Source organism: Neoroseomonas oryzicola, assembly GCF_012163135.1.
Taxonomy (GTDB): domain Bacteria; phylum Pseudomonadota; class Alphaproteobacteria; order Acetobacterales; family Acetobacteraceae; genus Neoroseomonas; species Neoroseomonas oryzicola.
Genome location: NZ_JAAVUP010000001.1, coordinates 776,213 through 998,250, shown reverse-complemented (window position 1 = coordinate 998,250; position 222,038 = coordinate 776,213). Strand labels below are relative to the sequence as shown.

General features: G+C 71.3%; 218 protein-coding genes and 2 riboswitches (2 of these 220 running past the window's edge). Of the genes, 118 read left to right on the top strand and 100 right to left on the bottom strand.

Translation table 11 applies throughout. The features are described from left to right. On the bottom strand, positions 1-212 hold the 5' portion of the coding sequence (locus GWK15_RS04935) for a hypothetical protein (protein ID WP_168039615.1). 175 nt of this gene lie to the left of the window's left edge; the window shows 212 of its 387 coding nt (coding positions 1-212); the start codon lies at positions 210-212; its stop codon lies off the left edge, out of view. Positions 213-332: 120 nt separating this feature from the next. On the opposite strand from GWK15_RS04935, the gene GWK15_RS04930 reads away from it, so the two are divergent. Together GWK15_RS04930 and glcE are read left to right on the top strand one after the other, a co-directional pair. Further along, on the top strand, positions 333-1,778 hold the full coding sequence (locus tag GWK15_RS04930; protein ID WP_168039613.1) for an FAD-linked oxidase C-terminal domain-containing protein: 1,446 nt from the start codon (positions 333-335) through the stop codon (positions 1,776-1,778). After that, complete coding sequence (glcE, locus tag GWK15_RS04925) at positions 1,775-2,947, top strand: glycolate oxidase subunit GlcE (RefSeq protein WP_168039611.1); 1,173 nt, start codon at positions 1,775-1,777, stop codon at positions 2,945-2,947. Before GWK15_RS04930 ends, glcE begins: the two co-directional genes overlap by 4 nt. Positions 2,948-2,956: 9 nt before the next feature. Here glcE and GWK15_RS04920 read toward each other — a convergent pair whose 3' ends face one another. Continuing rightward, positions 2,957-3,325 (bottom strand): hypothetical protein, encoded by a 369-nt coding sequence (locus tag GWK15_RS04920; protein WP_168039609.1) that lies wholly within the window; start codon positions 3,323-3,325, stop codon positions 2,957-2,959. A gap of 117 nt (positions 3,326-3,442) precedes the next feature. Between GWK15_RS04920 and GWK15_RS04915 the strand changes: the two genes are divergently transcribed. The 4 genes from GWK15_RS04915 (at position 3,443) to GWK15_RS04900 (ending at position 6,118) form a co-directional block, all read left to right on the top strand. Next, complete coding sequence (locus GWK15_RS04915) at positions 3,443-4,516, top strand: tartrate dehydrogenase (RefSeq protein ID WP_168039607.1); 1,074 nt, start codon at positions 3,443-3,445, stop codon at positions 4,514-4,516. Between the two features lie 137 nt (positions 4,517-4,653). After that, on the top strand, positions 4,654-4,893 hold the full coding sequence (locus tag GWK15_RS04910) for a hypothetical protein (protein ID WP_168039606.1): 240 nt from the start codon (positions 4,654-4,656) through the stop codon (positions 4,891-4,893). 153 nt (positions 4,894-5,046) lie between these two features. Then, the gene (locus GWK15_RS04905; RefSeq protein WP_168039604.1) at positions 5,047-5,718 is read left to right on the top strand and encodes an Mbeg1-like protein; all 672 of its coding nucleotides are present in this window, start codon (positions 5,047-5,049) and stop codon (positions 5,716-5,718) included. Positions 5,719-5,773: 55 nt separating this feature from the next. Next, the gene (locus tag GWK15_RS04900) at positions 5,774-6,118 is read left to right on the top strand and encodes a DUF1622 domain-containing protein (RefSeq protein WP_168039602.1); all 345 of its coding nucleotides are present in this window, start codon (positions 5,774-5,776) and stop codon (positions 6,116-6,118) included. 9 nt (positions 6,119-6,127) lie between these two features. Here GWK15_RS04900 and cuyB read toward each other — a convergent pair whose 3' ends face one another. Together cuyB and GWK15_RS04890 are read right to left on the bottom strand one after the other, a co-directional pair. Further along, positions 6,128-6,835, bottom strand: a complete 708-nt coding sequence (cuyB, locus tag GWK15_RS04895) for a cysteate racemase (protein WP_168039600.1) — start codon at positions 6,833-6,835, stop codon at positions 6,128-6,130. Further along, positions 6,832-7,593, bottom strand: coding sequence for a sulfite exporter TauE/SafE family protein (locus tag GWK15_RS04890; RefSeq protein ID WP_168039598.1), 762 nt, complete (start codon positions 7,591-7,593; stop codon positions 6,832-6,834). Before GWK15_RS04890 ends, cuyB begins: the two co-directional genes overlap by 4 nt. A 75-nt stretch (positions 7,594-7,668) precedes the next feature. Between GWK15_RS04890 and GWK15_RS04885 the strand changes: the two genes are divergently transcribed. Next, positions 7,669-8,499 carry a sulfite exporter TauE/SafE family protein gene (locus tag GWK15_RS04885; RefSeq protein ID WP_168039596.1) on the top strand — a complete coding sequence of 277 codons (831 nt, stop codon included), beginning with the start codon at positions 7,669-7,671 and terminating at the stop codon, positions 8,497-8,499. Here GWK15_RS04885 and GWK15_RS04880 read toward each other — a convergent pair. The 5 genes from GWK15_RS04880 to GWK15_RS04860 form a co-directional block, all read right to left on the bottom strand. After that, positions 8,492-9,697: a glycosyltransferase family 87 protein gene (locus GWK15_RS04880; protein ID WP_168039594.1), complete on the bottom strand. Its 1,206-nt coding sequence runs from the start codon at positions 9,695-9,697 to the stop codon at positions 8,492-8,494. The two genes, GWK15_RS04885 and GWK15_RS04880, sit on opposite strands and share 8 nt — an antisense overlap. Positions 9,698-9,707: 10 nt before the next feature. Beyond that, positions 9,708-11,336 (bottom strand): long-chain-fatty-acid--CoA ligase, encoded by a 1,629-nt coding sequence (locus GWK15_RS04875; RefSeq protein WP_168039592.1) that lies wholly within the window; start codon positions 11,334-11,336, stop codon positions 9,708-9,710. 90 nt (positions 11,337-11,426) lie between these two features. Further along, positions 11,427-14,498, bottom strand: coding sequence for an efflux RND transporter permease subunit (locus GWK15_RS04870; protein ID WP_168039590.1), 3,072 nt, complete (start codon positions 14,496-14,498; stop codon positions 11,427-11,429). A gap of 12 nt (positions 14,499-14,510) precedes the next feature. Beyond that, positions 14,511-15,593 (bottom strand): efflux RND transporter periplasmic adaptor subunit, encoded by a 1,083-nt coding sequence (locus GWK15_RS04865; RefSeq protein ID WP_168039588.1) that lies wholly within the window; start codon positions 15,591-15,593, stop codon positions 14,511-14,513. A 66-nt stretch (positions 15,594-15,659) separates the two neighbouring features. Continuing rightward, entirely contained in the window at positions 15,660-16,289 is a 630-nt protein-coding gene (locus GWK15_RS04860; protein WP_168039586.1) for a TetR/AcrR family transcriptional regulator, read from the bottom strand. Between the two features lie 126 nt (positions 16,290-16,415). Here GWK15_RS04860 and GWK15_RS04855 point away from each other — a divergent pair, with 126 nt between their 5' ends. Then, positions 16,416-16,832, top strand: a complete 417-nt coding sequence (locus GWK15_RS04855; protein WP_338147193.1) for a rhodanese-like domain-containing protein — start codon at positions 16,416-16,418, stop codon at positions 16,830-16,832. A gap of 44 nt (positions 16,833-16,876) precedes the next feature. Next, positions 16,877-17,344 carry a DUF3237 domain-containing protein gene (locus tag GWK15_RS04850; protein ID WP_209441990.1) on the top strand — a complete coding sequence of 156 codons (468 nt, stop codon included), beginning with the start codon at positions 16,877-16,879 and terminating at the stop codon, positions 17,342-17,344. Positions 17,345-17,381: 37 nt separating this feature from the next. Here the strand turns inward: GWK15_RS04850 and GWK15_RS04845 are convergent, their stop codons facing one another. The 4 genes from GWK15_RS04845 to GWK15_RS04830 form a co-directional block, all read right to left on the bottom strand. Next, a complete protein-coding gene (locus GWK15_RS04845; RefSeq protein WP_168039582.1) occupies positions 17,382-17,834 on the bottom strand; it encodes a hypothetical protein in 453 nt (150 codons plus the stop codon). Positions 17,835-17,904: 70 nt separating this feature from the next. After that, positions 17,905-18,873, bottom strand: coding sequence for a tripartite tricarboxylate transporter substrate binding protein (locus GWK15_RS04840; protein ID WP_168039580.1), 969 nt, complete (start codon positions 18,871-18,873; stop codon positions 17,905-17,907). Positions 18,874-18,942: 69 nt separating this feature from the next. After that, a complete protein-coding gene (locus GWK15_RS04835; protein WP_168039578.1) occupies positions 18,943-19,617 on the bottom strand; it encodes an amino acid ABC transporter permease in 675 nt (224 codons plus the stop codon). Between the two features lie 75 nt (positions 19,618-19,692). Continuing rightward, positions 19,693-20,373 carry an amino acid ABC transporter permease gene (locus GWK15_RS04830; protein WP_168039576.1) on the bottom strand — a complete coding sequence of 227 codons (681 nt, stop codon included), beginning with the start codon at positions 20,371-20,373 and terminating at the stop codon, positions 19,693-19,695. Positions 20,374-20,417: 44 nt separating this feature from the next. Here GWK15_RS04830 and GWK15_RS25645 point away from each other — a divergent pair, with 44 nt between their 5' ends. Beyond that, positions 20,418-21,002 (top strand): hypothetical protein, encoded by a 585-nt coding sequence (locus tag GWK15_RS25645; RefSeq protein WP_209441989.1) that lies wholly within the window; start codon positions 20,418-20,420, stop codon positions 21,000-21,002. A gap of 83 nt (positions 21,003-21,085) precedes the next feature. On the opposite strand, the gene GWK15_RS04820 is transcribed toward GWK15_RS25645, so the two are convergent. Continuing rightward, positions 21,086-21,844, bottom strand: coding sequence for an amino acid ABC transporter ATP-binding protein (locus GWK15_RS04820; protein WP_338147192.1), 759 nt, complete (start codon positions 21,842-21,844; stop codon positions 21,086-21,088). Further along, positions 21,841-22,683 (bottom strand): transporter substrate-binding domain-containing protein, encoded by an 843-nt coding sequence (locus GWK15_RS04815; protein WP_168039574.1) that lies wholly within the window; start codon positions 22,681-22,683, stop codon positions 21,841-21,843. The genes GWK15_RS04820 and GWK15_RS04815 overlap by 4 nt, the downstream gene beginning before the upstream one ends. A 149-nt stretch (positions 22,684-22,832) precedes the next feature. On the opposite strand from GWK15_RS04815, the gene GWK15_RS04810 reads away from it, so the two are divergent. Beyond that, positions 22,833-23,039, top strand: coding sequence for a hypothetical protein (locus GWK15_RS04810; protein ID WP_168039572.1), 207 nt, complete (start codon positions 22,833-22,835; stop codon positions 23,037-23,039). On the opposite strand, the gene GWK15_RS04805 is transcribed toward GWK15_RS04810, so the two are convergent. The 6 genes from GWK15_RS04805 to GWK15_RS04780 are packed head-to-tail and all read right to left on the bottom strand — an operon-like array spanning position 23,027 to position 28,444. Beyond that, entirely contained in the window at positions 23,027-23,698 is a 672-nt protein-coding gene (locus tag GWK15_RS04805; RefSeq protein WP_245211400.1) for an NUDIX hydrolase, read from the bottom strand. The genes GWK15_RS04810 and GWK15_RS04805 overlap by 13 nt on opposite strands. Further along, the gene (locus tag GWK15_RS04800; RefSeq protein ID WP_168039570.1) at positions 23,691-24,503 is read right to left on the bottom strand and encodes a nitroreductase family protein; all 813 of its coding nucleotides are present in this window, start codon (positions 24,501-24,503) and stop codon (positions 23,691-23,693) included. The genes GWK15_RS04805 and GWK15_RS04800 overlap by 8 nt, the downstream gene beginning before the upstream one ends. 37 nt (positions 24,504-24,540) lie before the next feature. Next, a complete protein-coding gene (locus GWK15_RS04795) occupies positions 24,541-25,014 on the bottom strand; it encodes an ASCH domain-containing protein (protein ID WP_338147190.1) in 474 nt (157 codons plus the stop codon). Beyond that, positions 25,007-27,058: an acetate--CoA ligase family protein gene (locus GWK15_RS04790; protein ID WP_168039566.1), complete on the bottom strand. Its 2,052-nt coding sequence runs from the start codon at positions 27,056-27,058 to the stop codon at positions 25,007-25,009. The genes GWK15_RS04795 and GWK15_RS04790 overlap by 8 nt, the downstream gene beginning before the upstream one ends. A 13-nt stretch (positions 27,059-27,071) precedes the next feature. Next, entirely contained in the window at positions 27,072-27,521 is a 450-nt protein-coding gene (locus tag GWK15_RS04785) for a hypothetical protein (protein ID WP_168039564.1), read from the bottom strand. A gap of 8 nt (positions 27,522-27,529) precedes the next feature. Continuing rightward, positions 27,530-28,444 carry an SDR family NAD(P)-dependent oxidoreductase gene (locus GWK15_RS04780; protein ID WP_168039562.1) on the bottom strand — a complete coding sequence of 305 codons (915 nt, stop codon included), beginning with the start codon at positions 28,442-28,444 and terminating at the stop codon, positions 27,530-27,532. Between the two features lie 127 nt (positions 28,445-28,571). Between GWK15_RS04780 and GWK15_RS04775 the strand changes: the two genes are divergently transcribed. The 5 genes from GWK15_RS04775 to GWK15_RS04755 are packed head-to-tail and all read left to right on the top strand — an operon-like array spanning position 28,572 to position 32,824. Next, on the top strand, positions 28,572-29,339 hold the full coding sequence (locus GWK15_RS04775) for an ATP-binding cassette domain-containing protein (RefSeq protein WP_168039560.1): 768 nt from the start codon (positions 28,572-28,574) through the stop codon (positions 29,337-29,339). Then, positions 29,329-30,093 (top strand): ABC transporter permease, encoded by a 765-nt coding sequence (locus tag GWK15_RS04770; RefSeq protein ID WP_209441988.1) that lies wholly within the window; start codon positions 29,329-29,331, stop codon positions 30,091-30,093. The genes GWK15_RS04775 and GWK15_RS04770 overlap by 11 nt, the downstream gene beginning before the upstream one ends. Positions 30,094-30,112: 19 nt before the next feature. Next, positions 30,113-31,072: an ABC transporter substrate-binding protein gene (locus GWK15_RS04765; RefSeq protein ID WP_168039558.1), complete on the top strand. Its 960-nt coding sequence runs from the start codon at positions 30,113-30,115 to the stop codon at positions 31,070-31,072. A 4-nt stretch (positions 31,073-31,076) separates the two neighbouring features. Then, positions 31,077-32,378, top strand: coding sequence for a class I SAM-dependent methyltransferase (locus tag GWK15_RS04760; protein WP_168039556.1), 1,302 nt, complete (start codon positions 31,077-31,079; stop codon positions 32,376-32,378). Next, positions 32,375-32,824, top strand: a complete 450-nt coding sequence (locus tag GWK15_RS04755; RefSeq protein ID WP_211844028.1) for a GNAT family N-acetyltransferase — start codon at positions 32,375-32,377, stop codon at positions 32,822-32,824. Before GWK15_RS04760 ends, GWK15_RS04755 begins: the two co-directional genes overlap by 4 nt. Before the next feature lie 10 nt (positions 32,825-32,834). On the opposite strand, the gene GWK15_RS04750 is transcribed toward GWK15_RS04755, so the two are convergent. Continuing rightward, positions 32,835-33,719: an alpha/beta fold hydrolase gene (locus tag GWK15_RS04750; RefSeq protein WP_168039554.1), complete on the bottom strand. Its 885-nt coding sequence runs from the start codon at positions 33,717-33,719 to the stop codon at positions 32,835-32,837. A 134-nt stretch (positions 33,720-33,853) separates the two neighbouring features. On the opposite strand from GWK15_RS04750, the gene GWK15_RS04745 reads away from it, so the two are divergent. Genes GWK15_RS04745 through GWK15_RS04710 form a run of 8 tightly spaced genes read left to right on the top strand, consistent with a single transcriptional unit; the run spans position 33,854 to position 40,299 of the window. Next, positions 33,854-34,300, top strand: a complete 447-nt coding sequence (locus GWK15_RS04745) for an SUF system Fe-S cluster assembly regulator (RefSeq protein WP_168039552.1) — start codon at positions 33,854-33,856, stop codon at positions 34,298-34,300. 5 nt (positions 34,301-34,305) lie between these two features. Next, on the top strand, positions 34,306-35,802 hold the full coding sequence (gene sufB, locus GWK15_RS04740) for a Fe-S cluster assembly protein SufB (RefSeq protein ID WP_168039550.1): 1,497 nt from the start codon (positions 34,306-34,308) through the stop codon (positions 35,800-35,802). After that, positions 35,802-36,548, top strand: a complete 747-nt coding sequence (gene sufC, locus GWK15_RS04735; protein WP_168039548.1) for a Fe-S cluster assembly ATPase SufC — start codon at positions 35,802-35,804, stop codon at positions 36,546-36,548. Before sufB ends, sufC begins: the two co-directional genes overlap by 1 nt. Next, on the top strand, positions 36,545-37,837 hold the full coding sequence (gene sufD, locus GWK15_RS04730) for a Fe-S cluster assembly protein SufD (RefSeq protein ID WP_168039546.1): 1,293 nt from the start codon (positions 36,545-36,547) through the stop codon (positions 37,835-37,837). Before sufC ends, sufD begins: the two co-directional genes overlap by 4 nt. Beyond that, positions 37,837-39,084 (top strand): aminotransferase class V-fold PLP-dependent enzyme, encoded by a 1,248-nt coding sequence (locus GWK15_RS04725; RefSeq protein ID WP_168039544.1) that lies wholly within the window; start codon positions 37,837-37,839, stop codon positions 39,082-39,084. The genes sufD and GWK15_RS04725 overlap by 1 nt, the downstream gene beginning before the upstream one ends. After that, a complete protein-coding gene (gene sufU, locus GWK15_RS04720) occupies positions 39,081-39,554 on the top strand; it encodes a Fe-S cluster assembly sulfur transfer protein SufU (protein ID WP_168039542.1) in 474 nt (157 codons plus the stop codon). The genes GWK15_RS04725 and sufU overlap by 4 nt, the downstream gene beginning before the upstream one ends. Beyond that, positions 39,547-39,921 (top strand): SUF system Fe-S cluster assembly protein, encoded by a 375-nt coding sequence (locus tag GWK15_RS04715; protein WP_168039540.1) that lies wholly within the window; start codon positions 39,547-39,549, stop codon positions 39,919-39,921. Before sufU ends, GWK15_RS04715 begins: the two co-directional genes overlap by 8 nt. Positions 39,922-39,930: 9 nt before the next feature. After that, the gene (locus tag GWK15_RS04710; protein ID WP_168039538.1) at positions 39,931-40,299 is read left to right on the top strand and encodes a HesB/IscA family protein; all 369 of its coding nucleotides are present in this window, start codon (positions 39,931-39,933) and stop codon (positions 40,297-40,299) included. On the opposite strand, the gene GWK15_RS04705 is transcribed toward GWK15_RS04710, so the two are convergent. From GWK15_RS04705 to GWK15_RS04670, 8 genes are all read right to left on the bottom strand, one after another. Then, positions 40,300-40,608, bottom strand: a complete 309-nt coding sequence (locus GWK15_RS04705; protein ID WP_168039536.1) for a putative quinol monooxygenase — start codon at positions 40,606-40,608, stop codon at positions 40,300-40,302. Between the two features lie 85 nt (positions 40,609-40,693). Next, a complete protein-coding gene (locus tag GWK15_RS04700; RefSeq protein WP_168039534.1) occupies positions 40,694-41,836 on the bottom strand; it encodes an ABC transporter permease in 1,143 nt (380 codons plus the stop codon). Continuing rightward, complete coding sequence (locus GWK15_RS04695; RefSeq protein WP_168039532.1) at positions 41,833-42,777, bottom strand: ABC transporter ATP-binding protein; 945 nt, start codon at positions 42,775-42,777, stop codon at positions 41,833-41,835. The genes GWK15_RS04700 and GWK15_RS04695 overlap by 4 nt, the downstream gene beginning before the upstream one ends. After that, a complete protein-coding gene (locus tag GWK15_RS04690; RefSeq protein WP_168039530.1) occupies positions 42,774-43,721 on the bottom strand; it encodes an HlyD family secretion protein in 948 nt (315 codons plus the stop codon). Before GWK15_RS04690 ends, GWK15_RS04695 begins: the two co-directional genes overlap by 4 nt. Continuing rightward, positions 43,718-44,350: a TetR/AcrR family transcriptional regulator gene (locus GWK15_RS04685; RefSeq protein ID WP_245211399.1), complete on the bottom strand. Its 633-nt coding sequence runs from the start codon at positions 44,348-44,350 to the stop codon at positions 43,718-43,720. Before GWK15_RS04685 ends, GWK15_RS04690 begins: the two co-directional genes overlap by 4 nt. 343 nt (positions 44,351-44,693) lie before the next feature. Next, positions 44,694-45,008 carry a hypothetical protein gene (locus GWK15_RS04680; RefSeq protein ID WP_168039526.1) on the bottom strand — a complete coding sequence of 105 codons (315 nt, stop codon included), beginning with the start codon at positions 45,006-45,008 and terminating at the stop codon, positions 44,694-44,696. Positions 45,009-45,075: 67 nt separating this feature from the next. Further along, positions 45,076-46,026 carry an MBL fold metallo-hydrolase gene (locus GWK15_RS04675; protein ID WP_168039524.1) on the bottom strand — a complete coding sequence of 317 codons (951 nt, stop codon included), beginning with the start codon at positions 46,024-46,026 and terminating at the stop codon, positions 45,076-45,078. Between the two features lie 29 nt (positions 46,027-46,055). Beyond that, on the bottom strand, positions 46,056-47,027 hold the full coding sequence (locus tag GWK15_RS04670) for an MBL fold metallo-hydrolase (RefSeq protein ID WP_168039522.1): 972 nt from the start codon (positions 47,025-47,027) through the stop codon (positions 46,056-46,058). Between the two features lie 157 nt (positions 47,028-47,184). Here GWK15_RS04670 and GWK15_RS04665 point away from each other — a divergent pair, with 157 nt between their 5' ends. Continuing rightward, positions 47,185-48,228, top strand: a complete 1,044-nt coding sequence (locus tag GWK15_RS04665) for an FkbM family methyltransferase (protein WP_168039520.1) — start codon at positions 47,185-47,187, stop codon at positions 48,226-48,228. Here GWK15_RS04665 and GWK15_RS04660 read toward each other — a convergent pair. From GWK15_RS04660 to GWK15_RS04645, 4 genes are all read right to left on the bottom strand, one after another. Beyond that, positions 48,191-49,498, bottom strand: a complete 1,308-nt coding sequence (locus GWK15_RS04660) for a class I SAM-dependent RNA methyltransferase (protein WP_338147189.1) — start codon at positions 49,496-49,498, stop codon at positions 48,191-48,193. The two genes, GWK15_RS04665 and GWK15_RS04660, sit on opposite strands and share 38 nt — an antisense overlap. Continuing rightward, positions 49,495-49,917, bottom strand: coding sequence for a DUF2721 domain-containing protein (locus GWK15_RS04655; RefSeq protein ID WP_168039518.1), 423 nt, complete (start codon positions 49,915-49,917; stop codon positions 49,495-49,497). The genes GWK15_RS04660 and GWK15_RS04655 overlap by 4 nt, the downstream gene beginning before the upstream one ends. Before the next feature lie 16 nt (positions 49,918-49,933). Further along, positions 49,934-51,130: an acyl-CoA dehydrogenase gene (locus GWK15_RS04650; RefSeq protein WP_168039516.1), complete on the bottom strand. Its 1,197-nt coding sequence runs from the start codon at positions 51,128-51,130 to the stop codon at positions 49,934-49,936. Positions 51,131-51,227: 97 nt separating this feature from the next. Next, positions 51,228-53,099 carry a DEAD/DEAH box helicase gene (locus GWK15_RS04645; protein WP_168039514.1) on the bottom strand — a complete coding sequence of 624 codons (1,872 nt, stop codon included), beginning with the start codon at positions 53,097-53,099 and terminating at the stop codon, positions 51,228-51,230. Between the two features lie 223 nt (positions 53,100-53,322). Here GWK15_RS04645 and GWK15_RS04640 point away from each other — a divergent pair, with 223 nt between their 5' ends. Then, positions 53,323-54,018 carry an alpha/beta fold hydrolase gene (locus GWK15_RS04640; RefSeq protein WP_168039512.1) on the top strand — a complete coding sequence of 232 codons (696 nt, stop codon included), beginning with the start codon at positions 53,323-53,325 and terminating at the stop codon, positions 54,016-54,018. A gap of 31 nt (positions 54,019-54,049) precedes the next feature. Here GWK15_RS04640 and GWK15_RS04635 read toward each other — a convergent pair whose 3' ends face one another. From GWK15_RS04635 to GWK15_RS04625, 3 genes are all read right to left on the bottom strand, one after another. Beyond that, a complete protein-coding gene (locus GWK15_RS04635) occupies positions 54,050-55,471 on the bottom strand; it encodes a DUF1254 domain-containing protein (protein WP_168039510.1) in 1,422 nt (473 codons plus the stop codon). A 123-nt stretch (positions 55,472-55,594) separates the two neighbouring features. Continuing rightward, positions 55,595-56,551, bottom strand: coding sequence for a tripartite tricarboxylate transporter substrate-binding protein (locus tag GWK15_RS04630; protein WP_168039508.1), 957 nt, complete (start codon positions 56,549-56,551; stop codon positions 55,595-55,597). 2 nt (positions 56,552-56,553) lie between these two features. Next, complete coding sequence (locus GWK15_RS04625; protein WP_338147187.1) at positions 56,554-57,537, bottom strand: ATP-grasp domain-containing protein; 984 nt, start codon at positions 57,535-57,537, stop codon at positions 56,554-56,556. A 177-nt stretch (positions 57,538-57,714) separates the two neighbouring features. On the opposite strand from GWK15_RS04625, the gene GWK15_RS04620 reads away from it, so the two are divergent. The 5 genes from GWK15_RS04620 (at position 57,715) to parE (ending at position 63,750) form a co-directional block, all read left to right on the top strand. Then, complete coding sequence (locus tag GWK15_RS04620; protein WP_168039506.1) at positions 57,715-58,104, top strand: PH domain-containing protein; 390 nt, start codon at positions 57,715-57,717, stop codon at positions 58,102-58,104. 51 nt (positions 58,105-58,155) lie between these two features. Further along, positions 58,156-59,043 (top strand): DUF817 domain-containing protein, encoded by an 888-nt coding sequence (locus GWK15_RS04615; RefSeq protein ID WP_168039505.1) that lies wholly within the window; start codon positions 58,156-58,158, stop codon positions 59,041-59,043. Between the two features lie 50 nt (positions 59,044-59,093). Beyond that, positions 59,094-60,680: an MFS transporter gene (locus GWK15_RS04610; RefSeq protein WP_168039503.1), complete on the top strand. Its 1,587-nt coding sequence runs from the start codon at positions 59,094-59,096 to the stop codon at positions 60,678-60,680. 63 nt (positions 60,681-60,743) lie between these two features. Next, positions 60,744-61,694 carry an SH3 domain-containing protein gene (locus tag GWK15_RS04605; protein ID WP_168039501.1) on the top strand — a complete coding sequence of 317 codons (951 nt, stop codon included), beginning with the start codon at positions 60,744-60,746 and terminating at the stop codon, positions 61,692-61,694. A 73-nt stretch (positions 61,695-61,767) separates the two neighbouring features. After that, a complete protein-coding gene (parE, locus tag GWK15_RS04600; RefSeq protein WP_168039499.1) occupies positions 61,768-63,750 on the top strand; it encodes a DNA topoisomerase IV subunit B in 1,983 nt (660 codons plus the stop codon). 274 nt (positions 63,751-64,024) lie between these two features. Here parE and GWK15_RS04595 read toward each other — a convergent pair whose 3' ends face one another. Further along, a complete protein-coding gene (locus GWK15_RS04595) occupies positions 64,025-65,164 on the bottom strand; it encodes an acyl-CoA dehydrogenase family protein (protein WP_168039497.1) in 1,140 nt (379 codons plus the stop codon). A 117-nt stretch (positions 65,165-65,281) separates the two neighbouring features. Here GWK15_RS04595 and GWK15_RS04590 point away from each other — a divergent pair, with 117 nt between their 5' ends. Continuing rightward, positions 65,282-66,001, top strand: a complete 720-nt coding sequence (locus GWK15_RS04590) for a winged helix-turn-helix transcriptional regulator (RefSeq protein WP_168039495.1) — start codon at positions 65,282-65,284, stop codon at positions 65,999-66,001. 6 nt (positions 66,002-66,007) lie between these two features. Here GWK15_RS04590 and GWK15_RS04585 read toward each other — a convergent pair whose 3' ends face one another. Next, the gene (locus tag GWK15_RS04585) at positions 66,008-67,294 is read right to left on the bottom strand and encodes an NCS2 family permease (RefSeq protein ID WP_168039493.1); all 1,287 of its coding nucleotides are present in this window, start codon (positions 67,292-67,294) and stop codon (positions 66,008-66,010) included. Between the two features lie 103 nt (positions 67,295-67,397). Beyond that, on the bottom strand, positions 67,398-67,781 hold the full coding sequence (locus tag GWK15_RS04580) for a helix-turn-helix domain-containing protein (protein ID WP_168039491.1): 384 nt from the start codon (positions 67,779-67,781) through the stop codon (positions 67,398-67,400). Positions 67,782-68,066: 285 nt separating this feature from the next. Here GWK15_RS04580 and GWK15_RS04575 point away from each other — a divergent pair, with 285 nt between their 5' ends. Together GWK15_RS04575 and GWK15_RS04570 are read left to right on the top strand one after the other, a co-directional pair. Further along, positions 68,067-69,221 (top strand): aminotransferase class V-fold PLP-dependent enzyme, encoded by a 1,155-nt coding sequence (locus GWK15_RS04575; protein ID WP_168039489.1) that lies wholly within the window; start codon positions 68,067-68,069, stop codon positions 69,219-69,221. 13 nt (positions 69,222-69,234) lie between these two features. Continuing rightward, a complete protein-coding gene (locus tag GWK15_RS04570) occupies positions 69,235-70,068 on the top strand; it encodes a hypothetical protein (protein WP_168039487.1) in 834 nt (277 codons plus the stop codon). Here GWK15_RS04570 and GWK15_RS04565 read toward each other — a convergent pair. The 3 genes from GWK15_RS04565 to GWK15_RS04555 all read right to left on the bottom strand — a co-directional run bounded on the left by GWK15_RS04565 (position 70,052) and on the right by GWK15_RS04555 (position 72,909). After that, positions 70,052-70,759: a hypothetical protein gene (locus tag GWK15_RS04565; protein WP_168039485.1), complete on the bottom strand. Its 708-nt coding sequence runs from the start codon at positions 70,757-70,759 to the stop codon at positions 70,052-70,054. The two genes, GWK15_RS04570 and GWK15_RS04565, sit on opposite strands and share 17 nt — an antisense overlap. Before the next feature lie 168 nt (positions 70,760-70,927). After that, positions 70,928-72,364 carry a type I glutamate--ammonia ligase gene (glnA, locus tag GWK15_RS04560; RefSeq protein WP_168039483.1) on the bottom strand — a complete coding sequence of 479 codons (1,437 nt, stop codon included), beginning with the start codon at positions 72,362-72,364 and terminating at the stop codon, positions 70,928-70,930. A gap of 206 nt (positions 72,365-72,570) precedes the next feature. Then, entirely contained in the window at positions 72,571-72,909 is a 339-nt protein-coding gene (locus GWK15_RS04555; RefSeq protein WP_168039481.1) for a P-II family nitrogen regulator, read from the bottom strand. Between the two features lie 313 nt (positions 72,910-73,222). On the opposite strand from GWK15_RS04555, the gene GWK15_RS04550 reads away from it, so the two are divergent. Together GWK15_RS04550 and GWK15_RS04545 are read left to right on the top strand one after the other, a co-directional pair. Next, the gene (locus GWK15_RS04550) at positions 73,223-74,416 is read left to right on the top strand and encodes an aminotransferase (protein ID WP_168039479.1); all 1,194 of its coding nucleotides are present in this window, start codon (positions 73,223-73,225) and stop codon (positions 74,414-74,416) included. Between the two features lie 454 nt (positions 74,417-74,870). Beyond that, positions 74,871-75,068 (top strand): hypothetical protein, encoded by a 198-nt coding sequence (locus GWK15_RS04545; protein WP_168039477.1) that lies wholly within the window; start codon positions 74,871-74,873, stop codon positions 75,066-75,068. A gap of 108 nt (positions 75,069-75,176) precedes the next feature. Here the strand turns inward: GWK15_RS04545 and GWK15_RS04540 are convergent, their stop codons facing one another. The 3 genes from GWK15_RS04540 to pdxR all read right to left on the bottom strand — a co-directional run bounded on the left by GWK15_RS04540 (position 75,177) and on the right by pdxR (position 78,228). After that, positions 75,177-75,422, bottom strand: a complete 246-nt coding sequence (locus GWK15_RS04540) for a DUF3297 family protein (protein ID WP_168039475.1) — start codon at positions 75,420-75,422, stop codon at positions 75,177-75,179. A 62-nt stretch (positions 75,423-75,484) separates the two neighbouring features. After that, positions 75,485-76,732 (bottom strand): Hsp70 family protein, encoded by a 1,248-nt coding sequence (locus tag GWK15_RS04535; RefSeq protein ID WP_168039473.1) that lies wholly within the window; start codon positions 76,730-76,732, stop codon positions 75,485-75,487. Between the two features lie 71 nt (positions 76,733-76,803). Then, on the bottom strand, positions 76,804-78,228 hold the full coding sequence (gene pdxR, locus GWK15_RS04530; protein ID WP_168039471.1) for a MocR-like pyridoxine biosynthesis transcription factor PdxR: 1,425 nt from the start codon (positions 78,226-78,228) through the stop codon (positions 76,804-76,806). 75 nt (positions 78,229-78,303) lie between these two features. Between pdxR and GWK15_RS04525 the strand changes: the two genes are divergently transcribed. Together GWK15_RS04525 and GWK15_RS04520 are read left to right on the top strand one after the other, a co-directional pair. Beyond that, positions 78,304-79,023: a pyridoxamine 5'-phosphate oxidase family protein gene (locus GWK15_RS04525; RefSeq protein ID WP_168039469.1), complete on the top strand. Its 720-nt coding sequence runs from the start codon at positions 78,304-78,306 to the stop codon at positions 79,021-79,023. A gap of 143 nt (positions 79,024-79,166) precedes the next feature. After that, on the top strand, positions 79,167-80,195 hold the full coding sequence (locus GWK15_RS04520) for an amino acid ABC transporter substrate-binding protein (RefSeq protein WP_168039467.1): 1,029 nt from the start codon (positions 79,167-79,169) through the stop codon (positions 80,193-80,195). Between the two features lie 43 nt (positions 80,196-80,238). Here GWK15_RS04520 and GWK15_RS04515 read toward each other — a convergent pair whose 3' ends face one another. Next, positions 80,239-82,383, bottom strand: a complete 2,145-nt coding sequence (locus tag GWK15_RS04515; RefSeq protein WP_168039465.1) for a malate synthase G — start codon at positions 82,381-82,383, stop codon at positions 80,239-80,241. Between the two features lie 177 nt (positions 82,384-82,560). Here GWK15_RS04515 and GWK15_RS04510 point away from each other — a divergent pair, with 177 nt between their 5' ends. The 3 genes from GWK15_RS04510 to GWK15_RS04500 all read left to right on the top strand — a co-directional run bounded on the left by GWK15_RS04510 (position 82,561) and on the right by GWK15_RS04500 (position 85,723). Further along, positions 82,561-84,132, top strand: a complete 1,572-nt coding sequence (locus GWK15_RS04510) for a gamma-glutamyltransferase (RefSeq protein WP_168039463.1) — start codon at positions 82,561-82,563, stop codon at positions 84,130-84,132. Between the two features lie 81 nt (positions 84,133-84,213). Continuing rightward, complete coding sequence (locus GWK15_RS04505; RefSeq protein WP_168039461.1) at positions 84,214-84,594, top strand: PilZ domain-containing protein; 381 nt, start codon at positions 84,214-84,216, stop codon at positions 84,592-84,594. 136 nt (positions 84,595-84,730) lie between these two features. After that, a complete protein-coding gene (locus GWK15_RS04500; RefSeq protein WP_168039459.1) occupies positions 84,731-85,723 on the top strand; it encodes a Bug family tripartite tricarboxylate transporter substrate binding protein in 993 nt (330 codons plus the stop codon). A gap of 119 nt (positions 85,724-85,842) precedes the next feature. Here the strand turns inward: GWK15_RS04500 and GWK15_RS04495 are convergent, their stop codons facing one another. Further along, positions 85,843-86,742, bottom strand: coding sequence for a polysaccharide deacetylase family protein (locus GWK15_RS04495; protein WP_168039457.1), 900 nt, complete (start codon positions 86,740-86,742; stop codon positions 85,843-85,845). 107 nt (positions 86,743-86,849) lie between these two features. Between GWK15_RS04495 and rutA the strand changes: the two genes are divergently transcribed. The 8 genes from rutA (at position 86,850) to GWK15_RS04455 (ending at position 94,895) form a co-directional block, all read left to right on the top strand. After that, entirely contained in the window at positions 86,850-87,935 is a 1,086-nt protein-coding gene (gene rutA, locus GWK15_RS04490) for a pyrimidine utilization protein A (protein WP_168039455.1), read from the top strand. Positions 87,936-87,980: 45 nt separating this feature from the next. Continuing rightward, positions 87,981-89,396, top strand: coding sequence for an amidase (locus GWK15_RS04485; RefSeq protein WP_168039453.1), 1,416 nt, complete (start codon positions 87,981-87,983; stop codon positions 89,394-89,396). 3 nt (positions 89,397-89,399) lie between these two features. Beyond that, positions 89,400-89,708 (top strand): zinc ribbon domain-containing protein YjdM, encoded by a 309-nt coding sequence (locus tag GWK15_RS04480; protein ID WP_168039451.1) that lies wholly within the window; start codon positions 89,400-89,402, stop codon positions 89,706-89,708. 14 nt (positions 89,709-89,722) lie between these two features. Beyond that, positions 89,723-90,598, top strand: a complete 876-nt coding sequence (locus tag GWK15_RS04475) for a fumarylacetoacetate hydrolase family protein (protein ID WP_168039449.1) — start codon at positions 89,723-89,725, stop codon at positions 90,596-90,598. Between the two features lie 36 nt (positions 90,599-90,634). Further along, complete coding sequence (locus tag GWK15_RS04470) at positions 90,635-91,603, top strand: tripartite tricarboxylate transporter substrate binding protein (RefSeq protein WP_168039447.1); 969 nt, start codon at positions 90,635-90,637, stop codon at positions 91,601-91,603. 27 nt (positions 91,604-91,630) lie between these two features. Continuing rightward, entirely contained in the window at positions 91,631-93,001 is a 1,371-nt protein-coding gene (locus GWK15_RS04465; protein ID WP_168039445.1) for an amidase, read from the top strand. 56 nt (positions 93,002-93,057) lie between these two features. Beyond that, positions 93,058-94,236 carry a M20 family metallopeptidase gene (locus GWK15_RS04460; protein ID WP_168039443.1) on the top strand — a complete coding sequence of 393 codons (1,179 nt, stop codon included), beginning with the start codon at positions 93,058-93,060 and terminating at the stop codon, positions 94,234-94,236. A gap of 206 nt (positions 94,237-94,442) precedes the next feature. Continuing rightward, on the top strand, positions 94,443-94,895 hold the full coding sequence (locus GWK15_RS04455; protein WP_168039441.1) for an acyl-CoA thioesterase: 453 nt from the start codon (positions 94,443-94,445) through the stop codon (positions 94,893-94,895). On the opposite strand, the gene denD is transcribed toward GWK15_RS04455, so the two are convergent. After that, entirely contained in the window at positions 94,892-95,875 is a 984-nt protein-coding gene (gene denD, locus GWK15_RS04450) for a D-erythronate dehydrogenase (RefSeq protein ID WP_168039439.1), read from the bottom strand. The genes GWK15_RS04455 and denD overlap by 4 nt on opposite strands. A 139-nt stretch (positions 95,876-96,014) precedes the next feature. On the opposite strand from denD, the gene GWK15_RS04445 reads away from it, so the two are divergent. The 8 genes from GWK15_RS04445 (at position 96,015) to GWK15_RS04410 (ending at position 104,713) form a co-directional block, all read left to right on the top strand. Then, a complete protein-coding gene (locus tag GWK15_RS04445) occupies positions 96,015-97,190 on the top strand; it encodes a diaminopropionate ammonia-lyase (protein WP_168039437.1) in 1,176 nt (391 codons plus the stop codon). A 73-nt stretch (positions 97,191-97,263) separates the two neighbouring features. Continuing rightward, positions 97,264-98,613: a sn-glycerol-3-phosphate ABC transporter substrate-binding protein UgpB gene (gene ugpB, locus GWK15_RS04440; RefSeq protein ID WP_168039435.1), complete on the top strand. Its 1,350-nt coding sequence runs from the start codon at positions 97,264-97,266 to the stop codon at positions 98,611-98,613. A 28-nt stretch (positions 98,614-98,641) separates the two neighbouring features. Further along, complete coding sequence (ugpA, locus tag GWK15_RS04435) at positions 98,642-99,523, top strand: sn-glycerol-3-phosphate ABC transporter permease UgpA (protein WP_168039433.1); 882 nt, start codon at positions 98,642-98,644, stop codon at positions 99,521-99,523. Continuing rightward, a complete protein-coding gene (gene ugpE, locus GWK15_RS04430) occupies positions 99,523-100,419 on the top strand; it encodes a sn-glycerol-3-phosphate ABC transporter permease UgpE (protein ID WP_168039431.1) in 897 nt (298 codons plus the stop codon). The genes ugpA and ugpE overlap by 1 nt, the downstream gene beginning before the upstream one ends. Before the next feature lie 4 nt (positions 100,420-100,423). Then, positions 100,424-101,494: a sn-glycerol-3-phosphate ABC transporter ATP-binding protein UgpC gene (locus GWK15_RS04425; protein WP_168039429.1), complete on the top strand. Its 1,071-nt coding sequence runs from the start codon at positions 100,424-100,426 to the stop codon at positions 101,492-101,494. A gap of 68 nt (positions 101,495-101,562) precedes the next feature. After that, positions 101,563-102,543: a Bug family tripartite tricarboxylate transporter substrate binding protein gene (locus GWK15_RS04420; protein ID WP_168039427.1), complete on the top strand. Its 981-nt coding sequence runs from the start codon at positions 101,563-101,565 to the stop codon at positions 102,541-102,543. A gap of 100 nt (positions 102,544-102,643) precedes the next feature. Then, positions 102,644-103,612: a Bug family tripartite tricarboxylate transporter substrate binding protein gene (locus tag GWK15_RS04415; RefSeq protein WP_168039425.1), complete on the top strand. Its 969-nt coding sequence runs from the start codon at positions 102,644-102,646 to the stop codon at positions 103,610-103,612. A 141-nt stretch (positions 103,613-103,753) separates the two neighbouring features. After that, positions 103,754-104,713 (top strand): IS481 family transposase, encoded by a 960-nt coding sequence (locus GWK15_RS04410; RefSeq protein WP_168039423.1) that lies wholly within the window; start codon positions 103,754-103,756, stop codon positions 104,711-104,713. A gap of 100 nt (positions 104,714-104,813) precedes the next feature. Here GWK15_RS04410 and GWK15_RS04405 read toward each other — a convergent pair whose 3' ends face one another. Further along, positions 104,814-106,034: an ABC transporter substrate-binding protein gene (locus GWK15_RS04405; protein WP_168039421.1), complete on the bottom strand. Its 1,221-nt coding sequence runs from the start codon at positions 106,032-106,034 to the stop codon at positions 104,814-104,816. Between the two features lie 132 nt (positions 106,035-106,166). Here GWK15_RS04405 and GWK15_RS04400 point away from each other — a divergent pair, with 132 nt between their 5' ends. From GWK15_RS04400 to GWK15_RS04370, 7 genes are all read left to right on the top strand, one after another. Next, complete coding sequence (locus GWK15_RS04400) at positions 106,167-107,174, top strand: NAD(P)H-quinone oxidoreductase (RefSeq protein WP_168039419.1); 1,008 nt, start codon at positions 106,167-106,169, stop codon at positions 107,172-107,174. Between the two features lie 2 nt (positions 107,175-107,176). After that, positions 107,177-107,914 carry an SDR family oxidoreductase gene (locus GWK15_RS04395; protein ID WP_168039417.1) on the top strand — a complete coding sequence of 246 codons (738 nt, stop codon included), beginning with the start codon at positions 107,177-107,179 and terminating at the stop codon, positions 107,912-107,914. A 19-nt stretch (positions 107,915-107,933) separates the two neighbouring features. Further along, positions 107,934-108,674, top strand: coding sequence for an SDR family NAD(P)-dependent oxidoreductase (locus tag GWK15_RS04390; RefSeq protein WP_168039415.1), 741 nt, complete (start codon positions 107,934-107,936; stop codon positions 108,672-108,674). A gap of 3 nt (positions 108,675-108,677) precedes the next feature. Then, positions 108,678-108,863: a hypothetical protein gene (locus GWK15_RS04385; protein ID WP_168039413.1), complete on the top strand. Its 186-nt coding sequence runs from the start codon at positions 108,678-108,680 to the stop codon at positions 108,861-108,863. 19 nt (positions 108,864-108,882) lie between these two features. Beyond that, positions 108,883-110,220, top strand: coding sequence for a Gfo/Idh/MocA family oxidoreductase (locus GWK15_RS04380; protein ID WP_168039412.1), 1,338 nt, complete (start codon positions 108,883-108,885; stop codon positions 110,218-110,220). A 108-nt stretch (positions 110,221-110,328) separates the two neighbouring features. Beyond that, entirely contained in the window at positions 110,329-111,186 is an 858-nt protein-coding gene (locus tag GWK15_RS04375) for a DMT family transporter (protein ID WP_168039410.1), read from the top strand. Continuing rightward, entirely contained in the window at positions 111,183-111,953 is a 771-nt protein-coding gene (locus GWK15_RS04370) for an alpha/beta fold hydrolase (RefSeq protein ID WP_168039408.1), read from the top strand. The genes GWK15_RS04375 and GWK15_RS04370 overlap by 4 nt, the downstream gene beginning before the upstream one ends. Here GWK15_RS04370 and GWK15_RS04365 read toward each other — a convergent pair. The 10 genes from GWK15_RS04365 to GWK15_RS04320 form a co-directional block, all read right to left on the bottom strand. Then, positions 111,950-112,819, bottom strand: a complete 870-nt coding sequence (locus GWK15_RS04365; protein ID WP_168039406.1) for a metallophosphoesterase — start codon at positions 112,817-112,819, stop codon at positions 111,950-111,952. The two genes, GWK15_RS04370 and GWK15_RS04365, sit on opposite strands and share 4 nt — an antisense overlap. A gap of 69 nt (positions 112,820-112,888) precedes the next feature. Then, positions 112,889-113,536, bottom strand: a complete 648-nt coding sequence (locus tag GWK15_RS04360) for a DNA-3-methyladenine glycosylase family protein (protein WP_338147186.1) — start codon at positions 113,534-113,536, stop codon at positions 112,889-112,891. Further along, positions 113,533-114,810, bottom strand: coding sequence for a TRAP transporter large permease (locus GWK15_RS04355; protein ID WP_168039404.1), 1,278 nt, complete (start codon positions 114,808-114,810; stop codon positions 113,533-113,535). The genes GWK15_RS04360 and GWK15_RS04355 overlap by 4 nt, the downstream gene beginning before the upstream one ends. Next, on the bottom strand, positions 114,807-115,403 hold the full coding sequence (locus GWK15_RS04350) for a TRAP transporter small permease (protein WP_245211398.1): 597 nt from the start codon (positions 115,401-115,403) through the stop codon (positions 114,807-114,809). The genes GWK15_RS04355 and GWK15_RS04350 overlap by 4 nt, the downstream gene beginning before the upstream one ends. Positions 115,404-115,470: 67 nt before the next feature. After that, positions 115,471-116,445, bottom strand: coding sequence for a DctP family TRAP transporter solute-binding subunit (locus GWK15_RS04345; protein WP_168039402.1), 975 nt, complete (start codon positions 116,443-116,445; stop codon positions 115,471-115,473). 137 nt (positions 116,446-116,582) lie between these two features. Then, positions 116,583-117,557: a DctP family TRAP transporter solute-binding subunit gene (locus GWK15_RS04340; RefSeq protein WP_168039400.1), complete on the bottom strand. Its 975-nt coding sequence runs from the start codon at positions 117,555-117,557 to the stop codon at positions 116,583-116,585. A gap of 128 nt (positions 117,558-117,685) precedes the next feature. Next, entirely contained in the window at positions 117,686-118,336 is a 651-nt protein-coding gene (locus tag GWK15_RS04335) for a YjbE family putative metal transport protein (protein ID WP_168039398.1), read from the bottom strand. A 112-nt stretch (positions 118,337-118,448) separates the two neighbouring features. Beyond that, positions 118,449-119,426, bottom strand: coding sequence for a Bug family tripartite tricarboxylate transporter substrate binding protein (locus GWK15_RS04330; protein ID WP_168039396.1), 978 nt, complete (start codon positions 119,424-119,426; stop codon positions 118,449-118,451). 71 nt (positions 119,427-119,497) lie between these two features. After that, positions 119,498-120,901 carry an L-lactate permease gene (locus GWK15_RS26520; RefSeq protein WP_168039394.1) on the bottom strand — a complete coding sequence of 468 codons (1,404 nt, stop codon included), beginning with the start codon at positions 120,899-120,901 and terminating at the stop codon, positions 119,498-119,500. Beyond that, positions 120,898-121,881, bottom strand: coding sequence for an MBL fold metallo-hydrolase (locus GWK15_RS04320; RefSeq protein ID WP_168039392.1), 984 nt, complete (start codon positions 121,879-121,881; stop codon positions 120,898-120,900). The genes GWK15_RS26520 and GWK15_RS04320 overlap by 4 nt, the downstream gene beginning before the upstream one ends. Between GWK15_RS04320 and GWK15_RS04315 the strand changes: the two genes are divergently transcribed. Continuing rightward, on the top strand, positions 121,880-122,308 hold the full coding sequence (locus tag GWK15_RS04315) for a gamma-glutamylcyclotransferase family protein (RefSeq protein ID WP_168039390.1): 429 nt from the start codon (positions 121,880-121,882) through the stop codon (positions 122,306-122,308). The two genes, GWK15_RS04320 and GWK15_RS04315, sit on opposite strands and share 2 nt — an antisense overlap. Here the strand turns inward: GWK15_RS04315 and GWK15_RS04310 are convergent. Beyond that, the gene (locus tag GWK15_RS04310; RefSeq protein ID WP_245211397.1) at positions 122,305-123,171 is read right to left on the bottom strand and encodes a DMT family transporter; all 867 of its coding nucleotides are present in this window, start codon (positions 123,169-123,171) and stop codon (positions 122,305-122,307) included. The genes GWK15_RS04315 and GWK15_RS04310 overlap by 4 nt on opposite strands. Positions 123,172-123,248: 77 nt before the next feature. Here GWK15_RS04310 and GWK15_RS04305 point away from each other — a divergent pair, with 77 nt between their 5' ends. The 3 genes from GWK15_RS04305 to GWK15_RS04295 are packed head-to-tail and all read left to right on the top strand — an operon-like array spanning position 123,249 to position 126,341. Continuing rightward, positions 123,249-124,313, top strand: coding sequence for a ketopantoate reductase family protein (locus tag GWK15_RS04305; RefSeq protein ID WP_209441987.1), 1,065 nt, complete (start codon positions 123,249-123,251; stop codon positions 124,311-124,313). Next, positions 124,310-125,071 (top strand): SDR family NAD(P)-dependent oxidoreductase, encoded by a 762-nt coding sequence (locus tag GWK15_RS04300; protein WP_168039388.1) that lies wholly within the window; start codon positions 124,310-124,312, stop codon positions 125,069-125,071. The genes GWK15_RS04305 and GWK15_RS04300 overlap by 4 nt, the downstream gene beginning before the upstream one ends. Positions 125,072-125,117: 46 nt before the next feature. Next, on the top strand, positions 125,118-126,341 hold the full coding sequence (locus GWK15_RS04295) for a flavin-containing monooxygenase (RefSeq protein ID WP_168039386.1): 1,224 nt from the start codon (positions 125,118-125,120) through the stop codon (positions 126,339-126,341). A 10-nt stretch (positions 126,342-126,351) separates the two neighbouring features. Here GWK15_RS04295 and GWK15_RS04290 read toward each other — a convergent pair whose 3' ends face one another. Then, a complete protein-coding gene (locus tag GWK15_RS04290; protein WP_168039384.1) occupies positions 126,352-127,500 on the bottom strand; it encodes a M20/M25/M40 family metallo-hydrolase in 1,149 nt (382 codons plus the stop codon). Positions 127,501-127,607: 107 nt separating this feature from the next. Between GWK15_RS04290 and GWK15_RS04285 the strand changes: the two genes are divergently transcribed. From GWK15_RS04285 to GWK15_RS04260, 6 genes are all read left to right on the top strand, one after another. Further along, positions 127,608-128,525, top strand: coding sequence for a TauD/TfdA family dioxygenase (locus GWK15_RS04285; protein ID WP_168039382.1), 918 nt, complete (start codon positions 127,608-127,610; stop codon positions 128,523-128,525). Further along, on the top strand, positions 128,525-129,262 hold the full coding sequence (locus GWK15_RS04280) for an aspartate/glutamate racemase family protein (protein WP_168039380.1): 738 nt from the start codon (positions 128,525-128,527) through the stop codon (positions 129,260-129,262). The genes GWK15_RS04285 and GWK15_RS04280 overlap by 1 nt, the downstream gene beginning before the upstream one ends. A 12-nt stretch (positions 129,263-129,274) precedes the next feature. Next, positions 129,275-130,123, top strand: coding sequence for a KPN_02809 family neutral zinc metallopeptidase (ypfJ, locus tag GWK15_RS04275; RefSeq protein WP_168039378.1), 849 nt, complete (start codon positions 129,275-129,277; stop codon positions 130,121-130,123). A 79-nt stretch (positions 130,124-130,202) separates the two neighbouring features. Then, positions 130,203-131,249, top strand: a complete 1,047-nt coding sequence (locus GWK15_RS04270; protein WP_168039377.1) for a TRAP transporter substrate-binding protein — start codon at positions 130,203-130,205, stop codon at positions 131,247-131,249. Then, positions 131,246-131,734 (top strand): TRAP transporter small permease subunit, encoded by a 489-nt coding sequence (locus tag GWK15_RS04265; protein ID WP_168039375.1) that lies wholly within the window; start codon positions 131,246-131,248, stop codon positions 131,732-131,734. Before GWK15_RS04270 ends, GWK15_RS04265 begins: the two co-directional genes overlap by 4 nt. Then, complete coding sequence (locus GWK15_RS04260; protein ID WP_168039373.1) at positions 131,731-133,047, top strand: TRAP transporter large permease; 1,317 nt, start codon at positions 131,731-131,733, stop codon at positions 133,045-133,047. Before GWK15_RS04265 ends, GWK15_RS04260 begins: the two co-directional genes overlap by 4 nt. A gap of 7 nt (positions 133,048-133,054) precedes the next feature. On the opposite strand, the gene GWK15_RS04255 is transcribed toward GWK15_RS04260, so the two are convergent. Further along, positions 133,055-133,477, bottom strand: a complete 423-nt coding sequence (locus GWK15_RS04255) for a hypothetical protein (protein WP_168039371.1) — start codon at positions 133,475-133,477, stop codon at positions 133,055-133,057. A gap of 115 nt (positions 133,478-133,592) precedes the next feature. Between GWK15_RS04255 and GWK15_RS04250 the strand changes: the two genes are divergently transcribed. The 3 genes from GWK15_RS04250 (at position 133,593) to GWK15_RS04240 (ending at position 137,162) form a co-directional block, all read left to right on the top strand. After that, entirely contained in the window at positions 133,593-135,071 is a 1,479-nt protein-coding gene (locus tag GWK15_RS04250) for a M81 family metallopeptidase (protein WP_168039369.1), read from the top strand. A gap of 146 nt (positions 135,072-135,217) precedes the next feature. Then, the gene (locus GWK15_RS04245; protein WP_168039367.1) at positions 135,218-136,195 is read left to right on the top strand and encodes a M14 family metallopeptidase; all 978 of its coding nucleotides are present in this window, start codon (positions 135,218-135,220) and stop codon (positions 136,193-136,195) included. 76 nt (positions 136,196-136,271) lie between these two features. Continuing rightward, on the top strand, positions 136,272-137,162 hold the full coding sequence (locus GWK15_RS04240) for a fumarylacetoacetate hydrolase family protein (RefSeq protein WP_209441986.1): 891 nt from the start codon (positions 136,272-136,274) through the stop codon (positions 137,160-137,162). A 4-nt stretch (positions 137,163-137,166) separates the two neighbouring features. Here the strand turns inward: GWK15_RS04240 and dctP are convergent, their stop codons facing one another. Together dctP and GWK15_RS04230 are read right to left on the bottom strand one after the other, a co-directional pair. After that, on the bottom strand, positions 137,167-138,126 hold the full coding sequence (dctP, locus tag GWK15_RS04235) for a TRAP transporter substrate-binding protein DctP (protein ID WP_168039365.1): 960 nt from the start codon (positions 138,124-138,126) through the stop codon (positions 137,167-137,169). Continuing rightward, complete coding sequence (locus tag GWK15_RS04230) at positions 138,123-138,785, bottom strand: NeuD/PglB/VioB family sugar acetyltransferase (RefSeq protein WP_168039363.1); 663 nt, start codon at positions 138,783-138,785, stop codon at positions 138,123-138,125. Before GWK15_RS04230 ends, dctP begins: the two co-directional genes overlap by 4 nt. Positions 138,786-138,881: 96 nt before the next feature. Here GWK15_RS04230 and GWK15_RS04225 point away from each other — a divergent pair, with 96 nt between their 5' ends. Then, complete coding sequence (locus GWK15_RS04225) at positions 138,882-139,511, top strand: Tat pathway signal protein (RefSeq protein WP_168039361.1); 630 nt, start codon at positions 138,882-138,884, stop codon at positions 139,509-139,511. 62 nt (positions 139,512-139,573) lie between these two features. Here the strand turns inward: GWK15_RS04225 and GWK15_RS04220 are convergent, their stop codons facing one another. Genes GWK15_RS04220 through GWK15_RS04210 form a run of 3 tightly spaced genes read right to left on the bottom strand, consistent with a single transcriptional unit; the run spans position 139,574 to position 142,063 of the window. After that, positions 139,574-140,182: a glutathione S-transferase family protein gene (locus tag GWK15_RS04220; protein WP_168039359.1), complete on the bottom strand. Its 609-nt coding sequence runs from the start codon at positions 140,180-140,182 to the stop codon at positions 139,574-139,576. Between the two features lie 25 nt (positions 140,183-140,207). Continuing rightward, positions 140,208-140,438 carry a hypothetical protein gene (locus GWK15_RS04215; protein ID WP_168039357.1) on the bottom strand — a complete coding sequence of 77 codons (231 nt, stop codon included), beginning with the start codon at positions 140,436-140,438 and terminating at the stop codon, positions 140,208-140,210. After that, positions 140,435-142,063, bottom strand: coding sequence for an electron transfer flavoprotein-ubiquinone oxidoreductase (locus tag GWK15_RS04210; protein WP_168039355.1), 1,629 nt, complete (start codon positions 142,061-142,063; stop codon positions 140,435-140,437). The genes GWK15_RS04215 and GWK15_RS04210 overlap by 4 nt, the downstream gene beginning before the upstream one ends. An 85-nt stretch (positions 142,064-142,148) precedes the next feature. Here GWK15_RS04210 and GWK15_RS04205 point away from each other — a divergent pair, with 85 nt between their 5' ends. Both GWK15_RS04205 and GWK15_RS04200 read left to right on the top strand, forming a co-directional pair. Then, a complete protein-coding gene (locus GWK15_RS04205) occupies positions 142,149-142,961 on the top strand; it encodes a uracil-DNA glycosylase (RefSeq protein ID WP_209441985.1) in 813 nt (270 codons plus the stop codon). Between the two features lie 277 nt (positions 142,962-143,238). Then, the gene (locus tag GWK15_RS04200) at positions 143,239-144,903 is read left to right on the top strand and encodes a lytic transglycosylase domain-containing protein (RefSeq protein WP_245211396.1); all 1,665 of its coding nucleotides are present in this window, start codon (positions 143,239-143,241) and stop codon (positions 144,901-144,903) included. A 3-nt stretch (positions 144,904-144,906) separates the two neighbouring features. On the opposite strand, the gene GWK15_RS04195 is transcribed toward GWK15_RS04200, so the two are convergent. Further along, positions 144,907-145,836, bottom strand: a complete 930-nt coding sequence (locus GWK15_RS04195) for a sterol desaturase family protein (protein WP_168039349.1) — start codon at positions 145,834-145,836, stop codon at positions 144,907-144,909. A gap of 83 nt (positions 145,837-145,919) precedes the next feature. On the opposite strand from GWK15_RS04195, the gene GWK15_RS04190 reads away from it, so the two are divergent. After that, entirely contained in the window at positions 145,920-146,735 is an 816-nt protein-coding gene (locus GWK15_RS04190; RefSeq protein ID WP_168039347.1) for a creatininase family protein, read from the top strand. Between the two features lie 57 nt (positions 146,736-146,792). After that, on the top strand, positions 146,793-147,332 hold the full coding sequence (gene moaB / locus GWK15_RS04185; RefSeq protein WP_168039345.1) for a molybdenum cofactor biosynthesis protein B: 540 nt from the start codon (positions 146,793-146,795) through the stop codon (positions 147,330-147,332). A gap of 248 nt (positions 147,333-147,580) precedes the next feature. Here the strand turns inward: moaB and GWK15_RS04180 are convergent, their stop codons facing one another. Next, positions 147,581-148,699 (bottom strand): PA0069 family radical SAM protein, encoded by a 1,119-nt coding sequence (locus GWK15_RS04180; protein ID WP_245211395.1) that lies wholly within the window; start codon positions 148,697-148,699, stop codon positions 147,581-147,583. Between the two features lie 150 nt (positions 148,700-148,849). On the opposite strand from GWK15_RS04180, the gene GWK15_RS04175 reads away from it, so the two are divergent. The 3 genes from GWK15_RS04175 to GWK15_RS04165 are packed head-to-tail and all read left to right on the top strand — an operon-like array spanning position 148,850 to position 150,652. Then, positions 148,850-149,542 carry a TIGR04283 family arsenosugar biosynthesis glycosyltransferase gene (locus GWK15_RS04175; RefSeq protein WP_168039341.1) on the top strand — a complete coding sequence of 231 codons (693 nt, stop codon included), beginning with the start codon at positions 148,850-148,852 and terminating at the stop codon, positions 149,540-149,542. 31 nt (positions 149,543-149,573) lie between these two features. Next, entirely contained in the window at positions 149,574-150,146 is a 573-nt protein-coding gene (locus GWK15_RS04170) for a TIGR04282 family arsenosugar biosynthesis glycosyltransferase (RefSeq protein WP_209441984.1), read from the top strand. Further along, positions 150,143-150,652: an HPP family protein gene (locus GWK15_RS04165; RefSeq protein WP_168039337.1), complete on the top strand. Its 510-nt coding sequence runs from the start codon at positions 150,143-150,145 to the stop codon at positions 150,650-150,652. The genes GWK15_RS04170 and GWK15_RS04165 overlap by 4 nt, the downstream gene beginning before the upstream one ends. Here the strand turns inward: GWK15_RS04165 and GWK15_RS04160 are convergent. Continuing rightward, a complete protein-coding gene (locus GWK15_RS04160) occupies positions 150,639-151,385 on the bottom strand; it encodes a metallophosphoesterase family protein (RefSeq protein ID WP_168039335.1) in 747 nt (248 codons plus the stop codon). The two genes, GWK15_RS04165 and GWK15_RS04160, sit on opposite strands and share 14 nt — an antisense overlap. Before the next feature lie 62 nt (positions 151,386-151,447). On the opposite strand from GWK15_RS04160, the gene GWK15_RS04155 reads away from it, so the two are divergent. Further along, on the top strand, positions 151,448-152,134 hold the full coding sequence (locus tag GWK15_RS04155) for a DJ-1/PfpI family protein (RefSeq protein WP_168039333.1): 687 nt from the start codon (positions 151,448-151,450) through the stop codon (positions 152,132-152,134). Further along, on the top strand, positions 152,131-152,643 hold the full coding sequence (locus tag GWK15_RS04150; RefSeq protein WP_168039331.1) for a GNAT family N-acetyltransferase: 513 nt from the start codon (positions 152,131-152,133) through the stop codon (positions 152,641-152,643). Before GWK15_RS04155 ends, GWK15_RS04150 begins: the two co-directional genes overlap by 4 nt. Position 152,644: 1 nt before the next feature. On the opposite strand, the gene GWK15_RS04145 is transcribed toward GWK15_RS04150, so the two are convergent. After that, positions 152,645-153,253: a pyridoxamine 5'-phosphate oxidase family protein gene (locus GWK15_RS04145; RefSeq protein ID WP_168039329.1), complete on the bottom strand. Its 609-nt coding sequence runs from the start codon at positions 153,251-153,253 to the stop codon at positions 152,645-152,647. A 133-nt stretch (positions 153,254-153,386) separates the two neighbouring features. On the opposite strand from GWK15_RS04145, the gene GWK15_RS04140 reads away from it, so the two are divergent. Beyond that, entirely contained in the window at positions 153,387-153,758 is a 372-nt protein-coding gene (locus GWK15_RS04140) for a hypothetical protein (RefSeq protein ID WP_168039327.1), read from the top strand. Positions 153,759-153,858: 100 nt separating this feature from the next. Here GWK15_RS04140 and GWK15_RS04135 read toward each other — a convergent pair whose 3' ends face one another. Then, a complete protein-coding gene (locus GWK15_RS04135; protein ID WP_168039325.1) occupies positions 153,859-154,173 on the bottom strand; it encodes a hypothetical protein in 315 nt (104 codons plus the stop codon). 77 nt (positions 154,174-154,250) lie between these two features. Between GWK15_RS04135 and GWK15_RS04130 the strand changes: the two genes are divergently transcribed. Continuing rightward, on the top strand, positions 154,251-154,838 hold the full coding sequence (locus GWK15_RS04130) for a lysozyme inhibitor LprI family protein (RefSeq protein ID WP_168039323.1): 588 nt from the start codon (positions 154,251-154,253) through the stop codon (positions 154,836-154,838). 92 nt (positions 154,839-154,930) lie between these two features. Here the strand turns inward: GWK15_RS04130 and GWK15_RS04125 are convergent, their stop codons facing one another. Further along, positions 154,931-157,798: an Rne/Rng family ribonuclease gene (locus GWK15_RS04125; protein WP_168039321.1), complete on the bottom strand. Its 2,868-nt coding sequence runs from the start codon at positions 157,796-157,798 to the stop codon at positions 154,931-154,933. Positions 157,799-158,442: 644 nt separating this feature from the next. Here GWK15_RS04125 and GWK15_RS04120 point away from each other — a divergent pair. The 6 genes from GWK15_RS04120 to GWK15_RS04095 all read left to right on the top strand — a co-directional run bounded on the left by GWK15_RS04120 (position 158,443) and on the right by GWK15_RS04095 (position 167,123). Beyond that, the gene (locus tag GWK15_RS04120) at positions 158,443-159,576 is read left to right on the top strand and encodes an N-acetylmuramoyl-L-alanine amidase family protein (RefSeq protein ID WP_168039319.1); all 1,134 of its coding nucleotides are present in this window, start codon (positions 158,443-158,445) and stop codon (positions 159,574-159,576) included. A gap of 70 nt (positions 159,577-159,646) precedes the next feature. Then, positions 159,647-162,247, top strand: a complete 2,601-nt coding sequence (locus GWK15_RS04115; protein WP_168039317.1) for a penicillin-binding protein 1A — start codon at positions 159,647-159,649, stop codon at positions 162,245-162,247. A gap of 9 nt (positions 162,248-162,256) precedes the next feature. Further along, positions 162,257-163,388, top strand: a protein-coding gene (gene prfB, locus GWK15_RS04110; protein WP_168039315.1) for a peptide chain release factor 2 whose coding sequence is annotated in 2 segments (ribosomal slippage) — positions 162,257-162,325 and positions 162,327-163,388 — 1,131 coding nt in all. Because the reading frame shifts where the segments join, the coding sequence is not laid out codon by codon here. A 173-nt stretch (positions 163,389-163,561) separates the two neighbouring features. Next, entirely contained in the window at positions 163,562-164,074 is a 513-nt protein-coding gene (locus GWK15_RS04105) for a hypothetical protein (protein WP_168039313.1), read from the top strand. Next, positions 164,071-165,054 carry a glycosyltransferase gene (locus GWK15_RS26515; protein ID WP_168039311.1) on the top strand — a complete coding sequence of 328 codons (984 nt, stop codon included), beginning with the start codon at positions 164,071-164,073 and terminating at the stop codon, positions 165,052-165,054. The genes GWK15_RS04105 and GWK15_RS26515 overlap by 4 nt, the downstream gene beginning before the upstream one ends. A gap of 8 nt (positions 165,055-165,062) precedes the next feature. Beyond that, positions 165,063-167,123: a glycosyltransferase family 2 protein gene (locus GWK15_RS04095; RefSeq protein WP_168039309.1), complete on the top strand. Its 2,061-nt coding sequence runs from the start codon at positions 165,063-165,065 to the stop codon at positions 167,121-167,123. Positions 167,124-167,126: 3 nt separating this feature from the next. Here GWK15_RS04095 and GWK15_RS04090 read toward each other — a convergent pair whose 3' ends face one another. Then, positions 167,127-169,025, bottom strand: coding sequence for an AMP-binding protein (locus GWK15_RS04090; protein ID WP_168039307.1), 1,899 nt, complete (start codon positions 169,023-169,025; stop codon positions 167,127-167,129). 172 nt (positions 169,026-169,197) lie between these two features. Here GWK15_RS04090 and GWK15_RS04085 point away from each other — a divergent pair, with 172 nt between their 5' ends. The 4 genes from GWK15_RS04085 to GWK15_RS04070 are packed head-to-tail and all read left to right on the top strand — an operon-like array spanning position 169,198 to position 173,739. Continuing rightward, positions 169,198-169,503: a DUF485 domain-containing protein gene (locus tag GWK15_RS04085; protein WP_168039305.1), complete on the top strand. Its 306-nt coding sequence runs from the start codon at positions 169,198-169,200 to the stop codon at positions 169,501-169,503. Beyond that, on the top strand, positions 169,503-171,200 hold the full coding sequence (locus GWK15_RS04080) for a cation acetate symporter (RefSeq protein WP_168039303.1): 1,698 nt from the start codon (positions 169,503-169,505) through the stop codon (positions 171,198-171,200). The genes GWK15_RS04085 and GWK15_RS04080 overlap by 1 nt, the downstream gene beginning before the upstream one ends. 44 nt (positions 171,201-171,244) lie before the next feature. After that, the gene (locus GWK15_RS04075; RefSeq protein ID WP_168039301.1) at positions 171,245-173,065 is read left to right on the top strand and encodes a DUF294 nucleotidyltransferase-like domain-containing protein; all 1,821 of its coding nucleotides are present in this window, start codon (positions 171,245-171,247) and stop codon (positions 173,063-173,065) included. Positions 173,066-173,067: 2 nt separating this feature from the next. Further along, positions 173,068-173,739, top strand: coding sequence for a 3'-5' exonuclease (locus GWK15_RS04070; RefSeq protein WP_168039299.1), 672 nt, complete (start codon positions 173,068-173,070; stop codon positions 173,737-173,739). 62 nt (positions 173,740-173,801) lie between these two features. Here GWK15_RS04070 and GWK15_RS04065 read toward each other — a convergent pair whose 3' ends face one another. Beyond that, a complete protein-coding gene (locus GWK15_RS04065; protein WP_168039297.1) occupies positions 173,802-175,442 on the bottom strand; it encodes an MFS transporter in 1,641 nt (546 codons plus the stop codon). A 420-nt stretch (positions 175,443-175,862) separates the two neighbouring features. Next, positions 175,863-176,672: a ferredoxin--NADP reductase gene (locus GWK15_RS04060; RefSeq protein ID WP_168039295.1), complete on the bottom strand. Its 810-nt coding sequence runs from the start codon at positions 176,670-176,672 to the stop codon at positions 175,863-175,865. Between the two features lie 93 nt (positions 176,673-176,765). Here GWK15_RS04060 and GWK15_RS04055 point away from each other — a divergent pair, with 93 nt between their 5' ends. The 6 genes from GWK15_RS04055 (at position 176,766) to GWK15_RS04030 (ending at position 181,363) form a co-directional block, all read left to right on the top strand. After that, positions 176,766-177,485: a GNAT family N-acetyltransferase gene (locus tag GWK15_RS04055; RefSeq protein WP_168039293.1), complete on the top strand. Its 720-nt coding sequence runs from the start codon at positions 176,766-176,768 to the stop codon at positions 177,483-177,485. 79 nt (positions 177,486-177,564) lie between these two features. Further along, positions 177,565-177,720 (top strand): hypothetical protein, encoded by a 156-nt coding sequence (locus GWK15_RS04050; RefSeq protein ID WP_168039291.1) that lies wholly within the window; start codon positions 177,565-177,567, stop codon positions 177,718-177,720. 94 nt (positions 177,721-177,814) lie between these two features. After that, positions 177,815-179,194: an esterase-like activity of phytase family protein gene (locus tag GWK15_RS04045; protein ID WP_168039289.1), complete on the top strand. Its 1,380-nt coding sequence runs from the start codon at positions 177,815-177,817 to the stop codon at positions 179,192-179,194. Positions 179,195-179,275: 81 nt separating this feature from the next. Continuing rightward, a complete protein-coding gene (locus GWK15_RS04040) occupies positions 179,276-180,463 on the top strand; it encodes an amidase (RefSeq protein WP_168039287.1) in 1,188 nt (395 codons plus the stop codon). Between the two features lie 2 nt (positions 180,464-180,465). Then, on the top strand, positions 180,466-180,987 hold the full coding sequence (locus GWK15_RS04035) for a GNAT family N-acetyltransferase (RefSeq protein ID WP_168039285.1): 522 nt from the start codon (positions 180,466-180,468) through the stop codon (positions 180,985-180,987). Positions 180,988-181,048: 61 nt separating this feature from the next. Next, a complete protein-coding gene (locus GWK15_RS04030) occupies positions 181,049-181,363 on the top strand; it encodes a hypothetical protein (RefSeq protein ID WP_168039283.1) in 315 nt (104 codons plus the stop codon). A 1-nt stretch (position 181,364) separates the two neighbouring features. On the opposite strand, the gene GWK15_RS04025 is transcribed toward GWK15_RS04030, so the two are convergent. Further along, positions 181,365-181,718: a hypothetical protein gene (locus tag GWK15_RS04025; protein ID WP_168039280.1), complete on the bottom strand. Its 354-nt coding sequence runs from the start codon at positions 181,716-181,718 to the stop codon at positions 181,365-181,367. 40 nt (positions 181,719-181,758) lie between these two features. Between GWK15_RS04025 and GWK15_RS04020 the strand changes: the two genes are divergently transcribed. The 6 genes from GWK15_RS04020 (at position 181,759) to GWK15_RS03995 (ending at position 190,243) form a co-directional block, all read left to right on the top strand. Next, complete coding sequence (locus GWK15_RS04020; RefSeq protein ID WP_168039278.1) at positions 181,759-182,697, top strand: ArsR/SmtB family transcription factor; 939 nt, start codon at positions 181,759-181,761, stop codon at positions 182,695-182,697. Positions 182,698-182,708: 11 nt separating this feature from the next. Continuing rightward, positions 182,709-186,200, top strand: coding sequence for a methionine synthase (metH, locus tag GWK15_RS04015; protein ID WP_168039276.1), 3,492 nt, complete (start codon positions 182,709-182,711; stop codon positions 186,198-186,200). 23 nt (positions 186,201-186,223) lie between these two features. Continuing rightward, entirely contained in the window at positions 186,224-187,126 is a 903-nt protein-coding gene (locus tag GWK15_RS04010) for a cation diffusion facilitator family transporter (protein ID WP_168039274.1), read from the top strand. Further along, on the top strand, positions 187,123-188,148 hold the full coding sequence (locus GWK15_RS26510; protein WP_168039272.1) for a TonB family protein: 1,026 nt from the start codon (positions 187,123-187,125) through the stop codon (positions 188,146-188,148). Before GWK15_RS04010 ends, GWK15_RS26510 begins: the two co-directional genes overlap by 4 nt. A gap of 75 nt (positions 188,149-188,223) precedes the next feature. After that, positions 188,224-188,784 carry a cob(I)yrinic acid a,c-diamide adenosyltransferase gene (locus GWK15_RS04000; protein ID WP_168039270.1) on the top strand — a complete coding sequence of 187 codons (561 nt, stop codon included), beginning with the start codon at positions 188,224-188,226 and terminating at the stop codon, positions 188,782-188,784. A 157-nt stretch (positions 188,785-188,941) separates the two neighbouring features. Beyond that, the gene (locus GWK15_RS03995; RefSeq protein WP_168039268.1) at positions 188,942-190,243 is read left to right on the top strand and encodes a hypothetical protein; all 1,302 of its coding nucleotides are present in this window, start codon (positions 188,942-188,944) and stop codon (positions 190,241-190,243) included. Positions 190,244-190,306: 63 nt separating this feature from the next. Here GWK15_RS03995 and GWK15_RS03990 read toward each other — a convergent pair whose 3' ends face one another. The 6 genes from GWK15_RS03990 to GWK15_RS03965 all read right to left on the bottom strand — a co-directional run bounded on the left by GWK15_RS03990 (position 190,307) and on the right by GWK15_RS03965 (position 197,382). Further along, the gene (locus GWK15_RS03990; protein ID WP_168039266.1) at positions 190,307-192,301 is read right to left on the bottom strand and encodes a TonB-dependent receptor plug domain-containing protein; all 1,995 of its coding nucleotides are present in this window, start codon (positions 192,299-192,301) and stop codon (positions 190,307-190,309) included. Between the two features lie 152 nt (positions 192,302-192,453). After that, positions 192,454-192,666: riboswitch (cobalamin riboswitch) on the bottom strand. Between the two features lie 351 nt (positions 192,667-193,017). Next, positions 193,018-193,653 (bottom strand): exopolysaccharide biosynthesis protein, encoded by a 636-nt coding sequence (locus tag GWK15_RS03985; RefSeq protein ID WP_168039264.1) that lies wholly within the window; start codon positions 193,651-193,653, stop codon positions 193,018-193,020. Between the two features lie 180 nt (positions 193,654-193,833). Beyond that, complete coding sequence (locus GWK15_RS03980; protein WP_168039262.1) at positions 193,834-194,628, bottom strand: enoyl-CoA hydratase; 795 nt, start codon at positions 194,626-194,628, stop codon at positions 193,834-193,836. Positions 194,629-194,633: 5 nt separating this feature from the next. Then, positions 194,634-195,851 (bottom strand): CaiB/BaiF CoA transferase family protein, encoded by a 1,218-nt coding sequence (locus GWK15_RS03975; RefSeq protein ID WP_168039260.1) that lies wholly within the window; start codon positions 195,849-195,851, stop codon positions 194,634-194,636. Positions 195,852-195,913: 62 nt separating this feature from the next. Then, on the bottom strand, positions 195,914-196,336 hold the full coding sequence (locus GWK15_RS03970; RefSeq protein ID WP_168039258.1) for a CBS domain-containing protein: 423 nt from the start codon (positions 196,334-196,336) through the stop codon (positions 195,914-195,916). Positions 196,337-196,416: 80 nt separating this feature from the next. Then, positions 196,417-197,382, bottom strand: a complete 966-nt coding sequence (locus GWK15_RS03965) for a Bug family tripartite tricarboxylate transporter substrate binding protein (RefSeq protein ID WP_168039256.1) — start codon at positions 197,380-197,382, stop codon at positions 196,417-196,419. A gap of 85 nt (positions 197,383-197,467) precedes the next feature. Between GWK15_RS03965 and GWK15_RS03960 the strand changes: the two genes are divergently transcribed. Further along, entirely contained in the window at positions 197,468-198,091 is a 624-nt protein-coding gene (locus GWK15_RS03960; protein WP_168039254.1) for a DUF1194 domain-containing protein, read from the top strand. A gap of 13 nt (positions 198,092-198,104) precedes the next feature. Here the strand turns inward: GWK15_RS03960 and dapA are convergent, their stop codons facing one another. Next, positions 198,105-199,004: a 4-hydroxy-tetrahydrodipicolinate synthase gene (gene dapA, locus GWK15_RS03955; protein ID WP_168039252.1), complete on the bottom strand. Its 900-nt coding sequence runs from the start codon at positions 199,002-199,004 to the stop codon at positions 198,105-198,107. A 290-nt stretch (positions 199,005-199,294) separates the two neighbouring features. Then, positions 199,295-199,402, top strand: a riboswitch (SAM-I-IV-variant riboswitch). Positions 199,403-199,440: 38 nt separating this feature from the next. Here dapA and GWK15_RS03950 point away from each other — a divergent pair. Then, a complete protein-coding gene (locus GWK15_RS03950; protein ID WP_168039250.1) occupies positions 199,441-199,734 on the top strand; it encodes a hypothetical protein in 294 nt (97 codons plus the stop codon). 40 nt (positions 199,735-199,774) lie between these two features. Then, entirely contained in the window at positions 199,775-200,878 is a 1,104-nt protein-coding gene (locus tag GWK15_RS03945) for a 2-aminoethylphosphonate--pyruvate transaminase (protein ID WP_168039248.1), read from the top strand. Between the two features lie 103 nt (positions 200,879-200,981). On the opposite strand, the gene GWK15_RS03940 is transcribed toward GWK15_RS03945, so the two are convergent. From GWK15_RS03940 to GWK15_RS03930, 3 genes are all read right to left on the bottom strand, one after another. Then, entirely contained in the window at positions 200,982-201,350 is a 369-nt protein-coding gene (locus tag GWK15_RS03940) for a hypothetical protein (RefSeq protein ID WP_168039246.1), read from the bottom strand. A 95-nt stretch (positions 201,351-201,445) separates the two neighbouring features. Further along, complete coding sequence (locus GWK15_RS03935; RefSeq protein ID WP_245211394.1) at positions 201,446-202,420, bottom strand: Bug family tripartite tricarboxylate transporter substrate binding protein; 975 nt, start codon at positions 202,418-202,420, stop codon at positions 201,446-201,448. Between the two features lie 141 nt (positions 202,421-202,561). Then, the gene (locus GWK15_RS03930; RefSeq protein WP_168039242.1) at positions 202,562-203,224 is read right to left on the bottom strand and encodes an OmpW/AlkL family protein; all 663 of its coding nucleotides are present in this window, start codon (positions 203,222-203,224) and stop codon (positions 202,562-202,564) included. 158 nt (positions 203,225-203,382) lie between these two features. Here GWK15_RS03930 and GWK15_RS03925 point away from each other — a divergent pair, with 158 nt between their 5' ends. Further along, positions 203,383-205,053, top strand: coding sequence for a formate--tetrahydrofolate ligase (locus tag GWK15_RS03925; RefSeq protein WP_168039240.1), 1,671 nt, complete (start codon positions 203,383-203,385; stop codon positions 205,051-205,053). A gap of 155 nt (positions 205,054-205,208) precedes the next feature. Here GWK15_RS03925 and GWK15_RS03920 read toward each other — a convergent pair whose 3' ends face one another. The 12 genes from GWK15_RS03920 to GWK15_RS03865 all read right to left on the bottom strand — a co-directional run bounded on the left by GWK15_RS03920 (position 205,209) and on the right by GWK15_RS03865 (position 218,064). Further along, on the bottom strand, positions 205,209-205,946 hold the full coding sequence (locus tag GWK15_RS03920; RefSeq protein WP_168039238.1) for an SGNH/GDSL hydrolase family protein: 738 nt from the start codon (positions 205,944-205,946) through the stop codon (positions 205,209-205,211). 6 nt (positions 205,947-205,952) lie between these two features. After that, on the bottom strand, positions 205,953-207,116 hold the full coding sequence (locus GWK15_RS03915) for an OpgC family protein (protein WP_168039235.1): 1,164 nt from the start codon (positions 207,114-207,116) through the stop codon (positions 205,953-205,955). 56 nt (positions 207,117-207,172) lie between these two features. Next, complete coding sequence (locus GWK15_RS03910; protein ID WP_168039233.1) at positions 207,173-207,940, bottom strand: nucleotide-binding protein; 768 nt, start codon at positions 207,938-207,940, stop codon at positions 207,173-207,175. Continuing rightward, positions 207,940-208,863, bottom strand: a complete 924-nt coding sequence (locus tag GWK15_RS03905; protein WP_168039231.1) for a flagellar biosynthesis protein FlhF — start codon at positions 208,861-208,863, stop codon at positions 207,940-207,942. The genes GWK15_RS03910 and GWK15_RS03905 overlap by 1 nt, the downstream gene beginning before the upstream one ends. Next, the gene (gene flhA / locus GWK15_RS03900; protein WP_168039229.1) at positions 208,863-210,926 is read right to left on the bottom strand and encodes a flagellar biosynthesis protein FlhA; all 2,064 of its coding nucleotides are present in this window, start codon (positions 210,924-210,926) and stop codon (positions 208,863-208,865) included. The genes GWK15_RS03905 and flhA overlap by 1 nt, the downstream gene beginning before the upstream one ends. 3 nt (positions 210,927-210,929) lie before the next feature. Beyond that, positions 210,930-212,312: a sigma-54 dependent transcriptional regulator gene (locus GWK15_RS03895; RefSeq protein WP_168039227.1), complete on the bottom strand. Its 1,383-nt coding sequence runs from the start codon at positions 212,310-212,312 to the stop codon at positions 210,930-210,932. 2 nt (positions 212,313-212,314) lie between these two features. Continuing rightward, complete coding sequence (gene fliN, locus GWK15_RS03890) at positions 212,315-212,632, bottom strand: flagellar motor switch protein FliN (protein WP_245211393.1); 318 nt, start codon at positions 212,630-212,632, stop codon at positions 212,315-212,317. Positions 212,633-212,635: 3 nt separating this feature from the next. After that, positions 212,636-213,283, bottom strand: coding sequence for a FliH/SctL family protein (locus GWK15_RS03885; protein ID WP_168039225.1), 648 nt, complete (start codon positions 213,281-213,283; stop codon positions 212,636-212,638). A 1-nt stretch (position 213,284) separates the two neighbouring features. Then, positions 213,285-214,283 carry a flagellar motor switch protein FliG gene (gene fliG / locus GWK15_RS03880; protein ID WP_168039223.1) on the bottom strand — a complete coding sequence of 333 codons (999 nt, stop codon included), beginning with the start codon at positions 214,281-214,283 and terminating at the stop codon, positions 213,285-213,287. A gap of 3 nt (positions 214,284-214,286) precedes the next feature. Beyond that, positions 214,287-215,921 carry a flagellar basal-body MS-ring/collar protein FliF gene (fliF, locus tag GWK15_RS03875; RefSeq protein WP_168039221.1) on the bottom strand — a complete coding sequence of 545 codons (1,635 nt, stop codon included), beginning with the start codon at positions 215,919-215,921 and terminating at the stop codon, positions 214,287-214,289. A 107-nt stretch (positions 215,922-216,028) separates the two neighbouring features. Continuing rightward, complete coding sequence (locus GWK15_RS03870) at positions 216,029-216,691, bottom strand: flagellar hook assembly protein FlgD (RefSeq protein WP_168039219.1); 663 nt, start codon at positions 216,689-216,691, stop codon at positions 216,029-216,031. Between the two features lie 17 nt (positions 216,692-216,708). Continuing rightward, positions 216,709-218,064, bottom strand: coding sequence for a flagellar hook-length control protein FliK (locus tag GWK15_RS03865; RefSeq protein WP_168039217.1), 1,356 nt, complete (start codon positions 218,062-218,064; stop codon positions 216,709-216,711). On the opposite strand from GWK15_RS03865, the gene flgE reads away from it, so the two are divergent. The 3 genes in view from flgE to GWK15_RS26505 are tightly spaced (at most 25 nt apart) and all read left to right on the top strand, a layout consistent with a single transcriptional unit that may run on beyond the window. Continuing rightward, positions 218,063-219,568: a flagellar hook protein FlgE gene (flgE, locus tag GWK15_RS03860; protein ID WP_338147184.1), complete on the top strand. Its 1,506-nt coding sequence runs from the start codon at positions 218,063-218,065 to the stop codon at positions 219,566-219,568. The genes GWK15_RS03865 and flgE overlap by 2 nt on opposite strands. A gap of 25 nt (positions 219,569-219,593) precedes the next feature. Next, positions 219,594-221,123 (top strand): flagellar hook-associated protein FlgK, encoded by a 1,530-nt coding sequence (locus GWK15_RS03855; RefSeq protein WP_168039213.1) that lies wholly within the window; start codon positions 219,594-219,596, stop codon positions 221,121-221,123. Further along, positions 221,093-222,038, top strand: the 5' portion of a protein-coding gene (locus GWK15_RS26505) for a flagellin (protein ID WP_168039211.1). Its footprint extends 152 nt past the window's final position; the window shows 946 of its 1,098 coding nt (coding positions 1-946); the start codon lies at positions 221,093-221,095; its stop codon lies off the right edge, out of view. The genes GWK15_RS03855 and GWK15_RS26505 overlap by 31 nt, the downstream gene beginning before the upstream one ends.

Below are 222,038 nucleotides of genomic sequence, written 5' to 3'. Positions count from 1 at the left end.
GGGATCAGGAAGCCGACGCCCTGCGCGCGGTCGCCGCCGACCTGCCAGGTCACCCGCCAGGTGTTGTTGCCCGTCGAGGCCAGCGTCGCCGTACCCTGGTATCGCGACCCGTCGGCGCCCTGGCCCTCGACGGCATAGGTCCCGGCCTGCTGCGCGAGGGCGGGGCCTGACAGGGCGGCCAGAAGGGCCGCGGCGGAGAGAGTGTTGCGCATCTCGGTTCGGTTTCCCCGCATCGTTGCGCGGGCGAGCCTGCACGCTTCCGCACCGCCGAGGCAATGCTTGCCCCGCGGGTCCGCGATGCGCATCTTCCGCGCATCGAGAGGAACGCCGCCGTGATCGCGCTGCCCGCCCCCAAGCCTGAGATCCTCGCCCGGCGCGAGGAGATCGTCGCGGCCCTTCGCACCATCGTCCCCGGAGACGGGGTGATCAGCGAGCCGACGCGCCTCAAGCCCTACGAGACCGACGGCCTTGCCGCCTATCGACAGGTCCCGCTCGCGGTCGTGCTGCCGACGACGACCGAGCAGGTCGCCGCCGTGCTGCGCTACTGCAACGAGACCGGCGTGCGCGTGGTGCCGCGCGGGGCGGGGACGTCCCTGTCGGGTGGCGCGCTGCCGCTGGCGGATGCGGTCGTCGTCGGGCTGATGCGGATGAACCGCATCCTCGAGATCGACCTCGAGGACCGCTTCGCCGTGGTCGAGGCGGGCGTCACCAACATCGGCATCACCAAGGCGGTGGAGGGCGACGGCTTCTTCTACGCGCCCGATCCGTCGAGCCAGCTCGCCTGCATGATTGGCGGCAACGTGATGATGAACTCGGGCGGCGCGCATTGCCTGAAATACGGCGTCACCGCCAACAACCTGCTCGGCGTGAAGTTCGTCACCATCGAGGGCGAGATCATCGACATCGGCGGCGTGCATCTCGACGCCGCGGGATACGACTGGCTCGGCCTCATCACCGGGTCCGAGGGGCAGTTGGGCATGGTCACCGAGGTGACCGTGCGCATCCTGCGCGGGCCGGAGGGCGCGCGCGCCATGCTCGCCGCCTTCAAGGGCACGGAGATCGCCGGCGCGGCGGTCGACGCCATCATCGGGTCCGGCATCATCCCCGTCGCGCTCGAATTCATGGACAAGCCCTGCATCCATGCCTGCGAGGCCTTCGCCCATGCGGGCTATCCGCTCGATGCCGAGGCGATGCTGATCATCGAGGTAGAGGGCTCCGTCGCGGAGCAGGACGACCTGCTGAACCGCATCAAGGCGATCTGCGAGCGCTTCGACCCGATCAGCCTGAAGGTCGCCGAATCCGCCGAGCAGTCGCTCGCCATCTGGAAGGGGCGCAAGGGCGCCTTCGGGGCGGTGGGGCGTATCAGCCCGGATTACCTCTGCATGGACGGGACCATCCCGACCTCGGAACTGCCCTTCGTGCTGAAGCGTATCGGGGAGATGAGCACGCAATACGGCCTTGGCGTCGCGAACGTGTTCCACGCCGGCGACGGCAACCTGCACCCGTTGATCATGTTCGATGCCAACGATCCGGAATCCTTCCGCAAGGCGGAGGCCTTCGGCGGCGACATCCTGAAGCTCTGCGTCGAGGTCGGCGGCTGCCTGACCGGCGAGCATGGCGTCGGCGTCGAGAAGCGCGACCTGATGACGGTGCAGTTCACCGCGCGGGAGCTCGACCAGCAGCGCGCGATCAAAACCGCCTTCGATCCGCAATGGCTGCTCAACCCGTCCAAGGTCTTCCCGCTGGAAGGCGCGCCCGTGCCGCTGGCCGCCGAATGAGCGACCTCATCGCTCCCGCGGACGAGGGCGGCCTCGCCGCCGCCATCGCCGCCGCCCATGCCGCGCGCGAGCCGGTCGCGATCGAGGGCAACGGATCGAAGCGTGGCCTGCTGCGCCCGGTGCAGGCCGCGCGCACCGTCTCGACGCGCAACCTCTCGGGCATCACGCTGTATCGGCCGGCCGAACTGGTGCTGTCCGCACGCGCCGGCACGCCGATCCCTCAGATCGAGGCGGCGCTGGCCGAGAAGGGCCAGCACCTGATTGCCGAGCCACCCGACACGCGCGCGATCTTCGGCAGCGACCAGCCGGCGACGCTCGGCGGCATCGTGGCCGCGAACCTGTCGGGGCCGCGCCGCATCACCTGGGGTGCGATGCGCGACCACGTCCTCGGCATCCGCTTCGTGAACGGGACGGGGGAGGTGCTGCGGTCGGGCGGGCGGGTGCTGAAGAACGTCACCGGCCTCGACCTCTGCAAGCTGCTCGCGGGGTCCTACGGGACGCTCGGCGTGATGACGGAGATCACGCTGAAGGTGCTGCCCGCACCCGAGGCGACGGCGACGCTGCTGGTCGCGGTGCCGGATGCAGCGGCCGGCGTGCGGGCGCTGTCTGCGGGGCTGGGCAGCCCCTTCGGTGTCTCGGGCGCGGCGCTGGTGCCGGGGGAACCGCTCCTCGCGGCGCTGCGGATCGAGGATTTCGCGCCCTCCGTCACCTACCGCATCGGTCGGCTGCGCGAGGCGCTGGCGGGCTTCGGCGACCTCGCGGCGATCGAGGGCGAGGCCAGCCGCACCTTCTGGCGCGAGGTGCGCGACGCGGCGCCGCTGGCCGCACGGCCGGAGGAGGCCGTGTGGCGCGTCTCGGTGCGGCCCTCGGCGGGGCCTGGCGTCGCGGCCGCGGCGGATGCGCTGGGCGGTCGGGCGCTGCTCGACTGGGGCGGGGGGCTCGTCTGGGCCGCCGCGCCGGCGACCGAGGCGGCGCATGCGGCGATCGTCGCGGCGGCCGGCACTTCGGGCGGGACCTGCACGCTGTTCCGCGCACCCGAGGCGCTGCGCATGGCCGTCGCGGTCCTGCCGGAGGAACCTGCGCCGCTCGCGGCCATCGGGCGACGGGTGAAGGCGACGCTCGATCCGGCGGGGATCCTCAATCCGGGGCGGATGCGGGCGGGGGCGTAGGACGCCCCGTCAGCCCCCGGCCTCGCGCAGCGCGAAGCGCGCCTTGCCCTCGGTCTCGAGCTGCTGGCGGCGGGCCTCGACCTGGCGCTGCACCGCGTCGCGGTCGCTGCGGCTGTAGCGGTAGGACCGGCAGGCGGCGTTCCATTCGGTCACCGCGGTGTTGAAGGCCTGCACTTGGCCTTGCTTGGCGCCGCGCATGTCGGGGCGGGCGGCCTCGATGCGGATGTCGTTGAACATGCACCAGCGCAGCTCGGTGCGGCTCAGGGTGCGCTCATTGCCGCCATTGGCGGGCTTCGCCTCGGTGAAATCCTCGGAACAGGCGCCGAGCGCCAGCCCCGACCCGAGGAGCAGCAGCGCGATCGTGCGGCGGTGTCCCATGCCCGGTCTTCCCCCTCGATTCCCTTGCACTATGCCACCGGTGCCGCGGGGCTGCGCGGTGACCTTGCGCTCATCCCTCGCGCCCTTAGGGTGCGGCCCGACCAACAGGAGGCGCCCATGGCCCAGCGCAAGCACCGCATCGCCGTCATTCCGGGCGACGGGATCGGCAAGGAAACCACGCCCGAGGGCCTGCGCGTGCTCGACGCCGCCGCCCGCCGCTTCGGCTTCGAGCTGGAGCTGACCCATTACGACTGGTCCTGCGAGACCTACGCCCAGACCGGCAAGATGATGCCGGATGACGGCATGGACCGACTGAAGGACAGCGATTCCATCTTCCTCGGCGCCGTGGGCTGGCCGGGGGTGCCGGACCATGTCTCCCTGTGGGGCCTGCTGATCCCGATCCGCCGGCAGTTCGACCAGTATGTGAACCTGCGCCCCTGCAAGCTGCTGCCGGGGTCGAAGACCCCGCTCGCCAACCGCGGGCCCGAGGACATCGACTTCTACGTGGTGCGCGAGAACACCGAGGGCGAATACTCTTCGATCGGCGGCCGGATGTTCCCCGGCACGGATCGCGAATTCGTCTCCCAGCAGACGGTGATGACGCGGATCGGCTGCGACCGGGTGATCAAGTACGCCTTCGAGCTCGCGATGACGCGCAAGCGCAAGAAGGTGACGTCCGCCACCAAGTCGAACGGCATCACCTTCACCATGCCCTACTGGGACGAGCGCTTCGCAGAGATGGCGAAGAACTACCCCGGCGTGACGACGGACCAGTTCCACATCGACATCCTCTGCGCGCACTTCGTGCAGCATCCGGACTGGTTCGACGTGGTGGTGGGATCGAACCTGTTCGGGGACATCCTGTCGGACCTCGGGCCCGCGGTGGCCGGGTCGATCGGCATCGCTGCCTCCGCCAACATCAACCCGGAGAAGACCTTCCCCTCGATGTTCGAGCCGGTGCACGGCTCGGCGCCGGACATCGCGGGCAAGTGGATCGCGAACCCGATCGGGCAGATCTGGTCCGGGGCGATGATGCTCGAGCACCTCGGCGAGAAGGAGGCGGCGGACTGCATCGTCGCCACCATCGAACGGCTGCTGGCCGAAGGCGGCCCGCGCACCCGCGACATGGGCGGGCAGGCCGGCACGGTCGACGTGGGCAAGGCGATCGCCGAGGCCGTCGCGGCGGGCTGACCCCGCCGCGCGCAGGCCGGCACTGCAAGGACGGGCGGGGCCCATGACGGCCCCGTCACTTGAACGCCCGTTCAGGTGTCGCTACTCTGCTCAAGTGTTGCGAGTGATTCGCAACTGACCTGTCGGAGGGTTGGGCCATGGGCCGCGACTTCAGCCATATCGCCCGGCGTTGCGAACGGGCGGTGGTGACGGCCTACCGGGAACTGCGCGAGCAGGGCTCGGGCGACTTCAGCGCCTTCGGCGCCTGCACGGCGCTGTATCGCATCCACCACCCGGAATCCTCGGTGAACGAGGCGCGCCGCCTGGTGGCCGAGTGGATCGACCATCACATCGTGCGCGGCGAGACCGGGCCGACGGACGGCTGCCTCTGCGACTGAGGCGCCGGCTGCCGCCGGGCCGCGGCGCGATCCTCGCCGCAACTTGATGTGAAGCGCTTCATGGCGCGTGCCCGCCTCGCCTCGACAGGTTCGGCGCCGCAACATAGCCTCATGCATGCATCGGGGTGGGCCTGACGCGGATCAGGGGGCGACATGGCGTACATCACCGTCTGGCACACGGCGGCAGCCGCCAAGGCCATCTACAAGAACAACGATTTCGACGGCGGCACGCAGCTCGGCGGCTTCTTCGACCCGAAGAACGACGATCGCCTCGGCTGGAACAAGGACGGCGACGCCGGCGGCGGCTCGGCCGGCTTCTACAAGTTCGAGGGCGGCCCCGACCAGTACGTGCTGAGCTTCCGCGGGTCCAAGGGGGCCAAGGACTGGAAGGTCGACGACGTCCAGATCGGCATGAACACCGAGGTGGACCGGGCGCATGATTGCATCCAGTACGCGCAGGGCCTGCAGCGTGCCTATCCGCGCGCCTTCATCATGGTGACCGGGCATTCCCTCGGCGGCTTCCTCGCGCAGGTGGTCGGCGTGATGTGCGACATGCCCTTCATCACCTACAACGCGCCGCCGGCGGGTCGCGCCCTCGCGCACAACCGCGCCGCCGCGCGGTTCAAGAAGGGCGTCAACTTCCGGGTCAACTGGGACCCGGTGAGCCGCGCGCCCGGCAACCACATCGGGCCGTTGATCACCCTGCCGCATGTCGGGATGAACATCCTGAACGCGCATACCAGCGCCGCCTTCATGAAGGCGGTCGAGCGGGCGGCCTTCCGCGACAACGTCGCCATGGCCTTCATCACCCGCCAGAACATGTAGGCGGGCGCGGCGTGCCGCGTTGGCACCGCCGCCGCGGCTGCCTTAGCCTCGCTGCATGCACGACCTGATCAAGCTCTGGACGGAATGGGTCGCCGTGGCCGTGGAGGCCGCGGCGGTCCTCGTCGTGGCCCTTGCCGTCGCCCAGGCCGTGGTCGGCTTCCTGCGTGCCTTCTTCTCCGGGGACGGGGAGGCGACGCCGATGAGCGACGCGGTGCGGCTGCGCCTTGCGCGCTGGCTGATGCTCGCGCTCGAATTCGCGCTCGCCGCCGACATCCTGCGCACCGCCATCGCGCCGGATTGGGACGAGATCGGCAAGCTCGCCGCCATCGCAACGCTGCGCACGGTGCTGAACTTCTTCCTGCAGCGCGAGATGGAGCACGCCCAGCGCGCCATGCGCTGAGGCGCTCTGTCAGCCCGCCGGCTTCGCCCAAGCGATCGAGGCGCGCGCCAGCGCGTCGATGGTGTCGGCGACGGGGAAGGGCAGCGCCGGACCCGCCGCGATGCCCAGCGGGATCTCGGTGCAGCCCAGCACCACGGCCTTCGCACCGCGCGTGATCAGCCGGCGGGCGATCTCGGCGAGCGGGGCGTAGGATTCCGATATCCGGTTCGCCTTCACGAGGTCGATCGACGGCATGACGATGCGGTCCATCTCCTCCTCGGTCGGGACCAGGCAGTCGAAGCCGCGTGCCTCGAGCCGCGGCTGGTACAGCCGCATCGCGAGCGTGCCCTTGGTCGCCATCAGCCCGACCGTGCCGCCGGCCAGGCCAAGGCGCAGGAGCTCGTCCGCCGCGGCATGGACGATGTGCAGGATGGGCAGGCGGGTCGCCTCCTGCATCGGCTCGAACCAGCCATGAGCGGTGTTGCAGGGGATCGCGATGGCGCCGCAGCCCGAGGCCTCGAGGCCACGGATGCCGCGCAGCAGCCAGGGTAGGGGGTCCTCGCCGCCGGCGATGCGCGCCGCGGTGCGATCCGGTACGCGCGGGTCGGACCACAGGATCGAGGGGATGTGGTCCTGGTCCCGCGACGCGGGGGTGAGCAGCGTCAGGCGCTGCATGAAGGTGGCCCCGGCGAGCGGCCCCATGCCGCCCAGCACGCCGAGGATCCGGGCATCGCTCATCCGAACACTCCGTCCCAGGTCAGCTTCACGCCCGTCACGGCCAGCAGGACGTAGAGCACCCGGTAGAAGACCGCGTCGGGCACGTGCTTCTGCATCCAGATGCCAAGATAGACGCCCACGGGCGCGAGCGGGAGGAGCACGGCGCTGGTCGCGAGGTTCCCCGCCGAGAGGTTGCCCAGGAAGAAATAGGGGACGAGCTTCACGTAGTTCATCACCCCGAAGAAGACGACGGTCGTCGCCGCCATCACCTGCCGGTCGAGCCGGCGGGGATACAGGTAGATCGCGAGCGGCGGCGATCCCGCATGGGCGATGGTGCTGGTGAAGCCGGAGGCCGCGGCGCAGAGCCCGCCCTTCACCGGATCATGCGGCGCCGCCGGCGGCGGCTGGCGGTGGCGCGACAGCCACAGCGTGCGCCCGAGGAAGACCAGCGTGGTCAGCCCCACCATCGACAGGATGGCCCGGTCGGACATGTAGCGGAAAGTCAGGGCGCCGATCAGGATGCCGGCGAGCGCGCCGGGAATCAGCACGCGCATCTCCCGCTGGTCCCACTTGCCCCACCAGGCCTTCACGCCCGAGACGTCCATCGCGCAAAGCAACGGCAGGGCGATGCCGGCGGCGACCGGCGCAGGCACCGTCAGCGCCATGAGCGGCACCAGCAGGTTGCCCGCGCCCGAGGCGAAGCCGCCCTTGCTGATGCCCGTCAGGAGCACGGCAGGTATGGCGAGGGCGTAGAACCAGGGATCGGTGACGAAGGGCAAGGCGGGGTGACGCTGAATGGGTCAGCGTGTATGCCACGTCCCCTCATCCCCGCCCATCCCGGACCATCGGCTGCCATGGAACACCTCAACGATCCCGTCTGGCTTCTCGCCCTCGCGGCCGCGATGGCGGCAACCGGGCTGGTCTCGGGGACCCTGGCGGGGCTGCTCGGGGTGGGCGGCGGCATCGTCATCGTGCCGCTGCTGTTCAACGTCTTCCCGCTCTTCGGCATTCCGGAGAGCATCCAGATGAAGATCGCGGTCGCGACCTCGCTCGCGACCATCATCCCGACCTCGATCCAGTCGGCGCGGAAGCACTACGCCAAGGGGGCGATGGATGTTGCGCTGCTGCGGTCGATCTGGCCGTCCATGCTGGCCGGCGTGGCGCTCGGCACCTTCCTCGCCGTCTATGTGAAGGGGGAGGGGCTGACGGCGGTCTTCGCCGTGGTGGCTTTGATGGTGGCGCTGAACATGGGCTTCACCGGGGTCGAGTTCAAAATCACCGACAGCGTGCCGGAGGGGCCGCCCCGACAGGCGCTGGGCATCGGCATCGGGTCGGTCAGCGCCATGATGGGCATCGGCGGCGGGACGCTCGGCGTGCCGATCCTGTCGATGTGCGGCGCGCCGATCCGCAGCGCGGTCGCGACCGCCTCGGCCTTCGGGTTGATCATCTCGATCCCGGCGACGATCGGCTTCATCTGGGGCGGCTGGTCGGACCCGCTGCGGCCTCCCTATTCGATCGGCTACGTGAACCTGGTGGGCTTCGCGCTGATCGCGCCGGCCTCGATCCTGGCGACGCCCTGGGGCGTGCACCTCGCGCACACCATCCCGCCGCTGTGGCTGAAGCGCGCCTTCGCGGTGTTCCTCGCGGTGACCAGCCTGCGGATGTTCTGGAAGCTGTTCACCTGAGGGTCGCGCGCGAACGCCGGATGACGACGGCCAGCAGGCAGGCCACCAGTGGGGGCGTGACCGGCAGGTAGAGGTTCATCGACAGCATCCGCGCCACCAGCGGGAGAAGAAAGCACAGGCCGAGGACGGTCTTCTCCCACGGCAGGAAGGTGCCGGAGAGCCTGGCTTCGCGGAACACGTAGGCGAGCGGCACGGCAAGGATCGCGAGGTCGTAGTCGTGGATGTAGGGGCTCGCGAGCGCGCCGCCGGCGGCGATCATGGCGCCGAGGGCGAGGCCATCCGCCCCCCTCGCGGCGCGGGCGATCGCAACCGCGGCGACCAGGACCACGATGCCGTGCAGCGCGTAGGCGAGCGCGACGCTGCCGCCGAACAGGCGGACGGCGGCGAAGGTCGATTGCATCTTGCCGGGGCCGGCGAGGCCCAATTCGAGCGCCTCCATCGACAGCCCGCTGGTCGCGAGGAAGCCCCGCCAGGTGTCCGGTCCGAACGCCATCAGGGACGCGAGCACCAGGGCACCAACGGTCACGCCGGCCGCGGCGAAACTGCGCCACCGGCCGGCCGCGGCGAGCGCGACGGGCGCCAGCAGGGCGAGGTGGGGCTTGTAGCAGAGGAGCCCGATCGCGATGCCTGCCGCCACTGGGCGTCGATCCAGCCACAGGGCGGCGAAGCCCAGCAGCGCGGCGCTCAGCAGGCCGTTCTGCCCATGCCCCAGATTTGCGAGCAGCGCCGGGAAGGCCATCAGCGCTGAAACGGGCATGGCCAGCCCGGCGACCCGCGCTGCCGCCACGGCATAGGCCGCCCCTGTGACCAGAAGCCAGGCGAGCAGTGCGCCGAGGTAAGGCAGGATCGCCAGCGGCCAGATCAGCAGCAGGTAGGGCGGAGGGTTCTGGAAGGCGTAGTAGTGTCCGGGTGCGAGAGCCCCGACGGCGCCCGCCTGCGCGGCGGCGTGAGCCTCCTGGACATAGGCCGCCTCCGGCATGCCCGCGAGGACGAGCGCCGAGGCGCCATAGAAGCTGACGAAGTCGGTGCCGACGGGTTCGCCGGTCGGCGAGAGTGGGCGAAAGCCATTCGCGACCACCCAGGCCGTCGTCGCCACGACGAGCAGCAGCGGCGCGATCGCGAGAACGCGGCACCACGCGGTCGCACGGTCCGCCGTCAGCCAGGGTGCCTCGCGGAGGATGCCTGCGAGGCGACTCAAGCGCTGCGCCTCACGCCGCCGGCCGGTGATCCTTGAACATCTCCCGCAGCTTCGTCTTGAGGATCTTGCCCGTCGCGGTGTGCGGGATCTCGTCCACCACCACGAGATCGTCGGGCAGCCACCACTTCGCGACCTTGTCGGCGAGGAAGTCGCGCATCTGGGCGAGGGTGGGCGACAGCACGCCCGGCTTCATCACCAGGATCAGCAGCGGCCGTTCGTCCCATTTGGGGTCCTTCATCGATACGACCGCGGCCTCGGCCACGCCGGGGTAGCCCACCGCCGCGTTCTCGAGCGCGATGGAGGAGATCCACTCGCCGCCGGACTTGATCACGTCCTTCGACCGGTCGGTGATCTCCATGTAGCCGTTCTCGTCCATGGTCGCGACGTCGCCGGTGTCGAAGAAGCCCTGCTCGTCCAGGATCTCCTCCTCCTCGCGCCGGAAGTAGCGCCGGGCGATGGCCGGGCCCTTCACCTTCAGCCGGCCGAAGGTCTCGCCATCCCAGGGCTGTTCCTTCCCCTCGTCGTCGGTGATCTTCATCTCGACCGTGTAGGGCGGGGTGCCCTGCTTCGCCTGCAGGCGGAGCATGTCGTCGCCCGAGAGGTGCGAGACCTCGGGCTTGACCGAGAACAGCGTGCCGACCGGGGAGAGCTCGGTCATTCCCCAGGCGTGGATCACGCGGACGCCGTACTTCTCCTGGTACATCTTCGTGATCGCCGCCGGGCAGGCCGACCCGCCGATCGCGACCCGCTGCAGGCTGTCGATCCGCGACCCGGTCGCTTCCATGTGCTGCAGCAGCATCATCCAGACCGTGGGCACGGCCGCCGAGAAGGTGACGCGCTCGCGCTCGACCAGTTCGTGCACCGAGGCGCCGTCGAGCTTTGCGCCCGGCATGACCAGCCCGGCGCCCACCATCGGCGCGCAGAGCGCGAGCGACCAGCCATTCGCATGGAACATCGGCACCACCGGCATCACCCGGTCCGCCGCGCCCAGGCCGAAGGCGTCCACCTGGTTGCAGACCATGGCGTGGATGACGTTGGACCGGTGCGAATAGACCACGCCCTTGGGGTCGCCCGTGGTGCCGGAGGTGTAGCAGATGCCCGCCGCGGACTGCTCGTCCACCTTCATCCAGGCGAAGTCGCCATCGACCTCGGCGATCCAGTCCTCGTAGGCGACGGCATTGGGCAGCGTCGTCTGCGGCATGTGCGCGGCGTCGGTCAGGATGACGAAGCGCTCGACCGTCGGGAGCTTGTCGGCCAGCGCCTGGACCAGCGGCACGAAGGTGAGGTCGAGCATCATGATGCGCGACCCGGCATGGTTCATGATCCAGGTGATCTGGTCCTGGAACAGCCGCGGGTTGACCGTGTGGTAGACCGCGCCGGCGCCGGCGATGCCGTACCAGGCCTCGAGATGCCGCCAGGTGTTCCAGGCCAGCGTCGCCACGCGGTCGCCAGGCTTGATGCCGTCCCGCACCAGGCGCTGCGCGACCCGCAGGGCGCGGGCGCGGATGGTGGCGTAGTCGGTGCGGTGGAAGGGGCCCTCGACCGACCGGCTCACGACCTCCCGCTTCGGGTGCTGGATCGCGGCGTGGTCCAGCACCGTGTGCATCAACAGCGGCCAGTCCTGCATCAGGCCAAGCATGGCGTCGTCCCCTCCCTGCGCAGCCCCGGGGGCCGCCTTGCCGGGAAGGCTACACCACGGATTTCGCCGCCGTCAGCAGGGTGCGGGCGATCACTCCGCCGGGGCGAGGACGGCCGGGCCGGCGACGACGGACGCCCGCCGCCAGGGCAGGGCGAGGGCATAGAGCGCCGGGACCACCAGCAGCGTCGCGAGCGTCGCCAGCGTCAGTCCGCCAATCATCGCGATCGCCATCGGCCCCCAGAAGACCGACAGCGTCAGCGGGATGAAGGCCAGCACCGCGGCCAGCGCCGTCAGCAGCACCGGTCGGGTGCGGCGGACGGTGCTCTCGACGATGGCGGCGCGAAGGTCGAGCCCGGCCTCGAGGTCCTGGCGCACCTGATCCACCAGGATCTGCGTGTTGCGCATGACCATCCCAGCCAGCGCGATGACGCCGAGCAGCGCGACGAAGCCGAAGGGCGCGCCGAGGGCCAGGAGCGCGAAGGCCGCGCCCGGGATGCCGAGCGGCGCCGTCGCCAGCACCAGCGCGACCCTGCCGAAATGCCGCAATTGGACCATCAGCAGCACCAGCATCACCGCGATCATCACCGGAAACAGGGCAAAGAGCGCGGCATTGGCCTTGCCCGATTCCTCGGCCGCGCCGCCGGCCTCGATGCGCAGGCCGACCGGCAGCGACGCGATCACCGGGTCGAGGCGCGCGCGCACCGCGGCCGAGACGTCCGGCCCCTGCAGCCCCGGCGCGACGTCGGCGCGGACGGTCAGGTAGGCCTCGCGGTTGCGGCGATACAGGATCGGCTCCTCGGCCTCGGGCACCAGCCGGGCGACCTGGGACAGCGGCACGGGTCCCGACGGCGTGGCGAGGGAGAGGTCGGCGAGCGTCTCCGTCGTCAGGCGTTCGGCGGCCGGGGCGCGAAGGACCACGTCGACCAGGCGGTTGCCCTCGCGGTGCTGCGTCGCGGTCACGCCCGTGAGCAGCAATTGCAGGGAGGAGGCGACCTGCGCGGGGGAGAGGCCAAGTTCGGCCACGCGGGCGCGATCCAGTTCGAGGCGCAGCGCCGGGGCGCGCTCGCCCCAATGGAGCTGCACGTCGCGCGTGCCGGGGGTGGCGCGCATGACGGCCATCACCTCCTCGCCGGCGCGGCGCAGCGCGGCGGGGTCGTCGCCATGGATGCGGAACTGCACGGGAAAGCCGACCGGCGGCCCGAAATCGAGCCGCGAGACGCGTACGCGGGCCTCCGGCACCAGGCCGTCCGCGACCAGGGCATTGAGCCGGTCGCGCAGGCGTTCGCGCGCCGGCACGTCGCGGGCCTGGACGATGATCTTGGCGAAGGCCTCGTTCGGCAGGTCGGGATTGAGCGCCAGGAAGAAGCGCGGCGAGCCCTGGCCGAGATAGGTCGTCACCAGCCGCGCATCCGGGTCTCCCTCGATCGCCTGCTCGATGCGCTGCGCGGCGGCGAGCGTCGCCGCGTAGCCGGCCCCCTGCCGCAAGTTGATGTCCACCAGCAGCTCGAGCCGCGCCGAGGTCGGGAAGAACTGCTTGCGCACCTGGCCCATGGCGGCGAAGCCGGCGACGAGGACGAGCAGCGTCGCGCCGATCACCACCAGGCGGTGGTCCACCGCCCAGCCGACCAGGCGCCGCAGCGCGCGATATCCGCGCCCGTCATAGGCGTCGTGATGGGACCCGGGCTTGGGCGACGGCAGCAGCTTCACCCCGAGCCAGGGCGTGAACAGCACCGCCACCAGCCAGGAGGCGACGAGCGCGATGCCCACCACCCAGAAGATGCCGCCCGCATATTCGCCGGCGGTGGACCGCGCGAAGCCGACCGGCAGGAAGCCCGCGACCGTCACCAGCGTGCCCGAGAGCATCGGCCCGGCCGTGGAGGTCCAGGCGAAGGTCGCGGCCTTGGCGCGGCTCCAGCCTTCCTCGAGCTTCACGACCATCGCCTCGATGGCGATGATCGCGTCGTCCACCAGCAGGCCGAGGGAGAGGATCAGCGCGCCGAGCGTCACGCGCTCGAGCTCCATTCCGGTCGCGAGCATCACCAGGAAGACGATGGCGAGCGTCAGCGGCACCGAGAGCGCGACGATGATCCCGGCCCGGAAGCCGAGCGAGAGGAAGGAGACCAGCATCACCACGCCGAGGGCGGCGACGAACTTCATCAGGAACTCGGCGATGCTCTCCTGCACCACATGCGCCTGGTCGACGATCTGCGTGACGGTGAGGCCCATCGGGATGACGCGGCGCTGCGCTTCCATCGCCGCGGCGAGGTCGTGGCCGAGCGTCAGCACGTTCACCCCTGGCTGCTTCGCCACGGCGAGCAGCACGGCATTCTCCCCGCCCTGGCGGATGCCGCTCGACGCCGGATCGGCGAAGCCGCGCGTCACCTCGGCGATGTCGCCGAGGCGCAGCGATCGGCCATTGGCCGCAACCGGGACCTCGCGCACCGCGGCGAGGCCGTCGAAGCCGCCATCGACGCGCAGGTGCAGCCGCGTCGCGCTGCCTTCCACCACGCCGGCCGGCGTGACGGGGTTGTGGCGCGCCAGCGCATCGAGGATCGCCTGCGGCTGCAGGCCGAGCGAGGCGAGGCGCGCATGGGCGACCTCGACATGGATGCGCTGGGGCTGCTCGCCGAAGATCCTGACCTTGTCGACGCCGGGCACGCGCAGCAGCCGGGCGCGCAGCGCCTCGGCCTGGCGGACCAGCTCGGCGTTGTCGGCGCCGGTCACGGCGTAGATGGCGGACCAGACGTCGGAATACTCGTCGTCGAAGAAGGGGCCGATGACGCCGGCGGGCAGCATGTGCCGCATGTCGCCGACCTTCTTGCGCACCTGGTACCAGAGGTTCTGCACCTCGCGCGGCGGGGTGGTGTCGCGCAGCACCACGGTCATCGCGGCCTGGCCGGGGCGGGTGAAGGTCTCGACACGGTCGAGGTAGGGGAGATCCTGCAGCCGGCTCTCGATCGGGTCGGCGACGTGGCGCTGCATCTCCTCCGCCGTGGCACCCGGCCACTGGGCCGTGACGACCATGACCTTGATGGTGAAGCCGGGATCCTCCGCGCGGCCGAGGCGCAGATAGGCCATCGCTCCCGCGGCGCCGAGCATGACGATCAGGAACAGCGTCAGCGCGCCGTTGCGCACGCCCCAGTCGGAGAGGTTGAATCCCATGGCGTGGCGGCCTCAGCGCAGCGTGGCGGCGGGGCGGTTCTGCACCACGCGCACCGTCGTGCCCGGGTCGAGCAGCTGCGGTCCCAGGGCGACGATGCGGTCGCCTTCGGCCAGCGCGCCGCGCAGCGCCACCTGCGTCTCGCCCAGGCGCGCGACCTCGACCGGCACGGCGACGACGCGCTCGCCCTGTACCTTCCACACCATCGGCCCCTGCCCGCGATCGTGCAGGGCGGAAGCGGGCAGCAGCGCGACGGGCTCGCTTTCCGCGCGCAGGCGGATGGTGCCGGTCATGCCGAGCGCGGCCCAGTCGGGCGCCGCGGGAAGGCTGAAGCGGACCGCATAGGTGCGCAGCATCGCGTCGGCCTGGGGCGACACCTCGCGCAGGCGGGCGGCCACGGGTTCGCCGGGGCGGGCCCAGAGCACCGCCTGTGCCTCGGCGCCGGCGAGACCGGGCAGGGCACCTTCGGGCACCTGGACGAGCAGTTCGCGCTCGGCCGGGTCGGCCATGCGCATGACGGGCTGGCCCTCGGCGACCACCTGGCCGACCTCGGCGACGAGGGCGGTGACGACGCCGTCGGTCGGGGCGCGCAGCACCGTGTAGCCGAGCCGGTTGCGCGCGAGGTCCAGCCCGGCGCGGGCGGAGGCGACGCGCTCCTCGGCCGTGCGGGCCGTGGCCTGGCGCTGGTCGTCATAGGCCGCGGCGACATGGCCCGCGGCGAGCAAGGTGCGCGAGCGCGCGGCATCGGCCGCCGCGCGGCGGAACTCGGCCTCCGCGGCGGCGAGGTCGGCCTCGGCGGCGCGGACGGACAGCGCGATGTCGGCCGGGTCCAGCCGGGCGAGTTCCTGCCCGGCGGCCACGATGGTCCCGACATCGACCAGGCGCGCCTGGACCCGGCCACCGGCGCGGAAGGCGATATCGGCTTCGCGCCGGGCCTTCACCACGCCGGCGAAGGCGCGGGGCTGCTCGGCGGGGACGAAGCGGATTTCGGCGACCTGGACGGGCTTGGGGGGCTCGGGGGCGGCGGCCTGGCCGGCGCCGTCGCGGCAGGCGGGCAGGGCGGCGAGCAGTGCGAGGGCGGGAAGGGCGCGACGCATGGCGGGGCTCCTGGGCTCGCGCCAGGATATTTCTGCGTTCTGATAAAAGTCAATATTCGTCAGTGATCAAGAATCAGGTCTCAGTCCCCGGATCAGCAGGTCCAGCATCTGCTCCAGCTCGGCCGCCATCTGCGCCTCGTCCATCACGCGCTTGTCGAGGGCGTCGGCGATCAGTTCGGGGTGCATCCAGCACATGGTGCCCTGCTTCATCATCCGGGCCGCCGTCGCGGGATCGACCGGCGCGAAGTCCCCCGCGGCGATGCCGTCGGCGACGATGCGGGCCAGGGCGGCCTCGATCCGCGCGATGAAGGCGGCGACCACGCCCCAATGCTCGGTCATGGCGGCCGAGACCATGTCGTGCATGCGCTTCTGGGAGAAGAACAGCGCCAGGTGCCGGGCGTGCAGCGTGCGGAGCACGGCCTTGAGCCGATCGGCCGCGCTGCCGGATCCGGCGGCGATCGATTCGAGGTCCCCGGCCACGCCCTCGAGCAGGCGGGCGGCGATCGCCTCGTTGATCGCGCTTTTCGAGGCGAAGAAGCGGTAGACGTTCGCAGGCGACATGCCGATCTCGCGCGCGATGTCGGCCACGGCGGTCTTCTGGTAGCCCAGGGTGCGGAACAGGTCCCAGGCCGCGTCGAGGATGCGCTCGCGCGTGGCGGCGGCACGGTCTTCCTGGACGGATGCGGGCTGTTTCATGGCGCTGAGGGAATCCGTCAGTCGTCAGGCGGCTATAGCAGCGTGGTCGCGCCGCCGTCACGGTTGCCCTGGATCATGCGTCGCACCATTTTGCGGCGGGGCGCAGTGCCCCGAGGAGATCATGCCGTGGCAGGCGTTCCGGATGTCAGCCCGAAGGAAACCTGGGAAGCCCTGCGGAACGATCCGCAGGCCGCGCTGGTCGACGTGCGCACCGACGCGGAATGGAACTTCGTCGGCCTGCCCGACCTGACCAGCATCGCGAAGCAGACCGTGCTGGTGCCCTGGCAGATCTACCCGACCATGCAGGTGAACGGGCATTTCGCCGACCAGCTGCACAAGGCGGGGCTGACGCCGCTGCACAGGATCTACTTCATCTGCCGGTCCGGCGCGCGATCGCTCGCGGCCGGCCAGGCGGCGCAGGCGGCGGGCTTCCCGCACGCCTACAACGTCGCCGACGGCTTCGAAGGCCCGGTCGACCCGCAGGGCCATCGCGGCGTCGTGGCGGGGTGGAAGGCGGACGGGCTGCCCTGGCGCCAGCGCTGAGGCGCGGGCATCCTCCCCGCCATCGTCCTCATGGGGAGAACGCCGTGACGCCACTGCCGCTCAATTCCGAATTCCTGTTCCGCATCGTCCTGACCGTCGGCACGCCGCAGATGGTCGGCACGGCGCGCAACGGGGAACTGCGCATCATTCCCGTGACCGGCGGCACCGCCGAAGGCCCGCGCTTCAAGGGCGAGGTGATGCCCGGCTCGGCCGCCGACTGGCTGCGCGTGGACGCCGACGGCACCGCGCACATGGATGTCCGGCTGACGCTGAAGTCGGCGACCGGCGGCGTGGTCTACATGCATTACAGCGGCATCCGCACCGGCACGCCCGAGGTGCTGGCGCGGCTCAATTCCGGCCAGGCCGTCGATCCGTCCGAATACTATTTCCGCACCGCGATGCGCTTCGAGACCGGCGCGCCGGAGCTCGCCTGGATGAACAGGATCCTCGCGGTCGGCATCGGGCAGCGCCCGCCCTCCGGCCCCACCTACGACGTCTACGCCATCGCCTGAGCCGCGACGGGGGGAGCCTGCTCCCCCCGATGCGTCGTCACTGGACGAGCTCGACCATTACCTGCGAGCGGCCGAGGCTGAGGGACACGCCCTCCCGCTGGCCGCGCACATGGATGATTACCCCGGCCTCGTTCCGCAGCCACAGGTCCGCCGTGCGGGAGGTGTCGATCCCCATGTCGCCGGACCCCTGCGTGTACATCCCGGCGAAGTCCGAGACGCGGGAGAGGTTGTAGACGGTGCCGCTGCCCCGGATCGCGGCGCCGCCGCCCGGCCCGGCGATGCCGCCGACGAGCCGGAAGGGATAGGCGCGGCCGCGGAACTGCAGCGTGCCGCGGCCCGCCTCGGCACCCCCGGCGAGCGCTTCCTCGAGCGTGATCGTGCCCGAGACCGGCCGCCCCGCGACGCTGCCGGCATCGGGCACCGACGGGGGCATCGAGCAGGCCGAGAGCGCGGCAAGGATCGCCGCGCAACCGAGAATCCGTCGCCGCATGTCGCCTGGTTCCATCCTGGTGGGCGGGCCAAGCATCCCGCCGGGCTGCGGCGCGGTCAATCGTTCCGGGTCAGTTCCGCGGTACGTCGAGCCGGCTGAGGATCGGCCGCCAGAGCTCGTCCGAGCGGCGCAGGAAGTCCGTGAAGTCCTGCGGGCTGCCGCCGGCGAGGAACTGGCCTTCGTTGGTCAGGCGTTCGCGGATGCGCGGGTCCTGCAGCGCCTCATTCGCCGCCGCGTTGGTGCGCTGCACGACCTCGGGGGGCGTGCGCGCGGGGGCGAGCAGGCCGAACCAGGACAGCGCATCGAGGCCCGGCGCGTAGTCGGCGGTGGTCGGCACCTCCGGCGTCGAGTCCACCTTGCGCGCGCTGGTCCAGGCGATCAGCCGGCCCTGCTGGTTGCGGTAGGCCGGGATGGCGGTGCCGCCGGCGACGATCAGCATGTCGAGGTCGCCGGCGAGGAAGGCCGCGAGCTGCGCCGAATCCCCGCGATAGGTGACGTCCTGCATGGTGATGCCGAGCCGCTGCATGACCATCAGCATCGCGACATTGGTCAGCGTGGTCGGCCCGTTGGTGCCGTAGGTCATCTGCCCCGGCCGCGCCTTGGCCGCCGCGACCCAGGCCGCCACGTCCACCGGCCCGCCCTGCAGGCGGGACAGGATTCCGAAGGGGAAGGTCGTCGCCAGCATCACCGGCGCGAAGTCGTCGACCTTGTAGGGCAGGTTCGGCACGATCACCGGGTTGATCGTCAGCGTCGTGCCGGCGGCCATCAGCAGCGTCTGCCCGTCCGGGCGCGACCTCGCGACGTATTCGGCGCCGATGATGGTGTTCGCGCCGGGGCGGTTTTCCACCTGCACGGGCTGGCCGAGGACGGTCGTCATGCGTTCCGCCATCAGGCGGCTGACGATGTCCGTGCTGCCGCCCGGGGCGAAGGGGACGACGATGGTGATGGGCCGCGCCTGGCCGCTGCCTTGCGCGAGGGCGGGCGCGGGAAGTGCGGCGAGCGCGGCCAGCAGCGGACGGCGGGAAAGGCGGAAGGTCATGGGCGGCAATCCTGGCGTAGGTCCCGGGGCCGCGCTCTGCCGGCGCGGATCCGGGACATCATCGCCCAGTCAGCGCCGACCGGCCAGTTGCCGGTTCTCGAGCCGGCTGAGCAGCCGCACCACCGGCCAGAGCAGGATGAAGTAGGCGATCGCCGCGGCCATGATGGGCGAGGCGTTGTAGGTGACGGATTGCGCCTGGCGTGCCTGGAAGAGCAGTTCCGGCAACGCGACGACCGAGGCGATGGAGGTGAGCTTCACCACCTCGAGCGTGTTCGAGATCAGGTCGGGCAGCACGTTCCGCACCGCCTGGGGCAGCACGACATAGGTCATGGTCTGCCCGCGGGTGAGGCCGGTGGAGCGCGCGGCCTCGATCTGGCCCCGGGGCACGCTCTCGATGCCGGCGCGCAGGATCTCGCCATAGTAGGCGCCAGTGTTGAGGAAGAAGCCGATCGCGACCGCCCCCCAGGCGCCGACGTCGATGCCGATGAAGGGCAGGCCCGCGAAGATGAAGATCAGCAGCACCAGCGGCGGCAGGGCGCGGAAGGTGTCGACCCAGACGCGCAGCGGCCACTTCACCCAAGGGGCATGGAAGGTCGCCAGCACCGCGATGATGACGCCGCCGAGGAAGCCCAGCGGCACCACCAGGGCCGAGAGCAGCAGCGTCGCGCGCAGCCCCTGCCACAGGATCGGCGAGGCCTCCTGCATGATCTGCCAGTTGAAGAAGGTGTCGAGGAACGAATCCATGGCCTCAGCTCCCGACCATGCGATTCACGCTCCGCTCCTCGCCTTCGGCTGCGGTGCTCCGCGATCGCATGGCCGTCACCGCTTCCACGCGAAGCGCGTCTCGATCCAGCGGCCGAGCACGACGACGGGCAGGAACAGGACGAGGTAGGCGATCGCGCCGAGGGTCAGCGGCGAGGGGTTGAAGGAGAAGGACACGCCCGCATTCGCAGCACCCAGGATATCCGGCACCGCGACGACCGAGGCGAGGGCGGTGCCCTTGGTGATGGCGATGGTGCGGTTGGTCAGCGGCGGGATGGTGATGCGCAGCGCCTGCGGCAGCACGACGTAGCCGAGCGTCTGCACGAAGCCGAGCCCGGTCGACCGCGCCGCCTCCCACTGGCCCTTCGGCACCGAGGTGATGCCCGCCCAGAAGATCTCCTCGGCGAAGGCCATGAGCACCAGCGTCAGCGCGAGCCAGGAGGCCACGAAGCCCGACAGTTCCACCCCTGCATTGGGCAGGCCGAAGAACAGCAGCACGATGATGACGAGCGGCGGCAGCGCTCGGAACAGGTCCACCGTGAAGATGATCAGCCAGTTCAGCGGCCGTATGCCGAAGGCGCGGACCACCGCGAGCAACAGGCCGAGCGCGAGTCCCGCGGCGATGATGCAAAGCGCGAGGACGACAGTCAGCCCGAAGCCCTCGATGATCTTGGGCAGGTACTGCGCCATGACGCGCGCATTGAAGAAGCTGTCGACGAAGCGATCCCAGTTGGTCATCGGATGGGCCTATGATCGGCCGACACGTCGAAGGACTGCTGCGGATGACGCGAGGGACCCGGACCTGCCTGGCGCTGATGGCGATGCTCTGCGTCGCGGCGGGGCCGCCGCCGGAGGAGGAGCGCCTGGTGCCCGGCGGGCGCGCGGGCTTCGTCACGGACGGTGCCGGCGGGTGTTGGCTCTGGGCGGGCGGGCTGCGCGCCGACGCCACCGACCTGACGGCGGCCTGGAGCGGCACCTGCCCGGAGGGCCCGGCGGAAGGCGAGGGCCGTGGCGAGATCCGTTGGCGCGAGGGCGCCGTGCCGCGCGCGATGATCTACGAGGGCACGCTGCGCCGCGGGAAATCCGAAGGCCAGGGCCGCCTGACCATCACCGCGGGAAAGGACGTGCTCGCCGTCCAGCAGGGCCAGTTCCGCGACGACTACTTCGTTTCCGGCCGCGTCGAGCTGCCGGGTGCCGGCATCGTCTACGAAGGCGGTTGGTCCCGGTCCCATCCGAATGGCCGCGGTCGCCTGATGGTCGAGGGCCGCGTCATCCAGGGCGAGTGGCGCAATGGTTGCCTGCGTGGCCCGCGCGGCTGGATCGCCTTCACCCGCCCCGCCCAGGAATGCGAAGGCACCGACACCTGAGGTGACGGTTTCCAAAGGCCCTTCGGCCTTTGGCGGGGTGGGTCCGGGAGGGGCGGCGCCCCTCCCGATGCGCGCGGCCAGCATCAATGCCGCTCGATCTGCGAAATGAACGCCCGGGTCCGCGCATGCCGCGGATCGGCGAAGATCTCCGCGGGCTTGCCTTCCTCGACGATCGCCCCGTCGGCCATGAACACCACGCGGTCGGCCGCGGCCTTGGCGAAGCCCATCTCGTGGCTGACCACGACCATGGTCATCCCGTCCTCGCGCAGTTCGCGCATCACGGCGAGCACGCCGCCCACCAGTTCGGGGTCGAGCGCGCTGGTCGGTTCGTCGAACAGCATCACGCGCGGTTCGAGCGCGATGGCGCGCGCGATGGCGACGCGCTGCTGCTGCCCGCCCGAGAGTTGCAGCGGATAATGGTCCGCCCGGTCCGCCAGGTGCACGCGATCGAGCGCCGCGCGCGCCTTCGCCTCGGCTTCCGCGCGCCCCATGCCGAGCACCTTGCGCAGCGCGAGCATGACGTTCCCGAGCGCGGTCATGTGCGGGTAGAGGTTGAACGACTGGAACACCATGCCGATGCGCTGGCGGGCCTTGTTGATGTCCGTCCTGGGGTCGAGCATGTCGATCCCGTCCACGGTCACCGAGCCTGAGGTCGGATCCTCGAGCCGGTTGAGGCAACGCAGCAGCGTCGACTTGCCCGAGCCCGAGGGGCCGATCAGGAAGACGAGTTCCTTCTCGGCCACCACCAGGTCCACGCCCTTGAGGACGTGGAGATGCCCGAAATGCTTGTGGATCGCGCGGGCCTCGACGATCGGCCCGCGCGCAGTGATGGCGCTGCTCACCCGCAGGTCGGGTTCTGCGGCGTCGGGTCGTAGCCCGGCAGGTCGGGCACGCCATAGCCCGGGAAGACGATGCGCTCGGCCTGGTCCTCGCCGGGGGCGCTGCCGAACCAGCGCTCGGACAGGCGCGCGACGGTGCCGTCACGCTTCATGCAGACGATGATGTCCTCGACCTGGTTGCGCAGGGCGCCGGAGTCGCGGCGGAAGGGCGTGCCCCAGTGGAAGCGCGTGCCCGGCAGCACGTAGTCGGCCACGAATTGCGGCGTGCGCGACGCCGAGTACCGGATGACGGTGTTGCCCGAGAGGTTCGCATAGGCGCGCCCCTGGATGACCGCCTGGGCCGCGTCGGCCTGGCTGTCGAAGGCGAGCAGGGTGAGGTTCAGCCGCTCGCGGTTGTTGTTCACCCACTGCTCGTAGGGCGTGCCCTTGTTCACGCTGATGGTCTTGCCGCGCAGGTCCTCGTCCGAGCGGATCGGGGGCGTGCCGCGGCGGATGCCGAACTGCAGCTCGGTCCAGAGGTAGCCCTCGGTGAAGAGCAGCGCCTCGGCGCGTTCGCGCGTCACGGTGGTGGGGGCGCAGAGGAAGTCGTAGCGGCCGGCGTTCAGCGCCGGAATGAGGCCCGAGAAGGCCGCGGATTCGATCACGATCTCGCGGCCCATGCGGCGCGCGACCTCGCGGAACAGGTCGATCTGGAAGCCCTGCACGCCGCCCTGGAGGTTCGGGAAGGCATGGGGGGCGAAGGTGCCGTCGACGCCGCAGCGCAGCGGCGGCTGGCTGCTCTGCGCGAAGGCCGGGCCGGATACGATGGCCGACAACAGGGCGGCGGCAATGAGCCTGCGCATGGCGATAACCTCCTCTTCACGAAAGCGGGCCCAACACTTCCCAGATGGCTGCCCTGCTGTCCATGCAGGGGCTGCCACAAACTTGCCCCCTGAGCGTCCCGCTGCCGCCGCCGCGGGCAGTCATTCATGCGGATGAACGGAGCGACGCCATGCCCATCATCCCCCTGACCCTGATCGGAGCCGGACTGCTCGGGAACCTGCTGCTCGTCATCGCCCTGCTGGGCGACGTGACGGCGCCGGGCCGCATGCCGCTCGCGGTCGCCGCGGTGCTGGCGCTGGGCGGCGGGGCGCTGATGCTCGCCGGGCTGATGATGATGGAGCCGCGGCGCGACCGCGAGGCCGATCACCGTTCCTGATGGCGATTGTCCATCCCGCGGAAGACGATCAGCGGGCGTGAGTTTCGCGCCCTGGGCGACATCTCCAGCCAGTCCAGGAATTCCAGCAGCACCTTCGCCGTGATGTCCGCGACGCGGTGGCGATGGGCCGCCTCGGGCGTGAACCAGCCGAGGTGTTCCAGTTCCCCGGACCCCGCGATCTCGCCATGGACGGCCTCGGCCGGTGCGGCGAGGAAGCGGGCGTTGAAGCGGATCGGCCGGCCGCCGGGCGTCACGGCGCGGCACACATAGTGCAGGGCGCCGAGGTCGGCCGCGACCGCCTCCCCCCGCCGTTCGCCCAGGACCAGGCCGGTTTCCTCGAACAATTCCCGCGCGGCGGCGATGCCGATGGCGCGCGCCCGGCCCGGCGTGGCACGGCGTTCCAGCATCCGGCGCGTGGCCGGGGCCAGTTCGCTGGTCGCCGGCTGGCGGTGGTCGTCGGCATCCACCCGACCGCCGGGGAAGACCATGACGTCCGGCATGAACCGATGGCGCGCATGGCGCCGGCCCATCAGCACCTCGGGGCCTGCGGGGCCGACGCGCCAGAGGATCAGGCTCGCGGCGTCGCGGGGGCGGACGGTGCGGCGGGACCGGCCCTCGGCATCGGCGCCGCCGGGATTGTCGGCCAGCGCGTCAGTCAAGCGCGAAGCCCCTCAGGCGCAGCCAGGTCCGGAAGCCGAAACGCTCCGGAACCGACAATTGGCGCGCGGCGTTCTCCGACCAGGTGCAGCCCTCGGGGGCCGGGCCGTGGATCTCGGGGTAGCGCGGCTTCTGCTTCGGGCGGAGGGCATCGTAGTCCGAGAGCGCGTCCTCGAGGCCGGTGTCGCGATAGGTCTCCCGATGCACGACGACCGAGGGCGGCAGGCGCGGCGTGACCTCGTTGCGCGCCGCCGGCCAGCCGAGGCTCAGCCCGGCGACCGGATAGACGCCCTCGGGCAGGCCAAAGAGGGGCGCGACCTTCTCGATATGGCTGCGGACATAGGAGATCGGGCAGGTGCCGAGCCCCGCGGCATCGGCTGCCGCGATCGCCATCCCCATGGCCAGCGCGGCATCGACCGCGGTGTTGAGGAAGGTGTCCATGTTGTTGTTGGCATGCGGCCGGCCATGCTTCGCGCAGGCCTGCTGGCCGCGGCGCATGTCCCCGCAGAACAGCAGCAGGACCGGGGCGTCCTTGATCCAGGGCATGGTGCCGATCCAGTCGGCAACCTTGGCGATCTTCGCCGGATCGCGCGTCACCACGATCGAATACTGCTGCAGGTCCGATTTGGATGGCGCCGACTGCGCGGCGGCCAGGATGGTGTCGAGCAGCGGGTCCGGCACCTCGTCGGCGCGGTAGCGCCGCGTCACCCGCCGGTCGAGCAGGGCGGCGAGCGCCGGGGCGACCTCCTCCGGCGGTTCGAAGGGGACGATGCCGTAGCGGTTGTGGATCAGGTCGGCGGGGGTCATGGGGTCAGCGTGGCACCGGGGCGGGCGGACGAAAAGGTCACGGATCGGGCGTCGGCCAGACCACGCGGAAGCGCTCGAAGACGACGGGTTCGTCATCGGTCAGGACGAAGCCGTCGCGCTCGGCCTGCCAGCCGAAGAACTCCCGATGGTTGGCGAGCCAGGTCGCACGGCTGCGGTCGCCTTCGCCCTCGACCCAGGCGAAGTCGTCGGTGACGCCGGCGAAGGGGCCGACCGTGACCTCGGTCGTCTGCCAGATGCAGGCCGGCCGCCCGGACCCGTCCACGACCAGGACGTGGTCCCCCGGCGCCGGGCGCGGCGCCTTGCCCGGCGCGTAGTCGCGGTCGAGCGAGGCGGTGGCCCGCTTGGTGCCTGCCAGGATCAGCGCGGCGAGCGCGTCCGCGATCGCGGGGGTGTGCCCGTGGGCCACCACGTCATAGCGGTCGTGATCGAGGCCGGCGGCGGCGCGATAGGCCGTCCAGAAGGCCGCGACCTCGGGCGTGCGGTCAGGCACGTACCACCCAGGCATCGGCGACCGTGACGCCCTGGCCCTCGGCATGGACGATCAGCGGGTTGATCTCGGCTTCCGAGACCTCGGCCACGGCGGCAAGCCGCGAGACCGCGACGATCGCGCGGGCGAGGGCGTCGAGGTCGCCCTTCGGCAGGCCGCGCCAGCCCGCCAGCGGCTTGAGGCCCTTCACCTCGGCGATCATGGCATGGGCCTCGACTTCGCTGACCGGGGCGCAGCGCAGCGCGGTGTCCCGGTGCAGTTCCGCCATGACGCCGCCGGCGCCGACCAGCACGACCGGGCCGGATTCCGGGTCGCGACGGAAGCCAAGGATCGCCTCGGCGAGGCCCTTGGCCATGGGCTGGACCAGGAAGCCGGTGATGGTCGCCTGCGGGGCCCTGGCCTTCACGCGCGCCAGCATTTCCGTCGCCGCGGCCTTGAGCGCGGCGGCGTCGGGGAGGTTGAGCGCGACCCCCCCGACCTCGGTCTTGTGGGCGAGGTCGGGAGACAGGATCTTGAGCGCGACGGGGTAGCGCAGGCCCTTGGGCACGGCATCCGGCGTCGCCATGACCGCGAAGCCGGTGGCAAGGCCGAGCGCTTCGAACAGCCGGCGCGCATCGGCCTCGTCGGGACGGGCGGGCAGGGCGTGGGCCAGCGCCGGGGCGGCCGGGACCGCGCGCGGCGCCTGCCATTCGATGAAGGCGCGGATCACGTCGGCGCAGGATTCCGGGGTGCGGAAGGCGGCGATGCCGGCCTCGCCCAGCATCCGCAGGGAGACATCCGCCTGCGGCACCAGGAAGGCCGCGACGGGCTTCGCCAGGCCTGACCGCGCCGCGCCCAGGATGCCCGCCACCGCGTCATGCGGCCGGAACTGGGCGGAGGACCCGATCACCGACAGGGCAAGGTCGGTGTCCGGATCGGCGGCGAGGGCCGAGAGCGCCGCCTGCACCTTGTCCGCCCGCGTGCCGGCGAGCGTCACGTCGATCATCCGCCCATGATGCGGCAGGCCGGCGGCCTTGAGGCCCTCGACCGCCGTGGCGTCCGGGGCGCGCGTCTCGATGCCGGCGACGCCGAGCGCATCGACCGCCATCGCCCCGCCGCCGCCCGTCGTCGTCATCACCGAGACGGCGCGCTTCGGCGCGGCGAGCGGCTTGCGGCCGATGAACAGCGCGGGGGCTTCGAGCAGCGCCTCGATCATCGTCACCCGCGCGATGCCGTTGGCGCGGAAGAAGGCGTCGGCGGCGGCATCCGATCCCGCGAGCGCCCCGGTGTGGCTGTTCGCCAGTTCCGCCCCGAAGGCCGAACGCCCCAGCTTGAAGGCGATGATCGGCTTGCCGGCGGCATGCGCACGTCGGGCGGCCTCGGCCAGAAGGTCGGCGCGGCGGATCGCCTCGAGGAACAGCAGGATGGCGTCCACCTGCGGGTCGTCCACGAGCATGCCGGCGATCTCGCTCGCCGTCAGGTCGGCCTCGTTGCCGGTGCTGATCAGGTGGGAGAAGCCGAGGCCCCGCGCCGCGCCGCGCGCCATGATGGCGCCGAGCATCGAGCCCGACTGCGAGACGAGCGCGAGCCGCCCCGCGGGGATGCTCTCGGCCTCCAGCGCCGCGTTCACCGAGCAGGCGGTCCGCGCATTGAGGTTCACGAGGCCCATCGAGTTCGGCCCGAGGATGCGCACGCCGGCCGCCTTGGCGGTCGCGAGCAGCCGGGCCTGGCGCGCCTGGCCCTCGGGCCCGGCCTCGGCGAAGCCGTCGGCGAGAATGGCGGCGACCGGAATGCCCTTGGCGGCGACGTCGGCGATGACGCCTTCGACATGCTCGGTGCCGACCAGCAGGTAGGCGAGGTCCACCGGCCCGGGGACATCCGCGAGCGTCGGGTAGGATTTCTCGCCGAGGACTTCGTCGGCGCGCGGGTTCACCGGGTAGAGATCCCCGTCGAAGCCGTGCTTGCGCAGGTAGATCTGCGCCCGCGCCGTCAGCCGCTTGGGGTCCGCCGAGGCGCCGACGAGCGCGATGCGGCGCGGGTTGAGCAGGGCAGGGGCGAGCGCGGTCATGGTCGGATCCGGTTCAGCGGGCGCCCTGCGCCACGCAGCCTTCGGGCGGCGCGGCGGGCGGGGCGACATGGATGGCGAGGAAGGCGGGCGCGGGCGCATCGGCCGGCAGGGGCGCGAGGTCGATGCCGTGGAGCGTGATGCCGCCCTCGGCAATGCGGTCGCGTGTCGCCGCGCGGGCGAGCAGTTCGCGGGTCGGCCGCAGCACGGCGGCACGCGCGCCCGGGGCGAGGCCCGGCAGGCCGGCGACGATCACCACCGCCTCGGGCCGCGCCCATGCGACATTGCCGGGCAGCCGGTCGAGATGGCGCGCGAAGGGGGCGAAGGCGCAGGGCGCGGACCGCAGCGGCGCTTCCAGCGCCGCGGTGGGCGGCAGGCGCTGGACCGCGTCCAGAACCTCCCGCGGGACATCCGCTGCGGCGGGGATGGCGACGGCGCAGAACGCCAGGGCCAGCACCCGCCGCATCGGGATCCTCAGATCGGATCCCAGCAGAAGACGTCGCCCGACCGCTCGAGCTTCGAGAAGCCCTGGGCGAGCGAGGGCAGCGCGTATTCGGCGATCGCCTCCGGCGTCCAGCCATTCTCGCGGTGCACCGACTTGATCGGGCGGATCTGGCTGTAGACGAACAGCTCGTTCATGCGCGGGGAGAAGATCTGCCCCGTCACGTCCTTCGCCGCGTCGGAGGCCAGGAAGACCGCGAGCGGCGCGTTCTTGTCCGGCGTCATCTGCATGATGCGCTCGACGCGGCGCTTCTGCTCGGGGGTTTCCGCCGGGATCGTGCCGGTCATGCGCGACCAGGCGAAGGGCGCGATGCAGTTCGAGCGCACGTTGAAGCGCGCCATGTCGAGGGCGATCGACTTCGACAGGCCGACGATGCCGATCTTCGCCGCGGAGTAGTTCGCCTGGCCGAAATTGCCGATCAGGCCCGAGGTCGAGGACATGTGCACATAGGCGCCGGACTGCTGCTGGCGGAAATGCGTGGCGGCCGCGCGGGAAACGTAGAAGGAGCCGTTGAGGTGGACGGCGATCACCGCGTCCCATTCCTCGGGCGTCATGCGGTGGAAGATCTGGTCGCGCAGGATGCCGGCGTTGTTCACCACGATGTCGATGCGGCCGAAATGGTCGAGCGCGGCCTGCACGATCTTCTGGGCGGAGGCCCAGGTGGAGACGCTGTCGGCCGAGATCTCGGAGGTGCCGCCGTTCTGGGCGATGATCGCCTTGGTCTGCTGGGCGGGCGTCGCGTCCTGGCCCTCGCCGGAGACGGAGGCGCCGACATCGTTGATGATGACCTTGGCACCCTGCTTGGCCATCATGATGGCGATCTCGCGCCCGATGCCGTTGCCGGCCCCCGTGACGATCGCGACCTTGCCCTCGAGCATGTTCGGCATGCGGCGTTCCCTCCTGCGGTTTTCTGCCGCCGAGGGTTCTAGACCCGGCCTGCCGGGCCGTGAAGCCGGGTTGCCGGAAGGCCCGGCCGCCCTAAACTGACGCCGTCTGGAGAATGAGGGGCCGCGCGTGGCGCTGGTGACGCTGGAAGGCGTGGGCAAGACCTATCGCGGCCGCACCGGCGCGTGGGAGGCTGTCCGCGACTTCACGCTGGACCTGGCGGAGGGAGAGTTCTTCTGCCTGCTCGGTACCTCCGGCTGCGGGAAGACCACGGTGCTGAACATGGTCGCCGGCTTCGAGCAGCCGACGGCCGGGCGCATCCTTCTTGACGGCCGGCCGGTGGATCGCCCCGGCGCCGATCGCGGCGTGGTCTTCCAGGGCCATGACAGCCTCTATGACTGGCTGACCGCGCTCGACAACATCGCCTTCGGGCTGCGCCTGCGCGGCATGGGCCGCGGCGAGCGCCGCGCGAAGGCCGAGCATTACCTGAAGATGGTCGGGCTGACCGGGCAGGGGGCGAAGCATCCCTCCGAACTCTCGGGCGGGATGAAGCAGCGAATCCAGATCGCCCGCGCGCTGGCGAACGACCCGCGCATCCTGCTGATGGACGAGCCGTTCGGCGCGCTCGATGCCATGACCCGCGCCGTCCTGCAGGGCGAGCTCAGCCGCATCTGGGCCGAGACTCGCAAGACCGTGCTCTTCATCACCCACGACATCGAGGAGGCAGTGGCGCTCGCGACGCGCGTCGGCGTCATGAAGCGCGGGCCGGGCGGCACGCTGAAGGCCGTCATCCCGATCGACCTGCCCTTCCCGCGCGAACGCACCTCGGACGCCTTCATGGCGGCGTTCCGCGAGGTCCACGCCCTGATCCACGACGAGATCCACGGTGCGCACTGACCGCCTCGCCGTCGTCGCGGGCTATGTGGCGGGATTCGCGCTGCTGTTCCTGATCTGGCACCTGGCGGCGACGCTGCTGGTGAAGTCGGTGCTGTTCCCGCCGCCGCTGCCGGTCCTCGAACGCGCCATCGTGCTGATCGAGGACAACATCCTGCAGGAGCAGATCGTCGCTTCCATGCGACGAATCCTGCAGGGCTTCCTGATCGGCAGCGCCATCGGCATACCCATCGGCCTCGCCATCGGGTCCTTCCGGATCGTGCGCTGGCTGCTCGAGCCCTGGACCGAGTTCTTCCGCTTCATCCCGGCCGTCGCGATGATCACGGTGGCGGTGATCTGGTTCGGCATCGGGGAGGAGAGCAAGGTCTTCCTCATCGCCTACACCACGGTCTTCGTCGTCATCATCTCGACCGCCGCGGGCGTCGGTGCGGTGGGGCGGGACAAGATCCGCGCGGCGCAATGCCTGGGTGCGAGCCGGCTGCAGGTCTTCGCGCTGGTCGCGCTGCCGGCGACGGTGCCCTACATCCTGACCGGGATGCGCCTGGCGATGGCCAATGCCTTCGTCACCATCGTGGCGGCCGAGCTGGTGGCGTCGAATGACGGGCTCGGCAAGCTGCTGTGGGACGCGCGACTGTTCATGCAGATCGAGGACATCTTCGTCGCCCTCGTCGCCCTCGGCCTGCTGGGATTCGCCACGGACCGAGTCTTCCGCCTCCTCATCCGCGCCTTCGCGGGACGCTTCAATGCCACGGTCTGACGCAACAGGGAGAACCACGATGAACCGCCGTTCCGTCCTCGCGCTGCCGGCCGCCGCGGCCGGTGCCTATGTGCTGCCTGCCTCGGCCCAGGCGCCGGCGCGGATCACCATCGCCACCGGCGTGGATCCGTCCTTCTCCCCCTACTACGTCGCCAAGGAAGGGGGCTTCTTCGAGCGCAACGGCCTCGACGTGACGGTGAACACCGGGCCGTCCGGCAGCGCCATGATCGCCTTCCTGATCGGCAACCAGATCAACTCGGCCTACGGCGCCGAGCAGGCCGGCGTCTCGGCCCATGTGCGCGATCCGAACGTGGTGGCAGTGGCCGAGGGCACGGCGCTGCTGCGCTGGATCAGTGTGCTCGGCCGCGGCATCCGCACCATGGACGAGCTGAAGGGCAAGCGCGTCGGCGTCGCCCGCGGCACGGGGTCCGAGACCTTCTGGCTGTCGGTGGTGGCGAAGCTGAACCTCAACCCGGCGGACTACACCATCGTGAACGTGGAGGCGCCGGAGATGGTCGCCGCGCTGGAGCGCGGCAACATCGACGCCTTCGCGGTCTGGGAGCCCTGGCCGACCCGCGCGCAGCGCGCCATCCCGAACACGCACATCCTGATCAACAACGAGGCGATCCAGATCGTCCGCAACTTCGTCTACATGAACAAGGCCTGGGCCGAGCAGAACCGCCCGACGACCGAACGGCTGATGCGCAGCCTGATCCAGGCGCAGGAGTTCATCGAATCCAACCGCGACCAGGCCGCCCAGCAGGTCGCCCGCTTCCTGCGCCAGGACCGCCAGCTGGTCGCGGATCTGATGACCAAGGTCGGCTTCCGCATGAACCTCACCGCCGACAGCGTGGCGAACATCCAGCTCGCGATCGACCAGCTGCGGGGGATGAACCGGCTCGACCGGCCGGTGACGACGGCGGACGTGATCTGGGCCGAGCCGTTGCGCTGGGTCGCCCCGGACCGGGTGCGGATCTGAACCCATGACATTGGACAAGCGGGCGGAAGGCGTCCGCCGCCTGGCGGCGCATGTTGCCGATCACCTCAAGGCCGACCTGACGCTGCGCCTGTGGGACGGATCGGAAGTGCCGCTCGGCCCGTCGCCGCGGGGCGATGTCGCGCTTGCCATCCGGGACCCCGCGGCGCTCACGCGGCTGGTGCGCAAGCCGCGCCTGTCCACGCTGATCGAGGCGATGGCCCAGGGCGACGTGGCGATCGAGGGGGGCACGCTGCTCGACCTTGCCGAACGGGCGGAGCACGGGCGGCGGGGCCTGTTGAAGCGCCTCGACAAGATGACGATCGCCAAGGCGCTGCTGCCCTTCGCCTTCGGCCCGGGGAAGAAGCAGGGATCGCATGCCTTCTCCGGCCCCGGCGACGCCGCGAAGTATGGCGAGGGGCGCGACGACAAGGCGCTGATGCATTTCCACTACGACCTGTCGAACGCCTTCTACGCGCTCTTTCTCTGTCCCGAGATGGTCTACACCTGCGCCTACTACCCGACGCCGGAAACGACGCTCGCGGAAGCGCAGGTCGCCAAGCTCGACATCGTCTGCCGGAAGCTGCGGCTGCAGCCGGGGGAACGCTTCCTCGACATCGGCTGCGGCTGGGGCGGGCTGGTCTGCCACGCCGCGCGGAACTATGGCGTTAAGGCGCATGGCGTGACGCTGGCCGAGGAGCAGTACGCCTATGCCGTCGAGAAGGTGAAGCGCCTCGGCCTCGAGGACCGCGTCACCATCGAGCTGACGGATTTCCGCACACTGAAGGCCGAGCCCTTCGACAAGGTCGCGAGCGTCGGGATGTACGAGGCCGTCGGCCTCGACAACCGGGAGGGCTACTTCGCCCGCATCCGGGAATTGCTGCGCCCGCGCGGGGCCTACCTGCACCATGCGATCGCCCGGCCGATGAAGAAGGACGAGAAGACCTTCCGCAAGAAGCGCCCGGAATTCGAGGCGCTGACCCGCTACATCTTCCCCGGCGGCGAGCTCGACCATCTCGGCGCCGAGCACGACGCGCTGGAGCGCAACGGCTTCGAGATCCACGACGTCGAGGCGCTGCGCGAGCACTACGCCCGCACCTGCCGCGCCTGGACCGAGCGCCTGTTCGCCAACCGGGAGGCCGCGATCAAGGAAGTGGGTGCGGCCAAGACCGACATCTGGATCACCTACATGGCCGGCTGCGCGCTGGCCTTCGAGCGCGGCACGGTCGGCATCTTCCAGACGCTGGCGACCAAGCGCGCGCGTGGGCCCTCGGGCCTGCCGCTGACGCGGGTGGATCTCTATCGGTGAGCGCGCCGGCCTTCCGCCGCGCGACGGCGGCCGATGTCCCGGCCATCGTCGCGATGCTCGCCGACGACGTGCTCGGCGCGGCGCGGGAGAAGCCGGGCGACGCTGCCTATGATGCCGCCTTCGCGGCGATCGCGGCGGATGCGAACCAGCTTCTTGCGGTGGTCGAGATCGACGGCCGCGTCGCCGGCTGCCTGCAACTGAGCTTCATCCCCGGCCTGTCGCACCGCGGGATGTGGCGCGGGCAGATCGAGAGCGTACGCATTGCCGCCGAGGCGCGCGGCGGCGGCCTCGGGCGGCGGATGTTCGAATGGGCAATCGAACAATGCCGCGACCGCGGCTGCGGCATCGTGCAACTCACCACCGACAAGGCGCGCGGGGATGCGCGCCGCTTCTACGAATCGCTCGGCTTCGTCGCGAGCCACGAGGGCATGAAGCTGAAGCTCTGACGCCGGCGTGTCAGGTCTTCGCCGCGATGATGCTGCCGGACTGGCTGGCCGGGATGCGCCGCCGCCAGGCGCCAGCATCGACTTGGGTCACGAAGTCCAGCACGGCCCGGTTGAAGGCGTCCGGATGCTCCAGGTTCATGGTGTGCCCGCATTTCGGCAGCACCAGCAGGGCGCTGGTGGGGATGGTGCGCTTGAGGTAGAGCGCCGGTTCGAGGGTCGGGTCGTCCTCGTCGCCGGCCACCACCAGCGTCGGCGTGGTGAAGGCGCGGAAGCCCTCCGCGAGGTCGAAGAGGGAGGGGCGTTCGCGCTGCACGCCCTGCATGGTGAGCGCGGAGCCCTCCGTCGAATGCTCGCAAAGCTGGGCGAGGAACTCGGCATAGCCGCGGGGATCGGTTTCCTCGAAGACGAGGCGGGTCGGCCCGCGGCCGTAGGTCTTTCCGAATTCGGCCATGGTCTCGGCACGGATGCGGGCGATGGCGGCGTCGGTTTCGCGGCGGAACTGTTCCCGCTTGCCGGGCTCGGCGCCGTAGCCGACGCCGGCGGCTGTCAGGCTCCGCGCAAGCTGCGGGTATCGCAGGCCGAAATGAAGGGTCGCGAAGGCGCCCATGGACAGCCCGACGATGTGCGCCTGGCCAAGGCCCAACCCGTTGACGACCGCGGCGATGTCGTCCGTCGCCCGGTCCTGGGAATAGGCCTTGGGGTCGCTGGGAACGGCCGAGGGGTGATAGCCCCGCGCCGAATAGGCGATGCAGCGGTAGCGGCGGGAGAAGAACCGCATCTGCGGCTCCCAGGACCGGTAGTCGCCGGCGAATTCGTGCACGAAGACCATCGGGATGCCGGATCCGGCTTCCTCGTAGTAGAGGTCCACGCCGTCGTCGGTCCGGATGGTCGGCATCGCGCTTTCTCCCGCTGTCGCGGCGGCAGGATGGAAGCGTCCGGCCCGGTCGTCCAGGCGCCTTGACAGAGGATCGATGCGAGCGCATCTGCAATCCGTACCAATCGGGTCCTGATTTCAGGAGGGCAACGGCCGTGCTGCGGCTGTCCAAGCTGACCGACTACGCCGTGGTGGTGCTGACCAGGCTCGAGGAAGCCGAGGAAGGGGGGGTGCTGACCGCGCCCGGCCTCGCCGCGGCGACCGGACTCGGGGAGCCGACGGTCGCGAAGGTGCTCAAGATCCTCTCCCATGCCGGCCTGGTCGAGGGGCGGCGCGGGGCGGCGGGCGGCTATCGCCTGGCGCGTCCGCTGGCCGCGATGCCATTGACCGAGGTGATCGCCGCGATAGACGGCCCCATCGCGCTGACCGCCTGCGTGGACAATTCCATCGGCCTTTGCGATGCGGAGGCGACGTGCCCCGTGCGCGGGCGTTGGGACCCCGTGAACGATGCCATCCGCCGGGCGCTGTCCGGCATATCCATCGCCGACCTCGCGCGCGTGCCGGCTGTCGTGCCGCACCCCGAGGTCGTCGCCGCGGAGTAGAGACGATGCCTGCCGTCAACGAGACGATCGAAACCGTCCAGTCCGTCGCCGAGTCCGGCTACAAGTGGGGCTTCGAGACGGACATCGAGATGGAGTTCGCCCCCAAGGGGCTGAACGAGGACATCGTCCGCTTCATCAGCGCCAAGAAGAACGAGCCCGAATGGCTGCTCGAATGGCGCCTGCGCGCCTTCGCCGCCTGGAAGACGATGGAGGAGCCGCGCTGGGCCGCGGTGAAGTATCCGCCGATCGACTACCAGGACAGCTACTACTACGCCGCGCCGAAGGAGAAGGTCGGGCCGAAGTCGCTCGACGAGGTCGACCCCGAGCTGCTCAAGACCTATGCCAAGCTCGGCATCCCGCTGCGCGAGCAGGAGATCCTGGCCGGCGTCGAGGGCGCGGGGTCCGTCCCGGCCGAGGGGCGCATGCCGGTCGCGGTCGATGCGGTGTTCGACAGCGTCTCCGTCGCCACCTCCTACAAGGAGAGGCTGGGCAAGGAAGGCATCATCTTCTGCTCGATCAGCGAGGCGGTGCAGACGCATCCCGAGCTGGTGCGGAAGTATCTCGGCACGGTGGTGCCGCAGGGCGACAACTTCTTCGCCGCGCTGAACAGCGCGGTCTTCACCGACGGGTCCTTCGTCTACATCCCCAAGGGCGTGCGCTGCCCGATGGAGCTGTCGACCTATTTCCGCATCAATGCCAAGAGCACCGGGCAGTTCGAGCGCACGCTGATCGTCGCGGACGAAGGGTCCTACGTCTCGTATCTGGAAGGCTGCACGGCCCCGATGCGCGACGAGAACCAGCTGCACGCCGCGGTGGTCGAGCTGGTCGCGATGGATGACGCGACCATCAAGTATTCCACCGTGCAGAACTGGTACCCCGGCGACGCCGAGGGCAAGGGCGGCATCTACAACTTCGTCACCAAGCGCGGCGCCTGCCGCGGGGCGCGGTCCAAGATCTCCTGGACGCAGGTGGAGACGGGCTCGGCGATCACCTGGAAGTACCCCTCCTGCATCCTGCAGGGCGAGGATTCGGTGGGCGAGTTCTACTCCGTCGCCATCACCAATAACTACCAGCAGGCGGATACAGGAACGAAGATGTTCCATATAGGCCCGCGCACCAGGTCGACCATCGTGTCGAAGGGCATCAGCGCCGGGCACGGGCAGAACACCTATCGTGGTCTGGTGCGCATCGGTGCGAAGGCGACCGGCGCGCGCAACTTCACCCAGTGCGACAGCCTGCTGATCGGCGATCTCTGTGGCGCGCACACCGTGCCCTACATCGAGAACCGCTGCGTCACGGCCAAGGTGGAGCATGAAGCGACCACCAGCCGCATCGCCGAGGACCAGCTTTTCTACTGCCGCCAGCGCGGGCTGACGCAGGAGGAGGCGGTAGGCCTCATCGTCAATGGCTTCTGCCGCGAGGTGCTGAAGGAGCTCCCGATGGAGTTCGCGGTCGAGGCGCAGAAGCTGCTGCAGATTTCTCTGGAAGGGAGCGTGGGCTGATGCTCCGCATTGAAGGACTCACCGCCGAGATCGACGGCAAGCAGATCCTCAAGGGGATCGACCTGGACGTGCCGACGGGCGAGGTGCACGCCATCATGGGCCCGAACGGGTCCGGCAAGTCGACGCTGTCCTACGTGCTCTCGGGGCGCGAGGGTTATGAGGTGACGGGCGGGTCCGCCACCTTCAACGGCCACGACATCCTGGCGATGGAGCCGGAGGAGCGTGCGGCCGCCGGCCTGTTCCTCGCCTTCCAGTATCCGGTGGAGCTGCCGGGCGTCGGCAACGCCACCTTCCTGCGCACGGCGCTCAATGCCCAGCGCAAGGCGCGCGGCGAGAGCGAGCTGGACGCGATGCAGTTCCTCAAGCTCGCGCGCGAGCGGATGAAGGCGCTGTCCATGTCGGACGACATGCTGAAGCGCGGCGTCAATGTCGGCTTCTCGGGCGGCGAGAAGAAGCGCAACGAGATCCTGCAGATGGCGCTGCTGAAGCCGTCGCTCGCGATCCTCGACGAGACGGATTCCGGCCTCGACATCGACGCGCTGAAGATCGTCGCGGATGGCGTGAACGCGATGCGCGGGCCGGACTTCTCGGCGCTGGTGATCACGCACTACCAGCGCCTGCTCGACTACATCGTGCCGGACCGCGTGCATGTGCTGATGCATGGCCGCATCGTGAAGTCCGGCGGGCCGGAACTGGCGCAGGAGCTGGAGGCGCAGGGCTACGCTGCCGTCCAGGCGGCGGCATGACGGCGCCCGTCGCCACCGGCGCCGCGGGCTTCCTCGCCCGCTATGAGGGGCTGAAGGACCACCTGCCTGGCGCCCGCAAGCCCTGGCTGAACGCGCTGCGCGCCGACGCCGCCGTCCACTTCGCCGCGCGGGGCTTCCCGACGCGGCGCATCGAACAGTGGAAGTACACCGACCTCGCCCCCGTCGCGCAGGCTTCCTTCGCGGAGCCGCTGACGATGGTCGAAGGCGCGATCGCCCTGCCGGTGGCGAACGCGGCACATCGCGCGGTCTTCGTGGACGGGCGCTTCCGCTCCGATCTCTCGACGCTGGATGGGCTGGCCTATCGCGTCGGCAGCCTGGCGCAGGATCTCAACGCCGCGGAGCCCTTCCTCGGCGCCCTGGCGAAGCCGGGCAGCGAGCCGCTGGTCGCGCTGAACACCATGCTGTTCGAGGACGGGATCCTCATCGACCTGCCTGAAGGCGTCGATGGCGGGCTGCTGGAGCTGGTGTCCATCGCCGTCGATCCGGGCCGGCCCTTCGCCTTCCATCCGCGGCACCTGGTGCGCCTCGGCGCGGGGGCCAGGCTGACGGTGATCGAGACCGCGACCGGCCGCGGCCAGTGCCTGCACAACCCGGTCTTCGAGATCGAAGTCGCGGAGGGTGCCACCTTCACCCATGGCCGGATGCTGCAGGAGGAAGCGACCGTCTTCCACCTGTCCACCATCTACGCGACGATCGCCGCGGGTGGCACCTACGACAACTTCACCGTCGCCGCGGGCCCGCGCCTGACCCGCAACGAGATCCACGCCGCGCTGACCGGGCCCAAGGCCGCCTGCCACATGAACGGCGCGCAGATGGCGGCCGACGGCCAGCATGTGGACACCACCACGGCGCTCGATCACGCGGCACCCGATTGCGCGTCCCGCCAGACCTACAAGACGGTGCTGGCCGGCCGGTCGCGCGGGGTCTTCCAGGGCAAGATCTTCGTGCATCAGGTCGCGCAGAAGACCGACGGCTACCAGATGAACCAGGCGCTGCTGCTCAGCGAGGACGCCGAGATCGACAGCAAGCCGCAGCTCGAGATCTACGCCGACGACGTGAAGTGCAGCCACGGCGCGACGGTGGGTGCGCTGGATGCCGACAGCCTGTTCTACCTGCGCTCCCGCGGCATCCCCGAAAGCCAGGCCAAGGCCATGCTGGTCGAGGCCTTTCTGCATGAGGCGGTGGAGACCGTGACCGACGAGACGCTCCGCGCCGCGCTGACGCGGGCGCTGGACAACTGGTGGTCGCGCCAGGGGAAGGCGGCGTGATGGACGGCGTGACCTCGGCCCCCTTCGACGTCGCGCGCATCCGGCAGGATTTCCCGATCCTGTCGCAGCCGCAGGCGCGCGGGCGGCCGCTGGTCTTCCTCGATTCCGGCGCTTCCGCCCAGAAGCCGCGCGCCGTCATCGACGCGATGGTCCGCTGCATGGAGACGGCCTACGCCAACGTCCATCGCGGCGCCTATCGCCTGTCCGAACTCGCGACCGATTCCTACGAGGCCGCGCGCACCGCGACCGCCCGCTTCCTCAACGCCGCCGACACGCGCGAGATCGTCTTCACCAAGAACAGCACCGAGGCGATGAACCTCGTCGCCCATTCCTGGGGCCGCGGGGTCATGAAGCCGGGCCAGGCGGTGCTGATTTCCGAGCTGGAGCACCACGCCAACATCGTCCCGTGGCAGATGCTGCGCGACGACAAGGGCATCGAGCTGCGCGTCTGCCGCGTGACCGACGCCGGCGAACTCGACATGGACGACCTCGAGCGCAAGCTCGCGGACGGCAAGGTCGGTCTGGTCGCGGTCGCGCACATGTCGAACGTGCTCGGCACCGTGACGCCGGTCGAGCGCATCGTGGCGCTCGCGCATGCCCATGGCGCCAAGGTCCTGTTCGATGGTTCGCAGGCCGCGGTGCACCGGCGCGTGGACGTGCAGGCGATCGGCTGCGACTTCTACTGCTTCACCGGCCACAAGCTGTACGGGCCGACGGGGATCGGCGTCCTGTGGGCGCGGCTGGAACTGCTGGATCGGATGCCGCCCTTCCTCGGCGGCGGCGACATGATCTCGGCCGTCACCTTCGAGAAGTCGGAATGGGCCGCCGTCCCGGCGAAGTTCGAGGCCGGCACGCCGCCGATCATCGAGGCCGTCGGCCTGCATGCCGCGATCGACTACGTCACCGCCATCGGCATGCCGGCGATCGAGGCGCATGAGCGTTCGCTGGTCGACCACGCCATGGGCGCTTTGTCGGAGGTGCCGGGCCTGACGCTGCTCGGCCACGCGCAGGATCGCGGCGGCGTCTTCGCCTTCGCACTCGACGCTGCGCATCCGCACGACCTCGCGACGCTGCTCGACCGCGCGGGCATCGCGGTGCGCGCCGGGCGGCATTGCGCCGAACCGCTGCACGCGCGCTTCGGGCTCGACAACGGCACGACGCGGGCCTCCTTCGGTCTCTATACGACGAAGGAGGAAGTGGACCTGCTCGCACGCGCGCTGACCGAGGCGCGGGAGTTCTTCAAATGAGCGGACTCTTCGACGACCTGCGCGACCTCTATCAGGAGGTCATCCTCGACCACGGTCGCAAGCCGCGGAACTTCCGCCGGCTCGAGAATGCGGACGCGACCGCGCGCGGCGACAATCCAATGTGTGGCGACCGCATCGAGCTGTTTCTCAAGATGACGCCGGACCACCACATCGCCGAGGCCGCCTTCCAGGGCCGCGGCTGCGCCATCTCGACCGCATCGGCCTCCCTGATGACCGAGGTTGTGAAGGGCAAGACGGCCGACGAGGCGAAGGATCTCGGCGCGAAGTTCCGCGAACTGGCGATGACCGGTGCCTGCCCGGATTGCGGCGCGGCGCTGCAGGATGACATGGAGCGCCTCGCGCCGCTGTCGGGCGTGCATGAGTTTCCGTCCCGCGTGAAGTGCGCGACGCTGGCGTGGCACACGCTGAACGCCGCTCTCGACGGGACCAAGGAGGCGAGCAGTGAGTGAACCCGCCACCACCGAGACCCGCGCCGCCTGGACGCCGGATGGCGAAGTGAAGCCGCCGGCGCCGAAGGTGAGCGAGGATGCGGTGATCGCCGCGATCTCGACCGTCTACGACCCGGAAATCCCGGTGGACATCTACCAACTCGGCCTGATCTACGCGATCGAGATCGAGGACGACGGCAAGGTGAAGGTCGAGATGACGCTGACCACGCCGTCCTGCCCCTCCGCCCAGGAATTGCCGGGCCAGGTGGAGGACGCGGTGCGCGGCATCGAGGGCGTGTCCGACGTGCTGGTCGAGGTCGTCTGGGATCCGCCCTGGGACCAGTCGCGCATGAGCGAGGATGCCCGCCTCGCCCTGAACATGTTCTGAGGTGCGCCAATGAGCACGACGACCGAAGCCCCGCGCGCGCGGCGCGCCCTGCCGCCGGTGATGGCGCTGACGGATGCCGCCGCCGACCGGCTGCGCGGGCTCTATGCCAAGGGCGAGCACGGCAAGCTGCTGCGCATCGGCGTGAAGACAAAGGGCTGCTCGGGCCTGGCCTACGACCTGTCCTGGACGGACGAGCCCGCGCCGACCGACGAGGTCATCACCGACAAGGACGTGACCGTCCTGATCGACCGCAAGGCCACGCTGTTCCTGATCGGGACGGTGATGGACTACGAGGTGAAGGCGATGACGGCCGGCTTCACCTTCACCAATCCGAACGAGAAAGGCCGCTGCGGCTGCGGCGAATCCTTCCACGTCTGATCAGGCGCGCCGGTCTGTTCGGACCGGCGTCCACATCCCGATCTCCCGCGGGCTCTCCAGCAGGTTGGGCAATGCGGCGTGCCAGGCGGCGCGGTAGGGGCGCGCCAGCTGCACCTCCAGCACGTCCTGGTGGTCCTGCCAGACCTCGTGCAGCAGGAAGTGACGCGGATCTGCGGGATCCTCGTGCAGCGTGGCGCTGACGAAGGTCGCTTCCGCGCGCATGGCGTCGAGCACCCCGTTCAGCAGATCGAGGAACCGGCCGCGCTGACCGTCGCGAACCCGGAAGGCGATGACATAGGCCACGGACATGGATGGCGGCTCCTGGCGATGGGAGCAGCCTAGCGCGCTGTTCCCTCATGGCGATGACCTCGGAGGTCATGTCCGGGCCGCGACGTCAGTCCAGCGTTTGCCGGTAGCGCATCACCGCCAGCAAGGACACGGCGCCGAGGAAGGCCAGCATCGGCCAGATGTCAGGCCAGGTGTCGATCATCGTGTTCCCCTTCAGCATCACGCCGCGCACCACGCGCAGGACATGCGTCAGGGGCAGCGCCTCCCCGATCGTCTGAGCCCAGTCCGGCATGCCGCGGAAGGGGAACATGAAGCCCGACATCAGGATGGAGGGCAGGAAGAAGAAGAAACTCATCTGCATCGCCTGGAGCTGGTTGCTCGCGACGGTCGAGAAGAGAAATCCGACGGCGAGGTTCGCCACGATGAAGACCAGCAGCCCCGCCGCCAGCACCAGCGGGTCTCCCACCATCGGCACATGGAACAGCAGCGTCGCGGCGGTCAGGATCACCAGCACCTGGATGCCGCCGACCAGGATGAAGGGCGCGAGCTTGCCGATCATCACCTCGACCGGCCGCACGGGCATGGCGAGCAGGTTCTCCATCGTCCCGCGTTCCCGTTCGCGCGTCACGGCGAGCGCGGTCATGATGATCATGGTCATCGTCAGGATGGTGCCCATCAGCCCGGGCACGATGTTGTACTGGGTCAGGCCTTCGGGGTTGTAGCGGCGCTGGATGCGCAGATCGACCGGCGGCTGCCCCTGCGCGAGGCCGGCCAGCGGCCCGTCGAGCAGCGGCGTCAGCGCCGACTGCACGATGCGGTCGAGCGCGCCGGCGGCATTGCCCGTCGCGGCCGGGTCCGTCGCATCCGCCATCACCAGCAGGGCAGGGCGGTCGCCGCGCATCAGGTCGCGCCCGAACCCGGTCGGGATCTCGACGGCGAACTGCACCTCTCCGCGCGCCAGCATGCGGTCGAGCATCTCGGGATCCTGCGCGACGGCGGCAACGCGGAAGTAGGTGCTGGTCTGCAGCGCCGTGACGAGCGCGCGGGAGAAGGAGGAATTGTCCTGGCTCAACACCGCCGTCGGCAGGTTGCGCGGGTCGGCGTTGATCGCATAGCCGAACAGGGTCAGCTGGATGATGGGGATGCCGACCATCATCGCGAAGGTCAGCCGGTCCCGCCGCATCTGGATGAATTCCTTCACCACCATGGCGGCGAGGCGATGCCAGGCGAAATGCGGTCCGCTCCTCATCGCGACGGCGCTCCGTTCTGCGCCGGCGCTTCCGCCATGAGGTGGATGAAGGCGTCCTCGAGCGAGGGCTTTGCCTCGGACCAGGTGAGGCCGGGCTCGGCGCGGAAGGGCGCGATCGCCTCGGCGAGCGCTGCCGCCTGCGATCCGCTGACATGTAGCGTCGCGCCGAAGGGCGCGACCATCTCGACGCCCGGCCGGGACGCCAGGTCGCGCGCCAGCGTGCCGATGCGCCGCTCGGGGCCGCTGACATGCCAGGTGGACAGGCCGGAATGGGCGATCACCTCCGCCACCGTGCCGACCGCGAGCAACTTGCCATAGGCAAGGTAGGCGATGCGGTGGCAGCGCTCCGCCTCGTCCATGTAGTGCGTGCTGACGAGGACGGTCATGCCGCCTTCGGCGAGGGTGTGGATCTCGTCCCAGAATTCGCGCCGCGCCTTGGGATCGACGCCGGCGGTGGGTTCGTCGAGCAGCAGCAGCTCCGGTTCGTGCAGCACGCAGGCGGCGAGTGCGAGGCGCTGCTTCCAGCCGCCCGACAGCGTGCCCGCCAATTGCCCGCTGCGCTTCGCGAGGCCCAGGCGGTCGAGCGCGCGGTCCACCTTCTCGCGACGTCGATCCAGGCCATAAAGCCGCGCGACGAAATCGAGGTTTTCGCGGATCGTGAGATCCTCGTAGAGGCTGAAGCGCTGCGTCATGTAGCCGACGCGCCGCTTGATCTCCCACGCCTCCGTCAGGATGTCGCGACCGAGGCAGCTACCGCTGCCGCCATCGGGCACCAGCAGGCCGCAGAGCATGCGGATGGTCGTCGTCTTGCCGCTGCCGTTGGGGCCGAGGAAGCCGTGGATCTGCCCGCGCGCGACGTCGAGGTCGAAATCGTCCACGACGGTCTTGTCGCCGAAGCGCTTGGTCAGGCCGCGGACGGAGATGGCGGGCGCGTCGGTCATGGCCGCGCCCGCACGCTCACCGGCTGGCCGGGTGTCGGGGCGCCGGGCAGGGGGGCGAGGATCGCCTCCATCCGCCAGACCAGCTTCGCGCGCGTCTCCCGGCTGTAGATCACCGGCGGGGTGTATTCGGCCTCCTGCGCCACGCGACTGATGCGCGCGGTGAGGTCCTGCGGGCAGCCGGAGCAATCCACCGCGACGGTGTCGCCCGGGCGGAAGGCGGCGCGCCGCGCCTCGGGCACGAAGAACACGACCTTGATCGCCTCCGGCGGCAGCAGGCTGATCACCGTGCCGCTCGTCGGCACCCATTCGCCGGGTCGCCGCAGCACGTCGTCGATGACACCGGCGGCCGGGCTCGTGACGTTGCGTTGCGCGAGATGCCATTCGGCCTGCACCAATACCGCGCGCGCCGCGTCGACGGCTGAACGGGCCGAGGCGATGCGGTCCTCGCGCGCCGGCAGGCGGGCGGTGGCGAGGTCGGCGCGGATGCGGTTGCGCTGGGCTTCGGCCTGCTCAGCCGTCGCGCGGGCCTGGTCGAGCGCCTGTTCCGAGGCGACGCGCGTGCGCGCCAATTGCTCCTGGCGGCGGTACTGGATGCGCGCGAGGTCGAGCGCCGCTTCGGCTTCGGCGAGTTGCGCCTCGATCGAGGCGATCTCCTCCGGCCGCGCGCCCTTCAGCAGGTCCGCGAGGTCGCTTTCCGCCTTGTCGAGCGTCGCGCGCGCCTGCGCGACCGCGGCGCGCTGGAGGTCGCCGTCGAGGGTGAACAACGGCGCGCCGGCGGCGACCTGCGCGCCCTTGGTCACGTCGACGCTCGCGACCCAGCCGGCCTCGGGGGCGGCGATGCGCAGATACTCGGCATCGACATAGCCCTGGAAGACGCCCTCCGCCGGCGGCTTGTCGCAGCCGGCGAGCGCGAGCAGCAGGAGGATGGGGGCGAGGCGCCTCATGACGCCGGCTCCGGGCGGAGGCCGCGGAGGAAGAGGTCGAGGTGCTGGCGCAGCAGCGTCTCGGGCGGCAGGGGGGCGTCCTCGATCGGGGCGAAGGTCGTCCGCCACAGCGCGGCGAGGATCATCGGCGCCATGAACAGCCGCGCCGTCACCTCGGGGTCGAGCGCGCGGAACTCGCCGCTCTCCATCCCGCCACGCAGGATGCCGGCGACGATGGCGAGCCCGCGGCCGATCACTTCGTGCCGGTAGAAGCGGGCGAGGTCGGGGAAGTTGCCGGCCTCGGCCAGCACGAGCTTGGGCAGGGCGACGAGCCGCGCATCGGCCGCGACCTGGGCGAAGGCGGTGATCATCATGTGTAGGCGCTCGGTCGCCGGGCCCTGGGCGGTGGCCATCAGGGCCTGGATGCGCTCGATGCGCGGGACGAGGTTGGCGCGGACCAGCGCCTCGAACACCGCCTCCTTCGAGGGATAGTAGAGGTAGATCGTGCCCTTGGAGACGCCGGCGCGAGCGGCGATGTCCTCCATGCGCGTGGCGGCGAAGCCCTTTTCGCGGAAGGTGTCGAGCGCGGCATCGAGCAGTTCGGCCGGCCGGGCGTCCTTGCGCCGCCGGCGGGGGGTCGGGGCCTCCATCGGGGACTCCTTATGACTGACCAGACAGTCATTAAAGAAGAGCGCAGGTGCCGTCAAGCGCATGCTGCGCGACCCGCGACGACGCAAGCCGGGCACAGTCGGCGATCGGGGCGTGAGGCTCGTCGGGAAGGAGTGGCGCGGCGAAGCGGCGCCGCCCTGTGCGGCCAAGGGCGGACCCCGATCAGGCGACCCGCCTGATCGGCTGACGTTGCCCGCGCAAGCGATGGGCCGAAGGGCGTTTAGAGCCGTCTCCGTTCGCCATGGCTCACGGCAACACCTCTAGGCGCTTGTTTTCGCGAACATCTTCACCCGGTCAGGTGATCCCACCTGATCGGGATCTGCTCTAGCTGGTCGGTGGCCCGCAGCGGCGCCACAGCGGGTCGAGCCCGGCGGCTTCCACCTGCATCAGGTTCTCCCCGCGCAGGCGCAGGGTCACGCGCTGACTGCCGCCGGGATCGGAGGCCGGCGCCGTGTAGGCGAAGTCATGCCGCCCGTAGTCGCCCTGGATGCGCGCGCCGCCGGGCGTCACGATGCTGGGCCCGGCGATGGACAGGCGCAGCCCGCCCTCGGTGCACCAATGGCCGTCGATGGCATCGGCGCGGGCGGGCGTGGCCAGCGCAAGGCCGGCGATGGCGGTGGCGAGGGCGACGAGGCGCATGGCGATCCTCCTGCGGCGGAGAGGCTAGCCTCTCCGCCCCGGCGACCGCCACATCGGACCGCGGCGGTCAGGCGTTGGACGGCACCAGCCGGTAGCCCGTCCCGGCGCGCTCCACGCGCCCGGTTGCCGGCATGTCGAAATGGTAGCCGATGACCGGCATCCGTTCGGTCGCCGCGCGGTCGAGCAGCCGCTGCCGCGTCTCCACCGCCATGGTCGGGTCCATGTCGAAGACCGGATACCAGCTCGGATTGGCCATGAAGAAGGCCGGCGTCGTCACGGCGTCGCCGATCACCAGCACCTGCTCCCGCCCATCGGCGATGAGGTAGGAGGTGTGGCCCGGGCTGTGGCCATTGGTCGCGACCGCATGGATGCCCGGCGCGACTTCCGCACCCGGCGCGAAACGCTCGATGCGCGCGGCGTAGGGCGCGAAGCGACGGCGGACCAGGGCGAAGCCGGGGCGGCGGCCCTCGGCGGCGCGGGATTCCTCGCCGGCATCGGTCCAGAAGGCCCATTCGCGCTCGGGCACCGCGATCCGCGCCTGGGGAAACAGCGCCGTGCCGTCGTTGGTGGCGAGGCCGCCGATGTGGTCGCCGTGGAAATGCGTGTGGACAATGAGCGCGACCTGCGCGGGGTCGAGTCCGGCCGCGCGCATGTTCGCCGGCAGCGCGCCCGTCTCGGCGCCGACGCCGCCGGTGCCGACGTCGAAGGCAACGAGGCCGCGCGACGTCTCGACGAAGGTGACGTTGTAGGGGTTGCGCATCGCGGTGCCGGGAATGCCGGCCGCCTGCATCGCCGTCGTGACCTGCTCGCCCGACGCGTTGACGACCAGGCCCTGGCGGACGTCGCCGCGCACGTTGGACCCGTCGGTCACCACCGTGACGGTCAGCGCGCCGACGCGGAAGCGATGGAAGGCGGGGCCGACGACGGGCGGCGCGGCGCCCTGCGCGGCTGTGCCACGGGCCCCGAAGATCAGCGGTGCGGCCAGCAGCGAGGCGGCGGCGCGGCGGGTGATGCGCATGGTGCGGGTCTCCTGTCCGTGCCGCCGCGTCAGACCGCGCTCGACCAATCGGCCGGCACGAAGCGGAAGCCGTTGCCGGCGCGGGCGACGTAGCCATTGGCCGGGAAGGGGTAGTGGTAGCCGGTGACGCGGATGCGGTCGGTCGCGACCATGTCCAGCACGCGCCGCCGAGTGGCGGCCGCGGCATCCCCGTCGAAGTCGAAGACAATCTGCCAGTCCGGGTGCGCCATCATGATCTCGGGCCGGTTCGTCACGTCGGCGAGGAACATCGCCTGCGCGTCGCCATCCGCAATGCGGAAGATGGTGTGGCCCGGCGTGTGGCCCGGCGCGGCGAGGGAGGTGATGCCCGGGATCACCTCGGCGCCCGGGCGGAAGGGCGTGACCTTGCCCTGGTAGGGGGCGAAGCGCCGGGCGACGTTGGCGAAGTTCGGGCGCTGGCCTTCGGGCGTGCGGGTCTCGTTCCCCGCGGTCGTCCACCAGGACCATTCGGGTTCCGGGACCAGCACGGCGGCGTTCGGGAATGCCGCGCCGCCCGCGGCGTTCAGCAGGCCGTTCACATGGTCGCCGTGGAAATGGCTGTGGATCACATGCGTCACGCGCGCCGGGTCGATCCCGGCCGCGGCCATGTTGGCGATCATGCGCCCCGCCGTCGCACCGGCCGGCGTCACGCCGTTGCCGGCGTCGAAGACGGCGAGCGTGTCGCCCTGCTGCACGAAGGTGATGGTGAAGGGAATCACCGTGCGGTCGGTCGGCAGATAGGCGTCGCGGGCGGCGGCCTGGACCTCGGCGAGGGGTGCGTTGCGCACGAAACCTTCGAGCGGCCGGGAGAAGAAGCCGTCATGCACGGTCGTCACCGTGATCGCACCGACCTTGAACCGGTAGAAGCCCGGCGCCTGGGCCGGTGCCGGCTGGCCCTGCGCCTGAGCGGATGCGAGGCGCGGCAGGGCCGGGACGGCCATCGCGGCGCCGGCGGCAAGCAGGGCGATACGGCGGTGCAGCATTCGTGATGATCCTCTCCCAGATCGACAGATGGTGGCCCTTCCGCCCGAACGATCAAGGCCCGCCCCGCGTGAAGGCGGGTTGCCACGGCGCGGTCTTGGTGGGATTTTCATCCTTCGCGCGCTACACGCCGGAAACGGAAAGGGTCACGACACGCCGGTGCCGAAGGACGACACGCATTTCCCGACCTTGCCGACCGAGCCCCGCCGGCCCGGTCTCGTCCCACGGCTGTTCTCCTGGCTGTTTGCCACCGGTGGATCGCGCCACGGGACGCTCGGCACGCATGAGGAGCTGTTCCGCATCCGCGGGGAGCTCGCCACCCTGCGCGCCGAGCTCGAGGCAATGCACGCCGCCGTCGGCCGCCGCGACATCGCGACGCTCGAGGAACTCTTCCGCGGCGGCAACCGCCGCCAGGTCGAGGCGCTGATCCGCGACCGCACGCAGAACGTGCCGCTGCCCGATGGCAGCGTGCTCTGCCGCACCCTCGGCCGCTTCAAGATGTTCACCGACGCGGCGGATGGCGGCATCGCGCCGCACCTGCTGCTCGACGGCTACTGGGAATACTGGATCACCGAGTTCATCTGCCGGAACGTCGCGCGCGGGGAGACCGCCTACGACGTCGGCGCGGTGTATGGCTACTACACGGCGGTGCTGGCCGACCTGGTCGGCAGCGCGGGGCGCGTCGTCGCGCTCGAGCCGAACCCGTGGCTGCATTCCCTGCTGCGGCGCAACGTCGCGGTGAACGGGCTCGGCGACATCGTCACGCTGCACCGCACCGCCGCGGCCGAGGCGAAGCACGATGCCCAGCGGGTGCCGGCCCAGCTGACCGGTCCCTTCCACGGCCCCTTCGCCAACTGGTTCACCTTCGAGCATGGCCGCGCCGGCTGCCCCGCGCCGGCCGAGGCGCTGCAGGACCTCGAGCCCGGCAGCATCGACGTGCTGCGGATCGGCGTCGCCAGTGCGGCGGACAGCATCGTGGCGGGGCTCGGCGGGCTGCTCGACCGCAGCCCGAACCTGCGCATCCTGATGGAATTCGATGCCAACCGCTGCAAGGAGGCGCCGGCGCTGCTCGCCGCGCTCTCGGCGCGCTACCCGCTGCGCTACATCGACGGGGATTCGCGCGCCAAGCCCTGCACGGTGGAGGAGCTGATGACGCAGCGCCGTGTCACAACGCTCTACCTTTCGAAGGTCGAGCCGCGCTGAAGGCGACGACCGCCTCGGTCTGGGCGGAATGCACGAACTGGTCGATCGGCGTCGCGGCCGCAAGCCGCCAGCCCGCCTGCGAGAAGGCCCGCGCGTCGCGCGACAGCGCCGCCGGGTTGCAGGAGACATAGACCACCACCGGCACTTGGCTGCGGGCCAGCAAGGCGACCTGCTCCGCCGCGCCGGCATGGGGCGGGTCGAGCACCACGGCCGCGAAGGCGTTCAGTTCCTGCACGGTGAGCGGCTGGCGCGCGAGGTCGCGCCGCGTCGCGGTGACCGGCACGCCGGCCCGGCCCGCGGCGCCGGACAGCGCGGCGACGGCCGCGGCATCGCCTTCGAAGGCGGCGACCCGCCCGCGCGCGGCCAGCGGGATGGACAGGGTGCCGAGCCCGGCATGGAGATCCGCGATCCGCCCGCGGCCCGTCAGCTTCGCGGGCAGGGCGGCCAGCACCGCGGCGACGATCGCCGCTTCCCCTTCCGGGCTGGCCTGCAGGAAGGCGCCGGGCGCGGGGGCGATCGTCGCGCCGGACAGCGTGATGGTGGCCGGGCCGATCTGGGCCGCGATCTCGGCCGGGCCGTCCTTCAGCGCCCAGGCGATGCGCGGGATGCCGGCCTCGGCGGCGAAGGCGGCGAGCATCGCCCGGTCGCTGGGCGCCAGCGGCCCGTCGGTGCGCAGCAGCAGGTCCGGCCCGGTGTCGAGCAGGTTCACCACCGCCGAGCCCTCCCGCCGCAGCGCGGGCAGCCGCTTCAGCATGGCGCGCAGCGGGTCGAGCAGCCCGACCAGGCGTGGGTCCAGGACGGTGCAGGCCGCGATGTCCAGCACTTCCGGGCTGCCGGCGCGGTGGAAGCCGGCGACGATGCCGCCAGGACCGCGGCGGAGCGCGAGGTCGGCGCGACGACGGTGGCCGGAAGCGGTCGTCACCGTGTCGGCTAGGGGCGCGTCGGGATAGCCGGCGCGGGACAGCGCCTCGCGCACCTTGTCGCGCTTCCAGGCGGCCTGCGCGGCGGGCGCCCAATGCTGCACCGCGCAGCCACCGCAGCCTTCCGCGAAATGCGGGCAGGGCGGGGCGACGCGATCGGGGCTCGACGCCACGATGTCGATGAGGGTGGCGGCACGCCCGTCGCCACGCTTTGCACCGGGTGTGGCGCGCACGGTCTCTCCGGGCAGCGCGCGGGCGACGAAGCAGGGCGTGCCGTCGGGCAGCACGGACAGGCCGTCCCCGGCCACGCCCATGCCGGTGACGCGCAGCGTGGCGGGTTCGCCGGTCACAGGCGCGGCAGCGTGGGCAGCTTGTCGCGGCTCATCAGCACCTCGCGCAGGAAGCAGGCGAGGGAGGCCGTGAGGCTGAGCATCCCGAGCAGCAGCAGGCCCGCGATCTGCCCGCCCGCGCGCACGCCCGCGAGCGGTTCGACGAAGGCCGCGATGACGAGGATGCAAAGGATCACCGCCGAGGCGATGGCGAAGGTGATGGCCCGGTAGATCAGGCGCGCGCGCCTGGCGAGCAGGTGCAGGTCCGTCAGCGGCGATTCGACGCCGCTGCGCGCTTCCTCGTAGAGGTCGCCTACGCGCTGCAGCCGCGACGAGAGCAGCGACAGCAGCGCCATGATGCCACCCAGGATAAAGGCGGGCGCGATGGCCAGCTGTAGGGTCCGCTCGATGGTGAGCAGATCCGTTCCGGTCAGCAGCATGCCCGCCCTTCCCGGGTCAGCCGAAGGCGTTCAGCCCGGTCTGCGCACGGCCGAGGATCAGCGCGTGCACGTCGTGCGTGCCCTCGTAGGTGTTCACCGTCTCGAGGTTCATGACGTGGCGGATCACGTGGTACTCGTCCACGATCCCGTTGCCGCCGTGCATGTCTCGCGCGACGCGCGCGATGTCGAGCGACTTGCCGCAGTTGTTGCGCTTCACCAGGGAGATCATCTCCGGCGCCGCCTTGTGCTCGTCCATCAGGCGGCCGACGCGCAGCACGGCATGCAGGCCGAGCGTGATCTCGGTCATCATGTCCGCGAGCTTCTTCTGGATAAGCTGCGTCTGCGCCAGCGGCTTGCCGAACATCTTGCGGTTCAGCGTGTAGTCGCGCGCGCGGTGCCAGCAGTCTTCCGCCGCGCCGAGCGCGCCCCAGGCGATGCCGTAGCGCGCGCGGTTGAGGCAGGAGAAGGGACCGGCGAGCGACTTCACGCCCGGCAGCTTGTTCTCCTCCGGCACGAAGACGTCATCCATCATGATCATGCCGGTGACGGAGGCGCGCAGCGAGAACTTGCCCTCGATCTTGGGGAAGGTGAGGCCCTTCATCCCGCGCTCGAGCACGAAGCCGCGCAGGATGCCCTCGTCGTCCTTCGCCCAGACCACCGCGACGTCGGCGATCGGCGCGTTGGTGATCCAGGTCTTGGACCCGGACAGGATGTAGCCGCCATCGACCTTCTTCGCGCGGGTGCGCATGGAGGACGGGTCGGAGCCGGCATCGGGCTCGGTCAGGCCGAAGCAGCCGACCCATTCGCCGGTGCGCAGCTTCGGCAGGTACTTGTCCTTCTGCGCGTCCGAGCCGTAGGCGTGGATCGGGTACATCACGAGCGAGGACTGCACGGAGAAGGCCGAGCGATAGCCGGAATCGACGCGCTCCACCTCGCGCGCCATCAGCCCGTAGGAGACGTAGCCGACGCCCGCGCAGCCATGGCTGTCGAGCGTCGCGCCGAGGAAGCCCATCTCGCCGAACTCGTTCATGATCTCGCGGTGGAAGTGTTCCTTGCGGAAGGCTTCCTGCACGCGCGGCAATAGCTTCTCCTGGCAGAAGGCGCGCGCCGCGTCGCGGATCATGCGCTCGTCCTCGGTGAGGACGTCATCGAGCAGCAGCGGGTCGTCCCAGACGAACTGCGACTTGGTGGCGGGCTTGGAGACGACGTTCATGGCATGTCCTCCGGCGAGTATGGCCGGCGGCAGGATGCGATTCCGCCGGCGCTCGGGCAATGGCGAAGGGGCCGGGCGGGGCGCGCCCGGCCAGGCGTCAGGCGGCTTCGGTTTCCGGCGCAGCCTCGGGGGCGGCGGGCTTCTCGGCGCGCGGGCGGGGCAGCGGGATCAGCATGAAGGCCGGCACGGCATCGCCGAAGCCCTTCACGGCCGGACCCAGGTCCTCCTGCCGGTAGCGGCGCTCGCGGCCGTCCCGGTCCCGGTCGCGGTCGCGATCACGGTCACGCTCCCGCTCGCGGCGCGGCTCGCGGTCGGTACGGGCGGCCTCGGCGGTCTCGCGCTCGATCCGGGCGCTGCGGTCGCGATCGCGGTCCCGCTCGCGGCGCGGCGGCGCCTCGGCAGCCGCTTCGTCACGCTCGCGCTCGCGGCGCGGACGGGCCTCGGCCGCCTCGTCGCGGTCCCGCGGGGCGCGGTCGCGCGGCGGTCCCTCCCGGCGGCCACCGTCCCGGCGCCCGCCGTCGCGGCGGTCCCCACTGCGGCCCTTCGAGGCGGACGAGGCACCGCGGCCGCGACCGCGGCCCTTCGGCGCGTTGCGCGCTTCCTCGATCTCCTCCTCCGGCACGACGTCGAGGCCTTCGACCGCCATGCGCGGGATCGGCTTGCCAGTCAGCTTCTCGATCGCCGCGACGTTCTTGGCGTCGTCGGCGGTCGCGATGGTGTAGGCGTGGCCCTCGCGCCCCGCGCGGCCGGTGCGGCCGATGCGGTGCACGTAATCCTCGTCGCGGAAGGGCACGTCGAAGTTGAAGACGTGCGACAGCCCGCCGATGTCGATGCCGCGCGCCGCGACGTCCGAGCAGACCAGCAGCTGCAGCTCGTTCGCCTTGAAGGCGTTGAGCGTCGCGAAGCGGGAGGACTGGTCCATGTCGCCATGCAGCGCGCCGACGCTGAAGCGGTGCTTCTTCAGCGACTTGTAGAGGATGTCGACCTCGATCTTCTTGTTGCAGAAGATCAGCGCGTTCTGGACCTTCTCGGACCGGATCAGGCGGCGCAGCGCCTCGCGCTTGTCGTGCGGCTGCACGAAGACGATGCCGGTGGTGATCGTCGTCGCGACCGAGGCCGGCGGCGCGACGCTGATCTCCTTCGGATTCGACAGGAAGGCGTCGGCCAGGCGACGGATCTCAGGCGCCATGGTGGCGCTGAAGAACAGCGTCTGGCGCATCTGCGGCAGCAGGGAGACGATCCGCTCGACATCGGGGATGAACCCCATGTCCAGCATCCGGTCCGCCTCGTCGATCACCAGCAGCTTGCAGTCCGCCATCAGGATGCGGCCGCGGTCGAACAGGTCGAGCAGCCGGCCCGGCGTCGCGATCAGCACGTCGACGCCCTTCTCGAGCACGTCGCGCTGGTCGTTCATGCTCTCCCCGCCGATCAGCAGCGCGTGGTTGAGCTTGAGGTACTTGCCGTACTTCTCGAAATTCTCGGCGACCTGCAGCGCGAGCTCGCGCGTCGGCTCGAGGATCAGGCTGCGCGGCATGCGCGCCTTCGCGCGCGATCCCGTCAGGATGTCGAGCATCGGCAGCACGAAGGACGCCGTCTTGCCCGTGCCGGTCTGGGCGCAGCCCAGCACGTCCCGGTTCATCAGGACGTAGGGGATCGCCTGTTCCTGGATCGGCGTCGGGTGGACGTAGCCGGATTCGGAAACGGCGCGGAGCAGTTCCTCCGACAGGCCGAGGTCGGCGAAGGTCGTGCGCGGGGGCTCCGGCTCGTCTTCCTCGGTGTATTCGGGAACCTCGTCCTCCACGGCGTCATCGGCCGCGGCGGGTGCGGTTTCCTCGGCGACCGGGGTCGCTTCGTCGGCGGCGGGGGCTGCCGCAATCGGGCCGGTGGTGGCCTCGGTCGCCTCGGGGGCGGTGCCCGGCTGAGCCGGGGCCTCGGCCGCCTCGGCGGCCGCAATCTGTGTATCGTTCAACGTCGCTCATTTCCATGGGCCCGCCGTGGCGGGCAACCGGATTGGGGGTGCGGTGGGTGGCCGAGCCCCGGCAGGGCGCGCAATCCGGGGCCGACGATCCGGCCCGCCATTCCACGAGCGCGCCGGATATGCGCCGCTTCGGCCAGAAGATCAAGGTTTTCCGCCGTGGCCGGCCCGCGCGGGACGCATGGACGGCCCGACCGGGGCGGGATAGAGCCCGTCCATGCAGTCCGTCACGCTTCTTCTCCTCCCTGGCCTGCTGTGCGATGCGCGGCTCTGGCGCGACCAGGTGCGGGCGCTCGCGCCGCTCGCGCGGCCCGTGGTCGCGGACCTCACGCAGGATGACCGGATCGAGGCCATGGCCGCGCGCGCGCTGGCCGAGGTGCAGGGCGACTTCGCCCTCGCGGGGCTGTCCATGGGCGGCTACGTCGCGCTCGAGATCATGCGCCAGGCACCGGAGCGGGTGACCCGGCTCTGCCTGCTCGACACCTCCGCCCGCGCCGACACCGAGGAGCAGAAGCGCCGGCGGCGCGGCCTGATCTCGCTGTCGCGATCGGGCCAGTTCCGCGGGGTGACGCCGCGGCTGCTGCCGCAGCTCATCCACCCCTCGCGCCTGGACGGGCCGCTCGCGGCCGAGGTGATGGACATGGCCGAGCGCGTCGGCAAGGACGCCTTCCTGCGCCAGCAGGAAGCGATCATGCACCGGGTCGATTCGCGGCCCGACCTTGCGCGCATCGCCGTGCCGACGCTGGTGGGCGTGGGGGCGGAGGATGCGCTGACGCCGCCGCACCTCGCCGCAGAGATGGCGGCGATGATCCCGGGCGCGCGGCTGCGCCACTTTGCCGGCGCAGGCCACCTGCCGACGATGGAGACGCCCGAGGCGGCGAACGCGGCGCTCGCCGCCTGGCTCGTGGCGTGACGCGAGGAGGGGCGATGCCCCTCCGGCGTCGTCAGCCCGCGCGCACGATCCCCGGCGGCTGCCACTGGCCGCGGCCGATCGGCAGCAGGGACGGCGCCTCGGTCTTCGGCCAGTAGAGCCGCATGACCAGGTAGATCGGCCCGTCCGGCGCCGGCAGCCAGTTCGCCCGGAGATCGGCGCCCGGGTCGTCCTTCTGGATGTGGATGGTCACCCCGCCATCCGCGTTGCGCTTCATGCCGCCCAGCATGGGCGTGTTGATGAGGTAGCGGTCGATCGGGTTCTGCACGAGCAGCTGGTTGCCGCCATGATACATCGTCACCGACCAGAAGGCGTTCACCGGCGGCAGTTGGCCCGGCCCGAAGGTCAGGGTGTAGCGGCCTTTGCTGCCGTCCAGCGTCTCGCCCGTCGCGGTGGTGCGCGTGAAGGGGTAGGTCGCTTCCTCCGTGGAGTTGCCGTAGATGCCGGCCTTGGCGGCCACCGCGCGCAGCATCCAGCCGCCGTTGTAGGCCTCCGGCGAACCGGGGATCGGCGTGACGTTCCAGCCGTTCATCTTGACGCCGGCCGCGGCGACCGCGGCCTCGACCTTGCGCTCGCCCTCGATGGCGCCGGCCATCAGCTCCAGCCGGTCGAGGAAGGATTGCGGCATCGGCGTGCCGCGCCCGTCGATCCCGATGGCGGCGAGCTGCGCGCGGATCGCGGCCTCGTTCGCCTGCGGCGCGTTGAACTGCAGCGCGAAAGCCAGGTAGTCGAAGAAATGGCGCTTCGCGAGTTCCGCATTCACGCGCGGCCAACGGATCTCGGGGGCCGCCGAGGGGGCGGGCTGGCGCAGGAAGGTCGAGAGCGGCTCGGTCTTGTAGCCGCGTTGCACGGCGACGACGTTCGGCATGTCGTCGGGCGCGAAGAGCTGCGTGCGGAAGATCGCGAAGGCGAACTGCGTAGTGGACCGGATCACGCCCTTGATGCCCGGGGGCGTCGCACCCTGCCAGCCCGGGGCGGCGACCATCCAGGACCCGCCGGCCTGGCCGGTGGCGCGGCTGCCGATGTAGCCCACGTTGTAGGTGTTGCCGTCGCAGACCATCACCGAGAAATAGCGGCCGGCCGGCACATCGGGGACGGTGATCACCACGGGCTCGGCGCGTAGGTCGAGCCAGGACATCGAATAGGGCGTGTCGCTGTTTGGCGTCGGGATGGCGGTGTCGCGCCAGGTAAAGACCTGCGCGTCGTTCCACATGGTGTTGAACGGCGCCTTGTACTGCGAGTTGTTCCGGTCGATCGAGAACTCGTACATCACCGTGTAGTTCATCACGATCGGCAGGCCGAAGATCAGCGCGGCCTCGGCGGACTCGAAGGCACCGATGATGCCGGGCCGGTTGGCCTGTGCGATGGCGAGGCGCGGCAGGGTCAGGGCCGCGCCGGCCAGGGCCGACGCACGGAACAGGTCACGCTTCTTCATGGAATGCACCTCGGCACGGATCGGCCGGGCGCGAAGGTCTTGCGCCCGGCTTCAGGAGTATCGTTCCTATCACGGACCTTTTGGGGCCGCAGCGGGGAAACGTATCCGTTCCTGGCGACGGTCCTAGTCGAGGGTGATCCCGACATCCCGCACGACCGCCCCCCAGCGCGCATCCTCGGCCGCGATGCGGGCCGCGAGCGCGGCGCGGCCCGAGGCAGCCGGCTCGACGCCGAGGGCGCGGAAGCGCTCCAGCAGCGCGGGATCCTGCATGGCCTGGGCGACCGCCGCCTCGATCTGCGCGGCGAGGGGTTCCGGCAAGCCCGCCGGGGCGCCGACGGCGATCCAGGACAGTGCCTCGAAACCCGGCAGGCTCGCGGCGATGGCCGGCACGTCGGGCGCGAGCGCGCTCGGCTGCAGCGAGGTGACGGCGACGCCGCGCGACCGGCCCGCGGCCAGGCCGGGCAGGGAGGTCGGCAGCCCGTCCATCAGCACGCCGACGCGCCCGGCGATGAGGTCCCGCTGCGCCTCGGGGCTGCCGCGGTAATGGACGAACTCGCAACGCGCGCCGATCTCCCGCATCAGCCAGGCAAGCGCGAGATGCGGCACAACGCCCGCGCCACCCGTCGCGCAGAGCGGCGCCTGCGGCTGCGCCCGCGCCCAGGCGGCGAATTCCGCGAGCGTCTCGACCGGCACCGAGGGGTTCACCAGCAGCACGCCGGGGAAGGAGGCGAAGTGGCTGATCGGCGTGAAGTCGCGGGCCGGATCGAAGCCGAGGTCGCGATAGAGGTGGCGGTTGATCGCCACCGTCGCGGCGAGCAGCGTGCCGAGCGTCGACCCGTCCGCCGGCGCGCGGGCGAGCGCCGCCGCGGCGATGTTGCCCGCCGCGCCGGGGCGGTTCTCGACCACGATCGGCCGGCCGAGCCGCGGCGCAAGCCGTTCGGCGAGCAGGCGCGTCAGCAGGTCCGGACCGCTGCCGGCCGGCAGACCGACCAGCCAGCGGATCGGGCGGGCGGGCTCCTCGGCCAGCGCGGGACCGGCCAGGGCAATCGCGGCAAGCGCGGCAAGGAGGAGGCGGCGCACCCTCACGCCGCCTTCGCCGCGCGCGGCAGCAGCGCGAGGAGATGGCGCGCCAGCGCATCCGTCGCCGAGACGCCGGCGCGGCGCTCGGCCTCGGCGTTGTAGTTGGTGTTGGTGTTGACGTCGTAGGCGAAGGTCTCGCCGGCGGCGTCGGTGATGAACTCGATGGCGCCGACGCCGATGCCGTTGGCGGTGAGGAAGGCTTCCATGCGCGGGATCAGCGGATGGAAGAAGCCGTCGACGATGCGAAACTTCTCGCCCGGCGCGATGGCGGGGCAGGCGGCGCCCTCGGGGATGGCGCAGGCATCCGCCGGGCAGAGCTCGAAGCCTTCCGAGGTGTCGACGCGCACGGCGTAGAGGAACTTCCCGCCGATGAATTCGGCCCGCGTGATGAAGGGCTCGGGGGCCGCGACGTAGCGCTGCACCAGCCAGATGCCGTCGCGGGGCAGGGCGTAGGGATCTTCGCTCGCGGCGATTCGGGCGATGGCTTCCTCGAGCGCGGGGGTGCTCCGCACCAGCTGCACGCCGAGGCCCTTGCCGGCGCGGTTGTGCTTCAGGATCAGCGGGAAGCCGATGCGCGCGGCGGCCTCGCGGATGTGCTCCTCGCCAACCACGGCCAGCGTCGCCGGCGTCGGGATGCCCCAGGCGGCGAGCGCTTCGTATTGCGCGACCTTCGAGACTTCCAGCTGCAGCGCGCGACGGCCGTTCACCACGGTGCGGCCGTGGCGCTCGAGCCATTCGACGACGGCGGCCGCGTATTCCGGCGCGTAGTGATGCCCGCGCGTGTGCGAGGAGGCGGACATGCGGTTGTAGAAGACGCCCTCGGGCGGCGGGCGCGTCAGGTCGAGGATGCCGCGGTCGAGGAACCATTCCTCGAGCGGCGCGCCGAGCCGCGCGAAGGAGGCGCGCAACGGGGCGAGCCAGGCGTCGTTCTCGTGGATGACATGGACCTTCGGCATGGCGGGCGTCCCGTTGGCGTTGCGGTCCACGAGAGAAAGTATTTTCTCGAAACCGGCACAATAGCCGCACGAAAGAAAGATTTTTCTTCCATACGACGCATGTCCGGGAGGTCCCGCTTTCCGCTGCGCCCGCCGCGGCCGCAGGCCCTTCCCCGTTGCCCGACGCCGCGCCCGCCCGTATTCCGTGGCCGTTACGAGGAACACCGCATGACCGAGACCGTCATCCTGGAGGCGCGCGAGACGCGGCGCTCCTATGGGCCGCTCTGGCTCGTCCTGTCCGTGCTGATGCTCGGCCTGCCCTTCCTGGGGCGGCAGCGCGTCACGGTCACGAATGAGCGCATCACCGTCACCTCCGGCTTCTGGACCAAAGTGCGCGACGACATCGAGATCTTCCGCATCCGCGACGTGGTGGTGAAGCAGAGCATCTGGCACCGGCTGACCGGCATCGGCGACATCGTCATCAAGTCGATGGAAGGCCGTTCGGAGGAGACGCACGTGCTGCGCGGCATCGCCGATCCGATCGGCGTCAGCGAGAAGATCCGCACCCTGTGGAACCAGACGGCCCGGCCGAAGGGACCCGCGACGACGCTGGACTGACGCGGGCAGGCCGTCTTTCCGCCACGACGCGCCCCGACGCTCGGCGCCTGCATGACCCGCCCCGATGACAGCGCCGCGCGCGACTGGCCCTTGCTCGCGCGCTTCGTGGCGGCGGAACGGCGGCTTGGCGCGCGCGCCATCCTGGCCGGGCCGGCGGCGGCAGGCTGCTACGAGTTCCTCCGCTTCGGCGTGAAGCAGGGCTGGGCCTGCCTGTTCGGCGGGCTGCTACTGGCGCTGCTGGTGGCGACGCACCTGTTCTATCCGCGCGGCGCCTGGCTGCCGCGCTACGACTTCCTCCTGCTCGCCTGCCTCGCCATCCAGGGCGCGCTGCTTGCGACGCGGATGGAGACCTGGGAGGAAGCGAAGGTCATCCTGGTCTTCCACCTCGTCGGCACGGCGATGGAGGTGTTCAAGACCGCGCAGGGCTCCTGGACCTACCCTGAGCCATCCTTCATCCGCATCGGCGGCGTGCCGCTCTTCACCGGCTTCATGTATGCCGCGGTCGGGTCCTACATCGCGCGGGCCTGGCGGCTGTTCGACTTCCGCTTCACGCATCATCCGCCGGCCTGGGCGGTTCTGGCGCTGGGGGCCGCGATCTACGCCAACTTCTTCGCCCACCACTTCGCCTGGGATGCGCGCTGGCTGCTGTTCGCCGCGACGGGGCTGATGTTCGGGCGCTGCCGCATCTGGTTCCGGCCGTGGCGGCGCTGGCGCTGGATGCCGCTGCTGCTGGGCTTCCTGCTCGTCGCGCTGTTCATCTGGATCGCCGAGAACCTCGGCACCTTCGCCGGCGCCTGGCTGTATCCGCACCAGCGCGGCGGCTGGTCGCCGGTGCCGCTGACGAAGCTCGGCGCCTGGTTCCTGCTGATGATCATCTCCTATGCCCTGGTCTTCGTGCTGCATGCCAGGAACGGAGGCGTGCGCGCGCCGCCGGGCTGAGGCGCGTTCTTTGCTTCCCCCATGTGCCCCGCCTCTGGCAGTTGGAACCCATGCCCGCCGCTTTCGCGCCGCTCCGCCATCCCGCCTTCCGCCTCCTGTGGTGGGCGAACCTCGCCGCCAATATCGGCCTGTGGGTCCAGAACACGGGGGCGGGGTGGATGATGACCTCGCTCGATCCCTCGCCGGCCATGGTCAGCGCGGTGCAGGCGGCCTCGATGCTGCCGGTCTTCCTGCTGGCGCTGCCGGCGGGTGCCGCGGCCGACATCATCGATCGCCGGATCTACCTGATCGGCGCGCAGGCCTGGGTGTTCTCCGTGGCGAGCATGCTCGCGCTGCTGACCTGGGCGGGCGTGGTCGGGCCCTGGACGCTGCTGTTCTTCACCTTCTGCATCGGCACCGGCAATGCGCTGAACTTCCCGGCCTGGGCCGCGACGACGCCCGAACTGGTCCCGCGCGAGGACCTGGTGCAGGCGATCGCGCTGAACGGCATCGGCTTCAACCTCTCCCGCGCCGTGGGCCCGGCGATCGGCGGCTTCGCCATCGCGCTGGCTGGCACCGAGGCGGCCTTCGCGCTGAACGCGGTCTGCTTCCTCACGCTGCTGCTCTCGCTGCTGTTCTGGAAACGGGCGAAGCCCGAGAACCCGCTGCCGCCGGAGCACTTCCTCGGCGCCATGCGCGCGGGCGTGCGCTTCGTCTTCGCCAGCCCCGCGATGCGCGCGACCATCCTGCGCGCCTGCGTGTTCTTCTTCTTCACCGCGGCGGTGTGGGGGATGCTGCCGCTGGTGGTGCGCCAGCGCCTCGGCCTGGGGCCGGAGGCCTACGGCATGATGCTCGGCCTGATGGGCGTGGGCGCGGTGGCGACCGGCTTCGCCCTGCCGGCGCTGCGGATCCGCCTGCCGACGCGCGGCGGGATGGTCACGGCCTTCTCGATGGTCTCGGCGGCCGCGCTCGCGCTGCTGGGCGTGTCGGGACACTGGCTGCCGGCGGGCATCTCGATGCTGATGTTCGGCGCCGGCTGGCTCGCCGCGGCGAGCACGCTGCAGGCCGCGGCGCAGTTCGCGACCCCGGCCTGGGTGCGGGCGCGGGCGATCGGCATCTACCAGCTGTGCTTCTTCGGGGCGATGACGCTCGGCGCGGTGCTGTGGGGCACGGCGGGCAGCCATCTCGGCGTCGGGCCGGCCCTGCTGTTCGCCGCCGCGGCGGCGGCCGCCTCGGCGCTGGCGGTCCGCGGCTGGCGGCTCGATGCCGCGCCGGCGCCGGAGGCCCCCTCGGTCCCGCTGCCCCGACCCGAGGCTCCGGCGGCCGAACTGCGCAGCGTCCTCGCCGAGAACAGCGGCCGCGTGGTCGAGCAGGTGCGCTACAGCGTCGACCCCAAGGACCGCGAGGCCTTCCTCGCCGCGATGCGGGAGGCACGGCGCGTGCGCCTGCGCAGCGGCGCGGTCGCCTGGCGGCTGATGGAGGACGTCGCCCACCCCGAGCGGTGGGTCGAGATCTGGGCCGTCGAATCCTGGACCGAGCACCTGCGCGAGGCCGGGCGGCTGGACGCCGCCGACCGCGCGGCGCTGGCCCGCGCCGCCGCCTTCCACCAGGGCGAGGAGCCGCCCGAGGCGACGCGCTACATCGCCGTGCCGCCCTGACCCGGGGATTAGCCGCTGCTGCGGTTGCGCCGTATGATGCAATCCCAGAACGAGGAGCGCCCGATGGGGAAGCCGGTATCCGTCACAGCGCATGAGGCCCCCCGCCTGTCCGCGGAGCACGCCCCGGCGTTGCGCCGGCTGCGTGTCGCGGGGGTGTCCGGTGCGCTGATGGGCCTGGTTCTTGCCGCCGGCTGCGCGGGCGGGCCCGGCGGCGGCTTCGCGGCGGGCGGGGATGGCTGCCGGTCCCAGCAAGGCAGCTTCGTCGGCGCGGGCAATCCCTTCGTCGGCCAGCCGGAGGGCGGCGGCACCTGGTCGCGCGCGCGCAACAGCCAGAATTTCGGCCGCAGCGCGGGGGCTGGCGCCGCGGTGCTGGAATCGAGCCTGGCGCAGGAGAATTCCGACCTCGACGGGCTGCAGATCGCCTTCGACGCGCTGCTCTATTGCCGCTGGATCGAGGCACGGACCATCCGCGCCGAGCTTGCCGCAGGGCGGACGACGCGACCGGTGGCGGACCAGCGCATGGCGGCGCTGCGGGCGCGGCTGCAGCGCGACCTCGCGCGCGCGCAGCAGGTGCTCGACAGCCTGCAGCAGCGCGCGACGGAGCGGGAGGCGGCGGTCGAGGCCGTCGCGCCGGGCATGCGGGAGGCCGAGCGCCGGGCGCGGTCGGAGACCGGGACCACGCGCAGCGTCGTCGCCGCCGCGACGGTGCCGCTGCGCCTGCGCCCGGAATCCGGTGCGCCCGAGATCGGCCGCGTGCCGGCCGGCACCGCGGTGCGCGTGCGACCCGCACAGTCCGGCTTCGCGCTGGTCGAGGGATCCGACGGGCTGCGCGGCTATGCGCCGACCGGGGCGTTCCAGATCGCCGATTATGCGGCCCCGCGGGCCGCGGCCGCTGGCACGGGCGGGCGGCTGCGAGTGCTGGCCGCGAGCAACATCGCCAAGCGGGACAATTTCGCCGAGAGCCTGTCCCTGGCCCGCGAGGCCGCGGTTTCCGGCTTCGAGCTGGGCGCCTGACCGTTCGACTCGCGCCCCGCGTTGTTTCCGCGGGGCGGGGTGGGTATTCTGCCCGGCCTAAGGGGAACAAGACATGAACGATCTGTTCGGCCGGGGCGGTGCGCGAAAGGGCGCCGTCGGGCAGAGCGACGGCTATTCGGCCAAGGACATCGAGGTGCTGGAGGGGCTCGAGCCCGTCCGGCGGCGCCCCGGCATGTATATCGGCGGCACCGACGAGAACGCCCTGCACCACCTGGCCGCCGAAATCATCGACAACGCCATGGACGAGGCGGTGGCGGGGCATGCCGACCGCATCGAGGTGTCGCTCGAGCCCGGCAACTGGATCGTCGTGCGCGACAACGGCCGCGGCATCCCGGTCGACCCGCACCCGAAGTTCCCCAAGCTCTCGGCGCTCGAGGTCATCCTCACCACGCTGCATTCGGGCGGGAAGTTCTCCGGCAAGGCCTACGACACCTCGGGTGGCCTGCATGGCGTGGGTTCCTCGGTGGTGAACGCGCTGGCCGAGCGGCTGGAGGTGGAGGTCGCGCGCGACCGCACGCTGTTCACCCAGGCCTATGAGCGCGGCAAGCCGGTGACGAAGCTGGTCAATGCCGGCAGCGTGCAGAACCGCCGCGGCACCACGATCCGCTTCAAGCCGGACCCCGAGATCTTCGGCACGCAGGATTTCCGCCCCGCGCGCCTGTTCCGCCTGTGCCGGTCGAAGGCCTACCTGTTCCGCGGCGTCGAGATCCGCTGGTCCTGCGATCCGTCGCTGATCAAGGACGACACGCCGGCCGAGGCGGTGCTGCATTTCCCCGGCGGGCTGTCGGACTTCCTCGCCTCGGCGATCGAAGGCCAGGCGACCGTCGTCCCCGCGCCCTGGGCCGGCCAGGCAGAGTTCCCCGAGGGTGCGGGCCGCGTCGAATGGGCCGCGACCTGGGTCGAGCGCGGCGACGGCTTTCTCAACACCTACGCCAACACCATCCCGACGCCGCAGGGCGGCACGCACGAAGCCGGCTTCCGCGCCGCGCTGGTGAAGGGGCTGCGCGCCTATGGCGAGCTCAAGAAGGAGAAGCGCGCGGGCAACGTGACGGCGGAGGACCTGCTCGGCGGCCTCGCCGGGATGCTGTCCGTCTTCATCCGTGAGCCGCAGTTCCAGGGCCAGACCAAGGACAAGCTGACCAGCCCCGAGGCCGCGAAGCTGGTCGAGGCCGCGCTGCGCGACCATTTCGACCACTGGCTCGCCGGCGATCCCGCGACCGCCGACAACCTCCTCGCCTTCGCCATCGAGCGGGCGGAGGAACGCCTGCGCCGCCGCGCCGAGAAGGACACGCCGCGCAAGACCGCGACGCGCAAGCTGCGCCTGCCCGGCAAGCTCGCCGACTGCGCGCGCGAGAGCGCGGAGGGGACCGAGCTCTTCCTCGTCGAGGGTGATTCGGCGGGTGGTTCCGCCAAGCAGGCGCGCGACCGCGAGACCCAGGCCGTGCTGCCGCTGCGCGGCAAGATCCTCAACGTCGCGAGCGCCTCCACCGAGAAGCTGCGCCAGAACCAGGAACTCAAGGACCTGATCGAGGCGCTGGGTTGCGGCGTCGGCGACCGCTTCGACATCGCGCGCCTGCGCTACGGCCGCGTCGTCATCATGACCGACGCCGATGTCGACGGCGCGCACATCGCCGCCCTGCTGATGACCTTCTTCTACAAGGAACTGCCCGAGCTGGTGCGCGAGGGCCGCGTCTACCTGGCGCAGCCGCCGCTCTATCGCCTGCAGGCGGGCGGCGTGTCGGTCTATGCGATGGACGACGCCGACCGCGAGCGCGTGCTCAAGAAGCGCTTCAAGGCGAACCAGAAGGTCGAGGTCAGCCGCTTCAAAGGCCTGGGCGAGATGCCACCGGCCTCGCTCAAGGAAACCACCATGGACCCGAAGAAGCGCACCCTGCTGCGCGTGGTCCTGCCGGCGGAAGACCGTGCCCGCACCTCCGACCGGATCGAGGCGCTGATGGGCCGCAAGCCGGAACTGCGCTTCCAGTTCATCCAGGAGAACGCAGCGAGCGTGGAGGCGGAGGCGCTCGACGCGTGAGGGTGGCGGTATCGGGGGGCCAGCCCCCCGAACCCCCCGCTGGGGGCCACGGCCCCCAGACCCGGGGTCAGTTGATGGCCGGTTGGCGGGAGGGGCGACGTGCGACCTGGATGAAGGTCGCAACCGCGAGCCCCTCCCGCCAACCGGCCATTCAGTTCACGCGGGTCCGGGGGCACGTATGCCCCCGGCGTCGGGACCCATCGCAGATGCTTTGCATCTGCGATGGGAGCCCGCGAGGGTCCGGGAGGTCAGCGCCCTCCCGCAAGCCCACCCATCACCCGTCGACCCCCATCCCCAGCGCCATGCGCCCGGTGAGTTCCAGTTGCGGCACTTCCTGCAGAGGGTGGAAGCGGGCGCCCTGCACGTCGCGGAAGGCGCGTTCCAGGCCGAGGTCGCGGTAGAAGGACGCGCCTCCGACCAGTTCCATCGCGCGTTCGACGGTCGCGATCGCCGCCTGCGCGGTGAGGGTATGGGCGATGGCCGCGCGGCTGGTGCGCTCCGGGCCGGAGGTTTCCGTCTCGGCGATGGTGATCATCCGGTCGAGCGACATTTCCGCCTGCATGAAGGCGTTCTCGAGCCGCCCGGCCGCGATCGTCAGCGCGTGGGTCTTCGGCTTGTCGCGCGCGATCTCGAGCGCGCGGGTGCGCGCGCCTTCCGCCACACCGACATAGGCCGAATAGACCAGCGGGAAGGCGAGGGCGAAGATGTGGTGGAACAGGATGTGCCACTTGCCGGGCTCGCGCCGCGCGACGATGGCGGCGTCGGGCACGAAGACATCCTCGAGCACCACGTCGTGCGATCCCGTGCCGCGCATGCCGAGCACGCGCCAGGTGTCGAGCCGGCGCACGCCTTCCGCCTTGAAGGGCACGGCGAAGTGCAGGACCGTCGGGCCCTTCTCGGGGTCGTCGTGGATGGCGCTGGTGACCAGCAGGTCGCCCATCTGGCAGCCGCTGGAGAAGACCTTCTTCGCGCTGACGCGGAAGCCGCCTTCGGCCTTCACGGCGCGCCCGTTGCTCGGCAGCCAGTCGGAACCGCCGCTCGAGATGAGGATCAGGTTCTCGCTCGCGACGCGCTTCAGCATCCCTTCGACCGGCGCCTTCTCGTGCCGCCAGCGCCAGGCCGGCACGGCGACCAGATGCGAATGCATGGAGAAGGCGAGGGCGGTCGACCCGCAATAGGTGCCGAGGCGGCGGATCGCGTTGCAGACATCGCGATAGTCCGCGCCGAGGCCGCCGAGTTCCGCGGGGATCAGCGCCTTGAAGAAGCCGGCGTCCTTGAGGGCGCGGAAGCCTTCCTCGACGAAGGTTTCCTCCTCGTCATGGCGGGCGGTGGTGGCGGCGATCTCGCGGCCGACCTGGTCGGCGAGGGCGACCCAATCCGTCTTCGGCAGGTCGGTGGTGATGACGTCCGGCATCGATGTTTTCTCCCGTCCTGGAATGGCGATGGCGCGGACGGTCGCTTTTTGGAGGCGCGCGCTTCAAGGACAGAAAATGGACTTGCTTTCATCTTCGTCGCCGCCTGATGGTTCGCCATGCCCGGCTACGGACAGTTCTGTCCCGTCGCGAAGACCTGCGAGCTCTTCGCCGAACGCTGGACACCGTTGATCCTGCGCGAGCTCTGCTGCGGGCCGGCGCAGTTCAACGATCTGCGCCGTCGCCTGCCGCTCATGTCCAAGACGTTGCTCGCGCAGAGGTTGCGGGAGTTGGAACAGCGCGGCGTGATCTCGATCACGACGAAGGCCACCGGTCCGGGCAACGTCTATGCGCTGACGCCGGCCGGTGAGGATTTCCGCCCGATCATCGAGGCGCTCGGCCTCTGGGGTCAGCGCCACACGCAACACATTCTCCGTCCCGAGGATTTCGACCCGCACTTCCTGCTGCAGAGCGTGAGCGGCCAGATCCCGCGTTCCGCCTTTCCGGCGCGACGCTTCGTCATCCGCTTCGACTTCCGCAACATTCCCGCGGCGCGGACGGCGCAGCGCAGCTGGTGGTTCGTCTTCATGCATCCGCATCTGGATCTCTGCATGAAGGATCCGGGCCATCCGATCGACCTCGTCATCGCGGCGGACCTCGAGACCTTCACCCGCGCCTGGATGGGCTATCTCGGCCTCGCCGATCCGCCGGCGCGCGACGGCATCGCTTTCGAAGGACCACCCGATGCGGCCGAGCGCGCCAAGGCGCTGCTCGGCCTTTTCGACAGGCCGCGCGAACGGAGGTTCGTCTTCGGCCCGCCGGAGATGCTCGAGGCCTGAGCGGCCTCAGATCAGCGCGAACTTGATCGCCGAGAGCACCGCGATCAGCCACACCGCGCCGTGCACGTCGCCGGCGCGCCCGGCCAGCGTCTTCCCGCCGGCATAGGCGATGAAGCCGAGCCCGATGCCGGTCGCGATCGAGAAGGTGAAGGGCATCGCGAGTGCGGTGACGATCGCCGGCATGTATTCCGTCGCGTCCTCCCAATCGAGTTCCTGCAGGGCCTTCGCCATCAGGCAGGCGACGAAGACGAGCGCGGGCGCGGTGGCGAAGGCGGGGATGGAGGTCGCGAGGGGTGCCAGGAACAGCGCGAGCAGGAACAGCACGCCGACGGTGACCGCCGTCAGACCCGTGCGCCCGCCCGCCTGGATGCCCGCCGCGCTCTCGATGTAGCTGACGGTCGTGGAGGTTCCGAGCACCGCGCCCGTCATCGCGCCGGTGGAATCCGCGACCAGCGCGCGGCCGAGGTTCGGCACCGTGCCGTCCTTGTTCATCAAGCCTGCGCGGTGAACCGTGCCGATCAGCGTGCCGGTGTTGTCGAGCAGGTCGACGATGAAGAAGGTGAAGACGATGCCGGTGATGCCGAGCCCGAGCGCGCCCGCGATGTCGAGCTGCATGAAGGTGGGCGCGAGGGACGGCGGCAGGCTCGCGATGCCCGCCAGTTTCGTCAGGCCGAAGGGAATGCCCGCCGCGGCGGTGGCGAGGATACCGATGACGATCGCACCCGGCACGCCGCGCGCCGACAGACCCGCTATCACCAGGAAGCCCGCGCAGGCGATCAGCGTCGAGGTCTGGGTGAGCGACCCGAGCCCCACCAGCGTCGCCGGATGCGCCACCACCAGGCCCATGTTCTTCAGCCCGATCAGGCCGAGGAAGAAGCCGATGCCCGCCGCGATGCCGAACTTCAGCGAGACCGGGATGCCGTTCACCAGCCATTCCCGCGCCTTGAAGATCGACACCGCGAAGAAGATCAGCCCCGACAGGAACACCGCCCCGAGTGCGACCTGCCACGGCACCCCCATGCCCTGCACGACGGCGAAGGCGAAGTAGGCGTTGAGCCCCATCCCCGGCGCCAGCGCGATCGGGAAGTTCGCGATCAGCCCCATCAGCATCGAGCCGATCGCCGCGGCGAGGCAGGTGGCGACGAAGGCCGCGCCCTGGTCGATCCCCGCCGCGGTCATGATCGAGGGATTCACCACGACGATGTAGGCCATGGTGAGAAAGGTCGAGAGGCCGGCGAGGATCTCGGTGCGCGGGTCGGTGCCGCGCTCGCTCAGCCGGAACAGGCGCTCCATGCGGGGGACCTCCGTGAGGGTTTCGCCCCAAGGCTACGCCGCGAATCGCCCGGAGATCGCCGGGGTGCGAGGCCGGGCCGCGACGGGCCCGGCACTTGGCGGCCTAGTGTTGCATCCCCGCCGCGCCTGCCTCGGCCAGGCGCATCGCGAGCGCCTGCGCCCAGTGGGACTGCGCCTCGTCCAGCGCGATGCCGATCGCCTCGGGCAGCGCGGCGGCATCGAGGCGCAGGAACCAGCCCGCCGGCATGCCGAGCGCCACGCCGAGGCCGATGGCAAGGCGCAGCGTCAGCGGCTCGAGCCCGAGTTCCAGCCGCGCCATGCGGCGCTGGGAAATGCCGACGCGGCGCGCCACTTCGGTCGCGGTCAGGCCCAGGCCGCGTCGCCGGCGGTGCAGGGCGGCGCCGGCCTGGCCGTCGAATTCGAGCTGCGCGGGATCCTGCTGCGCCTCGGCCTCGCAGGTGCCGGGCTGGGGGTGGTGCTGGGACATCCTGTCTTCCTCATTGCCGTCGCTGCCGCCGCCGTCGCGGGGCCCGGCCGGAGGGGCGGCGCGGGGCCGGCGCGACCGCGCGGCGGGATCGGAACTGCGCCCGATTCGGCTAACGAGGAATGAAATCCGCACCGCCGCCGCAACATTCGCTGCGATCTGCGGGCAGCCGCACCGCGTAAGCCCTTCTGCGGTCGAGGGGCCCCGTCCGCCGAGGTTAACCGGGGGATTTCGCGGGAATGAAACCATGCCCTAGGCTTTCCCCGTCCTAGGCCGAGGAACCGTCCGATGCTGCCCTCCCAGCGCCATCTCTTCGACCTGCCGCGCGAGGTCGCCTACCTCAACGCCGCCGCCTGGTCGCCGCTGCCGCTCGCGGTGCAGGAGGCCGGTCGCATGGGCGTCGGCCGCAAGGGCCGCCCCTGGGAGATCGATCCCGCGCTGCCGGGCCGGGTGATCGAGCGTGCCCGTGCGGCCGCCGCCGCGCTGATCGGCGCCGCGGCGGAGGATGTCGCGGTGGTCTCCTCGGTCGGCTACGGCGTCGCATCCGCGGCCAAGGTCTTCGCCCCGCCGGCCGGCAGCCGCGTGGTGGTGCTCGAGGACGACCATTCCTCCCCGGTGCTGGAATGGATGGTGCGCGCGCCTGCCCAGGGCTTCACGGTCGACACCGTGAAGCGGCCGTCCGATGGCGACTGGACCGCCGCGGTGGAAGCCGCGATCGCGAAGCCCGGCGCGCCGGTCTCGCTCGCCTCCATCTCCAACGTGCACTGGTCGGACGGCTCGGCGCTCGACATGGATCGCATCGCCGCGGCGCTGAAGGCGAAGGGCGCGGCGCTGCTGATCGATGCGACGCATGGCGCGGGGATGATGGACCTCGACGTGAAGCGCATCGACCCGGATTTCCTGATCTTCCCGACCTACAAATGGGTGCTCGGCCCCTATGGCCGCGCGTTCGCCTATGTCGCGAAGCGCTGGCAGCGCGGTGTGCCGCTCGAACAGACCGCCTTCGGCCGCAAGGGCGTGGCGGCCGAGCGCGTGCCGTATTTCGCCGACCTGTCCTACGTCGATTCCGCGCGCCGCTACGACATGGGGGAACGCGACCATTTCGTCGGGCTCGAGATGGCAGCCGTCGGCCTCGAGATGATGGCCGGCTGGACGCAGCCCGCGATCGCCGAGCGCTGCGCGATGCTGACCGCGCGGCTCGAGGACGGTCTCGCCGCCGCCGGCGCGCTGCTGCCGAAGCGCAGCCTGCGCGCGCCGCATGTGCTGTGCGTGTCCTTCGCCGGCGGCATGCCGGCAGGCCTTGCGGAGGCGCTCGGCGCGCAGGGTGCCTATGCCGCGCCGCGGCTCGGGCGACTGCGGATCAGCCCGCATGTCTACAACGACGAGGAGGATGTCGACCGCTTCGTCGCCGCCTTCGCCCGCGTCGTGAAGCGCGCGGCCTGACGCGGTGCGCGCGATGAAGGGGTTCCGCGCCGCCGCGGGGTGGCGCCGGCTCGTCCTGTGCCTTGGCCTGGCGGGCTGCGCGGCGGAGGAGACGGGGCTGCGGCCGGTGCCGCTCGCCCAGGCGCAGCAGGAGGTCGCCGAGCGCTGCACCTACATGGGCGGCACCTTCATCGCCGATGCGGATGCCAAGCGCAGCGTCGGCGGACCCTCGGGCAGCGCCGAGGTGACGCTGCCAGGCCCCGACTGGTGCGAGCGCGCCGAGCCGCCGGCGGGCGCGATGTTCCTCCGCTTCGCTCCGGCCGTCGCGCTGCGCACGGAAGGGCGGATGCCGACGGCTTCGGAGCTCGCGCACACGCTCTCCCTCGCGGCGGCGCGTTTCGGGCCGGAGCAGGTGCCGCCATCGACGTTGCGGAACCTGGCGGCGCTGCGCGCGGCGCTCGACTCGGATCTCCGCGCGGGCATGGCCGGGGAGGAGACTCCCCCCGGCCGCCAGCGCCTGCTGCCGGTCGAACAGGGGCCGCAACTGCGAGTCATCGAAGCCCAGGTCGGCGCCGCGGAGAACGGGAGCAGCTGCATCCCGACGCGCATCGTCTACGAGGAACGCGACCATCCGAGCTTCCCCGCCGGGACGGTGCTGCGCATGACGTCGACCAGCCGCTACTGCCTCGCACCGGCCAACATGCCCGGCTTCGCCGTGCTGCGCGCGAGCGAGCGGCGCTTCGCGCAGGATCCGCAGGCCGATCCGCGCAGCGTCGAATGGGCGGCGCTGACGGAACGCTACTTCGCCTCGCTGCGCTTCGTTCCCGGCACGCAGCCGGCGCCGGCGCGGCTCAGGCGAGGCCGCTGATCTTCATCCGGCGCTGGAAGCGGTCGAGGATCTCGCCGTAGATGGCGGGATCGTGCTGCTGCGTGCAGCCGCACTTCTTGAGCGCGTTCTCGGCGCCGAAATAGGGGGCTCGCGCTTCCTGGTTCATCCGCGTCCAGTCGCCATCGGCCGGCCGGCCCGGCGCGCCGGCGACATGGGCGAGTTCGTGGATGATCGTCGCGGCAAGGGAGACCGGCGAGCGCGCCGCATAGGCCGAAATGGTGATGATGGCGTTGCCCGCGACGTTGTTGGAGGAGAGGACCTCGCCCATCACCACCGCCGCCTGGCCGCTGGTCGCCCTGAAATCGTCGGCCGGGTTCGCCGAGCCGTTGCGGAAGAAGATGAGCTTGTAGCCCAGGAGGTCCGTCAGGGACCGGCGCATCCGCTCGGATCGCGCCTTGCCGAGCTCGAGGAAGTAGGCGTCGCACTGCGTCCGGGTCCTCGGGTCCTCGATGGCCCTGTAGACCTTCGCCAGCGCTTCCTCGAAGCAGGTGACGACGTTGACCGGCCGTCCGGAGCCGCGGAAGGAGGCCGGGACCGTCACCTGCGTCGGCCATTTCTGCCAGCGCGGGTCGCTCGGCATGTCGGGGGGATAGTTCCAGCTCGCGCCGGCATCGGTGATGCCGACGATGCTGATGGTGCCGTTCCTGGTGATGTACTTGTTCGCGGGCATGGCGCAGTTCCGGTGGCGACGGCGGGGATGTTTCGTCGCCTGGCCGCCCCGGTTCAAGCGACATCGATCACGCGCCCCGACGTGGCCTGACCCGTTTCACACCCCCCCGAACGCAGAAGGCCCCGCGCGATGCGCGGGGCCTCCCTTGCGCGTCCGATCCGGAAGGGATCAGGCGGAGTAGTACATCTCGAACTCGACCGGGTGCGGGGTGTGCTCGAACTTGTACACCTCGGACCACTTCAGCTCGATGTAGGACTCGATCTGCTCCTTCGAGAAGACGTCGCCCGCGAGCAGGAACTCGTGGTCGGCGGCGAGCGACTGCAGCGCCTCGCGCAGCGAGCCGCACACCGTCGGGATGCCCTTCAGCTCTTCCGGCGGCAGGTCGTACAGGTCCTTGTCCATCGGGTCGCCGGGGTGGATCTTGTTCTTGATCCCGTCCATCGCCGCCATGGTGAGCGCGGCATAGGCGAGGTAGGGGTTCGCGGTCGGATCCGGGAACCGCACCTCGACGCGCTTGGCCTTCGGGTTGGTCGTGTACGGAATGCGGCAGGAGGCCGAGCGGTTGCGCGCCGAGTAGGCGAGCAGCACGGGGGCCTCGAAGCCCGGGATCAGGCGCTTGTAGGAATTGGTCGACGGGTTGGTGAAGGCGTTGAGCGCCTTGGCGTGCTTGATGATGCCGCCGATGGCGTACAGGCACAGCTCCGACAGGTCGGCGTAGCCGTTGCCGGCGAACAGCGGCTTGCCCGACTTCCAGATGGACAGGTGGGTGTGCATGCCCGAGCCGTTGTCGCCGTAGATCGGCTTCGGCATGAAGGTCGCCGTCTTGCCGTAGCTGTGGGCGACGTTGTGGACGCAGTACTTATAGATCTGCATCTGGTCGGCCATCGTCACCAGCGTGCCGAAGCGGGTGCCGAGCTCGTGCTGGGACTGCGCCACCTCGTGGTGGTGCTTCTCGATCGGCAGGCCCATCTCGCCCATGGTCGAGAGCATCTCGGCGCGCAGGTCGCTGTCGCCGTCGACCGGCGGGACCGGGAAGTAGCCGCCCTTCACCGCCGGGCGGTGGCCCATGTTACCTTCCGGATAGTCCTTCAGGGACGAGCCGGGGCCCTCGACGCTGTCGAGCTGGTAGATGCCGTAGTTGCCGCCGGTGCCGAACTTCACGCTGTCGAAGATGAAGAACTCGGCCTCGGCGCCGATCAGCACGGTGTCGCCCACGCCCGAGGAAGCGACGTAGGCCGCGGCCTTCTTCGCCGTGCCGCGCGGGTCACGGGCATAGAGCTGGCCGGTCGACGGCTCGAAGATGTCGCAGATGAGGATCAGGCTCGGCTTGGCCGAGAAGGGATCCATGCACGCCGTGGTCGGGTCGGGCATCAGGATCATGTCGGACTCGTTGATCGCCTTCCAGCCGGCGATCGAGGAGCCGTCGAACATGAAGCCGTCGGTGAACACGTCTTCCGTGACGGTCGAGACGTGCTGCGCGGTGTGCTGCCACTTCCCGCGCGGATCGGTGAAACGCAGATCCACGTACTCGACGCTGTGCTCCTTGATCATCTCCATCACCTTGGAGATGTCGGAGCCGCCTCCGGCGGCGGGCTTCTTGGCCATGATGTGCGGTCCTGTTCCCTGACTGCGAAAACCCCGAATCCTGTTACCCGCGCCGCGGCTTCGGTGCCCCGCGGCGTGGCCCGGCTCCCTGGCCTGCCGGCGTCTCCGCCGGCTTGCAAGGATCGTTCCGGCCTGGCGGGCGCCTGGCGCGCCGCGCGGGCCTGGCACCGCCCCTCACCGAGGAAGGGGCGGCGTGACCACCTGGGCTAGACGGCGTCCTCGCCGCGCTCGCCCGTGCGGATGCGGATGACCTCCTGGATCTCGGAGACGAAGATCTTGCCGTCGCCGATGCGCCCGGTGCGGGCCGCGGCCTGGATGGCCTCGACGGCGCGGTCGAGCATCTCGTCGCCGCAGATGACCTCGATCTTCACCTTGGGCAGGAAGTCCACGACGTATTCGGCGCCGCGGTAGAGCTCGGTGTGCCCCTTCTGGCGCCCGAAGCCCTTGGCCTCGATGACGGTCAGGCCCTGCAGCCCGATCTCGTGCAGCGCGTCCTTCACCTCGTCGAGCTTGAAGGGCTTGATGATGGCCTCGATCTTCTTCATCGGCTCCTGTCCAACGCCCCTGCGCCTTGCGGCGCCCAGGACTTCCTCCCGGCTTTAGGCCCGGTTCGTTGCTGACCCTGATCCTGGCGCGCGCCGCGGGCGGACCCGCGGACACGTCCGGCGGTATTGCACGCGCCATGCCGGGCCAGCAATCGGCGGCAGCCAGGGAAAATCCGGGGGCCAAGCATGGCGCTGCGCGAAATTTGGGCGGAAAGCACAAAAAGCAGGCATTCAATGCCCATGGGTTGCCGCCCTCCGCAGGCGGCCCCATAAGCGGCGCTCCCTCGACCTTCCAGGACACCGCGCCCGGACGATGCGCCCGCAGAACGCCCTTCTTTCCGCCACCGGCACCACGATCTTCACCGTCATGTCGGCGCTGGCGAACCAGCACCAGGCGATCAACCTCGGCCAGGGCTTCCCGGACTACGATGGCCCCGAGGACGTGGTCCGTGCCGCGGCCGACGCGCTGCTCGACGGGCGCAACCAGTATCCGCCGATGACCGGCGTGCCGGAGCTGCGCAACGCCGTCGCCGCACACAACGGGCGCTTCTATGGCCTCGAGGTCGACCCGAATGCCGAGGTCGTCGTCACGTCCGGCGCCACGGAAGCGATCACCGCCTGCCTGATGGCGGTGCTGAACCCCGGCGACGAATGCGTGCTGATCGAGCCGCTCTACGACACCTATCTTCCGGTGGTGAAGCTGCTCGGTGCGGTGCCGAAGCTGGTGCGCCTGTCGCCGCCGAACTGGGAACTGCCGCGCGCGGAACTGGCCGCCGCCTTCGGCCCGAAGACCAAGGCGATCCTGTTCAACACGCCGATGAACCCGACCGGCAAGGTGTTCACCGCCGCCGAGCTCGCCTTCATCGCCGACCTGATCGCCCGCCACGACTGCTACGCGATCTGCGACGAGGTGTACGAGCACCTGACCTTCGACGGCTGGAAGCACATCCCGCTGATGACGCTGCCGGGGATGCGCGAGCGCTGCATGCGCATCGGTTCCGCCGGCAAGACCTTCAGCCTGACCGGCTGGAAGGTCGGCTACATCACCTGCGACCGCACGCTCGCGCCCAATGTCGCCAAGGCGCACCAGAACCTGACCTTCACCACGCCGCCCAACCTGCAGCGCGGGGTCGCCGTCGGCCTGGTCAAGGACGACGCCTATTTCGAGGGGCTGTCGACCCACCTGCAGCAGAAGCGCGACCGGCTCGCGGCGGGGCTGGAGCGGCTTGGCTTCGGCGTCCTCGAGACCAAGGGCACCTACTTCATCACCACCGATGTCCGCCCGCTGGGCTGGAACGGCGACGACGTGTCCTTCTGCCGCACGCTGACCGAGGAGGCGAAGGTGACCGCCATCCCGGTCACCGCCTTCTATGCGAGCGAGAACGCGCCGAACCACTACGCCCGCTTCGCCTTCTGCAAGGGCGATGCGCTGCTGGACGAGGCGCTGGCGCGCATGGAGCGCTGGCTCGCCGGGCGCGGCGCGGCGTCGAGGGCCGCGGCCGGCTGAGACCGGCGCCGCCCGGAGTGGCGCTGCGGCCTGCCGGGCCGCGCCCCGGTTGTGGGCAGGCCCGGCCACCCGCATGACGATTGCCGCAGGCCGGTTGCGCGCGTAGGCCGGGCCGCACGCGGGGCCGGGGACGCCCCAGCGGGCCCGCGACAACCGTCGGCCTGGGCGTCTCGCGTGTCTCGTAAATTGCGACGCAGCGTGAAATCAGCGTTATTCAATATATGGTGCCTTATAACGGAAGATAACTACCAGATATAGCGTATCGTCAAGAATGTCTCAATAATAAGAATGATTGAAGGATTGCAAACCATCACGCTCTCGTGTTCTTATGCTCGTGTCGATTGTGATCTGGGGGTGCAAAATGCGCGAACAGATGCTTCCGGGCCGCCCGGCCATCCCTGAGTCGTATAGCTATGGCCTGTCGCCCGAAGGGCGGGCAGCCGTCGCCCTCGGGATGATCGCGCTGGTCCTCGGCTTCGGCGCTGTCGCCGCCGCGGCCTATGTCGGGATCTTCACCACCGCCTCGGTGATCCAGCTGCCCGGCGGCCTGCCGACCCTCGATCCGCGCGTCGTGGCCCTGGTCATGGCCACATTGGGCACCATCACGACGGCGCTCGGTGGCCTCACGCTCTACAAGTCGCAGGATATGTGACGACCTCCCGGCCGGTAGGGGACCGGCCGGACCAAGGGGCTCGTCGTGACTGCGACCGCAATGGGCCGGGCCCCGGGGGGGTGCCCGGCCCATCGTGCGTCCGGGGGCCTATTTCGGCTCGTCGCGCAGATAGGGCTCGACCGTGCCGGTCAGCTTCAGCGTCAGCGGCCGGCCCTTGCGGTCCACGCTCTTGCCCATGCTGACGCGCACCCAGCCTTCCGAGACGCAGTATTCCTCGACATTGGTCTTCTCCTGCCCGCGGAAGCGGATGCCGATGCCGCGCTGCAGAAGCTCCTCGTTGAAGTAGGGGCTGGCCGGATCGGTGGAAAGGCGGTCGGGAAGCGTGTCGGTCATCGGTGTCACTCGTCTGAAGTCGCGCAGGGGGTTAGGACAGCCGCGCGCGGCTGCCAAGCGTTTCAGCCCGCGCCACGCGCCATCAGCGCCAGCCCCTCGGCGACCGAGACGAACTCGCCCCCCGAGACGACGCGCGCCGCCCCGAAGCGTTCGGTGAAGATCCGCCGCACCGCCGGCACCAGCGAGGTCCCGCCGGTGAGGAAGACCCGGTCGACCGCCTCCGCCGACATCCCCGCATCGGCGAGCGCCGCATCCACCGCCGCGGCGATCCGCGTCAGCTCCGGCGCGATCCAGGCCTCGAAATCGGTCCGCGCGATGCCGGCGCGCAGCGCGAAGTCGCCATGCGCGAAGTCGAGCACCGCCGTCTCCTCGGCCGACAGCGCCGCCTTCACGCCGGCGACGGCGCGATACAGCGCGTATCCCGCCTCTTCCTCGATCAGCCGGACCAGATGCTGCAGGCGCTCGGGGTGCTCGGCGGTGCGCGCGACCTCGGCGATGTCGCGCAGCGTGCGGGGCGCGCGCATCATCGACAGCTGGTTCCAGCGCGCGAAGCTGGTGAACCAGGCGGGTGGGACCGGCAGCATCTCCCCGCCCATCACGCTGTAGCCGGTTCCCTTACCGAGGCGCGGCGAGACCACGTGGTCGATGATCCGGTAGTCGAAGGCGTCGCCCGCGATGCCGACGCCCGAATGGCCCAGTGCGGTGACGCGCCGCGGCGGGCCGGGATCGAAGCGCATCACCGAGAAGTCGCTGGTGCCGCCGCCGAAATCCGCCACCAGCACCGTCGCCGCGCGATCGAGGTCCTGCGCGAAGCGATGCCCGGCCGCCGCAGGCTCGAGCCCGACCGCGACCGTCGCGAGCCCCGCCGCGGCGAAGGCGCCGCGCAGCCGGGTTTCGGCCAGGACGCCGTCGTCGCGTTGCGCGACGAAACGCACCGGGCGGCCGACCGTCACCTCCGCGGCGTCGATCTCGTCGCGGAACGGCGCGAGCAGCGTGCGCAGGAACAGCCCGATCAGGGATTCGAGCGACCAGGACCGGCCGAGGATGCGCGTCTCGGTGAAGCTGCCCTGCGCCAGGTAGCTCTTCATCGACATGATCAGCCGGCTGGCGAGCGGATCGTCGAGATAGGCCTCGATCGCCTCGGGCCCGGCGGCGTGGCGCGGGCGGCCATCCTCCCCGGCCCAGAAGCAGAGCACCGAGCGGAACACCTCGCCCGTCGGATGGCGCAGCGTCACGACCGATCCATCGGGCCGCGCCATCGCGACCACGCTGTTCGTCGTGCCGAAATCGATGCCGATCGCGGGGCGCATGAAAGGAGTGTCCGGCAGCAGGAGGGCGCGCCTTGAAGCCCTTTGCGCGCCTCCTGGCAAGGGCGGGCGGGTCAGGCGCAGTGGCGGCGGATCGCGGCACCCAGCCGCCGGGCGGCGTCGCGCAGCGCGGCGGGCGCATGGCCCGAATAGCCGATGACGAAGCCGTCCGGGCCCTCGGGCCGCAGGCGCAGGTCGGACAGCAGCCAGCCCTCGACGCCGGCCTCCGCCTGGATCCGCCTGGCCGTGCCGGGGGGCAGCCCTTCGGGCAGGGTCGCGAGCAGATGCAGGCCGTGGTCCGGGCGTTCGAAGGCGAGGTGGGGGCCGCAGGCGAGGGCCAGTTCCTCCGCCACCAGGTCCCGCGCCAGGCGGTATTGCGTGCGCATCCGGCGCAGATGCGCGGCGAAATCGCCGCCCTCCATCACCTCGGCCAGCGCGCCGCCCATAATGGGGGAGGGGAAGCGGTCCGACACCGCGCGCACACCCATCACCCGGTCCATCAGCGTCGCCGGCACCACGACGAAGCCGATGCGCAATCCGGGGAACAGCGTCTTGGAGAAGGTGCCGAGGTAGATCACCCGCCCCGCGCCATCGATGCCGGCGAGCGCGGTCAGCGGTGGGCCGGCGAAGCGGAACTCGCTGTCGTAGTCGTCCTCCATCACCCAGGCTTCCTCGGCCCGCGCCCAGTCGAGCAGCGCGAGGCGCCGCGCCATCGACATCGTCACGCCGGTGGGGAACTGGTGGGACGGCGTGACATAGGCGAGGCGCGCCCCCGGCGCGCGCTGCCGGCCCGCGGCGACGTCGATCCCGGCCGCATCCACCGGCACCGGCACCAGCGTCGCGCCGAGCGCGGCGAGCGTCCGGCGCGCGGTGACGTAGCCGGGATCCTCCATCCACACCTCGTCGCCGCGCCGGAGCAGCGCCTCGGCACAGAGCCGCAGCCCCTGCTGCGTGCCGCTGGTGATGAGGATGCGGCTCGGGTCGCAGGCGATGCCGCGCGCGGCGGCGAGGTGCTCGGCGATGGCGCGGCGCAGCGCCTCGCTGCCGCGGGGATCGCCGTAGCCGAGTTCGGCCTCGTCGGCGTGCCAGACGCGGTCGCGCAGCGCGCGGGCGAAGCGGCGCAGCAGGATCGGGTCGGCGGTCGTCCGCCCGACCGCGAAGGGCGCGCCCTTCGGGACGCCGTCCGGCGCCGCCACTGGATCGGGCACGGCCGCGCCGCGCGGCACCTGGGCGGCGACATAGGTGCCATCGCCGACCCGCGCCTCGGCCAGGCCGTCGCTCAGCAGCAATTCGTAGGCGACGACCACCGCGTTGCGCCGCACGCCCAGCTGTTCGGCCAGGAGGCGGCTCGACGGCAGGCGCAGCCCCGCCGCCAGCCGCCCATCGAGGATCGCCGCCCGCAGCCCCGCATGCACGCGGCTCGACTGGCTGCCGCCCGCGGCCTCGAGGTGCAGCGGCAGGTCGAGCACGGTGGCGTGGCGGTCTCGAATGGTTGGCAATTCTGGCTCCAAATTGGCCCTCGCGGCGACCAATTTCGCAGTGCGACAAGGGCGCGGTCAATGAGGGACCCCGCCATGTCCGATATCGCCGACGCCCCGTCCTACCCGGTTGACAAGGTCAACCGCGTGAAGCGGGTCCACGAGCGCGGCCGCTACGACCACGAGACGGTGCACCGCATCCTCGATTCCGCGATGCTCTGCCACGTCTCCTACGTCATCGACGGGCAGCCCTACTGCACGCCGACGCTGTTCTGGCGGGAGGGCACGCGGCTCTACTGGCACGGGTCGAGCGCCAGCCGGATGCTGCGCAACCTGTCCGACGGCGAGCCCGCCTGCCTCACCGTGACGCATCTCGACAGCCTCGTGATGGCGCGCTGCGGCTTCAACCATTCCGTCGACTACCGCGCGGTCATGTGCTTCGGGCAGGCCCGGCTGGTCACGGACCCCGAGGAGAAGGTCCGCGCCCTGACGATGATGGTCGACCGCTTCTTCCCCAACCGCACCGCGGGCCTGCGCGAGAGCACGACGCAGGAGATCAAGGCGACCGCGGTGGTGTGGATGGAGATCGAGCGGGCCTCGGCGAAGATCCGCGCCAAGGGCGTGGGCGACAACGAGGAGGACTACGCCCTGCCGATCTACGCCGAGCGGCTGCCGGTGCGCACGGTGCTGGGGGAGCCGGAGCCGTGCCCGCGGCTGGCCGCCGGCGTGGAGCGCGGTGCGGATCTCGGTGCCTACCGGCCGGGGCGGGTGCTGGAGGACGCGCTGCGGGAGGCCTACGCCGAGGCCTATCGCTGACCGGGCGCGGCGGCGCGGACGAATCTGCGCGCCGGTTGCGCGGCATCAAGGACATCTGGCGCCGTAGCGGTTCCCACTCTCATCGACCGGAGCCGCCAGGCATCGGGCGTGGCCGGCTTCCGCGATGTGGGGGAACCGCCAGGATGTCTCGTGAACGGACCGCTGCGACCGGCTTGGCCGTGGCGCTCGCCCTTGGCCTCGCGCTGCCCGCCGCCGCGCAGCCAGCGCCGGACACGCTGGCCGCCGTGCGGGAGAGGGGCGTTGTCACCTGCGGCGTCACCCCGTCGACGCTCGGCTTCGCGCAGCCGGACGCGAACGGCGTCTGGCGCGGCATCGATGTTGACTATTGCCGCGCCGTGGCTGCGGCCGTGCTCGGCGATGCGAACAAGGTTCGCTTCGTCACGCCGACCACGGCGACGCGCTTTACCGTCCTGCAATCGGGCGAGATCGACATCCTGCTGCGGACCACGACCTGGACGATGAGCCGGGAGGCGACGCTCGGGGCCGCCTTCGTCGGCGTCAGCATGTATGACGGCCAGGGCTTCATGGTGAAGCGATCGTCGAACATCTCGACGCTGCGCCAGCTGGATGGCAGCACCATCTGCCTGCTGCCCGGCACCACGACAGAGACCATCACCGCCGAGTATTTCCGCGGCCACGGAATGCGCTTCACGCCGCTCAGCGTGCCGACCATCGAGGCGCTGCGGGAAGCCTTCCTCGCCGATCGCTGCAACGTCTACACGCTCGATCTCTCGGCGCTCGCCGCCTTCCGCGCGAGCCGCGGCGCCGAGGCGGATCAGTTCGTGCTGCTCCCGGACGTGATTTCCAAGGAACCGCTTGGCCCGGCGGTGCGCCAGGGCGACTGGCGCTGGTTCAACATCGTGCGCTGGACGCATTACGCGATGCTGACGGCCGAGGAGCTCGGCGTGACGAGCGGCAACGTCGATGCCGCGGCGGCGAGCACGAACCCGGATGTCCAGCGACTGCTGGGCCGCACCGGCGAGCTTGGCCAGGGGATTGGCCTCGACAACGCTTGGGCCGCGCGGATCGTCGCCCAGGTCGGCAACTACGGCGAGGTGTGGGAGCGCAACATCACGCCGATCGGCATCGCGCGCGGCGTCAACGCGCTCTGGACCCAGGGCGGGCTGCACTACGCGCCGCCGATGCGCTGAGGGCGGGAGGGGCGCCCGGACGATCCGGGCGCCCCAGAGGTGGTCAGCCGGCCTTGGCTTCGCGCCGGCGCCGCGTCAGCACGAACTCGGTGTAGCCGTTGGGCTGCTTCGCGCCCTCGAACACCAGGTCGCAGGCCGCCTTGAAGGCCGGGCCGTCGAAGCCGACCGCCATGGGCCGGTAGGCCGGATCGCCGGCATTCTGCTGGTCCACCACCGCGGCCATGCGCTTCATCGTCTTCATCACCTGGTCCGAGGTGACGATGCCGTGCCGCAGCCAGTTGGCGATGTGCTGGCTGCTGATGCGCAGCGTCGCGCGGTCCTCCATCAGGCCGACATCGTTGATGTCCGGCACCTTGGAACAGCCCACGCCCTGGTCCACCCAGCGCACGACATAGCCCAGGATGCCCTGCGCGTTGTTGTCGAGCTCGGCCTGCACGTCCGAGGGCGACCAGTTGGTGTTCTCGGCGAGCGGCACCGTCAGGATGCTCTCGAGCGTCGCGCGGCGGCCGCCCTTCTGCAGCTCGTCCTGCCGCGCCGCGACGTCGACCAGGTGGTAGTGCAGCGCATGCAGCGTCGCCGCGGTTGGGGAGGGCACCCAGGCGGTGTTCGCCCCCGCCTTCGGATGGCCGACCTTCTGTTCCAGCATCGCGGCCATCATGTCGGGCATCGCCCACATGCCCTTGCCGATCTGCGCGCGCCCGCGCAGGCCGCACATCAGGCCGGTGTCGACGTTCCAGTCCTCATAGGCGCCGATCCAGGCCGCCTTGCGCATGTCGTTCTTGCGCACGACCGCGCCCGCTTCCATCGAGGTATGGATCTCGTCGCCCGTGCGGTCGAGGAAGCCGGTGTTGATGAACACCACGCGGTCCTTCGCCGCGGCGATGCAGGCCTTGAGGTTGACGGTCGTCCGCCGCTCCTCGTCCATGATGCCCATCTTGAGCGTGGCGCGCTTGAGGCCGAGCGCATCCTCCACGCGCGCGAACAGCGTGTCGGCCCAGGCCACTTCCTCCGGCCCGTGCATCTTCGGCTTCACGATGTAGACGCTGCCCGCGCGCGAATTCATCCGCTTGCCGCGGATGTCGTGCAGCGCGATCGCGACGGTGCAGAGCGCGTCGAGGATCGTCTCCGGCACCTCGGCGCCGTCCAGCGTGACGGCATCGGTCATCATGTGGTGGCCGACATTGCGCACCAGCATCACCGAGCGGCCATGGAGCGTGACGGCCCCGCCCGAAGGCTTCTGGAAGATGCGGTCCGCGTTCAGCCGGCGCACCATCACCTTGCCGTCCTTCTCGAACTCGGCGGTGAGGTCGCCCTTCATCAGGCCGAGCCAGTTCCGATAGACCTCGACCTTGTCCTCGGCGTCGACGGCCGCGACGGAATCCTCGCAATCCTGGATGGTCGTCAGGGCGGATTCCATCACCACGTCGGCGATGCCCGCCGCGTCGGTCTTCCCGATCGGGTGGGCGCGGTCGAACTTCACCTCGATGTGCAGGCCGTTGTGCACGAAGAGCAGCGAGGTCGGCGCATGCGGCTCGCCCAGGAAGCCGACGCACTGGCCCGGCCGCGCCAGGCCGATCTTGGAACCGTCCTTCAGCGAGACCTCGAGCGCCGCGGCCTCCAGCCGGTAGCCCGTCGCATCGGCGTGGCTGCCCTTGGCCAGGGGCACCGCCTGGTCCAGCACCTCCCGCGCGCGGGCGATCACCTTCGCACCGCGCGCCGGGTCGTAGCCCTTCACCTTCGGACCGTCCTGCGGGATCGCGTCGGTGCCGTAGAGCGCGTCGTACAGCGAGCCCCAGCGCGCATTCGCCGCGTTCAGCGCGTAGCGCGCGTTGGAGACCGGCACCACCAGCTGCGGCCCGGCGAGGCTCGCGATCTCGGCGTCGACATCGGTGGTGCCGACCTTCACCGCCTCGGGCTCGGGCAGGAGGTAGCCGATCTGCTGCAGGAAGGCCGTGTAGGCCGCGAGGTCGACGGGCTTCGCCGGATGGGCGCGATGCCAGGCATCGATCTGCGCCTGAAGGTCGTCGCGCTTCTTCAGCAGCGCGGCATTGGCCGGGGCGAGTTCGCGCAGCACGCGCTCCATCGCCTCCCAGAAGCGGGCCGGCTCGACGCCGGTGCCGGGCAGCGCCTCGCTCTCCATGAACGCCTTGAGCACGGGGGCGACGTGCAGACCCTTCGTTGCGGCCATGGTGCTGATCTCCTGAACGCTCGTGCCCCCTGGGGGCGTGTTTGCGCCGCTACCTAGGGGGAAAGCCGCCGAGGGGCAAACGCGGGTCCGGCGTGGCAATTCCGGGGCCAGCGGGGCTTGCCCTCGGGGCGCCGCGGCGCAAGGCTCCCGCGGCTCAACGAGACAAGGATCGCCGCCATGGCCTGGACACCGCCCCCGCATGTGACCCAGCACTGGCAGGTGACCAAGCCCGGAGCCACTGGGAAGCGCGGCATGGTCGCATCCCAGGCCCGGGACGCCGCCGAGGCGGGGATCGCGATCCTCGAGGAAGGCGGCACCGCGGCGGATGCGGCCGTCGCGACCGCCTTCGCGCTGGCGGTGGTGGAGCCGTGGAATTCGGGCCTCGGCGGCATCGGCTTCACGCAGGTCGCAGGGCCGGACCTCACGCCGCAGACCTTCGATTTCGGCCCGGTGTCGCCCCATGCGCTGGATCCCTCGGCCTATCCGATGACCGGGCGGCAGAAGGCCGACCTCTTCACCTGGCCCGAGGTGTTCGAGGACCGCAACGTTCATGGCCCGATGTCCTTCGCGATTCCCTCCTCGGTCGCGGGCTATGCCGAACTGCATGCCCAGCACGGCCGGCTGCCGCTGTCGGTGGTGATGGCGCCGGCCATCGCGCTGGCGAAGCGGGGCCTCGCTCAGGACTGGTTCACCACGCTGAAGGTCGCCAACAGCGCGTCCGTCCTGCGCCTGTATGACGAAAGCGCGCGCATCTACCTGCCGGGCGGGCTGCCGCCGGTGCCGCCCTACCAGGGCAGCCCCGGCTTCTTCCGCCAGGGCAAGCTGGCCGAGACGCTGGAGCGCCTGGCCCATGCCGGCCTGCGCGACTTCTACGAAGGCGAGGTGGCGGGCGAGCTCCTCGCGGATTTCCGCGACATGGGATCGCCGATCAACGCGACCGACCTGATGGGCTGCAAGGCGATCGTGAAGCCGGCGCTCGAGGCCGAATGGCGCGGCAAGCGGCTGTTCCTGGCCAATGGCCTGACCGCGGCCCCGACGCTGCTCGCCGTGCTCGACGGGATGCGGGGGGCGGATTTCTCGGGCAAGGCGCCCTCGGCGGCCTGGTATGCGCAGCTCGCCCGCGTGATGCGCGCGGCCTATGCGGACCGGCTCGCTGGCCTTGGCGATGCCGAGCCGAAGGCGGCGGAATCCTGCACCACCCACCTGACCGTCTGCGACAAGGACGGGATGATGGTGGCGATGACGACGACGCTGCTGTCCTCGATGGGCAGCCGCGTCGTGCTGCCGCGCTCGGGCGTGCTGATGAACAACGGCATCATGTGGTTCGACCCGCGGCCGGACGCGAAGAACGCCATCGGCCCGGGCAAGCGGCCGCTGACCAACATGTGCCCGGTGATCGGCGCGGAGGGCGATGCGCCCTCGATTGCGCTCGGCGCCTCGGGCGGGCGACGCATCATGGCCTCGGTCTTCCAGATGCTGTCCTACGTCGCCGATTTCGGCATGAGCCCCGAGGCGGCGGCGCATCACCCCCGCCTCGATGTCTCCGGGCCGGACGGGGTGACGGCCGACCGGCGCCTGGGGGCCGAGACCATCGCCGCCCTGGCCCGCGATGCCGAGGTGACCGAGGTGGAGCACGCCGTCATGCCGGTGAACTTCGCCTGCCCGAACCTGATCCGCATCGCGAAGGACGGCACGCGGGAGGGCATCACCGACGCGATGAGCCCCTGGAGCGCCGCTCTCGCGCAATAAACCGCGACCGAATCCTTGCCCTTCCGCCGCCGGGCGCGCCTAATTGCGCCCGGCGGCATGAAGACCGCGAGTGGGGGACATATGTCAGGCAGTGGTCCTGGATCCACTCCGGACGAGACTGGACCCGAGGCGGACCGGCAGGCGCCGACCTCGGTCAATGGTGCTTATCCTGACGACCGGCGACGCACGCCGCGCTTCGTCGTCGACCAGCCCTGCACCGTCTTCACCGGTCGCCATGTCTGGGACGGGCATCTGCGCGACGTCTCCGAAGGCGGGGCCATGCTCCGCGGGGTCCCCGGTCTCGTCGCCGAGGACCTCCTCCTGGTGCGGCTGATGCGCCTGCCTGATGTCGCCTTTCGGGCGCGGGTGCGCGGGGTGAGCCTGCTCGGCGCGCATATCGCGATCGAGGAACCGTCCGAGGTCGAGGCCTGGCGGCGGGCGATCGCCGAACTCGCCACCTGACATCCGCGCCCCGGCCCGCGCGGCACGGGGCTTGCGATCCCCCGGTCCTGAGCGCCGGGCCGCCGGGGTCTGCGCCGAAGCAATGCCTGCTTCTTGGTCATCCGGCGGCCACGTCGCCCTGACAGGGAGCAAGTTCATGAACCGTCGTTCACTTCTCGGGCTCGCGGCCGCCGGCGCGCTGGGGCCGCTGGCGGCGCCGCGGGTCGCCTCCGCGCAGTCCGGCGCCTGGCCGACCCGCGGGTCGATCCGCCTGGTCGCCCAGTTTCCCCCGGGCGGGCTGGTCGACACCGTCAGCCGCCTGATGGCGCCGGTGATGTCCCAGGCGCTGGGCCAGACCGTGGTGGTCGAGAACCGTGCCGGCGCCGGCGGGGTGATCGGCACCGACTTCGTCGCGAAGCAGCCGGCGGATGGCTACACGCTGCTCGTCAGCCATGCCTCGGTGCATGTCTTCTCGACGGCGACGATGCCGACGCTGCCTTTCAATCCGGTCGCCGACTTCACCCATATGGGCCTGCTGGTCGAGGCGCCGAACGTGCTGCTGGTGAAGGCGGATTCGCCCTACCGGACCCTGGACCAGTACCTGGTGGCGGCGCGGACGCGGCCGGTGCGCTTCGGGTCGTCGGGCATCGGCTCGGCGCCGCATCTGCTGGGTGCGATGCTGACGGGGGAGGCGAATGCGCCGAACCTGGACCACGTGCCCTATCGCGGCTCGGCGCCTGCCATGCAGGACCTGATGGCGAACCAGATCGAGTCGATGATCGACCCGATCACGACCAACGTGCAGATGATGAAGGATGGGGTGCTGCGCGCGCTGGCGGTTTCCTCCCCGCAGCGGCTGCCGGCCTTCCCGAACGTGCCGACCTTCGCTGAGCTTGGTTATCCGAAGCTGACCTCGGCGCAGTGGCTTGGGCTGTCGGCGCCGAAGAACCTGCCGCAGCCGATCGTGGAGCGGCTGACGGCGCTGATCCCGACGATGGTGCAGCGTCCGGAACTGATGGCGCGGTTCGAGGAATTGCAGACCCTGCCGCGCAACCCGCCGCCGACGGGGGCGGATTTCGTCGCGATCATCAACCAGCAGATCGGCGAATGGACTGCCGTGGCGCGTCAGTACAACATCGTCGTGACGTGAGACGAAGCGCGGGGGAGGTAATCCTCCCCCGTGCCCGGAGACTGACCTCGGAGGTCAGTTCCCAAATGCCAAAGAAGGTTGGGGGGCTCGGGGGGAAGTTCCCTTCCCCCCGACTTCCTTCACAGCCCGCCCTGCTGCGCGCACCAGCGCGCTACTTCCTCATGCGTGCCGAACCACACGCCGGGCTGGGCCTTCATGTAGGCGACGAGCCGGTCGAGCAGCGCGATGCGGCTGCGGTGCCCGGTGACGTGCGGGTGCATGGTCAGCAGGAACAGCCCCCCTTCGGCATAGGCGCCGTCGAACTCGGCGCGGAAGATCTCCTCGACCGCCGAGGGCGGCGTGTAGGGCCGCAGCGCCGAGAAGCGCACCATGTTGAAGTAGACGGCGTCGTCGCGGATCCATTCGGGCGGCAGTTCCACGATGCCGGTCGGCTCGCCCTGGACTTCGAGCTCATAGGGATCGTCATCCGCCATCAGCGAGGAATCGTAGAGCAGGCCGAGCTCGCGGATGATGTCCATGGTGTCGACCGAGAAGTCCCAGGAGGCCGTGCGGATGCCCACGGGGCGCCTGCCGGCGATCTTCTCGAGCGTGTCGGCGGCGCGGAAGGTCAGGTCGCGCTCCACCCCGGGCGGCAATTGCGTGTTGGCCTCGTGGATCCAGGAATGGATGCCGATCTCGTGCCCCTCATCGGCCACCGCGCGCACCTCGGCCGGGTGCAGCAGGGCGGAGACGGCGGGATAGAAGAAGGAGGCGCGTACGCCGTGCCGGTCGAGCAGCGCGCGGATGCGCGGCACGCCCTGCCGGTTGCCGTACTGGCCCTGGCTGATGCGCATCGGGCTTTCGTCGGAATCGCGCAGCGGGATGGTCTCGTGGTCCGCGTCGAAGGACAGCGAGACGGCGCAGCGCGCCCCGCCCGGCCATGCCTTCGGCGCGAGGGAGCGGCCCGCGCGGGCGCGGCCGACGATGTGGCGCCAGCGGGGTTCCGGCCATTCCCAGGGCTTCGCCGTGTCGTCGCTCATTGGTGATCTCCGTGCAACCGCGGATGGCACGGTAATTGCGGCAACGGCGCGGTCAATCCGCCGCGCGTGCCCGGCGCGCGGCGGTCCACAGCCAGCGGAGCCGCAGCATGGACATCGGCGTCTTCATCCCGATCAACAACAACGGATGGATCATCTCCGCCACCTCGCCGCAGTACATGCCGAGCTTCGAGCTCAACAAGGCGGTGGTGCAGAAGGCCGAGGGCTACGGCTTCGACTTCGCCCTCTCGATGATCAAGCTGCACGGCTTCGGCGGGAAGACCGAGTACTGGGACCATGGGCTCGAGAGCTTCACGCTCATGGCGGGCATCGCCGCGGTCACGACGCGGATCAAGCTGTTCGCGTCGGTCGCGGTGCTGACCATCCCGCCGGCGATCGTGGCCCGCATGACGAGCACGATCGATTCCATCGCCCCCGGCCGCTTCGGCGTGAACATCGTCTCGGGCTGGCATGCGAAGGAATACAGCCAGATGGGGCTGTGGCCGGGCGACCAGCATTTCGCCAAGCGCTACGACTACAGCACCGAATACGTGACCATCATGCGCCAACTCTGGGAGACCGGCCTGTCCGACTTCAAGGGCGACTACTTCCAGATGGACGGCTGCGTCCTGTCGCCGCGGCCGAAGGAGCGCGTCAAGGTCGTCGCCGCCGGCCAGTCGGACCGCGGCATGGCCTTCGCGGCCGAGCTCTGCGACTACAATTTCTGCCTCGGCGAGGGCGTGAACGAGCCCACCAAGGCGGCCTCCGTCCCCGCCCGCGTGCTCGAGGCGGGCAGGAAGACCGGCCGCGATATCGGCGCCTACATGCTCTACATGATCATCGCCGAGGAAACCGACGAGGCCGCCTGGGCCAAGTGGAAGCTCTACGTCGAGGGGGCCGACAAGGAAGCGCTCGCCTACCTGCACGGCAAGGCGGCCGAGGACACCACGGCGGCCGATACCTCCATGGCTGCGGCGGTGCTGCGCTCCCCCACGCCGGTCAACTGGAACATGGGCACGCTCGTCGGGTCCTACGCCAATGTCGCGCGGATGATGGACGAGATCGCGACCATGCCCGGCGTGAAGGGGATCATGCTGACCTTCGACGACTTCCTCGAAGGCCTCGACACCTTCGGCAAGCGCATCCAGCCGCTGATGGAATGCCGCAGGGACAGGCTGCCGCTGGCCGCGGAATGACCGCCCCGGCTTGAACGGCGCGGGATCGGGAGACATGGTGGACCCATGTCCGACACCGATCCCGCCCTGATGTCCGCCGAGACGCTCCTCGGCCTCTACGCCCGCCGTGCGCTGTCGCCGGTCGAGGCGCTGAAGGCCGTGATGGAGCGCGTCGCCCGCTACAACCCCTGGGTCAACGCCTTCGCCGCGATGAACCCGCGCGCCTTGCAAGCCGCGGGCGAGAGCGAGGCGCGCTGGGCCGCCGGGCGGCCGATCGGGCCCCTCGACGGCGTGCCGGCGACGGTGAAGGACCTGCTGAACCTGGCGGGCTTCCCGACCCGCCGCGGCAGCCGTACGACGGACACGACGCCGGCGACCGAGGACGCGCCCTCGGTCATGGGGCTGAAGGAAAGCGGCGCCGTCATCCTCGGCAAGACGACGACGACCGAGTTCGGCTGGAAGTCGCCGGGCGACTGCCCGCTGAACGGCATCACGCGCAATCCGTGGAATCCGCAGCGCACGGTGGGCGGGTCGTCCTCCGGCGCCGGGGCGGCGGGCGCGGCCTGCTTCGGGCCGCTGCACATCGGCACCGATGCCGGCGGGTCGATCCGCATCCCGGCGGCCTTCTGCGGGCTGGTCGGCGTGAAGCCCTCCTTCGGGCGCATCCCGCAATGGCCGTTGGGCGCCTTCGGGCATGTCGCGGTGGCCGGGCCGATGACGCGCACGGTGCGCGACGCGGCGCTGATGTTCTCGGCCATGGCGCGATTCGACCTGCGCGATCCCTATTGCCTGCCGGACGAACCGCGCGACTGGCGCCAGGGGATCGAGGATGGCGTCGCGGGCATGCGCGTCGCCGTGGTGCGGCGCATGGGCTTCGAGCCGCCGCTCGACGCGGATGGCGAGGCGGTGCTGGCGGGTGCGGCGCAGATGCTCGCCGAGCAGGGCGCGATCGTCGAGGAAGCCGATCCCGGCTTGCCCGATACCCGTGCGATCTTCGGCCGCGTCTGGGGCGTCGCCCTGTCGCGCGTCGTCGCGACCATCCCGGAGGAGAAGCAAGGGCTGCTCGATGCCGGCATCCTCGAGGTGGCGCGCCGGAACGGGGACATGTCCGCGGTGGACTACCTGGCGGCCGAGGCCATGAGGCTCGAGGCCGCGCACGCCATGGCGCGCTTCCACCAGCGCTACGACCTGGTGCTGACAGCCTGCACGCCGACCGCCGCCTTCGACGCCGACCAGCCGACGGTGCAGCCCGAGTTGTCGCTGTGGCGCGACTGGGCGCCCTGGACCTTCGCCTTCAACCTGACCCGCCAGCCCGCGATCAGCGTGCCGGTGGCGCTGGACGGGGAGGGCATGCCGCGCGCGGTGCAGGTGGTGGCACCTCTCTATCGCGACGACCTGGCCTTCCGCGGCGCGCGGGCATTGGAACGCGCGGCGACGCTGCCGCTCGCCAATCCCGCCGAAACCGCGCCGCAGCGGGGCTGACGCATGTCCGGCGACGGTGACGACTACGTCTATGACGAGGCCAGCGGCGAATGGCGCCCGGCCTCGGAGGTGGCCGCCGCGGCGGCCGAGGCCGCGAAGTCCCGCGTGCGGGATGCGGCCGGCAATGTCCTGGCGGATGGTGATTCGGTCACCCTCATCAAGGACCTGAAGGTGAAGGGGACCAGCACCACCCTGAAGCAGGGCACGGTCATCCGGTCCATTCGCCTGACGGAGAATGACGAGGAGATCGACTGCCGCTACGAAGGCATCAAGGGCTTGGTGCTGCGCACCGAATTCGTGCGCAAGCGCTGATCGGGAGGATTTTCATGCGTCTGGTGACGTTCAGGGACGGGAAGGGCACGCGCCTCGGCGCGCTGGACGAGGCGGGCAAGGTGCTCGACCTCGCGGCCGCGGATGCGGCGTTGCCGCGCGACATGCTGGCGCTGATCGCGGGTGGCGACGCCGCGCTGGCCGCCGCGCGCGCGGCGGAAGGGAAGGCGCCGGTCGCCGAGGGTGCGGTGATCCTCGCTCCCATCCCGCGCCCGGCGAAGAACATCTTCTGCGTCGGCAAGAACTACCACGAGCACGCGAAGGAATTCGCGAACAGCGGCTTCGACGCCACGGCGAAGGAAGTGGTGCCCGAGGCGCCGGTCGTCTTCTCCAAGCCGCCCACCAGCGTGATCGGTCCGCACGACCCGATCCCGTCCTTCCTCGATTCCTCGAACAGCACGGATTACGAGGGCGAGATCGCCGTCGTCATCGGCAAGGGCGGCCGCGGCATCAGCGAGGCCGACGCCTACGCCCACGTCTTCGGCTACACCATCGTCAACGACGTCACCGCGCGCACGCTGCAGCACAAGCATCGCCAGTGGATCCTCGGCAAGGGCATCGACGGCTTCTGCCCGATGGGCCCGGCGATCGTCACCGCCGATGCCGCCGGCACGCCGCCGAAGCTCGCGATCTCGACCTGGGTGAATGGCGAACTGCGCCAGCGCGCGCCGATCGAGGACCTGATCTTCGGCATCCCGACCCTGATCGCGACCATCAGCGCGGCGATCACGCTGGAGCCGGGGGACATCATCGCGACCGGCACGCCGGCCGGCGTGGGCATCGGCTTCTCGCCGCCGAAGTTCCTCAAGCCCGGCGACAAGGTGCGCATCGAGGTGCCGGGCATCGGCGTGCTGGAGAACCCCGTCGCGTGACCTGAGGCGAACGACACCAACCGGGAGGAAACAAGAATGAAGCGTCGCGTCCTGATCGGCTCCGCCGCCGCCGCCTTGGCGGGCGCGGCGCGGGCGCAGGAGGTATTTCCCTCGCGCCCCGTCAGCATGGTCGTCGCCTTCCCGCCGGGCGGGCAGGCGGATGTGGTGGGGCGACCGGTGGCCGCGGCGCTGGAACGGATCTGGCGCGTCGCGGTGCCGATCGTGAATCGCGGCGGGGCGGCGGGGGCGATCGGCAATGCCGCGGTCGCGCGCGCGACGCCCGATGGCTACACGCTGCTGATGGCGCTCTCCTCCATGGCGCTGCTGCCGGAGGCCGCGCGCGTGAACGGGCGTGAGCCGACCTACACGCCGGACATGCTGGCGCCGATCGCGCTGTTCTCGGCCGATCCCACGGTGCTGGTGGTGCCGGCCGCGAGCCCGATCCGGACCATCGAGGAGTTCATCGCCGAGGTGAAGCGGCGGCCCGGCGCAGTCTCCTACTCATCCGCGGGCAACTACTCGGCGCTGCATGTGCCGATGGCGCAGTTCAGCCAGGCGGCAGGGCTCGACATGCTGCACGTGCCCTTCCAGGGCGGCGGACCCGCGCTGACCGCGCTGCTCGCCGGCCAGGTGAACTGCATGGCCTCGGGGCCCGGACCGATCGCACCGCATGTGCGCAGCGGCGCGCTGCGGCCCATCGCGACCTGGGGGCGCACGCGCCTCGCCGGCTTCGAGGAGGTGCCGACGCTGATCGAGAAGGGCTTCCCGGACTGCGAGTTCTACATCTGGGTCGGCCTCTTCGCCCCGGCAGCGACGCCGGTGCCGGTGACCGCGCGCATCCGCGACGCCTCGCGCCAGGTTGCGGCGGATCCCGAGTTCCGCCGCGCCATGGAAGCCAGCGGCAACACGCTCGACTATCGCGATGGCGAGGCCTTCCAGCGCTTCTACGGGGAGGACGCGGCGCGCCTGGTCCGCGTGGTGCGCGCCCTCGGCAAGATCGAGTAGGCTCCCTTTCGACACGAAGGGGGCAGCATGACCGAGATCTGGCAGCTACCGGCGACGGCGCTCGCCGCGCGCTACCGCGAGGGCAGCCTGACGCCCGGTGCGGCGCTGCGGGCGGTTCTCGACCGCATCGCCGCGGCGAACCCGAAGCTGAACGCCTTCGCGACGCTGGACGAGGCGGGCGCGATCGCGGCTGCGAAGGCGGCCGATGCGCGCTTCGCCGCCGGCCGGCCGCTCGGGCCGCTGGATGGCGTACCGGTCTCGATCAAGGACAACATCACCGTCGCCGGGCTGCGCTGTGCCTGGGGCAGCGAGCTCTACCTCGACTACGTCCCCGAGGCCGACGAGACGCCGGTCGCGCGGCTCCGCGCAAGTGGCGCGGTGATCCTCGGCAAGACCAACGTGTCGGAGTTCACGCTCGGGCGCGGAAACTGCGACACCAAGTCCTTCGGCACCACGCGCAATCCCTGGAATACGGCGCTGACGCCGGGCGCTTCGACGGGCGGTGGCGCGGCGTCGGTTGCCTCGGGCTTCGGGCCGGTGACGCTCGGCACCGATGGGGGCGGGTCGATCCGTCGGCCGGCCTCGCATTGCGGGCTGCTGGGGTTGAAGCCGACGGCCGGGCGCGTCGCGCGGCGCAACGGGCTGCCGGTGATTCTCGACGATGCGGAGGTGATCGGGCCGCTGGCGCGCACGGTGGACGACCTCGCGACCGTGCTGTCGGTCATCCAGGGGCCGCTCGACGAGGATCGGCTTTCCGTCGGTGTGCCCGGCCCGCATGAGGAACCGCCGCCGCCCGCGGGGCTGCGCATCCTCTATGTCCCGCGCTTCGGCGATTGGCCGGTGGACGCGCCCGTCGCGGCGTCCTGCGCCGCCGCCGCGCGCAACCTCGCCGCGCTCGGGCATCGCGTCGAGGAAGGGGCGATGCCGGTGGACCTCGCACTGTTCGATCGGCACTGGCCGGTGCTCACGGCCTCGGGTCTCTTCTGGCTGCTGCGCGACCGGGACTGGCGCGGCCGCATCGGCGCGATCTACGAGGAGATGATGGACCAGGCGGCGGGCTTCACCGTCGCCGACTACATCGAGGCGCTGACCGCCTTCCGCGAAGTGCAGGCCCAGTTCGCCGTCGCCTTCCGGTCCTGGGACGTGATCGTCACGCCCTCGGCCGGTGCGCTGCCCTGGGATGCGACGCAGTTCGGCCCACCCCATCACCGCGCCTTCACTGGCATCGTGAATGCCGGCGGCCTACCGGGGCTGAACCTCCCGGTCGATCCGTCGCCGGACGGGTTGCCGATCGGCGTGCAGTTGATCGGGTCCTTTGGCGCCGACTGGAGGCTGATCGCGCTCGCGCGGCAATACGAGGCCGCGCATCCCTGGGCGCATCGCTGGCCGTCGCTCTGAGCCCCTTGCGCGGTGCGGCGGCGGTGCGATCCTCCGCCCCGCAAGGAGTAATGCCCATGAGCACGGAAGCGCAGATCACCGCCTGGCTGGCATCGCAGAAGGACGCGATGCTCGCCGAACTCGCCGAGATGGTGAACACCGATGGCGGGTCCTACGACAAGGACGGCGTCGACCGCACCGGCGCGCAGGTGAAGCGCTTCCTCGCCTCCCACGGCATCCCCACCGAGACGCTGCCGCAGCAGAATCACGGCGACTGCATCCGCGGCATCGTCGAGGGCGGCCATGCCCTCGGCACCGGCAACCAGCGCAGCAACATCGTGCTGATGGGCCATCGCGACACCGTCTTCCCGAAGGGGGAGCCGGAGCGTCGCCCCTTCACGATCAAGGGCGGGCGCGCCTACGGCCCCGGCGTCGCGGACATGAAGGCCGGCATCGTGATGAACATGTTCGTCCTCGCTGCCTTCGCGAAGTTCGGCGGCGCGCCAGGCCCGCTCGTCGGCCTCTTCACCGGTGACGAGGAGATCGGCAGTCCCGAAGGCCGCCCCGTCATCGAGGCCGAGGCGAAGAACGCGCGCGTCGTCTTCAACAGCGAGCCGGGCCGCGCCTCGGGCAATGTCGTGAAGGCGCGCAAGGGCGGCGTGTTCAGCGTCGTCGACATCGAAGGCAAGGCCGCGCATTCGGGCGGCAATTTCGAGGCCGGAATCAGCGCCATCGGGGAGGCGGCGAACAAGATCGTCGCCATCCATGCGCTGACCGACCTCAAGCGCGGCATCACGCTCAATGTCGGGCTGATCCAGGGCGGGCAGTCGGTGAACACCACGGCGCCGAACTGCCAGTTCCAGATCGACCTGCGCTACGTCGAGCCCGCCGACCGCGACGAGATCATGGGCAAGATCCACGACATCGTCGCGCGCGCCTATGTGCCCGGCACCAAGTCCGTGCTTACCATCAAGGGCGAGTTCCTGCCGCTGAACCCGACGCCGGCCTCGGACCGCGTGTTCAAGGTTTACCAGGCGGCCGCGGCCGATACGGGGCTGAAGGTGGAAGGGGAGTTCACCGGGGGCTGCGCCGATTCCGGATTCACCGCCGCACTCGGCGCGCCGACGCTCTGCGCCGTGGGGCCCGTCGGCGGGCTGGCGCACAGCCCGGAGGAATACCTCGAGGTCGAGAGCTTCGTGCCACGGGCGCAGGCCATGGCGCGGGCCATCCTGCGGATCGACCAGGCGGGGCTCTGAGACGAAGAAGCGGGGGAGAAGGGAACTTCTCCCCCGCGCCCCCTCAACCTTCTTTGGTTACTTGGGTCAGCCGCGCCAGGGGCGGACTTGCCAGAGGCGGCGGAGGTTGTCGTCCGCAGGGATTTCCGGGCTGCCGCCTTGTCGGCGTCTTTCCCGCCTGCCCGCACCGCGCCACAGTGCGCCGCGGCAGAGGGAGAGGACGCGTCATGGACGCTGCGCTGCGCGAGCGCTTCGGGGTCGAGGGCCAGTGGGGGCTCTGGCAGGAACACACGGTCCGCTGGGCGGAATGCGATATCTACGCGCATGTGAACCACGCCGCCTACCTGACGCTGTTCGAGGACATGCGCATCGAATGGTGGGTCGGCGCCGGCGGCGCCTTCTCGCCCACCGCGCCGGGGCCGGTCGTCGGCTCGCTCGAGGTGAAGTATCACAAGCCCGGCCATTTCCGGGACAAGGTGCTGCTGACCGTCCGCACCGCCTCCTTCCGCCGCACCTCCTTCGTCCATCAGTACGGGATGTGGCGGGAGGGCGACGGGCTGCTCTGCTCGGCGCGCGCGCTGTGCGTCGTCATCGACAACGCGACCGGCCAAAAGGCGGAGATCGACGACGCGATGCGCCAGCTGATGGCCGAGCGCGACGGCGCGGTGGCGGAGGTCTAGAGCCCCCGCTCCGCCTTCGTCGCCGCGAGGTCGTCCTCGATGAAGGCGCGCACCAGGTCCTCGAGCGATTCCTGCTCGGCGAAGCCGAGGCGCCGGGCGCGCTCGGCCTCGAAGGCCGCGGGCCAGCCGACCACGATGTCGAAGACCTCCTTGTCGAAGACGAAGCCGACCTTCTCGCGCGCCGCCCGGCCGGCGACGGCTTCCAGCGCGCCGAGCATCTTGGCCACCGTCGCGCTGCGCCCCGGCGGGTTGATGGCGCGGTCGACGCCCATGGAGGAGGTGTCCATGGTCGCCGCGTGCAGGAACCACTCCATCGCGCTGCGCGGGGAGCAGATCCAGACGGCGAATTCCGGCGGCACCGGGCAGTCCGTGGACAGGCCGAGCAGCGGTTCCCGCAGGATGGCCGAGACGAAGGAGGACGCCGCCTTGTTCGGCCGTCCCGGACGGACCATCACCGTCGGCAACCGGATGCTGACGGCGTCGAGGAAGCCCTTGCGCGTCGCGTCCTGCAGCAGCAATTCGCCGATCGCCTTCTGCGCGCCGTAGGAATTGGTCGGCACCTGGCGGCCATCATCCGGCACCACCGCATCCTGCCCGCCGCCGAAGGAGGCGACGGAGGAGGTGAAGATCACCCGCGGCTTCGTCCCGAGCGCCCGGCAGGCCTGCAGCACCGCGAGCGTGCCGTGCAGGTTCACCTTCATGCCGAGGTCGTAATCCGCCTCGGCCGCCGCGCTGACCACGGCGGCGAGGTGGAAGACCACCTCTGTGCCCGCGGGGATCGCCGCCGCGACCGCCGCCGGATCCGCGACATCGCCGCCGAGGCACTGCACGGGGAAGGGGGCGGAGGGCGCGGACGGCGCGGCCAGGTCGAACAGCGTCAGCCCGGTGATCGCCTTGCCCCCGAGACGGCCGTCGCGGGCCAGGCGCGCCGCCAGCTTCTTGCCGAGGAAACCGCCGCCGCCGAGAATCGTGATGCGCATCGTCGCTCCTGTCCTCCCCGGGGCCGGGCCCCGTCGCCTTCGCCTACACCGGACCGCGCCTGGGGCCTAGCCTCTGGCCTGGCACCTTTGCCTGCCGTCCGCTTCCCGTGCCACATGGCCCGCGACCGGAGGGCCGACCATGATCCCGACCACCCCATTCCGCTTCCTCGTGAACCGGCGCCACGGCACGCCGGGCGTGGTGGTGCTGCCGGATTCCGGCTTCCGCCGCGCGAAGGCGGAGATCGCCTCCTGGCCCGGCTACGCCCCGACCCCGCTGGTCGAGCTGCCCGACGCCGCCGCGGCCGCGCGCGTCGCGCGCGTGGCCTACAAGGATGAAGGCGGCCGTTTCGGCCTCGGCTCCTTCAAGGCCCTGGGCGGCGCCTATGCCGTCATGCGCCTGCTGCAGGCGGAGCTCGCCCGGCGCGGCGTCGCGAATGCGGCGACCGCGGCCGAGCTGATGGACGGCACCCACAAGGATGCGACGCGCGCCATCACCGTCTGCTGCGCGACGGACGGCAACCATGGCCGCTCGGTCGCCTGGGGCGCCCAGCGCTTCGGGGCGGGCTGCGTCATCTTCGTCCATGAGCATGTCAGCCAGGGCCGCCGCGACGCGATCGCGAAATGGGGTGCGGAGATCCGCGTCGTCCCCGGCAATTACGACGACGCGGTGCGGGAAGCCCAGAAGCAGGCTGACGCCAATGGCTGGTTCGTCGTCTCCGACACCTCCTATCCCGGCTACACCGAGGTGCCGCGCGACGTCATGCAGGGCTATCGCGTCATGGCCGACGAGGCCGCCGACCAGTTCGGCGGGGCGCCGACCCATGTCTTCATCCAGGGCGGCGTCGGCGGCGTCGCCGCCGCGGTGTCTTCGCAGATGCGGTCGCGCTTCGGCACCGCGGTGAAGGTCATCGTCGCCGAGCCCGACAAGGCGGCGTGCCTGCTCGCCAGCGCCGAGGCCGGCCAGCCGACCACGGTCGAGGGCGACCTCGACACGCTGATGGCGGGCCTCGCCTGCGGGGAGCCCTCGCTCCTCGCCTGGCAGGAGCTCGAGCGCGGGGCCTTCGCCTTCGCGGCGGTGACGGATGGCAGCGCAGTGGACTGCATGAAGGTGCTCGCCGCGCGCCAGCCGGCCGTGGTGGCCGGGGAAAGCGCCGTCGCGGGCCTCGCCGCCCTGCTTCTGGCGGCGCGGGAGCCCTTCGCACGCACCGCCCTCGGCCTCGAGGAGACGAGCCGCGTCCTGCTGTTCGGGACCGAGGGCGCGACCGACCCGGAGGTCTATGCGCGCCTGGTCGGACACACCCCTTCATCGAAGTGACATGGTTCTGTAATCTCGCGGCAAAGGCGCACGGATAAGCCGCCGCGTCGCCACAACGGGAGAGGACGACCCTATGCACCGCCGTACACTGCTGACCGGGGCGATGTCCCTGGGCGTCGCCGCGCCCGCCATCGGCCAGACGCAGCCGATCGAGATCCAGTTCTGGCACGGCCTCGCGCAGCCGCTGGGCGGCATGCTCGAGAAGCGCGCGACCGACTTCAACGCCACGCAGACCAAGTACAGGGTGGTGCCGACCTTCCGCGGTTCCTACCCCGAGACGATGGTCGCGGCGATCGCGGCCTTCCGCGCCAACAACGCCCCCCATGTCGTGCAGATGTTCGAGGTCGGCACCGGCACCATGATGGGCGCCGGGCGCGCCGTGAAGCCGGTGCACGAGCTGCTGGCCGAGACCGGCGTGCAGATCGATTTCAACGACTACCTGCCCGGCGTGCGCGGCTACTACAGCCTGTCGGACGGGCGGATGATGTCGATGCCGTTCAATAGCTCGACCACCATCGTCTGGTACAACAAGGACGCCTTCCGCCGCGCCGGCGTCGACCCCGACAAGTTCCCCGAGACCTGGCAGGGCGTCGCCGAGATCCTGCCCAAGCTGAAGGCCGGCGGCGGCACCGCGGTGCCGATGAGCACCGCCTGGCTGACCTGGGCGCAGATCGAGAACTTCTCGGCCATCCACGACATCCCGCTGGCCACATTGGCGAACGGGTTCGGCGGCCTCGGCACCGAGCTGCGGATCAACAACCCGCTGGTGCAGCGCCACATGCAGGCGCTGGTCGACTGGCAGAAGGACGGCAGCTTCCGCTACGGCGGCCGCAACAACGCCGGCGAGCCTGCCTTCCCGAACGGGGAGGCGGCGATCATGTTCACCTCCTCCGGCTTCCGCGCCCGCGTGCAGCGCGAAGCGCGCTTCGACTGGGGCGTGGCCATGCTGCCCTACTACCAGGGCACGCCGAATGCGCCGATCAACTCCATCATCGGCGGCGCCAGCCTGTGGGTGATGAACAAGGGTCCGGCGGCGGGCGGCGGCCGTTCGCGCGACGAGTTCCAGGGCGTGGCGGAGTTCTTCAAGTACCTCAGCAACCCCGAGGTCGACGCGCAGTGGCACATGGACACCGGCTATGTCCCGGTGCGCCGCGCCTCCTACGCCATCGCGCGCGAGAAGGGCTTCTACCGCGACAACCCCGGCGCCGACGTGCCGATCGAGCAGCTGCTGCGCGGCGGCGGCACGCTGACGGACAACAGCCGCGGCATCCGCCTGGGCGGCTTCGTCGAGATCCGCACCATCATGGAGGAGGAGTTCGAGCGCGCCTTCCAGGGCCAACAGAACGCCCAGCAGGCGCTCGCGAACGCCACCACGCGCGGCAACCAGGTGCTGCGCAATTTCGAACGCGCGAACCGCGGGTGATGGCGCGCGCGACGTCGCGGAGGATACCGTGAGGAAGAAGGTCATCTTTCGCGGCGTCGCGCTGCCGTACCTGCTGCTCGTGCCGCAGTTGGCGGTGACGATCGTCTTCTTCTTCTGGCCCGCCGGCATGGCGGTCTGGCAGTCGACCCTGCGCCAGGACGCCTTCGGCCTGCGCACCGAGTTCGTCGCCTTCGAGAACTTCCTCGACCTGTTCGGGGATGCGCTCTACCTCAACGCCGCGTGGAACACCGTGATCTTCTCCTCCTCGGTGGCGGCGCTGGCGCTGGGGGCGGCGCTGTTCCTGGCGGTGCAGGCGGACAAGCACATCCGCGGCGCGGGTCTCTACAAGACGCTGCTGATCTGGCCCTATGCCGTCGCACCCGCGCTCGCGGCGGTGCTGTGGCTGTTCATCTTCCACCCTTCCATCGGGCTGGTGGGCCGCGCCTTCGGTGCCATCGGCATCGACTGGGACTACCGGGTGAACGGCGGGCAGGCCATGACGATGGTCGTGATCGCGGCGGCGTGGAAGCAGGTCTCCTACAACTTCATCTTCTTCCTGGCGGGGCTGCAGTCGATCCCGACCTCGGTGCTTGAGGCCGCCGCGATCGACGGGGCGCGGCCGTTCCGGCGCTTCTGGACGGTGATCTTCCCGCTGCTCTCGCCCACCGCCTTCTTCCTGCTGGTGGTGAACCTGGTCTACGCCTTCTTCGACACCTTCGGCGTCATCCACGCCCTGACGCGCGGCGGCCCGGGCAACGCGACCGAGACGTTGATCTACAAGGTCTATGTCGACGGCGTGCAGAACCTCAACTTCGGCTCCTCAGCGGCGCAATCGGTGATCCTGATGGTCATCGTCATCGCGCTCACGGCGATCCAGTTCCGCTTCATCGAGCGCCGGGTGCACTACTGATGCCCACCGCGACCATCGACGTCGAGGCGCTGGCCGCCGCCTCCCGCCGCCGCAAGGCGCGGGAGCGGTTCCTCACGCACCTGGCCCTCATCCTCGGCATCGCGGTCTTCGCGCTGCCGATCTGGATCACCATCGTGGGGTCGACCCACGATACTGACACGATCGGGCGCGGCGACGTGCCCCTGCTGCCGGGCACGGAGGCCATCCACAACTACACGACCGCCTGGTTCCAGGGCGGCGGCGGGCGCAACACCTTCGCCGTGCCGGCCAGCACCATGCTGTGGAACAGCCTCATCATGGCGATCCTGATCGCGGTGGGGAAGATCGCGATCTCCCTGCTCTCGGCCTTCGCGGTGGTGTTCTTCTCCTTCCCGCTGCGCATGGTGTTCTTCTGGATGATCTTCATCACCCTGATGCTGCCGGTCGAGGTGCGCATCATCCCGACCTTCCAGGTGATGACCGATCTCGGCCTGATCGACACCATGACCGGGCTGACGCTGCCGCTGATCGCATCCGCCACGGCAACGCTGCTGTTCCGCCAGTTCTTCCTCACCATCCCGGACGAGTATGTCGAGGCGGCGAAGGTCGACGGCGCCGGCCCGCTGCGCTTCTTCAAGGACGTGGTGCTGCCGCTATCGACCACCAATATCGCGGCGCTCTTCGTCATCCTCTTCATCTATGGCTGGAACCAGTATCTCTGGCCGCTGCTGATGGTGTCGAACCGCGACCTCGAGACGGTCATCGTCGGCCTGACCAAGATGATCGGCATCGGCGACACGCAGAACGAGTGGAACCTGATCATGACCACGGCGGTCTTCGCCCTGCTGCCGCCGGTCGCCGTCGTGGTGCTGATGCAGCGCTGGTTCATCAAGGGCCTGACCGAGACGGAGAAATAGGCGCGTGGCGAGTCTCGACATCAAGGGCGTGCAGAAATCCTTCGGCGCCACGCGCGTGCTGCACGGCATCGACCTCGCCATCGCGGATGGCGAGATGGTCGTCATCGTCGGCGCCTCGGGCTGCGGCAAGTCGACCCTGCTGCGCATCGTCGCGGGTCTCGAGACGCCGACCTCGGGCCAGGTGATGATCGACGGGCTCGACGTCACGCCGCTCGAGCCCGCGGACCGGGACATCGCGATGGTCTTCCAGACCTACGCGCTCTATCCGCACATGACCGTCTTCGACAACATGGCCTACGGGCTGAAGATCCGCGGCCTGCCGAAGGCCGAGATCCGCCAGCGCGTGCAGGAAGCCGCCGAACTGCTGTCGATCGGCCAGCTGCTGGAACGCAAGCCGCGGCAGCTCTCGGGCGGGCAGCGCCAGCGCGTCGCCATGGGCCGGGCGATCGTGCGGCACCCGAAGCTGTTCCTCTTCGACGAGCCGCTGTCCAACCTCGACGCCAAGCTGCGCGTGCAGATGCGCGCGGAGATCCGCCGGCTCCAGAAGCGCCTGGCCGTCACATCCCTGTTCGTGACGCACGACCAGGTCGAGGCGATGACCCTCGGCGACCGCCTGGTGGTGATGCATGAAGGGCGCGCCGCGCAGGTCGGCACGCCGATGGAGGTTTGGTCCAAGCCGGCGGACACCTACGTCGCCTCCTTCATCGGCAGCCCGGCGATGAACTTCCTGCCCGCGACGCTGGTGGATGGCGGCGCGGCGGCGCGGCTGTCGGGCGGGACGGTCTGGCGCTTCACCGACGGCGCGCGGCCGGGTGGGGAGGGGCGTCCGGTCACGATCGGCATCCGCCCCGAGCACCTGCAGCAGGTCGGTGCGGATGGGCTTGCGCTGACGGTCGAGCTCGCCGAGCCGCTCGGCTCGGAGACCGTGCTCCATGGCCGTCTTGCGGATGGCACGGCGCTCACGGCTCGCGTGCCGGGCGTGGCCGGGCAGGAGGGCGTGGCGCTCGCGCCGGAACCCGGTGCGCTGCATGTCTTCGACGCCGAGACGGGCCGGCGCATCGACCCGGGGCATTGACGCGCGCGCGTGCTTTCGCCCTATGTGCGGATGAACGCGGGCGCTGACCCGCCGGGAGGAACATTCGTATGAACCGTCGTCACGTCCTCGGTCTCGGCGCCGCCGGCGCGCTCGCGCCTTTCGCCTCGCAGGCCCAGACGTCCGCCTGGCCGACCCAGCCCACCCGAATGGTGATCCCGTTTGCCGCTGGCGGGCCGACCGACGTGGTTGGCCGCCTGATCGCCGATCGCATGAGCGAGTTCCTGCCCCAGCGCGTGGTGGTCGAGAACCGCACCGGCTCGGGCGTGGTGATCGGCAGCGAGGTCGTCGCGAAGGCGCCGAAGGATGGCAGCGTCGTGCTCTACACCACGATCGCCCATGCGGTGCTGCGCGCACTCTTCCCGCGCCTGCCCTTCGATCCGATCGCGGATTTCGCACCCGTCGCGCTGTGCGGGCAGATTCCGATGATCATGCTGGTGCATCCTTCGCTGGGCGTGTCGAACGCGCAGGAATTGTTCGCCCTGCTGCGCGCCAATCCGGGGAAGTACGACTATGCCTCCTCGGGCAATGGCGGCGCGGTGCATCTCGCGACCGAGCTGCTGTGGCACGAGGCCGGAGGGCTGCGCGTGAACCATGTGCCCTATCGCGGGTCGAGCGCGGCGATGGCGGACGTGCTCTCGGGCCGCATCCCGATCATCATGGACGTGGCCGCCGGCGCGCTGCCCTACCTCGCGCGCGGGGAACTGCGCGGCATCGGCATCTCGGACATGCAGCGGTCCCCGGTGGCGCCGAACGTGCCGACCTTCAACGAGCAGGGCGTGCGCAACTTCGTCGCGTACACCTGGCACATGATCCTGGTGCCCTCTGGCACGCCGGCGCCGATCATCCAGGCGATCAACGCCGCGACCAACCGCGTGATGTCGCAGGAACTGGTGCGCAACCGGCTCCGCGACCTCACGATGAACGTCGTTTCCGACAGCACGCCGGACAGCGCCAAGGCCTTCCTCGACGCCGAGATCGCCAAGTGGGAGCCGATCATCCGCAGCGCCGGCATCACCGCGAACGGATGACGACGGCAAGGTGGTTCCGGACGCGGTGTAACCCGTTGTTACACCTCGGTTGACCGGGCCGGACGCATCGTCCATGCGTCCGGCCTTCGGGAGAAGCCACATGAATCGTCGTCATCTGCTGGGCCTCGGCGCTGCCGCGGCCCTGACCCCCGTTGCAGCCCGCGCACAGGCCTGGCCGACGCAGCCCGTCCGCCTCGTCGTGCCCTTCGCCGCCGGCGGGCCAACCGATATTCCGGCGCGTCTCTTCGCCGACGAGATCTCCAAGATCCTGCCGCAGCGCATGATCGTGGAGAACCGCACCGGCGCGGGCGTGGTGGTCGGCACCGACGCCGTCGCCAAGGCGCCGAAGGACGGGCAGACGCTGCTCTACACCACGGTCGCGCATTCGGTGCTGCGCCCGCTGTTTCCGCGCCTGCCCTTCGATCCGGTGGCGGACTTCGCGCCCGTCTCGCTGATCGGCGTGATCCCGATGGTGATCACGGTGAACAAGGACTTCCCGGCGCGCACGCTGCAGGAACTGATCGCGAAGCTGCGCGCCGAACCCGGCAAGCACGACTACGCCAGCAGCGGCAATGGCGGGGCGCTGCACCTTGCGACCGAGCTGCTGCTGCGCCGCGCCAATGTGCGTGCGAACCATGTCCCCTATCGCGGCACGGCGGCGGCGATGCCGGACGTTCTGAACGGTTCCGTGCCGATCATCGTCGACGTCGCGACCACCGCGCTGCCCTTCGTGCAGCGGGGCGAGACGCGCGCCCTCGCCGTGATGGACAGCCAGCGCCTGCCGCAGCTGCCCAACGTGCCGACCACGGCCGAGGCCGGCTTCCCGGGCCTCGAGGCCTATACCTGGCACATGGTGCTCGCGCCCTCGGGCACGCCGACGGCGATCCTCGACCAGGCGGCGGGCGTCTTCGGCCGCGTGGCGAAGGAGGCCTCGGTGCGCACGCGCCTCGGCGACCTCGCGATGCGCATCGTCGACGACCAGTCGCCGGCCTATGCGAAGTCCTGGCTCGAGGCGGAGCGCACCAAGTGGGAGGCGATCATCCAGGAAGCCGGCATCCGCGCCGACTGATCCGGACAGGCCTGCGCGGGGATCGCCCGCGCAGGCTGCCGCGCCTGTGGCCTAGATGTCGCTGCTATGGAGGTTGTCCCTCCGGGGCTGAGGTTGGAGGCTGTGGTTGCCACACCTTCAACGACCAAGCCGGAGCCCCGGATGGACGCCCATGAGAATGCGCGCACCACGCCGCATAGTCGAATGCTGATGGTCGATCGGCTGGAGGCGGGCTGGACGGTGGCCGCCGTGGCGGCGGCGATGGGCACCACGCCGCGCACCGTGCGCAAGTGGCGTGACCGCTTTGCCGTCGATGGCGACGCCGGCCTGCGTGACCGCTCCTCCCGCCCGCATCGCAGCCCGGCGCGACTGTCCGCAACTGCACAGGCCGAGATCGCGGCGCTGCGGCGCCGGCGCCTATCCGGCCCCGCCATCGCCCGCCAGCTCGGGCGGCCGGTCTCCTCCGTCGGCGTCGCGCTGCGCCGTCTCGGCCTTGGCCGCCTCGCCGCTCTCGACCCGCCCCGCCAGGTCATCCGCTACGAGCGCGAGCGGCCGGGCGAGCTGATCCATATCGACATCAAGAAGCTCGGCCGTATCGAGGGCATCGGCCACCGCATCACCGGCGACCGCACCGGCCAGAGCAGCCGGCGCGGCCGCGGCGAGGGGCTGGGCTGGGAGTATCTCCACGTCGCCATCGATGACGCCTCGCGGCTCGCCTACACCGCGCTGATGCCCGACGAGAAGAAGGAGAGCGCCGTCCGCTTCCTCGAGGACGCGCTGGCCTGGTTCGGCGCCCATGGCGTCGGCGTCGAGCGCGTCATGACCGACAACGGCTCCGCCTTCAAAAGCAAACTGTTCGCCGCCGCCCTGCAGAGAAGCGGCCTCAAGCACAAGCGTACCCGGCCCTACACGCCTCGCACCAACGGCAAGGCCGAGCGGTTCATCCAGACCTCACTGCGGGAATGGGCCTACGCCATGCCCTTCCACAGCTCCGCCGAGCGCGCCCGCGCCATGCCCGCCTGGCTCTGCCACTACAACAGCCTCAGGCCCCACTCCGCCCTCGGCGGAAAGCCGCCCGTCAGCCGATTAGTCAGGGACAACCTCCTTGGCAGCGACACCTAGAGCCGTTTCCGTGCGCCTGCGCTCACGGCAACGTCTCTAGCCCGCTATTTGCGCGAGCATATTCACCCGATCAGGTGATTCCACCTGATCGGGATCTGCTCTAGGCGCCCAGTTGCGGGCGCAGCTGCGCCACCGCCGCCTGCGCCGGGAACACCGTGACCTGGCGCCCGCCCTGCCACTGCAGCAGGAAGGGCTTCGCGCGCGTGTTCTGGCCCTTCTCGTCGAAGCGCACGCCCCAACCGGTCGGCGTGGTGCCCTCCGCGACGTCGGCCGCCATCATTGCGTTGCGGATGCGGTCCTTGTCCGCCGCGCCCGCGCGCTGCACGGCATCGAGGCAAACGCGCGCGCCGAAATAGTTGGCGAGGGAATGCCCCGAGCGCGGTTCGGAGCCATAGCGGCGCTTGTAGGCCTCGACGAAAGCGGCGGCGCCGGGGGCGTAGTCCTCGTTCACCGCGAACTGGGTGAAGTCGACGTTCATCACGCCCTCGAAGGCGGGGCCGACGGCGCGGGCCGTGTCGGTCAGCGAATAGCCCGCGCCCGATCCGATCACCATGCGCGGTTTCCAGCCCGCCTCCTGCATGCCGCGGAAGAACAGCACGATGTCGTTCTGGTAGCCGGTGTGCAGCACGATGTCGGCCGAGACGCCGCGCAGCCGCTGCACCACGGAGGACAGGTCCACCGATCGCGCGGCATAGGCGATCTTCTCGACCAGGTTCAGCCCGCGGGCGCGCAGGTGCGCCTCCTGGAAGGCCGCGACGGTCTGACCGTAGAGCGCTTCCTCGTGCAGGATGGCGATCCGGAGCGAAGCCGGATCGACGGCGAAGGCCGGCGCCAGCGCATCCACCAGGCCGCCTACCGTGGCCGCGCCGAAATCGGACGCGCGCGGGCAGGTGCGGAAGACGTAGCGGAAGCCGCGCTCGGTGATCGGGTCCGAGATCGCGCCCATCTCGAAATAGGGAACGCCCTGCAGCTCGGCCACCTGCGTCGCGGCGAAGGCGAGGGGCGAGGCATAGGTGCCTAAGACCGCGGTGACGCGCTCGGCGCCGATCAGGCGGCGCGCCTCGGCGATCGCCTGGTTCTGGTCGACCGCATCGCCCTTGGCGAGGCGGACCTGCCGGTTCAGCACGCCGCCATTCGCGTTGCGTTCCTCCACCGCCATTTCGAGGCCGCGGAAGGATTCGTCGCCGAGAAGAGCGAGGCTGCCGGAGAAGGGATAGAGCGCGCCGAGCCGGACCTCGTTGCCCTGCGCCGAGCCGATGCGTGGCGCGGCGGCCGCGCCGGCAAGGCCCGCGAGGAGCGGTCGGCGGCGAACGGCAGTCATGGACCTCCTCCGGGCAGGCGCTTGGCGCGAATGTTCTGCGCCATCGTCCGGCATGGCAACCCTGCCGCCCGCCTTGACGCCCGGCCGCGCGGGGGCGAATGGTCCGGTCGGAAGACACGGGGAAACGCGAGCATGGCCACGCTGCCGACCGAGATGACCTACATCGCCCATGGCGCGGGCGGCGGGCCCGAGGTGCTGGTCCCCGCGCGCGGCCCGGTGCCCCAGCCTAAGCCCGACGAGGTGCTGATCCGCGTCATGGTGACGGGCGTGAACCGTCCGGACGTGCAGCAGCGCAGCGGGTCCTACCCGCCGCCGCCGGGCGCGAGCCCAATCATTGGCCTGGAATGCGCGGGTGAGGTGGTCGCCGTCGGCGCCGCCGTCACGCGCTACAAGGCCGGCGACCGCGTCTGCGCGCTGACCAATGGCGGGGCCTACGCCGAATACTGCGCCGCACCCGAGGCTCAGACGCTGCCCTGGCCCGCCGGCTACGACGCGGCCCGCGCCGCCGCCCTGCCCGAGACCTACTTCACCGTCTGGGCCAACCTCTTCGGCCATGGCCGGATGCAGGCGGGCGAGACGGTGCTGGTCCATGGCGGCACCTCCGGCATCGGCGTCACCGCGATCCAGCTGGCCAAGGCCTTCGGCGCGAAGGTGTTCGCCACTGCCGGCACGGATGCGAAATGCGAGGCCTGCCGCCGCTTCGGCGCCGACGTCGCCATCAACTACAAGACCCAGGACTTCGCCGAGGAGGTGAAGCGCCTGACCGAGGGCAAGGGCGTCGACGTCATCCTCGACATGGTCGGCGCGGCCTATTTCCAGCGGAACCTGCGCAGCCTCGGCTGGGATGGGCGGCTGGTGCTGATCGCCTTCCTCGGCGGCCACCAGGGCGATGCGGTGGATCTGCGTCCGATCATGCTGAAGCGCCTGACCGTGACCGGCAGCACCATGCGCCCGCGCACCACGGTGCAGAAAGGCGAACTCGCCGCGGCACTCGAGGCCAAGGTCTGGCCGCTGCTCGCCAAGGGCCAGTGCGGGCCGGAGATCTACCGCACCTTCCCGTTGGCCGAGGCCGCCGAGGCGCATCGCCTGATGGAGAGCAGCGAGCACATCGGCAAGATCATGCTGAAGGTCGCGGACTGACCATGGCCGCGGCGACGCATGCCGGCCGCGTCGCGATCGTCACCGGTGCGGGGCGCGGCATCGGCGCGGCCATCGCGGCCGAGCTCGCCGCGCGCGGGGCGAAGGTTGCCGCGCTGGAAGCTGATCCGGCGCTGGCGCGGCAGGCCGGCGCTATCCTCTGCGACGTCGCCGACCGCGCCTCCGTGGACGCCGCCTGCACGCGCGTCGAGGCCGAGCTTGGCCCCGTCGACATCCTGGTGAACAACGCGGGCATCAGTCCCAAGCATGACGGCAGGGCCGCGCCGGCCTTCGAGATGGACCCGGCGGAATGGGACCGGGTGCTGGCGGTGAACCTCACCGGGGCCTGGAACCTGGTCCGCCGCCTGACGCCGGGGATGGTCGCGCAGCGCTGGGGGCGGATCGTCAACCAGTCCTCGATCGCCGGGAAGGCGTTCACGCCGATCGTCGGCTGCCACTACGCGGCGACCAAGGCGGCGCTGATCGGCCTGACGCGCCACCTGGCGGGGGAACTCGGCCCGCACGGCATCACGGTGAATGCCATCGCGCCCGGGCGCATCGCGACGCCGATGGTCGCCATGGCGGGCGGGGCGACCAACGCGGCCGTGGTGGCCGAGACGCCACTGCGCCGCCTCGGCACGCCAGAGGAAGTGGCGCGCGCCGCCTGCTTCCTGACCGGACCCGATGCGGAGTTCGTGACCGGCCAGACGATCGACGTCGCCGGCGGCTGGATGATGACGTGATCGAGGGGAGCCGAACGCGATGTTCGACCTGAAGGGCAAGGTGGCGCTGCTGACCGGCGCGAATGGCGGCATCCCGCGGGCCACCGCGGCGCTGTTCCGCAGCCTTGGCGCGCATCTCCTGCTGACGGACCTCGATCCCGCGGCCCTCGAGGAGTTCGCGAAGTCGCTGCCCGAGGCCGAGGCGCGCATCCTGACCGCCCGCGTGGACGTGACCAACCGCGAGGAGGTGGACGAGGCCGTCGCGCTGGCCGGTCGGGAGTTCGGCGGCATCGACATCCTCGTCACCGGGGCCGGGCTCTATGTCGAGCAGCCGGTCACCGAGATGTCGGACGAGGATTGGCGCCTGACCCTCGGCGTGAACCTCGACGGCGTCTTCTATGCCTGCCGCGCGGCGATGCCGGTGATCCGCCATGGCGGGTCGATCGTGAACATCGCCTCCATGGCCGGCCATCGTGGTTCCGTGCGGCATGCGCATTACGCGGCCTGCAAGGCGGCGGTGCTCGGCTTCACGCGCTCGCTCGTGCATGAGCTCAGCCCGCGCGGCATCCGCGCCAACTGCGTCTCCCCCGGCATCATCGCGACGCCGATGACCGAGGGCGTCATGGCGAGCAACGGCGCGGCGCTGATCGCCAATACCCCGATGCGCCGCTTCGGTTCGCCCGACGAGGTCGCCTCGGTCATCGCCTTCCTCGCCTCTGACGCCGCCGCCTTCGTCACGGGGGAGACGATCCACATCAATGGCGGCCTCTACATGGATTGAGGCGTGTTCCTCGCACTCCTCGCCGTCGCGGCGCTGCTGGCCGTGCTCGTCGCGCGCCTGCCGCGCGGGGGCGCGCGCGCCTTCGCGGCGGGCGGGGCGGTGCTGGCGCTGGCCGGGGCTGCGCTGACCAGGCTGCGCGGGGGCGCGCTGCCCGGCCACGGTCCGCGCCGCTGGCACAATCCTTCCTGACCGATCGGAGCCGGCCACCGTGAACCTCCATCGCCTGCTGCTTCAGCGCGCCGCCGAGGGCCGCCCCATCCGCATCGCCCAGATCGGGGCGGGCAAGTTCGGCTCGATGTTCCTGCACCAGGCGCGCCGCACGCCGGGGATGCATGTGCTCGCCATCGCCGATCTCTCGATCCCGCGCGCCCGTTCGGCGCTCGCCCGCGTGCACTGGCCGGACGGGTCCTACGATGCGCCCGACCTCGACACGGCGATGCGCGACGGCAGCACGCACCTCACGCAGGATGCCATGGCGCTGATCGCCGATCCGCGCGTCGAGGTGGTGGTGGAATGCACCGGCCACCCGGAAGCCGGGCTGCGACACGCCCGCGCCGCCATCGCCCATGGCAAGCATGTCGTGATGGTGAACGTGGAGGCCGATGTCCTCGCCGGCCCGCTGCTGGCGCGGGAGGCCGCCAAGGCCGGCGTTGTCTATTCCATGGCCTATGGCGACCAGCCGGCGCTGGTCTGCGAGATGGTCGACACGCTGCGCGCCGGCGGCTTCACCGTCATCGCCGCGGGCAAGGGCACGAAGTACCTGCCGCATTTCCACGCCAGCACGCCGGCGACGGTCTGGGGCTTCTACGGCCTCACCGAGGAGCAGGCGCAGGCCGGCGGGATGAACCCGCAGATGTTCAACTCCTTCCTCGACGGCACGAAGTCGGGGATCGAGATGGCGGCGATCGCCAACGCCACCGGCCTCGCGCCGCCCGAGGACGGCCTGGCCTTCCCGCCGGCCGGCACCTCGGAGCTGCACACGATCCTGCGCCCGCACGACGAAGGTGGGGTCCTGCCGCACAAGGGGATGGTCGAGGTCGTCTCCTCCGTTCGCCGCGACGGGTCCGAGATCCCGGACAACCTGCGCTGGGGCGTCTATGCGGTGTTCGAGGGCGAGACCGAATACGCCCGTCGCTGCTTCACCGAATACGGCGTCGCGACGGATCCCTCGGGCCGCTACGCGGCGCTGTGGCGGCCCTATCACTTCATCGGGCTCGAACTCGGCGTCTCGGTCGCTTCCGCCGCGCTGCGGCGCGAACCCACCGGCAGTTCCGACAGCTGGAGCGGTGACGTCGTCGCGGTGGCCAAGCGCGCGCTGAAGGCAGGCGAGGTGCTGGACGGGGAGGGCGGCGCCTGTGCCTGGGGCAAATGCGTCCCGGCGGCACGCTCGCGCGCGCTCGACGCGCTGCCGATTGGCCTCGCGCACGGCATCCGCCTCGTGCGCGACGTGGCGGAGGGCGCGACCATCACGACGGCCGATGCGCCGCCCGATCCTGCGCAGGACGCCGTGCGCATCCGCGCCGAGATGGTCGCAGCCTTCGGTTGAATTGCGCGGCGCGGTGACCTTCCGGAAAGGCGGGTATGGGATCAGAATGATCCCAGGGCCGCGCGCCGGTTCGTGCTCCGCAGGTTTCGGGATTCGTCGCTGATCGTCATGCGCCAGGCCTTCCATCTCCTGATCGTGGCGATCCTGCTGTTCGGCGGCGCCTGGCCCGTGACCAAGGCCGCGCTCGCCCATGCGACGCCGATGTGGTTCGCGGTCGGCCGGGCGGGGCTCGCGGCGCTGGTCTCGGCGCTGCTGCTGGCGGCGCTGGGGCGGCTGCACCTGCCGCGGCGGCGGGACATGCCCTCGGTGGTCGCGCTCGGCCTGCTGCAGCTCGGCGCCTTCTTCGTGCTGGCGCACGCCGCCGTCGCACTGGTGCAGGCGGGGCGCACGGCGATCATCTCGGCCGTCGTCACCTATTGGCTGATCCCGCTTTCGGTCGTCTTCCTCGGCGAGAAGGTGCCGCCGCATCGCTGGATCGCGGCGGGGCTCGGGCTCGCGGGCGTCGCGGCGCTGGCCGGGCCCTGGGCGGTCGACTGGACGGACCATGACGAGCTGGTCGGGCACCTGATGCTGGTCGCGGCGGCGCTGTTCTGGTCGCTCGCCATCGTCACCACGCGCAAATGGCCGCCGGCCTCGCCGGTCTTCGAATTGCTGCCGTGGTGCTTCGGCCTGGCGACGCTGCTGATCCTGCCCTTCGCCCTGGTGCTCGAACCGCAGGGCGGCATCTTCGGGCCGTCCTGGCCCTTCATGCTCTACATCGGGCTGATCGTCGCACCGATCGGGACCTGGTGCGTGATCGAGGTGGGCCGGCGGCTGCCCGGCGCCGTCGCCTCGGTCGCCTTCCTGCTGGTGCCGGCCTTCGGCGTGCTGGTCAGCACGCTCTGGCTGGGCGAGCCGCTGGGCTGGGACATGCTGCTCGGCGGCGGGCTGATCGTCGCCTCGGTCGTGCTAGCCTCGCGGTCATGAGGCTCGCGGTCACCGAGGCGGGGGAGGGCCCGCCGCTGCTGCTCCTGCACGGGCTGTTCGGCTCGGGGCAGAACTGGGGCGCGATCCGCCGGGCGCTGGCGCCGCGCTTCCGCGTCCTGACGCCCGACCTGCGGAACCACGGCGCGTCTCCGCGCGCGGCGGAGATGACCTACGCCGCCATGGCCGCCGACATCGCCGAGACGATGGACGCCGCGGGCGTCGGGCGCGCCGCGGTGCTCGGCCATTCGATGGGCGGCAAGGCGGCGATGGCCTTCGCCCTGTCGCATCCGCAGCGGGTCGAGCGCCTCGTTGTCGCCGACATCGCGCCCATTCGCTACAAGCCGTCGCTGCGCGCCTATGTCGCCGCCATGCAGGCCCTGCCGCTGGGCGCGGGCCTTGCGCGCAAGGAGGCCGACGCCGCCCTGGCCGCCTCCATCCCCGAGGCCGGCATCCGCGCCTTCCTGCTGCAGAACCTGCGCTTCGAGGCGGATCCCCCGGAATGGCGCATCGGCCTGGCCGAGATCGCGGCCGCCATGCCCGAGATCGAGGATTTCGCCGCCCCGCCCGGCGCGCGCTACGACGGCCCGGTGCTGGTCATTGCGGGCGAGCGGTCGCCCTATATCCGCGCCGAGCACCATGCGCTGTTCCGCGCGCTGTTTCCCGCCGCGCGCTTCGCCACGGTGCCCGCGGCCGGCCACTGGGTCCATGCGGAGAACCCGGCGGGCTTCCTCGCGCTGCTCGAACCCTTCCTGGCGGAATCCGCCTAGGCGCCGAGCTCCACCAGGGTGATTTCCGGCGGCACGCCGAAGCGCACGGGGAAGGTGCTCACGCCGAGCCCGCCCGAGACCACCAGGTCGCGCCCCTCCTCCCGCACATGCCCCCAGGCATAGCGGTTGCCGTAGAGCGAGGGCACCACCGGCGACCAGCCCATCACCCTGACCTGCCCGCCATGGGTGTGGCCCGAGAAGGTCACGCCGACGCGCCCCGGCAAGGTCGTGAAGGTGTCGGGCTCGTGGGCCATCAGCAGCAGCGGCGCATCGCCCGTCACCTGGCCGAGCAGCTTCGGCAGGTCGTCCGCGCCGTGGCGCACCGCATAGGCCCAGGAGGAATCGAGCCCGCCCAGCAGCACCGGCCCGGCGCGCACCACGTCGTTCTGCAGCACCTGGATGCCCGAAGCCTCGAGCGCCCGCCCGATCGAGGGCAGGCTGGTGCGGTGGCGGACGGCGTCGCGGTCCTCCCACCAATCGTGGTTGCCGAGGACGGCATGCACGCCGAGCGGCGCCCGCAGCGCGCCGAGCCGGCGCGCGACGTCCTCATGCGGGATCTCGCGGGTCACGTAGCGGGTGGACGGGCCGTAGTCGCCCAACAGCAGAATCAGGTCGGGGCGCAGGGTGTTGGCGGCGGCGACGATGTGCTCGATCCGGGCCTCGTCCATCACGGGGGCGCCGGCATGGAGGTCGGCCAGGACGACCACCCGCAGCCGCAACCCTGCCGGCCAGTTCGATGGCAGGAAGGCATGCCGCTCGACGGCGAGGCGCAGATACGGCTCGACGCCCAGCGCATAGGCCGCGCTGCCCGTTCCCGTCGCCATCGTCGCACCCAGGCCCGCAAGCAGGCCCCGTCGGGACATCATCCGAACCGCTCCATCGAGGAGCCCGGCATCATGCCCCGGAAGATGGCGGGGCTGGGGCGATGCCTGCCCTCAGATCGCCTTGGGCTGGCGGAACCGCCCTTCCTTCGCCAGGTCCGCGGCGCGCCACAGATACCACGAAGCGGTGGTCCGGTAGGGGGCCCAGGCCTCGCCGATTTCGGCGAGCGCACGGGGCTTGGGCTGTTCGGCCAGGCCCGCGGCGACGCGGTAGCCCTCCCGCACCCCGAAATCGTCCACGGGCAGCACATCGGGCCGGCCGAGGGTGAACATCAGCATCATCTCGACGGTCCAGCGCCCGACGCCGCGCAGGGTGACGAGGCGCTCGATCAGTTCCTCGTCGGTCAGGCGTCGGGCCTCGGTGCGGGTCGGGACGGCGCCGGCGGCCGCCTTCTCGGCGATGTCACGGATCGCGAGGACCTTGTTTGCGGACAGCCCACAGGCCCGCATCGCCTCGGGGGTCAGGGCGAGGACCGCCTCAGGAGAGGGAAAGCCAGCGCATTCGCAACGGCCGAGGAAGCGCCCGAGGATCGCCTCCGCCGCGCGGCCATGGACCTGCTGGTGGGCGATGGCACGGACCAGCGCCTCATAGGGCTGGCGCCGCGCCGGCTTCATGGTGAAGGGCCCGACCTGGCGGATCACGCCCTTCAGCACGGGGTCACGCCGGAGGTGCCGCAGCGCCTCCGGCGTGCCGAGGCTCACCGGAACACCATCTGCGGCAGCGCGAGGGTGATCGCCGGGACGTAGGTGATGACCATGAGGCAGGCGAAGACCACGGCGATGAAGATGCCGAGGTACTTCATCATCTGGTCGATGCTGCAGCCGGCCACCTGCGCCGCGGCGAAGAGGTTCACGCCGAAGGGCGGCGTGATCATGCCCAGCGCCAGGTTCACCACCATGATGGTGCCGAAATGCACCCCGTCGATGCCGAGCTTCTGCGCCGCGTCGGACAGGATCGGCGCCAGCACGATGATGGAGGCCGAAGTCTCCACGAACATGCCGACGACGAAGAGGAACAGGTTCACCACCAGCAGGTACATGCTCGGCGAGTCGAAGGAGGTCGCGAGCCATTCCGCCGCCGCATCCGGCACGCCCTGGCGGTTCAGCAGCCAGGAGAACAGCGCCGCGCAGGCGATGATGAACATGATGACGGCCGAGGAGATCACCGACTTGCGGAAGATCGGGAAGAGGTCCCGCAGCTCGATCTCGCGATGGAGGAACATGCCGACGATCAGGGCGTAGACCACCGCGACGACGGATGCCTCGGTCGGCGTGGTGATGCCGCCATAGATGCCGCCCAGCACGATGACCGGCATGACCAGCGCAAAGCTCGCCTGACGGGTCGCGGCCAGGAAGGGCAGGCGGTTCTCGCCGTCCTGCTTGCCCCAGCCCATGACGCGGCACCAGATCAGCACGGTCGCGATCAGCCCGCCGCCGATCACGAAGCCCGGGCCGAAGCCCGCGATGAACAGCTCCGGGATCGAGGTCTGGGTGGTGACGCCGTACAGGATCATCGGGATGGAGGGCGGGATGATCACGCCTAGTTCCGCCGCCGTCGCCTGCAGCGCCGCGGCGAAGCCGACCGGATAGCCCGCCTTCACCAGCGCAGGGATCATGATCGCGCCGATCGCGAAAGTGGTCGCGACCGAGGATCCGCTGATCGCGGCGAAGATCATGCAGGTGACGACGCAGGTCGCGGGCAGGCCGCCCTGGACGCCGCCCACGATGGAGCGGGCGAATTCCACCAGTCGGCGGGAGATGCCGCCGACATCCATCAGGTTGCCCGCCAGGATGAAGAACGGGATGGCGGCGAGGGGGAACTTGTCGAGCGCGACGAAGAGCTGCTGCGCCGCGACGATTAGCGGGAAGGAGGTGAAGCCGGCGATGCCGACCACCGCCGCGATGCCGATCGCCACCGCGACCGGGATGCTGGCCGCGAACAGCACCAGCATCGCCGTGAGCATGGTCCCGCTCATACCGCGGCCTCCAGTTCCTCGGAGCGTCGGTCGAGGAAATGCGCGACCACGCCGACCATCGCGAAGACCGCCCCGATTGGGATGGCCGCATAGCCCCAGGACATCGAGACCTCGAGCCCCGCCATTTCCTGGAACTGCACCCGTTCGGCCATCATCCAGCCGAACCAGAACATGATGCCGAGCATCGAGAGCGAGGCCGCGAGCGCCGAAGCCTCGAGCGCGCGGCGCATCGCCCCGGACGAATAGCGATGCGCGACGTCGATCGAGACCAGCGCGCCCGCGCGCAGCGCCACCGCGATGCCGAGGAAGGCCATCCAGATCAGCGCCGTGCGCACCAGCGCCTCGGACCAGACGGAGGGGGTCTCGGTGGCGAAGCGCGCCACCACCTGCCAGCCCCCGGCGAAGACCGCGACGGTCAGGGCGAGGCTCGCCAGCAGCGCCGCGATCGCCGTGGTGTAGCGGTCGGCCGTCAGGATGGCCCGGCGGAGGCCGGCGCGCGCCCCATCCCCCGACGCGGCCCAGAGCGCCACCGCGACGGTCAGGAGCGTCGCCCCGACCGTCACCTGCAGCGGCAGCACGTTCATCGCATTCATCGAGTCCCCCGTAGTCGAGAGGAGGGCGGCCGTCGCCGGCCGGCCGCCCCGTCAGGTCAGTGCCGGATCAGTTCGGGCGCCAGTCCCGGATGCGCCGCAGCGTCGCGGCGTCGAGGGTGCGTTCCCATTCGGCGAAGGCCGGCGCGAGCGCGGCCTGGAAGGCGGCGGTGTCGACCTCGGTCACCACGGTCATGCCGCGGCGGCGGAGCTCCTCGACGCCGGCGTCGTCGTCGGCGGTCACGCGGGCGCGGTTGGCAGCCTGGGCCTCGCGCGCGGCCTGCTGGAACAGGGCGCGGTCGGCCTGGCTCAGGCGCCCCACGGTCTGCGGATTGCAGATCATCACCTGCGGCGAATAGACGTGCCGCGTCATGGTCATGTAGCGCTGCACCTGGTTCAGGTTGTTCGCCACGATGACCGAGATCGGGTTCTCCTGCCCGTCGACCGTGCCCTGCTGCAGGGCCGGGACGAGCTCGGAGAAGGCCATCGGCGTCGGCAGGGCGCCGAGCGTGGTGAAGGCCCGCATGTGGACCTGGTTCTCCATGGTGCGGATCTTCAGCCCGCGCAGGTCGGCGGGGTTGTGGATCTCGCGCCGCGAGTTGGTCATGTTGCGGAAGCCGTTCTCGATCCAGATCACGCCGACCAGGCCGCGCGCGGGGAAGCGCGCGAGCACCTGCTGGCCGATCTCGGAATCGAGCACGCCGCGGGCGTGGGTGGCGTCGCGGAACAGGAAGGGGACGTCGAAGATGCGGACCTCGGGGACGAAGTTCCCGACCGGGCCCGTCGAGGTGAAGGTGCAGTCGATCGTGCCGATCTGCACGCTCTCGATCATCTCGCGCTCATTGTCGTTGCGCTGGGCGACGACCTTGTAGCGACCGTTGGTCAGGCGCTCGAAGGCGCTGGCGAAGGTCGAGGCGCCGACGCCGGTATGGCTGTTGGCGGGCAGGGCGTGCTGCACGGTGATCTGGGTCTGCGCCAGCGCCGGGGTGGTGGCGAGCGGGGCGGCGAGGGCGGCCGCGAGCGCGAGCCGTCGGGTCAGGGTCATTCCGTGATTTCCTCCATGTTGGACTTTGACCGGCACATAGCCGGGCGCCGGAGCCGCTGGCAAATCGGCCAGCGGCGCGGCGCCCGGGGGTGCTCTGTTCTTGGGCGGATGCCGAAGTCCTGGCCGTCAGGCCAGGGTCAGTTCGGGCGCCAGTCCCGGATGCGGCGCAGCGTCGCGCCGTCCAGCTCACGCTCGTACTGGGCGAAGGCGGCGGCCAGCGCCTGCTGGAAGGCGGCGGTGTCGACCTGCGTCACCACCTGCATGCCGCGCCGGCGCAGTTCCTCGATGCCCGAATTCTCGTCCGCCGTCACCTTGTCCCGGTTCGCCTGCTGGGCGGCGCGGGCGGCCTCCATGAAGGCGGCGCGGTCGGCGGCGGACAGGCGCTGCATCATCGCCGGGTTGCAGATCAGGATGGCCGGCGAATAGACGTGCCCGGTCAGCGTCAGGTAGCGCTGCACCTGGTTGAGGTTGTTCGCCACGATCACCGGGATCGGGTTCTCCTGCCCGTCCACCGTGCCCTGCTGCAGGGCAGGGACGAGCTCGGAGAAGGCCATCGGCGTCGGCAGGGCGCCGAGCGTCGAGAAGGCGCGCATGTGCACCTGGTTCTCCATCGTGCGGACCTTGAGGCCGCGCACGTCGGAGGGCGCATTCACCTCGCGCCGCGAATTGGTCAGGTGGCGGAAGCCGTTCTCGAGCCAGATCACGCCGACCAGCCCGCGCGGCTGGAACTGGCCCAGCAGCTGCTGGCCGATGTCGGAATCGAGCACGCCGCGGGCATGGGCGTAGTCACGGAACAGGAACGGCACGTCGAGCACGCGGACGGCCGGGACGAAGTTGCCGACCGGGCCGGTGGAGCCGAGGTAGCATTCGACCGTGCCGATCTGCACGCTCTCGACGATCTCGCGCTCGTTGTCGTTGCGCTGGATGTTGACGCGGAAGCGGCCGCCGGTCGCACGCTCGAAGGACTCCTTCAGGGCGGCGGCGCCGGCGCCGTAATGGCTCGAGGAGGGTAGGGGGTGCTGCAGGGTAATGGTGGTCTGGGCGACCGCGGGCGCCGCGGCAAGCCCGACGACGGCCAGCGCGGCAAGGGCCGCGCGACGGGTCAGCGTCATGGATCGATCCTCTCTGAACCGGGCGGCGTCCCGTGCCCCCCGGCGTCGGCCCCTCATAGTGGGTTTCCGCCCGGGCGGAAATCGGGGCTTTGCAACGGCCCGCCCCGGGGGGGGCAGGCCGGCCGCGGTCAGTGCGGCGGCGCGTCGGCGGCGTGGTGCGGGGCCGGGATGGGCAGGCCGAGGTTCAGCACCTGGTTGGCGTTCTGCATCCCCTCGTACATCAGCTCGACGCCGATCCAGGCGATCAGGGCGACGCCGACATAGGCGATGATCTTGAAGCGATCGAGCAGCCGGGCGAGCAGGCCGCCAAGCAGGCCCATCAGGATGATCGAGATGGTCAGGCCGATCACGAGCATCGTCAGGTCGTTGCGCGCCACCGCCGCGACGGCCAGCACGTTGTCGAGGCTCATGGACACGTCGGCGATGACGATCTGCCACAGCGCGGCGGCGAGGGTCTTCTCCTTCGCCTCGCCTTCCTCCTCGCCTTCCTCCTCGCCGTGCGAGCGGAGTTCCTTCCAGAAGCCCCAGGCGATGTAGAGCAGCGCCGCGCCGCCCAGGAAGGCGATCCACCACAGGCTGAGCAGGTAGGTCGCGAAGATCGAGAAGATCACGCGCAGCACCGCCGCTGCGATGATGCCGAACAGGACCGCCTTGCTGCGCAGGTGGGCCGGCAGGCCGGCGGCCGCCATGCCGATCACAACCGCATTGTCACCCGACAGGATGACGTTCAGCCAAAGGATCTCGAGAAAACGCGGCGCAGCCGCGATCAGGCCTTCCATGGAGCACTCCCGGCATTGCCCCCGACGGGGCAAGATTCTGCGCGGACGCTAGCCATGAAAGGCGACACGGCAAGTTTCATCCGTGCAATCTGTTGTCCATGCAGCGTCGGGTTCAATCGGGCCGGATGCCGCTTTCCTGCGCGATGCGCGACCAGCGCTGCGCGTCCTCGTTCAGCCAGGGCTGCAGTTGCGCCGAGGGAATGACCAGCGGCTCGGTGAAGTTCGCACGCAGGCGGGTGAGCATGGTCGCGTCCATCGACTTCTCGAACGCGTCCTGCAGCCGCGCGAGGATCGGCTGCGGCACGCGGGCGGGCGCGAGCACCCCGTTCCAGACACTGAGGTGATAGCCGCGCACGCCCGATTCCTCGAGCGTCGGGATGTCGGCCAGCGATTCGATCCGCCGGTTCATCGTGATGGCGAGCCCCTTCACCGTTCCCTGCTTGATGTGCGGGCCCGAGGTCGCCGAGGCGTCGAACAGCAGGTCGAGATCCCCCGCGATCATCGCCGCGACGGCCGGCGAGGACCCGCGATAGGGCACGTGCACCACGTCCAGGCCTGCCATGCGGCACAGCATCACCTGCGACATGTGGGAGGAGGAGCCGTTGCCGACGGACCCGAACAGGATCTTGCCCGGCTCGGCCTTCATGCGCGCGATCGCTTCCTGCGCATTGGCCGGGTTCCAGCGGCGCGGGTTGCAGATCATGACGTTCGGCATGTCGGCCATCATGCCGACGCCCACCAGGTCGCGCCGCGGATCGAAGGAGGCGTCGGGATACAGGATGGGGTTCACCCCCTGCGTCGCCATGGTGCCGAGCAGCATGGTGTAGCCGTCCGGTTCCGCCTGCGCGACGACCTTGGCGCCGATGTTGCCGCCGGCGCCGGGACGGTTCTCGACCACCACGGGCTGGCCGATGTGGCGGCTCATCGCCTCGGCGGCGAGGCGCCCCATGATGTCGGTCACCCCACCCGGCGGATAGGGCACGACGATGCGCAGCGGCTTGTTCGGGAAGGCGCCCTGCGCGCGCACCGATGGCGCGGCAAGAAGCGTGGCGGCGGCGCCGAGCGCGGCGCGGCGGGTGAGGATGGCCATCTGTTCCTCCCGGGAACGATCTTCGTTGCCCGGCAGCGTGGCCGCCCGCCCGGCGGGTGGCAAGCCCCGCATCAGTGCAGCAGCGCGACCGTCACCCAGCCGACCGCAACGACGGCGGCCATCGAGGGCACCAGCAGCCGCCACACCTCGCGCGGGCGCGTTCCATCCGCGAGCAGGCCGCACACCATCGCGGTCACCCCGAAGGACATGCCAGCCCCTGCCGCGCCGGCGAAGTTGTGCACGCCGGGGGCCAGCAGCGGCGGCAGCCCGGCGGCGAGGCCGAGCGCCTTCTGCACCGGCATCAGCGCCGCGTTCGATCCGACATTGCTGCCCGTGACCATGCCACCCGCCAATCCGAGCACCGGCACGGCATAGGGCGCCGCCGCGCCGAGAGCATTCGCCGCGGCGGTAGCGAGCGCCCCCGTCGCACCGCTGCCCGCCATCCAGCGCGCGAGCAGCACGTAGAGCAGCAGCACCGCCGCCGGCCGTGCCGCGCGCCGCAGCGCGCCCATCGCCCGCGCCCCGCCGTCGCGCCGCTGCAGCAGCAGTCCCGCCGAGACGACCAGCAGCACCACCGCGACATGGGTGACCGGAAACGCCGGCAGCGTCGCGTAGGGATGGAAGGCCGGCGGGTTCGGCACGGCGCGCGCCGCGAGCAGCGCGATCGTCAGGGCCAGGTAGGGCCCCAGCGCGCGCGCCGCCCGCCGCCAGCCGGCGGCATCGCGCGGCGGGTCGGACAGCCACAGCGCCACCAGCAGAGGCACGCCGGAGGCGAGGATGCCCAGCACCTCGAAGGGCAGCACGCGGTGGCCAAGCACGAGGATCGCACCCATGGCGGCGAGCATCGTCATCTGTGCGAGCCGCTCGCCCGGTGGCACCGGCACGCCGGCGGCGGCCGACAGCCGCCAACAGACCGGCCCGAGCAGCAGCACCCAGGCCGCATTCGGCCAGGCGGTCAGCGCCGCGATATCCTGCGCCGGCACGCCGAGCAGCGCCGCGCCGAGCGACGTGCCCGGCCCCAACCCGCCCCAGGGGATCATGCACAGCGCGAGCAGCGCGAGCGCGGCCGCCGGCGGCCCCTTGAGCCCCATACCCCGCAATGCTGCCAGGGCGAACACCGCGCCGACGGCGAAGCCGGTCACGCTCTCCATGAAGACGCCCATCAGCAGCGTCGCGGTGAAGATGCCGCGCGCGGTCGGCGCCTGCATCGCGCCCGGTTCGCCGCGGCCTTCCACCGCCGCGTGGAACAGCAGCCCTCCGGCGACGACCGCGATGGGCTGCAAGGCGAGGAAGACGCCGCGTAGCGCCTCCTCGGCGAGGAAGTTCGCGAAGCCCGTGCCCGCGGGCAGCGAGACGAAGGCGGCCGGCAGCGTCGCGACGAGTGCGGCCAGCACCGCGGCAAGCGGCCCGGCGCGGCCGGACAGCAGCAACCCCAGCAGCAGCAGCAGCGGGGCCGATTGGAGAAGGAGGGTCACGCCTCCAGCACGAAGGTCTTGCCGACCGCCCCCGGCACGACGACGGCCTCGCCATAGGCGCGCTCGAGCGCATTCAACGCGCGCCAGCCCGTGCAATGGGAGGGGAACATCCAGCGCAGGCCGAAGGTGCCGAGATCCGCGACCGTCTGCGGAATGATGCGCTCGTTGATGCCGGAGAGGTGGAAGCCGCCCATCGCGGCGAGCAGCCGAATCTCGGGCATCAGCCGCTTCGCCTCGTGCAGCACGTTGACGATGCCGCAATGCGAGCAGGCGGAGAAGACGATCAGGCCCTTGCCGCGCAGGTGGACGGCCACGAAGCGCTCGTCGCCGAGCCATTCGTCGGGCTGCCAGGGCGCGGATTCCGAGTCGCGCGCGACCTGGCCGGGCAGGCCGACCTCGTAGTCGGTGACGCGGGGGATCTCGCCGCTGACCAGCACATGGCCGGCGATGACGGCGGGTTCGCGCGAGACCTGCGGATCGGCGCCCATCGCTGCCCATTCGGCCGGCGCCGGCACGCGGTCCATCGGCATCACGCCGCCATCGGGCTGGCGGCCGCCGCGTTCGCGGAACATGCCGGGATGCAGGTGCAGCGGCACGGTCCGGCCGCCATTCGCCGCGCGCACCATCTCGATGGCCTTCGGGATGCCGCCCGCATGGTCCCAATGGCCGTGGGAGAGGACGATCGCCTCGATCGCGCCGAAATCGACGCCGAGGCGCGGCCCGTTGCGCTCGACCGCGTAGTCGACAGGGCCGCCGTCGAACAGCACGCTGCGCCGTTCGCCATCGGCTTCGACGGTGATCACGAGCGACAGGCCGTGATTGGCGCAGCACAGCGATCCACCGGCGGTCCGCTTCATCCCCTTCTGCTGCAGGCGGACCCATTCGCGCGTGACGAAGGGTGGCGTCGTGGACAGACTGTCCGTGACGTTGTCCACCAGCGTCGTTATCTCGATCCGATCCACCGGCCGAGGTGCCTGCATGCCCGCGTTCCTTCCCGAACCCTACGCAGCCTATGGCAGCAACCTGTGGCACGACCAGATGCGCCGGCGCTGCCCTGATGCGGTCGTGGCGGGCAGCTTGATTCTGACAGGCTGGCGGCTGGTGCTGCGGAAGTTCGCGCTGATCGAGCGCGATGCGGCCGCGGCCTGCCCGGTCGGGCTGTGGCGCGTCACCCAGGCGGATCTCGAGGCGCTCGACCGCTACGAGGGCCCGCACACCTACCGGCGGTCGCGACTCCGCCTGCCCGATGGCACCGAGGCCTGGACCTATGACGAGATCGTCCATCGCCCCGGCCCGCCGGCGGCGGAATACGTGCAGCGCCTGCGGAACGGCTATCGCGACTTCGGCTTCGACATGGCGGTGCTCGCTGCGGCCGTCGCCGCCTCGGGGTACCGCGAGGACGGCTAGCGCCGTCGTGCCTCCGCGACCGTGATGACGACGGCGCCGGCGAGGATCACCGCCGCGCCGAGCCAGGTCCAGCCATCCGGCACCTCCCCGAAGATCGCCCAGCCGAAGGCCGCGACGACGATCAGCCGCAGGTACTGGAAGGGGGCGATGGCGGATGCCTCCCCGTGGCGATAGGCGCTGGTGATCAGCCAGATGATCCCTGGCGCGAAGCCCGCGACGGCGAGCAGCATGGCGATCTGCCCGAGGCCGAGCGGCACCCAGGCCATCGCCGCGAAGGGCGCCGAGCCCAGCGTCGTCACCAGCCCGACCCAGGCCATGATGGTGGTGTTCCGCTCGCTCTGCGCCAGCACGCGGGAGGACAGCGTGATGCCGCACCAGGTCACCGCCGAGGCGACGGCGAGCGCGACGCCGACCCCCGAGACCGTCGTCCCCGGCCGCAGCATCACCGCGACGCCGACGAAGCCCGCGATGGTCCCCGCCCAGCGCCAGCGATCCACCTTCTCCCCCAGCACCGGCCCGGCGAGCAGCGTGGTGAACATCACGTTGGTGAAGGACAGCACCGTCGCGGTGGCGAGGTCGAGCGGCCCGAAGGAGGCATAGTAGAAGCCCCAGGTCAGCAGGCTCGAGGCGCCGCGCAGCAGGTGCAGCGGCGCGCGCTGGGTGCGGAAGACCGCGAGGCCGCTGGCGGCGATGATCGGGGCGACCCAGAACAACTGCCCCAGCGAGCGCGCGAAGACCTGGACCTCGACCGGGATGCCATGCGCGGTCATCCAGCGGATGGCCAGCGCCTCTGCCGCGAAGAGCACGGCCGCCGCGGCCATCAGCGCCCCGCCGCGGAGGTTCCCCGAAACGCCCTGCTGCATTGACGGCGGCCACCTCCGGCGTAGCGTGGTCGAGATTGCGGCGGCCGACGCGCGCCGTCCAGGCGGGAAGGAAGAGGATGGCGAAGGAAGCGGAACAGGCGGCGGCGCGGGCGGCGGTGGATCGCGGGCCGATCCTCGTCTGGGGGGCCGGCGCGATCGGCGGCACGATCGGCGCGGCGCTGGTGCGCGCGCGCCACGCCGTCGTCTTCGTCGACATCGAGAAGGACCACGTCGCGGCGATCGCCGACCCGGCGCGCGGCCTCGTCATCGAAGGGCCGGTTGATCCGCACCGCGTGGTCGCGCCCGCCTTCACCCCGGAGACGGTGCAGGGGACCTATCGCCGCATCTTCCTCTGCGTGAAGGCGCACCACACCGAGGACGCCTGCCGCGCCCTGCTGCCGCACCTCGCCGAGGACGGCTACGTGCTCTCGCTGCAGAACGGGCTGTGCGAGACCATCATTGCGCCCATCGTCGGCGCGGCGCGGACCATGGGCTGCTTCGTGAACTTCTCGGCCGACTGGCACGGGCCGGGACGCATCATGTATGGCGGCCGCGGCGCGCTGGTGCTGGGCGAACTGGACGGCGCCACCACGCCGCGGCTCACCGCGCTGCACGCGCTGCTGCGCGAGACCTTCGAGCCCAATGCCGTCACCACGGACAACATCTGGGGCTATCTCTGGGGCAAGCTCGGCTACGGAGCGATGCTGTTCGCCCAGGCGCTGGGGGAGAAGGGCATCGCCGACTGCCTGGCGCGGCCGGAACTGCTGCCGCTGTGGCGCGCCCTGGGGTCGGAGGCGATCGCCGTCGCGCGGGCGCAGGGCGTGACACCGCTCGGCTTCAACGGCTTCGATCCGGCGGCCTTCTCGCCGGGTGCCACCGAAGCGCAGGCCGCGGCGTCCGTCGCCGCCATGGTCGAATTCAACCGCCCCAACGCGAAGACTCATTCGGGCGTGTGGCGCGACCTCTGGGTGCGCAAGCGCCGCACCGAGGTGGATGTGCAGATCGCGCCGATCGCGACCATCGGCGCGCAGCACGGCGTGGATTGTCCCGCGGTGCGCCGGCTCGTCGCCATGACGCATGAATGCGAGGCGGGCACGCGCCCGATGTCGGATGCCAACCTGACGGAGCTGATGTCGCCATGAGGGAATACGACTTCACCGGCGTTACGGTCGCGGTCACCGGCGCGGGCCACGGCTTCGGACGTGCCATCGCGCAGTCCTTCGCCGCGCTCGGCGCGCAGGTCTTCGCCTGCGACCTGTCGGCGGCGGAACTGGACGAGACGGCCGACTATCCCGGCGCCATCCACACCAGCGCCTTCGACCTGACGAAGCCCGGCGCGGCGAAGGCCTGGATCGCCGAGATCGAGGCACGGACCGAAGGCCCGGTCGGTGTGCTGGTCTGCAATGCCGGCGGCGTGCGCGGCCAGGTGGGGCGTCCGCTCGAGGAGGTGTCCGAGAGCGACTGGCACGACATCTTCGCCATCAACCTGCACGCCGCCTTCGCCCTCGCCCAGGCCGTGGTGCCTGGGATGAAGCGGGCCGGCGGCGGGCGGATCGTGACCATCAGCAGCGGGGCGGGGCTGCAGCCCTCGCGCACCGGCATCCAGGCCTATGCGAGCGCCAAGCACGGGCTGGTCGGGCTGACCCGGCAGCTGGGGCATGAGCTCGGCCAGTACGGCATCAACGTGAACAGCGTGGCACCCGGCTTCGTGCTGTCGAACGCGGCGACGCACAAGCAGTGGGCGGCCTACGGGCCGGAAGGCCAGGCGCGGGTGCTGGCCTCGATCGCGCTGCGCCGCCTGGGTGAACCGCAGGACATCGCGAATGCGGTGCTGTTCCTCGCCTCGCCCATGGCGAATTATGTGAATGGGCAAGTGTTGAGCGTCGACGGCGGCAAATAGGCGAATTGCCTTGGTCGGCGGTCGCGGCGAGGCCTAGCCTCGCCGCATGGCCGAGTACATCGAGACGATCATCGTCGGCGGTGGCCAGGCTGGTCTCGCCATGAGCCACCAGCTCGCGCAACGCGGGCGCGAGCATGTGATCCTGGAACGCGCGCGCATCGCCGAGCGATGGCGCAGCGAGCGGTGGGATTCGCTCTACTTCCAATTTCCCAACCGCATGATGCGGCTGCCCGGCCAGTCCTATGCCGGGCCGGAGCCGGATGGCTTCACCCATCGCGACGGGGTCATCCGGTTCATCGTGGATTATGCCGTGCGTAATGCTGCGCCGGTGCGCTGCGGCGTTGAGGTCACCCGCATGCGGCGCACCGACAGCGGTCGCCTGCGCGTCGAGGCGGGGCCGTTGACGATGGAGGCCGCGAACGTCGTCGTCGCAACCGGCCCCTACCAGGTGCCGAAGGTGCCGCCATTCGCCCGTGCCTTGCCGCCGGGCATCCAGCAGGTGACGGCCAATCGCTACACGAACCCCGCGGAGTTGCCGCCCGGCGGCGTGCTCGTCGTCGGTTCGGGCGCGTCGGGCTTCCAGATCGTCGAAGACCTTCTCCATAGCGGGCGACGCGTGCACTACGCGCTCCGCGGCCATCGCCGCGTTCCGCGCCACTATCGCGGGCGCGACTTCGGCATCTGGAACGAGGAGATGGGCTTCACGAACAGGGTGGCGAGCACCATCCCGCCCGGCTTCCGGCCGCCGCTCGTCACCGGGCACCGGGGCGGCCATACGGCGAATGTCCGTGACCTTGCGCAGCGCGGCGTCACGCTGCTCGGCAGCCTTCGCGGCGTGGAGGACGGGCAGGCATTCTTCAACGCCGACCTGAACGCCAGTCTCGACGCCGGCGACGCGGAGTTCACGACGACGCTGCGCGCGATCGACGCGTATATCGAGCATGAGCGCATCGAGGCCCCACGCGACGAGGCCGCCGAGGCCGAGGCCCGTCGCCCCGCCAACCAGGTTGCCGAGACCGAGGCGATCGACCTCGCCGCATCCGGCATCACCAGCGTCGTCTGGGCGCTCGGCTATGGCGTCGATTTCGGTTGGATCGACTGCCCAGTGCGGGACGACCGGGGCGCCCTGGTCCACGACCGCGGGATCACGCGCGAGCCAGGCCTGATGTTCCTGGGCCTCGCGCGGATGCACAAGATCAAGTCCGCCTTCCTCTGGGGCGTCGGCGAGGATGCGGAGCACCTCGCCGAGCACATCGCTGGCCGGGCCTGATCCCGCGCCGTCAATCCAGCGACGTCAGCAGCCCCGCCATCAGCCGCGCCCGCGGCACCAGGCTGTCGACCAGCACGTGTTCCTCGAGCGTATGCGCCATCGCGCCCTGCACGCCGAGGCCGTCGAGCGTCGTGACACCCATCGCGCCGGTGAAGTTGCCGTCCGACCCGCCGCCGCTCGATTGCGGGTTGATGTCGTAGCCGATGCTGTTGGCGATCTTCCGCGCATGGGCGAACAGCGCCATGCCTTTCACGTCCGGCTCCCAGACCGGGCGCGTCACGCCGCGCGTCACCTCGAACTGCACGTCGTTCGCGGTCGACCGCAACGCCAGCATCCGCGCGACGCCCGCGTCGAGGTCCTCCTGCCGCTTGGCCATGGACAGGGCCTCGGCCTCGCAGGTGGTGGTGACGCAGTTCACCCATTGCCCGCCATGGATGACGCCGACCGAGAAGGTGCAGTCCTCGGTCGTCATCTCCTCGATGGCGAGGATCTGCTTCGCCATTTCGCGGATCGCGCTGCGGCCTTCCGCCAGTCGCGCCCCGGCATGGGAGGGCCGGCCCGTGGTCTTGAGGTTGAAGCGCGCGATCGCGTAGCGCCCCGTCACCACGCCGCCGTCGGGACGGGCGGGTTCCGGCACCAGCACGAATTTGTTGCGCGCCGCCTCGGCCTCGATGATGTCGCGGGTCGAAGGGCTGCCGATCTCCTCGTCGCTCGTCAGCAGGAAGGTCACGGGCAGCTTCGTCGCCATCCCGGCGGCGAGGATGTGGCGGATCGCCTCCACGCTGATCACGGTCCCACCCTTCATGTCGAGGATACCGGGGCCGTAGCACTTGTTGCCTTCCCGCCGGATCGGCAGCTTCGCCAGGGTGCCGACGGGATGCACGGTGTCGAGGTGCGCCATCACGCAGATGCCCGGCGCGGCATCGCCCGCCGGATGCGGGAAGCGCGCCCGCACGCAGTCGCCAAGGCCCATCCGCCCCGGGATGCGGTCGATCCGCGCGCCGAGCAACGCGAGGTCGCGCGAGGCCAGGTCCATCATCCGGTTCACCGCCGCCGCGTCGAAGGTCGGGCTCTCGCAGGCGGCCCAGCGCATCAGCCGCGCGAGGATCTCATCGGCGTCGAAGGGCAGGGCGGTGGCGGGGAACTCGGCAGCACTCATCGCGTCTCACTCCGGATCGGTCGGCGCGAACCCTCCACCCGGCGGGCCGATCCGGCAAGGGCGGGCGGCTTTCGCCTCGGCGCCCGCCTCATGCTACCGTCGCGTGCATGAGCGCCACGACACGCCCCCGCCCGCGGCCCGCCCCCCAGACCGGCGCGGCCGTCTGGCTCGCGACCGAATTGAACGCCGCGGACTGGATGGTGCCCGTGGGCACCGAGGAAGCCGCCGAGCTGGAAGCCGCGCTGACCGCCGCGCAGGCCGCGGCGCCGGTGCCGCCGCTCGCGCGGCTGGCGCCGATCCTGGTCGACGTGGTCGCGCGGCTCGATACCGGGCGCGGCTTCTGCCTGCTGCGCGGCCTGCCTTTCGACCGGCACGGCGCGGCGGCGGCGGAAGCGACATTGCTTGGGCTCTGCACGCATCTCGGCAAGCGCCTCAGCGCCGAGGGCTCGCCCGTCGCGCGCCTGATCGGGCCGCTGCCCGAGGCCGGCGCCGCCTCCGGCCCGCCGCGCTTCCACAGCGAGGCCTGCGACGCCATCGCGCTGCTCTGCCTCGCCAACACGCCCGATGCCGCGCCCCATGTGCTGATCTCGGCCGGCGCGGTGCACAACGAGATCATGCGCCGCGACCGTGCCGCGCTGGCCGAGCTCTATGAACCCGCGCCGCTGATCGAGGATGGCGTGGTCGTCGAGCGCGCCGTCTTCACCATGACCGAAGGCGCCTTCGCCGCCCGCTACACACGCCACGCGGTGGAGGCGGCGGCGACCACGCCCCAGCCCGGCGCGGCGCCGCTTTCGGCCGGGCTGCGGCCCGCCTTCGACCTGCTCGATGCCGTCTGCGCCGAGACCTCGCTGATGCTGAAACTCGAACCGCGGCCGGGCGACCTGCTGCTGTTCAACCCGCATCTGGTCTGGAAGCGCCGCACCCTGGCGGAGGCCGGTCCCGACGACCCCGAGGCGCCGCAGGAATTCCGCCGGCTGCGGATCACCATGGAACATTCGCGCCGCACCGGCGCGGCGGGCGCCTGATGCGCCTGCTCGTCGCCAACGCCAACACCACCGAGGCGATCACCGAGGCCTGCGCCACCGCCGCGCGCGCCGCCGCCGCGCCGGGGACGGAGATCATCCCGGCCACGCCGCGCTTCGGGCCTGCCGTCATCTCCTCCCGCGCCGAGAACGTCATCGCCGGCCATGCGCTGCTCGAACTGCTCGCCGAGCATGCGGGCCAGGTCGATGCCTGCCTGCTGGCGGTCAGCCACGACACCGCGCTCGAGGCCGCGCGGCAGATGATGCCCTGCCCGGTGATCGGCATGACCGAGGCCGCCTGCCTGGTCGGCTGCATGGCCGGCGGCCGCTTCGGCCTGGTCACCTTCGGCGGCATCGAGACCTATCGCGAACTGGTCGCCCGCCACGGGCTGTCCTCGCGCCTCGCGGGCCTCGCCGGGGTGAACGCGACGCCGCCCGAAGCGGTGGCCGACCCGGACGGGGTGGGGGCCAAGGTGCTCGCGGCGGTGGCGGACCTCGCCGCGCAGGGGGCGGATTCCGTCGTACTCGCGGGCGCGGCGCTGGCGGGTTTCGACCGGCGACTGCAACCTTCCGCCCCGGTCGCGCTTTTGGATGGCATGGCCTGCGGCGTGCGGATGGCGGAGATGATGGTCGCCCTGCGCCTGCCCAAGCCGCGCACCGGCTCCTTCGCCGCGCCGGCGGGGCGGGCCAGCATCGGCCTGTCGCTGGCCCTGGAAGGGATCCTGCGCGGCCAGACCTGACGGAGGAACGCCATGCGCCTGGACGGTCCGGAAAGCCAGAATGTCGAGGATCGGCGCGGCCAGGGCTTCGGCGGCCGCGGCATCGCGGTCGGCAGCGGGCTCGGTGGCGTGGTGGTGTTGCTGATCGCGCTGCTGCTGGGCGTCGATCCTGGAGAATTGCTGCAGGGCGGTCCCGCGCCGCAGCAGGCGGGCGTGCAGCGCCAGATGACGGCCGAGGACGATGCGGCGCGGCGCTTCGTCGCCCAGGTGCTCGGCGAGACCGAGCAGGTCTGGAACGCCGAATTTGCCCGCATGGGCCGCCGCTACGAGGAACCGACGCTGGTGCTGTTCTCGGGCGCGACGCAGTCGGGCTGCGGCTTCGCCCAGGCGCAGATGGGCCCCTTCTACTGCCCGAACGACCGCAAGGTTTACATCGACCTCGACTTCATGGCGGACCTGCAGCGGCGTCTCGGCGCCGGGGGCGACTTCGCCGCGGCCTACATCGTCGCGCACGAGGTCGGGCACCACGTCCAGAACCTGTTCGGCGTGCTGTCGCAGGTGAACGATGCCCGGCGCGGCCGCGGCGAGGCGGCCTCCAACGCGCTGCAGGTGCGCGTCGAACTCCAGGCCGATTGCCTGGCCGGCCTCTGGGCGCGCCGTGCCCATGAAACGCGCAACATCCTCGAGAAGGGCGACATCGAGGAAGGCCTGAACGCCGCCGCCGCGGTGGGCGACGACCGCCTGCAGCGCGCCTCCCAGGGCTATGTCGTGCCCGAGAGCTTCACCCACGGATCCTCGGCGCAGCGCGTGCGCTGGTTCCGCCGGGGGCTCGAGACCGGCCGGCTCGAGGCCTGCGACACCTTCGCCGGCGGAAATCGCTGAACCGCGGCTGGAACGGGCCTTGCTAGTCCCCGCAATGCGCGCTCACCTTCCGCGCATTGGCTGACGGGGGCTTCCAGACATGTTCGACAGGCGTCGTCTTTTCACGCTGGCCGCGGCCGGCGTGGCCCTTCCCGGGCTCGTGCGCGCGCAGGGGGCGCCGCAGTTCACCTTCCGGCTGCATTCCTTCTCCTCGCCGACCGCGCTCGACCACACCATGCATCTCGACCGCTGGGCCGAACGGATCGGCCAGGCCTCGGGCGGGCGCATCAAGGTCGAGGTCTATCCGGCGATGCAGCTCGGCGGGCAGCCGCGCGACCTGGTGCAGCAGCTCGAGGACGGGGTCGTGGACATCATCTGGACCGTTCCGGGCTTCACGCCGGGCCGCTTCATGGGGATCGAGGGGCTGGAACTGCCCTTCCTGAACACCGGCCGCTCGGCGACCGAAAGCCCGGCGGCGATGGAATATGCGCTGAAGCACCTCGCGGACAACGAGCTGCGCGGCATCAAGGTCATCGCCATCAACGCGACCGACCGCGCGCTGGTGCACACCACCCGCAAGCCGATCCGCACGCTCGAGGACTTCCGCGGCCTGCGCCTGCGCGTCGCCGGCCGCTGGATCGGGGAGGCGGTGACCGCCCTCGGCGCCACGCCGGTCGGCATCGCGCTGCCCGGCGTCTACGAGGCTCTGGCCCGCGGCCAGGTGGACGGGATGCTGATCAACTGGGCGATCACCCAGCCCTATCGCTTCTACGAGGTCGCGAAGTTCCACACGGAACCCGCGGGCGGGCTGTTCCAGGGCATGATCCTGACGCTGATGTCGATGCGGTCCTACAACCGCCTGCCGCCCGACCTGAAGGCGGTGATCGACGCTGATTCCGGCATCCCGCTCGCCCGCCGCCTCGGCGAGATCTGGGACAGCCAGACCCAGCCCGCCATCGACGCGACGAAGGCCTCGCCCGGCAACGAGATCATCGAGATCGACGCGGCCGAGAAGGAGCGCTGGCAGCGCGCCGTGCAGCCCGTCTACGACGCCTGGATCGCCGAGATGAACCGCCGCGGCCGCAACGGCCGGGCGATGTTCGACGACATCCTGGCCATCACCCGGAGCCACGGGCGCGCCGGGTGAACAGGCTGCGTTCGGGCCTGACGGCCATTGCGCGCGTCGCGGCGCTGATCGGCGGATTGCTGCTGCTCGTCGCCGTCGGCGTGACCTGCGCCTCGGTGATCCGGGGCCTGTGGGGTCGCCCGATCCTGGGCGATTCCGAGGTGGTGGAGATGTGCCTCGGCATCGCCGTGGCGCTCTACCTGCCCTGGGCGGAGATGAAGGGAAGCCACGTCATCGTGGATGTCTTCACCGCCCGCCTCTCGCCGCGCGGCATCGCCTGGCTCGATGCCGGGATGCGCGGCTGCGTCGCGCTGGTCGCGACCGTGCTCGCGGTACAGATCGCCGACGGCGCCTACGGGCAATGGGACCGCGAGCGCGCGACCATGTTCCTCGAGCTGCCCTACTGGTGGGGCTATGCGGGGGCCGCGCTTGGCCTCGCCCTCTGGACCGTGGCGGCCTTCTTCGTCGCGGCCGAACGCCTGCAGGAGGCGCGTCGCGCCGCATGACCGGATTCGAGATCGGGCTTCTCATGTTCGCCGGCGCGCTGCTGCTGATCGGGCTGCGCATGCCGGTGGGCGTCGCGATGCTGCTGGTGGGCGGCCTCGGCTACGCGGCCATCACGGGCTGGACGCCGCTGCTCGCGACGCTGCGGTCCATTACCTTCTCCAAGTTCTCCTCCTACACGCTCTCTGTCATCCCGCTGTTCCTGCTGATGGGGGATTTCGCGACCAAGGGCGGGCTGAACCGCGCGCTGTTCAACGCGGCGCGGGCCTGGTTCGGGCATTGGCGGGGCGGGCTCGCGGTCGCGACGGTGGGCGGCTGCGCGGCCTTCGGGGCGATCTGCGGCTCCTCCCTCGCGACCGCGGCGACCATGAGCCAGGTGGCGGGGCCCGAGATGCGCCGGCACGGCTATTCACCGGCGCTCGCGACCGGCGTGCTGGCGGCGGGCGGGACGCTCGGCATCCTGATCCCACCGTCCGTCATTCTGGTGATCTACGCGATCTACACCGAGCAGAGCATCGGCATCCTGTTCATCGCCGCCGTCCTGCCGGGGCTGCTGGCCACCGCGGGCTACATGCTGGTGGTGAACCTCTATGCGCGGCTGCATCCGGGCGCGGCGCCGCCGGCAGAACGATTGCCGTGGTCCGCGCGCTGGAAGCCGACCGCCGAGGTCTGGCCGGTCATCCTCGTCTTCGTCCTTGTCGTGACGGGCATGTACGCCGGCTGGTTCAGCGCGACGGAGGGCGCGGCCGTCGGTGCCGCGGCGACCGGCGTCCTGGCGGTCACCCTTGGCGGCATGCGCTGGGAGGGGCTGAAGGAAAGCCTGCTCTCGACCGCCGAGACCACCGGCATGATCTTCCTGATGCTGCTCGGGGCCGAGCTGTTCAGCGCCGCGCTCGCGCTGTCCCGGGTGCCGGCCGAACTCTCCGCGGCGGTGGCGGGGCTCGACGTGCCGCCGCTGGTGATTCTCTTCGCGATCCTGCTGATCTACTTCATCCTCGGCTGCTTCATGGAAAGCATGGCGATGGTGCTGCTGACGCTTCCCATCTTCATCCCGCTCATGCTCGCGCTCGATTTCGGGATGAACCCGACGCAGGTGCTGGTGTGGTTCGGCATCCTGGTGCTGGTCAGCGTGGAGGTCGGCATGATCTCCCCGCCCTTCGGGCTGAACCTGTTCGTCATCAACGCCATGGCGAAGGACGTGCCGATGGCCGAGACCTATCGCGGCGTCATGGGCTTTGTGGTCTCGGACGTGGTGCGGATCGTGATCCTGGTGCTGGCGCCGGTGCTGTCGCTGTGGCTGCCGGGGCTCTGGTAGCGGACCCTCAGCCCTTCGGCGGGCGGATGAAGATGCGGCGCAGGCCGCGCATGAAACGCACGCCGATCACCGCGGGGGACAGCGAGGACGCCGACCAGTAGTTCGGCTCCCGTCCGCCGGGACCGGTCTCGGCGCCCTTGTAGAGGATGTAGACCAGGTTCACGAAGCCCACGAGCGGCAGCGTCAGCCAATAGAGCAGGCTGCTGTCGATCAGGTACCAGTGCAGCACCGGCAGGCCGACGGAGAAGGCGAGGAACTTGATGCCCTCGGTCAGGTCGTAGAGCCGCTTGAAGCGCGCCCGGTCGCGCGTGAACTCCCATTGGAAGAAGTCTTCCCGCCGCTGCTGCCGGTCGCGCCGTTCCGCGGCATCCCTGTAGGCCTCGTCGAGCGGCTGCTCGGGGCGCTGTTGCGTACTCGTTTGTCTGCTCAAGCGGATCCTCGCCTGCGGCCAATCCCGGAGGCCGCCAGGCGAGAATATCGCCTCCCGCCCGTCGTGCCAGGGCCGGGGTGGACGCGCGGCACGGAGCGACCTTAGCCTCGGGCCCATGCCGCACATCGCCGTCGCCCGCCTCTGGTTCGAGGGGAATTCCTTCACCCCGGTCCCGACCCCCCGCAGCGCGTTCGAATCGCGCGAATGGGGCAGCGGGGCAGGGCACCTCGCGCGCTATGCCGGCACGGCGACGGAACTCGGCGCGCTGCATGCCTTCCTCGCCGCGCGGCCGGACTGGCGCGCGACGGCGCTGACCTGCGCGGGCGCCCAGCCGGGCGGGCCGATGACGGACGACGCGCTGCGTGCCTGGCGTGCGGAGGTCGAGGCCGGGCTCAAGGCGCAGCGCTTCGACGGCGTCTACCTCTCGCTGCACGGGGCCTGCGTGTCGGAATCGGACCCCGAGGCGGATGCGACGACCGTCGCGCGCATCCGCTCCATCGTCGGCAGCGGCGTGCCCATCACCGCCTCCTTCGACTTCCACGCGAACATGGCGCCGGAACTGGCTGAGGAACTCGACGGCGCCTCCGCCTACCGCACCTATCCGCATATCGACATGGACGCCGCGGCGGCGCGTGCGCTGCGGCTGCTCGAACGGCACCTGGGCGGCGCGCCGCGCGCCTTCGGCCACATTGCCAAGCGGCCGATGGTGCTGCACTCCTTCCATATGCGCCACGAGGGCGGGCCGATGGCCGAGGTCTGGGCCGAGGCCGCCGCGGCGGAGCATGCGCCGATCCTCGACGCCTCGATCTTCGGCGGCTTCGCCTGGGGCGACAGCCCGCATGCCGGCCCCTCGGGCATGGTCTGGGCCGAGGACCCTGGTGCCGCGCGCGACCTGGCGGAACGCCTGGCGGACGCGATCGCCGCGCGGCGCGCTCGCTTCGCGGTCACGCTGCCCGATCCCGCCACCGCGCTGGGCCAGGCGCTGGCCAGCCCGCCGGGGCTCGTCGCGCTGCTCGACCCGGCGGACAACCCGCTCTCGGGCGGGATCGCCGACACGCCCGGCCTGCTGCGCGCGCTGGTGGATGCGCGGCTCGAGGTGCCGGCCGTCTTCGCCTTCCTCCATGACCCGGCTTCGGTCGCCGCGGCGCGGGAGGCCGGGCCGGGCGCGGTGCTGACGCGCCATCTCGGCGGCAACGTCACCGAGGCCTTCGGCCGCCACGTCATCGTCGAGGCCGAGGTCGAGCGCCTGACCGATGGCCGCTTCGTCAACGAAGGGCCTATGGAGCGCGGCGCGCCCGTCGATCTCGGCCAGACCTGCGTGCTGCGCGTCGGCAACCTCCGCATCATCTGCACGGAGCGCAAGGAATCGGCCGTTGATCCCGCCTTCTTTGCCCTGCACGGCATCGACCTCGGCGCGACGCGGCTGCTCGCGAACAAGGCGAAGAATCATTTCCGCGCCGCCTTCCGCGACCGCTGCGTCGCCATCGTGGAATGCGACGCGCCGGGGCCGGCAGCGCTCGACCTCGCGGCACTGCCCTTCCGGCACGTCCCGCGGGAGATGCTGGCGCCCTTACAGCCATCGGTCCCGCCGTGACATCGGTCACAGGCCGACGGATGGACGATCACCCTCACGTGTATACACTCGTGCCATGGTCGCCTCAGGCTCCCTGCCGGAGAGTCGTGCGCAACCCGCGTCGCGGGCGCTTGGGCGCGATTCCGGATGGCGGCCGGACGCCCGGCATGACTGACGCCCCAGCGACGGGACGTCGCGCGCCCCTGCCGGAGTTCCCGGTCAATATCCAGCCCCCGGACATTCGGCGCTGGGTCGCGGGCAATTGCGGCATCCCCGGCGCCTGGACCTTCGCTGCCGCCGTCCCGGGACCCCATGTCGCGATCTCGGCGGTGGTGCATGGCAACGAGATCGGCGGGGCAATCGTCCTCGACCGCCTGCTCCGCCTGGGGCTGCGGCCGGCGCGCGGGCGGCTGTCGATGGTCTTCGCGAACCTTGATGCCTTCATCCGCTTTGATCCGGACGACCCGACGGCGACCCGCTTCCTCGATGAGGACCTGAACCGCGTCTGGGATGCGGCGATCCTGGACGGGCCGCGCCGGTCGTCGGAACTGCGCCGGGCGCGGGAGATGCGGCCACTGGTCGACACCGTCGACATCCTCGTCGACCTCCATTCCATGACATGGCCCTCCGATCCGCTGACCATTGCCGGCGAGACGGAGAAGGCGGCGCGGCTCGGCCTCGCCATCGGCGTGCCGGAGACGGTGGTCTCCGACACCGGCCATGCCGGTGGGCGACGCCTGATCGACTACCACCGCTTCGCGACCCCCGACACGCCGCCCGCCGCGATCCTCATCGAAGCCGGCAGCCACTGGGAGACCGCGACGGTGACACTGATGGAGCAGGCCTGCGCACGCCTGCTGCACCACGCGGCGCTGCTCGCGCCCGGCGCGCCACTGCCGGCGATCGAGCCGGCACCGTTGCCGCGCCGGGCGGTCGTGACGCGGACCGTCACCGCCGCGACGCGGTCCTTCGCCTTCCTGCGCGACTTCCGTGGCGGCGAGGTCATCCGCCAGCGCAACACGCTGATCGCCATGGACGGGGAGGAGGAGATCCGCACCCCGCATGACGACTGCCTGATCGTGATGCCATCGCCGATGGTCCCGCGCGGGCATACCGCGGTGCGCCTCGCGCGCTTCCTCGACTGAACCGCATCCCCGGGGGCTTGCGCGCGGGCGCAGGGCGCGCTTGCGTGGCGCCTCTTTCGCCGCAGGGGAAACGCCAATGGCCGGCCTGAAACTCATCACCTTCGCCGATTCCGCGGGCAGCCGCGCAGGCGTGCTGCTCGATGGCGGGCGCGTGCTCGACCTCGGCGCCGCCATGCCGCCGGCGCGCGACATGATCGGCCTGATCGAGGGCGGGGCCGCGATGCTCGCGCAGGTCCGCGCGCTGGCGGCGAATCCGCCGGCCGGCGCGGTGCTGCCGCTGGCCGCCGTTGCCATCCAGGCGCCGATCCCGCGCCCGCGCCGCAACGTCTTCTGCGTCGGACGCAACTACATGGACCACGTGGCCGAAGGCGATCGCACCCGCGGCATCACCCAGTCCGAGGTGCCGAAGTATCCGCAGTTCTTCACCAAGGCCGGCGACACGGTCATTGCGCCGGACGCCCTGGTGCCTGCGCATGACGGCGTCACGAAGTGGCTCGACTACGAGGTCGAACTCGTCGCCGTGATCGGCAAGGCGGGCAGCGACATCCCGAAGGAGAAGGCGCTCGAGCACGTCTTCGGCTGGACCATCGGCAACGACGTGACCGGGCGCGACCTGCAGCGCCGCCACGGCCAGTGGTTCAAGGGCAAGTCGCTCGACCGGTCCTGCCCGCTCGGCCCGGTGATCGTGCCGGCCGCGGACCTCGATGCCTCCGACCTTGCGATCGGGTGCAAGATCAATGGCGAGCAGCGGCAGTCGAGCCGCACGTCCAAGATGATCTTCGACGTGAAGGAGATCATCCACCAGCTCTCGGCCGGCTTCACCCTGCTGCCTGGCGACGTCATCATGACCGGCACGCCGGAAGGCGTCGGCTACGCCATGCAGCCACCGCAGACGCTGAAGCCGGGCGACGTGATGGAGCTCGAGATCGAGGGGATCGGCGTCCTGACGAACAGGATCGCCGGCTGATCCTTCAGGCGCGATAGGCGGCGAGGATGCTCCGTGCCTCGCCCGCCCGCGCCGACCAGGCCTCGATGGCGCCCGAGGCGGCGTTGCGCAGCGCCGCCTGAAGGGGCGCCGTCATCTCGTGGATGGCGACCTGGTTCTCCCGCATCGTGCGGCGGTTCGCTTCCAGCCGACCGACGATGGCCTGCCATTGCCGCGCCTCGGTCTCGGCCGAGGCGTCGCGCACCGCCTGCTTCCGGTCATCCGTCAGCGTGCCGAGCCAGGCCTGCGAAGCGAAGGCCAACGACAGCGGCCAGGCGTAGTTCAGCTCGGTGAAGTTCGGCAGCCAGCGCCACAGCCGCCGCCCCGCGCCGCCATCGCCCGAGGACAGCACGGCATCGAGGGTCCCGGCGGCGAGCCGCGCCTCGACCTCGGCGAAGGAGAGCACCTCGGCCTCCGCCCCCGCGGCGCGCAGCACCTCGGTGCCGGTCGCGTCATAGGTCCGCACGCGCAGCCCGCGCAGATCCTCCGGCGAGGTGACGGGGCGGCGCGACCACAGGCCCGAAGGCGGCCAGGGCGTGGTCCAGAGCAGTTCAGCCCCGCGCGGCGCCACCGCCGCTGCATAGGCTGGCCGCGCCAGGTCCTTCAGCCGCGCCGCATCGGCATGCGAGGCGGTGAGGAAGGGCAGGGAGGAGAGCAGGAAGACCGGATTCACCGCGCCAAGCGCGCCCGCGAAGGCATCGACCGCCGCGAAGCGCCCGGCCGCCAGGACGTCGAGCGCGGCAGCCGAGCGGTAGCCGTCCGGCCCGTCCGTCGCCGCGGCGATGGCCACGCCGCGGGCCGTCGCGGCCGTGGCGAAATGCAGCACGCCCTCGCCGGGGATGGAGGTCGCCGGATACTCCGTCGCGACCCGCGCCCCGGGCGACTGCGCCTGCGCGGCGGTGGCAAGGGCAGGGAGGGCGAGGAGAAGGCGGCGCGTCGGGATCATGCGGGGGGTCGCTCCGGCAGGGGCTGTGCGGGGACGCCGGCGACGGTCACGCCAGCGGGCACATCGGCAAGCACCGCCGCACCGGCACCGATGATGGACCCGGCGCCGATGGTCACGCCAGGGCGGATCACGGCACCGGCGCCGACCAGCGCGCCCGCGCCGATCCTCACGCCGCCGGCCAGCACCGCGCCGGGTGCGACATGGGCGCCGTCCTCGACGATGCAGTCATGCTCGACGATCGCGCCGGTGTTCACCAGCACCAGCCGCCCGAGCCGCGCCTCGGGCCCGATGACGGCGCGGGCGAAGATGGCGGTGCCCTCGCCGAGCGTGGCGCCATGGCCGATGACGCAGGCCGGGTGGCGCAGCACCGGCAGGGCGAAGCCGGCCGCGGCAAGCCGCGCGGCGGCGGCGATCCGGTGCGCGTTGTGCCCGATCGCCGGATGCGCCGCGCCGACCCCGGCCGCGCGCAGCGCCGCGAACTGCGCCTCGTCCCCCAGGACCGGGATGCCGAGGACCGAAGCGACCCGCGGGGCAGCGTCGACCACGCCCGCCGGCTGCCATTCCCCGCCCGCGAGCAGCAGGTCGAGGACCGCCTTGCCGTGCCCGCCGGCACCCAGCACCAAGATGCGGGGCCGCGTTTCCGCCTTCGTCGTGTCCATCTCCCGCGCAGCATGCCATGCGGGTGCCGCGCCGCCATCACCCTGCCGCGACGGCTCGGCTATGATGGGCGCGTCCCCGATCGGGAGAGTGACGACATGCGCATCCTCGCCGCCCTGGCCGTGCTGGCCGGGCTCCTCGCCGGAACGAGCCCGGCCGCGGCGCAGAACCGCTTCTGGCTGCAGAACAACACCGGCCAGGCGATCGTCGCGGCGAATGTCTCGCCGTCGCGGGTCCAGGATTGGGGGCCGAACATCCTGTCGCGCGGGCCGGTCGGGCCGGGGATGCAGGTCTGGGTCGAGCCGACCTTCGCGGATTGCTACCTCGACATCCGCGTCCGCTTCGCCGACGGGACCGAGGACGGGCATCTCGGCGTGCATGCCTGCACGCTGACGCGCATCGTCTTCGGGCCGGACGTCTCGGCGCCCACCCCCGCGCCGGCCCCGCCGCCGCCGCGCCAGGCCGAGGCGCCCAACCCGTCCTTCACCTTCGTCAACCGGACCGGGGAACCGATCCGCGAGATCTATGTCTCGTTGACCAGCGAGCGGAACTGGGGGCGGGATCGCCTCGGCGCCCGCCAGATCCTGCCGAGCGGCGCGGCGATGCCGATCACCCTGCCGCGCACCGGGGTCTGCACCGCGGACATGCGCATCGTCTTCATGGACGGGCGCATCATGGAACAGCGCAATGTCGAGACCTGCTCCATCCGCGAATACGTCTGGCGGTAGGCGGGGCAGGCGCCGGTGCCGCAGCCGGGAATGCGCCGGAAGGCACATTCCCGGGCACTCGGTCAGCCTTCGCGCTGCTTGCGCGCCGCCAGCGCCTTCGGCCGGGTCAGGCAGGCGTCGAGCCAGGCCTTCACCTTCGGGAAGCGCGTGTAGTCGTAGCCGTTGAGCCAGGAGCCGTAGAGCACCGAGGCGAGGTTGAGGTCCGCCACGGTGAAGGCGTCGCCCAGCAGGTAGGGACGGGTGGCGAGCTCGGCCTCGAGCACGGCGAGGCGGGCATCGAGCGCTTCCTTGCCGGCGGCGGCCTCGGCCGGGACGCGTTCGGCCTCGGGCTTCAGGTAGGCGTTGTAGGACCACCGCATGACGTGCGGCTCGGCCTCCGTCGCGGCCCAGAGGGTCCACTGGTCCACGCGGGAGGCATCGTCGCCCGATGGCATCAGCGGCGCGCCGGCCTTGCGCGCGATGTGCATGTTGATCGCGAGGCTTTCGAACAGCACGAGCGAGCCATCCTCGAGCGCCGGGATCTTGTTGTTCGGGTTGATGGCGAGCGGACGCTCGAGCTTGAAGCCGGGGGCGAAGCCGAGGGGGACGACCTCGTAGGGGAGGCCCGCTTCCTCGGCCGCCCAGATGCAGCGGAAGGCGCGGGAGCGGGGGATGCCGTGGATCTTGAGCATGGGTTTCCTCGTCTGACGCCGCGACTCAGGTCCATGATGCGGCCCCCTTCCGTATCGCTTCGGCGAGGATCTGCAAGGCTCCATGAAACCGCCGCAGCAGCAGCACCCAGACCACCAGCAGCAGCACGCCCCAGCCGACGCCGAAGGCCGCCCAGGCCAGCCCCGCCGCCGCGACCCATCCCAGCCCGAGCAGCACGCCCGCGCGCAGCACCCCGATGACAGGGTGCGTCGCCGCGGGTCCGGATCCCTCGCTCACATCCCGCCGATGTAGTTCGGCCCGCCGCCGCCTTCCGGCGTGCACCAGTCGATGTTCTGCGTCGGATCCTTGATGTCGCACGTCTTGCAGTGCACGCAGTTCTGCGCGTTGATCTGCAGGCGCGGCTGGCCTTCCTCGACGCCGACCGCTTCATAGACGCCGGCCGGGCAGTACCGGCTTTCGGGGCTGCCGAAGGTGTCGAAGTTCACGCCCTTCCAGCGCGACGGATCCTTCAGCTTCAGGTGCGCCGGCTGGTCTTCCTCATGGTTGGTGTTCGACAGGAACACCGAGGAGAGCCGGTCGAAGGACAGCACGCCATCGGGCTTCGGATACTCGATCTTCGGCGCCTCGGACGCCTTCCTCAGCACCGAATGGTCGTCGTGATGCGCGAGCGTCCAGGGCGACTTGCCGCGGAAGACATAGGTCTCGAGCGCGGCGTTGATCATGCCGCCCCAGAAGCCGAACTTCGCGAAGCCGGGGCGGATGTTGCGCACCGCCTCGAGCTCGCTCCAGACCCAGGAGGCGCGCAGCATCGCCGGATAGGCTTCCAGCACCGGCGGGCGCGGGTCGGCCTTCAGCGCCTCGGCGATCGCTTCGGCGGCGACCATGCCGGACTTCATCGAGGTGTGCGTGCCCTTGATCTTCGGCACGTTCAGGAAGCCCGCCGCGTCGCCGATGATCGCCCCGCCCGGGAAGACCAGCTTCGGGATGGACTGGAAGCCGCCCTCGTTCAGCGCGCGCGCGCCATAGGCGATGCGCTTGCCGCCCTTCAGCATCTCGGCGACCGCCGGGTGGTGCTTGAAGCGCTGGAATTCCTCGAAGGGCGACAGCCAGGGGTTGGTGTAGTCGAGGCCGACGACGAAGCCGATCGACACCAGGTTCTCGCCCAGCATGTAGAGCCAGGAGCCCCCATAGGTGTCCTTCGGCAGCGGCCAGCCGGTGCTGTGCCAGATCAGGCCCGGCGTGTGGTTCTCCTTCGGGATCTCCCACAGTTCCTTGATGCCGAGCCCGTAGGTCTGCGGCTGCACGCCCTCGCGCAGGCCATAGGTCTCGGACAGCTTCTTGGTGAGCGATCCCCGGCAGCCCTCGGCGAACAGCGTGTAGGTCGCGCGCAGCTCCATGCCCGGCTGGTAGTTCGGGCCTTCCTCGCCGTCCCTGGTGATGCCCATGACGCCGGCGACGACGCCCTTCACCTGTCCGTCCTCGATGATGGTCTCGGAGGCGGCGAAGCCCGGGTAGATCTCGACCCCCATCGCCTCGGCCTTGGCGCCGAGCCAGCGGCACACATTGCCCAGCGAGACGATGTAGTTGCCCTCGTTGTGCATCTGCGGCGGCGTCGGCAGCTTGTAGGCCTTGGTGGCCGTCAGCAGCATGAAGCGGTCGTCCTTCGCCGGCGTCGCCAGCGCCGGCGGATCGTCGCGCCAGTCCGGGATCAACTCGTCGAGCGCGCGGGGCTCGAGCACGGCGCCCGAGAGGGTGTGCGCCCCGATTTCGCTGCCCTTCTCGATCAGGCAGACGGCGGCATCGGGGTTGAGCTGCTTGAGCCGGATCGCCGCGGCGAGGCCGGCCGGGCCGCCCCCCACCACCAGCACGTCGAATTCCATGGATTCGCGGTCTTCGGCCATCCGCCTGCATTCCCCTTGCGTGTTGCGTTCCATGTAGCGGCAGGCTGGGTTGCGCGGAACCCCGCCAAGGCCCGATATGGCCGCGATGGAGCACGATCGGGCGGCGCTTCTCGCGGCCTTGGCGCTGCAACTGGACTGGGGGGCGGAGGAGGCGCTGGAAGACGCGCCGCCGGACCGTTCCCCGCCGCGCGCCGCCACCCCGCCGTCGGCCGCGCCGGCCGAACGCGCCGCGCCGCCGCCGCGGCCGATTGCGGCCGTTCCGGTCGCACCGGCGACCCCGGCCACGACCCGCGCCACGGAGGCCGCCGCCGCGGCCGGCAGCCTTGAAGCGCTGCGGGCGGCCATCGCCGCCTTCGACGGTTCGGCCCTGCGCGAGACGGCGACGAACCTGGTCTTCGCCGACGGCGCGCCGGACAGCCGCCTGATGCTCATCGGCGAGGCGCCCGGCGCCGAGGAGGACCGGCTCGGCCGCCCCTTCGTCGGCCCGTCGGGGCAATTGCTCGACCGGATGCTCGCCTCGATCGGGCTGAAGCGGGACGAGGGCGGCTTCTACATCACCAACATCCTGCCCTGGCGCCCGCCGGGGAACCGCACGCCGACGGATGCCGAGATCAACCTGTTCCTGCCCTTCGTGCTGCGCCACATCGCGCTGGCGCGGCCGCGACACGTGGTGATGCTGGGCGGCGTCTCGGCCAAGACGCTGCTGCGGGCAAAGGACGGCATCACCCGGCTGCGCGGCAAGTGGCACCGCATCGCCGTGGAAGGCCTGGGCGAGGTGCCGGCGCTGGCCACGCTGCACCCGGCCTATCTGCTGCGCACGCCGGCCGCCAAGCGCGACGCCTGGGCCGATCTGATCATGCTGCGGCGCACACTTGATGCGGCCTCGCAAGAAAGTTGACGAGACGCAGTCTGCAGGACGCCCCCCAAGTGACTGATCCGTGGTAGGCCGTCTCAGGGCGTGGCTTTCGTCTCGGCAATCGGAGTTGCGCGCGGCGATAAGCGGTCGTTACTGCCGAGTCGCCATGCGAGCGATCTGCCCCATGGTCCGGCGCGCCCCGCCTGCCTTCGTGGCCATGATCGGCGCGCCGCTGTGGTTCGGGGCCCCCCTCCCGGCCGCGGCGCAACGGGCCGACCAGACCGCATCAGGCGCCCCCCGCACCTCCGCGGGAGCCGCCTTGCCACGACCCCTCGCCGCGCCCGACGCGGCGCGGCTGGTGCGCATCTTCCAGCTGCAGGCCGCCGGCGATCTGGCGGCGGCGCGGCGCGAGCAGGAGGCGCTGCGCGACCATCGCCTCGATGGCCATATCCTCGCCGACCGCTGGCTGCGGCCGGGGGCCGAGACGCCGCGCGCCGATGATGCGCGCGCCTGGCTTGCCCGCCATGGCGACCTGCCCGACGCGCCCGCGATCCACGCCCTGCTGGTGAGCCTCTCGCCGCAGGGTGCGACGCTGCCGCCGGCGCCGGCCGAGGCGGCATCGCCCGAGGATGGCGACGCCGTCCCCGAGGAACGCGAGGGCGTCTCGCGTGGCTTCGCGCGCAACCCGGCGCTCGATCGCACCGTGCGCGAAAGGGCGGCGTCGGGCGACACGCGCGGGGCGCTGGACCTGATCCGCCGCACGCGCGGCATGACGCCGGCCTATGCGGCCGCGCTGCGGGCCGACATCGCCCTCGCTCTGTTCCGCCGCGGGGAGGATGTCGCGGCCTTCCGCATGGCGTCCGAGGTCGCGCGAGGCCGGCTGGACCGCACGGGCCGCGCGGCCTTCGCGGCGGGCCTCGCCGCCTGGGGGCTGGGCCGCTACGAAGTCGCGCTGCCCTATTTCGAGACCGCGGCGCGGGCCGAGGCCGGATCGGCCGCCGCGCGCGCCTCGGCCGCCTTCTGGACGGCGCGGGCGGCGATCCGCGCCCGCCGGCCGCAGAACTACGTCCCCTGGATGCTGCAGGCGGCGCAGGAACCGCGCACCTTCCATGGGCTGCTGGCCCGGCGCGCCCTGGGCCTCGCGCCGGGGTTCGCCTGGCAGGGCGACAGCGGGGGCGATGGCGCGGTGACGGCCTTGGCCGAAACCGCGGGCGGGTGGCGCGCGCTCGCGCTGCTGCAGATCGGCCAGCAGGACCGCGCGGAGGCCGAGCTGCGCGCGCTGTGGCCCGCCGCGCGCGGCAATGCGGCGCTGCTGGCGGCGATGCTGACGACGGCGCAGCGCGCGGGGCTGACTTCGCTCGGCGCGCAGCTCGCCGGGCTGGCGCAGGGGGCGGACGGGCGGCCGCGGGACCTCGCGCGCTTCCCCCTGCCGCGCCTTGAGCCTGCGCAGGGGTTCCGCGTCGATCCCTCGCTGCTCTACGCCATGGCCCGGCAGGAATCGAACTTCGATCCGGCGGCGGTCTCCCGCGCCGGCGCGCGCGGACTGCTGCAGGTCATGCCCTCCACCGCGGCCTATGTCGCCAACGACCCGTCCTTCCGGGGCGAGGGCGCGCAGCGCCTGCACGATCCGGCGCTCTCGCTCGAGATCGGGCAGCGCTACATGCTCTACCTCGCGAACCACGAGGCGGTGCAGGGCGACCTGATCCGGCTGCTTGCCGCCTACAATGCCGGCCCGGGCAACCTCGCGCGCTGGCTGCCCGCCGCGCGGCACCGCGTCGATCCCTTCCTGTTCATCGAGGCGATCCCGGTCGAGGAGACGCGGGTCTATGTCCAGCGCGTGCTCGCCTATTCCTGGATCTACGCTTCGCGGCTGAACCTGCCCACGCCGAGCCTCGAGGCGCTGGCCCGCGGTGCCTTCCCGCGCTTCGTGGGGGCGGAGGAACTGCTCGCCCAGGCTGGCCGGCGCGGCGCGACCCTGCACTGAGCCTCAGCGCGGCGTGGCGGGCACCGCGGCGGGCTCGGGGGCGGCTTCCTCGACGCCGAAACGGAAGCGTTCCTTTGGATGCGGGATGTAGAGCGAGCCGAAGATCCAGTCCCAAAGCGCGAAGACGGTCGCGTAGTTGCGGTCGTGGTGGCGTTCCTCGACCGAATGATGGACCTGGTGCATGTGCGGGCTGACCAGCACATGCGACAGCCAGCGCGGGAAGGGCAGGGCAACGTGGCTGTGGCGCAGATGCGCGAAGGCCAGGTTCCATACCAGCGAGAAGGCGTTCACCCCGAGCAGCGTCATCGGCGTCACGCTCGCCCCGAACATCGTCGTCATCAGCCCGAGGCCGAGGCCGTTCATGAAGGTTGATGCGGCGATATGGACGATCTGTTCGTGCGGCCAGAAGCGGAAGGCGGTGAAGGGTGTCAGGATCTCCGGCACGTGGTGCATCTTGTGCGCGCGCCACAGGAGCGGGAATCGATGGAAGATCCGGTGCGTCCAATACAGCGCGAAGTCGCCCATCGCGAAGGCGACCAGCGCCGCCAGCACCATCGCCGCCGGATGGTCGAAGCGCGCGCCGGGTTCCGGCACGCCGAAGACCGGCGCCATCAGCAGGTAGCCGAAGGTCGCCCCCAGCGCGCTGACCAGGAGCAGCACCGGCCCGGCCAGGAACGGGATCGCCGAATTCACCACCATCAGCCCGACATCGACGGGCAACTGCTTCCAGAAGCGCGTGCCGCCGCAGGACATCGCCTCGCGCCGCACCTCGCGCAGGCTCATCCCGGTCGCCCAGGCAGCGACGCCGAGGCCCAGCAGCGCGACGATGATGCTCGGCCACCAGAAGGGGGAGGCAGGGTCTGTCAGGATATGCGGGATCGAGGCGAGCCAGTTCCAGGTCGCCGTCAGCGGATCATACTCGGACCAGTTCATCGCGTCGGATCGATCGTCATGCCATGGCAGGAATCCCATACTCGGCCCGCGCCTGGGAAGGGTCTTCGCACCCCGGGGGCCACATGAGCGCGCCGGGACGCCGGGCGCTCGCGGCCGGGGCCGCGCTGGCCGCCGCGCTGCCCGCCCTCGTCCGGGCGGAGACGGCGGCGCCGGGCCTCGACATCGCCGAAATGACCTGGCCGGAGGTGCGCGACGCCGTCGCCGGCGGCAAGCGGACCGTGATCGTGCCGAGCGGCGGGCTCGAGCAGAACGGCGCGCACATGATCCTCGGCAAGCACGACCACATCGTGCGGCACGCGGCGCGCCGGATCGCCGGGGAACTGGGCGATGCGCTGACCATTCCCGTCCTGCCCTTCGCCCCTCAGGGCCGCTTCGATCCGCCCGAGGGACACCTACGCTTCCCCGGCACCATCGGCGTGACGGAGGACGCCTTCGCCGGGATGCTCGACGGCATCGCCCGCAGCCTGCGCGGCTCGGGCTTCCGGCTGATCTGCTTCATCGGCGACCATGGCGGCAGCCAGCGGCCGCAGGCCACGGTCGCGTCGCGGCTGACGGCCGAATGGCGTCGGCAGGGCGTGCGGGTCCTCGCGGTCGACCGCTACTACACGACGACCGCCGAGCAGGACGCCTGGCTGAAGCAGCAGGGCGAGACTGAGGCGACCATCGGCACCCATGCCGGGATCGAGGACACCTCCGAACTGATGTCGGTTCATCCGGCCGGCGTGCGCCTGTCCCGCCTGCCGGCGCGGGTGGAGGAGGTGCCCGCGACCGGTGCGACCGGGGATCCGTCCCGCGCCTCGGTCGCGCGCGGCGAGGCACTGCTCGCCATGCGCGTCGCCGCCGCCGTGGCCCAGATCCGCGCCGCGCGCGGGGGGTGAGCCGTTGCGGCGCGGCCCCCGGGCGCCCATGGTGAGGCACGATCCGCGGAGGATGCCATGCCGATCGACGAATCCCTTCCCTTCCTTCCCGTGAACATCGCCGTGCTCACGGTGAGCGACACGCGCGACCTGTCGACCGACCGTTCCGGCCAGACGCTGCAGGACCGCATCGAGGCCGGTGGCCACCACTGCGTCGCGCGGGAGATCGTGAAGGACGAGGCCGACCTGATCGAAGCCACGCTGCGCCGCTGGATCGCCGATCCCAAGGTCGACTGCGTCATCACCACCGGCGGCACCGGCATCACCGGCCGCGACGTGACGCCCGAGGCCTTCAAGCGCGTGCTCGAGAAGGAGATCGAGGGCTTCGGCGAGCTGTTTCGGATGCTGAGCTACGCGAAGATCGGCACCTCCACGATGCAGTCGCGGGCACTCGGCGGCGTCGCTGACGGGACCTACCTGTTCGCGCTGCCGGGCTCGACCGGCGCCTGCAAGGACGCCTGGGACGACATCCTGAAGTTCCAGCTCGACAGCCGGCACCGGCCCTGCAACCTCGTGGAGCTGATGCCGCGGCTGAAGGAACACCTGAAGGCGGCGTGAGGCTGGCCCGGGGCGGGCGGGGGAGGGCGCTGCCCTCCCCCGGACCCCCACCCGCCAGAGGCCGAAAGGCCTCTGGACACCAGGACTTGGTCGGGGAATTCGGGGAGGGGCATGGCGGGCCCGTCACGCCACGCACGCTGACGATGCCCCTCCCCGAATTCCCCGATGAATCTCGAGGTTTCCAAAGGCCCTTTGGCCTTTGGTGGGGTGAGGTCCGGAGAGGGGCAAAGCCCCTCTCCGCGCGCCGCTCAGAACAGCGCCAGTTGCGCCGTCTGTGGTGCCTTCCTCGCCGCATCCGGCACGCGGAACTGCGTGCAGTCGAGGTTGCCCACCCCGCCGCCGCGGCGTTCCAGGTTCAGCCGCCGCGCGGCGACCGCGAAGCGTTGCGCGAGCAGGTCGGCGTAGGCGCCGGTGCCCTTCTGGCGCACCCCGAAGCGGCTGTCATACAGGGCGCCGCCGCGTGTCTGGCGGATCAGCGAGAGCACGCGCGCCGCGCGGTCCGGCATGTGGCGGGCCAGCCAGTCCTCGAAGAGCTGCTTGATCTCGAGCGGCAGGCGCAGCAGCACATAGCCGGCATGGGTTGCGCCGGCGGCGGCGGCGCGTTCGAGGATGGTCTCGAGTTCCGCGTCGTTCACGCCCGGGATCATCGGCGCGGCGAGCACGGCGGCCGGCACGCCCGCGGCGGCGAGGTCGCGCACCGCGGCCAGGCGCCGCTCGGGGGAGGCGGCGCGGGGTTCCATGATGCGCGCGAGGCGCGGATCGAGCGTGGTGATCGACAGGCAGACCCGCGCCAGGTTGCGCTTCGCCATGGCGGCGAGGATGTCGAGGTCGCGCAGCACGCCCGCCGACTTGGTCACGATGGTGACGGGATGGTTGAAGCGATCGAGCACTTCCAGCACCGCGCGCGTCAGCTTCAGCGTGCGCTCGACGGGCTGGTAGGGGTCGGTGTTGGACCCGAGCGCGATCGGCCGCGGATCGTAGCCGGGCTTGCGGAGTTCCTTCTCGAGCAGCGCGGCGACCTCGGGCTTGAAGATCAGCCGCGTCTCGAAGTCGAGGCCGGGGGAGAGGCCCAGATAGGCGTGGGAGGGCCGGGCGTAGCAGTAGACGCAGCCATGCTCGCAGCCGCGATAGGGGTTCACGGCGCGGTCGAAGCCGATATCGGGGCTCTCGTTCCAGGCGAGCGCCGATTTCGACTTGTCGGGGGTCAGCGTGGTGGGCAGGGGAGGCAGGTCGGCGAAGGCGGCTTCGAGCGTGCCCCAGCCGTCGTCGAAGGCCTCGCGGGAGGATGTTTCGAAGCGGATGGCAGGGTTCAGGCCGGCGCCGCGGCCCTTGCGGGCGGCGGGGGGAAGGGCAAAGGCCTCACCCATGGGGGGGAGACGATGGGGCGTGCCGTCGGGCATGGCGCTGGTCCCTATGTTCCCATTTTGTTCCTGGACATCCTCGCCCGCTAGCGGGGTGCCGTCAAGAACAGATTGGGAACGAGTGGTTAATGCACGATTAACCGCCCGGGGCGTCGGATGAGAACGTCCGACGAACTCGTGGCCCTGGTCCCTGCGCTCAACGCGGCGGAACGCCTAGCGCGCACGCTCGATGCGCTGGCCGGGCAGGTCGCCGGCATCGTCGTCGCCGACGGCGGCAGCACGGACGGAACCGTGGAGGTCGCGCGTGCGGCCGGTGCGCGGGTCGTGACGGCCCCGCGCGGCCGCGGCACCCAGCTCGCGGCCGGCGCCGGGGCCATCGAGGCGCCCTGGATCCTCGTCATCCATGCCGACACCCGGCCCGGCCCCGGATGGCGCGCGGCCGCCGAGGCCTTCATTGCCGACCCGTCCAACGCCGACCGCGCGGGGTATTTCCGCTTCGCCCTGGACGACGCCGCGCCCCAGGCACGCCGGCTGGAACACGCCGTCGCCTGGCGCTGCCGCGTCCTCGGCCTGCCCTATGGCGACCAGGGGCTGCTGATCCGCCGGGACCTCCTGGAACGCCTGGGCGGCTTCCGCGCGATCCCGATCATGGAGGATGTCGACCTGGTCCGCCGGATCGGCCGGCGCCGCCTCGTCGCGCTCGATGCGGATTTCGTCACCTCCGCCGATCGCTGGCGGCGCGACGGCTGGTGGCGGCGCTCGGCGCGGAACCTCGCCTGCCTGGCGCTGTGGTTCGCCGGCGTGGCGCCCGACCGCATCGCCCGCCTCTATGCGCGGCGGCGTGGATGAGGTGTGCTGCGCTGCAATGCAACGGAAGACGGTGATTCTCTTCGCCCGCGCGCCGCGGCTCGGCGCGGTGAAACGGCGGCTCGCGAAAGGCATCGGGGACCGGGCGGCGCTGCGCTTCTACACCGCGACGCTGGCCGCGACGGCGCGGCCGATCGCGCGGGACCGGCGCTGGCGGACGCTGCTCGCCACCACGCCGCCCGGTGTGCGCTGCGACTGGTCGCGCTTCGTCCCCCGCGGCACGGAGCGCGTCGCCCAGCCGCGGGGCGATCTCGGCGCCCGGATGGACGGCGCGATGCGCCCTTATCGCCGGGCGGTGCTGGTCGGCAGCGACATACCGGGCCTCGGGCCCGCGGACATCGCCGCCGCCTTTCGCGCGCTCGGGCGGGCGGATGCCGTCTTCGGCCCGGCCGAGGATGGCGGCTACTGGCTGGTCGGCCTCGGCCCGCGCCGGCCCGCGCGGCCTTTCGCCGGGGCGCGGTGGTCGAGCCCGCATGCGCTCGCGGACACGCTCGTCAATTTCTCCGGCCGCCGCGTCGCGCTGCTGCACAGGCGACGCGACGTCGACACGGCGGAGGACCTCGCCGCGATCGGAGGCCCCCGATGAAGCCACCGCCACCCCGCCGCATCGCGGTGCAGATCTTCGGCACCGCGGGTGCGCTGCTGCTGGCCAACCACGCGCTGTCCTTCACGCAGCATCCCTGGCTGCTGCCCTCGCTCGGCGGGTCCTGCGTCATCCTGTTCGGCATGCCGCGCGGGATCATGGCGCAACCGCGGTCCTTCATCGGCGGGCATCTGCTCGCCACCATCACCGGCCTCGTCTTCCGCATGGGCCACGCGACAGTCGGTGGGCCGCTCGCGCTCTGGATCGCCTTCGCGGTCGGCACTGCGCTCGCGGTGATGTCGGTGACGCGCACCATCCATTCGCCGGCCGGCGCCAATCCGGTGGTGGTCTTCGCCGAGGGCGCGGACTGGAACTTCCTGCTTGCACCCTTGCTGCCGGGCTTGGCGACGCTGTTCCTGGTCGCCTGGGTCTCGAACAACGCGCCGTCGCCCTGGGGTGCGGGGCCCTGGCCGCGCTTCGGTCCGCGCGGGACGCTCAAGCCGGGCTGACCGCGCCGGTCGCCATCGCGACGGCCCAGTCCTCGCGCCCGTTCGCCGCGGCCTGGCGCGCCGCCGCGTGCCAGTCGTAGTCGAGCACCATCAGCTCCGCGCCCCAGGCGCCGCGCCGTCGCGTGAGGATGGCGTAGCGCGCATGGGGCGACCTGTGCTCGAGCGTCGGCGCCGCCGGGCTGTCCGCGAAGACCGGGCAGCCGACGCTTCCGGGGTTCAGCACCAGGCAGCCCTCCGGTCCCTGCACCACGGCCTGGCGATGGCTGTGCCCGCACAGCACCACCCCGCCCGGCCGCGCGGCGGCGCCGAGCCGGGCCGCGACGGTGGCGCGCGCCGCCGGGGCCAGCCGCCCTTCGATCGCATCCTCGAGCAGGTAGGTGCTGTCATCCGCCGGCGTGCCGTGCACGGCGAGGATGTCGGGCGAGACCTCGAGCGTCGGGGGCAGGGCGTGCAGCGCGGCGCGCTCGGCCTCGCTCAGCGCCGCGCGGGCTAAGCGGCCGGCGGGGGAGAGCTTCGCCTCCGGCATCTCGACGATCCAGCGGTCATGGTTGCCGCGCACCGTGGGCAGGTCGAGCTCGCCCAGCCGGTCGAAGGTCTCCTTCGGCCAGAGCGGGCTGGTGACGCAGTCGCCGAGGTTCACGATCGCGTCGACGCCGCGCCCCTCGATGTCCGCCAGCACCGCCTCGAGCGCCAGCAGGTTGCCGTGGATGTCGGAGATGACCGCGAGCCGCATGCGCTCGAGCCTAGGCCCGCGGCGCGCCGCGTGCGAGCCTGCCGCGCAGGAGGACCAATGCCATGACCACGCCGCTCCGCTTCGGCCTGCTGCTGTTCCCTCGGCTCACGCAGCTCGACATGACCGGGCCGTTCGAGGTGTTCTCCCGCGTGCCCGGCGGCCAGGTCCACCTAGTCTGGAAGACGAAGGAGCCGGTGCGCGCGGACACCGGCCTGACGATGCTGCCGGACACCGATTTCGCAACCTGCCCGCCGCTCGACATCCTCTGCGTTCCCGGCGGTCCCGGCGTGGCGGCGCTGATGGAGGACGAGGAGGTGCTCGCCTTCCTCCGCGCCCAGGCGAAGGGCGCGCGCTTCGTGACCTCGGTCTGCACGGGCGCGCTGGTGCTGGGCGCGGCGGGGCTGCTCAAGGGCGTGCGGGCGACGACGCATTGGGCGAGCCACGACTTCCTCGCCGCGCTCGGCGCCGAACCGGTCCATGCGCGCTGGGTGCGCGACGGGCGCGTGGTGACGGGCGGCGGCGTCACGGCGGGGATCGACTTCGCGCTCGCCCTCGTGGCGGATCTGCTCTCGCCCGAGGCCGCCCAGGCGATCCAGTTGCAGATCGAATACGCCCCGGCGCCGCCCTTCGAGGCCGGATCGCCCGAGACGGCGCCGGCCCAGGTCCTCGCCACGGCCAAGGCGCGCGGGGCGGGGATGCGCGCGGATCGGGAGGCGCTGGTCGCCCGGGTCGCGGCGCGGCTCGGATGATCATCGAGACGGCGCGGCTGCGGCTCCGTCCCTTCGTCGAGGCCGATATCCCGGCCTATGCGGCGATCCGCGCCGATCCCGAGGTGATGCGCCACATGCCCGGCGGCATGGCGCGAGCGACGGTCGCGGACGCCGATGCGGCGCGGCTCGTTCCCGACTTCGCCGCGGACTGGCCGCGCTTCGGCTACGGCCCCTGGGCGGTGGAGGATCGCGCGACGGGCGTGCTGCTCGGCCATGGCGGGCTGCGCGCCCTGCCGGACCATGGGAACGAGACCGAGATCCTCTACATGCTCGCCCGGGCGGCCTGGGGGCGCGGCCTCGCGAGCGAGATCGCCGCGGCGGCGCGGGATCTCGCCTTCGGCAGCCTGGGCCTCGCTTCCGTGGTCGGCTATGCGGCGCCGGCGAACTTCGCCTCGCGCCGGGTGCTCGAGAAGACGGGCCTCGCCTTCGTGGGCGAGGTCGTGATCTTCGGCATCGTCACGCGGCGCTACGTGCTCGACCGCGCCTGATTCACCACATCGTCTTCGCGGCGCGTGCGGGCCATTCGCGGTCGTAGGTGTCGCCGCCCGTCGCGCCGTCGCTCAGCGTGGCGAGGATCTGCCCCGGCGTCGGCAGGCTGCCCGGCGCGGCCTGGCGCGCGGCATCCCACAGGCCGGCGCGGATCACGGCGCGGGCGCATTGGAAGTAGATCTCCTCGATGCCGATCACGATGACCGAGCGCGGCGCCGCGCCGTCGACCGCGAAGGAGGCGAGCAGCGCCGGATCCACCGACAGATGCGCCCGCCCGTTCACCCGCAGCGTCGTCCCCGATCCCGGGATCAGGAACAGCAATCCGACGCGCGGGTCGCGGACGATGTTGCGCAGGCTGTCGACGCGGTTGTTGCCGCGCCGGTCGGGCAGCAGCAGCGTCCGCTCGTCCTCGATCCGCACCAGGCCATGCGCGTCCCCGCGCGGGGACGCGTCGAGCCCCTCTGGCCCCGCGGTCGCGAGCACCAGGAAGGGCGCGGCCTCGATCAATTGGCGGTAGTGCGGCGTGACGCGGTCCGTGACCTTGGCGGTCGAGGCAAGGTTCGCCGCGCCGTAGATGGCCTCCAGCGCGTCGATGCTGTCGATCCGCATGGTCCGGGCTCCCGTCCTGTCCTGCCGGATTACGCCGTGGGTCCGCCCGACGGTAGCCGGAGGAGTGCCCCGGCCATCCCCGTTCACCGAAGCTTCATGGCGGCCCGCGATCCTGACCGGCGGGAGGCGAGCCATGACCCAGACCCCGACCGGCGACCCGGACCGCGAGGCCCGCGCCCGCATGCTGGCGCGGATGGAGGAACTGCAGCGGCTGCACCTCGCCCTGGTCGAGGAAAGCCGCGGCCTCAAGCGCTTCACCACCGAGGGGCGCGCGCGGGCGGAAATCGAGATCGCCACCGAGATGCTCGAAGGCTACCTCGCGGCCACGGCGGCCTTCCTCGAGAACATGCGCGGCCGCTACGAGGCGCGGCTGCCGCTGCTGCGGCGTGGGGAACCCGCCTTCGGCGCGCGCCCCGACCAGGCGCCGGAACATGGTGCCTTCTGGCTGGCCTTCTCGCGGCTCTGCGCCGTGCTGCGGCGGGCGGAACGGCAATCCTCGGGTTGACGCCGCTTCCGTTCGCCGGCGCGCGCCGCGACGTCTCCAGACCAAGGTCCGTGCGCGCATCTTCGCCCGGCCAGGGGATGCCACCCTGTCGGCGTCCGGCCTAGCGCGCGTTCCGCATCATGCCCTCCCAGACGCAGACGAGATGCGTCTCGGCGCCACGATCCAGCAGCACCGGGCGGTCGAAGCGGCAATGCCGGGCGGCGACGGCCGCAGCCGCGACGCCCTCGCCCGCGAAGACGAAATGCAGCAGGTCGCCCGCCGCGCAGCCGCCGCCGGCCAGCATCCCGACGAGGCGGTGCTCGAGCGGCAGCGGATCGCCGGCGATGAAGCGCGCGGTGCAGAGCCGCGACGCGGCATCCTCCGCCCGCGCCGCTGCCGGCAGCGTGATCAGCATCGCGGCGAGAAGGGGCAGCATCGGGCGCATGGATGCGCGAGGATGCCGCGGCGGGGATGAACGCCGCGTTGATCGCGGCCGCGAGGGGGAATGCCGGCATGGTTCGCCGCGTGGGACGGGCCGGGGCGTGGGTTGCGATGCTGCTGGCGCTGCTGCTGCCGGGCGTGGCGGCCGCCCAGGCCCGGCGCGGCGCGCCCGATCCGGCCCGGCCGCATCCGGCCGAGCGCGCCTGGATCGAGGCCTGCGTCCTGACCGCCCAGGCCCATCCGCCGCGCGCCGCCTTCGGCCGCTGCGCCTGGCGGATCGTGTCGGCCTGCCAGGGGGAGGCGAGCGAGAGCCTGCTCGCCGCGCGGCTGCCGGCGATGCCCGATCGGCCGAATTCTCTGACCCTGTGCACCCAGGCCGAGACGACGATCTGGCAGGGGCAGATGGAACGCTGGCTGCGCGAGACGGGCCTGCTCGCGACGGCCGAGGCGCAGGAGCCGTTGCGCCGGGCGCAGCGCGCCTTCCTCGCCTATCGCGACGCGGCCTGCATCGCCGAAGGGCTGCTGTCGGCACCGGGCGACGCGGAGGCGCATCGCCTGGCCTGCCGGCTGGAGCAGACGGCGCTGCGGGCGCTCGAGCTCAAGCGCCAGCGGGACGAGATCTGGCTCGCGATCGCCGCGGCCTCGGTGGACGGGCCCTGAGGTTCGTCCCGGTCAGGCGCGGTGGCCTGACCGGGGACATCATGCAGCCGACGACAGCGACGCCTCGCCCCTGCCGTCGCTGCGCGACGTGATCAGCGGCGCCACCAGCCCTGGCGCTTCGGCAGCGCGGCCTCGGTCCCGGTGCCGAGGACCACGGGCTGCACCGGCGCGCCGATGACGGGCTCGGGCGCGGGGGCCGGTTCCGGCGTCGCGGCCGCGGCAGGCGCGGGGGCGGCCACGGGGGCAGGCGTGGGCTCGGGCGCGGCAACTGCGGGCGCCGGCGGTTCCGGCACCTCCGCAGCGGGTGCGGGCGGCGCCATAACCTCGGCGGCCGGCGCCGGGGCTTCGGCCGCGGCAGGCTCGGCCGTCTCGGTCACCACGGCTTCCGCGACGGCCGCGGCGGCGCGGGCCGGGCGCGCGGTCGCCGCACGCTCGGCGGCAGCTTCCGCGGCTTCCATCGCCTCGAAGATGTCGTCGATCTGGCCGGCGAAGGGATCGGCGGGCGTCGGGCCGGTGTAGCGCGGCGCGCGCGGTGCCGGGGCGGGCGCCGGGGCAGGGGCCTCGCCCTCCGCCTCGGCGGCCTCGGGCGCCTCGGGGGCGCTGCCGTCCTCGCGCCGGCGGCGGCCGCCACGGCGACCGCGACGGCGGCGACGGCCATCGGCATCCGCGGCGTCGGCGGCCGCGGCCTCGGCGGCTTCCTCGCCTTCGGCGGGGGCGGCTTCCGCCCCCGTCTCGGCTTCCGCCTCGGGCTCGCCCTCGGCCTCGCCTTCGGCGGCGAGCTCGGCCTCTATCTCGGCTTCGGTGCCGGCGGGGGCCTCGCGGCCGTCCTCGCGCCGGCCGCCACGGCGGCGGCGGCGGCGGCGGCGGCGGCCGGCATCGTCGCCACCCTCGGCGCGGCGCGGCGCCTCCTCGGATTCCTCGGCGGGGGCCGCCTCGGCCTCCTCGGCTTCCTCCTCCGCCTCGACCGGCTCGGGGGCGTAGTCCATGCGCAGCGCGGTCGGCGCGGTGGGCACGAAGCCCGGCTCGGCGGCGCGCAGGCGCTCGATCTTGAGCGCGGGCGCCATCAGCGTGTCGTCGGGCTCGAACAGCACCGCCATGCCGAAGCGCGCCTCGATCTCGGCGAGGCGATCGCGCTTGCGGTTCAGCAGCCACAGCGCGACCGGGGCCGCGACGCGCACCATGATCTCGGAGGCGCGGCGCTTGGCCCCTTCCTCCTCGATCGCGCGCAGCACCTGCAGGGCGCTGCTGTCGATGCTGCGGACCAAGCCGCGGCCCTGGCAGTGCGGGCAGGTGACGAAGGTCTGTTCGGCGATCGAGGGCCGCAGCCGCTGGCGCGACATCTCGAGCAGGCCGAAATGGCTGATCCGGCCGACCTGGATGCGCGCACGGTCGTGCTTCAGCGCCTCCTTCAGGCGCCGCTCGACCATCCCGTCATGCTTGGACGACTCCATGTCGATGAAGTCGATGACGATCAGGCCCGCGAGGTCGCGCAGGCGCAGCTGGCGCGCGATCTCGTCCGCGGCTTCGAGGTTGGTGCGCAGCGCGGTGTCCTCGATGTGCCGGTCGCGCGTGGCGCGGCCCGAGTTCACGTCGATGGCGACCAGCGCCTCGGTCTGGTTGATGACGATGTAGCCGCCGGACTTGAGCTGGCAGACCGGCGAATGCATCGCGTCGAGCTGCACGTCGACATTGTGGCGGGCGAACAGCGGCAGCGCGTCGCGGTGCATCCGCACCTTGCCGGAATTGGCCGGCATCAGCATGCGCATGAACTCGCGCGCCTGGCTGTAGGCGTCGTCGCCCTCGACGATCACCTCCTCGATGTCGCGGCCGAAGACGTCGCGGATCGAGCGCTTGATGAGGTCCGCTTCCTCGTAGATCAGCGCGGGCGCGGTGGAGGCTAGCGTCCGTTCGCGGATGTTGTCCCACAGGCGCAGCAGGTATTCGCAGTCGCGCTTGATCTCGGGCTTGGGCCGCTGGGCGCCGGCGGTACGGACGATGAGCGACATGCCGTCCGGCAGGCTCATCTCCTCCACCACCTCGCGCAGCCGCTTGCGGTCGGCGGCCGAGGTGATCTTGCGCGACACGCCGCCACCACGCGGCGAGTTCGGCATCAGCACCGAGAAGCGGCCGGCCAGCGAGATGTAGGTGGTCAGCGCCGCGCCCTTGCCGCCGCGCTCTTCCTTGACGACCTGCACCAGCATGATCTGCCGGCGCTTGATCACTTCCTGGATCTTGTAGTGGCGGAGGAACTTGGGCGGGATGCGGCGCTCGCGGCGCTCCTCCTCGCCTTCGGCCGGCAGGTCCTCGCCGCCGATGGTCTCGGGCGGGGGCGGGGCATCCTCGGCGGGCAGGCTCTCGACGCGGCCGTGGTCCTCGTGGGCCTCGGCCTCGGCTTCGGTCGTCTCCTCGACCGCGAGGCCGGCATCGGGCGTGCCGGTGATGCGGTCGTCCGCCATGTCGAGGGGCTGGGCGGCCGGGGCCGGTGCGTCCTCGGCGGCAGGCGCTTCCGCGGCCTCGGCGGGGGCCTCGCCCTCGGCGGCGAGTGCCTCCGCGGCTTCGGCCGGCGCGGCCTCCTCGCCGTTGGTCCAGGCTTCGCTGCCCTCGCCGTTCCACTCGGCGGCACGGTCCATGGCCGATTCCGGCGGCAGGTCGGCCTCGTCCTCGGCGCGGGCTTCCTCGGCCTGCATCTCGATCAGGCGCTGCCGGTCGGCGACCGGGATCTGGTAGTAGTCGGGGTGAATCTCGCCGAAGGCCAGGAAGCCATGGCGGTTGCCGCCGTATTCGACGAAGGCGGCCTGCAGGCTGGGTTCCACCCGCACCACCTTGGCCAGGTAGATGTTGCCCTTGAGGGGCTTGCGGGTGGCGGTCTCGAGGTCGAATTCCTCGATGCGGTTGCCGTCCAGCACCACCACCCGTGTTTCCTCGGGGTGGGATGCGTCGATCAGCATGCGCTTGGTCATGGGCGTCGGGGCTCCGCGCCGCGGCGTGGCCGGCGGCGCAAGGAATTGGCGGGGCCCGGGCGGAGACGGATTCGCAGCGCTGCGTCCTCAGGCATGCGGCGGCGAACGTCCTCGCTCGGCGGGCCCGGCGCCGCGCGCGGCGCGGTGCGGGCCCTGGGTGGGCGCGCCTGGTCTCTGCCCCGGTAGCCCTTGGACGGCCGCAAGGCGGCGGTCACAGGCGCAGGCGGGCCGGCATGGCGATGCGGCGTGCCCGGCGCCGGCGTCAGGGGCGGATCGGGCGTAGCGCGCACCGGGTTCCGCGCCGGCGGAGGCGGCAGGGGGGGCACCCGGCGAAGCCACGGAACACTTGGGCGACCGAAAAGATCGCCCCGGCTCCAGGCCGGGCACCCGATGGATCGCCACGACGCCGCCCCTGCCTTCGGCCCTGGGGTCACGCGCCGGGCGAACCCGCCCGGGACTCCGCCCGCAGCGGCATCCGCCGGGGCGCTGCACCATAGTCATGTGGCGGGGCTGTCACAAGGCCGGAAGAATGCCGGGCGTCGTTCAGGTGCTACTTCAAACTCTTCGTGGCAATGCCCTGATAAGGAATGTAGAATCGCGCCGCGTCCCGGAAGGGGACCGGGGCGCTTGCAGGGATAAGTGCCATGACCGGCCTTGGCCGCCGCCCGTTGCTCGGGCTCGGCCTGCTTGCCGCGGCGGGGGCGGGGCCCGTACGCGCTGGGAACATCACCGAAGGCGGCCTCACACAGGCTGGCCGGAGCGCGCGCCTGACCCTCGCCGTCGAGGGCGAGCAGCGCTGGAGCTTGCGCGCGGAGGCCGATCCGCCGCGCCTCGTGCTGCACCTGCCGAACGCCAATTGGCGCGCCGGGGCGCGGCTGCGCGGCGCCGGGCCGGTGCGCGCCGCCCGTTTCGTCGCCGCCGAGGACGCGCTGGTGCTGGATCTCGCCGGGCCGGCCATCGGCCGCGTCGCGCCGGTCCAGCCGGGGCGCATCGTGCTGACCATCCAGCCCGCCACGCCGGCGGACTTCGCCGCCGCGGTGCGGGCGGGCCGCGACCTGGCCGCCGGCACCGCGCGCGGCCAGGGGCCGCTGCCGCTCGTGGTGCTCGACCCCGGCCATGGCGGGCGCGATCCCGGCGCCATCGGGGCGTCCGGCGTGCACGAGAAGCGCATCGTCCTCGCCACCGCGCTCGAGGTGAAGCGGCGGCTCGAGGCGACCCGCAGCTGCCGCGTGCTGCTGACCCGCACGCGGGACGTCTTCGTGCCGCTGGCCGAACGGGTCGACATCGCGCGGCGGCGGGATGCGGCGCTGTTCCTCTCGATCCATGCGGATTCCGCGCCCGGGGCGCGCGGCGCCTCGGTCTACACGCTCTCCGACACCGCCTCGGACGCCATGAGCGAGGCGCTGGCCCGGCGGGAGAACCAGGCCGACCTCGCCGGCGGCCTGCGCCTGCCCTCGGTCAGCCCGGAAGTGCAGCGGATCCTGATCAGCCTGATGCGGCAGGAGACGCGGGTCGGCTCCTCCCGCCTCGCGCGGCTCGCTGTGCGGGAACTGGGGGAGGAGGTGGCGCTGCTGCCCAACACCCACCGGGAAGCCGCCTTCGTCGTGCTGAAGTCGCCCGAGATCCCCTCGGCCCTGGTGGAACTCGGCTTCCTGTCGGACCCGAGGGACGAGGCCGCGCTGCAGCGACCCGACCATCGCGCGCGCCTCGCCACCGCCCTGACGCGGGCCGTGCAGGGGTGGATCGAGGCCGCGCCCGCAACGGTCCGGCCGGGATGAGCCGCCGCGCGCGGTCGCGTGATCGCGCGCCATGTCGCGGCCCGACGCAGGCCGGTGTATCAGGAACCCGATGAGCCCGAACGACCTTCGCGCCGAAGCCCCCCTCGATCCCAGCCGCCAGCGGCGGAAGGGCAAGGCGGAGCCTGCGCGCCCAGCACCGGCGGCCGAGGACGGCCTGCCGCCCGACCGCCCGCGCCGCGAGGCGCCGGAGCGCAAGAAGCGGCGCCGGCGTGGCTTCGGGCTGTTCAAGCTGGCCTTCATCGTGCTGCTCGCGGGCGGGCTGGTCGCGGCGGTCGCCGGCTACGGGCTCTACCGCCAGGTCGCCGAGGACCTGCCCGACTACCGCTGGCTGGCCGACTACGAGCCGCCGCAGATGAGCCGCATCTACGCGGCCGACAGCCGCCTGACCGCCGAGCTCGCGACCGAGCGCCGCGTCTTCGTGCCGATCGAGGCCATTCCCCAGCGCGTCCAGCAGGCCTTCGTCTCGGCCGAGGACCAGCGCTTCTGGGACCATGCCGGCGTCGATCCGCTCGGGATCGGGCGGTCGGTGCTGACAGCGATCGAGAACTACGGTTCGGGCCGGCGGATGGGCGGGGCCTCGACCATCACCCAGCAGGTCGCCAAGAACATGCTGGTCGGCAACGAGCGCAGCATGATGCGCAAGGTGCGCGAGGCGATCCTCGCGGTGCGCATCGAGCAGGCGCTCTCGAAGGACCGCATCCTCGAGCTCTACCTCAACGAGATCTTCCTCGGGCAATCCGCCTATGGCGTGGCCGCCGCCGCGCAGGCCTATTTCAACAAGGGCCTGGACGAGCTGACGACGGCGGAGGCGGCCTTCCTCGCCGCCCTGCCCAAGGCGCCGAACAACTACAACCCGGTCCGCTTCCCCGAGGCGGCCCGCGCCCGGCGCGACTGGGTGCTCGATCGCATGGCCGAGGACGGCTACATCACGCGGGAGGAGGCGCGCTACGCCAAGGCGGAGCCGATCGTTCCGCGTCCCTCCCGCCGCCCGGACATCATCGCCGTCGGCCAGCACTTCACCGAGGAAGTCCGGCGCGAGCTGGTCCAGCGCTATGGCGCGGAGCAGACGACGATGGGCGGCCTCGTCGTCCGCACCAGCCTTGATCCGGCGCTTCAGGCCGCTACCGAGCGGGCGCTGCGCGACGGGCTCGTTTCCTATGACCGCCGGCGCGGCGGCTGGCGCGGCGCCTTCGGGCAGATCGCGGCCGGCCCGACCGAATGGATGCCCGCCCTCGAGGCCTATCAGCGCCCGCCTGGCGGGCTGCCGGAATGGCGCCTCGCCGTGGTGCTCGAGGTGCGCAACACCGAGGCGCGGCTCGGCTGGATCGAGCGCGGCGAGGCCCGCGGCGCGCCGCAGCCCCGCACCGGGCTGATGTACCTGCAGGACCTCGCCTGGGCGCGCACGGCGCGCGACGGGCGCATCGTCGGCGGCCAGCCCTCGCGCATGAACCAGGTGGTGAATGTCGGCGACGTGGTCTTCGTCGAACCGATGCCGACCCAGCTCGCCGCGCAGAACCGCCCGGCGCGGCCGGAGCGACTGGAACTGCGCCAGATGCCTCAGGCGGAGGGCGCGGTCGTCGCCCTCGACCCGCAGACCGGGCGCGTCATGGCGATGGCCGGCGGCTGGTCCTTCGAGCGGTCCTGGTTCAACCGGGCGACGCAGGCGATGCGCCAGCCGGGGTCGTCCTTCAAGCCCTTCGTCTACATCACGGCGCTCGAGCAGGGCATGCCGCCCAACACCGAACTGCTGGACGAGCCGATCGAGGTGATGTCCGGCGGACGGCTGTGGCGGCCGCAGAACTACACCGCCGGCCGCTCCTATGGCTGGGTGACGATGCGCCAGGCGATGGAGCGAAGCCTCAACCTCGTCACCGTGCGCCTCGCCCAGCAGGTGGGGATGGATGCTGTGGCGGATTCGGCGGCGCGCTTCGGCGTCATCCCGAACATGCCGCGCTACCTCGCCATGTCGCTCGGCGCCGGGGAGACGACGGTGATGCGCATGGCCGCGGGCTATGCCGCCTTCGTCAATGGCGGCGTCGAGGTCACGCCGACGCTGATCGATTCCGTCCAGGACCGGCGAGGCCGCGTCGTCTGGCGCGCCGACCGGCGCACCTGCGCGGGTTGCTCGGGCGGGCCGGACGGCCAGCCGCCCGAACTTGTCGACCCGCAGCGCCGCCAGGTGACCGACCCGATCGCGGCCTACCAGATGGTCTCCTTGCTGCAGGGCGTGGTGGCCCGCGGCACCGGCCAGCCCGCGATCGGCGACCGGCTTGGCCGTCCCGTCGCCGGCAAGACCGGCACCACGGACGACTACAAGGACAACTGGTTCGTGGGCTTCACCCCGGACATCGTCGTCGCCGTGTGGATCGGCTTCGACGAGCCGCGCAGCCTCGGCAACGGGGAAACGGGTGGCGGCAACGCCGCACCGATCTTCCGCGAGGTGGTAGCCGCGGCGCTGCGCGACAGCCCGCCGGTGCCTTTCCGCGCCCCGCCGGGCGTGGCGCTGGTGCGGCTCAACGTCGGCAACGGCTCGATCCTCGAGGCCTTCCGCCCGGGCACCGAGAACTCGGCGCGCCGGATGCGCGACGGGGAGGAAGGTGGCGGCGCCTCGGCGACCGGCCTCGACAGCAACCTGGGCGGGCTCTATTGAGCGCCCGCCATGCGCGCCGAAGCCGAATCCCTGAACGAGCAGATCACCGCCTCGGTGTCCCTGCTGAGGAGGCATCTTTGACTGGGATGCCGCCGTCCGCCGCCTCGAAGAGCTGAACGCTCGGTCCGAGGACCCCTCCCTTTGGAACGATGCCGCGGAAGCCGGCCGCGTGATGCGCGAACGCGGGCGGCTGGCCGGCCAGGTCGATGGCGTGCGGAAGCTCGAGCGCGACGTCGAGGACGCGCTCGGCCTCATTGAGCTCGCCGAGGCCGAGGGTGACGAGGACACGATCAAGGCCGCGCTCGCCGACCTCGAGGGCCTCGCGGCGGAGGCGAAGCGGCTCGAGATCGAGAGCCTGCTCTCGGGCGAGGCCGACGCCAACGACGCCTATCTGGAAGTGAATGCCGGCGCCGGGGGCACCGAGGCCCAGGACTGGGCCGAGATGCTGCTGCGCATGTATGTCCGCTGGGCCGAGAAGCGCGGCTACAAGGTGACCGTGACCGAACGGTCCGACGGCGAGCAGGCCGGCGTGAAGTCCGCCACCATCCAGGTGAACGGCGCCAACGCCTATGGCTGGCTGAAGACGGAGACGGGCGTGCACCGGCTGGTGCGTATCAGCCCCTTCGACGCGGCGGCGCGGCGACAGACATCCTTCGCCTCCGTCTATGTGTTCCCGGTGATCGATGACAAGATCGAGGTCGAGATCAACCCGGCGGACCTCAAGACCGACACCTTCCGCGCCTCCGGTGCCGGCGGCCAGCACGTCAACAAGACGGAATCGGGCGTCCGCTTCACCCATATCCCGACCGGGATCGTGGTCGCCTCGACCCAGGACCGCAGCCAGCATCGCAACCGCGCCATCGCGATGGAGATGCTGAAGGCCCGCCTCTACGAGCTGGAACTGCGCAAGCGCGAGGCGATCAGCGACGCGGTCGAGGCCGGCAAGACCGACATCGGCTGGGGCCACCAGATCCGATCCTACGTGCTGCAGCCCTACCAGATGGTGAAGGACCTGCGCACCAGCGTGGAGAAGGGCAATCCCGACGCGGTGCTGGACGGCGACCTGGATGAGTTCATGGCCGCCGCCCTCGCGCAGCGCGTGGGCGCGACGCGGTCCGAGGCGAGCGCCGCGGCGCGCTGACGCCGCCCGCGCGACGGCGCGACCCACGGCGCGCCGCATGTCGTGAATGTCATGCGAAACCGCGCTTTCCGGCGCGAATCACCTGTCGGGCGCCGTTGACACCGTTCCGGCGCGGATGGATTTTTCCCGCGCTTGAACCGGCCTGGAAGGCCGTCGTCTGGAGCGGGGGCAAAGTGGCGGACGAGACGGTCGAGGCGACGCCGCCACGCGGTGTCGCGCTCTCGCTCATGGCACGGGGGGACGGCTTCGCGGCGCTGCGCGCCGTCGTGTCCGAGGTCTCGCCACCCGTCACGCTGCGCGCCATCCGCATGGCGGACGGCATTCTGATCGCGCTTCGCACCGCCGAGAATCCGGGCCTCGTGATGACGCCGCCGCTGACCGAGGCCTCGGTGCCGCTCGAGCGCGGCTTCGCCGACCGCCTCGCGGCGAAGGCCGGCCAGGTCGCCGCCGGCGCGGCGTCCCGCGCGATTGCCGCCATCGCCGCGCAGCCAGCCCTCAGCCTGCCCGAGGCGCCGGGCGCGGCCGCCGCCCTGCTGCAGGCGGCGCGCGAGGCCATGCGCGCCGCGCCCGACCGCGAACCTGCGCGCATAGCCGCGGCGGCGGAGATCCACGCGGCGCTTTACTTCACGATGCGCCATGCGCAGCAGCAGGGCCTGCTGGCGCCGGCAGCGGAGGAGGGCGCGTGACCATCGCCTTCCTCGGCCATTCCTACCACCAGCGCACGGCGTCCTCGGGCTTCATGCAGGACATCCTGCGCGAGGCCTATGGCGCGATGGACTGCTTCTTCGACGACAGCTGGGCGGGGGGCATCGCGCTCGACGTACCGGGGATCGTCGCGCGCGGCTACGACCACATCCACATCTGGCAGATGGAAAGCCTCGCCGCCGCAGTCGCCGCGGCGGGCCCCTCGGTGCCGGTGACCTTCTACCCGATGCTCGATTCCGCGCGCATGGCGAAGGACGATTTCTGGCGCCGCATCGCCGGGCACATGCGCATCGTCTGCTTCAGCCGCACGCTGCACCTGCAGATGCTGCGCCGCGGGCTCGAGAGCGCCTGCTTCGAATACATGCCCGATCCTGCGAGCCAGGTGCCCGTCATGGACCCCGAGCCGGAATCGCTGTTCTTCTGGCAGCGGCGCCGCGACCTCGGCTGGCCCGAGGTGCGCCGGCTGCTGCCGCCGGGCTTCGCGGGCCGCGTGCACCTGCACATGCACCTCGACCCGACCTACGGCACGCCGGAACCGCCGCCGGCCGAGGAGATCGTGCGCTACCGCATCACCACCTCGACCTGGTTCGAGGACCGCGCCGAGCTCGACGCGCTGACGCGCAGCTTCGCCGGCTATGTGGCGCCGCGCCTGCACGAAGGGATCGGGATGTCCTTCCTCGAGGCCATGGCGCGCGGGCAATGCGTCATCGCCGCCGACAATCCGACGATGAACGAATACATCACCCATGGCGTGAACGGGCTGCTCTTCGCGCCGCGGGAACCCGCGCCGCTCGATCTCTCCCGCATGGCCGAGATCGGGCGTCGCGCCCGGCAGGGCATCGAGGCCGGCTTCGAGCGTTGGGAACGCGATCGTCGCGGCAGGCTGCTCGACTACATCGACGCGCCGCGCGGCGCCGACACGGCGCTGCTGCGCGAGTCGTCGCTCGCGATGATCGCATGATGCAGGCGATGCGCCGGCCGCTGGTGACGGTTGCAATCGTCACGCTGAACGCTGCCGCGGAACTGCCCGGCACGCTGCGGTCCATCGCGCGGCAGACATGGCAGGAGAAGGAGGTCGTCGTCGTCGATGGTGGATCGACCGACGGCACCATCGCCATCCTGCGCGACCCCGCTTCGGGCGTGACGCGCTGGGAGAGCGGCAAGGACCGCGGCCCCTACGACGCGATGAACAAGGCGGCCGCACTCGCCTCGGGCGAGTGGATCATCTTCATGAATGCGGGCGACTGGTTCGCCGACCCGCAGGCGATCGAGCACGCGCTGCGCGACGTCCCGCCGGATGCGGATTTCGTGATCGGCCATCACCTGTATCGCCTGCTCGACGGGTCGATGGTGCTGCACAAGGCGGCGGATTTCGAGGACACCTGGTCGCGGCTGCGCGCCAGCGACTTCTCCTTCCGCTGGCTGAGCGGCATTCCCTGCCACCAGGCGACCTTCACCCGCACGGCGCTGCTGCTCGAGAACCCCTACGACATCGGCTTCCGCATCGCCGCCGACCACGACCTGATGTTCCGGATGCGCGCGGCGGGCGCGCGCTTCCACCACGGCAACACGGTCGTCGCCGTCTACACCCAGGGCGGGATGTCGACGAACCAGGAGGCGCTGTGCTTCCACGAGTGGTGGCGGATCGGCTGCACCTTCGGCAAGCCCGCGCTGTCGACCCGCTTCTTCCAGGAGAACTTCCGCCCCGGCGTGACCGAGCATCCACGCCGCGTCGCGGAGGTGACGGCGCAGGTGCGCGCCTCGGGCCTGTTCTTCGAGGATTGGTACCGCGCCCTGCACCCGCGGGACCGCCTGGTCGATCCGGTCGAGCACTACATGTATGTCGGCTGGAAGCAGGGCTTCGCGCCGAACCCCTTCTTCGACCCGGCCTTCTACGTCGCGCGCTATGCCGATGCGCGAGCGGCCGGCGGCAATCCCTTCGAGCACTACCTGAACGTCGGCCGCGCCGAGAACCGCCTGACCTTCGACTGGGCCGATGCGAGCCGGCCGCTCGCCGCGCTGCGCGGCGTGTTCGACCCGCAGCGCGAGGGGCTCGAGGTGCTGATCCGCCGCATCGCGGAGATGCCCTCGGATCAGCTCGCGCGGCTGCTGGCGCCCTTCGCGCCGCCCCCGCCGCCGCCGGTGGCCGACGAGAACGCGCCGCCGGCCGATGGCAGCTGGTCGCTCGTCGGCGGGGCGAGCGAGCATTCCGAGGGGCCCTATCCGCAGCTTGGGCTCGATGCACCCTTCCGCTGGTCGATCGGCGCGGTGACCACGCTGCGCGTCTTCAGCGCCAAGCCGGGGCGGCGCCGGCTGCGGCTGGTGGTGCGCAATGCGCTCGGCGGCCAGCGGCTGGCGATCGGCGGCGAGGGTGTGACGCCGCGGGAGGCGCCACTGCCCGTCGCCGACATCTCGGTGCCCGTGCCGGTGGAGGTCACGCTGGACGGCCCCCCGGGCTACCGCGACATCGAGATCCGCCCTTCGCGCCAGTCCCAGCCCGACGGCGTCGGGCGCCACCTGACCTTCATCCTCGAGGCCGTCACGCTGGAGGTTCCGGAGGAGGCACGCGCGGCCCCGCTGCTCGGCGACATCGCCGCCCCGCTGCCGGCGCCGATCGAGGCCGCGCTGCTGAAGCGCCAGGATGCCGAGACGGTGCTGTGGGAGATGTCCGACGGCGTCGGCGCGCTGGAAGGGCCTGCGCCGGAGATCGGCCTGCCGCATCATTTCCGCTGGATCACCGCGCGCCGCTGCCGCCTGCTGCTGGAAGCGCCCGCCGCGCGACACGCGACGCTGCGCCTGGATTATCGCTGCCCGATCGCCGGCCAGCGCGCGATCCTGCGGGTCAACGACGATCCCGCGCAGTTCCTGCGCCTCGACAGCGGCGCGCTGACCGAACGCTTCCGGCTGGAGATCCCGGTGCGGCTGAAGCCCGGCCGCAGCGCGGTGGAGTTCATGCTCAGCGAAACGACGCGGGAGGTCGCGGGCGAACGCGACCTCGCGCTGCTGATCGAGGATCTCGCGATCGTCTGATCGCTACCGCATCGCCGCCTTCAGCACGTCCCCGACCTCATCCAGGATCGCCGGGTCGTCGATGGTCGGCGGCACGACGTAGTCGTCCCCATCGGCGATCTTGCGCAGCGTCGCGCGCAGGATCTTGCCCGATCGCGTCTTGGGCAGGCGGGCGACGACGCGGGCATCCTTGAAGGCGGCGACCGGTCCGATCTGGTCGCGCACCATGGCGATCAGTTCCTTCGAGATCGCCTCCTCGCCCTTCGCGACGCCGGACTTGAGCACCACGAGGCCGAGCGGCACCTGGCCCTTCAGCGTATCGCGTACGCCGACCACGGCGCATTCGGCGACATCCGGGTGGGAGGCCAGCACCTCCTCCATCGCGCCGGTGGACAGACGATGGCCGGCGACGTTGATGATGTCGTCGGTGCGGCTCATCACCCAGACATAGCCGTCCTCGTCGACCATCCCGGCATCGGCGGTCGAGTAGTAGCCGGGGAAGGCCGAGAGATAGGCCTCGCGGAAGCGATCATCCGCGTTGAACAGCGTCGGCAGGCAGGAGGGCGGCAGCGGCAGGCGCACGGCGAGGCTGCCGATCTGCCCGCGTGGGACCTCTTGGTGCGCCTCGTCCAGCACGACCACGTCGTAGCCGGGCGCGGGCTTGCCGCCGGATCCCGCGCGCGTCGGGAACAGGCCGAGGCCGCGGAAATTGCCGGTGATGGTCCAGCCCGTCTCGGTCTGCCACCAATGGTCGACCACGGGCTTGGCGAGCAGGCGCTCGGACCAGGTGATGGTGTCGGGGTCGCAGCGCTCGCCGGCGAGGTAGAGCGCCTCCATGCGCGAGAGGTCGTAGCGCTTCAGGAAGGCCCCGTCCGGATCCTCCTTCTTGATGGCGCGGATCGCGGTCGGCGCGGTGAAGAGCACCTTCACGCGATGCTGTTCGCACACCCGCCAGAAGGTGCCGGCATCGGGCGTGCCCACGGGCTTGCCCTCGAACAGCACGGTCGCGCAGCCGGCCAGCAGCGGGGCGTAGACGATGTAGGAATGTCCCACGACCCAGCCGACGTCGGACGCCGCCCAGAACACGTCGCCCGGCCCGACGCCGTAGACCATGGACATGGAGTTGTGCAGCGCGACGGCGTGCCCGCCATTGTCGCGCAGGATGCCCTTGGGTGCCCCCGTCGTGCCCGAGGTGTAGAGGATGTAGAGCGGGTCGGTGCTCTCGACCGGCACGCAAGGATGCGGCGCGGCGGCGGCCTCGGCGGCGAGCAGGTCCTCGTCGCGGCCGGGCGTCAGTTCGCAGGGCGCGGCCTCGCGCTGCAGGATCAGCACGCTGGAAGGCTTGTGCGGCGACAGCCCGATCGCGGCGTCGAGCAGCGGCTTGTACTTCACGACCCGTCCGGGCTCGAGCCCGCAGGAGGCCGAGACGATGGCCTTGGGCTTGGCATCCGCGATGCGCGCGGCGAGTTCCGCCGCGGCGAAGCCGCCGAACACCACCGAATGCACCGCGCCGAGCCGCGCACAGGCGAGCATCGCCATCGCCGCCTCCGGCACCATCGGCATGTAGATGACGACGCGATCACCCTTGCCGACGCCGCGCTCGGCAAGCGCGCCGGCGATCTTCGCCACACGCTGCTGCAATTCGGCATAGGTCGTGGTTTCGATCCGCCCGGTCATCGGGCTGTCCCAGATGATGGCGGGCTGCGCGCCGCGCCCTGCCGCGACATGGCGGTCCACCGCGTTGAAGCAGGTGTTCAGCCGCCCGCCGGGAAACCAGCGGCCGTAGACGCCGAGCGTGCCGTCGAAGGCCGCGGCCGGCGGCGTGTCCCAGGTGATGCCCTTCGCCGCCTCGGCCCACCAGCCGGCCGGATCGCGCCGCCAGGCCGCATAGGTGTCGTCATAGGAGCGGGCGCTGCCGGACATGCGTGGGATCCTCCTGGATTGCCGGCAGGGTCCAACGGCCGGCGGGGGCCATGCAAGGCCCCGTCGCGCCCGCGCAACCTTGCGGCAGATCAAGATTCGGCCCGCTTGCGCCGTCTATGGCTCCCGCGCGGCTGTGACCGGGACAGGCGCCGACCAACAGGAAGGCGAGGCCATGACCGACGATGTGCATCTCAGGGTGCTGCGAAGCCCCCAGTTCCAGGAACTCGTCCGCCGTAGAGCGGGGTTCGCCTGGACGCTCTCGATCATCATGCTGGTGATCTATTTCGGCTTCATCGCCCTCGTGGCCTTCGCCAAGCCGCTGCTCGCGACCAAGGTCGGCGGTGGCGTCACCTCGCTCGGCATCGTGCTCGGCCTCGTCGTGATCGTGTCGGCCTTCCTGCTGACGGGCATCTATGTCCGCCGCGCGAATGGCGAGTTCGACGAGATGACCGAAAGCCTGAAGAAGGAGGTGCTGTGATGAAGCGCTTCCTCTGGGTGGCCGCACTCGCCGCCACTGTCGGCGCCGCGGCGCATATCGGCATCGCCCAGGCCGCCGGCGCGCTGGAAGGGCAGGTGGATCGCCAGGCCCTGAACTGGCCGGCGATCATCATGTTCTTCGCCTTCGTGCTCGGCACGCTTGGCATCACCTACCGCGCAGCGATGCAGACGCGCTCGGCGGCGGATTTCTACGCCGCGGGCGGCGGCATCACCGGCTTCCAGAACGGCCTCGCCATCGCCGGCGACTACATGTCGGCGGCTTCCTTCCTGGGCATTTCGGGCCTGGTCTTCGCCTCCGGCTTCGACGGGCTGATCTATTCGATCGGCTTCCTGGTCGGTTGGCCGGTGATCCTGTTCCTGATCGCGGAACGGCTGCGCAACCTCGGCAAGTTCACCTTCGCCGACGTCGCCTCCTTCCGGCTGGAGCCGACCTCGATCCGCATCCTGTCCGCGACCGGCACGCTGGTCGTGGTGGCCTTCTACCTGATCGCGCAGATGGTCGGCGCGGGGAAGCTGATCCAGTTGCTGTTCGGCCTCGAATACCTCTACGCGGTGGTGATCGTCGGCATCCTGATGATCGTCTATGTCGCCTTCGGCGGCATGAAGGCGACGACCTGGGTGCAGATCATCAAGGCCTGCCTGCTGCTCGCCGGCGCCTCCTTCATGGCCTTCATGGTGATGCTGCGCTACGGTTTCAGCCCCGAGGCGATGTTCGCCGACGCGGTCCGCATCCATCCGCGCCACGACGCCATCATGGCGCCCGGCGCACTGGTCTCGGACCCGGTCTCGGCGATCTCGCTCGGCCTCGCGCTGATGTTCGGCACGGCGGGGCTGCCGCACATCCTGATGCGCTTCTTCACCGTGTCGGACGCGCAGGCGGCGCGGAAGTCGGTGTTCTATGCGACCGGCTTCATCGCCTACTTCTACATCCTGACCTTCATCATCGGCTTCGGCGCCATCACCTTCCTGATGACGGACGACAGCTTCTACACGGCGGGTGCGGGCGGGGTGATCAATCGCATCACCGGGCTGCTGGGCGGCACCAACATGGCCGCGGTGCACCTCGCGAACGCGGTGGGCGGGTCGCTCTTCCTCGGCTTCATATCGGCGGTGGCCTTCGCGACCATCCTCGCGGTGGTGGCGGGGCTGACGCTGGCCGGCGCCTCGGCCGTCTCGCATGACCTCTATGCCGAGGTCATCGCGCGCGGCCAGGCCAACGAGCAGAAGGAGGTGCGGATCTCGAAGATCACCGCCGTGGTGATCGGCATCGTCGCCATCATCCTCGGCTACGTGTTCGAGAACCAGAACGTCGCCTTCATGGTGGGCCTGGCCTTCGCGGTGGCGGCGTCCTGCAACTTCCCGGTCCTGCTCATGTCGGTGTTCTGGAAGGGTACGACGACGCGTGGTTCGCTGATCGGCGGCTTCCTCGGCCTGGTCAGCGCCGTCGTGATGGTGGTGCTGTCCAAGGCGGTCTGGGTGCAGACGCTCGGCTTCCCGAAGGAGATCTTCCCCTACGACAACCCGGCCATCTTCTCGATGGCGATCGCCTTCATCGGCATCTGGCTGTTCTCGAAGATGGACAGCAGCGCCCAGGCGAAGTCCGAGCAGGCCGGCTTCGACGCCCAGTATGTGCGCTCGGAGACCGGGATCGGCGCCGCCTCGGCGCATATCCACTGAGAACGGGCGGCGCGGTCCCTCCCGGGGCCGCGCCGCACGCCGCCATGTCGACCGGCTTCGATGCCCAGAACCCACCCTTCGACCGTCTCGCCCAGCAGGAGGTCGAGGAACTCCGCGCCGCGACCGACATCGGATACTTCCGGCCGGGCGAGACCATCGTCGCGCGCGGCCGTCCGTCCGACTTCCTGCATGTCGTGATCAAGGGCGCCGTCGAGGCGCGTGACGCGGAGGCGCTGCAGGGCGTCCTTGGCCCCCGCGATTCCTTCGACAGTCGCGCCCTGGTGCACGGCGCCGCCGGCGAGGACTTCGTCGCGGCGGAGGAGACGCTCTGCTTCCTCATCCCACGCGCGACGGTGCTCGCGCTGATCGCGCGCAACGCCGCTTTTGCCGCCTTCTTCTACGCGGACGTCTCCCGCAAGCTCGAAGCCTTCTCCGAGGCGCGCAAGGCCGAGGGCGGCATGGAGAGCGTGCTGCGGGCGCGCGTGCGCGACGCGATGCATGGCCGCGCCGTGTTCATCGACGGCGCGGTCACCATCGAACAGGCCGGGCAGGCCATGCGCGACGGCAACACCAACGCCGCCTTCGTCCGCGACGGGGAACGCACCGGCGTAGTGACGGGCATGAACCTCGCCAAGGCCGTGGTCCTGCAACGCCTGCCGCTGGACACGCCGGTCCGCGAGGTGACGCATTTCGACATCGTCGCGGTGGACGAGGACGACTTCCTCTTCGAGGCGCTGTTGTCCATGACGCGGCACGGGAAGCGCAGGTTGGCGGTGCGGTCGGGCGGCGTCTTCGCCGGCTTCCTCGAGGATATCGACCTGCTTGGTCGCTTCGCGGGCAATTCGCAGCTCATCCCCGGGCGTATCGACCGGGCGCGGGATGTCGAGGAACTCGCCGTCGCCGCGCGCGAGATCCAGGACCAGGTCGAGCGCCTGCACCGCCAGGGCATGAAGGTGGAGGTGATCGCGGAGATCACCTCGGACCTCAACCGCCGGCTCTTCGTGCGGTTGTTCGAACTCGTCGCGCCGCCATCCATCCGCGAACAGGGCTGCCTGATCCTCATGGGCAGCGAGGGGCGCGGCGAGCAGACGGTCCGCACCGACCAGGACAACGGTCTGCTGCTCGCGGGCCTGGTGCCCGAGGCGGACCTGGCGACCTTTCGGGAGGCCTTCTCCGGCGCGCTGGATGGCTTCGGCTTCCCGCCCTGTCCGGGCAACGTCATGGTGCGCAACCCGCTCTGGTCCCAGCCGGCCGAGGGCATGGTCCGCCAGCTGCGCGCCTGGGTGATGGAGCGCACGCCGGACGCGGCGATGAACATCGCCATCTTCCTCGACGGCGTGGCACTGACCGGACGGACCGCGCTGCTCGCCGAGACCAAGGCCGCGCTGTTCGAAATGATGCGCGGCGAGGCGGTGCTGCTCGGACGCTTCGCCCATCTGATCGAGAGCTTCGCCACACCCTCGATCGGCGTGCTGGGCACGCTGATGGCGAGCGTGGGCGTGACCGACGACGCCATCGACATCAAGAAGGCCGGCATCTTCCCGATCGTCCACGGCGTGCGGACCATGGCGCTGGAGAAGGGCATCACCGAGACCTCGACCGCCGAACGCATGGCCGCTCTGGTCCGCGCCGGCAGCTTCGATGGCGAGTTCGGCCGCGACATCATCAGCGCGCACCGCGTCTTCATGGGCTACCGCCTGGCCTCGCAGCTCGATGCGGTGCGGCGCGGGTCGGTGGAGGGGGAATCGCTGCTGCGCCCGAGCCGCATGACGGCGGTGGACCGCGACATCCTGCGCGACAGCCTGCGCGTGGTGCGGCAGTTCCGCGACGTGATCGCGACCCGCTTCCGCACCGCGGCCTTCTGACCGTGATCGACGCGGTCAAGCGGCTGTTCTGGCGGGCCTCCCTGGCCGACCATGGCTACCTCTTCCTGTTCGACCCGCCGCCGGCGGGGGAGGTGGTCTCGCTCGATTGCGAGACCACGGGCCTCGACACGACGACGGACGAGATCCTTGCAATCGCCGCCGTGCCGGTGGTCGACGGCCGCATCCAGACGAGCCGCCGCTTCGAGGCCTTCGTGAAGCCGGACCGCGCGCCGACCGCCGACAGCATCAAGGTCCACCGCCTGCGCGCCCGCGACCTCGAGGCCGCGCGGCCGATGCGGGACGTGCTGCCCGAACTGCTGCGCTTCATCGGGTCGCGCCCGCTGCTCGGCTACTACATCGATTTCGACGTGCGGATGCTCGACCGCTACGCGAAGGAACTGCTGCAGGTCCACCTCCCGAACCGGCGGATCGAGGTCTCCTCGCTCTACTACGATCGGAAGTACGGCAAGGCGCCGCCGGGCACGACGATCGACCTGCGCTTCGCCTCCATGCTCGAGGACCTCGGCATCCCGCAACTCGAGCAGCACATCGCGGTCAACGACGCGGTGATGGCGGCGATGGCTTGGCTGCAGCTGACCGACCTGGTGGAACGCGGCCAGCGGCTCAAACGGGAACGCCGGCGGGACGCGACGGCGGCGCCGCTCGGCGCCTGAAAACGGAAACGGCGCCCGGGTTGCCCCGGACGCCGTCCCGAAACCGCCTGGCGCGTGGCGCGTCAGGGCTTGGCGCTGTCGCCCGCGTAGATGTCGCGGTCCTTGGTCTCCGGCACGAAGATCAGGCCGATCACCACCGTCATCAGCGCGATAACGATCGGGTACCAGAGGCCGAAGTAGACGTCGCCGGTCTGCGCGATCATGGCGAAGGAGGTCGCCGGCAGGAGGCCGCCGAACCAGCCGTTGCCGATGTGATAGGGCAGCGACATGGAGGTGTAGCGGATGCGCGTGGGGAAGAGTTCCACCAGCGCCGCCGCGATCGGCCCGTAGACCATCGTCACGTAGATAACGAGCAGCGTGAGGATGCCGATCAGCACCAGTTGCTGCTCGCCGAAGATGTCGAACGGATTGTTCATCTTCACGACCGACGGGTTGGACGCGGCCGGGTAGCCGGCCGTGGTCAGCGCCGCCGTCAGATCACGCGCGAAGGTCGGGCTGTTCGCCGGGATGACCTGGTTGCCCTGGATGCGCACGCCGGCGACCGTGCCGGCCGGCGCCGCCTCGACGCGATAGTTGACCGAGGCGCGCGCGAGCGCGGCCTTGGCGATGTCGCAGGGCTCGGTGAAGCGGGCCGTCCCCGTCGGGTTGAACTGGAAGGAGCAGGAGGCCGGATCGGCGACCACATGCACCTCGATGGTGGCATGCGCACGCGCCAGGTCCGGGTTCGCTTCCGCGCTCAGCAGCTTGAACAGCGGGAAGTAGGTCAGCGCGGCGATGAGGCAGCCGCCGAGGATGATCGGCTTGCGGCCGATCTTGTCGGACAGCCAGCCGAAGAACACGAAGCCGCCCGAGCCCAGCAGCAGCGACCAGGCGATCAGCATGTTCGTGGTGAAGGGATCGACCTTCAGCACCTGGCCGAGGAAGAACAGGGCGTAGAACTGGCCCGTGTACCAGACCACCGCCTGGCCGGCGACGAGGCCGAGCAGGGCGAAGAGCGCGATCTTGGCGTTCTTCCACTGGAAGAAGGCCTCGGAGATCGGCGCCTTGGAATGCGTGCCTTCCGCCTTCATGCGCTGGAAGGCCGGGCTTTCCTCCATCTGCAGTCGGATCCAGACCGAGATGGCGAGCAGCGCGATGGACAGCAGGAACGGCACGCGCCAGCCCCAGGTCCGGAAATTGTCGGCGCCCACGATCTGCTGCGTGAACAGGATCACGAGCAGCGAGAGGAACAGGCCCGCCGTCGCGGTGATCTGGATGAAGGAGGTGTAGAAGCCGCGCCGTCCGTGCGGGGCATGCTCCGCGACGTAGGTCGCCGCGCCGCCGTATTCGCCGCCGAGTGCCAGGCCCTGCAGCAGGCGCAGGATGATCAGGATGATCGGGGCCGCGAGGCCGATCTGGTCCGAGGTGGGCAGGATGCCGACCACGAAGGTCGAGGAGCCCATGATCAGGATGGTGACGAGGAAGGTGTACTTGCGACCGACCATGTCGCCGAGGCGCCCGAACACCAGCGCGCCGAAGGGGCGCACCAGGAAGCCCGCGGCGAAGGCGAGGAGCGCGAAGATGTTCCGCGTCGTCTCGGGGAACTGCGAGAAGAAGTTCGCGCCGATGACCGCGGCGAGCGAACCGTAAAGGTAGAAGTCGTACCACTCGAACACCGTGCCGAGGGAAGAAGCGACGATGACCTTCCGCTCCTCCTTCGTCATTGGCCGTGTGGCCTGCGCGGCCCCGTATCCCGAGGTCGAAGCGGAACTCATGCGATTTTCTCCCCCCAAAGGCCGGCTTGGCCGGCCCCTATTGTTGCTTTGCCGCCGGACCTGCGGCGCACGCCGCGCAGCCCGTTCAGGCAGGTTAGGTGTCGGAAGTGGAGCGAGGATATCCAAAAAATCAACAGGTTTTCATATCCGGGATGCCGGGACCGGCCGCGCGAGATGGCCGGGCATCGTGACAGGCCGGAATGTCCAGGCATCCTGGTTATGGAAACGGGATCGAAATCACGAAATCGTGAGAAATATTGCCAAGTTGTTATCTGAATTCACGTGCAAAACCAGCGCCTTGCGGGCTCCAGCCCGCGATTCGCGCCGCGCCCCCGAACGATCCGGCAAGCCCTTGCCGGATCCACGCGGCTACTTCGTGACGAAGGCCTTCTCGACCACGTAGGTCCCGGGGGCGTTGTTCGACCCCTCGACGAAGCCGCGGCCTTCCAGCAGCGCCTTGCAGTCCCGGTTCATCGCCTCCGACCCGCAGAGCATCACCCGGTCGTGCGCCGGGTCGAGCGCCGGCAGGCCGAGATCGGCGAAGATGCGACCGCTCTGGATCAGGTCGGTGATGCGGCCCTGGGTGCGGAAGGGTTCGCGCGTGACGGAGGGATAATAGAGCAGCTTGCCGGCCACCATCTCGCCCAGGAATTCATGCGCCGGCAGGTCGCGCTCGAACAGCTCGCGATGGGCGAGCTCGGCCACCTGGCGGACCGTGTGCGCGACCACTACCTTCTCGTAGCGCTCATAGACGTCCGGCTCGCGCGCCAGGCTCAGATAGGGGGCGAGGCCGGTGCCGGTCGCGAGCAGCCACAACGTCCGGCCGGGCAGCAGGTTGTCGGTGACCAGCGTGCCGGTCGGCTTCTTCCCGATCAGCACCGTGTCGCCCACCTGGACGTGCTGCAGGCGGGAGGTCAGCGGCCCGTCCTGCACCTTGATGGACAGGAACTCGAGTTCCTCGTCCCAGGTCGGGCTCGCCACGGAATAGGCGCGCACCAGCGGCTTGCCGTTCACCATCAGGCCGATCATCGCGAACTCGCCGGCGCGGAAGCGGAAGGCCGTGTCGCGCGTGCAGCGGAAGGAGAACAGCCGGTCGGTCCAATGGTGCACCCAGGTCACGCGCTCGCCGAAATAGGCGGCCGGGATGACGGGGGCGGAGGCGGCGGGGGCGTCGTTCATGGCGCCTGTCTTGTGCTGCGCTGCCGCATCGCGCGCAACAGGGAAACGAGGCTGCTCCTTGCGTGGCGGCGATCCCTCGTCTCAGTTGGGCGTATGACCGACCTGCCCGAAGGGGTCCCCTTCGACCCCGCGACCGATCCGCCCCTCGGCCCCCGCGTCGACCCGACGCCGCGCCCGCTGCCCGCCCGCGTGCCGCATCGCGGCGCCGCGGTGGACCTCGAGCCGCTGCATGTCCGCCACGTGCCGGAGCTCTGGCGGGCGGCGCAGTCGGACCGGACGGGCGCGTCCTGGGCCTATCTCGGCAATGGCCCCTTTGCGGAGGAGGCGGCGCTGCGCGCCCATGTCGGCGCCTTCGCGGCAATGCACGACCCGATGGCCTGGGCGATCCGCCCGCATGCCACCGGCACCGCGGATGGCTGGCTGACGCTGATGGAGATCCACGCCGCCCACGCGCATATCGAGATCGGCAACATCTGGTTCAGCCCGCGCATGCAGCGGACCCGCGCGGCGACCGAGGCGATGTTCCTGCTAATGCGCCACGCCATGGACGACCTCGGCTACCGGCGGCTGACCTGGAAGTGCAACGCGCTGAACATGCCCTCACGCCGCGCCGCCGCCCGGCTCGGCTTCACCTATGAGGGAACACTGCGCAACGTGCTGGTGGTGAAGGGGCGGCGGCGCGACACCGCCTGGTTCTCGATCCTGGAGGACGAATGGCCGGCGCGGCGGGACGCCATCCTCGGCTGGCTGGACGCCGCCAACTGGGGGGCGGACGGGGCGCCGAAGCGGAGCCTGTCGGCCTTCCGGGGCTGAACCTGCCGGAAATCCTCGCGTGCGGAACAGATGTCTGTTATGTGACGGCCAGGACATCTTCCGTCCGGGAGAGCGAACGATGCCCGACCCTTCCCTTGGCGAAGTCGCCTGCTGGGCCCTGATCCTGGGCACCTTTGCCTTCGTCGCCGCGCGCCGCTTCGGCGTGGGCACCGCGGTGGCGGTGGCCATGCTCGCCGCGCTGACCACCAAGGCCGCGCTGCTGAACCTGACCTGACGGCAGCGCCGTCGCCGAACCGACATGCGCGCGTCACGCGCGCGCAACCGGCGGCCTGTAGAGCCCGCCCCCGTTCCGCAAGACCGGGGGTCCCATGCGCCGTTTCCTTCTCGCCACCGCCCTGATCGCCGCCGGGCCGGCTTTCGCCGACCAGCGCTTCGAGGCGACGCTCGCCGGCCACGCCATCCTGCCCGCCTTCACCATGACGCTGCCGCCGGCCGATGCGCCGCGGGACGCGATGGTCTCGGGCAAGTTCGCGGGGCCGGGCAACCTGCGCATCGACCGGCCTGGCGCCATCATGGGCGATACCGGGCCGATGCATGGCAGCCGCCTGACCGGCATCGCCTTTCCCTTCGTCGGCCAGCCCGTGCAGGGCTTCTCGGGCATCAAGCCGGTGGCGAACGAGCCCGGCGCCTACTGGGTGCTGACCGATAACGGTTTCGGCAACCGGCGCAACAGCCCCGACGCGCTGCTGATGTTCCACAGGGTCCGCCCCGACTGGCAGTCCGGCCAAGTCGCGCTGCTGCAGACCACCTTCCTGCGCGACCCGCTGCGCCGCATCCCCTTCCGCATCGCGCATGAGGGGACCGAGGCGCGCTACCTGACCGGCGCGGATTTCGACCTCGAGAGCATCCAGCCGCTGCCCGACGGGTCCTTCATGATCGGCGACGAGTTCGGCCCCTTTCTGATCCATGTCGCGGCCGACGGCGTGGTGCAGCGGGTGATCGAGACGCGCCTCGACGGCCAGCCGCTGATGTCGCCCGACAACCCCGCCCTGCAGGTGCCGGCGAGCCCGGCGGCGGGCGTGCCGTTCCGCGTGCGCCGCTCGGGCGGCTACGAGGGCATGGCGCTGACGCCGGATGGGCAGACGCTGTGGGGCCTGCTCGAACAGCCGCTGTTCGCGCCGAACTCCAACGACGCCGAGGGCCAGTTCCTCCGCCTGATCGAATTCAGCGTGGCGCGCATGGACTGGACCGGGCGCAGCCTGCGCTACCGGCTCGAGCCCGGCGCGACCGCGATCGGCGACTTCAACTTCATCGACGCGACCCGTGCCCTGGTGATCGAGCGCGACAACGGCGAAGGCGATCCGGGCCTCGCCTGCGCCCAGGGCCAGCAATCGACCGAGGCGCGCCCCTGCTTCCCGCTGCCCGCGCGCTTCAAGCGGATCTACCTGATCGACCTGGCGCAGACCGATGCGGAGGGCTTCGTGCGCAAGATCGGCCATATCGACCTGATGGCGATCCGCGACCCGCAGGGCGTCGCGCGGGTCCGCGGCGACCTGCCGCAGGACGCGCCGCGCGATCGTTTCACCTTCCCCTTCTTCACCATCGAGAACGTCGCGATGGTAGACGCCGACCACATCATCGTCGGCAACGACAACAACCTCCCGTTCAGCGCGGGGCGCCACCTGCTGCGCGCCGATTCGAACGAGATGATCCTGCTGCGCGTGCCGGAGTTGCTCCGCGCGCGCTGACGCCGGCATCGCGGGGGCGGCGGTTGTCAGGCCGCCGCCTCTGCTTCACCTTCGGCCGCGAACGGGATGGAGCGATCTCCCATGGCCGAGGATACGGTCGGCGCCTTCGTGCCAGGCGCACGGACGCAGCGCGCGGGCGCGAGCGAAGGGCCGCTCGCGGGCCTCACCTTCGCGGTGAAGGACCTCTACGACACCGCCGGCGACGTCACGGGCTACGGCAATCCTGACTGGGCGCGCACGCATCCGCCGGCGACCGGCGACGCGGCGGTGGTGACCGCGCTGCTCGAGGCCGGGGCGCGGCTCGTCGGCAAGACCAAGACGGTCGAGCTCGCCTATGGCCTGACCGGCGAGAACGTCTGGCACGGCACGCCGATCAACCCGGCCGCGCCGGATCGTTTCCCCGGCGGGTCCTCCTGCGGGTCGGCGGCGGCGGTGGCGGCGCGGCTGTGCGACATCGCGATGGGGTCGGACACCGGAGGGTCGGTGCGCATCCCGGCTTCCTATTGCGGCATCTACGGCATCCGGCCCTCCTGGGGCGCGGTCAGCCTGACCGGCGCCTGTCCGCTCGGCCCGGCCTACGACACCGCAGGGTGGTTCGCGTCGCGCGCCGCGGTGCTGCGCCTGGCGGGCGACGTGCTGCTGCCGCCTGGCGGGGAGGGGCCGCTCGGGCCGCTGCTCAAGGTCCAGGAAGCCTGGGTGAATGCGGAACCGGCGACGGCGACCGCGCTGGCCGAGGCGCTGGGCGCCGTCGAATCGGTGATGGGATCGGCGCTGCCGGTCCAGGTCGCGCCCGAGGGGCTCGACGCCGTCTACGAGCATTTCCGCTGCGCCCAGGCGGTCGAGGCCTGGACCAGCCTCGGCCCCTGGATCGAGGCGACCAACCCGCAGTTCGGCCCTGGCGTGAAGGAGCGCTTCGCCGCGGCGAAGGCGATGGACCCGGGCAAGGCCGCCGCGGGGCGCGCGTTCCGCCGTGTGCTGCAGGCGCGGTTGCGCGGGCTGCTCGGCGGCGGGGCGGTGCTGGTCTATCCGACCTCGCCTGGGCCCGCGCCGCTGCTGGCGGCGACCCAGGCGGAACAGAATGCGGTGCGTGAGAGGACGATGGGCGTGACGGCGATTGCGGGTCTGTGTGGCCTGCCGGAAGTGACAATCCCGGCGGCGCGGGTGGGCGGCGCCCCGGTGGGGCTTTCCCTGGTGGCCGCGCCCGGGCGCGACCGCGCGCTGCTGGCGCTGGCCGAGCGGGTGGCCGCCGCCGCCGGGCTCACGGTGTGACGATGCTGGTGCGCGACGCGGTGCCGGGCGACATCCCGGCGATCACGGCGATCTACGCCCATCACGTCCAGCACGGCACCGGCACCTTCGAGGAGGAGCCGCCCACCGACGCCGACATCGCCGCGCGCGTCGCCAAGGTGCAGGCCGAGGGCTTCGCCTGGCTGGTTGCCGAGGACGAGGCCGGACAGATCCTGGGCTATGGCTATTTCGCGCCCTTCCGGCCGCGCTCGGCCTATCGCTTCACGGCCGAGAATTCCGTCTATGTCCGTGACGACATCCGCGGCCAGGGCGTCGGCAAGGCCGTGGTCGCCGAGTTGCTGCGGCGCGCCGAGGCCAAGGGCATCCGCCAGATGGTCGCGGTGATCGGCGATTCCGAGAATGTCGGCTCGATCGGCCTGCACCTCTCCCTCGGCTTCCGCCAGGCCGGCGTGCTGAAGGCCGTGGGGATGAAGTTCGGCCGCTGGGTCGACGTGGTGCAGATGCAGAAGGCGCTGGGGGAAGGGGAGAAGACCCTCCCGCCCTGAGCCGCGTTGCGCGGCGGATCGCGGGGCACCATGTCGATCGAGGACGGCAGGAGGTGCAGCCATGACCGCATCCGACGCGCGACCGGATATCGAGCGGGCGTTGCTCGACCCGGCGGCGGTCTTCGCGACGCCGGAGGAGGTGCGCGACCATCGCGCCCTCTCGCGCGAGCAGAAGATCGAGATCCTCCAGCGCTGGGAATACGACGCCGCGGACATCTCCGTCGCCGTCGAGGAAGGCATGCCGGGCGCGGAGGAGACGCTGCTGCGGCGGATCACCCTGGCCCTGCAGGCGATCGCCGGACCGCTCGACCTCGACCGCACCGGCGCGAGCAAGCATCACGGCCTGTCGCGCGGCGCGGTGCCCCGGAAGGGCTGAATCAGGCGGCCCGGTAGCGGGCCAGCGTCAGGGCGTCGCTGCCGAGCGCTGTGGCGATGTCGGCCTGGGCCGCCGGGCCGGCCATCACCGCCACGCGGTCGAACCAAGGCGCTCGGCCGCGCGCCCGCGCCTGGAACAGCCGGTCGAGCGCGACCGCCGCCGCCGATCGCCCGGCGCAGCAGGCACAGCCGAAGCGATGCATCGGGCGGGGATCGAAGCGTTCCGTGGCCGCGAAGCCGGTCGCTGCTTCGGGCCCGTCCGTCACGAGCGCGGCCGGGCCGCCCGCGGCAAGCCAGGCGGCCAGGCCGTCAGCCGGCAGGATCGTCACGGGGATGCGCGGATCGGCCTCAATCATGTGCTGGACATAAGGATATCTTTATGACTATGTCCAGCCCATGGACGACCTCCTCACGCAACTCCGCGCCGCCGCCGAGCCGACGCGGCTCCGCCTGCTCGCGCTCTGCGCGCGCGGCGCCTGGTGCGTGTCGGACCTGGTGGCGATCCTCGGCCAGTCCCAGCCGCGCCTGTCGCGCCACCTGAAGCTGCTGGTCGAAGCCGGGCTGCTGCAGCGTACGCCGGAAGGCGCGAATGCCTGGTTCCAGGTGCCGGCGGATGCCGACCTCGCCCGCGTCGTGCTGGCGCGCCTGCCGGAGGAGGATCCACTGCTCGCCGCCGACCGCCGCGCCGCCGCTCGGCTCGCGGCGGAACGCGCGCGCGCGGCCTCCGAATCCTTCCGCCGCCATGGCGCCGATTGGGACGAGGTGCGCGCCCTCGGCCTGCCGGGGGCGGAGATCGAGGCGGCGCTGCTCGGCGCCCTGCCGGCCCGCGCCGGGCGGCTGCTCGATATCGGCTGCGGCACCGGCGGGCTGCTGGAATTGCTCGCGCCGCGCATCGCGCAGGGCGTCGGCGTCGATGCGTCGCGTGACATGCTGGCGCTGGCGCGCACGCGGCTCGCCGAGCGCGGCCTGTCGCACATCGCCGTGCGCCAGGCCGACATGTACCGGCTGCCGCTCGCCGATGCGTCCTTCGATGCCGTCACGCTGCAGATGGTCCTGCACTACGCCGAGGATCCCGCCGCCGCGCTGGCCGAGGCCGGGCGTGTGCTGACGCCGGGTGGCGTACTGCTGATCGTCGACCTCGCCCCGCACCAGCGCGCCGACCTGCTCGGCGCCCATGCCCATCGCTGGCCCGGCTTCGACGATGCCGAGATCGCCGGGTGGTTGGGTGCCGCTGGCTGCGCCGGCGCGCGCAGCGAGACCATTCCGGGCGCCTTGCCCGTCCGCCTCTGGGTCGCGGAACGCATGACCCGGCACGCCACCGTCCTGTCCCACTGAGGGGTCATTCCATGTCCCGCCCGCATCTCCTCGACGCCCTTCGTGACCGCGTTCTCCTCTGCGACGGCGGCATGGGCAGCCGCGTCCAGGTGATGGACCTCGACGTCGATCGCGACTTCTGGGGCAAGGAGAACTGCACCGACGTGCTCGTGCTCTCCCGCCCCGACGTCGTGCGCGAGATCCATCGCGGCTATTACGAGGCCGGCGCCGACATGGTGTTGACCAATACCTTCGGTGGATCGCCGGTGACGCTCGGCGAGTTCGAGCTCGAGGACCGCGCCTTCGAGCTGAACAAGGCGGCCGTCGAGATCGCGCGCGAGGCGGCGGAATCCTTCGCCGATGGCCGCCATCGCTGGGTGATCGGCGATATCGGGCCGGGCACCAAGCTGCCCTCGCTCGGCAACATCACCTATGACGCGCTCGAAGCCGCGCTCGCCGTGCAGTGCCGCGGCCTGATTGCCGGCGGCGCCGATGCGCTGCTGACCGAGACGAACCAGGACACGCTGTTCATCAAGGCCGCGGTGAACGCGGCGAAGATCGCGCGGGCCGAGGCGAAGTCCGACATTCCCATCTTCGTGCAGGTGACGGTCGAGACGACCGGCACGCTGCTGGTCGGCCCGGACATCGGTGCGGCCGCGACGGTGGCGCATGCGCTCGATGTCGACCTGATGGGCCTGAACTGCGCCACCGGCCCGCAGGAGATGGCCGAGCATGTCCGCTGGCTTGCACAGAACTGGCCCGGGCTGATCTCCTGCCAGCCCAATGCCGGCCTGCCGGAACTGGTGGACGGCAAGACGCATTACCCGCTGGGCGCCGCCGAGCTCGCCACCTGGATGGAGCGCTTCGTCACCGAGGACGGGCTGAACCTGATCGGCGGCTGCTGTGGCACCTCGACGCCGCATATCGCCGCGCTGGACGCGATGCTGCGCAAGCTGGGCGGGGCGAAGCATCGCCCGGTGCCGGTCGCGCGGAAGCCGATCTGGGTGCCGTCCGTCGCCTCGCTCTATGCCGCGGTGCCGCTGCGGCAGGAGAACGCCTATTTCTCGATCGGCGAGCGCTGCAACGCCAATGGTTCCAAGGCCTGGCGCGAACGCCAGGCGGCGGGCGACTGGGACGGCTGCGTCGCGATGGGGCGCGAGCAGGTGCAGGAAGGGTCCAATAGCCTCGACATCTGCACCGCCTTCGTCGGCCGCGACGAGATGGCCGAGATGAACGAGGTGATCCGTCGCTTCACCAGCAGCGTGAACGCGCCGCTGGTCATCGACAGCACCGAAACCCCGGTGATCGAGGCCGCGCTGAAGCTGCATGGCGGCAAGCCGATCATCAACTCGATCAACTTCGAGGACGGGGAGGGCCATGCGACGGATCGCATGATCCTGGCCAAGAAGTTCGGCGCCGCGGTCATCGCCCTGACGATCGACGAGGTCGGCATGGCCAAGACCGCCGAGGACAAGCTGCGCATCGCGCGGCGCCTGGTGGACTTCGCCTGCAACAAGCACGGGCTGCCGCAGTCCGACCTGATGATCGACCCGCTGACCTTCACGATCGCCACCGGCAACGAGGACGACCGCAAGCTCGGCCTATGGACGCTGGAAGGCATCCGCATGATCCGGGAGGAATTCCCGGACATCCAGATCATCCTCGGCCTGTCGAACATCTCCTTCGGGCTCAACCCGGCCGCGCGGCACGTTCTGAATTCCGTGTTCCTCGACCACGCGGTGAAGGCCGGCATGACCGGCGCGATCGTGCATGTCAGCAAGATCAAGCCGCTGCACCAGATCCCGCCCGAGGAAGTGAAGGTCGCCGAGGACCTGATCTTCGACCGCCGCGCGGAGGACTACGACCCGCTGCAGAAGATGCTGGAGATCTTCGCCGGCCGTAAGGCCGCCGACACGGCGGCGAAGAAGAAGGCCGAGACGGTCGAGGGCCGGCTCAAGGACCGCATCATCGACGGCGACCGCAAGGGGCTCGATGACGAGCTCGCCGACGCGCTCGCCAAGGGCATCGCGCCGCTCGACATCATCAACGAGATCCTGCTCGACGGGATGAAGGTGGTGGGCGAGTTGTTCGGCGCGGGCAAGATGCAGCTGCCCTTCGTGCTCCAGAGTGCGGAGACGATGAAGGCGGCCGTCGCCTACCTCGAGCCGCACATGGAGCGCATCGCGGGGCAGGAGAAGGGGACCATCGTGCTCGCCACCGTGAAGGGCGACGTGCACGACATCGGCAAGAACCTGGTCGACATCATCCTGACCAACAACGGCTATCGCGTGGTCAACCTCGGTATCAAGGTGCCGCTGGCGGACATGGTCGCCGCGGCGAAGGAACACCGCGCGCATGCCATCGGCATGTCGGGCCTGCTGGTGAAGTCGACCGTGGTGATGCGCGAGAACCTCGAGGAGATGTCGCGGCAGAACCTCGATATCCCCGTCATGCTCGGCGGCGCGGCGCTGACGCGCAACTACGTCGAGGAGGATTGCGTGAAGGCCTATGCGTCCGGTCGCGTGGCCTATGCGCGGGATGCCTTCGACGGTCTGCACCTGATGGACAAGGTGGTCGGCAACGGCTTCGACGACTACCTCGCCGCCATGCAGTCCAAGCGGAGCGGCAAGGCGCGCAACGAGCGCCGCGTGCTCGGCCAGGCGGATCCGCGCGGCTTCGCGCCGGTGGACATCAACACCGTCCAGGCGCGCCGCCGCCGCGTCAGCGCCGAGACCAAGGTACCCGCGCCGCCCTTCTGGGGCGCCCGCGTGATCGAGGCCCCGCCCAAGGCGATCGTGCCCTTCATCAACGAGCGCAGCCTCTATCAGTTCCAGTGGGGCTTCCGGAAACAGGGCCGGTCGCTCGACGACTTCCTCGGCTGGGCGAAGCAGGAACTGCGCCCGGTGCTGAAGCGCATGCTCGCGCTGACCGAGGAGAAGGACATCCTCAAGCCGCAGGCGATCTACGGCTATTGGAAATGCGCGGGCCAGGGCAACGACCTGATCCTGTTCGAGGAGGACGGCGTCACCGAGGCCTGCCGCTTCACCCTGCCGCGCCAGCCCAAGGAGGATGGCGAGTGCATCTCCGACTTCGTGACCGACGTGGATGACGGGCGCGACGTGATCGGGCTGCAGGTCGTCACCGTCGGCCAGAAGGCCTCGGACATCGCGCGGGAGTGGTTCGAGGAGAACCGCTACCAGGACTACCTCTACCTGCACGGCCTGTCGGTCGAGATGGCGGAGGCGATGGCCGAGTACACCCACAAGCGCATCCGCGCCGAATGGGGCTTCGCGGGGGAGGACGACCGCGACATGGACAAGATGCTGCAGCAGGGCTACCGCGGCGGCCGCTATTCCTTCGGCTACCCGGCCTGCCCGCGGCTCGAGGACCAGGTGCCGCTGCTGCGCCTGCTGGGGGCCGATCGCATCGGCGTGTCCATCAGCGACGAGTGGCAGTTGCACCCGGAACAGTCCACCAGCGCGATCGTGCTGCACCACCCCCGCGCGAAGTACTTCTCCGTCTAGGCCCGGGCGGCTAAACCCGCCCCATGACGGAAGGCAGGCTCGGCCAGGCCACGACGCTCGCGATCGGCAGCGTCGTGGTGGCCATCGCGGTGCTCGCGCTGAAGGGTGTGGCCTGGTGGCTCACCGGCAGCGTGGCGCTCATGGCGGATGCGCTGGAAAGCATCGTGAACGTGGCCGCCGCGGTGGCCGCGCTCGCGGCCGTGCACTATTCCTCGATGCCGGCCGACGACAACCACCCCTACGGCCATGCCAAGGCGGAATACTTCTCCGCCGTGCTGGAAGGGGCGCTGATCGTCGTCGCGGCCCTGGTGATCCTGCACGAATCCTGGGGCGCGCTGCAGAATCCGCGGGCGCCGGAACAGGCGGGGATCGGCCTGCTCGTCTCGGGTTTCGCGAGCGGCGTGAATGCGACCTGGGCGCTGATGCTGATGCGCCGCGGGCGGGCGCTGCGCTCCCCGGCGCTGCTCGCCGATGCACGGCACCTTTGGTCGGACGTGGTGACCTCGGTGGGCGTGATCGTCGGCGTGGGATTGGTGGCGACGACGGGGATCCTCTGGCTCGACCCGCTGATGGCGGCGCTGACGGCGGTGAACATCCTCGTCTCCGGCTTCCGCCTGCTGCGCGAGAGCGTCGGCGGGCTGATGGACGAGGCGGTGCCCGCCCCCACGATGGAGCGCATCCGCGCCATCGTCGCCGAGCAGGCCGAAGGCGCGATCGAGGCGCATGACCTGCGCTCCCGCCACGCCGGGCGCTTCACCTTCCTCGAATTCCACCTGGTCGTGCCCGGCTCCATGACGGTGCGCGAGGCCCACGACATCTGCGACCGGATCGAGGCTGCCCTGAAATCCGAGCTCGCCAACGCCATCATCACCATTCATGTCGAGCCCGAGGGCAAGGCCAAGCAGAAGGGCGTGCCCGTCCTGTGAGGACCGGGGAACGCATCCCGCCGCGCGTCGCGCCGCGCCGGCTGGGATGGCTGGTCGCGGCCCTTCTGGCCTCGGCGGCGCTGCATGCGGGCGCGCTGGCGGCGCTGATCCTCTGGCCGCCCGAGAAACCGCCCGAGGATGCCGGCCCCGAGGGTACGGTCGCGCTGGTCTTTGCCGACACGGTCGCCCAGGCCGGCGGCCAATCCGCCGAGCCCGGCGAGCCGCCCGCCCAGGCCGAGGCCACCCCGGAGCCCCCGGCGCCACCTGTCCCCGACCCCGCCACGCGCCTGGCCGAGGCGCCCGAGCCCACCCCCGCGCCGCCCGCGCCCGCCGCGGCCCCGCCGCCACCGCCCGTGCCGGATCCGCCGCAGCCCGTGGCCGCACCCCCGCAGCCCCCGCCGCCCGAGCCGCCACCATCCCCCGCGAGCGCGGCCGCCGAGCCCGTACCTGCGCCGCCCCAGCCCGAACCGGCGCCGGTGCCGCCGGTCGCCGAGGCGAGCCCCGATCCGCTGCCGCCGCCCCCGCCTGAGCCGCCCGCCGAGACCCGCGCCGCCCCCGAGCCGCCCCCGCCACCCGAGCCGCGGCCGGAGCCGCCGGTGCGCCTCGCCTCCCGCGCACCGCCCCCGCCGCCGCGCCCGCAGGGCCGGTCCGAGTCCGATCCGGTGCGCCTGGGCGCCGGGATGGGCGCGCTGCCCGATCCGTCGCTCGGCGCGCGCGCCATGGGCGCGGTGGTCCCGCCCGGCGCCGATGCCTCCTTCCGCAACGCCCCGCCGCAATACCCGCCGGAAAGCCGCCGCCGGGGGGAGGAAGGCTCGGTGCGCCTCGCGCTGCGCATCTCGCCAAGCGGCCAGGTGGTGGGCGGCGAGGTGGTCGGCAGCTCGGGCTTCGAGGCGCTCGACCGCGCGGCGCTCGAGGCCGCGCGCGGCTGGCGCTTCCGCCCGGCGACCGAGGGCGGCATCCCCGTGGCGGCGACGCTGACCACCAACGTGGTCTTCCGGCTCGAGGAAGGCCGCCGGCGGTGAACCTGGCCTTGTCGCCGCGGATCGCGGCGCCATAACCCTCCTCGTCATGCATCACGTCGCCCGGGAGTTCCTGTCATGGTGAAGCTCGACGTCATCACCACGCGCGGCGGCGATGCGGGCGAGACCTCGCTCGGCGACGGCCGCCGCGTGCGCAAGGATGCACTGCGCGTCGAGGCCTACGGTACCGTCGACGAGGCCAATGCCGCGATCGGCCTGGTGCGCCTGCATTGCACGGCCGATGCCGAGGCCGACGCCATGCTCTCGCGCATCCAGAACGAGCTGTTCGACGTCGGCGCGGATCTCTGCGTGCCCGGGGAGGCCGGCGCGCGGCTGCGCGTCGCCGACACGCAGTCGCTGCGGCTCGAGGCGGAGATCGCTGCGATGAACGCGGCGCTCACGCCGCTGCGCTCCTTCGTGCTGCCGGCGGGCAGCGCGGCTGCGGCGCATGCGCATCTCGCGCGCACCGTTGTGCGCCGGGCGGAACGCCTGGCGGTGGCGCTCGCCGCCGAGGAGGAGGTGAACGGCGCGGTGACCCGCTACCTGAACCGGCTGTCGGACCACCTCTTTGTCCTGTCGCGCCGGTTCAACGCGGCAGCGGGCGGCGACGTGCTGTGGCAGCCGGGTGCGACGCGGTAGGGCCGGGTCCGGCCGGGCGCGCTTTACCCTTTCGGTGGGCGGGCGCCGCCATGGTTAGGATGGCGGCGCGGCGGCCGATCGCGGCCGAGGGATCCGGACACGCACTCGCATGGACCAGGCCAGGGACGCAGGGGCCAGCGGCCATCGCCGGCCGGGAATGACAGGGTGGCGCGGCGCAGTTGTGGCCTTGCGCCTCGGCGTCGTGCTGGTGGCGCTGTTGCTGGCGGGCCTGGGACACGCGCATGCCCAGCCGGCCGTCGCGGTCCGCTCGGCCTCGCATGAGGACTACGGCCGGCTCGTCTTCGACTGGCCGGAGCAGGTCGGCTACCAGGTGCGGCAGGAGGGCGATCGGATCGTCCTGCGCTTCGACCGTCCGGCTCGTTTCCGCCTGCGCGCGGCCTCCCGCATGCCGCGCAACGTGCGGGAGGTGACCGAGGCGGGCGATTCGATCGTCATCGAGACGCTGCCCGGCACGCGGATCCGCCATTCGCGGAGCGGCACGCGCGTGGTCATCGACTTCCGCGATGCCACGCCCGCCTCGCGCCGCGCGGCGGAGGAGCGCGCAGGCCGCCCCGATCCGACCACCGCGCCTCCGTCCGCCCCACCGCCGGTCAGCCGCGCGGAGATCCTGACGCGCGAGGCGGTCGAGCGGATGCCGGAGGAGGAACGCCTCCGCCAGGGCTTCTTCGCGGTGATGGCGGCGCTGGATCCGAACCCGCCGAACGGCCCGCGCATGTTCCGCTACTTCCTGGCGCGGAACCTCCAGCAGCTCGGCTACGGGGCGCAGGCCGCGCGCGCGATGCCGGATGCCGAGTTCGGCGAGGCCGTCGCGGCCTATCAGCGCCAGATCGGCGCCGCGCCCACCGGGCGCCTGACCCTCGGCGAAGGGGAACGGCTGCTGCGGATGCCGAACCTGCTGACCGAGACGCGGATTTCCGCCGGGCCGCGCTCGGTGACCTTCGCCGACGACCAGGCGAGCGCGACCGGCACCTGGATCGGCCAGGAGCGGGCGTATGAGCATCCGGTCAACCAGTCCCGGATCACCTGCATCCGGCGGGAAGCGCGCTGCTACGAGGCATCGTCGCGCGTCGGCCTGGCCGAGGACGAGGCGACCGGCGTGCTGCTGACGGGCTTCGCGATCTACCGTCTGCGCGAGTGGTCGCGGGACGGGCTGCGGGCCGAGGCGGACTGGCCCTGCGCGACCGGGACGCTGGTGATCCGGCCGGCGCCGGGCGACGTCACCCTCACGCGGAACCCGAAGCGCACGCCGGACTGCGCCGCCGCCGCGGATGTCCCGGACGGGACGCTGCTGCTCGGCGACGGCTTCGATTCCACCTGGCAGTACTACCAGCAGCGGCGTGCGGAGGCGCTCGGCGCGGTCAGCCCGGCCTTGCGCACGCAGATGGAAGGCCTGCTGTCTGCCACGCAGGGCGCGCGAGGTGCCGCCGCGCCGCGCTGAGGCGACGCGGCGAAGCGCTGGATCATCCCGGGGCACGAAGGCGCGACCTTCGTGCCTGGCACGTCAGAAGGTGCCCCGCACGCCGGCCACCGCGCTGCGGCCGGGGATGACGAAGCCGTTGGCCGGCTCGTAGCGGGAATTGCCGAGGTTGCGCATCTCGACGAAGCCGGCGAGCTGCTCGGTGATTGGCACCGTCGCGGTCAGGTTGAACACCGTCCCGTCGGGGTTCTTCCCGGCCTGCACGATGCTCACCCCGTCATTGGTGTAGCGGGCATAGGCGCCCTCGGGCGAAGCGCCGGTGTAGAGGATCTCGGGCACCACCACGATGCGGCCGTTGCGCGGGCCGTCCCAGGGCAGCGGGGCGGCGAAGCGCATCGTCAGGCTCGCGACGTTGCGCGGGCGGCGGGGCAGGGGCGTGTCGGTCGTCTCGTCGACCGCTTCCTGCACCGTCCAGGCGCCGGTCATCGAGAACCAGTCCGTCGGCCGCAGCGTGAGCGAGAACTCGCCGCCCCTGATGCGCGCGCGGTCGACGTTCTCAAGCGTGTCGAAGCCCGCATTGTAGTTGATGAGGTCGGTGATGCGGCTGTCGAAGTAGATCGCGGAGACGGTCGCCCAGGTCGCGATGTCGGTCTCGATGCCCGCTTCCCAGGCGAAGCCTTCCTCGGGCCGCAGGTTCGGGTTGCCCTGGAAGTAGCCGGGGATGACGCCGTAGCGCTGGAACAGGGACGGCGCCTTGAAGGAGGTGCCCGCCGCGGCCCGCAGGCGGGAGGAGATCTCGGGCAGCGCGAACACCGCGCCGAGACGCCAGGAGGTGAAGCCCGAATATCCCTCCGGCCCGTCGTAGCGGACGCCGGCCGTGACATCGAGTCGGTCGAACAGCCGCCCCTGCAGCGACAGGTAGCCCGCCCCGGAATTCTGCGAGGCATCGACCGTGGTGCGGAAGAAGGCGGACCCGTTCGCGCTGTTCGCCGTCTCCCGTTCCCACTGGCCGCCGAAGATGACGGTGAAGCCGGTGGCGATGCCGGCGTCGGGCAGCCGCAGCGTATTGTCCCAGGACACCGCGCCTCGGCTCGCGCGATAGAGGTCGTCCGCCGTCGAGTAGGGATTCCCCGGATCCGGCAGGTTGGTGTAGCGCCGCCGGTTCTGGCTGCCCGAAACGGTGACGCCCGTGGTGTAGGCGCCGCCGAACAGGTCCGTCGCGCTCCGGACGTAGCCGAACCAGGAGCGGTCCTGCCCGGTGTAGTTCGGGTCGTCGTTCGGCACGTCGTCGAGACCGACGGTGTTCTCGCGCGTGCGGACCAGGCCTTCGATGCGCGTCGCGCCGAGCGTCGCGCCCTCGGTCGTCTCGCCGAGCCGCGCGCCGATGCGTGCCGTCAGGATGCCCGAGCGCAGCCCGTCAAGCTCCCCGCCATTCTGCGTGAAGCGCGGCGCCATGGCGTTGGAGCCGTGCGTGGAGAGGCCCTGGCCGGTCACCTGGTAGTCGAATGCGCCGACGGTGCCGCCGGCGCCGGCATAGCCCCGGGCCGTGTAGTTGGTGCCGCCCGCAGCCTCGAAGTAGGGCGCGAAGGCGCGGTCGCGCGGCGCGCTGCGGGTGATGAGGTTCACCACGCCGCCGATCGCCGCCGAGCCGTAGAGCGAGGAGACGGGCCCGCGCACCACCTCGATGCGCTCGATGTCGCCGAGGAGTTCGTTGCCGAAGTTGAAGGCGCCGTTGGGTTCCGACGGGTCGTTCACCGGCACGCCGTTCAGCAGCACCAGCACCTGGCGTGAATTGGCGCCGCGCGCGAAGCCCGAGGCCTGTTGGCCGAGGCCGCCGCCCTGCACCAGGCGGAAGCCCGGCACGGCGGCGAGAGCGTCGGCGAGGGTGACGTAGCCATTCTCCTCGATCGTCTGGCGGTCGATCACCGTGACCGGCGCCGGGATGCGGTCGCGCGGCGTCGGGACGCGGGTGGCCGTCACGACCATGTCGGGGACGGCTGTGGTTGGCGTTGGGGTCTCCTGCGCCCAGGCGGGGGCGAGGGGAGCCAGGGAAAGCAATGCGAGGATCCGGGTCTTCATCCGGGGGTCCCTCCGTGCACGGTCCGCGTTGCGCCCCGGTGCCGCGAGGCGCCGGGACGGGCTGGCGTCGTGCTCGCATACGGAGGGGCGGCCACGCCGTTGCGTGGACGCACCTTGGGTCCGTTGCGCCGGTGCACCCCGCCCGGCACGCGCGAGACAACTCTGCGCCGGCCGGTCTCCTGGCTCGCGACGCGAAGGGGCTGATGCCCGCTTCGCCGGCCCCGCCTTCTCGCGCCGTGGCGCAATGGCGTTGGGGACCGGTCTCGTCGCCTACAGTTGCGGGGGCAGCCGCGGATTGGCGGGTTTCCCCGCGTCGCGCGTTCCCGTTTCAGCCCTTTCGGGCCACCGGCGCATGGGCGGAACCTATGCGGCGCGCGGGGCGGCGTCCATCCCGTCGATGCGCCGAACGAGCCGCCCCGCTGCGGGCTGCCCACCGACTAAGGGCGGCACAATCAATGCGGCCCGAGGCCGTGCCTCGGGCCGGGAGCGCGAAGCGCGACCGCGCGCGACCATCAGCCGCGCCGGGGGGCGCACTGCATGCGCGAAGCCAAGGGCCGCGGATGCGGCCCGCCCGGCGTCTGAGGGCAAAGCCAATGCGGCCCGAGGCCCGGCCTCGGGCCGGAAGCGCGACCGCGCGCGACCATCAGCCGCGCCGGGGGCGCACCGCACGCGCGAAGCCAAGGGCCGCGGATGCGGCACGCCCGGCGTCTGAGGGCTCAGAAAAAATAATGCAGCGCTTCCATCCCGAACCACAGCAGCGCCAGCAGCACCGCCGTGGCGAAGAGGTTGCCCAGGATGGTCAGCAGCATCCCGAATCCGACCACCTTGCTGTCGTTCTCGACCACGCCCAGCGCCATGACGATGGTGCCGAAGGCCGGCGGCCCGTTGGTGCCGGGGCCTGGCAGGATCAGCATCAGCGCCGCATAGGCGGTCAGCCAGCCCACCACCTTGTCGGCCGTCGGGTTGGTGAAGGGGCCGGGGCGCGGGCGCACCCAGCGCTCGATCTTGTTCATCCACTTCGAGGAGCCGGAGGACAGCCGCAGCAGGTCCGTCCGCTTCAGCGACTGCCGTGCGATGAAGCCCGGCAGCTTCGGCTGGCGGAACCCGAGGCCCATCTGGATGCCGAGGATCAGCATCGGCGTGCCGAAGACGCTCGCCATGCCCGGCAGCAGGCCGGGCAGGCAGAGCATCAGGATCAGCAGGCCGAAGGCGCGGTCCCCGAAGGCCTCGGTCATCTCGCCCAGGGTGATGCGTTCGCCCGGGCATTGCGCTGCGACCTCGGCGACCAGGCGCGAGATCGGGGCCGACGGGTTTTCCTCCGCCAGGTCATGGATATGGCCGTGGTCGTTCATGCCGCGGAACCCCGCGCCGACCCAGCGAAACGAAGCTGCATGCGTTACCCCTGGCGAGCCCCCGGCCCGGATGATCCGGCACGTTCCAGGGCCTCTGCGGGCCCCTGCGGGCGTCGCAATACCATGCCGGCGCGGCCCGGGGGGAGGGCCGCGCGCATGTCTTTTCGGCAAGGGCCGGGGTCAGCGCCCCTTGAAGGCCGGCTTGCGCTTCTCGAGGAAGGCGCGGCGGCCTTCCTTGTAGTCCTCGCTGTCGAAGCAGGCGGCCATGGCGGCGTTGATCGCGGCCATGTCGCGGTCGGCGCGGTCCTGCAGCACCGCCTGCACCGTGCGCTTGTTGGCATAGAGCGAGAGCGGCGCGTTGACCGCCAGCGTCGCCGTGAGCTTCGCGACCTCGGCCGCGAGCGCATCCGCGGGCACCACCTTGTTGATCAGTCCGACGCGCTGGGCTTCCTGCGCGTCGAAGCGCTCGCCGGTCATCAGGATCATGTGGGCATGCGCCGGGCCGACCAGATCCACCAGGTGGCGCACCATGTCGAAGCCATAGGCGATGCCGAGCTTCGCCGCCGGGATGCCGAACTGGCTGCCCTCGGCCGCGATGCGGATGTCGCAGGACATCGCGATGCCGAGGCCGCCGCCCATGCAGAAGCCGCGGATCTCGGCGATCACCGGCTTCGGGTAGGTCGCGAGGCGCAGCCGCCCGCCGGCGGTCTGCTTGCTGTATTCGCGCTGTGCATCGGCATCCGAGCGCAGCTTGTCGAACTGGCTGATGTCGGCGCCCGAGACGAAGGCCTTGTCGCCCGCGCCGGTCAGCACGACGCAGCGCACCGACCCGTCCTTCTCGAACACGTCGAGCGCCTGGCCCATGCCGTCCCACATGGACACGGACATGGCGTTGCGCTTCTCGGGCTGGTTGAAGGTGATGCGACCGACGCCGTCCTTGATCTCGGCGAGGATCTTCCCGTCTGCGAATTCCATCGGTCTCAGCTTTCCATGATCACGCCGAGGCCCTTCAGCCGGGCGATGTCGTCCTCGGTGTAGCCGGTCTCCCGCAGGATCTCGGCCGAATGCTCGCCGAGGCGGGGCGGGACGCGCCGCACCTCGCTCTCATGCCCCTCGATGTTGATGGCGGAGGAGACGAGGTGCGTGTCGCCGCGCTCCGGATGCTTCATCGGCATCGCCATGCGCAGGTGCTGCACCTGCGGGTCGGCGAAGACCTCGTCGACCTTGTTGATCGGGCCGCAGGGGATGCCGATGCGCTCGAGCAGGTCGATCCAGTGTTCCGAGGGCTTGGTCCTGAACACCTCGGCGATCGCGGCGTTGACGTTGGCGCGGTCGTCGCTGCGGCCCTTCAGCGTCTTCCACTTCTCGACCTCGAGCCATTCGGGATGGCCGACGGCCTCGGCGAACTGCGCCCACATCTTGGGGGAGGAGGCGGCGATGTTCACCGGCTTGTCCGCGGTGGGGAAGGCGCCCATCGGGATGTTCACCGGATGGTCGTTGCCGGCCTGGCCAGGCACCTCGCCATCCATCAGGTAGCGCGCCGCCTGCAGGTCGAGCATGAAGACCATGGCTTCGAGCAGCGAGGTGTGCACCCAGCGCCCCTTGCCGGTCTTCTGCCGTTCCCACAGCGCCATCATCACCGCGAGCGCCAGCAGGTTGCCCGCGGTGAGGTCGACGAAGGGAATGCCCGCGCGCATCGGGCCGCGGCCCTTCTCGCCGGTGATGGTCATCATCCCGCCCATGCCCTGGGCGATCTGGTCGACGCCGGCGCGCTCGGAATAGGGCCCGGTCTGGCCGAAGCCGGAGATCGAGGCGTAGACGAGGCGTGGGTTCACCGCATGCACCTGCTCCGGCCCGATGCCGAGGCGATGCTTCACCCGCACGCGCATGTTCTCGACCAGCACGTCGGCGGTCTTGGCGAGCTCGAAGAAGGCCTTCTTGCCCTCCTCGGTCTTCAGGTCGAGCGCGATGGAGCGCTTGTTGCGGTGCAGGTTCTGGAAGTCGTAGCCCTCGCGCGACCCGCCGAGGCCGTCGTTGAAGGCAGGGGGCTCGACGCGGATGACCTCCGCGCCCCAGTCGGCCAGGTGGCGCACGCAGGTGGGGCCCGCGCGTGCGAGCGTCAGGTCCAGGACGCGGATGCCGGCGAGCGGCAGCGTGGTCTCCTGGGCCAGTTTCGGATCGATGGGGCTTTCCGGCATGTGGTCCTCCGCCCCGCGACACTAGGGCGGGGGCGGGGACCTGCCCAGGGGGGCGCCTGGCCTCAGCGCATGGCCTCGAGGAAGCCCGTCTCCTCGTCCAGCCGCGCATGTTCCTTCGCGCGGAAATCGTAGCGGGAGACGATGCCGACGATGCGCCCGTCATCGACGATCGGGACGTGGCGGAAGCCGCAATCGTTCAGAAGCAGCAGCGCATCCATCGCCGTCGCGCGGGGGCCGAGGGTGGTCGGGCTGCGCGTCATCACCGCGGCGACGGCCGTTGCCTTGGCGTCGAGCCCTTCGGCCAAAAGCCGCACCGCGTCGCGCCCGGTGAAGATACCCTGCAGCCGCCTGTCATCGTCGGCGACCAGCACTGCGCCGACCTTGCGCGCATACATGGCCGCGCAGGCTTCGGAAACCGTGGCGGTGGGGGCGAGGACCAGGGGCCGCTGGTCGCGGACGATCTCGCCCATGGTGCGCTGGGGCATGGCGGCGTTCCTCCGTCGTCGGAGGGTCACATAGCCCCGTCACCCGCCGCAATCATTGACGCAGCGCAATCAGGCCGGGGTCACTCCGGCTGGAAATTGGCGATCCGCAGCAATTCCGCATTGCGGGCGACGTCGGCGACGATGAAGCGCTGGGCCTCGTCCACGCTCTCGGCCACCGGCTCGAAGCCGAGGCCGGTCAGGCGCTCGACCACGGCCGGTTCGCGCATGCCCTCGACGATGGCTGCGTTCATGCGGTCCACGATCTCGCGCGGCACGGCGCGGGCGGCCCAGACGCCGTACCAGGAATAGAATTCGAAGCCGGGCAGGCCGGCCTCGACCAGCGTCGGCAGGCCGGGGGCGAGCGGCGTGCGCGCCGCGGTCGCGATGCCGAGGCCGCGGAGCTGCCCACCCCGGATCATCGGCAGCGTCGCCAGCACCGGGTCGAACATCAGCTGCGCATTGCCCGCCGCGACATCGGTCAGGGCGGGGGCCGAGCCGCGATAGCCGACGATCTCGATATTCGCGCCCGTCATGCGGTTGAACTCGATGGACCCGAGATGCCCCGCGGCGCCGAGCGAGGAGGTGGCGAAGGTCCACTTCGACGGCTCGCGCTTCGCCGCTTCCACCACCTCGGGAATGGTCGCCTGCGGCAGGCGCGGGTTCATCACCAGCACGAGCGGCCCGCGCGCCGTCCGCGCTACCGGGATGAAGTCGGCCACGGGGTCATAGGGGGCGGCCTTCATCACATGCCGCGCCATGGGATGGATCGAGGCCGAGCCCATGATGGTGTAGCCATCCGCCGGCGACTGCAGCACCGCCTGGCTGCCCACCGCGCCATTCGCGCCGGGGCGGTTTTCCACCACGACGGTGACGCCGAGCTTCTCCTGCAGCTTCTGCGCGGCGAGGCGCGCCATGGCATCCGTCGCCGCGCCCGGCGTGTAGGGCACGATCATGCGGATGGTGCGGTTGGGCCAGGCGCCTTGCGCCAGGGCCGGCCGCGCCACGATCGCGCCGGCGGCGCCGGCCAGGAGGTGTCTCCGCTGCATCGTTCAGCATCCCCGGGGTTTCGTTCCTGGAAGGGAAGCATGAGCCGATGGGTGCGGCCAACCTTCGCGCATGCGAAAAGGCGGCATGGAGAAGGTCGATCTCGCCCTGTGTCTCGCCGTGGATGCGTCTTCCTCGGTCGACTACGACGAGTTCGGTCTCATGCTCGGCGGCACCGCGGCCGCGCTGCGGGACGACTCGGTGGTCGCCGCGATCGCCGCCGGCCCGCGCGGGGCGATCGCCGCCTGCCTGATGATGTGGTCCGGGACCGGCGCGCAGGAGGTCGCGGTGCCCTGGACGCGCCTCGACGGCGCCGAGGCGGCGGCCGCCTTCGCCGCCGCGGTCGAGAACGCCCCGCGCCTGGTCCCCGCCGGCGCCACCGCCCTGGGGGAGGGGCTGGCCGCGGCGCTCGCGCTGCTCGCCGCCTGCCCGGCGGAGGCGACGCGGCTCGTCGTCGATGTCTCGGGCGACGGGCGGCACAATCAGGGGCGGCCGCCCGGTCCCGTGCGCGACATCGGGGTCGCGGCCGGGGTCACCATCAACGGGCTCGCCGTGCTGAACGAGGAGCCGGACCTGCTCGACCACTACCAGGCGGAGGTGATCGGCGGGCCCGGCGCCTTCGCCATGCACACCCCCGACTACGCGGCCTTCGCTGAGGCGATGCGCGAGAAGCTGCTGCGCGAGATCACGCCGCGACCCCTGGTCGCCTGACGCGACAGCGTCCTCATGCCGCCAGCGCCGCGACGGCGTGGCCGATGCGGGCGGCGAGGGTCTCGCTCACGGGCGTCATCGGCAGCCGGACCTCGGGACTGGCGATCAGGCCCTCCCGCCACAGCCAGTGCTTGATCGGCGCCGGGCTGGGTTCGGCGAAGAGCAGCGGCGGCAGGTCGCAGATCGCGCGCCAGGCGACGAGCGCCCCCGCCGCATCGCCGGCCCGCACCAGGTCGCGCATCGCGGCGAAGTCCCGCGTGCGGATATGCGCCGAGGCCGTGATGCCGCCCTCGGCACCCTGGGTCAGCATCGGGTGGAAGAAGGCGTCCTCGCCGGTCAGCACGACGAAGTCGGCGGGCTTGCGGCGCAGCAGGTCGCAGGACTGCGCCATGTCGGCCGAGCAATCCTTCACGCCCGCGATGTTCGGCAGCGCCGCGAGCTCGAGCATCGCCGCATTGCCGAGGTTCACGCCGGTCCGATAGGGGATGTTGTAGATCAGGATGGGCCGCGCCGTGCTGGCGGCGAGCACCGTGAAGTGGCGCACCATCCCGTCCTGCGAAGGCCGGCTGTAGTAGGGGCAGGCGATCAGGTAGCCATCGACTGGCCAGGCGGCCGTGTCCACGAGCGCCTTCGCCATCTTGCGCGTGTCGCTGCCCGAGATGCCGAGGAAGACGGGCAGGCGACGGCCGGCTGCCGCCAGCGCCTCCGCGACCACGGCGACGAGGCGTTCGGTCTCCGCCTCGTCGAGGGTCAGGCCCTCGCCGGTCGTGGCGGCCAGGATCAGGCCGTCGATCGGCTGCGCCGCATAGTGCCGGGTGAGCCGCCGCAACGATGCCTCGTCGAGCGCGCCGTCGCGGAACGGCGTGACGAGCGGCAGCCAGAGGCCGCCAAGGTCGGGGTGAGGGGTCTGCATCCTGGTTCGTCTCCTGATGGTGCCGGAGACGAGGCCTGAAGGTGACCCCGTCCAAACCGGCGGGGTCCAACCTGATCCTGAGGCGCTGTGGCTATTGCGCGCGCAGGTCCGTTGTGCCCCTCGCGGGGCACTTCTTCGACGACGCGGGCTTGCGGCGGCTCGGGATCACGACAGCACCATCCGCTGGTCCCGGCGACGCCGTCAAGCCGGCCGCGCCGTGGCGCAGCGAGAGGAAACGCGTCTCCAGTTGCCGCGGCACTTGCCATTTCCTTTCGGCCGTGGCCTAGCTGGCGGCGCATCAAGAGTTGGGCCGGCGCCCAACGCCAACCTGCCTTCCCGGGCAAGGTGGCGCCTCCGCAAGGGGGGATGCGGCCGCTCCGGCAACCAAACGGGAAGCGCCGCTGCGTCGGTTCGGCTCCAGTGAGGAGATGGACCGATGTTCGACCTGGCACCCGCCCCCGATCTCGCGCTGCTGCTCGCCCCGGGCGACGAGGCGCGTTTCGTCGCGCTCTGCCGCTGGACCACGCGGCTCGGGCGGGCCGAGACGTCCTGGCTCTATGTCGTGCTGCACCGCGGCCATGGCGGCTGGACCCATGCCTACCGCGTGGTGCCGGACCGGCGGCCGGGTCACCTTGCCGTGTATCTCGAGCGCGCGGAACGCGGCGACCGGCGGGAGGCGCTGGCCGCCTGGCTGCGGGACCGTGCTGCCGAGGCCGACGACCGGCGCTGACCGCCTTGCGCGCCGACGGACGCAGGGGCAGAACATTGCGATGCTCCTCCTCATCCCCGGCCCCGTTCAGACCCGTCCCGAGGTCAAGGCGGCCATGGCCCAGGACATCGCCCCCTGGGACCGCGACTTCCAGAAGGTCTATGCGCGCGTCCGCGAGCGCATCGTCGGCGTCGCCGGCGGCACGCCTGGCGTGCACGCCACCCTGCCGATCCAGGGTGCCGGCCACTTCGTGACCGAGGCCGCGATCCGCACCTTCGTCGCCCCTGGCGCGAAAGTGCTGATGCCGATGAACGGCGCCTACGCGACGCGCATGGCGCGCCTGGCGCGCGAGGCCGGGCGGGTGGTGGTCGAACTGCCGCTGACGGACACCCGCGGCGCCACCGCCGCCGACATCCTGCCCGCGCTCGAGGCCGACCCCGAGATCGGCACCGTCGCCATGGTGTTCAACGAGACCGGGTCGGGCATCGTCAACGACGCCGCGGGCATCGGCGACGCGCTGCGGGCGCGGGGCACGCGGCTGATCCTCGACGCCGTCTCGGCCTTCGGGGTCCTGCCGTTCCCGCTGGCCGAGCATCCGGAATGCGACGCGCTGGTCTTCACCTCCGGCAAGTGCCTCGAAGGCATGCCCGGGATGGGCTTCGCGGTGGCGCGCATCGACCGCGCCGAGGCCTGCGCCGGCAATGCCGGGTCCTGGTCCTTCGACCTGTCGGACGTGCTGGCCCATGCGCGGCGGTCGGGCTGGGGGTCGATCCGCTTCACCCCGCCGGTTCAGGCGATCGCCGCCTTCGACGTGGCGCTCGACCTGTATGAGGCCGAGGGCGCGGCCGCGCGGCGCGCGCGCTACCAGGCGAACACGGATATCCTCTACGACGGGATCGTGGCGCTGGGGCTGAGGCCGTATCTCGCGCGGGAGCACCAGGGGCCAGTGATCGTGACCATCCACCAGCCCGCCGATCCGCGCTTCGACCTGATGAATTTCGTCGAGGCGCTGAAGCGTCGCGGCGTGCTGATCAGCAACTTCTACAACACCGCCGCGCCCACCATGCGGATCGGCGCCATCGGCGCCATCACGCCCGAGGACATGCGCCGGGCCGTCGCCGCGATCGGCGCGGCGCTGGACGAGGTGCTGCCGAAGGCGGCCTGAGGCAGCCCAGTGCGCGGCACCGGCCCGCTCCCCCACCCGGCCACCCATCCAGGATACTGACGTGGGTGGCCGGGTGGGGGAGCGGGCTGGTGCCGCGCACACATCAACGCGCCTTGTGCGCCTCGATGAAGGCCTCGAGCGCCAGGCGGAACTCGGTCGTCGGATGCGCCTGGCAATAGGCGATCAGCCAGGCGACCGTCTGCTCCTCATCGGTGTTGCGCAGCGGGTCGAGGTCCTCGCTGAAGCGCGCCGCGCCGCTCAAGTAGCCGAGTGCCCAACCGATGGTGGAGCGGTAGGTCTCCCGCTTCTGGACGGCGAACATCCCGCCCGCGGCGGCGCGGAGCTCGTTCCAGGCGCCGCAGGGCATCGCCGCCCCACTGCCGCGCAGGATGAAGTCGCGCCCACCGCTCTGGGCCCAGGCCGGGGCCAGGACCGCACCACCCAGCAACAGCGCCAAGACGACTACGCGCATCCTCGCCCTCCGGCCGGCAGCGGCGCGCCCGCGGCGCGCCGCACCATCCATGCCATGCAGGGCGCGCGTGTGGCGAGCGCCTTTCGCGGCGCCGGCTATTCGGGGCGGATGTTGGCCGCCTGGACCACGCGCTTCCAGCGCTCGATCTCGGCGCGCTGGAAGCGGCCGTAGTCATCGGCGCTGCCGGCGACGACGGTGAATCCGATCTGCTCCAGCCGCTGGACGCTTTCGGGATGCTTCAGCGCGGCGGTCGCCTCGGCGTTCAGGCGGGCCAGGATGGGCGCGGGCACCCCGGCGGGCGCCATGGCGGCCTGCCAGGAGGTCACCTCGAAATCCGCCAGCCCGCCTTCGATCGCCGTCGGCACGTTGGGCAGGATGGGGTGGCGGCTGCGGGAGGTGACGGCGATCGCCTTCAGCCGCCCGCCCTGGATGTGCCCCGCGACCGTGCCGAGGTTCTGGAAGGACAGCTGGACATTGCCCGCGATCAGGTCCGTCGCCGCCGCCGCGCCGCCGCCATAGGGGACGTGGGTCGGGTCGGTGCCGGTCTCCTGCTTGAACAGCTCCATCGTCAGGTGGTCCGAGGAGCCGACGCCCGAGGTGGAATAGGAGGTCTTGCCCGCATTGGCCTTCAGCCAGGCGACGAGTTCGGGCAGCGTGTTCGCCGGCACGCGCTGCGGATTGACCACCAGCACGTTGGGCGTCGTGACGGCGAGCGTGATCGGCGCGAAGTCGCGCACCGGGTCGTAGCCGAGGTTCGGCCGCAGCGCGGCGTTGATGGCGAAGACGCCGATCGACCCGACCAGCAGCGTGTGCCCGTCCGGGGCCGAGCGCGCCACCGCCCGCGCCGCGACTTCCCCATTGGCCCCGGGGCGGTTCTCGGCGACCACGGGCTGGCCGACGGTCATCGCCATGCGTGTGGCGATGATCCGCGCGACGATGTCCGACGGCCCGCCTGCGACGAACGGCACGAGGACGGTGACGGCACGGCTGGGCCAGGCATCCTGCGCGCGCAGCGGCGCGGCAAGCATGGCGAGCGGCGCTGCGGCGAGCAGCGTGCGGCGACGTATCAAGGGTTTCCTCCCGGTCTTGGCGCGGCGGATCATAGGCAGCGCGCCGAACGCCGCGAAGCCCGCTCGCGCGGGCTTCGGGTGATGCGGGGGGAATGAGGAGGAGAGAGGCGACGGGGCCCGGGGGAGCCCCGCCGTCACGCGTCAGAAGCGATAGCGGACGCCGACGCCGAAGATCCACGGGTCGAGGTTCGCGGTAGCGCCGATGCGCCCGACCGAGGTGTCGACTTCGACATCCGGGCGCAGGTAGATCCACTTCACGTCGAAGTTCAGCAGCCAGTTCGGCGCCAGTTCCACGTCGAGGCCGGCATTCAGTGCGAGGCCCCACGCATTGTCGACCCGGGTGCGCAGCACCGGCGCGGAATAACCGCCGCCTTCGTTGTAGAACATCGTCCAGTTCACGCCGACGCCGACATAGGGGCTGAACTGCGAGGTCGGCAGCGGGTGGTACTGGAAGGTCAGGGTCGGCGGCAGCGCCCAGACATGGCCGAGATCGACGGTGCCGATCGCGCTGTTCTTGACCTCGAGGTCATGGCGGGTGGTCGCAGCGATCAGGTTCACCGCGAAGTTCGGGGTGAAGAAGTAGGTGAAGTCGAGCTGCGGGGTGACGGCGACGGAAGCACTCGGGGTGCCGCCGATCACGTCGACGCTGCCGCCGTCCATCGGCACCACGGTGATGACGCTGGCGCCGATCATGAAGTCGCCGGCCTGCTTGCCGCGCGTGGCGGAGGCCTGCTGCGCCAGGGCCGGCTGGGCGAGAAGACCGAGCGCGGCGGCGCCGGCGAGGAGGAGGGTCTTGCGGATCATGGTTCGGAGTCGTCCCTGGTTTTGCCCGGTGACGCTCGATACGGCGGTGCAGCAGACGCTTCTTTGACCTGCCGCAAGCGCGCGATTGACGTGGGACAGGGTTGCAAGCGTGCCACACTCCCCGTAAGCGGCGATGATCCGGGTTAGGGGGAAACGGGATGGCGACCGACCTCGAGATCGCACGTGCTGCCACGCTCAGGCCGATCCGCGAGATCGCGGAAAAGGCGGGCATTCCCGACGACGCGCTGGAGCCCTACGGCAAGTACAAGGCCAAGGTCGGGCTCGACTTCATCGCCGCGCAGCGCGACCGGCCTGACGGCGCGCTGGTCCTCGTCACCGGCATCAGCCCGACGCCCGCCGGCGAGGGAAAGACGACCACCACGGTCGGGCTTGGCGATGCGCTGAACGCGCTCGGCACGCGCACCATGATCTGCCTGCGCGAACCCTCGCTCGGCCCCTGCTTCGGCGTGAAGGGCGGCGCGACGGGCGGCGGCTACGCCCAGGTGCTGCCGATGGAGGACATCAACCTCCACTTCACCGGCGACTTCCACGCCATCACCAGCGCGAACAACCTGCTGGCGGCGATGATGGACAACCACATCTACTGGGGGAACGAGCGCGGGTTGGATGCGCGCCGCATCTCCTGGCGCCGCGCGCTCGACATGAACGACCGCGCGCTGCGCGGCATCGTCTCCTCGCTCGGCGGCGTGGCGAACGGCTTCCCGCGCGAGGACGGCTTCGACATCACCGTCGCCTCCGAGGTCATGGCGGTGTTCTGCCTGTCGAAGGACCTCAACGACCTGCAGGCGCGGCTAGGCCGGATGATCGTCGGCCAGACGCGCGAGGGGAAGAACGTCACCGCGAAGGACCTCAAGGCCGACGGCGCCATGGCGGTGCTGCTGCGCGACGCCTTCGCGCCGAACCTGGTCCAGACCATCGAGGGCTCGCCCGCGCTGGTGCATGGCGGGCCCTTCGCCAACATCGCGCATGGCTGCAACTCGGTGATGGCGACGCGGCTCGGGCTCAAGCTCGCCGACGTGGTGGTGACGGAAGCGGGCTTCGGCGCCGACCTCGGCGCGGAGAAGTTCCTCGACATCAAGTGCCGCCAGTCGGGGCTGAAACCGTCCGCCTGCGTCGTCGTCGCGACGGTGCGCGCGCTCAAGATGCATGGCGGCGTCGCCAAGGCCGACCTCGGCCGCGAGGACGTGGCCGCGGTGAAGCGCGGCGTCGTCAACCTGGCACGCCATGTCGAGAATGTCGGCAAGTTCGGCCTGCCGGTCGTGGTCGGCCTCAACCGCTTCACCAGCGACACCGAGGCCGAGATCGCCGCCGTGCAGGAGGCGATGCGCGCCCTCGGCACCGAGGCGATCCTCTGCACCCATTGGGGCGACGGGGCGAAGGGTGCGCTCGACCTCGCGCGCGCGGTGCAGGGGCTGATCGCCTCGGGCCGCGCGGATTTCGCGCCGCTCTACACCGACCACGTCTCGCTCGCCGGCAAGATCGAGACGATCGCGCGGGAGATCTACCGCGCATCCTCCGTCTCCATCCCCGCGCCCGTCGCGGCGAAGCTGAAGCGCTTCGAGGAGGACGGCTACCGCGACCTGCCGGTCTGCATCGCCAAGACGCAGTATTCCTTCAGCGCGGACCCGACGGCGCTCGGCGCGCCGACCGGCCATGTGCTGCCGGTCCGCGAGGTGCGGCTGTCCGCCGGCGCCGGCTTCGTGGTGGCGATCTGCGGGGACATCATGACCATGCCCGGCCTGCCGCGGCGGCCCGCGGCGGAAGGGATCATGCTGGACGGCGAGGGTCGGATCGAAGGGCTCTTTTAGTTCGCCTCAGGCGCCGGCGCCCGCATCCGCGGGCTTGGCTTGCGCGCCATGCACTGGTGCGCCTGCGGCGGCTGGCGGTCTGGGCGCGGTCGCGCGTTCGCGCTCCCGGATCGCGGCACGCCGCGATCCGCATCTGATGTGGGGGCATCGCCGCCTCAGCGGCGCGCTTCTTCCACGCCGTCGCGGATGAACAGCGCCAGCGCGCGGGCCAGGCAGTCGTTCAGTCGGTCGGCCTCGGCCGCGCGGCGGTCGCGCGGGGAGCGTTCCACGTCGACCGTCCCGGCCTCGGCCCAGGCACGCATGATGTCGTAGCGGGGGAAATACCCGGCGCCCGCCGTCGCCGCGGTGATCCGCAGCGCGTCGCGATAGGGATCGACATCGGCATTGGCGCGCAGGAAGCGGCTGAACTGCAGGCCCATCAGCACGGCATCGATGCCGCGGGCCGACAGGCGCTCAAGGCCCTGGCCCACCGCGGCGACCAGGTCGTCCATCGGCAGGCCGCGCACCGCCTCGGTCGCGCCGACCTGCCAGATCACCAGGTCGTAGCGGCCGCCGCGCAGCGCCGCCTCGATCATCGCCCATTGCTCGGCCGCGGTGGCGCCACGGCGGCCCAGCACCTCGAAGCGCAGGTCGAGGTCCGGGCGGCGCTCGCGCAGCAGCGCCTCGAGCCGCACGGGCCAGGCGGCGGCGGGATTGCTGACCCCGGCCCCGGTGACCGAGGCCGACCCGACCGCGAGGATGGCAAGCCGACCGGTCGCGATGCCCGTCGCGGTGGCCCGCAGCGGGGGCGACTGCAGCAGCTCCGTCGGCGCGCCGCAGCCCGGCGCCGCCGTCGACGCCAGGGCCGGCAGCGCGAGGATCAGCCCGGTCAGCAGGGCGAGGGCGCGGAGCATGTGGACCTAACCGTTATCGGCCGCCCGGGCGGCCTGCAAGGGCTTGTTCCCGGACTGCCGCGGCGCCCGCTTCTCCGCCCCGTACCAGGCGGTCAGCGCGGCCAGCCCGACCAGCGCCGCCGCGCCCAGCAGGTTGACGGCCACCTGCACCCACCAGCCCTCGGCGAGTTCCAGCGCCACGCGGCCGAGGAAGGACAGCGCGATGCCCGCGCAGAACACCGGCAGCGCCTGCTGGCCCAGCAGCGCGAACACCAGCGCTGGTCCCCGCCGCAGCCAGCCTGCATCGCGCCGCACGCCATGCGCGATGAGGTAGGTCAGCGCCAGCATGGTCAGCAGCCGCAGCGGGTGCAGCGAGGCCTTGTCGATCGCCGCGAGGAAGGGCGCGAAGGCCGGCAGCCGCGCCTCGGTGAAGTCCCATTTGAAGAAGATCAGCACCGTCATCGCGGCGCCTGCCATCAGCAGCAGCAGGCACAGCGCGCCCGCCCAGGGTCGCCAGGGCACGCTGATCGGCGCCCCGCCCGGCGGGCTGTAGCCGATCGCGCAGCCGATGAAGAACAGCAGCTGCCAGGCGAGCGGATTGAAGAACCAATCCTCGCCCCGCCAGGAGGGCAGGGTGATGTCGAAGACCCGTGCGGCGAGCCACACCGCCGTCGACACCCCCAGCATCAGCCACGGCTTGCGGATCAGGGGCATCACCGCCGCGAACATCGCCAGCACCACGATGTAGAGCGGCAGGATGTTGAGGAAGGAGGGCTGGTAGCGGAGCAGCAGCGCCTCGAACAGCGCGCGATAGGGGTCCGAGGCGAAGGGATCGAGATGGAGCTCGTCGAGATAGACCGCGGAATCGATCCCGGCCGCCGACAGCCCCACCTGCGCGGTGAACACCACGAACAGGAAGATGTGCGCCACATACAGCGTGAACACGCGCCCCATGACGCGCGAGGCGGCGAAGAACCACCCCTGCCGGTCCATCACGCGACCGTAGGACAGCCCCGCCGCGTAGCCGGCGAGCAGCACGAAGGCCTCGGTCGCGTCCGACAGCGTGTAGTTGCGCGGAGTCAGGAACCCCATGACGTTGCCGGGCGTGTGGTTCACGAAGATCGCCCACAGCGCGAAGCCGCGGACGACATCCACCCGCAGGTCCCGGTCGAGGCGAATGAGCGAACGCATCGGGCGATCAACACCCGCCACGCCCCGCCGGGCAAGCCCGCAGATGTGACGCTACGTCACACGAGGCTGCGAGCGATCGCCTCCACCTCCTGCCCCGCAACGCTGCCGGGATGCCGCGTCAGCAGCGGCGCCTGGTGGCGGATGGCATCGCGCACCTTGGGGTCGCGCCGCACGATGCCCGCGAGCGGCACCTCCCGCCGCAGGAAGGTCGCCGCCGCGCGGGCCAGCGCCTGGTGCGTCCGCTGTCCCGCCGCCGCGTCGGTCGCGAGGTTGACGACGATACGCGCGTCGCCCGCCGGCCGGTCGGCCGCGTGCAGCTTCAGCACGGCATAGGCGTCGGTCAGCGAGGTCGGCTCCTCGGTGGCGAGGACGAGCAGCGTGTCGGCGGCGGCGGCCAGGCGCCGCTGCGGTGCCTCGATGCCGGCGCCGAGGTCCACCACCACCCGGTCCCAGCGCGTCGAGGCCCGCGCCACCGCGGCGAGAACCGCCGCGAGCCCCTGGCCTTCCAGCGCCGCCAGCGCCCCCGACCCCGACCGACCGGCGAGGATGTCGATCCCCGCGGCCTCGTGATGCGTCGCGGCGTCCTCGGGCGGCAGGGCGCCGGCGATCACCGCCGACAGGTCGCGCGCTGGCTGGAAGCCCAGTTGCACGTCGACATTGGCGAGGCCGAGATCGGCATCGACGAGCAGCACCCGCAGCCCCCGCCGCGCGAAGGCCTGGGAGAGGGTGATGGCGAACCAGGTCTTGCCGACGCCCCCCTTGCCCGAGGCGATGGCGAGGATGCGGCCCGGGCGGGGCGCGGCGGCGTGGGCGGCGCTCGGCATCAGGCGGCCTCCTGCGGGGGGGTGGTGCCGCGGCGAGGTGCCGCGGCAAGGCGCGCGGCGAGGCGCGCGGGGGTGAGGGGTTCGAGGCCGTCCACCACCTCGGGGCCGATCCCGGCCTCGGTCAGCATCAGCGGGCCGGCCTGGGCGGCGGCGAGCACCGCCCCGAGCCGCCGGGCGGAATCGAGCCGCGTCGGCACCAGGTGCCGCGCGCCGAGGGCGGCGAAGGCGCGGGCGAGGTCGGCGGCCTCGGCGGCATCGAGGCCCGCGGGCAGCACGACGACCATCTCCGCCCCCGCGATCGTGGCCAGCGCCCGCAGCGCGACCGCCTGGGGCGGGTCGAAGGGATCGCAGCCGGCGGTGTCCACCAGCACGGGCTGGCCGCCCGCGCGCCGGGCCAGCGCCTTGCCCAGCGTCGCGGCCGAGGGCGCGACCGCGAGCGTCAGTCCCAGCACGCCGGTGAAGGCCGCGAGCTGGGCCGCCGCCCCGGCGCGCTGGCCGTCCGTGGTGACCACGGCCGGTGCGCCGCCGCGCAGCACGCAGCGCGCGGCGATCTTGGCGCAGGTCAGCGTCTTTCCGGCACCCGGCGGGCCGACGAACATCAGCGGGCGGTCCCGCGCCTCGGGCAGCGGGCCGAAGCCGAGGGCGGCGCCGAGCGCATCCTCCATCCGCCCCCCGCCGAGCGCCGCCGCCAGCGGATGCGGCACGTTGTGGAAGCCGAGCACGCCGGCCGCGGCCGGCACCGGGGGCGCGGCGGCGGGGGCGGGCGGGATCAGCAGCGGCTCCTCGGGCTCGAGCGCGGCCGTCACCTCCACCCCGCCGGCGACGCGGCACGATCCGAGGATCACCGCCTCCGCCCCGAGTTCCTCGCGCAGCAGCGCCATCGCGTCCGCCATGCGGGGCGCACGGTAGACCTTCAGCCGCATCAGACGGCCCCCACGGTGCGGATGCGCGCGCGCGGATGGATCTCGGTATGCGCGAGCACGGCGGTGGAGGGGCGGAAGCGTTCGACGATGGCACGCACATGCGGGCGGATGGCGCCGGAGCAGACCAGCGCGGGCTGCTCGCCGGCGGCATTCGCGGCGTCGAAGGCCTCCTTTACCCGCTGCATGAATTCCGACAGCCGGGACGGCGCCATGGCGAGCTGGCGTTCCTCCGGCGGGCCGATCAGCGCCTCGGTGAAGGCGACTTCCCAGTCGGCGGAGAGGGTGACCATCGGCACATAGCCCTGTGGCCCGCGCGCCGCGTCCGAGAGCTGCCGCGCCAGCCGCGCGCGCACGATGGCGAGGATTGCCGGCACGCTGCGCGCATTCGCCGCCGCGGCTTCCTGGATGCCCTCGAGGATGGTCGGCAGGTCGCGGATCGAAACGCGTTCGGCGAGCAGCGCTTGCAGCACGCGCTGGACGCCGCCGACGCCGATCTGGTTCGGCACCAGGTCGTTCACCAGCTTGCGCTGCTCCTGCGGCAACTCGTCGAGCAGCTTCTGCGTCTCGGCGAAGGAGAGCAGCTCGGCCATGTTCTCCCGCACCAGCTCGGTCAGGTGCGTCGCGACCACACCGGCGGCATCGACCACGGTGCAGCCGCGCGCGAGCGCATCCTCCCGCCGCGCTTCCTCGATCCAGAGGGCGGGCAGGCCGAAGGTGGGTTCGAGGCAGCGCTCGCCCGGCAAATCCGGCACGCCGCCGGCGGGGTCGATGGCGAGCAGCAGCGGCGGGCGCAGCTGACCGCGTCCGGCCTCGATCTCCTTCACGCGGATGGCATAGGTGTCGGGTGCCAGCGAGAGGTTGTCCTGGATGCGGACGGAGGGCAGGACGAAGCCCATCTCCTGCGCGATGGTCCGGCGCAGGCCCTTGATCTGCTCGGTCAGGCGCGGGGCCTCCCCGGCAGCGAGCGAGAGCAGCCCGTAGCCAAGCTCGAGCCGCAGCAGGTCCATCCGCAGCGTGTCGGCGATCGGTGCCTCCGCGCTCGCGGAGGCCGGCGCCAACGCATCCGGTTCCGGCGCGGATGCGCGGCGGTGCAGCGCCCAGGCCGCCGAGCCCGCCACACCTGCCAGCGCCATGAAGGGCAGCAGCGGCATCCCCGGCATCAGCGCCATGACGCCGGCCGCACCGGCCGCGATGGCGAGCGGCTTCGGGTTCCCGCCGAGCTGCCCGACCAGCACCTCGTCGGCGCGCCCGTCGGTGCTGCCCTTGGTCACGACGATGCCGGCGGCGACCGAGACGAGCAGTGCGGGGATCTGGCTGACCAGCCCGTCGCCGACGGTCAGCATGGAGAAGGCCTGCGCGGCATCCGCGAAGCCCATGCCGTGCCGTGCGATGCCGATCGCCATGCCGCCGATCAGGTTGATGCCGGTGATGAGCAGCCCCGCGATCGCATCCCCGCGCACGAATTTCGCGGCACCATCCATGGCGCCGTAGAAGCCGGTCTCCTCCTCAAGTTCCCGGCGGCGGCGGCGGGCTTCGTGTTCGTCGATCAGCCCGGCGCTGAGGTCGGCGTCGATCGCCATCTGCTTGCCGGGCAAGGCATCGAGGCTGAAGCGGGCCGCGACCTCCGCGATGCGGCCCGAGCCCTTGGTGATGACCATGAAGTTCACCACCAGCAGTATCGCGAAGACGATCAGCCCGACGAGGACGTCGCCGCCCATCAGGAAGCCACCGAAGGCCGAGACGACATGCCCCGCCGCCTGCGGTCCCTCATGCCCGTGCGTGAGGATGGTGCGCGTCGTCGCGACATTGAGCGAGAGCCGCAGCAGCGTGGTCAGCAGCAGCAGCGTCGGGAAGGAGGTGAAGTCGAGCGGCCGTTGCAGGAACAGCGCGACCATCAGCACCAGCACCGAGACGGTGATCGACACGGCGAGTCCTGCGTCGAGCAGCGCCACCGGCAGCGGCACCACCAGCACGGTGAGCAGCCCGACCACGCCGAGCGCCAGCGCGACGTCGTTGCCGGGCTGGGCCTTGCGCAGCCAGACGGGAAGGGCGATCGCCGCCACGTGCTATCCCGCGACCGCGCCGTAGGGCGGCTGGCCCGGGACGGGCGGCACGCTGACGCCCGCCGCGCGGTATTCGTGCAGCTTGTTCCGCAGCGTGCGGATGGAGATGCCGAGCATCTCCGCCGCCCGTGTCCGGTTGCCGAGGCAGTGCGACAAGGTCTCGATGATCAGGTCGCGCTCCACCTCCTCGACACGGCGGCCGACCAGGGCGGCGACCGGTGGCGGCGCCGCGACGGCGACCGGCGCCGCGACCGCCGTGACCGCAACGGGTTCCGGCGATGGCGGCGCGGTTTCGAGCAGGTCGATCGCCTCCGCCCCGATCGCATGGCCTTCCGCCAGCAGCACCGCCCGGTGCAGCGTGTTCTCCAACTCGCGCACATTGCCCGGCCAGGCATGGGTCAGCAGCACGCGCTCCGCCTCCGGCGAGAGCCCGCGTTCCGGCAGTCCGTTCGCCCGCGCATAGCGCCGCGCGAAATGCCGCGCGAGGGGCAGGATGTCCCCCTGTCGTTCGCGCAGCGCCGGGATGCGCAGCCGCACCACGGCGAGGCGGAAATACAGGTCCTCCCGGAACCGCCCCTTCGCCACCTCGGTCGCCAGGTCGCGATGGGTCGCGGCGAGGATGCGGACATCCACCTTCACCGGCGCCGAGCCGCCCAACCGATCGATCTCGCGTTCCTGGATGGCGCGCAGGATCTTGGCCTGCAGGCGCGGGTCCATCTCGCCGATCTCGTCGAGCAGCAGCGTGCCGCCCTCGGCCTGCTCGAACTTGCCCTTGCGCGCGGCGACGGCGCCGGAGAAGGCGCCCTTCTCATGGCCGAAGAGCTCGCTTTCCAGCAGCGCTTCCGGCAGGGCGGCGCAGTTCAGCGCGACGAAGGGCCCGCGCGCGCGGCGGGAAGCGGCGTGGATATGGCGTGCCAGCACCTCCTTGCCTGTGCCGCTTTCTCCCGTGATCAGCACCGAGGCATCGGCGCGCGCGACCTGCTCGGCGCGCGCGATCAGCCCGGCCATCGCCGCATCCTGCACCACCGGCCGATCGGGATCGGCCGCGACCGCCTGCAGCATGGCGGCGATCAGATCGGCTTCCGGCGGCAGGGGCAGGAAATCCTTGGCGCCGGCGCGGATGGCGCGCACCGCGGCCTCCGCATCGTCGGGCCGGCCGCAGGCGACGACGGGGCAGGCAATGCGTTCCTCGGCCAGTTGCGCGACCAGCCATCCCACATCGTGCACCACGTCGCAGAGCACCAGGTCCGCACCCTGCGCGCGCAGGCGCTCGATGCCGGCCGCGACGCCCTCAGCCGCCGCGAGCCTTGCCCCGCGCGCCACCGCGATGCGCGCCGCCGCGCCGAGTTCCGCTTCGAGGGATCCGATGATGAGGATGCGCGCCATCCTCAGACGCCCCGGTCGGACTTCACGATCTCGGTCATGGTGACGCCGAGGCGGTTGTCGTCGACCATCACCACCTCCCCGCGCGCGACGAGGCGGTTGTTGACGTAGATGTCCACCGCCTCGCCGAGCTTGCGGTCGAGCTCCACCACCGCGCCGCGCCCGAGCTTCAGCAACTGCGACACCTGCATCGTCGCGCGTCCGAGCACGGCGCTGATCTGCACCGGGATGTCGTAGACCGCCTCGAGCTCCCGCGCGGGCGCGCTGGCGGCCTGCTTGGCTTCCTCGGAGGCGGCGGAGAGCGGTTCGAAACTGCCCGACATGCGTCAGCCCTCCAGGCCGAGACCGGCCTCCTGCAGGATGCGGCGGATCTCCTGGCGGCGCTGCGCGAGCTCGAAGGCTGCCCCACCGGCCCGCCATTCGGCGCGCGCATCGCCGGGCGCGATGGCGTCGTCCTCCTCGACCGTGATGCCGTCGGGGGCGAGCAGGGCGGCTGTCCCGGCGCCGAGGCCCGGCGCGACGAAGAGCCGCGCCTCGGCCTCGCTGCGCAGCAGCGGCGCGAGCCGCCGCGCGAAGGCGGCGGCGAGCGGCGCCGCATTGGCCTCCGCCAACCCAGGCAAGGCCGCATCCAGCACCGCGAGCGCGACGCGTGCGAGGCCCGCCGCGACGGCCTCCGCCGCCGCCGCCGCGGCGTCCCGACCGTCGCGCATCGCATCGGCGGCCGCGAGCGCGGCGCGGGCGGCGAGTGCCCCGCGATCCTCCGCCGCCGCGCGCAACGCCTCCGCACGGCCTTCCTCGCGCCCGGCGGCGCGGGCCTCGGCGAGCAATCCCGGCAGGGGATCGTGGGTGGGCAGGGCAGGGGGGACGGGCGCCGCCGCTTCCCGCCGCGCGGGGTCGAGCGCGGCGATCAGGAAGGTCGGCGTGAAGCCGTCCTGCGCGATGTCCCGCGCGATGGGGGCGAAGCCGTCGGCCATGTCAGTACACCATCTCGTCCTCGCGCCCGTCCTGCAGCTGGATCTGGCCCTGCGCGGCCAGGTCCTTCGCCTGCAGCACGATGGCGCCTTGCGCCTCGTCGACGTCGCGCAGCTTGACCGGGCCGAGATTGGCCAGGTCCTCCTTCAGCATCTTCGCCGCGCGCTCGCTCATGTTCTTGATGAACATGTCGCGCAGCGAGTCCGACGCGCCCTTCAGCGCCAGCACGAGCTGGTCCTTGGGCACCGCGCGCATCAGCACCTGCACCCCCGCACCGTCGAGGCGCGAGAGGTCGTCGAAGGTGAACATCAGCCCGCGGATGCGCTCGGCCGCATCGCGGTTGCGTTCCTCGAGCGCGGCGAGGATTCGGCTCTCGGATTGGCGATCGAGGTTGTTGAAGATCTCGGCCATCATCTCATGCGCGTCGCGCCGCTGCGCGCGGGCGAGGTTCGACATGAACTCGGCCTTGAGCGTCTTCTCGACGCCGTCCAGCGCCTCCTTCTGGACGGTCTCCATGCGCAGCATCCGCATGACGACCTCCATCGCGAAGCCTTCCGGCAGCAGGGACAGCACGCGCGCCGCGTGGTCCGGCTTCACCTTGGACAGCACCACCGCGACCGTCTGCGGGTATTCGTTCTTGAGGTAGTTCGCGAGCACCGCCTCGTTCACGTTGCCGAGCTTGTCCCACATGGTCCGGCCAGCGGGACCGCGGATCTCCTCCATGATCTGCGCGACCCGCTCGCGCGGCAGCGTCTTGAGCAGCATGCGCTCCGTGGTTTCCCAGGATCCGACGAGGTTGCCCGTCTGGCCGAGATTGTCGGAGAACTCCCGGCACAGCTCCTCCACAGCATTCGCCGGCACGGTGCCGAGGCTCGCCATGGCGGCCGAGATGTCGCGGATCTCGTCCTCGTGCATCTTGGAGAAGAGCCGCGCGGCGTGCTCCTCCCCGATCGCCAGCATGAAGGTCGCCGCCTTCTGGGTGCCGGTCAGCGTCGCGGGCATGGGTCAGGCTCCTTCCGGCGTCATCCAGCGCCGCACGACGGTGAGGGATTCATCCGGATGCCGCTCCACAAGGTCCTGCATCCGGGTGATGGAGGAGGCACGCATCTGCCCCTCCACCATGCCCAGGCTGACCATGGCCTCGCTGCCCTCGAGCGCCGGCGTCTCGCCCGCCGCGCCCGGCAGCGCCCCTGCGGCAGCGGCGGCGCCGGGCAGGGCGGCCACGCCGGCTGCGGCCCCGGCGATCGCGGGCGGCGGCGCGAGCGACGCGACGATCCGCCCCACCGCCGGGCGCCCGACCAGCAGGATCGCGACCAGGGCGACCAGGGCGAAGATCGCGCTTTCCACCAGCCGCGCGATGGTCGTGCTGCTGAATGACAGGTCGAACAGCCCCGGCCCCTCGGCGCCACCGGCTGGCGGTTCGGCGAAGCGCATGGACACGACCTCGACGCGATCGCCCCGCCGCTCGTCGAAGCCGACCGCGCTGCGCACCAGCGTCGCGATGCGCGTGATCTCCTCCGGCGTGCGTTCGCGGAAGGTGGGCGTGCCGCCCGCCTGCGGCTCCCACACCCCGTCCACCAGCACTGCGACGGACTGGCGCCGCACCACCGGGTGTTCGCGCAGCGTGTTGCGCGTCGTGCGGCCGATCTCGAAGTTGGTCGTCTCCTCCTGCCGGCTTTCCTGGGAACCGCCGCCTCCGCCGGCGGGATCGGTGCCGGGGACGTTGTTCTGCACCGTGGTCGGCTGGGGTTCGGCGCCTCGGCTATTCTCCTGCACGCTCTGCTGGCTGCGCGGCACCTGGTTGTCGGGGTCGAAGCGTTCCTCGGTGGTCTGCACGCGGTCGAAATCCATCTCGACCGTCGCCTCGGCGCGCACGCGCCCGGCGCCGAGGCTGCGTTCGAGCATCTCCTCCACCGCGCGCGCGATGCGCAGTTCCTGGGCGCGGCGCACTTCCTCCTGCGAGGTCGCCAACCCCGGCCCGGCCAGCGCCTGCCCCCCGCGCGCGAGCAGCGCGCCCCGGCTGTCGACGATGGAGACGTTCTGCGGCCGCAACCCTGGGACCGCGGTCGCGACCAGGTGCAGCACCGCCTGCACGCCCTCCCGGTCCAGCCGCTGCGCGCCCGCCATGGTCAGCACGACGGAGGCCTGCGCCTCCCCGCGGTCGCGGGAGAAGGCCTCGCGCCGCGGCAGCACCAGGTGGACCCGCGCCGCGCGCACGCCGGCGAGCCCCGCGATCGAGCGCGCCAACTCGCCCTCCAGCGCGCGCAGCCGGTTCACGTCCTGCTGGAACGGCGTGGTGGTGAGGCTTTCGCCGCGGTCGAATATCTCGTAGCCAACCGACCCGCCGCGCGGCAGGCCCTCGCGCGCCAGCGTCAGCCGAAGGCGCGGCACGTCGCCCTCGGGGGCCAGGATGCGGGTGCCGCCGGCCTCGATCCGATGGGGCACCCGCGCGCGTTCCAGCGCCGCGACGACCTGCCCCGCATCGCGCGGGTCGAGATCCGCATAGAGCAGCGCCATGGATGGCTGCCCCGCCCGCAGCACGAACCAGCCGAGCAGCCCGAGCACCGCGATCGCAGCGCCCCCCAGCGCCGCCAGCCTGACCGCCCCGAGCGCGCGCAGTTGCGCGAGAACCGCGTTCATCGCCCCCCTGCCTGCCCCATCCGATCCATGCCCAGGCGGCCCCCTGCCGCCGCCGGCAGTCTTTGCCGCACCGCGGTTGCGGCGCCGTTAACGCGCGCGGCGGGGAATCAATTGCCGGGCAGCAGGCGGCGCAGGCTGTCGAAGCCGACGTTCATCCCGCCCATCGACAGCGTCATTTCGTTGTTCACCCGCTCGGCGCCCGTGATGGTGCCGGCCACCGTGAAGGTGATCGGCGCCTCCTCCCCGTTCGCGCCGCGGCCGGTGACCTGCACGCGATAGGCGCCGTCCGCCAGCGTGCGGCCCGAACTGTCCTTCCCGTTCCAGGTCCAGCTCGTCGCCCCGGTGCCGAGCGTGACCGTCTCCGACCGGACCGCCCGGCCGGTGCCGTCCAGGACGCGCACCTGCGCCGTGCGGGCGGTGCCGGCTGCGGGCAGGCGCAGCTCCGCCTGGCCGTTCTGCAGGGTGAGGCTGTCGCTCGTGACTTCCGCGCGCTGGCCGATCAGCGGGGCGGCGGCGGTCACCTGGCTCGCCTGCTGCATCGAGATCAGCCGCTCGAGGTTCTGGTTCATCGCGATCTGCTGCTCGACCGAGGCGAACTGCACGAGCTGGTTCGTCATCTGATTGGTGTCGAGCGGATCGGTCGGGCTCTGGTTCTGCAACTGCGTCGTGAGCAGGGTGAGGAAGGTGTTGAAGTCCCCGGTCAGCCGCGTGTTGGCGGTGGCGGCGTTGGCCGCCGTGGCGGTGGTGGACGAGGTGACGGTTCCGGACATGGGGCCTCCTGGTTCGGTCAGACGGCGAGGTCGAGCAGGGAGAGGACGGCGCGGCGCGGTTCGGCGGCCGGGGCGGGGATGTCGGCGGTGCGGCGCGGGCCGGGGCGGGCGTCGCGCCGGTCCTGCCAGGCCTGCTGCCCGGCGCCGCCATCGGTGGCGAGGCCGAGCGAGACCGAGCGCCCCTCCGTGGCGACGCCGGCCTGGGACAGGGCGCGGTCGAGCTCCCGCTGGTCGCGTTGCAGCAGCGCGAGCGTCTCGGGCCGTTCGGCGAGGATCTGCACCTGGGAGGTGTCGCCGCTGCGCTCGACGCTGATCTCGACGCGGCCGAGTTCGGCCGGTTCGAGCGTGACGGCGAGCCGCGCCGTGCCGCCCCCGATGGCGACCGAGACAATCACCGGGGCGATCTGGCGGGCGGGTGATGTGGTTGGTGCGGCGGGCCGCGCGGGGGCCGGCTGTGCCATGTCGATGGCGGCCCTGGCGGGCGCGGCGATCGCGGCGTCGGCGACCGGTGCGCTGGCGGGATCGGTCGCGGCGCTTGCGGGCGCGGGGGATGGCGGCGTCGGCCGCTCATGGGCGGCCGGCGGTTCGAGCGCGGGCGGGAGACGCGGCATGGTGGCGGTCGCCTCGGGCTGCGCGGCGGCTGCGGGCGGCGGGCCGTCTTGGGTGGGCGATGCCGGCGCGGGCAGCGTCCGGCGCGGCGCGGCGGGGCGCGCGGCAGCCTCGCCGGGCGTGGGCGGCGGGGCGGCATCGGGAGCGTCGGCCCGCGCGACGGCCTGCCCGGCGCGCACGGGCGGCGCTTGCGGCGGTGCTGCGGCGGCCGCTTCGCCACCCGGCCTGCCATCGCGCCGCACCGGCGGCTGCGCGGCGGAAACGGCGTCCGGCGGCGAGGTGGGCTCGGCTGCCGCTTGCGGCGGCGGCGCCATCGCCTCCGGCATCGGCGGCGGCGTCATCGTCTCTGCCTCCTCCACTCCGGCGGTTGGCGCCGCCTCGCAGGGCGAAGCGCCGTCATCGCGCGTGTCCGGCAATGGCTGACCATCGCCTTCGGCAACGCCGCGCGCCGGGATGGCCGCGGCGTTCGCGGCGGGCGGATCGACGTCGGCGATCGCGGGTGTTTGCACGGCGGCCGGCGGCAGGCCCGGACCAGTGGGCGCCGCGGCCGCCGACAGGCCTGGGGCAGGGGGCATCGTGGCAAGGCCAGCCGGGATGGGCACGACTTCGGCCGCATCGGTCTCCGACGTCGCCGCCGGCGCCTCCCCGCCTGCCAGCGCGGCACGCGCCAGCACCGCCGCGAAGGCGTCTCCCGCACCGGCCGGCGCCTTGCCCGAGGGCGGCAGTGCGGATGCGGCGGCCATCGGGGCAGCGATCACGTCCATGGCGGGCAGGGTCTCCTCTCCGGCCCCTCGCGAGGCCGTGCCGGACCGGCTGCAACCGCCGCGCCACCGTCGTGCCAGCCGGGCGCGGCACGCCCTGCCGGGCCGGGCGGCATCTCCTGCCGGGCGGCGGCAGCCCTCGCCGCGCAGGGTGCCGCGCAGCCCTGGCACGCCCGTTGCGCTGTCCCCGCCGCACCCCTCTCCGGAGACGCCGATGTCCCTCTTCGGTTCCATGACCACGGCCATCAGCGGGCTGACCGCCCAGGCGCGCGCGCTCGGCCATATCTCGGACAATGTCGCGAACAGCCAGACAGCCGGCTTCAAGCGCACCGACACGAACTTCGTGTCCTACCTGACCGACAGCACGCTCAGCGTGCACCGGCCGGGTTCGGTCGTGGCTCGGCCCGACTACACCAACACCATCGCCGGCCCGATCGAGCAGAGCGAGAACCCGCTCTCGCTCGCCATCGCCGGGCAGGGCTTCTTCTCGGTGGCCCTGCCGACCGGATCGACCAACGGCCAGCTCACCTTCGACGAGCGGCAGTTCTTCACCCGCGCCGGCGACTTCCAGCTCGACCGCAACGGCTACCTGGTGAACGGCTCGGGGTACTTCCTGCAGGGCTGGACGGTGGATTCCACCGGCAATCCCGACCGCACCCAGATCAATCCGATCCGCGTCAGCGACCTGGTGTTCAACCCGATCGCGACGAGCAACCTCGAGCTCTCGGCGAACCTGCCGGCCAACGGCACGGTGGCGGTGACGACGCCGCTCAACGTCTATGACAGCCTCGGCACGCTGCAGCCGATGACGCTGACCTGGACGCCGGCCGGGGCGAATACCTGGACGCTCGACATCTCGGCGAGCGGGGCGGGCGGCTCGCTCGGGACCATCGACGTGCAGTTCGGCGCGGCGGCGGCCCCGGCGGTCGCTTCGGGCACGCTCGGCGGCTTCGCCAATGCGACCGGCACGCTGGCGGGCTCTCCCGCCGTGGCGAACGACCCGGCGACCGTCACCTTCACCGCCGATTTCGGCCAGGGGCCGCAGACCGTCACGCTCAACCTCGGCGCCTTCGGCCAGGCGCGCGGCCTCACGCAATACGACGGGGACGAGTTCGCGCTGCGCAACCTCACGCAGGATGGCGTGCCGCTCGGCTCCTATTCCTCGCTCGCGGTGCGGGACAACGGCGATGTCGCGATCAACTACGACAACGGCCAGTCCCGCGTGATCGCGCGCGTGCCCATCACCACCTTCAACGCGCCGGACATGCTCCAGCGCCTCGACGGCCAGGCCTTCATGCGCACGGTCGAGAGCGGGGAGGCGCGGACGACAGATGCCGGGTCGAACGGCGCCGGCAGCCTCTCGGTCAGTTCCGTCGAACGATCCAACGTCGACATCGCCGCCGAGTTCTCGAAGCTGATCGTCGCCCAGCGCGCCTACACGGCGAATACGCGGATCGTCACCGCCTCGGACGAGATGCTGCAGGACACCATCAACATGCGCCGCTGAGCGCGCCGCCTGACGGAGCCCCGACATGAGCCTCGAGGCCGCGCTGATCACCGCGCGTTCCGGCCTGCTCTACACCCAGCGCGCCCTCGCCGCCGCGGCGAACGACGTCGCCAATGCCGAGACCGCCGGCCATACCAAGAAGACCGTTGCCGCCCGCGCGGTGCAGGTGGACGGGCAGGGGATCGGCGTCCGCAGCCTCGCCCCCACCCGCGACGTCGATGAGGCGCTGGTCACCGAGCTCGACAGCCGCCGCGCCGCCGCCGCCGGGGCCGAGGTGCGCGCCCGGCTGCTCGAGATCATCGCCGCCGCCCATGGCGGCACGGAGGCCGGGGACGGCCTCGGCGACCTGACCGCCGCACTGAGCACGGGCTTCGAGGATCTGCGCGCCAACCCATCCGAGGCCGGGCGCCAATCCGCCGTGGTGCTGGAGGCGAGCGCGCTCGCGACCCGGCTGAACGAGATCTCGGCGGCGATCGGCGATGCACGGCAGCAGGCGCAGGACGGCATCGTCACCGAGGTCGGCCGCATCAACGATGCGTTGAAGACCATTGCGACGCTGACGCGGCAGATCCGCGATCAGGTCGCGCTGACCGGCAATGCCGCCGCCCTCGAGGACCAGCGCGACCAGGCCATCGCGACGCTGTCCGAGAGCCTCGAGGTCAAGGCGCTGAAGCGGGAGGATGGCGGGCTCGTCCTCGTTGCGCGCAACGGGCTGGTGCTGCCGCTGGACGAGAAGGCGGACGCCTTCGCCACCGCGGATGCGATCCTCGGCCCCACCGCCTATCACGGGACGGGCGGGACCATCCCGGGCATCATGCTCGGCGGGCAGGACATGACGGCGGCGCTGGCCGGCGGGCGGCTCGCGGAGTTCGTCGCGCTGCGCGACCAGACCCTGCCGCGCTACCAGGCCGAGGCCGACCTCGCCGCCGCGCATCTCGCCGCGCGCTTCGACGCGGTGGGGCTCACGCTCTTCACCGATGCGATCGGCGCCGTGCCGGATACGACGCAGCCCTATGCCGGCAGCGCCATGGTCGGCTTCGCCGGGACCATCCGCGTCAATGCGGCGGTGGCGGGCACGCCGTCCCTGCTGCGGGACGGCACCCACGTCGTGGCGGGCAGCCCGGCCGGACCGACGGCCTTCACGCCGAACCCGACCGGCGGGCCGGCCTCCTTCACCACTCTGCTCGACCGTGTGCTCGACCGGACCTTCGGAGCGGAGGCGCAGGCCGGCGTCGCCTGGGGAGCCGTCCCGACCGGGGGGCTCGGGCCGGACGGGACGCTGTCCTCGCCCTTCGGCGCACCGGCGACGCTCGAGGGCTACACGGGGCTGCTCACCGCCTCGCAGACGGCGGACGCGGCCTCGGCGCGGTCGGCCGTCGCCTCGACCGGCGCGTTGGTCGACGGGCTCGCTGCGCGCTTCCAGCAGCGCTCGGGCGTGGACGTGGATGCGGAGATGTCGGCGATGGTCACGCTGCAGAACGCCTATGCCGCCAATGCCCGGGTGATGAGCACGGTGCAGGCGATGTGGGATTCCCTGCTCGGCGCGGTGCGCTGACCATGGCCGGGGTGGGGCTGATCGGGCGGCTCGATGTCGGGGCCGCCGCGCTGCGCCAGCGGCTCGAGGTGCTGACGCGCCAGGTCTCGGACGGGCGCAAGGGGCCGGGTTATGCGGACATCGCGCCCGAGGCCCGCCGCGCCGTCGACCTGCGCGCCGAGATCGGCCGGCGCGAGGCCTGGCAGGGCACCATCAGCCGTGCCCTGTCGCAGACGAGCGTGACGCAGAAGGCGATCGAGCGCATGGAGGCGATCGCGACGCAGTTCTACCAGGAGGCCATCCGCCTGGACGGCACGAGCACGGAGCGCATCTCGGCCGTCGCCGCCTCGGCCCGCGCGGCCATGGCGGAATTCGCCACCCTGCTGAACGAGAAATACGCCGGCGACTACGTCTTCGGCGGCACCGACACCGCGAACCCGCCCATCCCCGACCCGCAGGCTGTCGCGACCGGTGGCATGGCGAGCGCCATCGCCGCGGCGGTCGCGGGCCTCGGCGGCGGCAATGCGGCGGCGGTCGCCGCGGCGACGCTTTCGGCGGCGAGTTCCGACGCGGCGGGCACGACGCCCTTCTCGGCCTTCCTCTCCGATCCCGCCCAGGGCCTGGGCGAACCGCGCCGCGCCGTGCCGGCGGCCGAGGGCGAGCGCGTGCCCTACGGCATCCCTGCGAACCGCAACGCCGCGGCGTCGAGCGAGGGCGAGACCACCGGATCCTGGTCGCGCGACGTGCTGCGCGGGCTGGCGACGCTCGCGGCCATCGACCCGTCCCAGGCCGCGCTCGGGACCGACTTCACCGACCTGATGGCGACGGTGCGCGACGGGCTGCGCAGCGCGCTCGATGCGATGGGGGAGGAGCGGGGGGCGCTGGGCGCCACCGAGCAGCGGCTGGAGGCGACCGCGGCGCGCCATGCCGATGTGA

Bases quoted from the DNA above. Each gene is read 5' to 3' on its own strand.
- glcE (WP_168039611.1), top strand. From the start codon at position 1,775: ATGAGCGACCTCATCGCTCCCGCGGACGAGGGCGGCCTCGCCGCCGCC.
- GWK15_RS04920 (WP_168039609.1), bottom strand. From the start codon at position 3,325: ATGGGACACCGCCGCACGATCGCGCTGCTGCTCCTCGGGTCGGGGCTG.
- GWK15_RS04915 (WP_168039607.1), top strand. From the start codon at position 3,443: ATGGCCCAGCGCAAGCACCGCATCGCCGTCATTCCGGGCGACGGGATC.
- GWK15_RS04910 (WP_168039606.1), top strand. From the start codon at position 4,654: ATGGGCCGCGACTTCAGCCATATCGCCCGGCGTTGCGAACGGGCGGTG.
- GWK15_RS04905 (WP_168039604.1), top strand. From the start codon at position 5,047: ATGGCGTACATCACCGTCTGGCACACGGCGGCAGCCGCCAAGGCCATC.
- GWK15_RS04900 (WP_168039602.1), top strand. From the start codon at position 5,774: ATGCACGACCTGATCAAGCTCTGGACGGAATGGGTCGCCGTGGCCGTG.
- cuyB (WP_168039600.1), bottom strand. From the start codon at position 6,835: ATGAGCGATGCCCGGATCCTCGGCGTGCTGGGCGGCATGGGGCCGCTC.
- GWK15_RS04885 (WP_168039596.1), top strand. From the start codon at position 7,669: ATGGAACACCTCAACGATCCCGTCTGGCTTCTCGCCCTCGCGGCCGCG.
- GWK15_RS04875 (WP_168039592.1), bottom strand. From the start codon at position 11,336: ATGCTTGGCCTGATGCAGGACTGGCCGCTGTTGATGCACACGGTGCTG.
- GWK15_RS04870 (WP_168039590.1), bottom strand. From the start codon at position 14,498: ATGGGATTCAACCTCTCCGACTGGGGCGTGCGCAACGGCGCGCTGACG.
- GWK15_RS04865 (WP_168039588.1), bottom strand. From the start codon at position 15,593: ATGCGTCGCGCCCTTCCCGCCCTCGCACTGCTCGCCGCCCTGCCCGCC.
- GWK15_RS04860 (WP_168039586.1), bottom strand. From the start codon at position 16,289: ATGAAACAGCCCGCATCCGTCCAGGAAGACCGTGCCGCCGCCACGCGC.
- GWK15_RS04845 (WP_168039582.1), bottom strand. From the start codon at position 17,834: ATGCGGCGACGGATTCTCGGTTGCGCGGCGATCCTTGCCGCGCTCTCG.
- GWK15_RS04840 (WP_168039580.1), bottom strand. From the start codon at position 18,873: ATGACCTTCCGCCTTTCCCGCCGTCCGCTGCTGGCCGCGCTCGCCGCA.
- GWK15_RS04835 (WP_168039578.1), bottom strand. From the start codon at position 19,617: ATGGATTCGTTCCTCGACACCTTCTTCAACTGGCAGATCATGCAGGAG.
- GWK15_RS04830 (WP_168039576.1), bottom strand. From the start codon at position 20,373: ATGACCAACTGGGATCGCTTCGTCGACAGCTTCTTCAATGCGCGCGTC.
- GWK15_RS25645 (WP_209441989.1), top strand. From the start codon at position 20,418: ATGACGCGAGGGACCCGGACCTGCCTGGCGCTGATGGCGATGCTCTGC.
- GWK15_RS04815 (WP_168039574.1), bottom strand. From the start codon at position 22,683: ATGCGCAGGCTCATTGCCGCCGCCCTGTTGTCGGCCATCGTATCCGGC.
- GWK15_RS04810 (WP_168039572.1), top strand. From the start codon at position 22,833: ATGCCCATCATCCCCCTGACCCTGATCGGAGCCGGACTGCTCGGGAAC.
- GWK15_RS04800 (WP_168039570.1), bottom strand. From the start codon at position 24,503: ATGACCCCCGCCGACCTGATCCACAACCGCTACGGCATCGTCCCCTTC.
- GWK15_RS04790 (WP_168039566.1), bottom strand. From the start codon at position 27,058: ATGACCGCGCTCGCCCCTGCCCTGCTCAACCCGCGCCGCATCGCGCTC.
- GWK15_RS04785 (WP_168039564.1), bottom strand. From the start codon at position 27,521: ATGCGGCGGGTGCTGGCCCTGGCGTTCTGCGCCGTCGCCATCCCCGCC.
- GWK15_RS04780 (WP_168039562.1), bottom strand. From the start codon at position 28,444: ATGCCGAACATGCTCGAGGGCAAGGTCGCGATCGTCACGGGGGCCGGC.
- GWK15_RS04765 (WP_168039558.1), top strand. From the start codon at position 30,113: ATGAACCGCCGTTCCGTCCTCGCGCTGCCGGCCGCCGCGGCCGGTGCC.
- GWK15_RS04760 (WP_168039556.1), top strand. From the start codon at position 31,077: ATGACATTGGACAAGCGGGCGGAAGGCGTCCGCCGCCTGGCGGCGCAT.
- GWK15_RS04750 (WP_168039554.1), bottom strand. From the start codon at position 33,719: ATGCCGACCATCCGGACCGACGACGGCGTGGACCTCTACTACGAGGAA.
- sufB (WP_168039550.1), top strand. From the start codon at position 34,306: ATGCCTGCCGTCAACGAGACGATCGAAACCGTCCAGTCCGTCGCCGAG.
- sufC (WP_168039548.1), top strand. From the start codon at position 35,802: ATGCTCCGCATTGAAGGACTCACCGCCGAGATCGACGGCAAGCAGATC.
- sufD (WP_168039546.1), top strand. From the start codon at position 36,545: ATGACGGCGCCCGTCGCCACCGGCGCCGCGGGCTTCCTCGCCCGCTAT.
- GWK15_RS04725 (WP_168039544.1), top strand. From the start codon at position 37,837: ATGGACGGCGTGACCTCGGCCCCCTTCGACGTCGCGCGCATCCGGCAG.
- sufU (WP_168039542.1), top strand. From the start codon at position 39,081: ATGAGCGGACTCTTCGACGACCTGCGCGACCTCTATCAGGAGGTCATC.
- GWK15_RS04710 (WP_168039538.1), top strand. From the start codon at position 39,931: ATGAGCACGACGACCGAAGCCCCGCGCGCGCGGCGCGCCCTGCCGCCG.
- GWK15_RS04705 (WP_168039536.1), bottom strand. From the start codon at position 40,608: ATGTCCGTGGCCTATGTCATCGCCTTCCGGGTTCGCGACGGTCAGCGC.
- GWK15_RS04700 (WP_168039534.1), bottom strand. From the start codon at position 41,836: ATGAGGAGCGGACCGCATTTCGCCTGGCATCGCCTCGCCGCCATGGTG.
- GWK15_RS04695 (WP_168039532.1), bottom strand. From the start codon at position 42,777: ATGACCGACGCGCCCGCCATCTCCGTCCGCGGCCTGACCAAGCGCTTC.
- GWK15_RS04690 (WP_168039530.1), bottom strand. From the start codon at position 43,721: ATGAGGCGCCTCGCCCCCATCCTCCTGCTGCTCGCGCTCGCCGGCTGC.
- GWK15_RS04685 (WP_245211399.1), bottom strand. From the start codon at position 44,350: ATGGAGGCCCCGACCCCCCGCCGGCGGCGCAAGGACGCCCGGCCGGCC.
- GWK15_RS04680 (WP_168039526.1), bottom strand. From the start codon at position 45,008: ATGCGCCTCGTCGCCCTCGCCACCGCCATCGCCGGCCTTGCGCTGGCC.
- GWK15_RS04675 (WP_168039524.1), bottom strand. From the start codon at position 46,026: ATGCGCATCACCCGCCGCGCCGCCGCCTCGCTGCTGGCCGCACCGCTG.
- GWK15_RS04670 (WP_168039522.1), bottom strand. From the start codon at position 47,027: ATGCTGCACCGCCGTATCGCCCTGCTTGCCGCCGGCGCCGCGATGGCC.
- GWK15_RS04655 (WP_168039518.1), bottom strand. From the start codon at position 49,917: ATGCTGCTGACCGGAACGGATCTGCTCACCATCGAGCGGACCCTACAG.
- GWK15_RS04650 (WP_168039516.1), bottom strand. From the start codon at position 51,130: ATGAACGTCGTCTCCAAGCCCGCCACCAAGTCGCAGTTCGTCTGGGAC.
- GWK15_RS04640 (WP_168039512.1), top strand. From the start codon at position 53,323: ATGCAGTCCGTCACGCTTCTTCTCCTCCCTGGCCTGCTGTGCGATGCG.
- GWK15_RS04635 (WP_168039510.1), bottom strand. From the start codon at position 55,471: ATGAAGAAGCGTGACCTGTTCCGTGCGTCGGCCCTGGCCGGCGCGGCC.
- GWK15_RS04620 (WP_168039506.1), top strand. From the start codon at position 57,715: ATGACCGAGACCGTCATCCTGGAGGCGCGCGAGACGCGGCGCTCCTAT.
- GWK15_RS04615 (WP_168039505.1), top strand. From the start codon at position 58,156: ATGACCCGCCCCGATGACAGCGCCGCGCGCGACTGGCCCTTGCTCGCG.
- GWK15_RS04610 (WP_168039503.1), top strand. From the start codon at position 59,094: ATGCCCGCCGCTTTCGCGCCGCTCCGCCATCCCGCCTTCCGCCTCCTG.
- GWK15_RS04605 (WP_168039501.1), top strand. From the start codon at position 60,744: ATGGGGAAGCCGGTATCCGTCACAGCGCATGAGGCCCCCCGCCTGTCC.
- parE (WP_168039499.1), top strand. From the start codon at position 61,768: ATGAACGATCTGTTCGGCCGGGGCGGTGCGCGAAAGGGCGCCGTCGGG.
- GWK15_RS04595 (WP_168039497.1), bottom strand. From the start codon at position 65,164: ATGCCGGACGTCATCACCACCGACCTGCCGAAGACGGATTGGGTCGCC.
- GWK15_RS04590 (WP_168039495.1), top strand. From the start codon at position 65,282: ATGCCCGGCTACGGACAGTTCTGTCCCGTCGCGAAGACCTGCGAGCTC.
- GWK15_RS04585 (WP_168039493.1), bottom strand. From the start codon at position 67,294: ATGGAGCGCCTGTTCCGGCTGAGCGAGCGCGGCACCGACCCGCGCACC.
- GWK15_RS04580 (WP_168039491.1), bottom strand. From the start codon at position 67,781: ATGTCCCAGCACCACCCCCAGCCCGGCACCTGCGAGGCCGAGGCGCAG.
- GWK15_RS04575 (WP_168039489.1), top strand. From the start codon at position 68,067: ATGCTGCCCTCCCAGCGCCATCTCTTCGACCTGCCGCGCGAGGTCGCC.
- GWK15_RS04570 (WP_168039487.1), top strand. From the start codon at position 69,235: ATGAAGGGGTTCCGCGCCGCCGCGGGGTGGCGCCGGCTCGTCCTGTGC.
- GWK15_RS04565 (WP_168039485.1), bottom strand. From the start codon at position 70,759: ATGCCCGCGAACAAGTACATCACCAGGAACGGCACCATCAGCATCGTC.
- glnA (WP_168039483.1), bottom strand. From the start codon at position 72,364: ATGGCCAAGAAGCCCGCCGCCGGAGGCGGCTCCGACATCTCCAAGGTG.
- GWK15_RS04555 (WP_168039481.1), bottom strand. From the start codon at position 72,909: ATGAAGAAGATCGAGGCCATCATCAAGCCCTTCAAGCTCGACGAGGTG.
- GWK15_RS04550 (WP_168039479.1), top strand. From the start codon at position 73,223: ATGCGCCCGCAGAACGCCCTTCTTTCCGCCACCGGCACCACGATCTTC.
- GWK15_RS04545 (WP_168039477.1), top strand. From the start codon at position 74,871: ATGATCGCGCTGGTCCTCGGCTTCGGCGCTGTCGCCGCCGCGGCCTAT.
- GWK15_RS04540 (WP_168039475.1), bottom strand. From the start codon at position 75,422: ATGACCGACACGCTTCCCGACCGCCTTTCCACCGATCCGGCCAGCCCC.
- GWK15_RS04535 (WP_168039473.1), bottom strand. From the start codon at position 76,732: ATGCGCCCCGCGATCGGCATCGATTTCGGCACGACGAACAGCGTGGTC.
- GWK15_RS04525 (WP_168039469.1), top strand. From the start codon at position 78,304: ATGTCCGATATCGCCGACGCCCCGTCCTACCCGGTTGACAAGGTCAAC.
- GWK15_RS04520 (WP_168039467.1), top strand. From the start codon at position 79,167: ATGTCTCGTGAACGGACCGCTGCGACCGGCTTGGCCGTGGCGCTCGCC.
- GWK15_RS04515 (WP_168039465.1), bottom strand. From the start codon at position 82,383: ATGGCCGCAACGAAGGGTCTGCACGTCGCCCCCGTGCTCAAGGCGTTC.
- GWK15_RS04510 (WP_168039463.1), top strand. From the start codon at position 82,561: ATGGCCTGGACACCGCCCCCGCATGTGACCCAGCACTGGCAGGTGACC.
- GWK15_RS04505 (WP_168039461.1), top strand. From the start codon at position 84,214: ATGTCAGGCAGTGGTCCTGGATCCACTCCGGACGAGACTGGACCCGAG.
- GWK15_RS04500 (WP_168039459.1), top strand. From the start codon at position 84,731: ATGAACCGTCGTTCACTTCTCGGGCTCGCGGCCGCCGGCGCGCTGGGG.
- GWK15_RS04495 (WP_168039457.1), bottom strand. From the start codon at position 86,742: ATGAGCGACGACACGGCGAAGCCCTGGGAATGGCCGGAACCCCGCTGG.
- rutA (WP_168039455.1), top strand. From the start codon at position 86,850: ATGGACATCGGCGTCTTCATCCCGATCAACAACAACGGATGGATCATC.
- GWK15_RS04485 (WP_168039453.1), top strand. From the start codon at position 87,981: ATGTCCGACACCGATCCCGCCCTGATGTCCGCCGAGACGCTCCTCGGC.
- GWK15_RS04480 (WP_168039451.1), top strand. From the start codon at position 89,400: ATGTCCGGCGACGGTGACGACTACGTCTATGACGAGGCCAGCGGCGAA.
- GWK15_RS04475 (WP_168039449.1), top strand. From the start codon at position 89,723: ATGCGTCTGGTGACGTTCAGGGACGGGAAGGGCACGCGCCTCGGCGCG.
- GWK15_RS04470 (WP_168039447.1), top strand. From the start codon at position 90,635: ATGAAGCGTCGCGTCCTGATCGGCTCCGCCGCCGCCGCCTTGGCGGGC.
- GWK15_RS04465 (WP_168039445.1), top strand. From the start codon at position 91,631: ATGACCGAGATCTGGCAGCTACCGGCGACGGCGCTCGCCGCGCGCTAC.
- GWK15_RS04460 (WP_168039443.1), top strand. From the start codon at position 93,058: ATGAGCACGGAAGCGCAGATCACCGCCTGGCTGGCATCGCAGAAGGAC.
- GWK15_RS04455 (WP_168039441.1), top strand. From the start codon at position 94,443: ATGGACGCTGCGCTGCGCGAGCGCTTCGGGGTCGAGGGCCAGTGGGGG.
- denD (WP_168039439.1), bottom strand. From the start codon at position 95,875: ATGCGCATCACGATTCTCGGCGGCGGCGGTTTCCTCGGCAAGAAGCTG.
- GWK15_RS04445 (WP_168039437.1), top strand. From the start codon at position 96,015: ATGATCCCGACCACCCCATTCCGCTTCCTCGTGAACCGGCGCCACGGC.
- ugpB (WP_168039435.1), top strand. From the start codon at position 97,264: ATGCACCGCCGTACACTGCTGACCGGGGCGATGTCCCTGGGCGTCGCC.
- ugpE (WP_168039431.1), top strand. From the start codon at position 99,523: ATGCCCACCGCGACCATCGACGTCGAGGCGCTGGCCGCCGCCTCCCGC.
- GWK15_RS04420 (WP_168039427.1), top strand. From the start codon at position 101,563: ATGAACCGTCGTCACGTCCTCGGTCTCGGCGCCGCCGGCGCGCTCGCG.
- GWK15_RS04415 (WP_168039425.1), top strand. From the start codon at position 102,644: ATGAATCGTCGTCATCTGCTGGGCCTCGGCGCTGCCGCGGCCCTGACC.
- GWK15_RS04410 (WP_168039423.1), top strand. From the start codon at position 103,754: ATGGACGCCCATGAGAATGCGCGCACCACGCCGCATAGTCGAATGCTG.
- GWK15_RS04405 (WP_168039421.1), bottom strand. From the start codon at position 106,034: ATGACTGCCGTTCGCCGCCGACCGCTCCTCGCGGGCCTTGCCGGCGCG.
- GWK15_RS04400 (WP_168039419.1), top strand. From the start codon at position 106,167: ATGGCCACGCTGCCGACCGAGATGACCTACATCGCCCATGGCGCGGGC.
- GWK15_RS04395 (WP_168039417.1), top strand. From the start codon at position 107,177: ATGGCCGCGGCGACGCATGCCGGCCGCGTCGCGATCGTCACCGGTGCG.
- GWK15_RS04390 (WP_168039415.1), top strand. From the start codon at position 107,934: ATGTTCGACCTGAAGGGCAAGGTGGCGCTGCTGACCGGCGCGAATGGC.
- GWK15_RS04375 (WP_168039410.1), top strand. From the start codon at position 110,329: ATGCGCCAGGCCTTCCATCTCCTGATCGTGGCGATCCTGCTGTTCGGC.
- GWK15_RS04370 (WP_168039408.1), top strand. From the start codon at position 111,183: ATGAGGCTCGCGGTCACCGAGGCGGGGGAGGGCCCGCCGCTGCTGCTC.
- GWK15_RS04365 (WP_168039406.1), bottom strand. From the start codon at position 112,819: ATGATGTCCCGACGGGGCCTGCTTGCGGGCCTGGGTGCGACGATGGCG.
- GWK15_RS04355 (WP_168039404.1), bottom strand. From the start codon at position 114,810: ATGAGCGGGACCATGCTCACGGCGATGCTGGTGCTGTTCGCGGCCAGC.
- GWK15_RS04350 (WP_245211398.1), bottom strand. From the start codon at position 115,403: ATGAATGCGATGAACGTGCTGCCGCTGCAGGTGACGGTCGGGGCGACG.
- GWK15_RS04345 (WP_168039402.1), bottom strand. From the start codon at position 116,445: ATGACCCTGACCCGACGGCTCGCGCTCGCGGCCGCCCTCGCCGCCCCG.
- GWK15_RS04340 (WP_168039400.1), bottom strand. From the start codon at position 117,557: ATGACGCTGACCCGTCGCGCGGCCCTTGCCGCGCTGGCCGTCGTCGGG.
- GWK15_RS04335 (WP_168039398.1), bottom strand. From the start codon at position 118,336: ATGGAAGGCCTGATCGCGGCTGCGCCGCGTTTTCTCGAGATCCTTTGG.
- GWK15_RS04330 (WP_168039396.1), bottom strand. From the start codon at position 119,426: ATGGCCATCCTCACCCGCCGCGCCGCGCTCGGCGCCGCCGCCACGCTT.
- GWK15_RS04315 (WP_168039390.1), top strand. From the start codon at position 121,880: ATGCCCGCGTTCCTTCCCGAACCCTACGCAGCCTATGGCAGCAACCTG.
- GWK15_RS04320 (WP_168039392.1), bottom strand. From the start codon at position 121,881: ATGCAGGCACCTCGGCCGGTGGATCGGATCGAGATAACGACGCTGGTG.
- GWK15_RS04310 (WP_245211397.1), bottom strand. From the start codon at position 123,171: ATGCAGCAGGGCGTTTCGGGGAACCTCCGCGGCGGGGCGCTGATGGCC.
- GWK15_RS04305 (WP_209441987.1), top strand. From the start codon at position 123,249: ATGGCGAAGGAAGCGGAACAGGCGGCGGCGCGGGCGGCGGTGGATCGC.
- GWK15_RS04300 (WP_168039388.1), top strand. From the start codon at position 124,310: ATGAGGGAATACGACTTCACCGGCGTTACGGTCGCGGTCACCGGCGCG.
- GWK15_RS04295 (WP_168039386.1), top strand. From the start codon at position 125,118: ATGGCCGAGTACATCGAGACGATCATCGTCGGCGGTGGCCAGGCTGGT.
- GWK15_RS04290 (WP_168039384.1), bottom strand. From the start codon at position 127,500: ATGAGTGCTGCCGAGTTCCCCGCCACCGCCCTGCCCTTCGACGCCGAT.
- GWK15_RS04285 (WP_168039382.1), top strand. From the start codon at position 127,608: ATGAGCGCCACGACACGCCCCCGCCCGCGGCCCGCCCCCCAGACCGGC.
- GWK15_RS04280 (WP_168039380.1), top strand. From the start codon at position 128,525: ATGCGCCTGCTCGTCGCCAACGCCAACACCACCGAGGCGATCACCGAG.
- ypfJ (WP_168039378.1), top strand. From the start codon at position 129,275: ATGCGCCTGGACGGTCCGGAAAGCCAGAATGTCGAGGATCGGCGCGGC.
- GWK15_RS04270 (WP_168039377.1), top strand. From the start codon at position 130,203: ATGTTCGACAGGCGTCGTCTTTTCACGCTGGCCGCGGCCGGCGTGGCC.
- GWK15_RS04260 (WP_168039373.1), top strand. From the start codon at position 131,731: ATGACCGGATTCGAGATCGGGCTTCTCATGTTCGCCGGCGCGCTGCTG.
- GWK15_RS04250 (WP_168039369.1), top strand. From the start codon at position 133,593: ATGCCGCACATCGCCGTCGCCCGCCTCTGGTTCGAGGGGAATTCCTTC.
- GWK15_RS04245 (WP_168039367.1), top strand. From the start codon at position 135,218: ATGACTGACGCCCCAGCGACGGGACGTCGCGCGCCCCTGCCGGAGTTC.
- GWK15_RS04240 (WP_209441986.1), top strand. From the start codon at position 136,272: ATGGCCGGCCTGAAACTCATCACCTTCGCCGATTCCGCGGGCAGCCGC.
- dctP (WP_168039365.1), bottom strand. From the start codon at position 138,126: ATGATCCCGACGCGCCGCCTTCTCCTCGCCCTCCCTGCCCTTGCCACC.
- GWK15_RS04230 (WP_168039363.1), bottom strand. From the start codon at position 138,785: ATGGACACGACGAAGGCGGAAACGCGGCCCCGCATCTTGGTGCTGGGT.
- GWK15_RS04225 (WP_168039361.1), top strand. From the start codon at position 138,882: ATGCGCATCCTCGCCGCCCTGGCCGTGCTGGCCGGGCTCCTCGCCGGA.
- GWK15_RS04220 (WP_168039359.1), bottom strand. From the start codon at position 140,182: ATGCTCAAGATCCACGGCATCCCCCGCTCCCGCGCCTTCCGCTGCATC.
- GWK15_RS04210 (WP_168039355.1), bottom strand. From the start codon at position 142,063: ATGGCCGAAGACCGCGAATCCATGGAATTCGACGTGCTGGTGGTGGGG.
- GWK15_RS04205 (WP_209441985.1), top strand. From the start codon at position 142,149: ATGGAGCACGATCGGGCGGCGCTTCTCGCGGCCTTGGCGCTGCAACTG.
- GWK15_RS04195 (WP_168039349.1), bottom strand. From the start codon at position 145,836: ATGAACTGGTCCGAGTATGATCCGCTGACGGCGACCTGGAACTGGCTC.
- GWK15_RS04190 (WP_168039347.1), top strand. From the start codon at position 145,920: ATGAGCGCGCCGGGACGCCGGGCGCTCGCGGCCGGGGCCGCGCTGGCC.
- moaB (WP_168039345.1), top strand. From the start codon at position 146,793: ATGCCGATCGACGAATCCCTTCCCTTCCTTCCCGTGAACATCGCCGTG.
- GWK15_RS04180 (WP_245211395.1), bottom strand. From the start codon at position 148,699: ATGGGTGAGGCCTTTGCCCTTCCCCCCGCCGCCCGCAAGGGCCGCGGC.
- GWK15_RS04175 (WP_168039341.1), top strand. From the start codon at position 148,850: ATGAGAACGTCCGACGAACTCGTGGCCCTGGTCCCTGCGCTCAACGCG.
- GWK15_RS04165 (WP_168039337.1), top strand. From the start codon at position 150,143: ATGAAGCCACCGCCACCCCGCCGCATCGCGGTGCAGATCTTCGGCACC.
- GWK15_RS04160 (WP_168039335.1), bottom strand. From the start codon at position 151,385: ATGCGGCTCGCGGTCATCTCCGACATCCACGGCAACCTGCTGGCGCTC.
- GWK15_RS04155 (WP_168039333.1), top strand. From the start codon at position 151,448: ATGACCACGCCGCTCCGCTTCGGCCTGCTGCTGTTCCCTCGGCTCACG.
- GWK15_RS04150 (WP_168039331.1), top strand. From the start codon at position 152,131: ATGATCATCGAGACGGCGCGGCTGCGGCTCCGTCCCTTCGTCGAGGCC.
- GWK15_RS04145 (WP_168039329.1), bottom strand. From the start codon at position 153,253: ATGCGGATCGACAGCATCGACGCGCTGGAGGCCATCTACGGCGCGGCG.
- GWK15_RS04140 (WP_168039327.1), top strand. From the start codon at position 153,387: ATGACCCAGACCCCGACCGGCGACCCGGACCGCGAGGCCCGCGCCCGC.
- GWK15_RS04135 (WP_168039325.1), bottom strand. From the start codon at position 154,173: ATGCTGCCCCTTCTCGCCGCGATGCTGATCACGCTGCCGGCAGCGGCG.
- GWK15_RS04130 (WP_168039323.1), top strand. From the start codon at position 154,251: ATGGTTCGCCGCGTGGGACGGGCCGGGGCGTGGGTTGCGATGCTGCTG.
- GWK15_RS04125 (WP_168039321.1), bottom strand. From the start codon at position 157,798: ATGACCAAGCGCATGCTGATCGACGCATCCCACCCCGAGGAAACACGG.
- GWK15_RS04120 (WP_168039319.1), top strand. From the start codon at position 158,443: ATGACCGGCCTTGGCCGCCGCCCGTTGCTCGGGCTCGGCCTGCTTGCC.
- GWK15_RS04115 (WP_168039317.1), top strand. From the start codon at position 159,647: ATGAGCCCGAACGACCTTCGCGCCGAAGCCCCCCTCGATCCCAGCCGC.
- GWK15_RS04095 (WP_168039309.1), top strand. From the start codon at position 165,063: ATGCGCCGGCCGCTGGTGACGGTTGCAATCGTCACGCTGAACGCTGCC.
- GWK15_RS04090 (WP_168039307.1), bottom strand. From the start codon at position 169,025: ATGTCCGGCAGCGCCCGCTCCTATGACGACACCTATGCGGCCTGGCGG.
- GWK15_RS04085 (WP_168039305.1), top strand. From the start codon at position 169,198: ATGACCGACGATGTGCATCTCAGGGTGCTGCGAAGCCCCCAGTTCCAG.
- GWK15_RS04080 (WP_168039303.1), top strand. From the start codon at position 169,503: ATGAAGCGCTTCCTCTGGGTGGCCGCACTCGCCGCCACTGTCGGCGCC.
- GWK15_RS04075 (WP_168039301.1), top strand. From the start codon at position 171,245: ATGTCGACCGGCTTCGATGCCCAGAACCCACCCTTCGACCGTCTCGCC.
- GWK15_RS04065 (WP_168039297.1), bottom strand. From the start codon at position 175,442: ATGACGAAGGAGGAGCGGAAGGTCATCGTCGCTTCTTCCCTCGGCACG.
- GWK15_RS04060 (WP_168039295.1), bottom strand. From the start codon at position 176,672: ATGAACGACGCCCCCGCCGCCTCCGCCCCCGTCATCCCGGCCGCCTAT.
- GWK15_RS04055 (WP_168039293.1), top strand. From the start codon at position 176,766: ATGACCGACCTGCCCGAAGGGGTCCCCTTCGACCCCGCGACCGATCCG.
- GWK15_RS04050 (WP_168039291.1), top strand. From the start codon at position 177,565: ATGCCCGACCCTTCCCTTGGCGAAGTCGCCTGCTGGGCCCTGATCCTG.
- GWK15_RS04045 (WP_168039289.1), top strand. From the start codon at position 177,815: ATGCGCCGTTTCCTTCTCGCCACCGCCCTGATCGCCGCCGGGCCGGCT.
- GWK15_RS04040 (WP_168039287.1), top strand. From the start codon at position 179,276: ATGGCCGAGGATACGGTCGGCGCCTTCGTGCCAGGCGCACGGACGCAG.
- GWK15_RS04035 (WP_168039285.1), top strand. From the start codon at position 180,466: ATGCTGGTGCGCGACGCGGTGCCGGGCGACATCCCGGCGATCACGGCG.
- GWK15_RS04030 (WP_168039283.1), top strand. From the start codon at position 181,049: ATGACCGCATCCGACGCGCGACCGGATATCGAGCGGGCGTTGCTCGAC.
- GWK15_RS04025 (WP_168039280.1), bottom strand. From the start codon at position 181,718: ATGATTGAGGCCGATCCGCGCATCCCCGTGACGATCCTGCCGGCTGAC.
- GWK15_RS04020 (WP_168039278.1), top strand. From the start codon at position 181,759: ATGGACGACCTCCTCACGCAACTCCGCGCCGCCGCCGAGCCGACGCGG.
- metH (WP_168039276.1), top strand. From the start codon at position 182,709: ATGTCCCGCCCGCATCTCCTCGACGCCCTTCGTGACCGCGTTCTCCTC.
- GWK15_RS04010 (WP_168039274.1), top strand. From the start codon at position 186,224: ATGACGGAAGGCAGGCTCGGCCAGGCCACGACGCTCGCGATCGGCAGC.
- GWK15_RS04000 (WP_168039270.1), top strand. From the start codon at position 188,224: ATGGTGAAGCTCGACGTCATCACCACGCGCGGCGGCGATGCGGGCGAG.
- GWK15_RS03995 (WP_168039268.1), top strand. From the start codon at position 188,942: ATGACAGGGTGGCGCGGCGCAGTTGTGGCCTTGCGCCTCGGCGTCGTG.
- GWK15_RS03990 (WP_168039266.1), bottom strand. From the start codon at position 192,301: ATGAAGACCCGGATCCTCGCATTGCTTTCCCTGGCTCCCCTCGCCCCC.
- GWK15_RS03985 (WP_168039264.1), bottom strand. From the start codon at position 193,653: ATGAACGACCACGGCCATATCCATGACCTGGCGGAGGAAAACCCGTCG.
- GWK15_RS03980 (WP_168039262.1), bottom strand. From the start codon at position 194,628: ATGGAATTCGCAGACGGGAAGATCCTCGCCGAGATCAAGGACGGCGTC.
- GWK15_RS03975 (WP_168039260.1), bottom strand. From the start codon at position 195,851: ATGCCGGAAAGCCCCATCGATCCGAAACTGGCCCAGGAGACCACGCTG.
- GWK15_RS03970 (WP_168039258.1), bottom strand. From the start codon at position 196,336: ATGCCCCAGCGCACCATGGGCGAGATCGTCCGCGACCAGCGGCCCCTG.
- GWK15_RS03965 (WP_168039256.1), bottom strand. From the start codon at position 197,382: ATGCAGCGGAGACACCTCCTGGCCGGCGCCGCCGGCGCGATCGTGGCG.
- GWK15_RS03960 (WP_168039254.1), top strand. From the start codon at position 197,468: ATGGAGAAGGTCGATCTCGCCCTGTGTCTCGCCGTGGATGCGTCTTCC.
- dapA (WP_168039252.1), bottom strand. From the start codon at position 199,004: ATGCAGACCCCTCACCCCGACCTTGGCGGCCTCTGGCTGCCGCTCGTC.
- GWK15_RS03950 (WP_168039250.1), top strand. From the start codon at position 199,441: ATGTTCGACCTGGCACCCGCCCCCGATCTCGCGCTGCTGCTCGCCCCG.
- GWK15_RS03945 (WP_168039248.1), top strand. From the start codon at position 199,775: ATGCTCCTCCTCATCCCCGGCCCCGTTCAGACCCGTCCCGAGGTCAAG.
- GWK15_RS03940 (WP_168039246.1), bottom strand. From the start codon at position 201,350: ATGCGCGTAGTCGTCTTGGCGCTGTTGCTGGGTGGTGCGGTCCTGGCC.
- GWK15_RS03930 (WP_168039242.1), bottom strand. From the start codon at position 203,224: ATGATCCGCAAGACCCTCCTCCTCGCCGGCGCCGCCGCGCTCGGTCTT.
- GWK15_RS03925 (WP_168039240.1), top strand. From the start codon at position 203,383: ATGGCGACCGACCTCGAGATCGCACGTGCTGCCACGCTCAGGCCGATC.
- GWK15_RS03920 (WP_168039238.1), bottom strand. From the start codon at position 205,946: ATGCTCCGCGCCCTCGCCCTGCTGACCGGGCTGATCCTCGCGCTGCCG.
- GWK15_RS03915 (WP_168039235.1), bottom strand. From the start codon at position 207,116: ATGCGTTCGCTCATTCGCCTCGACCGGGACCTGCGGGTGGATGTCGTC.
- GWK15_RS03910 (WP_168039233.1), bottom strand. From the start codon at position 207,940: ATGCCGAGCGCCGCCCACGCCGCCGCGCCCCGCCCGGGCCGCATCCTC.
- GWK15_RS03905 (WP_168039231.1), bottom strand. From the start codon at position 208,863: ATGCGGCTGAAGGTCTACCGTGCGCCCCGCATGGCGGACGCGATGGCG.
- GWK15_RS03895 (WP_168039227.1), bottom strand. From the start codon at position 212,312: ATGGCGCGCATCCTCATCATCGGATCCCTCGAAGCGGAACTCGGCGCG.
- fliN (WP_245211393.1), bottom strand. From the start codon at position 212,632: ATGTCGGGCAGTTTCGAACCGCTCTCCGCCGCCTCCGAGGAAGCCAAG.
- GWK15_RS03885 (WP_168039225.1), bottom strand. From the start codon at position 213,283: ATGGCCGACGGCTTCGCCCCCATCGCGCGGGACATCGCGCAGGACGGC.
- fliG (WP_168039223.1), bottom strand. From the start codon at position 214,283: ATGCCCGCGACGCTGACCGGCACCCAGAAGGCGGCGACCTTCATGCTG.
- fliF (WP_168039221.1), bottom strand. From the start codon at position 215,921: ATGAACGCGGTTCTCGCGCAACTGCGCGCGCTCGGGGCGGTCAGGCTG.
- GWK15_RS03870 (WP_168039219.1), bottom strand. From the start codon at position 216,691: ATGTCCGGAACCGTCACCTCGTCCACCACCGCCACGGCGGCCAACGCC.
- flgE (WP_338147184.1), top strand. From the start codon at position 218,063: ATGGCGGGCAGGGTCTCCTCTCCGGCCCCTCGCGAGGCCGTGCCGGAC.
- GWK15_RS03865 (WP_168039217.1), bottom strand. From the start codon at position 218,064: ATGGACGTGATCGCTGCCCCGATGGCCGCCGCATCCGCACTGCCGCCC.
- GWK15_RS03855 (WP_168039213.1), top strand. From the start codon at position 219,594: ATGAGCCTCGAGGCCGCGCTGATCACCGCGCGTTCCGGCCTGCTCTAC.